219 protein-coding genes, 1 tRNA gene, 1 pseudogene and 1 riboswitch (2 of these 222 only partly in view) are annotated in these 230,686 nt (G+C 38.3%); of the genes and pseudogenes, 111 read left to right on the forward strand and 110 right to left on the reverse strand.

Annotation, left to right across the window (positions count from 1 at the left end; genetic code table 11):
- The 4 genes from nrdJ to ANA_RS27100 all read left to right on the forward strand — a co-directional run.
- On the forward strand, positions 1-2,012 hold the 3' portion of the coding sequence (gene nrdJ / locus ANA_RS13285) for a ribonucleoside-triphosphate reductase, adenosylcobalamin-dependent (RefSeq protein WP_371260408.1). Its footprint begins 1,000 nt before the window's first position; the window shows 2,012 of its 3,012 coding nt (coding positions 1,001-3,012); its start codon lies beyond the left edge, outside the window; the stop codon is at positions 2,010-2,012.
- A 299-nt stretch (positions 2,013-2,311) separates the two neighbouring features.
- On the forward strand, positions 2,312-3,595 hold the full coding sequence (locus tag ANA_RS13290; protein WP_041458436.1) for a valine--pyruvate transaminase: 1,284 nt from the start codon (positions 2,312-2,314) through the stop codon (positions 3,593-3,595).
- Between the two features lie 5 nt (positions 3,596-3,600).
- Positions 3,601-4,311: a ribosome maturation factor RimM gene (gene rimM, locus ANA_RS13295; RefSeq protein WP_015080569.1), complete on the forward strand. Its 711-nt coding sequence runs from the start codon at positions 3,601-3,603 to the stop codon at positions 4,309-4,311.
- Between the two features lie 197 nt (positions 4,312-4,508).
- Positions 4,509-4,685: a hypothetical protein gene (locus ANA_RS27100; protein WP_015080570.1), complete on the forward strand. Its 177-nt coding sequence runs from the start codon at positions 4,509-4,511 to the stop codon at positions 4,683-4,685.
- A gap of 18 nt (positions 4,686-4,703) precedes the next feature.
- Here the strand turns inward: ANA_RS27100 and ANA_RS13300 are convergent, their stop codons facing one another.
- From ANA_RS13300 to ANA_RS24640, 6 genes are all read right to left on the reverse strand, one after another.
- A complete protein-coding gene (locus ANA_RS13300; RefSeq protein WP_015080571.1) occupies positions 4,704-5,138 on the reverse strand; it encodes a ferritin-like domain-containing protein in 435 nt (144 codons plus the stop codon).
- A 180-nt stretch (positions 5,139-5,318) separates the two neighbouring features.
- Positions 5,319-6,347: a helix-hairpin-helix domain-containing protein gene (locus tag ANA_RS13305; RefSeq protein WP_015080572.1), complete on the reverse strand. Its 1,029-nt coding sequence runs from the start codon at positions 6,345-6,347 to the stop codon at positions 5,319-5,321.
- Positions 6,348-6,655: 308 nt separating this feature from the next.
- On the reverse strand, positions 6,656-7,660 hold the full coding sequence (locus ANA_RS13310) for a multicopper oxidase domain-containing protein (protein ID WP_015080573.1): 1,005 nt from the start codon (positions 7,658-7,660) through the stop codon (positions 6,656-6,658).
- A gap of 330 nt (positions 7,661-7,990) precedes the next feature.
- Positions 7,991-8,566, reverse strand: a complete 576-nt coding sequence (locus ANA_RS13315; RefSeq protein ID WP_015080574.1) for a Uma2 family endonuclease — start codon at positions 8,564-8,566, stop codon at positions 7,991-7,993.
- Positions 8,567-8,754: 188 nt separating this feature from the next.
- Positions 8,755-10,137, reverse strand: a complete 1,383-nt coding sequence (locus tag ANA_RS13320; RefSeq protein WP_015080575.1) for a tetratricopeptide repeat protein — start codon at positions 10,135-10,137, stop codon at positions 8,755-8,757.
- Between the two features lie 122 nt (positions 10,138-10,259).
- Entirely contained in the window at positions 10,260-10,469 is a 210-nt protein-coding gene (locus tag ANA_RS24640; protein ID WP_083881464.1) for an element excision factor XisH family protein, read from the reverse strand.
- A gap of 228 nt (positions 10,470-10,697) precedes the next feature.
- Between ANA_RS24640 and ANA_RS13325 the strand changes: the two genes are divergently transcribed.
- The 4 genes from ANA_RS13325 (at position 10,698) to ANA_RS13340 (ending at position 13,621) form a co-directional block, all read left to right on the forward strand.
- Positions 10,698-11,621 carry an energy-coupling factor ABC transporter permease gene (locus ANA_RS13325; protein ID WP_015080576.1) on the forward strand — a complete coding sequence of 308 codons (924 nt, stop codon included), beginning with the start codon at positions 10,698-10,700 and terminating at the stop codon, positions 11,619-11,621.
- A complete protein-coding gene (locus tag ANA_RS13330) occupies positions 11,614-12,273 on the forward strand; it encodes an energy-coupling factor transporter transmembrane component T family protein (protein WP_015080577.1) in 660 nt (219 codons plus the stop codon). The genes ANA_RS13325 and ANA_RS13330 overlap by 8 nt, the downstream gene beginning before the upstream one ends.
- A 10-nt stretch (positions 12,274-12,283) precedes the next feature.
- A complete protein-coding gene (locus ANA_RS13335) occupies positions 12,284-13,048 on the forward strand; it encodes an energy-coupling factor ABC transporter ATP-binding protein (RefSeq protein WP_015080578.1) in 765 nt (254 codons plus the stop codon).
- Between the two features lie 78 nt (positions 13,049-13,126).
- Entirely contained in the window at positions 13,127-13,621 is a 495-nt protein-coding gene (locus ANA_RS13340) for a hypothetical protein (protein WP_015080579.1), read from the forward strand.
- Positions 13,622-13,707: 86 nt separating this feature from the next.
- Here the strand turns inward: ANA_RS13340 and ANA_RS13345 are convergent, their stop codons facing one another.
- From ANA_RS13345 to ANA_RS26855, 4 genes are all read right to left on the reverse strand, one after another.
- Positions 13,708-15,150, reverse strand: coding sequence for a RecQ family ATP-dependent DNA helicase (locus tag ANA_RS13345; RefSeq protein ID WP_041458437.1), 1,443 nt, complete (start codon positions 15,148-15,150; stop codon positions 13,708-13,710).
- A gap of 250 nt (positions 15,151-15,400) precedes the next feature.
- The gene (locus tag ANA_RS13350; RefSeq protein WP_015080581.1) at positions 15,401-16,345 is read right to left on the reverse strand and encodes an isoaspartyl peptidase/L-asparaginase; all 945 of its coding nucleotides are present in this window, start codon (positions 16,343-16,345) and stop codon (positions 15,401-15,403) included.
- Positions 16,346-16,448: 103 nt separating this feature from the next.
- On the reverse strand, positions 16,449-16,604 hold the full coding sequence (locus ANA_RS24650; protein ID WP_015080582.1) for a DUF2256 domain-containing protein: 156 nt from the start codon (positions 16,602-16,604) through the stop codon (positions 16,449-16,451).
- Entirely contained in the window at positions 16,585-16,755 is a 171-nt protein-coding gene (locus tag ANA_RS26855; protein ID WP_162471197.1) for a hypothetical protein, read from the reverse strand. The genes ANA_RS24650 and ANA_RS26855 overlap by 20 nt, the downstream gene beginning before the upstream one ends.
- Before the next feature lie 113 nt (positions 16,756-16,868).
- On the opposite strand from ANA_RS26855, the gene ANA_RS13355 reads away from it, so the two are divergent.
- Positions 16,869-18,008, forward strand: coding sequence for a quinone-dependent dihydroorotate dehydrogenase (locus ANA_RS13355; protein WP_015080583.1), 1,140 nt, complete (start codon positions 16,869-16,871; stop codon positions 18,006-18,008).
- Between the two features lie 11 nt (positions 18,009-18,019).
- Positions 18,020-18,199 (forward strand): hypothetical protein, encoded by a 180-nt coding sequence (locus ANA_RS24655; protein WP_085929748.1) that lies wholly within the window; start codon positions 18,020-18,022, stop codon positions 18,197-18,199.
- An 85-nt stretch (positions 18,200-18,284) separates the two neighbouring features.
- Here ANA_RS24655 and ANA_RS13360 read toward each other — a convergent pair whose 3' ends face one another.
- Complete coding sequence (locus tag ANA_RS13360; protein WP_015080584.1) at positions 18,285-19,025, reverse strand: hypothetical protein; 741 nt, start codon at positions 19,023-19,025, stop codon at positions 18,285-18,287.
- Positions 19,026-19,366: 341 nt separating this feature from the next.
- On the opposite strand from ANA_RS13360, the gene mreD reads away from it, so the two are divergent.
- Positions 19,367-19,984, forward strand: a complete 618-nt coding sequence (mreD, locus tag ANA_RS13365; protein ID WP_015080585.1) for a rod shape-determining protein MreD — start codon at positions 19,367-19,369, stop codon at positions 19,982-19,984.
- 5 nt (positions 19,985-19,989) lie between these two features.
- Positions 19,990-21,171, forward strand: coding sequence for a bifunctional diaminohydroxyphosphoribosylaminopyrimidine deaminase/5-amino-6-(5-phosphoribosylamino)uracil reductase RibD (ribD, locus tag ANA_RS13370; protein WP_015080586.1), 1,182 nt, complete (start codon positions 19,990-19,992; stop codon positions 21,169-21,171).
- A 17-nt stretch (positions 21,172-21,188) separates the two neighbouring features.
- On the opposite strand, the gene ANA_RS13375 is transcribed toward ribD, so the two are convergent.
- Entirely contained in the window at positions 21,189-21,407 is a 219-nt protein-coding gene (locus tag ANA_RS13375) for a hypothetical protein (RefSeq protein WP_015080587.1), read from the reverse strand.
- Positions 21,408-21,800: 393 nt separating this feature from the next.
- On the opposite strand from ANA_RS13375, the gene ANA_RS13380 reads away from it, so the two are divergent.
- A complete protein-coding gene (locus ANA_RS13380; protein ID WP_041458060.1) occupies positions 21,801-23,990 on the forward strand; it encodes a DNA phosphorothioation-associated putative methyltransferase in 2,190 nt (729 codons plus the stop codon).
- Positions 23,991-24,000: 10 nt separating this feature from the next.
- Here the strand turns inward: ANA_RS13380 and ANA_RS13385 are convergent, their stop codons facing one another.
- Positions 24,001-24,579: a hypothetical protein gene (locus ANA_RS13385; RefSeq protein ID WP_015080589.1), complete on the reverse strand. Its 579-nt coding sequence runs from the start codon at positions 24,577-24,579 to the stop codon at positions 24,001-24,003.
- A 184-nt stretch (positions 24,580-24,763) separates the two neighbouring features.
- On the opposite strand from ANA_RS13385, the gene ANA_RS13390 reads away from it, so the two are divergent.
- The 7 genes from ANA_RS13390 to ANA_RS13420 all read left to right on the forward strand — a co-directional run bounded on the left by ANA_RS13390 (position 24,764) and on the right by ANA_RS13420 (position 33,221).
- Entirely contained in the window at positions 24,764-25,333 is a 570-nt protein-coding gene (locus ANA_RS13390) for a pentapeptide repeat-containing protein (protein ID WP_015080590.1), read from the forward strand.
- 117 nt (positions 25,334-25,450) lie between these two features.
- On the forward strand, positions 25,451-26,203 hold the full coding sequence (locus tag ANA_RS13395) for a winged helix-turn-helix domain-containing protein (protein ID WP_015080591.1): 753 nt from the start codon (positions 25,451-25,453) through the stop codon (positions 26,201-26,203).
- Between the two features lie 53 nt (positions 26,204-26,256).
- Positions 26,257-27,576, forward strand: coding sequence for a sensor histidine kinase (locus tag ANA_RS13400; RefSeq protein ID WP_015080592.1), 1,320 nt, complete (start codon positions 26,257-26,259; stop codon positions 27,574-27,576).
- A gap of 138 nt (positions 27,577-27,714) precedes the next feature.
- Positions 27,715-28,383, forward strand: coding sequence for a phosphate signaling complex protein PhoU (gene phoU / locus ANA_RS13405; RefSeq protein ID WP_015080593.1), 669 nt, complete (start codon positions 27,715-27,717; stop codon positions 28,381-28,383).
- 217 nt (positions 28,384-28,600) lie between these two features.
- Entirely contained in the window at positions 28,601-30,256 is a 1,656-nt protein-coding gene (locus tag ANA_RS13410; protein ID WP_015080594.1) for an iron uptake porin, read from the forward strand.
- Between the two features lie 264 nt (positions 30,257-30,520).
- Positions 30,521-31,807 carry an FAD-binding oxidoreductase gene (locus tag ANA_RS13415; protein ID WP_015080595.1) on the forward strand — a complete coding sequence of 429 codons (1,287 nt, stop codon included), beginning with the start codon at positions 30,521-30,523 and terminating at the stop codon, positions 31,805-31,807.
- 64 nt (positions 31,808-31,871) lie between these two features.
- Positions 31,872-33,221: a (Fe-S)-binding protein gene (locus tag ANA_RS13420; protein WP_015080596.1), complete on the forward strand. Its 1,350-nt coding sequence runs from the start codon at positions 31,872-31,874 to the stop codon at positions 33,219-33,221.
- A gap of 95 nt (positions 33,222-33,316) precedes the next feature.
- Here the strand turns inward: ANA_RS13420 and ANA_RS13425 are convergent, their stop codons facing one another.
- The 4 genes from ANA_RS13425 to ANA_RS13440 all read right to left on the reverse strand — a co-directional run bounded on the left by ANA_RS13425 (position 33,317) and on the right by ANA_RS13440 (position 37,722).
- Entirely contained in the window at positions 33,317-33,640 is a 324-nt protein-coding gene (locus ANA_RS13425) for a DUF5615 family PIN-like protein (protein WP_015080597.1), read from the reverse strand.
- 1 nt (position 33,641) lies between these two features.
- Positions 33,642-33,860 (reverse strand): DUF433 domain-containing protein, encoded by a 219-nt coding sequence (locus ANA_RS13430; RefSeq protein ID WP_015080598.1) that lies wholly within the window; start codon positions 33,858-33,860, stop codon positions 33,642-33,644.
- Positions 33,861-33,950: 90 nt separating this feature from the next.
- Positions 33,951-34,613, reverse strand: a complete 663-nt coding sequence (locus ANA_RS13435) for a class I SAM-dependent methyltransferase (protein WP_015080599.1) — start codon at positions 34,611-34,613, stop codon at positions 33,951-33,953.
- A 1,414-nt stretch (positions 34,614-36,027) separates the two neighbouring features.
- Complete coding sequence (locus tag ANA_RS13440; protein ID WP_015080600.1) at positions 36,028-37,722, reverse strand: bifunctional serine/threonine-protein kinase/formylglycine-generating enzyme family protein; 1,695 nt, start codon at positions 37,720-37,722, stop codon at positions 36,028-36,030.
- Between the two features lie 620 nt (positions 37,723-38,342).
- Here ANA_RS13440 and ANA_RS13445 point away from each other — a divergent pair.
- Both ANA_RS13445 and radC read left to right on the forward strand, forming a co-directional pair.
- Positions 38,343-39,281, forward strand: coding sequence for a phosphoribulokinase (locus tag ANA_RS13445; RefSeq protein ID WP_015080601.1), 939 nt, complete (start codon positions 38,343-38,345; stop codon positions 39,279-39,281).
- Between the two features lie 246 nt (positions 39,282-39,527).
- Entirely contained in the window at positions 39,528-40,259 is a 732-nt protein-coding gene (gene radC / locus ANA_RS13450) for a RadC family protein (RefSeq protein WP_015080602.1), read from the forward strand.
- Positions 40,260-40,264: 5 nt separating this feature from the next.
- Here the strand turns inward: radC and ANA_RS13455 are convergent, their stop codons facing one another.
- Entirely contained in the window at positions 40,265-40,477 is a 213-nt protein-coding gene (locus tag ANA_RS13455; RefSeq protein ID WP_015080603.1) for a hypothetical protein, read from the reverse strand.
- A gap of 217 nt (positions 40,478-40,694) precedes the next feature.
- On the opposite strand from ANA_RS13455, the gene ANA_RS13460 reads away from it, so the two are divergent.
- The 6 genes from ANA_RS13460 to ANA_RS28240 all read left to right on the forward strand — a co-directional run bounded on the left by ANA_RS13460 (position 40,695) and on the right by ANA_RS28240 (position 45,134).
- Positions 40,695-40,949: a SemiSWEET transporter gene (locus ANA_RS13460; protein WP_015080604.1), complete on the forward strand. Its 255-nt coding sequence runs from the start codon at positions 40,695-40,697 to the stop codon at positions 40,947-40,949.
- 16 nt (positions 40,950-40,965) lie between these two features.
- Positions 40,966-42,588, forward strand: a complete 1,623-nt coding sequence (locus tag ANA_RS13465) for a B12-binding domain-containing radical SAM protein (protein WP_015080605.1) — start codon at positions 40,966-40,968, stop codon at positions 42,586-42,588.
- The gene (locus ANA_RS13470) at positions 42,588-43,412 is read left to right on the forward strand and encodes a DUF2887 domain-containing protein (RefSeq protein ID WP_015080606.1); all 825 of its coding nucleotides are present in this window, start codon (positions 42,588-42,590) and stop codon (positions 43,410-43,412) included. Before ANA_RS13465 ends, ANA_RS13470 begins: the two co-directional genes overlap by 1 nt.
- Positions 43,413-43,429: 17 nt before the next feature.
- Entirely contained in the window at positions 43,430-44,230 is an 801-nt protein-coding gene (locus ANA_RS13475) for a PhzF family phenazine biosynthesis protein (protein WP_015080607.1), read from the forward strand.
- 316 nt (positions 44,231-44,546) lie between these two features.
- A complete protein-coding gene (locus tag ANA_RS13480) occupies positions 44,547-44,987 on the forward strand; it encodes a DUF4332 domain-containing protein (protein WP_015080608.1) in 441 nt (146 codons plus the stop codon).
- A gap of 18 nt (positions 44,988-45,005) precedes the next feature.
- Positions 45,006-45,134, forward strand: coding sequence for a hypothetical protein (locus ANA_RS28240; protein ID WP_256380183.1), 129 nt, complete (start codon positions 45,006-45,008; stop codon positions 45,132-45,134).
- On the opposite strand, the gene ANA_RS13485 is transcribed toward ANA_RS28240, so the two are convergent.
- A complete protein-coding gene (locus ANA_RS13485; protein WP_015080609.1) occupies positions 45,120-45,734 on the reverse strand; it encodes a TetR/AcrR family transcriptional regulator in 615 nt (204 codons plus the stop codon). The genes ANA_RS28240 and ANA_RS13485 overlap by 15 nt on opposite strands.
- A gap of 150 nt (positions 45,735-45,884) precedes the next feature.
- On the opposite strand from ANA_RS13485, the gene ANA_RS13490 reads away from it, so the two are divergent.
- Both ANA_RS13490 and ANA_RS13495 read left to right on the forward strand, forming a co-directional pair.
- Positions 45,885-47,462, forward strand: coding sequence for a M16 family metallopeptidase (locus ANA_RS13490; protein WP_015080610.1), 1,578 nt, complete (start codon positions 45,885-45,887; stop codon positions 47,460-47,462).
- A gap of 166 nt (positions 47,463-47,628) precedes the next feature.
- The gene (locus tag ANA_RS13495) at positions 47,629-49,134 is read left to right on the forward strand and encodes a M16 family metallopeptidase (RefSeq protein WP_015080611.1); all 1,506 of its coding nucleotides are present in this window, start codon (positions 47,629-47,631) and stop codon (positions 49,132-49,134) included.
- A gap of 217 nt (positions 49,135-49,351) precedes the next feature.
- Here ANA_RS13495 and ANA_RS13500 read toward each other — a convergent pair whose 3' ends face one another.
- Complete coding sequence (locus tag ANA_RS13500) at positions 49,352-50,809, reverse strand: ammonium transporter (RefSeq protein WP_015080612.1); 1,458 nt, start codon at positions 50,807-50,809, stop codon at positions 49,352-49,354.
- 519 nt (positions 50,810-51,328) lie between these two features.
- Between ANA_RS13500 and ANA_RS13505 the strand changes: the two genes are divergently transcribed.
- From ANA_RS13505 to alaS, 3 genes are all read left to right on the forward strand, one after another.
- Positions 51,329-51,682, forward strand: a complete 354-nt coding sequence (locus ANA_RS13505; protein ID WP_015080613.1) for a hypothetical protein — start codon at positions 51,329-51,331, stop codon at positions 51,680-51,682.
- A complete protein-coding gene (locus ANA_RS27105; RefSeq protein WP_015080614.1) occupies positions 51,679-53,469 on the forward strand; it encodes a hypothetical protein in 1,791 nt (596 codons plus the stop codon). The genes ANA_RS13505 and ANA_RS27105 overlap by 4 nt, the downstream gene beginning before the upstream one ends.
- 161 nt (positions 53,470-53,630) lie before the next feature.
- On the forward strand, positions 53,631-56,273 hold the full coding sequence (gene alaS / locus ANA_RS13515) for an alanine--tRNA ligase (RefSeq protein ID WP_015080615.1): 2,643 nt from the start codon (positions 53,631-53,633) through the stop codon (positions 56,271-56,273).
- Positions 56,274-56,328: 55 nt separating this feature from the next.
- On the opposite strand, the gene ANA_RS13520 is transcribed toward alaS, so the two are convergent.
- Complete coding sequence (locus ANA_RS13520; RefSeq protein ID WP_015080616.1) at positions 56,329-56,544, reverse strand: type II toxin-antitoxin system HicB family antitoxin; 216 nt, start codon at positions 56,542-56,544, stop codon at positions 56,329-56,331.
- A 167-nt stretch (positions 56,545-56,711) separates the two neighbouring features.
- Between ANA_RS13520 and ANA_RS13525 the strand changes: the two genes are divergently transcribed.
- From ANA_RS13525 to ANA_RS13550, 6 genes are all read left to right on the forward strand, one after another.
- Entirely contained in the window at positions 56,712-56,930 is a 219-nt protein-coding gene (locus ANA_RS13525; RefSeq protein ID WP_041458062.1) for a hypothetical protein, read from the forward strand.
- Positions 56,927-58,213 carry a hypothetical protein gene (locus ANA_RS13530; protein WP_235081843.1) on the forward strand — a complete coding sequence of 429 codons (1,287 nt, stop codon included), beginning with the start codon at positions 56,927-56,929 and terminating at the stop codon, positions 58,211-58,213. Before ANA_RS13525 ends, ANA_RS13530 begins: the two co-directional genes overlap by 4 nt.
- A 124-nt stretch (positions 58,214-58,337) precedes the next feature.
- Positions 58,338-59,498 carry an AAA family ATPase gene (locus tag ANA_RS13535; protein ID WP_015080618.1) on the forward strand — a complete coding sequence of 387 codons (1,161 nt, stop codon included), beginning with the start codon at positions 58,338-58,340 and terminating at the stop codon, positions 59,496-59,498.
- Between the two features lie 2 nt (positions 59,499-59,500).
- Complete coding sequence (locus ANA_RS13540) at positions 59,501-60,157, forward strand: DUF3226 domain-containing protein (protein WP_015080619.1); 657 nt, start codon at positions 59,501-59,503, stop codon at positions 60,155-60,157.
- Positions 60,158-60,310: 153 nt separating this feature from the next.
- On the forward strand, positions 60,311-60,895 hold the full coding sequence (locus tag ANA_RS13545; protein ID WP_015080620.1) for a Uma2 family endonuclease: 585 nt from the start codon (positions 60,311-60,313) through the stop codon (positions 60,893-60,895).
- 79 nt (positions 60,896-60,974) lie between these two features.
- Positions 60,975-61,235 carry a hypothetical protein gene (locus tag ANA_RS13550; protein WP_015080621.1) on the forward strand — a complete coding sequence of 87 codons (261 nt, stop codon included), beginning with the start codon at positions 60,975-60,977 and terminating at the stop codon, positions 61,233-61,235.
- Here the strand turns inward: ANA_RS13550 and ANA_RS13555 are convergent.
- Both ANA_RS13555 and ANA_RS13560 read right to left on the reverse strand, forming a co-directional pair.
- On the reverse strand, positions 61,232-62,128 hold the full coding sequence (locus tag ANA_RS13555) for a 1-aminocyclopropane-1-carboxylate deaminase/D-cysteine desulfhydrase (protein WP_015080622.1): 897 nt from the start codon (positions 62,126-62,128) through the stop codon (positions 61,232-61,234). The genes ANA_RS13550 and ANA_RS13555 overlap by 4 nt on opposite strands.
- Positions 62,129-62,200: 72 nt before the next feature.
- A complete protein-coding gene (locus ANA_RS13560; RefSeq protein WP_015080623.1) occupies positions 62,201-64,948 on the reverse strand; it encodes an efflux RND transporter permease subunit in 2,748 nt (915 codons plus the stop codon).
- Between the two features lie 90 nt (positions 64,949-65,038).
- On the opposite strand from ANA_RS13560, the gene ANA_RS13565 reads away from it, so the two are divergent.
- Complete coding sequence (locus ANA_RS13565) at positions 65,039-65,740, forward strand: 5'-methylthioadenosine/S-adenosylhomocysteine nucleosidase family protein (RefSeq protein ID WP_015080624.1); 702 nt, start codon at positions 65,039-65,041, stop codon at positions 65,738-65,740.
- Between the two features lie 35 nt (positions 65,741-65,775).
- On the opposite strand, the gene ANA_RS23620 is transcribed toward ANA_RS13565, so the two are convergent.
- Positions 65,776-68,676, reverse strand: coding sequence for a DUF4114 domain-containing protein (locus ANA_RS23620; protein WP_015080625.1), 2,901 nt, complete (start codon positions 68,674-68,676; stop codon positions 65,776-65,778).
- A gap of 1,057 nt (positions 68,677-69,733) precedes the next feature.
- Between ANA_RS23620 and ANA_RS26860 the strand changes: the two genes are divergently transcribed.
- Positions 69,734-70,036 (forward strand): hypothetical protein, encoded by a 303-nt coding sequence (locus ANA_RS26860; protein ID WP_162471198.1) that lies wholly within the window; start codon positions 69,734-69,736, stop codon positions 70,034-70,036.
- Here the strand turns inward: ANA_RS26860 and ANA_RS13575 are convergent.
- Entirely contained in the window at positions 69,980-71,149 is a 1,170-nt protein-coding gene (locus tag ANA_RS13575) for a glycosyltransferase (protein ID WP_015080627.1), read from the reverse strand. The genes ANA_RS26860 and ANA_RS13575 overlap by 57 nt on opposite strands.
- 153 nt (positions 71,150-71,302) lie before the next feature.
- On the opposite strand from ANA_RS13575, the gene shc reads away from it, so the two are divergent.
- Entirely contained in the window at positions 71,303-73,216 is a 1,914-nt protein-coding gene (shc, locus tag ANA_RS13580; RefSeq protein ID WP_015080628.1) for a squalene--hopene cyclase, read from the forward strand.
- A 334-nt stretch (positions 73,217-73,550) separates the two neighbouring features.
- Positions 73,551-73,976: a cobalamin biosynthesis protein gene (locus ANA_RS13585; protein WP_041458063.1), complete on the forward strand. Its 426-nt coding sequence runs from the start codon at positions 73,551-73,553 to the stop codon at positions 73,974-73,976.
- On the opposite strand, the gene ANA_RS13590 is transcribed toward ANA_RS13585, so the two are convergent.
- The 4 genes from ANA_RS13590 to ANA_RS13605 form a co-directional block, all read right to left on the reverse strand.
- The gene (locus ANA_RS13590; protein ID WP_015080630.1) at positions 73,973-74,326 is read right to left on the reverse strand and encodes a phage holin family protein; all 354 of its coding nucleotides are present in this window, start codon (positions 74,324-74,326) and stop codon (positions 73,973-73,975) included. The genes ANA_RS13585 and ANA_RS13590 overlap by 4 nt on opposite strands.
- 21 nt (positions 74,327-74,347) lie before the next feature.
- Positions 74,348-75,118, reverse strand: a complete 771-nt coding sequence (locus ANA_RS13595) for a peptidoglycan-binding domain-containing protein (protein WP_015080631.1) — start codon at positions 75,116-75,118, stop codon at positions 74,348-74,350.
- A 158-nt stretch (positions 75,119-75,276) separates the two neighbouring features.
- Positions 75,277-76,548: a M16 family metallopeptidase gene (locus ANA_RS13600; RefSeq protein ID WP_015080632.1), complete on the reverse strand. Its 1,272-nt coding sequence runs from the start codon at positions 76,546-76,548 to the stop codon at positions 75,277-75,279.
- A 14-nt stretch (positions 76,549-76,562) separates the two neighbouring features.
- Entirely contained in the window at positions 76,563-77,804 is a 1,242-nt protein-coding gene (locus ANA_RS13605) for a M16 family metallopeptidase (protein ID WP_015080633.1), read from the reverse strand.
- 212 nt (positions 77,805-78,016) lie between these two features.
- On the opposite strand from ANA_RS13605, the gene ANA_RS13610 reads away from it, so the two are divergent.
- Positions 78,017-78,751 carry a class I SAM-dependent methyltransferase gene (locus ANA_RS13610; RefSeq protein ID WP_015080634.1) on the forward strand — a complete coding sequence of 245 codons (735 nt, stop codon included), beginning with the start codon at positions 78,017-78,019 and terminating at the stop codon, positions 78,749-78,751.
- Between the two features lie 288 nt (positions 78,752-79,039).
- Complete coding sequence (locus tag ANA_RS13615) at positions 79,040-79,333, forward strand: hypothetical protein (RefSeq protein WP_041458064.1); 294 nt, start codon at positions 79,040-79,042, stop codon at positions 79,331-79,333.
- A 19-nt stretch (positions 79,334-79,352) separates the two neighbouring features.
- Here ANA_RS13615 and trmFO read toward each other — a convergent pair whose 3' ends face one another.
- Both trmFO and ANA_RS24665 read right to left on the reverse strand, forming a co-directional pair.
- Complete coding sequence (gene trmFO / locus ANA_RS13620) at positions 79,353-80,675, reverse strand: FADH(2)-oxidizing methylenetetrahydrofolate--tRNA-(uracil(54)-C(5))-methyltransferase TrmFO (RefSeq protein WP_015080636.1); 1,323 nt, start codon at positions 80,673-80,675, stop codon at positions 79,353-79,355.
- A gap of 42 nt (positions 80,676-80,717) precedes the next feature.
- Positions 80,718-80,903, reverse strand: coding sequence for a type II toxin-antitoxin system HicA family toxin (locus tag ANA_RS24665; RefSeq protein WP_083881465.1), 186 nt, complete (start codon positions 80,901-80,903; stop codon positions 80,718-80,720).
- A gap of 199 nt (positions 80,904-81,102) precedes the next feature.
- On the opposite strand from ANA_RS24665, the pseudogene ANA_RS26000 reads away from it, so the two are divergent.
- Positions 81,103-81,330: pseudogene (locus ANA_RS26000) on the forward strand (ISKra4 family transposase); the annotation flags it as partial.
- Positions 81,331-81,669: 339 nt separating this feature from the next.
- On the opposite strand, the gene ANA_RS13630 reads toward ANA_RS26000, so the two are convergent.
- Positions 81,670-81,746, reverse strand: a tRNA-Met gene (locus ANA_RS13630).
- 60 nt (positions 81,747-81,806) lie between these two features.
- Positions 81,807-82,760 carry an asparaginase gene (locus ANA_RS13635; RefSeq protein ID WP_015080638.1) on the reverse strand — a complete coding sequence of 318 codons (954 nt, stop codon included), beginning with the start codon at positions 82,758-82,760 and terminating at the stop codon, positions 81,807-81,809.
- A gap of 100 nt (positions 82,761-82,860) precedes the next feature.
- Here ANA_RS13635 and ANA_RS24670 point away from each other — a divergent pair, with 100 nt between their 5' ends.
- Positions 82,861-83,022, forward strand: a complete 162-nt coding sequence (locus tag ANA_RS24670) for a hypothetical protein (protein WP_235081844.1) — start codon at positions 82,861-82,863, stop codon at positions 83,020-83,022.
- Between the two features lie 4 nt (positions 83,023-83,026).
- On the opposite strand, the gene ANA_RS13640 is transcribed toward ANA_RS24670, so the two are convergent.
- From ANA_RS13640 to ANA_RS13665, 5 genes are all read right to left on the reverse strand, one after another.
- Entirely contained in the window at positions 83,027-83,527 is a 501-nt protein-coding gene (locus ANA_RS13640; protein ID WP_015080639.1) for a CGLD27 family protein, read from the reverse strand.
- Positions 83,528-83,532: 5 nt separating this feature from the next.
- Positions 83,533-83,970: a ribosome silencing factor gene (gene rsfS, locus ANA_RS13645; RefSeq protein WP_015080640.1), complete on the reverse strand. Its 438-nt coding sequence runs from the start codon at positions 83,968-83,970 to the stop codon at positions 83,533-83,535.
- 365 nt (positions 83,971-84,335) lie between these two features.
- Entirely contained in the window at positions 84,336-85,385 is a 1,050-nt protein-coding gene (locus ANA_RS13650) for a sugar transferase (RefSeq protein WP_015080641.1), read from the reverse strand.
- 1,077 nt (positions 85,386-86,462) lie between these two features.
- Complete coding sequence (locus tag ANA_RS13660) at positions 86,463-87,104, reverse strand: DUF3318 domain-containing protein (protein WP_015080643.1); 642 nt, start codon at positions 87,102-87,104, stop codon at positions 86,463-86,465.
- 78 nt (positions 87,105-87,182) lie between these two features.
- Positions 87,183-87,740: a hypothetical protein gene (locus tag ANA_RS13665; RefSeq protein WP_015080644.1), complete on the reverse strand. Its 558-nt coding sequence runs from the start codon at positions 87,738-87,740 to the stop codon at positions 87,183-87,185.
- A gap of 265 nt (positions 87,741-88,005) precedes the next feature.
- Here ANA_RS13665 and glpX point away from each other — a divergent pair, with 265 nt between their 5' ends.
- A complete protein-coding gene (glpX, locus tag ANA_RS13670; protein WP_015080645.1) occupies positions 88,006-89,043 on the forward strand; it encodes a class II fructose-bisphosphatase in 1,038 nt (345 codons plus the stop codon).
- 99 nt (positions 89,044-89,142) lie between these two features.
- On the opposite strand, the gene ANA_RS26005 is transcribed toward glpX, so the two are convergent.
- From ANA_RS26005 to ANA_RS27740, 5 genes are all read right to left on the reverse strand, one after another.
- Complete coding sequence (locus tag ANA_RS26005; RefSeq protein ID WP_148279052.1) at positions 89,143-89,340, reverse strand: hypothetical protein; 198 nt, start codon at positions 89,338-89,340, stop codon at positions 89,143-89,145.
- Positions 89,285-89,428, reverse strand: coding sequence for a hypothetical protein (locus tag ANA_RS26620; protein ID WP_158310535.1), 144 nt, complete (start codon positions 89,426-89,428; stop codon positions 89,285-89,287). The genes ANA_RS26005 and ANA_RS26620 overlap by 56 nt, the downstream gene beginning before the upstream one ends.
- A 32-nt stretch (positions 89,429-89,460) precedes the next feature.
- On the reverse strand, positions 89,461-89,604 hold the full coding sequence (locus ANA_RS26010; protein WP_158310537.1) for a hypothetical protein: 144 nt from the start codon (positions 89,602-89,604) through the stop codon (positions 89,461-89,463).
- 32 nt (positions 89,605-89,636) lie between these two features.
- Positions 89,637-89,780, reverse strand: coding sequence for a hypothetical protein (locus ANA_RS27735; protein ID WP_235081845.1), 144 nt, complete (start codon positions 89,778-89,780; stop codon positions 89,637-89,639).
- 472 nt (positions 89,781-90,252) lie between these two features.
- On the reverse strand, positions 90,253-90,396 hold the full coding sequence (locus ANA_RS27740) for a hypothetical protein (RefSeq protein WP_158310537.1): 144 nt from the start codon (positions 90,394-90,396) through the stop codon (positions 90,253-90,255).
- A 94-nt stretch (positions 90,397-90,490) separates the two neighbouring features.
- Here ANA_RS27740 and ANA_RS13675 point away from each other — a divergent pair, with 94 nt between their 5' ends.
- From ANA_RS13675 to ANA_RS13690, 4 genes are all read left to right on the forward strand, one after another.
- On the forward strand, positions 90,491-91,777 hold the full coding sequence (locus ANA_RS13675; protein WP_015080646.1) for a glutamyl-tRNA reductase: 1,287 nt from the start codon (positions 90,491-90,493) through the stop codon (positions 91,775-91,777).
- A gap of 142 nt (positions 91,778-91,919) precedes the next feature.
- Positions 91,920-93,650: an asparagine synthetase B family protein gene (locus tag ANA_RS13680; RefSeq protein WP_041458066.1), complete on the forward strand. Its 1,731-nt coding sequence runs from the start codon at positions 91,920-91,922 to the stop codon at positions 93,648-93,650.
- Between the two features lie 4 nt (positions 93,651-93,654).
- Positions 93,655-94,917 carry an AAA family ATPase gene (locus ANA_RS13685; protein ID WP_015080648.1) on the forward strand — a complete coding sequence of 421 codons (1,263 nt, stop codon included), beginning with the start codon at positions 93,655-93,657 and terminating at the stop codon, positions 94,915-94,917.
- Positions 94,918-94,922: 5 nt separating this feature from the next.
- Positions 94,923-95,507 (forward strand): hypothetical protein, encoded by a 585-nt coding sequence (locus ANA_RS13690; RefSeq protein ID WP_015080649.1) that lies wholly within the window; start codon positions 94,923-94,925, stop codon positions 95,505-95,507.
- A gap of 23 nt (positions 95,508-95,530) precedes the next feature.
- Here ANA_RS13690 and ANA_RS13695 read toward each other — a convergent pair whose 3' ends face one another.
- The 4 genes from ANA_RS13695 to ANA_RS13710 all read right to left on the reverse strand — a co-directional run bounded on the left by ANA_RS13695 (position 95,531) and on the right by ANA_RS13710 (position 100,432).
- Complete coding sequence (locus ANA_RS13695) at positions 95,531-96,838, reverse strand: hypothetical protein (RefSeq protein WP_015080650.1); 1,308 nt, start codon at positions 96,836-96,838, stop codon at positions 95,531-95,533.
- 97 nt (positions 96,839-96,935) lie between these two features.
- Positions 96,936-98,150: a diaminopimelate decarboxylase family protein gene (locus tag ANA_RS13700; protein ID WP_015080651.1), complete on the reverse strand. Its 1,215-nt coding sequence runs from the start codon at positions 98,148-98,150 to the stop codon at positions 96,936-96,938.
- Positions 98,114-99,778 (reverse strand): asparagine synthetase B family protein, encoded by a 1,665-nt coding sequence (locus ANA_RS13705; protein WP_235081846.1) that lies wholly within the window; start codon positions 99,776-99,778, stop codon positions 98,114-98,116. Before ANA_RS13705 ends, ANA_RS13700 begins: the two co-directional genes overlap by 37 nt.
- 33 nt (positions 99,779-99,811) lie before the next feature.
- Entirely contained in the window at positions 99,812-100,432 is a 621-nt protein-coding gene (locus ANA_RS13710) for a DUF3859 domain-containing protein (RefSeq protein ID WP_015080653.1), read from the reverse strand.
- Between the two features lie 253 nt (positions 100,433-100,685).
- Between ANA_RS13710 and bchD the strand changes: the two genes are divergently transcribed.
- From bchD to ANA_RS13725, 3 genes are all read left to right on the forward strand, one after another.
- The gene (bchD, locus tag ANA_RS13715; protein ID WP_015080654.1) at positions 100,686-102,710 is read left to right on the forward strand and encodes a magnesium chelatase ATPase subunit D; all 2,025 of its coding nucleotides are present in this window, start codon (positions 100,686-100,688) and stop codon (positions 102,708-102,710) included.
- Between the two features lie 110 nt (positions 102,711-102,820).
- A complete protein-coding gene (locus tag ANA_RS13720) occupies positions 102,821-103,996 on the forward strand; it encodes a DUF262 domain-containing protein (RefSeq protein WP_015080655.1) in 1,176 nt (391 codons plus the stop codon).
- A gap of 6 nt (positions 103,997-104,002) precedes the next feature.
- On the forward strand, positions 104,003-105,055 hold the full coding sequence (locus tag ANA_RS13725) for an MAE_28990/MAE_18760 family HEPN-like nuclease (protein ID WP_015080656.1): 1,053 nt from the start codon (positions 104,003-104,005) through the stop codon (positions 105,053-105,055).
- A gap of 394 nt (positions 105,056-105,449) precedes the next feature.
- Here ANA_RS13725 and ANA_RS13730 read toward each other — a convergent pair whose 3' ends face one another.
- Positions 105,450-106,451 carry a transaldolase gene (locus tag ANA_RS13730; protein ID WP_015080657.1) on the reverse strand — a complete coding sequence of 334 codons (1,002 nt, stop codon included), beginning with the start codon at positions 106,449-106,451 and terminating at the stop codon, positions 105,450-105,452.
- Between the two features lie 25 nt (positions 106,452-106,476).
- On the opposite strand from ANA_RS13730, the gene ANA_RS24690 reads away from it, so the two are divergent.
- On the forward strand, positions 106,477-106,662 hold the full coding sequence (locus ANA_RS24690; protein ID WP_083881467.1) for a hypothetical protein: 186 nt from the start codon (positions 106,477-106,479) through the stop codon (positions 106,660-106,662).
- A gap of 5 nt (positions 106,663-106,667) precedes the next feature.
- Here ANA_RS24690 and pyk read toward each other — a convergent pair whose 3' ends face one another.
- From pyk to ANA_RS27110, 3 genes are all read right to left on the reverse strand, one after another.
- Positions 106,668-108,098: a pyruvate kinase gene (gene pyk / locus ANA_RS13735; RefSeq protein WP_015080658.1), complete on the reverse strand. Its 1,431-nt coding sequence runs from the start codon at positions 108,096-108,098 to the stop codon at positions 106,668-106,670.
- 130 nt (positions 108,099-108,228) lie between these two features.
- Entirely contained in the window at positions 108,229-109,254 is a 1,026-nt protein-coding gene (gap, locus tag ANA_RS13740) for a type I glyceraldehyde-3-phosphate dehydrogenase (RefSeq protein WP_015080659.1), read from the reverse strand.
- A 226-nt stretch (positions 109,255-109,480) separates the two neighbouring features.
- Positions 109,481-109,642: a hypothetical protein gene (locus ANA_RS27110; protein WP_168633705.1), complete on the reverse strand. Its 162-nt coding sequence runs from the start codon at positions 109,640-109,642 to the stop codon at positions 109,481-109,483.
- 63 nt (positions 109,643-109,705) lie between these two features.
- Between ANA_RS27110 and ANA_RS13745 the strand changes: the two genes are divergently transcribed.
- Positions 109,706-110,905, forward strand: coding sequence for an RNA-guided endonuclease InsQ/TnpB family protein (locus tag ANA_RS13745; RefSeq protein WP_015080660.1), 1,200 nt, complete (start codon positions 109,706-109,708; stop codon positions 110,903-110,905).
- A 119-nt stretch (positions 110,906-111,024) separates the two neighbouring features.
- Here ANA_RS13745 and gmk read toward each other — a convergent pair whose 3' ends face one another.
- From gmk to hetZ, 5 genes are all read right to left on the reverse strand, one after another.
- Positions 111,025-111,639 (reverse strand): guanylate kinase, encoded by a 615-nt coding sequence (gene gmk, locus ANA_RS13750; protein WP_041458067.1) that lies wholly within the window; start codon positions 111,637-111,639, stop codon positions 111,025-111,027.
- A 263-nt stretch (positions 111,640-111,902) separates the two neighbouring features.
- On the reverse strand, positions 111,903-112,169 hold the full coding sequence (gene remA / locus ANA_RS13755) for an extracellular matrix/biofilm regulator RemA (protein WP_015080662.1): 267 nt from the start codon (positions 112,167-112,169) through the stop codon (positions 111,903-111,905).
- Positions 112,170-112,562: 393 nt separating this feature from the next.
- Positions 112,563-114,899, reverse strand: coding sequence for a transglutaminase TgpA family protein (locus ANA_RS13760; RefSeq protein WP_015080663.1), 2,337 nt, complete (start codon positions 114,897-114,899; stop codon positions 112,563-112,565).
- Between the two features lie 261 nt (positions 114,900-115,160).
- Complete coding sequence (locus ANA_RS13765; RefSeq protein WP_015080664.1) at positions 115,161-115,955, reverse strand: hypothetical protein; 795 nt, start codon at positions 115,953-115,955, stop codon at positions 115,161-115,163.
- A gap of 176 nt (positions 115,956-116,131) precedes the next feature.
- Positions 116,132-117,319 carry a heterocyst differentiation protein HetZ gene (gene hetZ / locus ANA_RS13770; protein ID WP_015080665.1) on the reverse strand — a complete coding sequence of 396 codons (1,188 nt, stop codon included), beginning with the start codon at positions 117,317-117,319 and terminating at the stop codon, positions 116,132-116,134.
- Between the two features lie 211 nt (positions 117,320-117,530).
- Between hetZ and ANA_RS13775 the strand changes: the two genes are divergently transcribed.
- On the forward strand, positions 117,531-118,004 hold the full coding sequence (locus ANA_RS13775; protein ID WP_041458069.1) for a hypothetical protein: 474 nt from the start codon (positions 117,531-117,533) through the stop codon (positions 118,002-118,004).
- 129 nt (positions 118,005-118,133) lie between these two features.
- Here the strand turns inward: ANA_RS13775 and sds are convergent, their stop codons facing one another.
- Positions 118,134-119,105 (reverse strand): solanesyl diphosphate synthase, encoded by a 972-nt coding sequence (sds, locus tag ANA_RS13780; RefSeq protein ID WP_015080667.1) that lies wholly within the window; start codon positions 119,103-119,105, stop codon positions 118,134-118,136.
- An 827-nt stretch (positions 119,106-119,932) separates the two neighbouring features.
- Here sds and ANA_RS13785 point away from each other — a divergent pair.
- Positions 119,933-120,130, forward strand: a complete 198-nt coding sequence (locus ANA_RS13785) for a hypothetical protein (protein ID WP_015080668.1) — start codon at positions 119,933-119,935, stop codon at positions 120,128-120,130.
- A 58-nt stretch (positions 120,131-120,188) separates the two neighbouring features.
- Here the strand turns inward: ANA_RS13785 and murI are convergent, their stop codons facing one another.
- Positions 120,189-121,043 (reverse strand): glutamate racemase, encoded by an 855-nt coding sequence (murI, locus tag ANA_RS13790; protein WP_015080669.1) that lies wholly within the window; start codon positions 121,041-121,043, stop codon positions 120,189-120,191.
- A 13-nt stretch (positions 121,044-121,056) separates the two neighbouring features.
- On the opposite strand from murI, the gene ANA_RS28245 reads away from it, so the two are divergent.
- Genes ANA_RS28245 through ANA_RS27750 form a run of 3 tightly spaced genes read left to right on the forward strand, consistent with a single transcriptional unit; the run spans position 121,057 to position 121,418 of the window.
- A complete protein-coding gene (locus ANA_RS28245) occupies positions 121,057-121,191 on the forward strand; it encodes a hypothetical protein (protein WP_256370279.1) in 135 nt (44 codons plus the stop codon).
- The gene (locus ANA_RS27745; protein ID WP_235081852.1) at positions 121,136-121,279 is read left to right on the forward strand and encodes a hypothetical protein; all 144 of its coding nucleotides are present in this window, start codon (positions 121,136-121,138) and stop codon (positions 121,277-121,279) included. The genes ANA_RS28245 and ANA_RS27745 overlap by 56 nt, the downstream gene beginning before the upstream one ends.
- Positions 121,224-121,418 carry a hypothetical protein gene (locus ANA_RS27750; protein ID WP_168652343.1) on the forward strand — a complete coding sequence of 65 codons (195 nt, stop codon included), beginning with the start codon at positions 121,224-121,226 and terminating at the stop codon, positions 121,416-121,418. Before ANA_RS27745 ends, ANA_RS27750 begins: the two co-directional genes overlap by 56 nt.
- On the opposite strand, the gene ANA_RS13795 is transcribed toward ANA_RS27750, so the two are convergent.
- From ANA_RS13795 to ANA_RS13835, 9 genes are all read right to left on the reverse strand, one after another.
- A complete protein-coding gene (locus ANA_RS13795) occupies positions 121,384-123,252 on the reverse strand; it encodes an N-acetylmuramoyl-L-alanine amidase (protein WP_015080670.1) in 1,869 nt (622 codons plus the stop codon). The two genes, ANA_RS27750 and ANA_RS13795, sit on opposite strands and share 35 nt — an antisense overlap.
- Before the next feature lie 241 nt (positions 123,253-123,493).
- Complete coding sequence (locus ANA_RS13800) at positions 123,494-125,353, reverse strand: N-acetylmuramoyl-L-alanine amidase (RefSeq protein WP_015080671.1); 1,860 nt, start codon at positions 125,351-125,353, stop codon at positions 123,494-123,496.
- 422 nt (positions 125,354-125,775) lie between these two features.
- A complete protein-coding gene (locus ANA_RS13805) occupies positions 125,776-127,188 on the reverse strand; it encodes a cation:proton antiporter (RefSeq protein WP_015080672.1) in 1,413 nt (470 codons plus the stop codon).
- Positions 127,189-127,589: 401 nt separating this feature from the next.
- Positions 127,590-128,090, reverse strand: coding sequence for a hypothetical protein (locus ANA_RS13810; RefSeq protein WP_015080673.1), 501 nt, complete (start codon positions 128,088-128,090; stop codon positions 127,590-127,592).
- 2 nt (positions 128,091-128,092) lie between these two features.
- Positions 128,093-128,290, reverse strand: a complete 198-nt coding sequence (locus ANA_RS13815; protein WP_015080674.1) for a hypothetical protein — start codon at positions 128,288-128,290, stop codon at positions 128,093-128,095.
- 143 nt (positions 128,291-128,433) lie between these two features.
- Positions 128,434-131,418 carry an L-glutamate gamma-semialdehyde dehydrogenase gene (gene pruA, locus ANA_RS13820; protein ID WP_015080675.1) on the reverse strand — a complete coding sequence of 995 codons (2,985 nt, stop codon included), beginning with the start codon at positions 131,416-131,418 and terminating at the stop codon, positions 128,434-128,436.
- Between the two features lie 541 nt (positions 131,419-131,959).
- Positions 131,960-133,192 (reverse strand): tetratricopeptide repeat-containing S1 family peptidase, encoded by a 1,233-nt coding sequence (locus tag ANA_RS13825; RefSeq protein ID WP_015080676.1) that lies wholly within the window; start codon positions 133,190-133,192, stop codon positions 131,960-131,962.
- Between the two features lie 134 nt (positions 133,193-133,326).
- Entirely contained in the window at positions 133,327-134,514 is a 1,188-nt protein-coding gene (chrA, locus tag ANA_RS13830) for a chromate efflux transporter (RefSeq protein ID WP_015080677.1), read from the reverse strand.
- Entirely contained in the window at positions 134,507-135,484 is a 978-nt protein-coding gene (locus tag ANA_RS13835) for a glycerophosphodiester phosphodiesterase (RefSeq protein WP_015080678.1), read from the reverse strand. Before ANA_RS13835 ends, chrA begins: the two co-directional genes overlap by 8 nt.
- 62 nt (positions 135,485-135,546) lie before the next feature.
- On the opposite strand from ANA_RS13835, the gene ligA reads away from it, so the two are divergent.
- The 6 genes from ligA (at position 135,547) to ANA_RS13865 (ending at position 141,352) form a co-directional block, all read left to right on the forward strand.
- Positions 135,547-137,592, forward strand: coding sequence for an NAD-dependent DNA ligase LigA (gene ligA, locus ANA_RS13840; protein WP_015080679.1), 2,046 nt, complete (start codon positions 135,547-135,549; stop codon positions 137,590-137,592).
- Between the two features lie 101 nt (positions 137,593-137,693).
- Entirely contained in the window at positions 137,694-138,242 is a 549-nt protein-coding gene (locus tag ANA_RS13845) for a fasciclin domain-containing protein (RefSeq protein WP_015080680.1), read from the forward strand.
- 259 nt (positions 138,243-138,501) lie between these two features.
- A riboswitch (cobalamin riboswitch) is annotated at positions 138,502-138,642 on the forward strand.
- Positions 138,643-138,666: 24 nt separating this feature from the next.
- A complete protein-coding gene (locus tag ANA_RS13850; RefSeq protein ID WP_015080681.1) occupies positions 138,667-139,449 on the forward strand; it encodes an energy-coupling factor ABC transporter permease in 783 nt (260 codons plus the stop codon).
- Positions 139,436-139,738: an energy-coupling factor ABC transporter substrate-binding protein gene (locus ANA_RS13855; RefSeq protein WP_015080682.1), complete on the forward strand. Its 303-nt coding sequence runs from the start codon at positions 139,436-139,438 to the stop codon at positions 139,736-139,738. The genes ANA_RS13850 and ANA_RS13855 overlap by 14 nt, the downstream gene beginning before the upstream one ends.
- Positions 139,735-140,547 (forward strand): cobalt ECF transporter T component CbiQ, encoded by an 813-nt coding sequence (gene cbiQ / locus ANA_RS13860; RefSeq protein ID WP_015080683.1) that lies wholly within the window; start codon positions 139,735-139,737, stop codon positions 140,545-140,547. The genes ANA_RS13855 and cbiQ overlap by 4 nt, the downstream gene beginning before the upstream one ends.
- On the forward strand, positions 140,522-141,352 hold the full coding sequence (locus ANA_RS13865) for an energy-coupling factor ABC transporter ATP-binding protein (RefSeq protein ID WP_015080684.1): 831 nt from the start codon (positions 140,522-140,524) through the stop codon (positions 141,350-141,352). The genes cbiQ and ANA_RS13865 overlap by 26 nt, the downstream gene beginning before the upstream one ends.
- A gap of 8 nt (positions 141,353-141,360) precedes the next feature.
- On the opposite strand, the gene ANA_RS28250 is transcribed toward ANA_RS13865, so the two are convergent.
- Positions 141,361-141,495, reverse strand: coding sequence for a hypothetical protein (locus ANA_RS28250; RefSeq protein ID WP_256370280.1), 135 nt, complete (start codon positions 141,493-141,495; stop codon positions 141,361-141,363).
- Positions 141,496-141,703: 208 nt separating this feature from the next.
- Between ANA_RS28250 and ANA_RS13870 the strand changes: the two genes are divergently transcribed.
- Positions 141,704-142,483: a hypothetical protein gene (locus ANA_RS13870; RefSeq protein WP_015080685.1), complete on the forward strand. Its 780-nt coding sequence runs from the start codon at positions 141,704-141,706 to the stop codon at positions 142,481-142,483.
- 209 nt (positions 142,484-142,692) lie between these two features.
- Here the strand turns inward: ANA_RS13870 and ANA_RS13875 are convergent, their stop codons facing one another.
- From ANA_RS13875 to ANA_RS24700, 3 genes are all read right to left on the reverse strand, one after another.
- Positions 142,693-143,718 (reverse strand): serine hydrolase, encoded by a 1,026-nt coding sequence (locus tag ANA_RS13875; protein WP_015080686.1) that lies wholly within the window; start codon positions 143,716-143,718, stop codon positions 142,693-142,695.
- 371 nt (positions 143,719-144,089) lie between these two features.
- Positions 144,090-144,362 carry a nucleoside recognition domain-containing protein gene (locus ANA_RS13880; RefSeq protein WP_041458070.1) on the reverse strand — a complete coding sequence of 91 codons (273 nt, stop codon included), beginning with the start codon at positions 144,360-144,362 and terminating at the stop codon, positions 144,090-144,092.
- Entirely contained in the window at positions 144,359-144,481 is a 123-nt protein-coding gene (locus ANA_RS24700) for a FeoA family protein (protein WP_148279055.1), read from the reverse strand. The genes ANA_RS13880 and ANA_RS24700 overlap by 4 nt, the downstream gene beginning before the upstream one ends.
- A 359-nt stretch (positions 144,482-144,840) precedes the next feature.
- On the opposite strand from ANA_RS24700, the gene pyrE reads away from it, so the two are divergent.
- Positions 144,841-145,458, forward strand: coding sequence for an orotate phosphoribosyltransferase (pyrE, locus tag ANA_RS13885; RefSeq protein WP_015080687.1), 618 nt, complete (start codon positions 144,841-144,843; stop codon positions 145,456-145,458).
- Positions 145,459-145,569: 111 nt separating this feature from the next.
- Here the strand turns inward: pyrE and ANA_RS13890 are convergent, their stop codons facing one another.
- Together ANA_RS13890 and ANA_RS13895 are read right to left on the reverse strand one after the other, a co-directional pair.
- Complete coding sequence (locus tag ANA_RS13890; RefSeq protein ID WP_051155189.1) at positions 145,570-146,880, reverse strand: tetratricopeptide repeat protein; 1,311 nt, start codon at positions 146,878-146,880, stop codon at positions 145,570-145,572.
- A 96-nt stretch (positions 146,881-146,976) separates the two neighbouring features.
- Positions 146,977-150,075, reverse strand: a complete 3,099-nt coding sequence (locus ANA_RS13895) for a plasmid replication protein, CyRepA1 family (protein ID WP_015080689.1) — start codon at positions 150,073-150,075, stop codon at positions 146,977-146,979.
- A gap of 488 nt (positions 150,076-150,563) precedes the next feature.
- On the opposite strand from ANA_RS13895, the gene ANA_RS13900 reads away from it, so the two are divergent.
- The 4 genes from ANA_RS13900 (at position 150,564) to ANA_RS13915 (ending at position 153,806) form a co-directional block, all read left to right on the forward strand.
- Complete coding sequence (locus ANA_RS13900; RefSeq protein WP_015080690.1) at positions 150,564-150,833, forward strand: type II toxin-antitoxin system HigB family toxin; 270 nt, start codon at positions 150,564-150,566, stop codon at positions 150,831-150,833.
- Between the two features lie 354 nt (positions 150,834-151,187).
- The gene (locus tag ANA_RS13905) at positions 151,188-151,610 is read left to right on the forward strand and encodes a helix-turn-helix domain-containing protein (protein ID WP_015080691.1); all 423 of its coding nucleotides are present in this window, start codon (positions 151,188-151,190) and stop codon (positions 151,608-151,610) included.
- 160 nt (positions 151,611-151,770) lie between these two features.
- Positions 151,771-152,838 carry an AAA family ATPase gene (locus tag ANA_RS13910; protein ID WP_015080692.1) on the forward strand — a complete coding sequence of 356 codons (1,068 nt, stop codon included), beginning with the start codon at positions 151,771-151,773 and terminating at the stop codon, positions 152,836-152,838.
- Positions 152,838-153,806 (forward strand): hypothetical protein, encoded by a 969-nt coding sequence (locus ANA_RS13915; RefSeq protein ID WP_015080693.1) that lies wholly within the window; start codon positions 152,838-152,840, stop codon positions 153,804-153,806. Before ANA_RS13910 ends, ANA_RS13915 begins: the two co-directional genes overlap by 1 nt.
- An 86-nt stretch (positions 153,807-153,892) precedes the next feature.
- Here ANA_RS13915 and ANA_RS13920 read toward each other — a convergent pair whose 3' ends face one another.
- Entirely contained in the window at positions 153,893-155,542 is a 1,650-nt protein-coding gene (locus ANA_RS13920) for a Ppx/GppA phosphatase family protein (protein WP_015080694.1), read from the reverse strand.
- 92 nt (positions 155,543-155,634) lie between these two features.
- Between ANA_RS13920 and ANA_RS13925 the strand changes: the two genes are divergently transcribed.
- Positions 155,635-156,516, forward strand: a complete 882-nt coding sequence (locus tag ANA_RS13925; protein WP_015080695.1) for a 4-hydroxybenzoate solanesyltransferase — start codon at positions 155,635-155,637, stop codon at positions 156,514-156,516.
- Positions 156,517-156,641: 125 nt separating this feature from the next.
- On the forward strand, positions 156,642-157,220 hold the full coding sequence (locus ANA_RS13930; protein ID WP_015080696.1) for a hypothetical protein: 579 nt from the start codon (positions 156,642-156,644) through the stop codon (positions 157,218-157,220).
- Positions 157,221-157,424: 204 nt separating this feature from the next.
- On the opposite strand, the gene ANA_RS13935 is transcribed toward ANA_RS13930, so the two are convergent.
- The 7 genes from ANA_RS13935 to murG all read right to left on the reverse strand — a co-directional run bounded on the left by ANA_RS13935 (position 157,425) and on the right by murG (position 165,130).
- Positions 157,425-158,810 (reverse strand): PP2C family protein-serine/threonine phosphatase, encoded by a 1,386-nt coding sequence (locus tag ANA_RS13935; protein WP_015080697.1) that lies wholly within the window; start codon positions 158,808-158,810, stop codon positions 157,425-157,427.
- Between the two features lie 757 nt (positions 158,811-159,567).
- Entirely contained in the window at positions 159,568-159,924 is a 357-nt protein-coding gene (locus tag ANA_RS13940) for a hypothetical protein (RefSeq protein ID WP_015080698.1), read from the reverse strand.
- The gene (locus tag ANA_RS13945) at positions 159,924-160,160 is read right to left on the reverse strand and encodes a DUF433 domain-containing protein (protein ID WP_015080699.1); all 237 of its coding nucleotides are present in this window, start codon (positions 160,158-160,160) and stop codon (positions 159,924-159,926) included. The genes ANA_RS13940 and ANA_RS13945 overlap by 1 nt, the downstream gene beginning before the upstream one ends.
- Positions 160,161-160,422: 262 nt before the next feature.
- Positions 160,423-161,904 (reverse strand): signal recognition particle-docking protein FtsY, encoded by a 1,482-nt coding sequence (gene ftsY, locus ANA_RS13950; protein ID WP_015080700.1) that lies wholly within the window; start codon positions 161,902-161,904, stop codon positions 160,423-160,425.
- A gap of 193 nt (positions 161,905-162,097) precedes the next feature.
- Positions 162,098-162,739 carry a transcription antitermination factor NusB gene (gene nusB / locus ANA_RS13955; RefSeq protein WP_015080701.1) on the reverse strand — a complete coding sequence of 214 codons (642 nt, stop codon included), beginning with the start codon at positions 162,737-162,739 and terminating at the stop codon, positions 162,098-162,100.
- Between the two features lie 67 nt (positions 162,740-162,806).
- Entirely contained in the window at positions 162,807-163,592 is a 786-nt protein-coding gene (locus tag ANA_RS13960) for a DUF502 domain-containing protein (RefSeq protein WP_015080702.1), read from the reverse strand.
- A gap of 464 nt (positions 163,593-164,056) precedes the next feature.
- The gene (gene murG, locus ANA_RS13965) at positions 164,057-165,130 is read right to left on the reverse strand and encodes an undecaprenyldiphospho-muramoylpentapeptide beta-N-acetylglucosaminyltransferase (RefSeq protein WP_015080703.1); all 1,074 of its coding nucleotides are present in this window, start codon (positions 165,128-165,130) and stop codon (positions 164,057-164,059) included.
- An 85-nt stretch (positions 165,131-165,215) separates the two neighbouring features.
- Here murG and ANA_RS13970 point away from each other — a divergent pair, with 85 nt between their 5' ends.
- Positions 165,216-166,028, forward strand: coding sequence for a hypothetical protein (locus ANA_RS13970; protein ID WP_015080704.1), 813 nt, complete (start codon positions 165,216-165,218; stop codon positions 166,026-166,028).
- 21 nt (positions 166,029-166,049) lie between these two features.
- Here ANA_RS13970 and ANA_RS24705 read toward each other — a convergent pair whose 3' ends face one another.
- Positions 166,050-166,400, reverse strand: a complete 351-nt coding sequence (locus tag ANA_RS24705; RefSeq protein ID WP_235081854.1) for a hypothetical protein — start codon at positions 166,398-166,400, stop codon at positions 166,050-166,052.
- A gap of 25 nt (positions 166,401-166,425) precedes the next feature.
- Here ANA_RS24705 and ANA_RS13975 point away from each other — a divergent pair, with 25 nt between their 5' ends.
- Positions 166,426-167,187 carry an SDR family oxidoreductase gene (locus ANA_RS13975; RefSeq protein ID WP_041458444.1) on the forward strand — a complete coding sequence of 254 codons (762 nt, stop codon included), beginning with the start codon at positions 166,426-166,428 and terminating at the stop codon, positions 167,185-167,187.
- Positions 167,188-167,403: 216 nt separating this feature from the next.
- On the opposite strand, the gene ANA_RS13980 is transcribed toward ANA_RS13975, so the two are convergent.
- Both ANA_RS13980 and ANA_RS13985 read right to left on the reverse strand, forming a co-directional pair.
- Positions 167,404-168,381 carry an SUMF1/EgtB/PvdO family nonheme iron enzyme gene (locus ANA_RS13980; RefSeq protein ID WP_015080706.1) on the reverse strand — a complete coding sequence of 326 codons (978 nt, stop codon included), beginning with the start codon at positions 168,379-168,381 and terminating at the stop codon, positions 167,404-167,406.
- A gap of 3 nt (positions 168,382-168,384) precedes the next feature.
- Positions 168,385-169,068: a hypothetical protein gene (locus ANA_RS13985; RefSeq protein WP_015080707.1), complete on the reverse strand. Its 684-nt coding sequence runs from the start codon at positions 169,066-169,068 to the stop codon at positions 168,385-168,387.
- Positions 169,069-169,279: 211 nt separating this feature from the next.
- On the opposite strand from ANA_RS13985, the gene ANA_RS13990 reads away from it, so the two are divergent.
- Positions 169,280-169,537 (forward strand): hypothetical protein, encoded by a 258-nt coding sequence (locus ANA_RS13990; protein WP_015080708.1) that lies wholly within the window; start codon positions 169,280-169,282, stop codon positions 169,535-169,537.
- A 31-nt stretch (positions 169,538-169,568) separates the two neighbouring features.
- Here the strand turns inward: ANA_RS13990 and ANA_RS13995 are convergent, their stop codons facing one another.
- Positions 169,569-169,976: a universal stress protein gene (locus tag ANA_RS13995; protein ID WP_015080709.1), complete on the reverse strand. Its 408-nt coding sequence runs from the start codon at positions 169,974-169,976 to the stop codon at positions 169,569-169,571.
- Positions 169,977-170,064: 88 nt separating this feature from the next.
- Here ANA_RS13995 and pgk point away from each other — a divergent pair, with 88 nt between their 5' ends.
- The 3 genes from pgk (at position 170,065) to ANA_RS14010 (ending at position 171,936) form a co-directional block, all read left to right on the forward strand.
- Complete coding sequence (gene pgk / locus ANA_RS14000) at positions 170,065-171,267, forward strand: phosphoglycerate kinase (RefSeq protein ID WP_015080710.1); 1,203 nt, start codon at positions 170,065-170,067, stop codon at positions 171,265-171,267.
- Positions 171,268-171,382: 115 nt separating this feature from the next.
- Complete coding sequence (locus ANA_RS14005; RefSeq protein ID WP_015080711.1) at positions 171,383-171,598, forward strand: hypothetical protein; 216 nt, start codon at positions 171,383-171,385, stop codon at positions 171,596-171,598.
- Positions 171,589-171,936, forward strand: a complete 348-nt coding sequence (locus ANA_RS14010) for a type II toxin-antitoxin system PemK/MazF family toxin (protein ID WP_015080712.1) — start codon at positions 171,589-171,591, stop codon at positions 171,934-171,936. Before ANA_RS14005 ends, ANA_RS14010 begins: the two co-directional genes overlap by 10 nt.
- Before the next feature lie 33 nt (positions 171,937-171,969).
- Here ANA_RS14010 and ANA_RS23625 read toward each other — a convergent pair whose 3' ends face one another.
- The gene (locus ANA_RS23625) at positions 171,970-172,260 is read right to left on the reverse strand and encodes a hypothetical protein (RefSeq protein ID WP_015080713.1); all 291 of its coding nucleotides are present in this window, start codon (positions 172,258-172,260) and stop codon (positions 171,970-171,972) included.
- 197 nt (positions 172,261-172,457) lie between these two features.
- Between ANA_RS23625 and ANA_RS27115 the strand changes: the two genes are divergently transcribed.
- Complete coding sequence (locus ANA_RS27115; protein ID WP_015080714.1) at positions 172,458-174,608, forward strand: protein kinase domain-containing protein; 2,151 nt, start codon at positions 172,458-172,460, stop codon at positions 174,606-174,608.
- A gap of 211 nt (positions 174,609-174,819) precedes the next feature.
- Here ANA_RS27115 and ANA_RS14025 read toward each other — a convergent pair whose 3' ends face one another.
- The 3 genes from ANA_RS14025 to ANA_RS14035 are packed head-to-tail and all read right to left on the reverse strand — an operon-like array spanning position 174,820 to position 175,761.
- Positions 174,820-175,254 (reverse strand): type II toxin-antitoxin system VapC family toxin, encoded by a 435-nt coding sequence (locus ANA_RS14025; protein WP_015080715.1) that lies wholly within the window; start codon positions 175,252-175,254, stop codon positions 174,820-174,822.
- Positions 175,251-175,472 carry a hypothetical protein gene (locus ANA_RS14030; RefSeq protein ID WP_015080716.1) on the reverse strand — a complete coding sequence of 74 codons (222 nt, stop codon included), beginning with the start codon at positions 175,470-175,472 and terminating at the stop codon, positions 175,251-175,253. The genes ANA_RS14025 and ANA_RS14030 overlap by 4 nt, the downstream gene beginning before the upstream one ends.
- A 40-nt stretch (positions 175,473-175,512) precedes the next feature.
- A complete protein-coding gene (locus tag ANA_RS14035; RefSeq protein WP_015080717.1) occupies positions 175,513-175,761 on the reverse strand; it encodes a DUF5615 family PIN-like protein in 249 nt (82 codons plus the stop codon).
- A gap of 337 nt (positions 175,762-176,098) precedes the next feature.
- Here ANA_RS14035 and ANA_RS14040 point away from each other — a divergent pair, with 337 nt between their 5' ends.
- The 3 genes from ANA_RS14040 (at position 176,099) to ANA_RS14050 (ending at position 177,444) form a co-directional block, all read left to right on the forward strand.
- Positions 176,099-176,521 (forward strand): DUF29 family protein, encoded by a 423-nt coding sequence (locus tag ANA_RS14040; RefSeq protein WP_015080718.1) that lies wholly within the window; start codon positions 176,099-176,101, stop codon positions 176,519-176,521.
- A gap of 81 nt (positions 176,522-176,602) precedes the next feature.
- Complete coding sequence (locus tag ANA_RS14045) at positions 176,603-177,187, forward strand: Uma2 family endonuclease (protein ID WP_015080719.1); 585 nt, start codon at positions 176,603-176,605, stop codon at positions 177,185-177,187.
- A 47-nt stretch (positions 177,188-177,234) separates the two neighbouring features.
- Positions 177,235-177,444: a hypothetical protein gene (locus tag ANA_RS14050; protein WP_015080720.1), complete on the forward strand. Its 210-nt coding sequence runs from the start codon at positions 177,235-177,237 to the stop codon at positions 177,442-177,444.
- Positions 177,445-177,777: 333 nt separating this feature from the next.
- Here the strand turns inward: ANA_RS14050 and ANA_RS14060 are convergent, their stop codons facing one another.
- Complete coding sequence (locus tag ANA_RS14060) at positions 177,778-179,853, reverse strand: SPFH domain-containing protein (RefSeq protein WP_015080722.1); 2,076 nt, start codon at positions 179,851-179,853, stop codon at positions 177,778-177,780.
- Positions 179,854-180,062: 209 nt separating this feature from the next.
- Between ANA_RS14060 and ANA_RS14065 the strand changes: the two genes are divergently transcribed.
- Complete coding sequence (locus ANA_RS14065) at positions 180,063-183,830, forward strand: DUF7149 domain-containing protein (protein WP_015080723.1); 3,768 nt, start codon at positions 180,063-180,065, stop codon at positions 183,828-183,830.
- 130 nt (positions 183,831-183,960) lie between these two features.
- On the opposite strand, the gene atpC is transcribed toward ANA_RS14065, so the two are convergent.
- The 4 genes from atpC to ANA_RS26040 all read right to left on the reverse strand — a co-directional run bounded on the left by atpC (position 183,961) and on the right by ANA_RS26040 (position 186,875).
- On the reverse strand, positions 183,961-184,374 hold the full coding sequence (gene atpC, locus ANA_RS14070; protein WP_015080724.1) for an ATP synthase F1 subunit epsilon: 414 nt from the start codon (positions 184,372-184,374) through the stop codon (positions 183,961-183,963).
- A gap of 100 nt (positions 184,375-184,474) precedes the next feature.
- Positions 184,475-185,923 carry a F0F1 ATP synthase subunit beta gene (atpD, locus tag ANA_RS14075; RefSeq protein WP_015080725.1) on the reverse strand — a complete coding sequence of 483 codons (1,449 nt, stop codon included), beginning with the start codon at positions 185,921-185,923 and terminating at the stop codon, positions 184,475-184,477.
- Between the two features lie 314 nt (positions 185,924-186,237).
- On the reverse strand, positions 186,238-186,492 hold the full coding sequence (locus ANA_RS14080) for a TIGR03643 family protein (RefSeq protein ID WP_015080726.1): 255 nt from the start codon (positions 186,490-186,492) through the stop codon (positions 186,238-186,240).
- A 98-nt stretch (positions 186,493-186,590) separates the two neighbouring features.
- On the reverse strand, positions 186,591-186,875 hold the full coding sequence (locus ANA_RS26040) for a hypothetical protein (protein ID WP_148279056.1): 285 nt from the start codon (positions 186,873-186,875) through the stop codon (positions 186,591-186,593).
- A gap of 80 nt (positions 186,876-186,955) precedes the next feature.
- Here ANA_RS26040 and ANA_RS14085 point away from each other — a divergent pair, with 80 nt between their 5' ends.
- Both ANA_RS14085 and ANA_RS14090 read left to right on the forward strand, forming a co-directional pair.
- Positions 186,956-187,771: a SirB1 family protein gene (locus ANA_RS14085; RefSeq protein WP_015080728.1), complete on the forward strand. Its 816-nt coding sequence runs from the start codon at positions 186,956-186,958 to the stop codon at positions 187,769-187,771.
- A 48-nt stretch (positions 187,772-187,819) separates the two neighbouring features.
- The gene (locus tag ANA_RS14090; protein WP_015080729.1) at positions 187,820-188,275 is read left to right on the forward strand and encodes a DUF29 domain-containing protein; all 456 of its coding nucleotides are present in this window, start codon (positions 187,820-187,822) and stop codon (positions 188,273-188,275) included.
- 42 nt (positions 188,276-188,317) lie between these two features.
- On the opposite strand, the gene ANA_RS14095 is transcribed toward ANA_RS14090, so the two are convergent.
- The 6 genes from ANA_RS14095 to ANA_RS14120 all read right to left on the reverse strand — a co-directional run bounded on the left by ANA_RS14095 (position 188,318) and on the right by ANA_RS14120 (position 194,539).
- Positions 188,318-189,757: a GTP-binding protein gene (locus ANA_RS14095; RefSeq protein WP_041458071.1), complete on the reverse strand. Its 1,440-nt coding sequence runs from the start codon at positions 189,755-189,757 to the stop codon at positions 188,318-188,320.
- 74 nt (positions 189,758-189,831) lie between these two features.
- The gene (locus ANA_RS14100) at positions 189,832-190,596 is read right to left on the reverse strand and encodes an ABC transporter ATP-binding protein (protein ID WP_015080731.1); all 765 of its coding nucleotides are present in this window, start codon (positions 190,594-190,596) and stop codon (positions 189,832-189,834) included.
- Positions 190,597-190,656: 60 nt separating this feature from the next.
- On the reverse strand, positions 190,657-191,874 hold the full coding sequence (locus ANA_RS14105) for an ABC transporter permease (protein WP_015080732.1): 1,218 nt from the start codon (positions 191,872-191,874) through the stop codon (positions 190,657-190,659).
- A gap of 9 nt (positions 191,875-191,883) precedes the next feature.
- Positions 191,884-193,365 carry an efflux RND transporter periplasmic adaptor subunit gene (locus tag ANA_RS14110; RefSeq protein ID WP_015080733.1) on the reverse strand — a complete coding sequence of 494 codons (1,482 nt, stop codon included), beginning with the start codon at positions 193,363-193,365 and terminating at the stop codon, positions 191,884-191,886.
- Positions 193,366-193,603: 238 nt separating this feature from the next.
- Positions 193,604-193,831, reverse strand: a complete 228-nt coding sequence (locus ANA_RS14115; RefSeq protein WP_015080734.1) for a hypothetical protein — start codon at positions 193,829-193,831, stop codon at positions 193,604-193,606.
- An 84-nt stretch (positions 193,832-193,915) separates the two neighbouring features.
- Positions 193,916-194,539, reverse strand: a complete 624-nt coding sequence (locus tag ANA_RS14120) for a sigma factor-like helix-turn-helix DNA-binding protein (protein WP_015080735.1) — start codon at positions 194,537-194,539, stop codon at positions 193,916-193,918.
- A 185-nt stretch (positions 194,540-194,724) separates the two neighbouring features.
- Here ANA_RS14120 and ANA_RS14125 point away from each other — a divergent pair, with 185 nt between their 5' ends.
- Positions 194,725-195,321, forward strand: coding sequence for a hypothetical protein (locus tag ANA_RS14125; RefSeq protein WP_015080736.1), 597 nt, complete (start codon positions 194,725-194,727; stop codon positions 195,319-195,321).
- Between the two features lie 1,066 nt (positions 195,322-196,387).
- On the forward strand, positions 196,388-197,623 hold the full coding sequence (locus tag ANA_RS14130; RefSeq protein WP_015080737.1) for a glycosyltransferase family 4 protein: 1,236 nt from the start codon (positions 196,388-196,390) through the stop codon (positions 197,621-197,623).
- A 164-nt stretch (positions 197,624-197,787) separates the two neighbouring features.
- On the opposite strand, the gene ANA_RS14135 is transcribed toward ANA_RS14130, so the two are convergent.
- Complete coding sequence (locus tag ANA_RS14135; RefSeq protein ID WP_015080738.1) at positions 197,788-199,179, reverse strand: malic enzyme-like NAD(P)-binding protein; 1,392 nt, start codon at positions 199,177-199,179, stop codon at positions 197,788-197,790.
- A 167-nt stretch (positions 199,180-199,346) separates the two neighbouring features.
- On the reverse strand, positions 199,347-201,533 hold the full coding sequence (locus ANA_RS14140; protein WP_015080739.1) for an HAD-IIB family hydrolase: 2,187 nt from the start codon (positions 201,531-201,533) through the stop codon (positions 199,347-199,349).
- Between the two features lie 442 nt (positions 201,534-201,975).
- Between ANA_RS14140 and queG the strand changes: the two genes are divergently transcribed.
- Both queG and ANA_RS14150 read left to right on the forward strand, forming a co-directional pair.
- Positions 201,976-202,950 carry a tRNA epoxyqueuosine(34) reductase QueG gene (gene queG, locus ANA_RS14145; RefSeq protein ID WP_015080740.1) on the forward strand — a complete coding sequence of 325 codons (975 nt, stop codon included), beginning with the start codon at positions 201,976-201,978 and terminating at the stop codon, positions 202,948-202,950.
- Complete coding sequence (locus ANA_RS14150) at positions 202,925-203,560, forward strand: HAD-IA family hydrolase (protein WP_041458072.1); 636 nt, start codon at positions 202,925-202,927, stop codon at positions 203,558-203,560. Before queG ends, ANA_RS14150 begins: the two co-directional genes overlap by 26 nt.
- A 130-nt stretch (positions 203,561-203,690) precedes the next feature.
- On the opposite strand, the gene recA is transcribed toward ANA_RS14150, so the two are convergent.
- Positions 203,691-204,764: a recombinase RecA gene (recA, locus tag ANA_RS14155; protein WP_015080742.1), complete on the reverse strand. Its 1,074-nt coding sequence runs from the start codon at positions 204,762-204,764 to the stop codon at positions 203,691-203,693.
- 514 nt (positions 204,765-205,278) lie between these two features.
- Positions 205,279-208,596, reverse strand: coding sequence for a protein DpdE (gene dpdE, locus ANA_RS14160; RefSeq protein ID WP_015080743.1), 3,318 nt, complete (start codon positions 208,594-208,596; stop codon positions 205,279-205,281).
- Positions 208,597-208,802: 206 nt separating this feature from the next.
- Between dpdE and ANA_RS14165 the strand changes: the two genes are divergently transcribed.
- Entirely contained in the window at positions 208,803-209,252 is a 450-nt protein-coding gene (locus ANA_RS14165; RefSeq protein WP_015080744.1) for an acyl-CoA thioesterase, read from the forward strand.
- A 2-nt stretch (positions 209,253-209,254) separates the two neighbouring features.
- Here ANA_RS14165 and ANA_RS14170 read toward each other — a convergent pair whose 3' ends face one another.
- From ANA_RS14170 to menA, 3 genes are all read right to left on the reverse strand, one after another.
- Positions 209,255-210,622, reverse strand: coding sequence for a 2-succinylbenzoate--CoA ligase (locus tag ANA_RS14170; RefSeq protein WP_015080745.1), 1,368 nt, complete (start codon positions 210,620-210,622; stop codon positions 209,255-209,257).
- Positions 210,607-211,551 carry an o-succinylbenzoate synthase gene (locus ANA_RS14175; protein WP_041458073.1) on the reverse strand — a complete coding sequence of 315 codons (945 nt, stop codon included), beginning with the start codon at positions 211,549-211,551 and terminating at the stop codon, positions 210,607-210,609. Before ANA_RS14175 ends, ANA_RS14170 begins: the two co-directional genes overlap by 16 nt.
- An 84-nt stretch (positions 211,552-211,635) precedes the next feature.
- Positions 211,636-212,535, reverse strand: a complete 900-nt coding sequence (gene menA / locus ANA_RS14180; protein WP_015080747.1) for a 2-carboxy-1,4-naphthoquinone phytyltransferase — start codon at positions 212,533-212,535, stop codon at positions 211,636-211,638.
- A 431-nt stretch (positions 212,536-212,966) separates the two neighbouring features.
- Between menA and ANA_RS14185 the strand changes: the two genes are divergently transcribed.
- Positions 212,967-214,382, forward strand: coding sequence for an isochorismate synthase (locus ANA_RS14185; RefSeq protein WP_015080748.1), 1,416 nt, complete (start codon positions 212,967-212,969; stop codon positions 214,380-214,382).
- A 186-nt stretch (positions 214,383-214,568) separates the two neighbouring features.
- On the opposite strand, the gene ANA_RS14190 is transcribed toward ANA_RS14185, so the two are convergent.
- Together ANA_RS14190 and ANA_RS14195 are read right to left on the reverse strand one after the other, a co-directional pair.
- Positions 214,569-215,894 (reverse strand): glutamate-5-semialdehyde dehydrogenase, encoded by a 1,326-nt coding sequence (locus ANA_RS14190; protein WP_015080749.1) that lies wholly within the window; start codon positions 215,892-215,894, stop codon positions 214,569-214,571.
- Between the two features lie 100 nt (positions 215,895-215,994).
- Complete coding sequence (locus tag ANA_RS14195; protein ID WP_015080750.1) at positions 215,995-216,261, reverse strand: hypothetical protein; 267 nt, start codon at positions 216,259-216,261, stop codon at positions 215,995-215,997.
- Positions 216,262-217,574: 1,313 nt separating this feature from the next.
- On the opposite strand from ANA_RS14195, the gene gvpA (ANA_RS14200) reads away from it, so the two are divergent.
- The 12 genes from gvpA (ANA_RS14200) to ANA_RS14255 all read left to right on the forward strand — a co-directional run bounded on the left by gvpA (ANA_RS14200) (position 217,575) and on the right by ANA_RS14255 (position 224,739).
- Positions 217,575-217,790 (forward strand): gas vesicle structural protein GvpA, encoded by a 216-nt coding sequence (gvpA, locus tag ANA_RS14200; RefSeq protein ID WP_015080752.1) that lies wholly within the window; start codon positions 217,575-217,577, stop codon positions 217,788-217,790.
- 105 nt (positions 217,791-217,895) lie between these two features.
- Entirely contained in the window at positions 217,896-218,111 is a 216-nt protein-coding gene (gene gvpA / locus ANA_RS14205; RefSeq protein WP_015080752.1) for a gas vesicle structural protein GvpA, read from the forward strand.
- Positions 218,112-218,216: 105 nt separating this feature from the next.
- Positions 218,217-218,432 (forward strand): gas vesicle structural protein GvpA, encoded by a 216-nt coding sequence (gvpA, locus tag ANA_RS14210; protein ID WP_015080752.1) that lies wholly within the window; start codon positions 218,217-218,219, stop codon positions 218,430-218,432.
- A gap of 105 nt (positions 218,433-218,537) precedes the next feature.
- Entirely contained in the window at positions 218,538-218,753 is a 216-nt protein-coding gene (gene gvpA, locus ANA_RS14215) for a gas vesicle structural protein GvpA (protein ID WP_015080752.1), read from the forward strand.
- 105 nt (positions 218,754-218,858) lie between these two features.
- Positions 218,859-219,074: a gas vesicle structural protein GvpA gene (gene gvpA, locus ANA_RS14220; RefSeq protein WP_015080752.1), complete on the forward strand. Its 216-nt coding sequence runs from the start codon at positions 218,859-218,861 to the stop codon at positions 219,072-219,074.
- A 105-nt stretch (positions 219,075-219,179) separates the two neighbouring features.
- A complete protein-coding gene (gene gvpA / locus ANA_RS14225) occupies positions 219,180-219,395 on the forward strand; it encodes a gas vesicle structural protein GvpA (protein ID WP_015080752.1) in 216 nt (71 codons plus the stop codon).
- Positions 219,396-219,496: 101 nt separating this feature from the next.
- Positions 219,497-219,712, forward strand: a complete 216-nt coding sequence (gene gvpA / locus ANA_RS14230) for a gas vesicle structural protein GvpA (RefSeq protein ID WP_015080752.1) — start codon at positions 219,497-219,499, stop codon at positions 219,710-219,712.
- Positions 219,713-219,902: 190 nt separating this feature from the next.
- A complete protein-coding gene (gene gvpC / locus ANA_RS14235) occupies positions 219,903-220,484 on the forward strand; it encodes a gas vesicle protein GvpC (protein ID WP_015080753.1) in 582 nt (193 codons plus the stop codon).
- 297 nt (positions 220,485-220,781) lie between these two features.
- Positions 220,782-221,789, forward strand: coding sequence for a gas vesicle protein GvpN (gene gvpN, locus ANA_RS14240; protein WP_015080754.1), 1,008 nt, complete (start codon positions 220,782-220,784; stop codon positions 221,787-221,789).
- Between the two features lie 841 nt (positions 221,790-222,630).
- Positions 222,631-223,392, forward strand: coding sequence for a gas vesicle protein (gvpJ, locus tag ANA_RS27755; protein ID WP_015080755.1), 762 nt, complete (start codon positions 222,631-222,633; stop codon positions 223,390-223,392).
- A gap of 95 nt (positions 223,393-223,487) precedes the next feature.
- The gene (locus tag ANA_RS14250; protein WP_015080756.1) at positions 223,488-223,955 is read left to right on the forward strand and encodes a gas vesicle protein K; all 468 of its coding nucleotides are present in this window, start codon (positions 223,488-223,490) and stop codon (positions 223,953-223,955) included.
- Positions 223,956-224,001: 46 nt separating this feature from the next.
- Positions 224,002-224,739, forward strand: a complete 738-nt coding sequence (locus ANA_RS14255; RefSeq protein WP_015080757.1) for a GvpL/GvpF family gas vesicle protein — start codon at positions 224,002-224,004, stop codon at positions 224,737-224,739.
- A gap of 171 nt (positions 224,740-224,910) precedes the next feature.
- Here the strand turns inward: ANA_RS14255 and ANA_RS14260 are convergent, their stop codons facing one another.
- Positions 224,911-225,228: a hypothetical protein gene (locus ANA_RS14260; protein ID WP_041458074.1), complete on the reverse strand. Its 318-nt coding sequence runs from the start codon at positions 225,226-225,228 to the stop codon at positions 224,911-224,913.
- A gap of 149 nt (positions 225,229-225,377) precedes the next feature.
- Between ANA_RS14260 and ANA_RS14265 the strand changes: the two genes are divergently transcribed.
- The 4 genes from ANA_RS14265 to ANA_RS14280 all read left to right on the forward strand — a co-directional run.
- The gene (locus ANA_RS14265; protein WP_015080759.1) at positions 225,378-226,058 is read left to right on the forward strand and encodes a GvpL/GvpF family gas vesicle protein; all 681 of its coding nucleotides are present in this window, start codon (positions 225,378-225,380) and stop codon (positions 226,056-226,058) included.
- Between the two features lie 245 nt (positions 226,059-226,303).
- Entirely contained in the window at positions 226,304-228,181 is a 1,878-nt protein-coding gene (locus tag ANA_RS14270) for an ArsA family ATPase (protein ID WP_015080760.1), read from the forward strand.
- Between the two features lie 58 nt (positions 228,182-228,239).
- Positions 228,240-230,093 carry an AAA family ATPase gene (locus ANA_RS14275; protein ID WP_015080761.1) on the forward strand — a complete coding sequence of 618 codons (1,854 nt, stop codon included), beginning with the start codon at positions 228,240-228,242 and terminating at the stop codon, positions 230,091-230,093.
- A 284-nt stretch (positions 230,094-230,377) separates the two neighbouring features.
- Positions 230,378-230,686, forward strand: partial view of an FGGY-family carbohydrate kinase gene (locus tag ANA_RS14280; RefSeq protein WP_015080762.1) — the start only. The gene runs 333 nt beyond the window's last position; only the first 309 of its 642 coding nucleotides appear in the window; it begins with the start codon at positions 230,378-230,380; its stop codon lies beyond the right edge, outside the window.

A 230,686-nucleotide genomic window follows, 5' to 3' on the forward strand; every position in this document is an offset into this window, starting at 1 on the left:
ATATAATTACCCTAGCAAATGGCCAGCAAATGAGATGTACTGCTGACCATCAACACTTTACCAATCACGGATGGGTAGCAACCAAAGATTTAACATCTGAGCATCATATCTATATCCAAAAAGGTGCGGGATATTTTGGTGAATCTACTATCACAGTTGAACAAGCGCAAATGCTTGGTTGGTTATACGGTGATGGCTCAATTTATCAAGGTTCAAGAGGATTAGACGCTGTATTTTACATCAATCAAAATGAATACGAAACCGTCTTTCCTATTTTGACTTCTGCTGTGGAATCTTTGACAGGCTACAGTCACAAGCCAAGCCTAGTTAAAGGTGTTTATACATTCCATAGTGGTTCACGTTTAATGGATTCATTTTTCAATAAACTAGGTGTACAGTCAAAAGACTGTTTACCAGATAGATTTTTCGCTCAATCAAAAGAGGTAATTATTGCTTTTCTACAGGGATTATTTTCCGCAGATGGTTGTGTCAATGTCAAAGGTAGAAATATAGAACTGCGTAACCGTTCACGGCAATTACTCAGTCAAATTCAGATCATTTTACTTAATTTAGGAATCAAAAGCAGCCTCCTAATCAAAGAAAAGCCAGGAAGTAAGGGAGTTCCATACACATTAAAAGATGGAACTCAAAAAGTCAGTCAAAATCGGGGTAGTTGGAGACTAATAATTTATTCAGGAGAGGAAGCCAGAAAATTTTGGGAATTCATAGGTTTTCCTCTAACACCTGATAAGCAAGGACGTTTAACAACACTGGCTACCAAACAGTCTTCAAGAAAATACAGCGAAGCTATTGTTAGTCGTAGGTTCAGTTCAAAGGTTCAAAGCATAGAAGAATTTGGAGAAGAGCCTGTTTATGATCTTCATGTTCCCCTCACTCATTCCTTTATTGCTAACGGATGTATTACTCATAACTGCGGGGAGATACTAGGTGTTAATTTTCACTGCAATCTTTCAGAGGTACACTTAAATCAACTCGACCCCGACAACTATAAAGAACAAAAAGAGGCATTTACCGCTGGTGCGCTTTCCGTCGTCGCCCTGTTAAATCACCAATTTCTCGAACCCCGCTATCAATACAGCCGGGAACTTGATCCCATTGTCGGTGTATCATTTACCGGTTTATTTGACTTCTTTGTTCATGCTTTTGGTACAGATTGGTTACGGTGGTGGGAAGCAGGAAGACCCGAAACTCCTGAAGGACTGATTTTTAAACGTGGTGAACAAAAATATCTCAACTTGTGGAAAGATGTAGTTCATAAAGTAGTGTGGGAATATTGCGATCGCCATCAGATCAAACGCCCCAACCGGTGTACTACCGTGCAACCAGCCGGCACCAAATCCCTCTTAACAGGAGCATCTCCCGGTTGGCATCCCCCCAAAGCTCAAAGATTCATTCGTCGGATTACCTTTGGCAAAAATGACCCCGTAGCCCTAGCTTGTATAGATTATGGTTACAACGTCATTCCTTCCCAATCTGACAAAGATGAAAACGGCAACTTACTTAATGATCCTTTTGATCCTCGCTGTACAGAATGGTTAGTAGAAATACCCGTCGCTGTATCTTGGGCTGATTTACCCGGTGCTGATGTCATTGATGTATCTCAGTTTTCCGTTTTAGCCCAACTAGATTTTGTGATGCAAGTCCAAAGTCATTACGTCACCCATAACACCTCAGCCACCCTAGAACTCCGTTCTGAAGAAGTTGAATTATTGGGAACACGTATCTATGAAGCTATCCAAAATGATGAAGGCTATATTTCTGCTGCGCTGTTAGCCCGGTTTGACGATTTGCAATCATTCCCCCGTCTTCCCTTTGAACCCATAGACAAAGCCACTTATGAACGCTTATCTAAAGAAGTCAAAGCCCGACGCAGAACAGATGATTTCTGTGGGGCGCTAAGTCGTTACGACTTGGGAGAATTATCAGAAGCAGGACCGAGTGGTTGCGACTCTGATAAGTGTATGTTCCCAGAACAGCCACCCACTTCATAAAATCCGTTTTCAAAGAAACAAGAATCCCCGTCCCTCTATAGGGCGGGGACTATCAGCAAGCCTAAATAATTGCTTGTTAACTCACCCAGCATATAGTACATTAGTACCTAATACAAAAGAAATCTCCCATTCTTGAAGGTGAGGCTTTATTGACTATCAGATTTTGTTAAAATCGCATTCACTGGTTTAAATTAGTTAAAGGCAGTGGCTGTTTTGGCAACTATAATAAATTTTGTCTTAGCTGCAACTACCTTTCAATTTATCCACTTTTGCGATTAATTCAGTCTGTAACAAACATGATAAAACCTGCCCTTACGAAAATTGGCGCTCAAATGTCCAACTTAACTGGCGTAAGAGCGATTATGAAAGATATTAATGAAACCCTCAGAGCTAGTAAGGGACAGGAATTATATAATTTGAGCGCTGGCAATCCGTTGATTTTACCAGAGGTAGAACAGTTATGGCGGGATTGTACGGCAGATTTATTAGCCAGTTCTGAATATGGTGAAGTTGTTTGTCGTTATGGTTCAAGTCAAGGTTATTCACCATTAATTGAGGCGATTGTTCAGGATTTTAACCAGCGTTATGGGTTAAGTTTAACTGAGCGGAATATTTTAATTACTGCGGGTAGTCAAACTATCTATTTTTACGCCGCTAATGCTTTTGGTGGCTATACTGAAGATGGCAATTTGAAAGAAATTGTGTTGCCGTTAAGTCCAGATTATACTGGCTATGGTGGTGTTTGTTTGTTCCCAGAAGCTTTGGTTGCTTATAAACCTACTCTGGATATTGATACAGCCGCACATAGATTTAAATATCGTCCTGATTTTAATCAACTTGCGATTACAGAAAATACCGGTTGTGTGATTTTTTCCCGTCCTTGTAATCCGACGGGTAATGTTTTGACTAATGATGAGGTAAATAAAATCACTGATTTAGCTGCACCCCATCATGTACCTGTATTGATTGATTCGGCTTATGCACCTCCTTTCCCAGCTTTGAATTTTACAGAAATGACTCCGATATTTGGGGAAAATATTCTCCACTGTATGAGTTTATCAAAAGCAGGTTTGCCTGGAGAACGGATTGGGGTAGCCATTGGAGATGAAAACCTGATTCAAGTTTTGGAATGTTTCCAAACCAATGTGGGAATTCATTCTTCTCGATATGGTCAAGCGATCGCAGCTAGAGCGATAGAATCAGGTACATTAGCAAATATCGCGGAAAATGTGATTCGTCCTTTCTATCAGCAAAAGTTTGATGTCTTAGAAAGTACCCTAGAAGCAGCTATGCCTAAGAATATACCCTGGTTCTTACATCGTGGTGAAGGGGCGATTTTTGGCTGGTTGTGGTTGCAAGATCTACCCATGACTGATTGGGAATTTTACCAGGAATTAAAGAAAGTGGGTGTAATTCTTGTCCCTGGTAGTAGTTTCTTCCCTGGTTTAAAGGAGGACTGGGAACACAAACACCAATGTCTGCGAATTAGTTTAACAGGTAGTGATGAGGAAATTACTATTGGTATGCAGCGTTTAGCAAAAGTTGCTGAACGGGTTTATCAAAGTGCGGCTGTAAGTGTGTAATAAAAATGAACCACGAAGAAGCGAAGAACACGAAGAAGAAGAAGAAAGGAAGCAGGGTGCAGGGTGCAGGGGGAAAAGCTCAAAAAGTACCTGTTCCTAATCACCAATCACCAATTACCAATCACCAATTCCCAATTCCCAATCTTGATGATTGGTTGGAAATTGGCAAAATTGTCTCACCTCAAGGTTTAACTGGGGAGTTGCGGGTTTATCCTAATACGGATTTTCCTGAACGCTTTGAAGAACCGGGAAAACGCTGGTTATTACGTCCAGGGGAAATGGAACTTGAAACTGTGGAGTTGTTAAATGGGCGATATATTGAGAATAAGAATCTTTATGTGATTAAATTGAAGGGAGTGAGCGATCGCCATCAAGCTGAAAATATGCGTGATTGTCGGTTTTTTGTGCCTGTGAGCGATCGCCCAGAATTGGATGAAGGTGAATTTCATGTGTTAGATTTGCTAGGGTTGCAGGTCTTTATGCAATCATCTGGGGAATTTGTGGGAACGGTGGTGGATATCTTACCTTCTGGTCATGATTTATTAGAAGTTAAATTTGATCCTGCTTTTATCACTAATAACGAAGAATTGACAACTGATAAAGTACAAAAAACTGTTTTAATTCCTTTTGTGATGGAAATTGTTCCTGTTGTTGATTTAGAAAATCGTCGAGTTGAAATTATTCCTCCCCCCGGTTTATTGTCAATTAATAATTAGGGCTTGCGGAAAAAGTGGGAAAATGCCAGAAAAAAGATGACTAAGTAATTAGGAAATGTTAACTAGTACACTGTGGCGTAAGTGAACGAAGCATTTTCAAGCCTTGTAATCAATCAAATTTTCGGAGCTTTTAATGGTCATGTTATTTACGCCAACTTCTACTAGTTAGTTGTCAGTTATCAGTAGGGGCGAAGCATTTGGAAGATAAATTATCGGTCATTGCCAAAAATAGTTCTCCAAATGCTTCGCCCGTACAGTTGTTAGTAGCCGCGAAGCATTTGCAAGATAAATTATCGGTCATTGCCAAAAATAGTTCTCCAAATGCTTCGCCCGTACAGTGGTCAGTTGTAGATTTTATTTCTCCTGAATTCTGACTCCTGACTCCTGCTTTATTAGCTAAAATCGCGTAACATTTTCTTGAGTTCGAGATTGTGCATCTCTTCTTGTCCGATCATACCACGGCTGAATTCTTCTAAATAAATACTGGCATTGTTGACAACTGCTAGAAGACTTTTGTACATATCTAAAGCTTTCTTTTCATGGGATAAACTTTCTTGCAAAATATCCTTAACGTTATGTTTGAAAGTTTCTTCCATTGGGGCGATTCTCAAAGTAGGATGTCCTTCTAAGCCTGTGAGAATTTCTCCTACTTGTTGAGCATGAAGTAAGGATTCTGTGGCTTGCGCTTTGAAGAATGCCACAATAGGTATACGATTTGGACCTGTTACCATTAAGGAATAATGGGTGTAGCGCACTACCCCTGCTAGTTCAAATTCCATAATGGAGTTGAGAATATCAATTGTTTTTTGGTGGTCGAGTTCTTGCATTAGTTGTTAAGTTGAGCAAAATTACATCAGGAGAGGATTTAGCTACCAATTATTAGTGAGCAGTTATACTTTTTTTAGGGTTTGAAAACCCAAACTATTCTCACTCTTAGTTTTTAACTATTTGCTCTCTTGTCTACTATTTTAAACTTCTTTTTCTGTACCTCCAATGGTGTGAAAATACTAACTTTGTGCTTTAGTGCTGGTTTTTTCTCGCACTTTTTGGGTATTTTCCTCGATGGTTTTCACTAGCTTGGTAACATCTTCTGGAGTGCTAACTGCTTGCGCTGGGGGGATAGCAGTAGGCCAAACTTTCACCAATTCCACAAAAGCTGTATCTATGGCTTTGTGTGCTTGAGGATGTTCTTGGGTCATTTGGCTAGAAATACTTTTATATAGCTCCTGAGAATAGACGACAAAGCCACGAGAATCTTGATATTCAATGGGGGCAGTAATTTTGCCATTCGCAATTGCTGCACCATATTCTGAGTTGGCTGCGTCTAGTAAACTGGTGATTACTTGCAGAACAAATTCGGGTTTACTGCGTTGTTCGGCTGGTAAAATTGCGATCGCACTATCCACAGCTTGCACAGAAGTGGTAAAGTTAGTTTTGATTTTGGCATCCTTGGGATTAGATTTCACTAAATCAGTTAAACTGACCAAATTACTTTTAAATTCTTTAACTTTGCGCTCATCTAATTGTTCTTCAATATCAATATAAATCTCCTCAACTGGATGTCCAATATGGGGTTGAGCTTGTTTGGGTTGATTTTGATCTAATAATTCTTTGGCTACTAAAAGATGTCCTTTCATTAACCCCAATTTGGTCATGTAGTCAATATCTTTAGCTTCACCTGTAAGTACCACTTCCTCAACTGTCACCATGTCTTTAATTTGGTTAAACTGTGGTTGAGTAATCACTTTTTTACTGACTAAATCCGTGGGATTAGCGTAGGGACGATTAGCTTGGATTTTGTTGGATAAAGCCGGAATTCCTAATGTAGCTTCTAATTTATCTAATTGGGATAAAATTGCATTATTGATATTAATTTTAGCTTTACCACTATGACCGCTATGGGCGCTGGTTTCTGCAACTTGGGCTGTACTTGGTGTTGATTTAACGTCTGCTGTCGGTGTATCCTGGGTACAGGAACTCAGGGAAATCATCGCACAAGCCGCGATAGATAAGAATAAATAACGGAATTTGATCATTTTTACTCCTGGTAAATTGAATAGTTCTAACTAGCTTAATAGCTTTTTTAATAACCTCTTATTTTGATCTATCACAAATGAGAGATTTTATCAAATAATTTATCTAGGATTCTAAATTATTTGCCTATATACTTATATTATTTTTTTACCAAAGAGCGTGTTTTTATGAGCATTGACGAAACAACTTGATGGATGAAAAAAGATGCAATTTTTACTAGTTATATAATATGGATATATAGAATAACTGATAAAAATTCTCAATACATAAACAAAAAAATAGGTTGAAGATCTAATGACCAAAGATTTATTTAGGTTTGCTTCTGGGTAATGACTTCAAACTGTCCCATACACCCGCTTTCAGCGATCGCATCTTGGTGAGGATGAAACATATATTTTCCTGGATAGCGAAAAGCAAACTCTAAAATGTGCCTTTCTGCGACACCCATTGTTAAAACATCGGTTTTTTCACTGGGAGTAATTGTCATTCCCGAACGATAAACATTAAAGAAATTAGCGTGAAGGTGAAACGTCACAGCAGGATCGAATTCAATAATATTAAGAACATAGACTCGAATTAACTGATTTTGATAAATTTGAATGGGATGGTGCATATAATGATGCGGCATACCATTAAAAGCATAATATTCATTGCGATTATCATCATTTATGTCATACCCAGACATGATTAAAACAATTTCATCAGCAGGGGGACGGGGTTTAGGAGGGTCAATAATAAACATCCCATATAAACCTTTAGCAATATGACGAGTAACCGGAGCAATGTGACAATGATACAAATGAACGCCATAGGGTTCGGCATCAAATTCGTATATAGTCGCTTTACCATTACCCACGGGTTTTATTCCATCCATTTCAGCGGGATGAACTCCGTGAAAATGCAGAGAATGGGAATGTCCAGCATTGTTGAGAAAAAGTATTCTTATTCTTTCCCCTTCTTTAGCCCGGAGTGTTGGTCCAGGAATCCGCCCATTTAAATCCCAAATGTTGTAGGAGACAGCACTATTAAGCTGAATGGTGGAAGTACCAGCAGTTAGCTGAAATTCGCGGACTGTACGCCCATTTTCCTGCTTAACTGTCCCATAATCAAAATCTCGTAACACCTGCATGGGGTTAGTAGCACCATTAGATGCTGCCATTTCCATCGGTGGGATTCTAACACTGGCATGATCTTTGACATTCAATATCTGCCAAATTGCTCCCGCACCAATGACTCCAGCCCCGGATAATCCCAGTTGTAGCAATTGGCGACGACTCCAAATTTTATCTTTACTGAAAGTAAAGTTGTCAGACATGAGACTAATAGGGATATGGGTATGTAGGGAATTGTAAATAATTTGCAATTAGCTTTAGGTATCCTATCGAACTTAGAAATTATTGTCAATAACTTGGAAAAATAATTTTTAGGACTAAGATCTCCGACTTCTCTAAGAAGTCGGGGATCTTGCTATAGTTGACTAGAGAACAGATGATGCTTACAGCCTAGTAAATGGAATAAGGTGCTAGGATCGCTCAGGTAAGTAATAAATTAGACTCAACTCCATTTACTTTAACTATAGCGGTTATCGGTTGAATGAAATACAGTTATAATATCCTGTAAATCCTTAAATCCTGGATATCCTGATTTAGACAAGAGGTAGCATCTGGGAAACTACAATTTCTAAATCAGGAAAATCTAAAGGAGATATGTTTTGATGTTCTGTGATAATTTCTCGATTTTGATAACCTTCTATTGTAGGATTTCTAAATACAATTAATTCGCGTTTCACGACATCTAATACCCAATAATCCTTAATTCCTGCTTGAGAATAAGCTTTAGCTTTTATTTCTGTATCTAGTTTTAAACTACTATCTGCAACTTCGATCATTAAATAAATTTCTGCTGGGGTAGGATGATGATCTGCATAGTCTAGAGGATCTATTTTTACTACAGCAATATCTGGTTCTGGTTCAGACCTTTCATTTAATTTTACAGGGTCTTGAATAGCGATGCAAGCTTTATGACCAATTCTATTTTCCAACAACTTATATGTTCTACCCACTGCTGAACGGTGGGCTGTTCCTTTAGCAATCATCCAGATTATTTTCCCCTCTAATAATTCTACCCGTTCACTTGGTTCAAATATTCCTGCTTCAGCCATTCTGTGGTATTCATCAACAGTCCACAGCCGCAATTGTAAGGGAGATTCTGTGGTTTGCATAGTTAATTAAGGTGAATATTTATTCACTATTATATGATTATTTGTCTGAATCAGGATGTCCAGGATTTCAGGATTTACAGGATTTTTGTCTGAATCAGGATGTCCAGGATTTTAGGATTTACAGGATTTTTTCTGGCACAATGGAAATAAAGAAACTGTGAATTGATCATTATTACTCAATTAATGTTTCAACCTTCATCTTTAAATATCTGCTTTATAGCATTTTGATATTGAGTTTCATTACCTTCTTTTTTATATATATCTGCTGCTTTTCGATAATTAATGATTGCACCCTGCTTGTCTCCTAATTCAGAGTGAATAACCCCCCGATTGAAGTAAGCATCGGCATCATTAGGATTGATTTTTATAGCTTGAGTGAAATCATCAATTGCACTCTGGTTGTCTCCTAAATGATAGTGATTATATCCCCGATGGAAGTAAGCATCGGCATCATTGGGATTAATATTTATAGCTTGAGTATAATCATTAATTGCACCCTGCTTGTCTCCTAATTTAGATCGAGCAATCCCCCGATTGCAGTAAGCAAGGTCATAATTGGGATTAATATTTATAGCTTGACTGTAATCATCAATTGCACCCTGCTTGTCTCCTAATTCAGATCGAGCAATCCCCCGATTGCGGTAAGCAAGGTCATAATTGGGATTAATATTTATAGCTTGAGTGTAATCATCAATTGCACTCTGGTTGTCTCCTAATTCAGAATGAGCAAGCCCCCGACTGTAGTAAGTATCGGCATAATTAGGATTAATTCTTATAGCTTGAGTCCAATCATCAATTGCACTCTGCTTGTCTCCTAAATGATAGCGAGCAAGCCCCCGATTGAAGTAAGCCTTGGCATAATTGGGATTAATATTTATAGCTTGAGTCCAATCATCAATTGCTCCCTTGTAGTCCTTTTTATTAAAGCATTCATTACCCAAACTGATATATTTGTCAATATCGGAAGATGTCAAACTTTCTAAATAGCCACGTAAACCACCAGGATAAAGTAATTCATCTATTCCCACTAAAGCTTTAACACCATAAGAGTTAATTATATTGGTTGGTAAAAATCCTGCCAGAATTAGGTTATATTCAGATTGAGCCTCGCTGACTTCCTCTTGAATTAAAATACAAACTAAAACAGCATTTTTTTCAATTTCTTCTCGGCTAATTGACCATTTAATTGTGTCAAAATTCCCATAACGGGCTTTAACCTGAATACCGATTGATGAATCAGACGTTAAGGTAAAATCAATTTTTCCATCTCCACCAATCCGTTTTTCATAATCAACCTCAGTTACAAAATTACTTAAACGACTTTTAACAACTTCCTCACCCAGCTTTCCCTTCAAATTATTGACAAAAACATCACGAATAGGAATTGAAGAACTTCGTCTATATTTTTCAGCCATATTCCAGCAAAAATCCCGTAATTGCTTTAATCTCTCTCCAGAGATAACCGTCAACTCACTATGCTGGCCTTCCTTCTCACAATGGAGTAAGTCACCAGATTTCAGTCTTTGAATAAAATCAGTCTGCTGTGCTTTGAGTATAGTTGTCCAGTCCATTTGTCAAAACTCACCTTTATCTGGCAAAAAGTATTTATTCTATTATTCCCTATTAAGCAACAAAAAGCACTAATCTAGATCACATTGCAGTTTTTTGAGTCCAACCGAAAAGTATTGAATCCTCAAGCCCTCAAAACACAACTCAAATAAACATCCTGTAAATCCTTAAATCCTGGATATCCTGATTCAGACAATTCTGATATTACCTCCTGTTCAATATTATCAACTACTAAACAAAGTTGATTTTTTTTAATAACTGATTGAATAAAAGGCATTATAAAAAATTCATTGTAAACAGTAATAGGAACTGCTAAATATAATATCCGTAGCAGTTAGAATTATGAGAATATGTCATAAAGATTTATAAATGTTAACAATTCAAAAAACAAATATATAATTTGACGTATTTTTTATTGAAAAATTATCCTAAATAAAATCCCAAAATATCTACCAATAGGGTATTGTCAAAGGAGCTAAATTTTAGTTTGCTATTAATTTTGTTAGTCGTTATATTACTTACAATTAGTCTGCAAAAAACACATTAAAAAAACACCAATCTCATGCACATACCCGATGGATTTATTTCTGTGCCAGTTGCAGCCGCCACCAGTTTAGCCAGTGCAGCCGCCTTATTTGTAGCTTTTGAGCGATCGCAAACAGCCTTTGGCATTCGTCGCGCTCCCATTCTTGGCTTAACCACAGCCTTTATTTTCGCCGCCCAAATGATTAATTTTCCTGTAGCGGGGGGGACCAGCGGCCACCTATTAGGAGGGGCTTTAGCTGCCATTATTTTAGGTAGTCCTTGGGCGGGAATGCTATGTATTGCCACAGTTTTAATTATTCAAGCTGTGCTATTTGCTGATGGTGGTATCACCGCCTTGGGTGCAAATATTTTAAACATGGGAGTAATCGGCGTGTGGGTAGCGTGGGGATTAACCCAAACCTTACAACGACTATTGGGCGGTTCTCAACGGCGTTTACCCCTAGCAGCAGGAATAGCAGCAGGAGTGAGCGTAGTTGTCGCCGCTGTAGCTTGTGCCATTCAATTAGCCCTGTCTGGAACAGCACCAGCCAACATAGTTTTACCCACCATGGCAGGTGTACATATTTTGATTGGTATTGGAGAAGGATTAATTACCGGGGGTGTATTAACCTATTTAGCCACAGCCCGTCCAGATTTGTTACCAGGTGAAGAACACAAAGTTAGAGGCTGGTTAGTTCCCGTTGTCAGTATTTTGCTAATTTCAGGTGTGTTGTCTCTATTTGCTTCTGCTTGGCCAGATGGTTTAGAAAAAGTAGCAGAAAACGTGGGTTTTATCAACTTAGCTGAAAATGTGCGGGTAATTGTACCAACACCTTTGGCTGACTATGAGATTAAAGGTTTAGGACAAATTGGGACAAGTATTGCTGGTTTAGTGGGTTCTACAGCTTGCTTTGCTGTGGCTTTTGGAATTGCCAAAGTGATAAAACCGAATAATGCTTAAAATTTCCTTACCATTACGCTTGCAATTATCCCTGATCATTGTGATTGGGGCAGCTTTTTTAAAACATCATACTTGGTCTAATTTACTAGTATATGGGGCGATCGCCCTGGTTTGGGTTTGTATCTTACAAGTACCCATTCGCAAATTAGGCGGATTACTCGGTGCAGAATTAATTTTTCTATCATTGATGGCTTTACCATTGGGATGGGAACGAGCTAGTTTTTTGCTTGTGCGTTCCCTAATTTGTTTAATTACGATGAATAGTTTCTTATTAACCTTACCCCCCCACAGTTTGGGTATCGCCCTCAAAAGCTTACCAATACCTGCACCATTAAAGGAAAACCTGATCTTAGCCGCGCAATATTTAGAAATATTACTTTTAGAAGTAACGCAAATGCAGCGCAGCGCCCAATTACGTGGTTTAAATGGTGCAGCAGGGTGGCTACGCTATGCCAGTGCTTCAATGATTGGGGCGTTGTATCTCCGCACCTTAGACAGAGCCGAAAGAGTTTATGCTGCTATGGTAGCCCGTGGATATAACGGACAATTACCCCTAGATTCCCCCCTCAAACCAAAAGAACGTTTTATCTTGTTAATAGCTGGGGTGACAGCTACTTGTTTAACCCTAAGTTCCTACCTTACTGTTATTTGAGTGGTGAATCTTGACATCATTAACTTCTAATCCCCAAATTTCCCTTTGTCAACCGCATACAAATGTCGTTGAAGTCCAAAATCTGGTATATGCCTATTCGCACCAGCAACCCGTACTACAAGAAATTTCTTTTAGCCTACAAACAGGCGATCGCGTCGCTTTAATGGGTGCTACAGGCTCAGGAAAAAGCACCTTACTAGAAAACCTCATTGGCTTAAAACATCCTCAAAACGGCAAAATCTGGATTAACGGTATCCCCTTATTACCAGATACTTTGCCAGAAGTACGGCAACAAATTGGTTTTACGTTCCAAGATGCTAACGACCAATTATTTATGCCCACAATCCTCGAAGATGTTACTTTCGGACCTCTTAATTATGGTGTCTCATCTATAGCCGCTAAAGATAAAGCCCATCAACTATTAGCGGACTTTGGATTAGAGTCCTACGCCCATCGTTCCGCCCATGAACTTTCTGGAGGACAAAGACGTTTAGCCGCCTTAGCTGCAATTTTAGCCCTAGATCCTGCCATTCTCATCTTAGACGAACCCACCAACGGACTTGATCCAGCATGGCGACGACATTTAGCCCAAGTATTATTAAAATTGCCTGTTAAAGTCATGTTAATAGCTTCCCATGATCTCCAATGGCTAGGAAGAGTCACTCAACGGGCTTTAGTCCTCTCTACTGGTAAAATCCAAATAGACAGCGACATCCAACCACTGTTGCAAGATGGCAAAACCTTAGATAAATTAGGGTTGCCAGTAGATTGGTAAACTGCTCAACACAGAAATTCGTAATTGCGAATTAATGATCATTTGGCTTAATATTTAGGGGATTTTATTGCTCTTGGGATGTTAATGTTGTTTTCCCGTTATCCAGTTATTGCTCCTGTTAGCCTGAGCATTGCTTTGTTAATTACTAGTTGCAGCGAGACTAAAACCTCCCAATGTCAGCGATTAGTTACAGTTGTCAATCAGGGTACATCACTGATTGATATTAAAAAAGGTCAGCAAGCATCAACTAGCTTGCAATTATCCAAAGACTTGAAAAATGTCACCAAATCCATTCAGGAATTAAATTTAAAAGACCCCAAACTGCAAGAATTTGAAACCAGTTTTATCAAAATCTTTGATCATCTTAGTGAAGCCATAGCCAAGGCTTCTCAAGCTCTTGCAGATACTAAGAAAGCAGAAGCATCATCAGATGGTAGAGTAAAAGTTGAAAAAGCTAGAAGAGAAATTGATTCCGCACTGACAACCGCAGCTAAAACTGCTGGTAAGGAATCAGATGCTTTAGGCGTTCAATTAAATAAATATTGTAGCCAAGCAGAAGCAGCTAAGAATTGAGGAGTCAGGAGTCAGGAGTCAGGAGTCAGGAGTCAGGATACTTATAAAATAACCGAATCAACTTAACTTTCCCTCCTGACTGATGATTAATTTCCACAATTATCACAATGTCCACAACGCCAATTAGTCGTTGTTTCAAACCCAAAAGCATTTAATAAAAACTGCCAACGACATTTTTTAGTAGTAAGATATTCACTCATTTGTTTAGCAGCTTGTAATTGTGTTTTTGCTGGTTTTCCTGACGGCAAAGACATAGAATAATGAAAAGGATCAAGCCATTCTAGTTGTCCATTACTATGGAGAAGAGAAAGTGCCACAGCACTATTAGGAAATTCTTTAATTACAGTATTTATTTCTCCTTGGGGTGGTAATTGTTTCGCTAATTGTTGGGCTTTTTGTTGTTGCAATTTCATTTGTTCTTCAAAAAATTTCCGTCTTTGCTTATCCTCAGCATCTAAAAATCCCGTTGGTTCACTTACTAAAGTTAAAACATCAGCGGGTTTTCCATCTCTTCCAGCCCTGCCTATTTCTTGCACATATTCAGATAATAAATAGGGCGCATGAAAATGGACAACCCAGCGGACATCCGATTTGTTTATCCCCATGCCAAAAGCACAAGTACACACCACAAAAAGGATTTTTCCACCTAACCAACTAGCTTCAATATTCCGGCGTTCTCCTGGACTTAATCCTGCATGATAACTAGCAGTATGAAAGCCATTTTCTGTTAACCATTCCGTTAAATTTTCACTATCTCTTCGAGTCCGTACATAAATTAAACCAACTTGATTTGGTCGTTTTTGAATAAACTTTAATAATTGTTGTTTTCTCCCTTTAGGAGTCCAAGCAATTCGGACAATAGGATTTAAATTTTCCCGATAGGGATTAATCCGAAAAATCTCAGGTTTGTCTAATTTTAAAACTGTAGAAATAATCTTTTGGGCTAAAGGATCAGCCGTGGCTGTAAAAGCTGCTATACTAATTTTTGTTCCCGGTGGTTTTGATTTTAGTAACGCTTCACGCACAGCCCCTAAACGCCGATAAGCTGGACGAAAACTATCACCCCACTGCACTAAACAATGGGCTTCATCCAGAATTAAACCATTAATTTGCAGTTGGGGATTACATAACTTCTTCCACACTGCTGGACTGAGTAAGGTTTCTGGTGATAAATACAATAATCTTAATTGCTGTTTTTCCAAAGCTTGCAAAGTTGCCTGACGTTGAGATGTCGTTAATTCACTGTGTAAAAGTGCTGCTTTTTGTGACAGTTGACGTAATTCCTCAACTTGGTTTTCCATTAAAGCCACCAAAGGAGAAACTATTAAAGTTAATCCTGTTTGTAGTAGGGCAGGAAGTTGAAAACAAATTGACTTCCCCCCACCTGTGGGCATAATAATTAGTGAATCTTTTTGTGATATTAAACAGTTAACAATTTCTTTTTGAGGAGGACGAAAATCGTCATATCCCCAAATCGCTTTTAATGCTGCGCGAACATCTTGCCAAGATTGTGTTACTGGGAGATTCATTTTCTTATCACAAAAGCACAAAAAAGAATAAATGGGAAAATAAGGAAAATATTTATCTTTACTCTTCCCACTGACAACTGACAACTGTACGGGCGAAGCATTTGGAGAACTATTTTTGGCAATGACCGATAATTTATCTTCCAAATGCTTCGCCCCTACTGACAACTGACAACTGTACGGGCGAAGCATTTGGAGAACTATTTTTGGCAATGACCGATAATTTATCTTCCAAATGCTTCGCCCCTACTGACTACTGACCAATTAGTTCTTGATCATTCCATTCCAAAGTATCACCAATGCTTTCTCCATTATGGTAAGCAGCCAGTAATACTTCGCAGGTTTTACCATAGGATATCGCACCAGTGGCATCAAGAGCGATCGCTCCAAAATCCCGATTATTCCTCTTAGCTTCCGTAAATGATCGCTGCATAGCCTCCTGTAGTGACATTCCATCAGTAACGCGCACCACAACCTTAGCTGCTAAACACTCATCAATAATATCTTCCCCAATGCCCGTACAACTAACTGCTGCATGACTAGTTGCATAATTACCCGCTGGCATCGCCGAATCACTGACTCGCCCAATGCGTTCAAAGCCTTTACCACCTGTGGAAGTACCAGCAGCTAATTTACCATAGCCATCTAAAGCCACAACACCAATAGTCCCCCTACCAGCACTTTCCGCCATTTCTGGTTCTGCTACTACCCCAGCCATGGTTCTTTTAAAGTTATCCTGACGTTCTAGAGTCCACTCTTTCAAGCGCAAATCAGTTAGAGCATTATAACTAGGAAGTTGCAACTCCCGCGCCAACTCAGCCGCACCGTAATCAGACAAAACCCGATCATCAGCATCTTGTAAAAACAGCGCCATTTCAATCGGATTCTTCACCCGTGACACATTAATCACACCACTGAACCTCCCAGTCGTTCCATCCATCATGGAAGCACTCATGCGGATTTGTCCATCAGATTGCAGTACAGAACCAGTACCAGCATTAAACCGGGGTTGATCTTCCAACATCTGACAACCGCGAACTACTGCTTGAGCCGCAGTTGCACCCGTCAGCAAAAGAGCATAGACTTCCTCAACAATCTGAGAAAGAGAATTGCGGACTGCGATTAATCCCCCCTTACCTTGGAGAGAACTACCAGCACCACCATGAATAATTAATTTAGGTTGTATTTGTAATGTCATGTTATTTTGTCAGTTGTCAGTAGTGGCGAAGCATTTGGAAGATAATTATCGGTCATTGCCAAAAATAGTTCTCCAAATGCTTCGCCCGTACAGTTGTTAGTTGTTAATTTTTTGCGTGAGAACGACGACGACGACAACGTTCTGAGCAATATTTCACTTCATCCCAGCAATCTTGCCATTTTTTCCGCCAAGCAAACGGACGTTGACAGACTACACAGATTTTTTCTGGTAAATCAGATTTAGAACGAACACGCCCCATCATAATCAATACAAAGTTCAAACCATTCTTGAGGATAAGCAATAGTAGTTTTAATTAGTGAATAAAGTCTATCATCTTCTCTCAAATTTTGGATAAGTTGCCCCAAAGATATAATTTGTTGTTCAGCATCTTTAATTTTTTTTGCTGCCAATTTTGATCATTGTTTGACATAAGTTATAGTAATATATATGAAGATACCTGGTATACATTCCTAATGTATTTTAGCTTTGGTATCTGTTAATAATTGATAGATGTTACCCTAAATTGGATATTTATAAAGCATTAGTTAGTCATGTTCTATTTACTCTGGTAAAAACCGAACCGGAGTGGTTGCACAAACAAACCATCGGTAGTCTAAATTGGCTGTCGAAAGCCAGTTATTATCCTTCTACTAAATGGTTAAATAGCCTATTTAAGCAATATCTGTGTCTAAATGATCCGCGATTAGAACAAACCATACTGGGAATGAAATTTCCCAATCCTTTGGGGTTAGCGGCTGGATTTGATAAAGACGGTATTGCTGCTAATATTTGGCATAATTTTGGGTTTGGTTTTGCTGAATTGGGTACTGTTACTTATCACCCCCAACCGGGAAATCCTCCTCCTCGGTTATTTCGTTTGCCTTTAGATCAAGCGGCACTTAACAGGATGGGTTTTAATAATGCTGGTGCTGTCGCAATGGCCGCAAGATTAACAGAGGCAAAACAACATTTAATTTACCCAATCCCCCCAATACCGATAGGAATAAACTTAGGTAAGTCTAAGATAACATCCTTGGAACTAGCAGCGCAGGATTATCTAGAGAGTTTTCGATTACTGAAGGATTTGGGTGATTATTTTGTAGTTAATGTTTCCTCTCCCAATACACCGGGATTGCGATCGCTCCAGGATGCTGCTATGCTCAGTCAAATCTTGGATATGCTACAGCAGGAAAACATCGCACAGAAACCCATATTTGTGAAGATAGCCCCCGATTTAGAATGGGAAGCAATATCTGACATTATTGCTCTGGTTAAAACCTACCGAATTGCTGGTTTAATCGCCACCAACACCACGATTAGCCGGGAAGGACTCAAAACCCAAATTATTGAAAAAACTGGTAAATCCCCCCAAGAGGAAGCGGGAGGAATTAGCGGAAAACCAGTGAGAGATCGCTCCACAGAAGTAATTCGCTTCATTTACCAACAAACCCAAGGGCAGATGCCTATCATTGGCGTAGGTGGCATATTTACTGCTGAGGATGCTTGGGAAAAAATCACAGCCGGAGCTTGTCTTATTCAAACTTATACAGGCTGGATCTATGAAGGACCAATAATGGTACGCCGCATCCTCGTCGGTTTATTAACCAAGCTAGAAGAAAGCGGACTAACATCCATCAGTCAAGCGATTGGGATTGGTCAGTAGGGGCGAAGCATTTGGAAGATAAATTATCGGTCATTGCCAAAAATAGTTCTCCAAATGCTTCGCCCGTACAGTTGTCAGTAGGGGCGAAGCATTTGGAAGATAAATTATCGGTCATTGCCAAAAATAGTTCTGCAAATGCTTCGCCCGTACAGTTGTCAGTTGTTAGTAGGGGCGAAGCATTTGGAAGATAAATTATCGGTCATTGCCAAAAATAGTTCTCCAAATGCTTCGCCCGTACAGTTGTCAGTGGTAAAACTGCTCCCTGCTCCCTGCCTCCTATTCTTCCATGGGGAAAAACTCCTTAGACCTACGAGAATAGGACCAAGCAATACCATCAGGATCACGGCTACGACACCACTGGGCAAAATCTGGGTCATTGCGTCGCTTGTAAACCGTACTGGAATAGACATTTAGCCGTTTGGCTAATTCCGATTGAATCAGCGAACCAAAAACTAACTGTTCTTCTAGAGGTTTTCTCACTTCCTCGTGGGTAGGAACAGATTCAGATTTGGATTCAGACTTGGATTCAGATTGCGCTTCCTCCTCCTGGGGAATAGGAGGAGGTGGAGCTAAAAAAGAGCGGGCAATTTTGGTAACTGGTTGCGCGGGAAGTTTTTCTACCAATTCACTACTATCAAGAATATCGCCGAGAATACTGGCATTAATAAAATAGTACAATTGATCTTCTTTTTCCGAATCTAGGACACTAGCGCCAAATTCCTTAGCTTTACTATCTAAATAGCGTTTTGCCACCTGTCCCGAAAAATTACCCTTGATTGCCAAGTCCATGGGTCTAATTTGGCCATGATTTTCCTCAACTAATTCATAAAAGAGTGGGTTAACTTGGTTGCACCACTTTTCCCATCTAGATTGCTGCCAAAGGTTGAAAACCATTAATAGCGCTAAGATTACCAGTAAAACTTTCCAGGTATTAACCAGGAAAACAATCAAAAACGATATCGGCAAAATTAGAACGAGAAAACTTTTGCCTGGGCTTTCTATGGTTTTTTCACTCATACTGATTTTTGCCAAGTGAATTTTTACAAAATAATATCTCTATCTTGGCAAAAATTTGGCCATTTGTTTGTATCTTTTGGCAAAATTATCGCCAATTATTCGGCAAAAGCTACTGATGCAATAAAAAAGTGACTAATTGTCTCAGTATATTTTTTCAAGCCTTTGAGAAATTGGTGTGTAGTCAGATTAGGTTCACAAAGATTAAAATTAAGCGATGATATAGCGGTATGCACTGGAATGAGATTCTAATTTTCACCCCAGAGGCTTACACCGAAAGGATTGTACTCCTAATTGCTGACCGCTAAAAGCTCCTATAATCATCAATCACCAATTACCAAACAATGAAGATACCTGGATTTCCTGGTGACAGAGATAAAAAATCAACTTCAACCGGACGAAAATCCTATTTTTTGATTCCCCCATTAGCACTTTGGCATCCTTGGTGGCATCAATTTATGGATTGGATGGTAATATTTTTAACTGTCATGTTATGTTTACTAATGTTGCCAACTCGTCTCCCCGGAATGGAATTATTAGGCATTGGTCCTAATTGGCTACTCATTTGGGTAGTGGCTTGGAGTGTCAATCGCTCAGTATTTTCTGGTCTGCTGTCAGGGATCATTTTGGGGCTATTACAAGACGCAATGACATCACCTGATCCAACTCATGCCTTGAGTTTGGGAATTGTGGGAATGTTAACAGCCCTGATGCAAAAACAGCGGTTTATTCAAGAAGACTTTATTTCCATTGCTTTAATTGTATTTGCGATGGCTGTAGTGGCAGACACTATTTTTGCTTTCCAGTTATCTTGGGTAGGAAATCGTCATGCAGCCAGTATTTGGACATATTACCAACGGGCTACCTTAGCTTCGGCAATTCTCAGTAGTTTGTGGGCGCCTGTGGTTTATTATCCTCTTAATCGCTGGTGGCAGCAGATGAAATTAATTCGTAATTCGTAAGTCAAATGGATAATTTTCCGGGAGTCTCTCCCAAATCTGCATCATTACCTCAAGATCCTCAACTTCTAACACAGCCTGTAGTCCCAGAAATAGTAGGTGATGACTTTGACTCTCGCATGATGGGAAGGTGTGTGGAATTAGCCCGGACTGCCTTAGGACGCACTTCACCAAATCCCTTGGTGGGGGCGGTGATTGTCCAAAATGGGGAGATTGTGGGAGAAGGATTTCATCCTTGTGCTGGTGAACCTCACGCCGAAGTTTTTGCCCTGAGAGCAGCGGGAGAACGGGCGCGAGGAAGCACTATTTATGTGAGTCTTGAACCTTGTAACCACTATGGACGCACTCCTCCCTGTTCCCAAGGGTTGATTAATGCGGGTGTGTCTAAGGTGGTAGTAGGGATGGTTGATCCTAATCCCTTGGTAGCAGGTTCTGGAATTGCGCGGTTACAGGCTGCTGGGATAGAAGTGATAGTTGGAGTAGAGGAAGCGGCTTGTCGGCGATTAAATGAAGGTTTTATTCATCGTATTCTCTATCAACGACCTTTAGGGATTTTGAAATATGCTATGACTTTAGATGGTAAAATCGCCACTACTGTCGGTCATAGTGCTTGGGTAACAAATCAAGATGCTCGCACTGAGGTTTATCAATTGCGAGCCGCTTGTGATGCGGTGATTGTTGGTGGGAATACGGTTAGAAAAGATAACCCTTATTTGACTAGCCATCAAGTTGAGGCTCATAATCCCCTGCGAGTGGTGATGAGTCGTAGTCTGAATTTACCAGAACAAGCTCGGCTATGGGATACTCAGGAATCTCCAACTTTGGTTGTAACGGAAGTTGGTAGTTCACAGGCTTTTCAAAAAATGCTGCGCGACAAAGGGGTGGAAGTGGTGGAATTTAGCTCACTCACACCCGAAGCAGTCATGAGTCATTTATATGAGCGCGGTTTTTGTAGCGTGCTATGGGAATGTGGTGGTATTTTAGCAGCTAGGGCGATCGCTCAAGGCTCTGTCCAAAAAATTATGGCATTTATCGCCCCCAAAATTATTGGTGGAGATCATGCTCCTACACCTGTGGGAGATTTGGGTTTGACCAATATGACTGAAGCGTTACTTTTAGAGCGCGTCAGTTGGCGTGTTGTTGGTAATGATTGCTTGGTGGAAGGTTATTTACCACCCAAAATAAAATAAATAGCACAGATACTCAGCTATGATTCTTGGCGTTCATAAGCTAAATCACGAATCAGAGTTAGCCGAGATTGAATGTAATCACAGAGAAAATCAATTTCATGGGCATCTAAAAAGGCTTGATTCGTGATTTGTTTAACTAACCACTGTACCAAACTAGTATCATCAAGCTGCAAAAGCGTTACTGTGTGAGTGGCTTCAACGATAGACCAAAACTGACGCATGATTGTTGGACTCATTCGGCCTCTATTTAATCATTAATTTAGTTATTTTCAGATTATACAGTTCTGATATTAATTAACTGCCTAAATCTACAACTAGATATAACTATTATTAAAAATTTAATAAATGGGCAAATATTTTGCTGAAAATGAAGAAATGTCAAGTTATATGAATTAACTTAATTTTACTTAACTAAGATCACAATTGGTAATTGGTAAAAGTTTTTTTTGTTGTCTTTTACTCTTTTCACAAAAAGAAGGGAACAGGGAACAGGGAACAGGGAACAGGGAAAAATCAGAGTTTGAGCGGTTTTGGCTGGGAGATTAAAGTTTATTAACTTCCAATTTCAGATTTTTTGTATTAAAGTAAATGTAACCAGGTTATCTATATTTTTACAAGATGACAAAGTAATGGTTCAACCTGATAACATAAGGAATGCAGTTGCGGAAAACCCCCCAACGTTTCATTCTATTGATCTAAATAGTATAAATCAATATTGCCAAAACAATCCTGTTGGCAAAATGTTACCTGATGCGTTTTACATTCATATTTTAGCCTTACATACTCTTGACCCTTGGCTTCAGGAATATGAAAACCGCGCCCGTACTTGTACTGAGCGAACTTGTACTGAGCGTAGTCGAAGTAGTCGAACTAGTGCCTTACTTAAAGTTCAGTCTGCAACTTTAGTTAAATTTAGCACGAATAAACCCAAGATTTCCTATCTATTCTATCCTGATTTTGATACTGATCCTCATCCGGCTTTACAAGCTAGTATTCAGGTTGACGTAGAAACTCTAGAAGTTGGTTATCGGGATTACAGCGATTCGGAAAATCCCCCCATTCTGCACCGCAAAGAAACTTTTGTAACTCCAGAATATCCCCTCTATGAAGAGTTTGCAGCTTTAACTCGCGCTCAAGTCGCTTTAGGTTTACTTAATCATACTAGGGGAATTGGTACTAAGTTGGGTTGGGAACAACGGCTACAAGTTTTTGGGGTGGAGGTACAAGGACATAGCTTGATTAAACGCGAAAGCAGTTCTACAATTACAAATATAGTTCCCAAAATAGAACGCCACAAAGCCGCTATTATTCGTCCTGATTTATCCCGTCCTGTGCGTTTAGCCTTGGAGTCGAGCTTATTTAGTCCAGAAACTACCTTTTTTGATTATGGTTGTGGACATGGTGGAGACGTTACCCGCATTGCTGAACAGGGTTATACAAGTTATGGCTGGGACCCTTATTATTCTGCACATACACCGAGAATCGCTGCGGATATTGTGAATATTGGTTTTGTGATTAATGTCATTGAGCATCAAAGCGAGCGCCGGGAAGCTTTAATTCAAGCTTGGGAACTGACTCAAAAGGTGCTGTTAGTAGCCGCCCAAGTATTGATATCTGATATTAAGCGGGGTGTAATTGCTTATGGCGATGGCATCATCACTAACCGTAACACATTTCAGAAATATTATGAACAAGAAGAATTAAAAATTTACATTGACCAAGTATTAGGAGTTGACGCAATTCCTGTGGCTTTGGGGGTTTATTTTGTGTTTCGAGATGATGCTGAAGCGGAGTTATTTCGCGCTTCTCGGTTTCGTTCCCGGGCGACTACTCCCAGAATCCGTCTTTGTGTAAAACGGTTTGAGGAACATCAGGAATTATTAACGCCGTTGATGAATTTTCTGACGGAACGGGGAAGAATGCCTGTTAAGGGAGAATTACCTCAAGCAGCGGAAATTGCTGAGGAATTTGGGAGTTTACGCCGGGCTTTTAATGTCATTATACAGGCAACTGACACAGAAGAATGGCAAGCGATCGCTGACAAACGCCGTCAAGATTTGATGGTTTATTTAGCGCTGTGCAATTTTAGCCGTCGTCCCCGATTAGGACAATTATCCCCAGCAGTCCAAGAGGACATAATTGGTTTATATAGTAGTTATAAACAAGCTTGTTTAGATGCTGACCAAATGTTACGCAGCTTGGGAAATACAGAACTCATTATTAAACGCTGTCAAGAAAGCAAGGTTGGTAAAAAATTACCTAATTCCCTTTGGGTGCATATTTCCACACTACAAGCAGTTGACCCTTTATTACGCCTGTATGAAGGTTGCGCTAGTCGGACTCTGGGAAGATTAGAAGAAGCAAATGTGATTAAATTCCATCTGAAAACACCTAGGATCTCTTATTTATTTTATCCTGATTTTGATATTAATCCTCATCCCATTTTATCAAAAGTGATGACAATTGATTTGCGAGATTTGCACGTTACTTATCAGGATTATGATTTAGAAGATGATCCACCAATCTTACACCAAATAGATGCTTTAGTTACTTCTGATTATCCCCAATATGAGAAATTTGCTAAGTTAACTCGTCAAGAAGAAGATAGAGGACTTTTAGATAATTGGCACAGTATTAGTCATGTTTCTGGCTGGAAAAAATGCTTACAAGAAAATTGTACTGTTATTGATGGTTATAGGTTATTTTGGGTTAAAGATGCAGATGCTTATAAGTTGAAAGCACTTAAAGCAGCTTTGAGAACTAGACAAAGAAGGAAGAATATTTCTAACGAGTCACAGAGACACGGAGAGGAGGAATAGAGAGGTTTTTTTAAGTTTGTTTTGCTAGTTTTATCCAGTTTTCGATTCCTTTTTTTGTGGGGATTCCTGAGTTATTAAATGTCCAAATATCTCGTTTATGTTGTTGTCCATAACTAATGTGAATTGGTTGGTGGGGACTGTAAAAATACAGGGAATCAAAGGGTAGTTTTGTTTGTAATATCCATTCTACTAGTTCTGTGCTGGGTAAGTCTGTAATTAGAAAATCACAAGCTGCACCTAATCTTTTACAGTAGTATGTACCATTTTTGTTGATTTCATGGCTAATATGTTGGTCGAGATTGGGGGCTACACGTCCATTTTTTTGACCTGTAACTGGGTCTTTTTTCTCAAGATACTTTTTTAGGTCTGGAGAACAAAAACCGTAGGTAAGTTGAAATTTTTCTCTACTAAAATAATCTATAATTGGGTCAATGATAAATTTATTTAAATCCTGTAATGCGGGAATTACTTCTGGTAGATTTTGTGGATATGGGTTGATCTTTTGGGCATATTTATGATAGGTTTGTGTGCAGGTACAAAATTCTTCTAAGGTTAGATATTTTCCTAATTTTAAATTGTGAGTATTCATAAATACTGGATAGCAATGAGGCTGGTGATTTTATTGTAGCATTTGCTAAAGTTCTGGTTCATTAATTGCCCAGAAGTTAGAAAATGTGAATAAATTTATGTTTAGTTTAAATAAACAACAGGATTAATCAAGATTTAATTATATTTTGAATTTTGTCCGACTACTTACCAAGGTCTAGAAAAGTATGAATGTTCAAGAACTTTTAGCTAGATACGCGACAGGAGAAAGAAGCTTTACCTGTATTGCATTACCAGGAGCAAATTTGCAAGGAGTCAATTTGGGTGGGGTGGACTTCGGTAGAGCAGATTTAAGAGGAGCAAACCTGACAGCAGCTTCTTTGAGTGGAGCTAATTTGAGTAAAGCGAATCTTCAAGGAGCAATATTGGCAAGAGCGCATTTATCCGAAGTTATTCTCTGTGGTGCTGATTTAACTCAAGCTACATTAACAACTGCTCATTTAAATGAATCAGATCTCAGTGGTGCATTGTTAAGTGGTGCTAACTTGTGTGATGCTAATTTACACATGGCATCAATTTCCGCCGCAAACTTACAGGGTGCAAATCTCAGTGGTGCAAAAATGGGAGGTGTGAGAATGTGGAAAGCAGATTTACAAGGTGCGGACTTGAGTGGTGCTGATTTAAGCGAGGCTAATTTGTGCGAAGTAAATTTAACTGGAGCTAATTTAGATGATACAGATATGAGTGAAACTTTCTTAACTGGGGCGATTATGCCTGATGGTAGCATTCATAGTTGATGTTTGGCATTACTGATGCAATCCATTCTTGGAATCACCAAGTCCAGAAAAACAAAATAAATCTATCATTGGTATGATTTATAATATACTAGACTTTGTTATGCACTGAAAAAATTAATGTATACCAGTGAATTAGCTAAGTATTCTGCCAGGGCAGATATTGGACAAACAAGCCGTATTCTCGTAGTCGAAGACGAAGAACTAATTCGGGAAATGTTAGTTGTGGCCTTGGAAGGGGAAGGCTATGAAGTAATTACCGCTAGTGATGGCCGAGCAGCGATAGAATATCTGAAAAGTTGTGAAGATAATTCTGAAGAACTGCCTTTAGACTTGGTGCTATTAGATTTGATGTTACCGCAAATTAATGGCCTAGACATTTGCCGTTTTTTACGTCATCAAGGCAACTCAGTGCCAATTTTAATGTTGAGTGCTAAAGGTAGTGAAACTGACCGAGTCCTAGGCTTAGAAGTGGGTGCTGATGACTATTTGACAAAACCATTTAGTATGCGAGAATTGGTGGCGCGGTGTCGGGCGTTACTTCGTCGTCAACGTTTAAGTGCATTGCCACAAGTTCCGGTTCTGAAGCACAAAGATATAACTTTAAATGCTCAAGAGTGTCGGGTTATAGTCCGTGGAGAAGAGATAAGTTTGTCTCCCAAGGAGTTCCGACTGTTAGAATTATTTATGAGTTATACTCGTCGGGTATGGTCACGAGAGCAATTATTAGATCAAGTATGGGGTCCAGATTTTGTGGGGGATAGCAAAACTGTGGATGTTCATATCCGCTGGTTACGGGAAAAGTTGGAGGAAGATCCTAGTCATCCAGAATATATTGTAACTGTGCGGGGTTTTGGTTACAGATTTGGGTGATTGGTGAAAATAGTTGTTAATTTTGAGTAATAACACACGAACTAACGACTTCCATGTTTTTTCTGGGATTTTCGCTGGGTTTAGCTGTCGGCCTGGGTTTTTGGGTTTGGCAACAGGTTCATTTGCACCGATATTTAGAACAATTACTACAATCGCCAAGTTCTAATTTCCATAAAATTACTAATATTAAACTGCTGCTAAGACCTCGCTTACGGCAGGAAATCTCTATGCTTAATAGACAGCAACAAAATTTGCAGCAATCATTGTCCATGTATAAGGAATTACTGGATTTTGCTCCGCTGGGATTTTTGCAGGTAGACGAGGAAAACCAATTGTTGTGGTGCAATCAACAAGCGCGGGAAATCTTATATCTTCAAAGATGGCAACCTGGACAGGTGCGTTTGTTGCTAGAGTTGGTGAGGTCTTATGAATTAGATCAGTTAATTGAACAAACTCGTGATTGGCAAAAACCCCAGGTGCAGGAATGGGTTTTTCATCCCGCTTGTGAAGATGCTAAGGTGATGACAGAATTAAAGCCCATGTTTCTGCGGGCTTCTAGCTTGCCATTACCAACGGGACAGGTGGGAGTATTTTTGGAAAATTGCCAATCTGTGCTAGATATGAAGCAAGAACGCGATCGCTCTTTTTCCGATTTAGCCCATGAACTCCGCACCCCGTTGACGGCAATTCGTCTCGTGGTGGAAACTCTGCAAACCCGTTTAGAACCACCTTTAGACCGTTGGGTTAATAGGCTGATGCAAGAAGTTGACCGACTGATTAATTTAGTCCAAAGTTGGTTGGAGTTGACGCAAATGCAAAACAATCCCACCATGCAGTTAAATTTGGAAATGGTGGAAATGCGATCGCTCATCATCTCCGCATGGGAAACCCTAGAACCAATTGCCCAGAGTCATTCTCTCAGTATTAACTATTCTGGACTAGACAGCATCTGCATTCAGGCAGATAAATCTCGACTTTATCAAGTATTCGTCAATTTGCTAGATAATAGCATCAAATATAGTCCAGCCACCACAACTATTGACATTGAGACTAAAATAATTTCTACTGATAACGGTCAAATGTTGGAAATAAATATTATTGATTTCGGTGTTGGCTTTGCTGTTGACGACTTACCTCATGTATTTGAAAGGTTTTATCGCGGAGATAAAGCCCGGTATCGTTCACCAGTCAATGAAGTAAATTCGACAACGGGAATTGCTGGTAGCGGTTTAGGTTTAGCCATTGTCCAGCAAATAGTCATGGCTCACGGTGGTGTAATTAAAGCCATGAACCATCCAGAAACAGGTGGTGCTTGGATACAAATTCAATTTTCTCAAGTTATGACAAATTTACCTAGTAGTTTGTCAAGATAAAAATGATGGACTGTAGTGTGAGCGTCTCGCTCACGCGGGCAAGATGCCCGCACTACCAAAAACCCGTCAAAATGTCTTTGACAGACTACTAGTCAAGACTATAGTTAAGAAAATATACACACTTTTAATATAACCACTGTGAAAACTGTATTTGATCCTCCCAATCACGAAATACTACCAATAGAACGCTCCATTAGGCGTTTAGAACGGGATTTATTACGTATGGGGGCTTTAGTAGAACAATCATTTCGGCTGAGTCACCAAGCCCTATTTGCCGGGGACTTAATCGCAGCGGAACAAATACCCCGGTTAGATAAAAAAATTGATCGCTTTTATCGGCAAATAGAATCAGACTGCACAACTATTATCATTCGTCAAGTACCCACAGAAAGAGATTTGCGCTGTATAAGTGCTTTTATGCAATTGGTGCGTGACTTAGAACGAATTGGGGATTATGCCGAAGAGTTAGGGGAAATTGCCATTAAACTCTTCCCTTATCCTCAACATAGTTCCTTACCAGAAATTGCAATTATGTCCCAGCACGCCCAAGCAATGTTAGCAACTTGTTTAGTCGCATTGGCAGATTTAGACGAAACCAGTGGACAAAGAATGAAGCAGTTAGATGATGCTGTAGATAATGCTTATGAGCATCTTTATCAAACCTTTGCCCAACAGGAAAATATTTCTGGCGTAATTGAGCCAATTCTCTTGTTAACTTTAGCAATTCGTTGTTTAGAACGCATGGCAGATCACGCAACTAATATTGCTCAACGAGTTACATATATTGTTACAGGTCAGCGATCGTAAATTGGATATTGATCGCCATCAATACATACCATAGACAGGGTATAATCTCAAATTTATCAAATAATAAATAAATCATAACCTTGTATAAAAATTTTGATATTTAGTTGTTTTAATTGCCATTAATGATGTAGAATCACTAGAGAACATTTATGTATAAGTTCCCTTGGGACTTTACCATAGACTGGATTCATTATAGGTGTGAGAGAGATTGAAATTTATGAAAAAAGCTTTTTGGAATATCCTCAAGGTTAGCCCCGTCCTAGCTTTGACCTTACTAACTGGTAACAGTGCCTTTGCTGGTGAAGCTAACGAAAAAGTGACAAGTGTTGCTGAATTATCCCAAGAGTCCAACAGCTTGGGTCAAATAACATCCGTTTCTCAGTTTTCCGACGTACAACCCACAGATTGGGCGTTTCAAGCTTTACAATCTTTATTTGAACGTTATAGCTGTGGAGTTAGTGGTTATACTAACGGTACTTTCCGTGGTAATCGCGCCTTGAGTCGTTATGAATTTGCGGCTGGTTTAAATTCCTGCTTAGACCGCGTTAATGAACTCATTGCTACCGCAACTGCTGACATGGTAACCAAGCAAGATTTAGCTACCTTACAGCGCTTGCAAGAAGAATATTCCACTGAACTAGCAACTATTCGCGGTCAAGTAGATGCTTTAGAAGCTCGTACTGGCGAATTAGAAGCTAATCAGTTCTCCACCACCACCAAACTATCTGGAGAAGCGATTTTCAACTTCTCCCAAGCCTTTGGAGATAAGGTAGCAGACACTGACACAAATCCCGATAATAACCCTGACCTAAACAGCACTGCAACCTTCTCTAATCGAGTGCGGTTGAGTTTGAACAGTAGTTTCACTGGTACAGACCAATTGCAAACTCGTTTGCAAGGGATAAATATCATACCCAACAGTGCCGTTACGGGTACTAACATGACCCGCTTAGGTTATGATGGTAGTGCAACTGGTAATAATAGCAATAACACCGTAACTATTGACAAACTCAACTACGCTTTCAATTTAAAAAACAATATTCGTGTCAGGATTGACGCTATTGGTGGTGAGTTGAACGAAAATGTCAATGTTTTCAACCCTGACTTTAGAAGCAGTGGTACAGGTGCTTTATCTCGCTACGGACGTTTCAGCCCCATTTATCGTCAAGCAGCTGACGGTGCTGGTATCACTGTTAACGTCAATCCTAATGGTAAATTGGCCTTGAGCGCAGCTTATTTTGCCACAGGTAGAAACAATGCAGCAGATCCTAGCGCACGGAGAGGACTATTCGATGGTAGTAATACACTGTTTAGTCAATTGGCTATTAAACCCAACCAAGCTATCAACATTGGCCTGACCTATGCTCATACTTATCAAGGTAGCGACAATCGTTCATTATTCGGAGATACTGGCAGTGCCTTCGCTAATAATGCTGGTAATGCTGGTAGTGAATCTAACAACTACGGTATACAAGGTACCTTGCAACCCACAAAGAATATCACCCTGGGCGGTTGGGCAGGTTATACAACAGCTAGTACCTTAGCAGGCATTCCACAAAGTGCTGAAGTTTGGTACTGGGCTACTACTTTGGGTATCAAGGACTTCGGTAAAGAAGGTAATACTTTGGGTTTAATCTTCGGTCGCTCACCTAAAGTCACTGGCGCTACACGAAATGGAAATTCTGTTATCAATGCACTAAAAGATACAGGTAGAGAATCAGGCACTTCTTATCATATAGAAGGTCTTTACAAGGTGAAGCTTTCTGATAATATCCTTGTTACTCCAGGTGTAATAGTCATCTTGAATCCTGAGCATAACGACAAGAATAGCACCGAGTACGTTGGTACTTTACGGACTACCTTCACTTTCTAGAATCAACTGAGATTAGTAGTTGGGATTTAGCGAGTTTAGTCGCATGGTTAGGGGTTTAGCAGTGCTAAACCCCTACACTTATTTGTGAAATATCTCTCGTTCCCATACTCTGTATGGGAATGAATTCTATAAGGCTCTGCCTTTAATAATACAATTAGGCAGAGCCTACATCATGGCATTCCCAGTCAGAGACTGGGAACGAGATAACCTCTTAGCTTTACGCAAAATATAATTCATATTAAATTAAGAATAAAAAAGAGACTAATGAATTCAATAGCATCTACCTTAACTTCTATTCTCAGCACCGAAAACGCCGTTATATCCTGGGAAAATCTCAGCCCCACCCAACAGCATAATATCCAACAAGGAATAGACCCCAAAAGCCAGCCTAGTTGTGTCATTTATCCCCATAGCCAAGCAGAATTAGCCGCCGTTATCACCACTGCCAACAGTCACAAATGGCGTGTTCTAAGCTGTGGTAGCGGTAGTAAAATCAATTGGGGTGGTTTAGCTAAAAATATTGATATTATTGTCAGCACCGAACGCATTAACCAACTCATAGAACACGCTGTAGGTGATTTAACTGTCACTGTCGAAGCAGGGATGAAATTTGCCCAGCTTCAGGAGATTTTAGCTAAACATCACCAATTTTTAGCACTTGATCCCGCTTTTCCTAATTCTGCTACTATTGGTGGTATGGTTGCTACTGCCGATACGGGTTCTCTGCGGCAAAGTTATGGTGGTGTGCGTGACCAACTTCTAGGTATAACTTTTATCCGCGCAGATGGACAAATCGCTAAAGCTGGGGGACGAGTTGTCAAAAATGTGGCTGGTTACGACTTAATGAAATTATTTACTGGTGCTTACGGGACATTAGGAATTATCAGCCAAGTCACTTTTCGAGTTTATCCCATTCCTGAAACTTCGGGAACAGTCATATTAACTGGTAAACCTGAAGCTATATCCCAAGCAGTGAGAACTTTACAAAGTTCGGAATTAACACCAACTCAAGTTGATTTATTATCAAGTAAGTTAGTTACTAATTTAGATTTGGGAACAGGAATAGGTTTAATTACCCGTTTTCAAAGTATTAATGAAAGTGTCCAAGAACAGTCAAAACGACTTTTAGCAATTGGCGAAAAGTTAGGTTTACAGGGGGTAATTTATTTGGGAAATCAAGAAGCTGATTTATGGCAACGATTACCAGAACAAATACATTCTCATGTGACAGAATCTACAATTACCTGCAAAGTAGGAGTATTACCAACTGCGGCTGTGGAGATTATCAATCAAATAGATATTGGTTTAATTCATATTAGCAGTGGTTTGGGTTTAGTCCGTTTAGAAAATCAAGATCAAATTTTGCCTTTGCGGAATTTATGTCAAGCAAATTCTGGTTTTTTAAGTATTTTATCAGCACCTGTTGAGTTGAAGGAAAGGTTTGATGTTTGGGGGTATAATGGTAATGCTTTGGCAGTAATGCGGGGAATTAAAACACAGTTTGATGGTAATTTTATTTTAAGTCCCGGTCGCTTTGTGGGTGGGATTTAAGTTTTAATTAAAAACGAACCGCAGAGGCGCAGAGGTCACAGAGGTTAAGAGGGGAGAAATATAAATGCAAGTTTCGGAAGGTTCGGTGAATAATACTGCTAGTATTAAGAATTTGCAGGGTTTTGATGGAAGTCATCCACCTGATCCTAAGTTAATTGATAGTTGTGTTCATTGTGGTTTTTGTTTGTCTACTTGTCCTAGTTATCGGGTATTAGGTAAGGAGATGGATTCTCCCAGGGGACGGATATATTTAATGGATGCTATTAATGAGGGTGAAATTGCTCTCAATACGGCTACTGTTGAACATTTTGATTCTTGTTTGGGTTGTCTAGCTTGTGTTTCTACTTGTCCTTCTGGTGTGCAGTATGATAAGTTGATTTCGGCTACTAGACATCAGGTGGAAAGAAATTATAATCGCAGTTTACCTGATAAGTTGGTTCGACAATTGATTTTTTCTCTGTTTCCTAATCCTGATCTTTTAAGAATTTTACTTTTTCCTTTATTAGTTTATCAAAAGTTAGGAATTTCTCAGGTATTGCAAGCAACTGGGTTAATTAAAGCCATATCTCCCCGGTTAGCAGCTATGGAATCTATTTTACCGGAAATTACTCTTAAATCTTTTCAGGATAATTTACCAGATATCATCCCAGCGAAGGGTGAAAAAAGATATCGGGTGGGTGTAATTTTAGGATGTGTGCAACGTCTGTTTTTCTCTGGTGTCAATGAAGCGACGGTGCGGGTTTTAACTGCTAATGGTTGTGAGGTGGTAATTCCTAAGTCTCAAGGTTGTTGTGCGGCGCTTCCTGAACACCAAGGACAAACGGAACAAGCGAAGGTTTTAGCAAGACAAATGATTGATAGTTTTGCTGATACTTATGTGGATTTTGTGATTATCAATGCTGCCGGTTGTGGTCATACTTTGAAGGAATATGGTCATATTTTAGCAGATGATCCAGAATATGCGGAAAAAGCTAAAGTATTTGCCGCGAAAGTTAAGGATTCACAGGAGTTTTTAGCTAATGTGGGTTTAACTGCAAAACTTTCACCTTTGACTGATAAAAATCTGACTTTAGTTTATCAAGATGCTTGTCATTTATTACATGGTCAAAAAATTAGTGTCCAACCTCGTCAACTGTTAAAACAAATTCCCGGTGTAACCTTAAAAGAACCTATAGACGCGGCTTTATGTTGTGGTAGTGCGGGGGTTTATAATATGTTACAACCGGAAGTTGCGGAAGAATTAGGTAAACAAAAAGCCCAGAATTTAATCAATACTGGTGCAGATTTAATTGCTTCTCCTAATCCTGGTTGTAGTTTGCAAATTAGTAAATATTTACAGGGGAAAACTATTTCTGTCATGCACCCAATGGAGTTATTAGATTATTCAATTCGGGGTGATAAGTTGGAGATCTAGAAAATTATAATATCCAGATCCCCGACTTCTGAGATTAATTTATAATGTATTTACAAGATCCAGAAAGAAGTCGGGGATCTTATTTCAGTTCATTATTATTCAAGACTAACAACTACAGCTTGACCTTTCACTAATGTAGATAAAATATCTAAAATCTTAGGAACTAAAGGTTTTAAATCAATTAATCTATTAGAAGATGCTTGTAAAACAACTACAGCAATATTAAACTGAGACAAATTTTGCTGAAAAGATAAATTTCTATCAACCGTAATAAAAACATCAAATTCCTGTTCTACTAAAGCCAGTAGTTTACCATTTTTAGTTCCCGCCCATCCCATTTGGGGAACTGTTTTGATTTCATAACCTACAAATTCCTTAGTTAACTTGCGGTCAATACATTCATCTAGAAGCAGTTTCATTTTAAGCTACCTTGTTAATCATTTCTTTTCCTGCTTCTTCTAAGAATGTAATGACTTGTTCCCTAGTAACAGTGGGAAAACCATCTAAAAAATCATCTATTGAATCTCCTGCTGTTAAATAATCTAAGAGTGTTTGTATAGGAACTCTTGTTCCCGTGAAAACAGGAGTACCACTCATAATTTCAGGAGAGACACTTATAACTGAAGGATGATTGGACATTGTAATTGTATTTGATATTTTCAAGTTATATTCCTAGTTTAGCTATAAATAGGAGTAAGCGTGATTCCTGCGCTGCGCTATCTATTCAGGCTAATTTTTCATCGCTAAGGTTAATCCGTCGGCTATGGGAACTAAACTCAAGGTAATGCGGGAATCTTCATGTAATTTGCGGTTTAAAGCCCGAATTTTATTAGTTTGATTATCCTGGATTTCTGTGTCTGCAACTTTACCTGACCACAACACATTATCAATGGCAATTAATCCACCGGGACGAATTAATTCAAGACATTGCTCATAATAATTATCATAGTTACCCTTATCAGCATCAATAAACGCAAAATCAAATGTCCCCGCTTCCCCTGCTGTCAATAACTTATCTAATGTTTCCAAAGCTGGGGCAATATGCAAATCAATTTTATCAGCTACTCCCGCATCTTGCCAATAACGTCGAGCTACACTGGTATACTCTTCACTAACATCACAGGCGACTATTTTACCATCTGCGGGTAAAGCCAAAGCCACTACTAAGGAACTATAGCCAGTAAATACACCTACTTCTACAGTTTTTTTTGCTCCTATCAACTTAATTAATAATGCCATAAATTGCCCCTGTTCAGGAGATATTTGCATGATAGACCTGGGCATTTGAGCGGTTTCTTGACGCAGTTGGGTTAAAATAGTTGGTTCGCGCAGGGAAACTGAAAGCAAATAATCATATAGGCTTTGTTCTAAGCCTAGTGTTTGTTTTGACATGATTTATGTTTATTAATTATTTTATGATAGTTCTTCCTCATCAATCTTATGATAACAAATTTAAAATCAAATGTCAACCCCTAAATTCTCTTTTAGGATATCCAGGATTTGAGGATTTACAAGATGTAATGGCAAGATTGTTTTTGAGGAAGTGGTGATTTTTTAGTCTGAATCAGGATGTTCAGGATTTGAGGATTTACAGGATGTGATTTAAAGATTGTTTTTGAGGAAGTGGTGATTTTTTTAGTCTGAATCAGGATATCCAGGATTTGAGGATTTACAGGATGTGATTTAAAGATTGTTTTTGAGGAAGTGGTGATTTTTTTAGTCTGAATCAGGATATCCAGGATTTGAGGATTTACAGGATGTGATTTAAAGATTGTTTTTGAGGAAGTGGTGATTTTTTTAGTCTGAATCAGGATGTTCAGGATTTGAGGATTTTCAGGATGTGATTTAAAGATTGTTTTTGAGGAAGTGGTGATTTTTTTAGTCTGAATCAGGATGTTCAGGATTTGAGGATTTTCAGGATGTGATTTAAGGATTGTTTTTGGGAAGTGGTGATTTTTTTAGTCTGAATCAGGATGTTCAGGATTTGAGGATTTTCAGGATGTGATTTAAGGATTGTTTTTGAGGAAGTGGTGATTTTTTTAGTCTGAATCAGGATGTTCAGGATTTGAGGATTTTCAGGATGTGATTTAAGGATTGTTTTTGAGGAAGTGGTGATTTTTGGAAGTTGGAATATTTTAAAGATGTTGTTTTATGCTCTTCTTTAGATGGTTAGTTTACAGCATTTTCGCAATTACCAATTACCCATCCTGAAAATCCTGGATATCCTGATTCAGACAAAATCATCTCCAAAATCCCCACAAACAATCATTAAACAACATCCTAAAAAATCCCAACTTCCCACAAACAATCATCCAACAACATCCTAAAAAATCCCAACTTCCCACAAACAATCATCCAACAACATCCTGAAAATCCTGAAAATCCTGATTCAGACAAAATCATCTCCAAAATCCCCACAAACAATCATTAAACAACATCCTGAAAAATCCCAACTTCCCACAAACAATCATCCAACAACATCCTGTAAATCCTGAAAATCCTGGATATCCTGATATGGCTTGCGCCACGCTTCGCTATCAGACAAAATAAAATCACCAAAATCCCACAAACAATCATTAAACAACATCCTGAAAATCCTGAAATCCTGGATATCCTGATTCAGACAATTTTACCCCTTGACAAAATTCTCAGTTTCGACTATGCTTAGGTTATAGGTGGAAAAGTATGCGCCCATATATATAAGGTTTCCACATCCAGTATTTATCCAAAAGAAATTCCGCCTAACTGCGGGACAAGGGAAAAGAAAAAAGAGCAGAGGGCAAAAGAGCAAGAGTATAAAGGGCTACTAAGTCCTCGCCGCACCACTACAAACAACCCGAAAACCGATATAGTAGTCGAAGTTGTTGTTGTGGCGAGAAGCAGAACGGCAATTCTCCGGAAGGTCGCCCCACGAACCACCGCGCAGCAGATTATATTCACTTCGACCAATCAAAGCACTACCATTCATGGGCGCATTTATATAATTTTCCTGCCAATCATCTTCGCACCATTCCCACACATTCCCGTGCATATCATACAAACCAAAAGCATTAGGGGGAAAAGTTCCTACATCTGTGGTTTGCCCTTTTGGTGCAGCAGCGTAGGCATACTCACCATTATAGTTTACCAAATCTGGGGTAATACTTTCACCAAAATAAAAAGGTGTTGTTGTTCCCGCCCTACAAGCATACTCCCATTGTGCCTCACTGGGCAATTTATAGTTTTTACCTGTTTTTTGGCTTAACTTTTGACAAAAATTAACCGCATTATTCCAACTCACACATTCAACAGGGCGATTATTACCATTGAAGTAAGCAGGGTTATTTCCCATGATAGCTTGATATTGTGCTTGAGTTAAAGGATATTTACCGATAAAGAAGCTGGGAACAGTAACTTGATGTTGGGGACTTTCTGTATCATATCTTCCCTTTTCACTTTCCGGTGAACCCATGTAAAATGTCCCTGCGGGTATTTCCACCATTTCCAACTTCACCCCATTTCCCAAATCTTCCACAAAGTAATTTGCTGAGTGGTTGCGTTTGTTGATAATGCTTCCTTTTGCGTTGGTTGTGACAACTTCGAAAGTGAAAGTTTTCAGATGATTATTTTGTGATTGAATACCTAAAAACGTAAACCATTCTGGAATAGACTGAGGACGGTTTTGATAATCTAACTCCATTCCCTTGAGAATAGCATCATTTACCTTTTGACTAATTGCAGAATTGTATTTTTGCGGTGGTTCAATCGCCATTTTCATGTCTAGCATTATCTTAGCATTCAGATAAGGACTAGGCAGAGGAATGAAAGGAGGTTCATGAACAGCGATAATTACATATAATGTGGCAGCTAAAGCATAAATATCTAATGCAGGAGCGAAATTACTTCTATTTTCAAATTGTTCTGGAGGTGCAAAAACCGGAGTTTTGGCATTTGTTAAACTCATCAATTCCGCAAAGTTGACCTCTCTAGCTAAACCAAAATCAATTAATATGGCTTTATTGTCTTCTTCTCTTAGTAAAATATTCGCAGGTTTAATATCTCGGTGCAGATAATTACGACCATGAATATAACTTAAAGCCTCTCCAATATGTTTAATAATTTCTAAACCTGCACTTTCACTAAAAACACCATTCGCGTATAAATATTGTTCTAAATTTTTGCCTTTGACATATTCCATCACCATACAAGATAAACCATTTTCTTGAAACAGTTCAGGATAAACTTTAACAATGTGAGGATGATCAAAGGTAGCTAAAACCATCGCTTCAGTGTTAAACTTGTCCTGTTCTTGGGCTAAAAATTCTCCAAAACTATCTGTATTCCCATATTTATCTCGATAGCGTTGTTTCAAAAAAGAGACGTTGAGACTTTTGATTGCGACTTCTTTTTTGCGTTTATGATCTTGCGCTAAATAGGTAATACCAAATCCTCCCTGTCCAAGGGTGTCAATAATTTCGTATTGTCCTCTTTTGAGTAGTTGCCCTGGAGTAAAATAAGCCATAATAAAATTTAATTTGTCTGAATCAGGATGTCCAGGATTTGAGGATTTACAGGATAAAGAGGAAAATAATTATATTGGTGGTTGAAAAGTCTATATATATGGGCGCACACTTTTCCACCCATAACATAAATATAGCTTAGTCTTTGAGATTTGTCAAGTCTTGATTGTCTGAATCAGGATGTCCGGGATTTGAGGATTTTCAGGATAAAGAGGAAAATAATTATGTTGGTGGTTGAAAAGCCTATATATATGGGCGCACATTTTTCCACCCATAACATAAATATAGCTTAGTCTTTGAGATTTGTCAAGTCTTGATTGTCTGAATCAGGATGTCCGGGATTTGAGGATTTTCAGGATAAAGAGGAAAATAATTATGTTGGTGGTTGAAAAGAACAGGAAAATCAGTTGTGTAATTAATTCCGTCTCATTACTTAACATCTATGGCGGTTCTCAATCTCTGCGCCTCTGCGCCTCTGCGTGCAAAAAATCATCCCATGACACCAAATCCAGGGAGTTTATGTAGAGATGTTGCAAAGATATAATTTTCTGAAGAAAGTGCTTATTCGCCCTCTAAAATTGAAGATTATTCTATAAACTTACTCGCGTCAGAGGAGGTATTCATGAGCCGTCCAATTATTCTGGGTATTGTTGGTGATAGTGCTGCGGGGAAAACAACTCTGACTAGAGGGATTGCTCAGGTACTAGGTCCTGAAAATGTGACTATTATCTGTACAGACGATTACCACCGTTACGATCGCACACAACGGGCAGAAATCGGCATTACGGCGCTGCATCCTGATTGTAACTATCTGGATATCATGCAGCAACATTTATCGCTGCTACGGACAGGACAGGCGATTCTCAAGCCGGTTTACAGCCACTCCACAGGGACTTTTGAACCGCCGCAATATATCAAACCCACTAAATTTGTGATTATTGAAGGGTTACTAGGTTATTCTACCCGTGTAGCCCGTGATGCTTATGATGTTAAAGTCTATCTTGCACCACCTGAATCAGTTCGTGCTAATTGGAAGGTGAAACGGGATACTCAAAAGCGCGGTTATACTCCAGAACAAGTATTAGCAGAATTAGATAAACGCGAACCAGATTCGGAACAGTATATCCGTCCTCAGCGGCAATGGTCGGATATTGTGGTCAGTTTCTATCCTCCTAATGATGAGATTGATGACACTAATGGACGTTTAAATGTGCGCTTGGTGCTGCGTCCTTCCATTCCTCATCCTGATTTTACGGAAATTATTCACGCTGGTCATAGTGATTCCCAGTCGGCTATTCGCTTGGGACTAGATAGAGATATGGGAAAACCGGTGGATGTTTTAGAGGTTGACGGTCATGCAACTTTGGAACAGGTGAATAAAATCGAACAGATTATGTGTAACGATATGCCGCATTTAAATAGTGTGTGCGATCGCGAAAGTAATCCAGAATTGGGTAAAATTGCGGGTACAACTGGAGAAACACTGCAAAGTTATCCCCTCGCTCTAACTCAGTTAATTATTACTTACCATATGCTCAAAGCTACGCAAATTTACCAGTAAGTAATTCCGGGTAGTATCTACAAAAATTAAAGATATTGTCAAAAAGGAATAATTGTGTCCAAAAATAAGGGATAAATAATGAGTTAGCATTCAGCCCCCAGTCCTCAGCAATCAGCCTTAAAATCTGAAATACAGGTAATTAAATCAATACCCCCTCTTCTTTGCTATTTGCTATTTCTGCTTTTCGCTGATAGCTGATAGCTAAATGCTATGACAATTATTCCCAATTCAAAATTCCCAATTGGTATGACTTATTGCCTGAGAATAGCCGACTTACCGGAAAATGAACGCCCCCGTGAAAGGTTAATGACTCACGGACCGAAGATTTTAGCTACAGCGGAATTAATCGCTATTTTGCTGGGTACTGGACAAGGCCCTGGTAAATTATCCGCAGTTGGTTTAGGGCAATATATATTACAGCAATTAGGTAAAGGTCAGTGTGACCCCTTAGCTGCTTTACGAAATGTCTCCCCCGCTGAATTAATGGAAATTCCCGGTGTGGGACCAGCAAAAGCGACAACTATCCTCGCTGCAATTGAATTGGGTAAACGGACTTTTTTATCTCGTCCCTCCGACGGAACAGTAATTGATAGTCCTATTGCTGCGGCTGCGGTGCTGAGTCAAGACTTGATGTGGCAAAATCAAGAAAGATTTGCCGTATTATTATTGGATGTGAAAAATAAGTTATTAGGCACAAAAGTAATTACAATTGGGACGGCGACGGAAACGTTAGCCTCTCCCCGTGATATCTTTCGAGAAGTTATTCGTCAAGGTGCTACCAGGGTAATAGTTGCCCATAATCATCCTTCAGGGAGTTTAGAACCCAGTGAAGCAGATATAGAATTGACTCGGCAATTATTAGCCGGTGCGGAACTGTTAGCTATTTCCATTTTAGATCATTTAATCTTAGGTAATGGCACTCATCAGAGTTTAAGAGAAATTACAACTTTATGGGATGATTGTCCGCAAGTTGATTGATATTTCTACCTTTTTTGTTCTAGGTCTTCTACTGCTTTTTCTGTGCGGGTATTGGGGGTTTTGGTACGCTTAATATTAGGAAATAAGTCAATAGCAAAATTATTCAAAGCTATCCGGGTTTGAGTGCTGGATTTTCCCAAAGCACCTGGTAATACCTTATCTCCCACTGTTATAAAGAGAATAAAGGCAATAAAAAAAAAGGGTATGTATCGTTTCATCTTCAATTCCTCGCTAATTAGAGATTACAATTGATAACTATCCCTATAGAATGCCCAAATTATCATCAAAACAATAACTTACAAATAATATTTTTTCTCAATCTAATATTCAAATAACATGATCTCACAAAAATTTTCAACAGTTAATTTATACTATTTGCCTAAATATGTGCAATTAATGGCGTATAATATTTAAAATCAGGATGTATTGTTAACCATGGATTTTATCACCATTTTAGGATTAGTTGCAGGTGGATTAACCACTATTGCCTTTTTACCGCAAATGTTGCAAATATGGCGCACAAAATCAGCGAAAGATGTTTCTTATGTGATGCTCATTGTCTTCATGAGTGGTTTGTTTCTGTGGTTAGTCTATGGGATTATCCTCGGTGCTTTCCCAGTTATTCTCGCCAACGCGGTGACATTATGTTTTAACTTGATTATTCTATGGCTTAAAATTAAATATAGATAACTCTACTAAAAAAACTGTGACATCATCTGTATTTAACTCTGAACGCCTTCTGTTTACGCCCGCAACCCCCAATCACGATGCTATTCCCGTAATTTTCGCCTTTCCTAATGAGTATACGGTGGGGATAACTAGTCTGGGTTATCAGGTGGTATGGGCGACTCTGGCTATGCGTGAGGATTTACAGGTAAGTCGCTTATTTACTGATATTCGGGAACAACTTCCTAGACATCCAGAATTATTAGGTTTTTCTATGTCTTGGGAATTAGATTATGTGAATATTTTTAATCTTTTGGAATCTTTAGAAATTCCGATTCGGGCTAATTCTCGCAATCAAAATCATCCTTTAATTTTTGGTGGTGGACCAGTTTTAACGGCTAACCCTGAACCTTATGCGGAGTTTTTTGATGTGATTTTATTGGGAGATGGTGAAAATCTGCTGGGTGATTTTATAGATACTTATAAAAAAGTCAGAAATGCTGATAGAGAAACTCAGTTAAGAACTTTAGCCCAAGTTCCGGGAATTTATATTCCTAGTTTATATGTAATTGAATATATCACACCAGATGGGGAAATAAAATCAATTAATCCTATTTCATCGGAAATTCCGCCAATTATCCAAAAGCAAACTTATCGAGGAAATACTCTTTCTGCTTCTACTGTTGTCACAGAAAAAGCTGCTTGGGAAAATATTTATATGGTGGAAGTGGTGCGAAGTTGTCCCGAAATGTGCCGCTTTTGTTTAGCGAGTTATTTAACTTTGCCTTTTAGAACTGCGAGTTTAGAAAATTCTTTAATTCCGGGAATTGAACGGGGTTTAAAAGTTACAAATCGTTTGGGTTTGTTGGGGGCTTCTGTTACTCAACATCCAGAATTTACAGAATTACTAGATTATATTAGTCAACCAAAATATGATGATGTCCGGTTAAGTGTCGCGTCGGTGAGAACCAATACAGTTACAGTTAAATTAGCTGAAACTTTGGCAAAACGCGATACAAGATCATTAACAATTGCTGTCGAAAGTGGTTCGGAAAAAGTGCGGAAAATTGTCAATAAAAAATTGGATAATGATGAAATTATCCAAGCAGCTATCAATGCAAAAGCTGGTGGTTTGTCTAGTTTAAAACTCTATGGAATGGTGGGAATTCCTGGGGAAGAAGCAGAAGATATAGACGCAACTGTAAAAATGATGCAAAGTGTCAAAAAAGCTGCGCCTGGTTTACGGTTAACGTTGGGCTGTAGCACATTTGTACCCAAGTCACATACACCATTTCAATGGTTTGGGGTTAATAAGCAAGCAGAAAAGCGGTTACAGTTATTACAAAAGCAAATTAAACCCCAAGGCATAGAATTTCGACCAGAAAGCTATAATTGGTCAATTATACAGGCTTTGTTGTCGAGAGGCGATCGCCGACTTTCTCCATTATTAGAATTAACCCGCGATTTTGGTGACTCTTTGGGAAGTTACAAACGGGCTTTTAAACAACTAAAAGGACAAATTCCCGACTTAGATTTTTATGTTCATAGTAATTGGTCAACTGAGAAAATTCTACCTTGGAATCACTTGCATGGACCATTACCTCAGTCTACACTAATTAAACATTTAGCAGAAGCTACTAACTCAGAATTAAATCATAAATAATGCACACAGATACCATATTCTACCAAATCTTCCTCACCTTCCATACTCTATTATTTGAACTACTGGGACAACCCCCAGAAAATGCGGCAGGTTATCATTTTACTTCGGTAGAAGTCAAAGAAAAAGCCTTTCGATTTGATGGGATATTTATGCCAAATAGTGAAGAAAAACCCATTTATTTTGTCGAGGTGCAATTTCAAAACAAACCAGAGTTTTACTGGGAATTAATTACAGAGATAAATATTTATCTTAATCAATATAAACCCGAACAAGATTGGCAAGCGGTAGCTTTATTTGCGAAACGGAGTTTGGATGTAGAGAAATTAACTAATTACCAACAAGAATTAGTCAATAGTGGTCGAATCAAACGAATTTATTTAGATGAAATACCATCAGGGTCAATAGGGATGGGATTAATTGAATTAATTGTCAGTAAAGAAAACCAATCACAGGAATTGGTGAAAAACTTGATGACAAGAACAAAGACAGAAGTTAGCAATGATAGTGAAAGACAAGGTATTATAGAATTACTGGAAAGTGTTTTGATGTCAAAGTTTTCACAATTAAGTCGTCAGGAGATAGAAGCCATGTTTTTAGTGAGTGATATTAAGCAAACAAGGGTATATCAAGAGGCAAAGGAGGAAGGTGAGAAAAACTTACTGCTGCGTCAGTTATCTAAAAGATTTGGAAAATTGGGAGATGCGTATATCAAAAGCATCAACAGCTTGACAATAGCACAGCTAGAAGACCTGGGAGAAGCATTATTAGATTTTGGAGAAATTAGCGACCTGGAACAATGGCTAAAATCTCACACAGAATCATAGATTTAGATAGTTTACAAATGACCCAAATTATTACTCAAGTAGACGCTTTCACTAATACTCCATTCAAAGGAAATCCTGCGGCTGTATGTGTTTTAGATAGTCCACAATCTGAAGCATGGATGCAAAATATCGCTCAGGAGATGAACTTATCAGAAACCGCTTTTTTAATTAAACAAGATGACGGTTTCAATTTGCGCTGGTTCACTCCGACAGTAGAAGTTCCCCTGTGTGGACACGCTACCTTGGCCAGCGCTCATGTATTATGGTCACAAGGGCATTTATTACCAAATCAAGAAGCGCGTTTTTATACAAAAAGTGGTGTACTTGCAGCGAAACTAGAAAATGATTGGATTCAGTTAGATTTTCCGGTGAATCTTTCTCAAGCTGTAGAATCACCTCCAGAATTAAGTCAAGTTTTAGGAGTGAATTGTAAATCTGTTGTCCAAAATTCTCTCGGCTATTTAGTAGAAGTAGAATCTGAGCAATTAATCAGAGAAATGCAGCCGAATTTCCAACAAATGAAAACTCTCACTAAGGCTGATATTATCGTTACTAGCATTGCTGATTCTGACTCGGAATATGATTTTGTCTCCCGCTTTTTTGCCCCCACTTTAGGGATTAATGAAGATCCGGTAACAGGTGCGGCACATTGTTGTTTAGCCCCATTTTGGCGGGATAAATTGGGAAAAGATGAATTTTTAGCCTATCAAGCTTCTAGTCGGGGTGGAGTAGTCAAAGTGTACTATCCTGGAGCAAACCGCGTCTTTATATCTGGACAAGCTGTAACAGTAATCCAAGGAAAATTAACTATAGGTTAAGAATATATGATATCCCGCAGATCCCCGACTTCTTAAAGAAGTCGGAGATCTTAGTAGACAAGGATTAAGTTAATATTTGTAATTAAATTTTTAGATTTCAGATGACACTTATCGGGCATTATTGACGGTGAACCTCCTTTAATGCAGGAAGTTGAGCAGTAAATAAATTGAGGTTTCCATTTTTTATAGGTGATAATGTTAGTAATACCGTCCTAAAGAGGGATGGTGATTTGATAAAAATGTTAGAGTTCAGAAGGAGAAATCCCTGTAAATACTGAATTTTTACATAAATTAACCCATACTAAAAACTCAAAAAATGACCATTAACCGTGCAGCTAATAGAAATTTACTTCAAAAATCAGATTGGCCTGTAAAAGATTTACCAGGATTGAGTGCAGAAGATCAAGCTCAATTAAAGAATTGTGGCATTAATACCACAGAAGAATTAATTAATAGAGGAAAAACTCCAGAAGAGAGAATAGTATTAGCGGGTAAATTACAGGTAAATATCCATTCTGTGAATAAATGGGTTGTTTTGGCAGGTTTAGCCCGTGTTCCCAGTGTAGGAACTCAGTATTGCGGTATATTGCTTCACTCTGGGGTTATTTCCATAGCCCAATTAGCCCAAACTCCGACTCACAGATTACATAGACAAGTTATGCGTTTGCAAGTAGCAACATTGCATAACCGGGATTTGTGTCCAGCAGTTGAATTAGTCCAACAGTGGAGTCATCAAGCGCAAGCAATGGGTAATTAGTCAGTAGGGGCGAAGCATTTGGAAGATAAATTATCGGTCATTGTCAAAAATAGTTCTCCAAATGCTTCGCCCGTACAGTGGTCAGTGGTAATAATTATTATTGCCTCTTGCCTCTTGCCTCTTGCGTCCTGCCTATTCTTTTGCTAAGACACCGTTAAGGAAAATATCCGCTAGTCCCTCCGCCATTTTTTGCATTTCTTGGGGGGAGGCGTTGGGTTCTATGAGGGTATGATCGGAGAAACCGGCGATCGCAAATAAACCTAAAAAAACTTTAGCTCCAAGTTTGGCATCCATCTGACGATAGATGCCTTTATCTATTGCGGTTTGAAAAAATGCTTCAGCAACGGCTGTCATTTTATCAATAACTTCTGTTTGAATGCGATCGCGCAAATCTGGATGAAATTGGACTTCCATAAAGCAAACGCGCATGATATCGGCGTTTTTTTGTAAATTCCACATCCGCCGGCGCATAACTTGATCGATCGCCTTATAGCTACCCATTTCGCTGAGTTCTGTCAGCAAATCTGTGAGAATATCTACCCAGCCGCTAGTAGCTACTTCCACCAAAATTGCTTTTTTATTGGCAAAATGACGAAAGAGAGTTCCTTCAGCTACCCCTGCGGTTTGTGCTAAATCACGGGTTGTAGTTCCCTCGAACCCTTTGGCTGCAAACAATCGTTGTGCTGCTTGCAAAATGCGTGTACGCGTCTGCATTTCTGATGATGGAGGAGAACTAAAAATCCGCATGGTAGTTATTTTGATATATTTAAAACAAGATTCGTAGCCCTATTGTGGAACATCAAATGCTAAAAATACAAAAAGCTTAATAGAAGATAACTCTCTTTTTGTTAAGTAGTCTATTTCTCAAGTAATGTAAATTTACTTTAACTTTTGCTTATGCACCAGACAATTTTAAATTTCTTCATGGGTAACGTTAAAAATTCCCCATTCCGGCGGCTATTAGCCACCACTTTGGCATTAATGGTATTTAGTGGAGGATTGATCCCAGAAACAGCTTTAGCCCTGCAAAAATCCCCAAATTCCATTCAACCTTATCTAGAACAAGTAATTAATCGTCTCACTGAATTTCGCCTGGATAATGGACTGAAATTCATCGTTTTAGAAAGACATCAAGCCCCAGTAGTTTCCTTTCTCACCTATGCTGATGTCGGTGGAATTGATGAACCAGATGGACAAACAGGAGTAGCCCACTTTCTTGAACATCTAGCATTTAAAGGCACAAAACGCATCGGGACTACAGACTATAAAGCCGAAGCACCACTTTTAGCCAAGTTAGAACAGTTAGATAACCAAATCAAAACTGCAAAAACTAATAGTAAAAAAGATGAAATAGCGCGGTTAGAAACTGAATTTAAATCAGTAGAATCCCAAGCCATCAAATTAGTTAAACAAAACGAAATGGGGCAAATTGTTGAACAATCTGGAGGTGTGGGCTTAAATGCAACTACTTCCTCCGAAGCTACTCGCTATTTTTACAGTTTTCCAGCCAATAAATTAGAATTGTGGATGTCTTTAGAATCAGATCGCTTTTTAGATCCTGTATTTCGGGAATTCTATCAAGAAAAAGAAGTAATTTTGGAAGAAAGACGGCTGCGAGTGGAAAATTCTCCTATCGGCCAAATGGTGGAAAAATTCATAGATGCTGCTTTCAAAGTTCATCCTTACCGCCGACCGGTAATCGGTTATGATCAAGATATTCGCAACTTAACACCAGAGAATGTTAAGAAGTTTTTTGATGCTTATTATGCTCCCAGTAATTTAACAATTGCGATTGTGGGAGATGTCAACCCTGCGGAAGTGAAAAAACTGGCACAAACTTATTTTGGGCGTTATGCAGCTAAACCCAAACCCCAACAAAAACTACCTGTAGAACCCCAACAAACTGCCACCAGGGAAGTTACTTTAGAATTAGCTACTCAACCTTGGTATTTAGAAGGTTATCATCGTCCTGCTGTGACTGATCCTGATAATGCAGTTTATGAAATAATTGGCAGTTTATTGAGTGACGGCAGAACATCAAGACTGTTTAAGTCTTTGGTAGAAAAACAAAGTTTAGCCCTAAATGCTCAAGGTTCTAGTGGCTTTCCAGGGGATAAATATCCTAATCTCATCTTCTTTTATGCTCTCACATCTCCTGGAAAAACAGTCGATCAAGTAGCGATCGCTTTACGCCAAGAAATTGATAAGTTGAAAACAGAACCTGTATCTGCGGTGGAATTAGCCAGAATAAAAACCCAAGCAAGAGCCGGATTATTACGCAGCCTTGATTCTAACTCAGGCATGGCACAACAGTTGTTGGAATATGAAGTCAAAACCGGTTCTTGGCGCAATTTATTTGGGCAATTAGAAAAAATTGCCGCAGTCACTCCTGAAGATATTCAAAGAGTAGCCAAGGCAACATTTACGCCAGAAAATCGCATAGTTGGGAAGTTGTTATCAAAACAACCAGGATAGTACCGCAGGGCGGAATTAAAAATTAATAATTAAAAATTAAAAAAGCAAATTATCCCAGCTTTTTGGAGATTTTTAATAATTTGTTGATTTACGCCGTGTTGTCCTAAAAATTCTTAAATTCAAAAAGGATTAATCTTTCAATCCTGAACCAAAATTGCAGACAAATATGTTGAGGTTAGATTTGAAAAGCAAAAAATTCCAGTTTGCTAAGGGACAAAAATTTGTTTTCACATTGGTGATTGTTGTTGCTTGTTTGCTCGTAAATTTGAATTTTTCTTGGGCAGCAACAACAGCAAAGCATTACGATGAGTTAAAATTTGCCCCCGTTTCCGCAATTAAATTACCCAAGTATGAGCGATATGCACTTAAAAATGGCTTGGTAGTTTATTTGATGGAAGATCATGAATTACCATTGGTAACAGGTACAGCATTGATCAGAACAGGTAGCCGTTGGGAACAACCCGAAAAAGCAGGTTTAGCTAGTTTGGTGGGTTCTACATTGCGAAGTGGTGGCACTAAAAAGCATTCCGCTGATGAATTAAATGAGATATTAGAACAACGGGCTGCGTCTGTGGAAACAGATATGGGAGAAGCTGCTGGTAGTGCTAGTTTTGAAGCCCTGAGTGAAGATCTAGAAATGGCATTTGGGCTATTTAGTGAGGTATTACGAGAACCGGCTTTTGCACAGGAAAAGTTGGATTTGGATAAAACTCAAATTCGGGGTGGTATTGCTCGTCGCAATGATAACCCTAATAGTATTGCCAGTCGAGAGTTGAGAAAATTAATTTATGGGCAAGAAAGTCCCTACTCCCGAACTGTTGAGTATGCAACTCTTGATAAAATTTCCCGTGATGATTTGCTGAAATTTTATCAACAGTATTTTCACCCCAATCAGATCATTTTAGGGATTGTGGGTGATTTTAATTCTCAAAAAATGCGATCGCTCATTCAAGCCAAGTTTGGTGATTGGAAAGCAAATACTCAAATTGCTAAAACCCCATTACCACAAGTCACACAAGCTAATTTAGGCGGTGTATTTTCTGTTAATCAACCCCAACTCACCCAAAGTAGCGTTTTAATTGGTCATTTGGGTGGAAAATTCGACAATCCTGATTATCCAGCTTTGGATGTCATGAATGGCGTATTAAATGGCTTTGGGGGACGTTTATTTAATGAATTGCGATCGCGTCAAGGATTAGCTTACTCTGTATATGGAATGTGGAGTCCCCGTTTCGACTACCCCGGAACATTCCTAGCTGGAGGACAAACCCGCACCGAAACCACAGTTCAATTCATCAAATCCCTGGAAACAGAAATTAAACGGTTACAAACTGCAAATATCACAACCCAAGAATTAAATAAAGCCAAAGACTCTACACTCAACTCCTTTGTTTTCAACTTTCAAGATCCTAGCCAAACATTATCTAGATTAATGCGATACGAATATTATGGTTATCCCGCTGATTTCCTATTTCGTTATCAAAAAGCCATTACTGCTACTACAGCAGCAGATGTTAAACGGGTGGCACAGAAATACCTGAAACCAGAGAATTTAGTGACTTTAGTAGTCGGAAATCAAGCTGCTATGAAACAACCATTAACTGATTTAGCAGCCAAGGTAACATCAATAGATATTACCATTCCCGGCACTCAACCAGCAGCTAGGAATTAATAGAATTTAATTTAGATCCCCGACTTCTTAAAGAAGTCGGGGATCTGGTTGTTTTTGTTATTAATTTAAAATAGTTCTTCCTCGTCAATTATATGATAACACACTGAAAATTTTTTGTCAACACCATAAAATCACTTTTTTCCGGTTGGTGTTTTTGTGTTAGCCAGAGGGTGGGTTAGCTTGCACCTTAACCCACCAACAACTGATTTCGCAAACCCTACGGACTTACTTGAGGATTTTTGGAGTTATTTTTTTCCTTCTCTAAAAGCTCCTCAACTGCATGAAAATCAGACCAGACAGTTGCACCGTGTTCATAGTTATCAATCCCCACCTTATCAGCTTCAGGATTAACACGCAGCTTACCAATAGCATTGAGTCCAGTGAACATTAAAAAGGCAAAAGCAATAGTAAAAACTGATGTTGCAACTACGCCCAAAATCTGCACACCCAGCAAATCAAAACCACCACCTAAAAACAGTCCAGCTTTTTTATTCAAAGTCAGTTCTGGTTGACCTAAAAAACCAACTGCCAGTGTACCCATCATGCCATTAATACCATGAACAGAAAATGCTCCCGCAGGATCATCAATTTTGCACGCTTCAATAATATCAATACCCAAAACTACTAAAATTCCCCCAGTTAAACCAATCACAACCGCCGCCCAAGGTGCTATAAAAGCACAACCAGCGGTAATACCTACCAAACCTGCCAAAGAACCATTCAGACAATAGACTAAATCCCATTTACGTGAACGACTATATTGATAAAACATCGCCGCTAACGCCCCAGCCCCAGCCCCCAGGGACGTATTCAGGGTGATTAAACCAATTAAGCCAGGATTACCAGTACCAAGGGTTGAACCGGGGTTAAAGCCATACCAGCCAAACCAGAGAATCATCGTTCCCAAAGCTGCCAAACCTAAGTTATGGGCTGGAGGAATCTGCCCCCAAGGAGTTCGTCCAGGGCGTGGCCCAAGTAAAAAAGCACCAACTAAAGCTGTCCAACCCCCAACGGTGTGAACTACCGTACTACCAGCAAAGTCATGAAAACCAATTTTCGCTAACCAGCCACTGGAGTTCCATACCCAATGTACAACTACGGGATAGCTGAATGCAGCCATGATGGCACTATAAATTAAATCACCGATAAAGTCCGTTCTCCCAGCCATTGCCCCGGTAGTAATTGTACTGGCAGTAGCAGCAAAGGCAAACTGAAAGAAGAACAAAGTATAAGCATTGAGTCCAGAAGCGATTCCGGGAACACCACCATTGGTAAAAGCACCATTAACGGGTAATTGACTCAAGAAAAAGGTATCTGTACCAATAAACCCACCAGCACTCGTACCAAAGGCAATGCCAAAACCCACACCCCACCAGATGAGAATGGTGACAGCGGCATCAATAAAGTTTTCCAATAGGGCATTTACTACACCTCTTCGGCGCAGCAAACCTGCCTCTAACATCGAAAATCCAGTCTGCATGAAGAATACTAAAAAGCCTGTGAGTAGTACCCAGGTAGTATCAATGGAAATTTGTAATTGTTTGGTTGTTGCGTCTAATGATTCCAGTGTCACAGGATCTGCGGCCTGGACAACTGTGGGCGCGAAAATTGCCAAGACCATTGAACCTATAGCTAGTGCTAGAAGGCGATATAAGGGGCGAATACGTTTATTCATTGCTGTTTTTCCTGCTAGAAAAGCTCTAATTAAGTTAGGCTTTTTATCTGATGTTGATGGTTGTAAATCTGTTATGTCTGTTCAATATGGTTATCAAAAATAAACATAGAACAATAACAGAAACTTATTTGATAATTCCTGCTTTTAGTTAAGTGGAATATTTATCAACTTGAATTACATAATAAATCAGAATTAAATTCTGATTTCTGAATTATTTCTTCATAAAGCTGGTTAATTCTCTATTTAATGAGAAAAAATATTCTGTATCATAAAATACATTTTTTGTAATTAGGATAAATTATTCACTCTGCAAAAATACAGAAAGCTTGTGTATTCCTGACAATATCAGCATTTACTCTGATTTGCATCTCTTAATTACGCCTGAAATCCTTTATATACAAAAATCTGATATTTATTGCGTAAATATATATGTAGTAATTATATATACATCTGCTCCAGTCTAATATCTATTTGTGGTAAAATTTGGGACAGTAAATTAGCTAGATTTCAGGGTTTGATATGTGCAGTTCCCAAGCATCATACCGTGGAGTAGTACAAGCTCAAGGAGATGATATAACAAAGAAAGGAGGATACACCAGTTCTTGGGCAGAAGATAAACCTGTTACTGATGAAGAGGGATTATCATTTCTTGCTAAGATTGAAGGGGAATGTAGCGACTCTCAAAAAGCACAAAGAAAAAATCCTTTTAAGAGAGCTAGACGTTTCGTTGAGAATGCCAGTAAACAAGGTGGTGTCGGACCTGAGTCCCAACCTCCATCATTTCAAGATCCTAAGCGTACAGTTGGCAATGCTCGTGTTGACATTGAAATTCGCTGCGGTATCACTTTTATTCCTACACAACAAGCAGAATGACAACTACTCTCACTAAAGTACAACAATTTTTAGACTCTGGCGATCGCGACGGAGCGAGAGAGGAAGTTGCAAAAATATCTGTTAATCTAAAAAAAGTAGATGAGACTGTTCGAGATTTTGCAACCTTGCTTGCATTAGGATCTCAGCAAATTGTAGAAATAGGTTTGGGAGTGTTGGGACGTGAACTTCTTAAAAAAGCTTCAGAAGAAGTCAACAATAATGTAATTTGGTTATTTCTCGCATCAATATTATCTCGACATAACATAACTGCTGATAGTCCATTAAGAATTAGTATTATTGGTCTTATTTCTTGTGTTAACAACTGGGAATTACCTAGTTTTGCACTATTAAGTCCTGCACTAGACTCTTTTTTGATGGTGAGTCTTTATGAAGATAATCCTCTTATTTCTGAACAAACGGTGGATTTTATCTCTACCTGGGGAGAAAATTATGCAAAAGCTCCTCGGACAAGGAAGCAAATTAAACAGTTTCAATCTTTGATTCAGTTAGTTCTAGATAAAGTAGATGATTTAGATATCAAAGATGAGTGGTCTGAAGGAGTAGAGACATTTTTAAGAATAGCAGGGCAAAAGCAATACAATCAATACTCAGATCAACGTATTTGGTCAGATGCTAGTAATTTACTCAAAAAAATATATAGTCCTGAAATCTTAAATTCTGACCAAAGCGCAAATTATTATCAAGTCAAAAACAATATACATAGACTAATTACTTCATGTCTTGCAGCTTTGGGGACAGTCTTTAGTAATGATGGTTTATCAGTTGTAGTGCGTATTGATAATCCTCAAGACAATAAGTCTTGGTCAGTTGTTGCTCATGCAGTTGATAAGTTAGAAAGATTATTTCAAGAAGTTGCAGATGTTAAGAAAATAACCACACTTCCCACTTTTACACCAGCACAGGCAATCCCAGGATCATGGACAATCATTCTCCATATTGATCTAAGTACCAATGAATCACTTTTACTGACAAATGCAATCAAATCTCTTTCTTCAGTAGAAGATGCAAAAAATGGCTTTACTGATTTTGGGCATGATTTATATCTTTTGTATTTGTTGGCGATCTCTAAACTCTTGAATGACCAATACTTTCGATTATTAGATTTTTATTTTCATGCCTTGATTCAGCAACGCCTAAAAAATGAAATTAACTCATTTATAATTAATAGCTGGCAAGATTGTGTAGCAGGTCTTAAAGAAAATGAACTTAGAGTAAATTTAGCTGTTTCTACCAATAGTCCAGAACTGTATTTTGTTAACTCTATTTCTACAGAAGATATTCCCAAAGTTGAAGAATCTGTTCAGCAAAATATTAGAGTCCTCTCTCGTGACATTCCCCAAGCTGATAACCTTGAACGAGTTCTAGATTTTGCATCTCTATTGATTCAATATCCATCATCTCCATCAATAGTCAGACAGAAGTTTTTGGACATAGATGGAATTAGTGAAAGACAGTTCTTTTACTATCTAAAAGCAGTAGAAATTCTTGGTTTGGCAAATGAACGACAAGAACCAACAGCTAGTTGTTATATACTGCATCGGTTACAAAACGAAGCCAAAAAGAGATTTCTTGCTTACCAATTTATATCATCAAAGGTTGGATCAGCATGGTTTAATTGGCAAAATGCAAATGATCTTTCAGATATTCAACCCGACAGTGCAACTCAATTCTTGTTAGAAGTATGTCCATCACTTGCAGAAGAAACAGCTAAACGACGCGCTAAGACACTAAAATCTTGGTTGAATATATTTCTTCAACACTGGTAACAGAAGGAGTAGAATTATAAGAAACATCTATGTTGTAAAATTTATTCAATTTTTGTGAGTTTAATAAAGCATATTTCATATTTCCTTCTATAAGTTATAAATAGTAATGATGCTTTGTGCAGATTTTCCTAAATTAACTAAATTTGATTTCTTAAACACTCATGTCTTCAACTCCCCAATTTCTTAGCGGTAACGATATTCGTCAATTATTCCTTGATTTCTACGCACAACGGGGACACCAACCGCTTCCCAGTGCTTCCCTTGTTCCCGAAGATCCAACTGTGCTGCTGACTATTGCAGGGATGTTACCATTTAAGCCGATATTCCTGGGACAACGGACACCGGAATTTAAACGCGCTACGACTTCGCAAAAGTGTATCCGTACCAATGATATCGAAAATGTGGGACGGACTCAACGCCATCATACATTTTTTGAGATGTTGGGGAATTTCAGCTTTGGTGATTATTTTAAACCCCAGGCGATCGCTTGGGGTTGGGAATTATCTACTCAAGTCTTTGGTTTCTCCCCCCAGAATCTCGTTGTCAGCGTGTTTGAAGACGACGACGAAGCTTTTGCAATTTGGCGCGATACTATTGGTGTAACGGAAAAACGCATCAAACGCATGGGTGCAGATGATAATTTCTGGGTATCTGGAATTACTGGTCCCTGTGGTCCTTGTTCGGAAATTTATTATGATTTTCACCCAGAACGCGGTGAAGATCATATTGATTTAGAAGATGATACCCGATTTATCGAGTTTTATAACTTGGTATTTATGCAATATAATCGGGATGCTGCTGGTAATTTAACCCCGTTGCAAAATCAGAATATTGACACGGGAATGGGTTTGGAAAGAATGGCGCAAATCCTGCAAAAGAAGCCGAATAATTATGAAACAGATTTGATTTTCCCCATTATTGAAACAGCAGCAAAAATTGCCAAAATTGATTATTACGAAAGTAATGAAAATACCAAAGTTTCTTTAAAGGTAATTGGTGATCATGTCCGTTCTGTGGTTCACATGATTGCTGATGAAATTCGCGCTTCTAATGTGGGAAGAGGTTATGTTTTACGGCGTTTAATTCGTCGCGTTGTTAGACATGGGAGATTAATCGGAATTTCTGGAGAATTTATTAACCAAGTTGCAGAAACCGCAATTTCTCTTTCGGAATCAATTTACCCCAATGTGCGACAAAGAGCAACTGCTATTAAAGCCGAATTACAACGGGAAGAAAGTAACTTCTTGAAAACTCTTGATAGAGGTGAAAAGCTGTTAGCAGAAATTATCCAAGAGGTAAAACAAAAAGGATTAACTTCTATTAGTGGAGAAAGTGCTTTTACTCTTTATGATACTTACGGTTTCCCATTAGAATTAACTCAAGAAGTTGCTGAAGAAAATAACATTACTGTTGATGTTGATGGTTTCAATGCAGAAATGCAAAAACAGGTAGAACGCGCAAAAGCAGCACATGAAACCATTGATTTAACTGTTCAAGGTTCTTTAGATAAACTTGCAGAACATATTCACTCCACACAATTCATTGGTTATACCCAATTAACAACAACAGCAAAAATCGAAGTTTTATTAGTTGCTGGTGTTTCGGAAGAAGCAGCAGAAGCAGGAACAGAAGTGCAAATTGTTTTAGATAAAACTCCTTTTTACGCGGAATCAGGGGGACAAATTGGTGATAAAGGATATATTTCTGGTGATGGTGTTTTAGTCAGAATTGAAGATGTGAAAAAAGAATCTGATTTCTTTATTCATTTCGGATATGTTGAACGTGGTACGATTAGAATTGGTGATGAAATTACCGCACAAATAGATACCGCTTGTCGTCGTCGCGCTCAAGCTAATCATACAGCAACTCATTTATTACAAGCTGCATTAAAGAAAGTCGTTGATGAAGGAATTTCTCAAGCTGGTTCTTTGGTTTCTTTTGATAGATTGCGGTTTGATTTTAACTGTCCCCGCGCTTTAACCGGTGAGGAAGTTCAACAAATTGAAGAATTAGTAAATAGTTGGATTTCCGAAGCTCATTCTGCTACAATAGAAGAGATGCCCATAGCACAAGCCAAAGCTAAAGGTGCAGTGGCAATGTTTGGGGAAAAGTACGGTGATCAAGTGCGCGTGATTGATTTCCCTGGCGTTTCGATGGAATTATGTGGGGGAACTCATGTTAATAATACGGCGGAAATTGGCGTTTTCAAAATCATTGCTGAAGCCGGAGTTGCGTCTGGGGTAAGAAGAATAGAAGCTGTATCTGGCGCTGCGGTATTGGATTATTTGAATATTCGTGATATAGTGACGAAAGATTTGTGCGATCGCTTTAAGGTCAAACCCGAAGAAATCCCCGACAGAATCACCTCTTTACAAACCGAACTTCGCAACAATGAAAAAGAAATTCAAAGTCTGAAATCACAAATAGCAATAGTTAAATCTGACAGCTTATTACAAACTGCGGAAATGATCGGAGAACACAAAATCATTATCGCCCAAATGGATGATATTGACCCAGAATCATTAAAAGCTGCTGCGGAAAGATTGCTGCAAAAAATCGGTAATGGTGCAGTAGTTTTAGGTTCTATTCCCGAAGCCGGAAAAGTGAGTATCGTTGCAGCTTTCAGTCCTGAAGTGAATAAAAAAGGTGTTCAAGCTGGAAAATTTGTTGGTAATGTAGCTAAAATCTGTGGAGGTGGTGGTGGTGGAAAACCCAACCTCGCGCAAGCTGGGGGACGTGACGCAAGTAAGTTACCAGAAGCATTAGAAACTGCGAAAAATGATTTGTTAGCAGCGTTGAAATAGGATTTAGATCAATATTTAGATCCCCGACTTCTTAAAGAAGTCGGGGATCTGGATTTTAGATCATCACTGCAACTTGACCTACTTTTGTAGAAGGTTTGGGTATAGGTTTTCCATCTTCTTTCAATACTTCCAAATACAATTCTATAGCTTCTTTAATTAGTTCTTCTGTTTCTTGTAGAGTATCACCACAAGCAACACATCCGGGTATATCTGGAACATAAGCAGAATAATTACTACCTGCCCATTCATAGACTACTGCATAATTTTTCATTGTTTGTCCTCCAGTTGTGCTTGGGAAAAAATACTCTTTCGAGTTCCTTCCGCTAAGTCTTTTTGAATATTTGGTAGAATATCTAGGCTTATCCTGCGGAATAGGAGTTAAATCTTCTGTTTGTATCTTTAGGCTGACTATTTTTTACCTAAAGGAAGGATTAGCTTATGCAAATACTGAAAGACCTCTACCAGAAACAATCTGAACTCGTTCAAACACTGGATTGGCAAGGACAACGTCGTGAAATTGAACAGTTGCGTGATCTGAGTGCGTTAGCCCTAAAAACTATGGGAAGAGTAAATGAGTCATTTAGAATGAACCATGAGACCATCGGTAGTTGGATTAATGGACAGTCTCTTCCTCTGCAATTGTACAACCTAGATTGATGGTTGACGTTACACCCAGTGAACTGAAGAAACCTCGCCCTTTTGGTATGCCCTTTCGTTCATTATGCCAAATGGCTGAAGTTGGGTATATCTATCTTAATTTTCGAGACTATGACTCGGATGCAAATCAAGATTTTAGAGAGCATATTCAAGTAGCTGAACGAATTGAGCAACTTTTTCAGCACGCAAAATCGCAACTTTATATTGGAAGTGCTTTGAGAAAGCCTATTTTCAACATTGCTCTTCAATCAAGTGGATATGATAATGATAACTACGAAAATTATTATCATGAAGCAATAAAATATCTAAGCAAAGCTCAACAATGTTTTCAAGAGATTAAGTCTGTACACCCTGACGCTGAATTTCGTACTGAAAAGCCTCATCTGGCGGCAGTTGCGTGGCATTGGGCATATTTGAACGCCATATCTCACTATTTACCTCTACATCTGATTAAGATTGACAGCCATAAGTATGAAGAAAATCCTAAGAGTGAACTTAATGCTCTGTTTCAGAAAGCAGTGCAATTAGGAGAAGAAGCTACAGCCAAACCAAATGAAACTGCTAAGTATAATGCTGCCAAAGCTTTTGTTAATCTGGCAAAAAGATTAAGAAGTTGCCACTTAAATTTTACTGCTCCCTTAACTGGGTCTTGGGGAACAACCTACAACATGACGGCAGAAGAGTATAAGCAGTCACAAGATGTTCGTGATTACTGGAGAGATGTACCATTCCAAGCAACGGATATAGAGGTTAATCGCTATGTTCTTTATTTACTACAAGAAGCAAATGACTCAGTTCATCCCAATTTTCGGGAAATAGGTTTAAACAATATGACCCTAAAAGAACAGGTGGATGACAATGTATTTATAGAGAAGACTATTGATAAACTTCTGCAAGTTCGTACTGCTAGGGGAAACAGTATCAATGAAGCGGCTAATATCCTGAAGGAAGTTAAAGAGATTTACACAATTAGGGGTCTTTCTGCTGATACACAGCGATTGCAAAAGTTTCTTAATGATTACAAAGCGATTGAAATTGAAAATCAAAAACTCTACATTAAAGCCCTTGAAGGCGTGTGGAACTATGTTCTATCTCCTGCGGTTGGTAACTTGAGTCCTCTAACCCAAGGAATTTTTCCCTGGCTTGTTCCTTTATGTTCTGATACAGTTAAAGCAAGTATCGCACCACTTGTAGATAAACTTGGTCGCCGACCAGAAGGTCACAGGCAAATTATCCGAGCAAAACGTAAGTTGACAGAAAGATTAGAGAAGCCTTTAGTCTGATATGTGAAGTTCTTGTTTGTTGCAAAATTAGTAATTTATATCCCCAACTTCTTGAAGAATTTGGGGATATATTTGCTATAATCAACGTAGTCATTATTTCTCTTTTGTCTCCATCTTAAAAATTATGTTAAAAAGTATAAAAATAGAGAACTTTCGAGGTTTCAAATCTTTTGAACTTCAACAAATAGGTAGAATTAACTTACTGGTTGGTGAAAATAATAGCGGGAAAACTTCTATATTAGAAGCGGTTCAACTTTTATGTTCACGGACTAATCTTGAACCACTCGGCGAAATAATGATTAACCGAGGTGAGTATTTTTGGAGTGATGATCCAAGAGAAGAACGCGAACTTGATATTTGTCATTTATTTTATGATCATCAATTTGATATAGATAGTCAATTTTCTATTTCAGGAATTAACGACAATTTGAAAGAAGAATTTTCTGTCAGTATAGGAAGTATAAAGTTACATATTGATGCTGATTTAGAAGAGTTGGAGGAATTAGATGAAGAAAAAAAAAGAGAACTTATTGAAGAGTTATCAAGTAATTTCAAAAGTCTAAATTTCAGAGTAGTTTGGAAGAGAGAAGATGAAGCTAAAGAAATTGTAAATACAGCTTTATCAGATAATAATTGTTTATCTTTAAGATTTATTAAACGTTCTAGCCGAGACAAAAAAAATCAAGTGTCTAGGACAGTATTTGTTAATTCTTCTTCTTTAAATACCACAAATATGAAAGAATTATTTGAGGAAGTTGTCTTAACTCCTGAAGAAGAACTAGCAACAGAAGCTTTGAGAATTATTGATCCAAAAATTGAACGTATTGCTCCAGCCAATGTTCAAAAAGCTACTCAGATGTCGAGATTACGTTCTGCTGCTGATTCACATACTGGTTTTTTTGTGCGTCTTAGTGATAAAAAACAGCGTGTACCTATTGGTAGTATGGGAGATGGAGTTTGGCGAATTTTAGGAATCGCATTAGCTATAGTATCAGCTAAAGATGGTTATTTATTTGTAGATGAAATTGACACCGGACTTCATTTTACTGCAATGTCCGATATGTGGAAAATGATTTGGGATACAGCGAAAAAATTAAATGTCCAAGTTTTTGCAACTACACATAATAGTGATTGTTGGAAAAGTTTGGCTGATATTGCACAACAAGAAAATGTAACTGATGATGGTATTAGGATTCATAGAATTGAAAAAGGTAAAGAAAAAAGTATAGTGTTTAATGAAGCACAAATTGTTATTGCTGCTGAAAGAGAATTAGAGGTACGTTAGCAATGGCAAAACATTATCACCCCAAAAGGCTATTAGTTGAAGGTCAAGATGATTTACGAGTCATACCAGAATTAATTGAAAAAAATGGAATTTTTTGGGGAGCGAAAAAAGAGGAAGCAATTATATCAATTCAAGAATGTGGAGGTTATGAAAATATTACTTATGACCTGATATATACAGAATTACAAACTGGAAGATGTACACATTTAGGTTTAATGGTAGATGCAGATGATAATGCGTCTTTACGTTGGCAAAGTATCAGAAATGCTTGTTTGCAAATTGAAAGTATTTCTCATCTTCCTGAACAAATACCAGAAACAGGATTAATTATTAATACACAAGATGATAAGAAAATTGGTGTTTGGATTATGCCAGATAATATCATCGAAGGGATGTTAGAAACCTTTTTAGGTTATATGATTCCAGAACAGGGAGAACATCTTTGGCAATATGCACAGGAAGTAGCAAGAGAAGCAAAAAATAAAGGTGCAACATTCAAAGAATCTTATATTGATAAAGCGGAAATTTATACCTGGTTAGCATGGCAAGATGAACCAGGTAGACAAATACATCAAGCCATCAAGTATAATATTTTAAATCCCCAAACTCCCAAGGTGCAAGGTTTTATCAATTGGTTTAAGGATTTGTATGATTTGTAATCTCAAAATTTAAAGATAACAATATCACCATAAGTTCTTTGTCCTTACCACTCATGTTTTATCAAATCGAACAAACTGCTAGACTATAATTATAACTGAGTTGAGAAATTTGTAGAAGCGATACCCAACCCATAAAACCTATAAATTAAAATTATGACTCTTGCACAAGAAACACGCTACTATTCCCCTGAAGAATACCTAGAATTAGAGGTAAACTCAGAAATACGTCACGAATATATCAACGGATTAATTATACCCATGACAGGCGGAACACCCAATCACAACCAACTTGCACTTAATTTCAGTGGTACACTCAATTATCTTCTCAAACGTCAACCTTATCAAGTCTTTGTCACAGATCAACGTCTTTGGATTCCCACCAGAAAAATTCATACCTACCCTGATATTATGGTTGTGAAAACTCCCTTAGAATATGAACAAGGAAGAAAAGACACCTTAGTAAATCCTGTGATGATTGCAGAAGTATTATCAAAATCTACCAAAAGTTATGATAGAGATGAAAAATTTGCAGCGTATCGGACAATTCCTAGCTTACAAGAATATATTTTAATTGACCAATACACAATGCACATTGAGCAGTATTTTAAAACCGATAGTAATAAATGGATATTTTCTGAATTTACAGATGAAGATAGTAGCTTAAACCTATCTTCTATTCCCTGCCAAATCTTGTTAACAGATATTTATGATAAAGTAGATTTCAACACCGAAGAATAAAAACTCAATCTTCCTCTTTGCGTCTTTGCGCCTCTGCGTGAGATAATCATAATTCTAAATACCAAAGGAGTCAATAAAAATGAGTCGCATTAATCCTTACACATTACAAATGCAAATTACCCAAATGTTTACTCAAGGACAATCATTTTTTGCCTTGACAAAAGTTCAAGATTGGTTAAAAGAACATAATCAAAACCCCTTAGACTACGAAATTCTCTTTCATAAAAAACCCGCACCTCCCGGTTCAAAAGAAGTCATGGTCATAGAAATAGAATTAAAACGCAAAGACGGACAACCTGTAGATCCTTGGTTACAAGAACAGGCTAATTTACACGCTTAATTCCCCTGTAAACCACCAGTATGGATTAATAGCAAAGATTCCGATTTAAAAAACCCTTTTGCAATTAAATCCATCACTCCATAAAACATTTTGCCTGTATATATATAATCTAAAGGTATATCATGTTGTTGTTGGAAATCTTGACAAAAGAGCTTTAATTTATTAGTTACCTTAGCGTAACCACCAAAATGATAATCAGATACAAGTTCCCAAGGTGCAGGAAAATTAACAGGTGTTGGTAAATCAGAAGCTAGATAATTTGTTAATAAGTTATTGATATCTTCCTTGAGAAAATCACCACCTTTCAAAACAGGAAAACCAATCACCCTTTGTTCTTGATTTAATGATAGTGTCATTCCTGCTAATGTTGTTCCTGTACCGCAAGCTAAACAGATAGTATCAAATCCTTTAACTGTTTGTAATATTTCTGTACAGCCACGCATACCATTTAAATTACAACCCCCTTCAGGAATCATAAATACTTCCCCAAATCGCTGTTTTAACTGATTTTGTAATTCTTCTGTATGGCGTTTTTTATAGGTCTGACGATCAATATATACTAATTGCATTCCCTGTGCTACTGCAAATTCTAGAGTAGGATTTAAAGGAATATTTTCTTCTCCACGAATTAAGCCAATAGTGCGAAAACCAAACAGATTTCCTGCGGCAGCGGTAGCATAAATATGATTAGAATAAGCACCACCAAAGGTGAGAATTGTCGATAATTTCCTCTCTTTAGCTTCTACCAGGTTATACTTGAGCTTAAACCATTTATTACCGTTGATTTGTGAGTGCATGAGATCCAGGCGTAATCCGAATAACTTAACATCTGCATTAGCACAGATTTCACTATTAATTTGTTGAATAAGTGGAGGAAAAAAAATTGACGACATTTTCAGGAAAAGTTAAGCTTTATAAAATACTAAGATCCCCGACTTAGCTAAAAAATCGGGGATCTGAAAGATTTATCCTTTCACCGTCTTCCTGGGAAACCAATCATCTAAAATGGCGTAGAATACCGGGACAACAAACAAGCTGAGAATAGTAGAACTTACCAAACCACCAGCTATAGATACAGCCATAGGCGATCGCAATTCCGAACCCGCACCTAAACCCAAAGCAATAGGAACCATCCCCAAAATTGTTGCCGCAGTTGTCATCATAATGGGACGTAAACGTACAGGTCCAGCTTTAAGAATTGCCTCAGTCCGTTCTAGTCCAGAATCCCGTAACTGATTAATATAATCTACGATTAAAATCGCATTTTTGTTAGTAATCCCCAGCAGAAACACAAAACCAATCAGAGATATCATCCCAAAATCACTTTTTGTAAATAGCAGTGCCAGCAACGCCCCAACCACTGCTAAAGGTAAAGAAAGACCAATAACTATGGGATCTACCCAACTTTTAAACAACCAAATTAGCACCACAATAATACAAAGTGCCGATAATCCCAGCGTTGTGCCAAAACTCCCAAAAACCTGATTTTGACGGGCAGAATCTCCCCCTAAATTCAAAGACACACCAGCCGGCATCACAGCTTTAGCTTCAGCTACGACTTGATCAGTTGCATCACCTAAAGTTAAATTTTGACCCAGGTTAGCACCGATATAAACTACTCGCTGATTATTCAACCTTTCAATTTGCAAAATCCCATCTTGTTGATAAGACGCACCTGTAATAGTCACATCAGCAAAACCAGATATTTTCTCAATTCGAGCTTTTACCGCTTTAGCTGCTGTCGTCAAAGCTTTGATATCATTACCTTGTAAAGCTATTTGTAAAGGTTTTTGTCCACCCGTATCAACAAACTGAATATCCTCTACACTTGTAGTTACACCCGCCAATTTTGGCAAAGCAGCACGGAGTTGGTCTTGTACTTCTGCCGTTTTCACTTCTCGCTCTGCTTTGAGCTTAACGTACAGCGTCCCCTTGTTTGGTTCACCTTCACGAGAACCCACAGTAGTAAATACCGTTGCCACAGCGGGGAACTTTCTCACTACTTCTTCCAGTTTCTTAGCAACATCCAAAGAATCGTTTAAAGGAATAGGAATAGGAATAGAAGATGATGAATCAGCCAAAGCCGCAGCAGATAAAGACGAATTTCCTAATTTATCTTTTTGTCCCATTTGTCCCAGTTGTCCTGCTTGTCCTCCTGGTTGTCCTAGTCCTCCTTGCACCCCTTGTGCTAGATCCCCAGGAAGACTAGGTAGAGGAGCAGTATAGACAATATTAAATTCTCCTCGGTCAAGTTTAGGAATAAATCCTTTGGGAATTAGGGGAATCAGGGCAAGACCAGCAATTAAACTACTTATAGCTAACCCAACAACTATCAAGCGGTGCTGCAAAGACCAGGCTAACAAGTTACGATAAGCTTGATCAAATTCTAGCCAAATTTTACTTTGCTTCTGAGGAGAACTGGATGGTTTAGCTTTAAGCCAATAAATAGCTAAGACTGGTGATAAGGTTCGGGCTACTAACATAGATGTCAGCATGGCAGCAGAAACGGTAATTCCAAAGGGTTTGAAAAACTGACCAATGACTCCACCCATTAAACCAATAGGCAAAAATACTGCTACCGCTGTCAAAGTAGCTGCGGTGACAGTTAAACCAATTTCATTAGTGGCTATCAAAGCGGCTTCGCGGGGGGTTTTCCCTTCTTCAATATGCCGCATGATGTTTTCTACATCAACTATGGCATCATCTACTATCGAGCCAATGACTAAAGCTAAGGCTAACAGGGTGATAGTTTCTAAGTTAAAGCCATATATCGCCATGACGATAAATGTTCCTAACAAAGATATGGGAATAGCTAAGGCAGAAATTAGGGTAGCTTGCCAATTCCATAAAAAGGGAAAGATGACGACAATTGATAAAATTATCGCTTCGATCAGGGCATCTATGGTGGAATGGGTGGCGTTGCGGATATATTCAGCTTGGGTAGCAGCTAAAGTGAGAGTAACATCTTTTAAGCTAGACCTTAGCTGTTGTACTTCTTTTTCTACCCGATTAACTACTTCCAAGGTATTAGCATCACCTTTTTTAATGACCTGAAAGGCTAAAGCCTGTTTACCATTGAACCTGACTAAAGTGCCGACTGGGGGTAATCCATTTGTTGCTGTTGGTGGTGGTGCATTCGTACTCACTTCCCCTAACAGAGAGACTTTCAGAATTCCTGGTAATTTAGCTATGCTAGGGACAATTTTATCTTTTACCAGTTGCCGTAAATTATCAATCTTCCCAGAAGAACTTTCAATGGCATAGCTAACAGCCGCTGATTCGTTCAGATTCAAAGGGATGATTTTTTTAGTGGCATTCTTAGGTAGATTTAATTGATTAACGATCTGAGAAATTTTATTAGTCGCAGTTTCTAAATTCGTACCCACCACAAAAGAGGAAACTACAGCAGTTTGACCAGGATAAGTTGATGAACGAATATCCTCAAGTCCTACCAGTGATTTGAGACTTTCCTCCAGTGGTTTAGTGAGTTTTTCTTCCGTATCTAGGGCTGATGTTAAAGGTGCTTGGACATTTACGACCACTACCGGAAAGGTGATATCTGGAAATAAAGCATATTTGAGGGAACTCAAGGCCAGGACACCAGCTACCGCTATACCTATCCAAAAACACACCGTCAACCAAGAAAACTTAATCGCTAATTTGGAAATATTGAAGCTTTCGCGGGCAGATTCTGAGTTATTAGTCTTTACCATCTGATAAAATTATTTAAGTCCTTGGTCATTAGTCATCGGTCTTTTGATCACTGACAACTGACAGGTTAGTATAGAACTTCTAGGATAACAATGGTTACGATCTTAGTCCCCCAGGGAGCAGAATATCAAGCCGTCTGTCGCGGATTAAGTCGCGTCCCCAGTTCCCAAGCCAAGGTATTAGCGATACCAATGGGAATCGAACCAGTGCGGAAATATTTACAACAATTCACCCATGGTCAAGCAAATCGGATGCTGATGATGGGTTTGTGCGGTAGCTTGAGCCAAAAATATCAAATTGGAGATATTGTTTTATATCAAAATTGTCTTTATCAAGGAAATCTGCAAGAGGGCAATAATTCCTTCACCGCAGATATACATAATCAACTTGGTGATCGTGTATCTTTAGTCAAAGGGTTAACGAGCGATCGCCTCTTATATAAAGCCACAGAAAAACGCCAGTTATATGAACAATCCGGTGCTGACGTTGTAGATATGGAAGGATATGCTTTTCTAGAATTTTTCCAGCAACCAGTTTCTCCACAGGTACAAATAGCCATCCTGCGAGTAGTTAGCGATGATGCTCATCATGACATCCCCAATATCACATCAGCCATTGGTGCAGACGGTTCATTACAACCTTTACCCTTAGCTTGGGAATTCATCCGTCAACCCCTAGCAGCGACTCGATTAATTACAGGTTCACTAAAAGGACTCAAAACTTTAACAGCAGTCACACAATTATTATTTACTCCTAACAAGATCCCCGACTTCTCTAAGAAGTCGGGGATCTGATTCTGATGAATATTCTCAAACCTGAGAAATATCTTTTACGCTTGAGCCAAATTGACTTTAACAATCACATCATTAAAATCTTTATCACCACCACCACGTAAATCCTCAAAACCAAAGGTATTATCACCTAACATCCGCACATGATCTACACCATCTGAGTTCGCACCCAAGAAGGTAAAGTAAATATCTGGATTATTATTAGGATTACTATCAAGTAGGGCATCAGGTGTACCATTCACAACAAGAAATGGTACATATATAGAGCCACCTTGAAGCGTATTATTGAAATTTGCCGTTCCACCGTTGTTCACAGCTAAATTAATGTCAGAAAGACGACCATTAATAGCTGCTTGAACATAACCATCTTGTCCTGGGAGGATATCAGCCTTACCATCACCATTAGTATCAATACCGCCATTCGCATCAGTCACGCGATAGAAACCAACAAAATTGTTGTAACTTGCTTCTCGGTTAACCACAAAATTAGCGGTTACTGCGCCAGTAATACCTCGTAAATCCAACGATTCGCCTTGTGGTTTATTTTGCAAAGTTGTACCCAAAGTTGTAGCTCGATCACTTGCCTGAATTGTTAACGGAAAATCCTCAAAGCCGCTAGGATTACCAGAACCATCTTCCCAATCTAGGGAATACTGATCAGATCCCAAATCTGTAATCTTGAGATTAGCAGGGTTGGCAAACAGGACATTGCCAATAGAGGTGTTATTACTCAGTACAGAATCGGTTGAACCGTCTTTGACCAAATAGAATCTCAAATTGTCATTGGAGTTAAATCTTAATAACCTGTCCAGGCTAGTAGGATCAAATCCAGCAGGAAGATTAGTAAGGGTAGAGAAAACTACCTGACCTTTTGCTAATGCTTTTTCTGCATAACCCGCTTCATCGGGGGCAATACCATCAACTTTACCAGACGCATCATCAACAGTAAATACTCCAATTTCATTGCGACCGGAATTGGGTCCTGTTAATTTTACTTCCAGTGTTGCCTTGCCGTTGTTGCCTTTGATATTGAAGACATTATCACTAACTAGCGTTAGGAAATCGCTAACAGTGCCGGTGCCAGTGGAAGTTGGATTAACATCAGGTGTACCAGCAGATGTGGCAGCAGGCGTTCCGAAGATCACATAGGCTTCACCTGCTTGAGAATTAGCCAAGGGAGCGCCAATAATCAAATCATTAACACCATCACCATTGACATCTCCAGCACCACTGACTGACTGACCTAAGTTACTATTTTCAGCACCATCAATGATAAAGCCCTTTTCACCATCGTACTCAGGTGTATCGAAAGTTGAGAGTTCAAAGGTAGCGCCAAAGCCTTGTTTGCTACCATAAATAACATAGCCTTGTCCAGCGTTATCAGTAGCCTTTTTTGCCCCAAGAATGATGTCATCAATACCATCATCGTTAAAATCTCCCAAACCACTGACAGACCAACCTGAGTTGTCAAGGGCGGAAATACCGTTGATGGTAAAGCCATTGTTGCCATTGAGATTAGCAACATCAAGAGTCTTACCAAAACCGTTTTTATTACCAAAGACTACATAGCTTCTGCCAGCAGATTCTTTGTCATTGGGATTGCCATCTTTTGCCCCAATAATCAAGTCTCCGATGCCGTCACCGTTGATATCTCCAGCTTTGCTAACAGAGAAGCCTGATTGATCTCCTGCTTGTCCGTTGATGGTAAAACCATCGCTGCTATTGAGGTTAGAGACGTTGATAATATTGGAAGTAAGGGGATTTGTGGAGTCAGTTTTCCGTCCATAAATAACAAAACTGCTTCCAGAATTATCACCATTGGTATTAGCAGAGGGCGCACCAAGAATGATGTCATCAATCTTATCACCGTTGATATCTCCCGCATCACTAACGGAATAGCCCAGGTTATTTGGGTTATCACTGATGATTGCCAGGATGTCTACGGTTGAAGCGAAATCACCATCTTTTTTCCCAAAGATGATATAGGCTTCTCCTTTATTAGCTGTTCCGTCATCACTAGGATGAGTTGCACCAATTAATAGGTCTTTAACGCCATCACCATTAAAATCGCCAGCGCTGCTAACAGCCCAACCTACATTATCACCAGACTGATTACCTTTCATGGTAAAACCCTGGCTAGGTTCAAGGTTGGAGAGTTCGATGGGATTACTGAAATAGTTAGGGTCTTTACTACCAAAGACGACATAAGCAGCCCCGGAATTATCTCCATTGATGTCAGAAAAGGGTGTGCCAATGACTAGATCATCAACACCGTCACCGTTAATATCCCCAATATTGCTAACGGAACGGCCTGAGTCATCACCAACTTCTGCCCCATTAATCACAAAGCCTGTAGTAGCATTGAGATTGGAAGGGTCTATGACTTGTTGAAAGTTCTCTTTGCTGCCAAAGACTACATAAGTTTTCCCGGAGTTAAATTTGTCATTAGGATCACTCAAAGGTGAGCCGATGATTACATCCCCAATTCCATCACCGTTGATATCACCAGCATTGCTAACTGAGTAACCTAATTGATCATCACTTGCACCGCTGATGACAAAACCATCGTTGTTGGCTGTGGGTATAATCTCGCCAGTTACAGGATCTATAAGGCTAGTCTCGCCAGTTATAGGATCTATAACGGTTAGGAATAAAGTTTCAATAGGTGTGGGATTTGTGGTGGAAGTGTTATCTACGTTGGAACTAATATCTACATTGGAGCTAATATCCTGTTCGGAGGTGTCTACAATGGAGGTGGTATTTTCAAGAGGGATAGGATCTTGTTCGGATGTGGTGGCTACATTAGAACTAATATCTTCAATGGCAGTAGGATCTTGTTCGGAGGTGATGCCTACATTAGAACTGATATCTTCAATGGCAGTGGTGTCTTCAATGAGAGTGGTATCTTCGAGTGTAGTGACGTTAATATCTGGTTCCATGATGGTGTCGTGTTATGGGTTTTTTGAATGTTTGATAAATTTCGGTTACAGCAAAGTCGGTGTAATAGGTCGTTCTTAGTTAGTTACACAAACATTTGCTATAAATCTGCGTTAAGAAATAGCTCTAGGCTGTAGTTGAGTTGCTAGAGTTGGTGTTCATGATAATAATGGATAGAATTTCATACCCCTGGGGTAAATATGCGTGTTTGTCTCTAAGAGGGTGTTTGAAAAGTTTTAGGCTGTGATTTTAGGCACTTACAGATCCCCCCTAACCCCCCTTGCTAAGGGGGGAACTAGAGTCAAAGTCCCCCTTTTCAAGGGGGATTTAGGGGGATCTAAAAATATTTGATACACCATGAGGGACTTTTCAAACATCCTCTAAGCTTGAGTCATTAGAGTAACTGAGGATGGAAATAGGGGAATAGTAGTTAATGCCCTGGTATGCTGAAATTTCTCTGGACTGTAGTTGTGTTACCAGAGTTGGTATAGATAATCTTTTTTGAGATGGTCAGATCCGGTTAACTTCTATGCGAGATCAAACCTTCATCATCCATCTTATATACAAAAGTTTTCACCTCTTATGATCAAATCCAGGTCTATTTAAGACTTGGGTTTTTGCCGACGACACCCAAACGAAGGAAGATGCTGAAGTTTATGCCTGATTTGATTTAAGGGCTATTAGCTTTTTAGTACCGAGAAAATTTACTGTGATTGCCGGAAAAAAACTATAGCTCATATATTGTGCTATTAGTTGTGAAGCTTCTGTGAACTTGAGGTCAATAACACGCAAATTTCTGAGTTTGGCTTTTATCATTGGCTGTAAACATGACAATCAAATTTAGTCTGCGGTATGATACTTGATGTTAATGGAAAAAATTTCTCTTCCCTGTTCTCAAGTCCCGCTTCCTATAACTTAATCCCTAATTGCTAATGTCCAATCCGGACTTCTTTTAAATATTCTGACTACTTTTGATCTACTGTTTTTACCAGTAATCCTAATGTGTGGGTAATGCTGGGGCTGGTGTTTAATGGGTGAGAATGGGAATTTGGGGAAAAAATGTCTGCTACTGGTTGTCAACGGGGTAAACTCGGGAAGAAGGAGTCACCGAGTCAGGAGTCAGGAGAAGAAGAAGGAGTCAGGAGTCACCGAGTCAGGAGTCAGGAGAAGAAGAAGGAAGAAGAAGGAAGAAGGAAGAAGGAAGAAGGAAGAAGGAAGAAGGAAGAAGGAAGAAGGAAGAAGGAAGAAGGAAGAAGGAAGAAGAAGGAAATTTCTTTCTCTGCTTTTCTTGCTTCTCTTATCTTGTCAACGGGCATATACTCTACCTTTCCATGCACCTCCACGTCCTTGCCAATGTTGTAATGCTGAATCTGTTGTCATAGAAGTATATAAAAAAGCAATGATGGGTAAGCTAAAAGCAAAAACTGGAGAACATTTATAAAAACGAATAATTGGGAAATAAGCAAAAGTCATCAGTAGATATCCGATGAAAGAAATCAGGGTAATTATCCAATTCCCCAATACCAGACCGAAAATAATTGCTATCGGTGGTAATAAATAAACTAAAGTCATTCCCAACAGGCTGCCTATTAGCAGGAAAGGGGAATAATTTAGTTGTGTGTAAGCACTTCTGGCGACCATATCCCAAATTGTTTTCAGGGAGTCGTAAGGACGTAAGCTATAGGTTAGGGTGCTTAATCCTAGCCAGATTTTTCCGTGAGTTGATTTAACGGCTTTGGCTAGGGAACAATCATCAATTAAGGCTTGACGAATTATTTGCAACCCACCAATTCTATTTAGGGCTTCTGAGTGAATGAGAATACAACCTCCAGCAGCGGCAGCAGTAGCTTTTTTGGGATTATTTACCCAGGAAAATGGATAAAGTTTTTGGAAGAAAAAGACGAAAGCTGGTATTAATAGTTGTTCCCAAAAACTTTGACAGCGTAAGCGTACCATGATGGATACGAGATCTAATTTCTGTGCCTCGGCTTTGGCAACTAGGCGGTGCAAGTTGCTGGGATCATGTTCTATATCGGCATCAGTAAGTAAAAAATAGTCTGGTGTCAAGGTACTGGCTGTTTGTAAACCTTGTTCCATTGCCCACAATTTGCCTGTCCAACCTGGGGGTAATGAGGTGCTGGTAACAATTTGTAGTTGTGGGGTTTTGTCGAGGTTGTGGGCTACTCCTTCGGCAATGTGGGCTGTACCATCGCTACTTTGATCGTCTACTAAAAAGATGGTGAAATTACCAGGATAGTCTTGAAGGAGGAGCGATCGCAAGCTAACAGGAATGACATCGGCTTCATTACGGGCAGGAATTATTACGCACACGGTCGGTAAGGTGTTGTTATCAATATCTTTATCTTGATTTGCTTCTAATTGGTGATTAACTCGCCAAAACTGCCCCCAAAATAAGAGTAAAAATATCCAAATGACTAAGGATAGAAGGGTCAAACTGAATATAATTGTTGCCATAACTGTTGCTGTACTCCAATTTAAAATTTAAAAGACAAATTTAATTCTTTTACTGACTTGGATAGAATACAATGTTTGCTGATTTTGCGGAAGAATTTTCTCGTAATTCGGTTATGTTATTTAAATATTGTTTGGTGCTGAGGTAGGTATTTGATGCAAACACAAGATAGAATAAAAGTCAAGCAAGTTGTTGATGCGATAGCCGCAAGTCAAAAACATCTACTTTCTATTCAAAATCCCGATGGTTATTGGTGGGCTGAGTTAGAGTCTAATGTTACCATCACTTCGGAAGCTGTTTTATTACATAAGATTTGGGGAACTGAGAAAACCAGACCTTTACATAAAGTTGAAAATTATCTCCGTTCTCAACAACGAGAACATGGAGGTTGGGAATTGTTTTATGGTGATGGTGGAGATTTAAACACAACTGTAGAAGCCTATATGGCTTTAAGATTGTTAGGTGTACCCGCTACAGATACCGCATTGCTGAAAGCGAAATCTCTAATTTTAGCTAAAGGTGGTATTAGCAAAACTCGGATTTTTACAAAGTTACATCTAGCTTTAATTGACTGTTATAATTGGCGCGGACTGCCTTCTTTGCCACCTTGGGTAATGTTACTACCCGATAATTTTTTCTTCAATATTTATGAACTTTCGAGTTGGGCGCGTTCTAGCACTGTGCCATTATTAATTGTCTTTGATCGAAAACCAATTTTTAACATTGATCAGCCAATTAATTTAGATGAATTATATGCTGAAGGTGTAAATAATGTCTGCTGGGAATTACCAAAAAATGGTGATTGGTCAGATATTTTTAATATCCTTGATGATGGCTTTAAATTAGCAGAAAGTATTAATTTTGTTCCTTTTAGAAATGAAGGAATTAAAGCCGCAGAAAAATGGATTCTAGAACGTCAAGAAGTTACAGGTGATTGGGGGGGAATTATTCCCGCAATGTTAAATTCTCTGTTAGCTTTAAAGTGTTTAGATTATGATGCTAATGATCCGGTGATCGAACGGGGTTTAAAAGCAGTTGATAATTTCGCCATTGAAACAGAAAATAGTTACTGTGTCCAACCTTGTGTTTCTCCTGTATGGGATACAGCTTGGGTGATTCGGGCTTTGATTGATTCAGGTTTTGCCCCAAATGATCCGGCTATTGTTAAAGCTGGAGAATGGTTAATAGAGAAACAAATTCTCGATTATGGTGATTGGAATGTCAAAAACAAGCAGGGAAAACCCGGTGCTTGGGCGTTTGAATTTGAAAATCGTTTTTACCCAGATGTGGATGATTCGGCTGTGGTTGTCATGGCTTTACATCAAGCAAAATTGCGGAATGAGGAACTAAAAAAACAAGCTATTGATAGGGCTTTAAATTGGATTGCGACAATGCAATGTAAACCAGGAGGTTGGGCGGCTTTTGATCTTGATAATGATCAAGAATGGCTCAATTCTGTCCCCTATGGTGATTTGAAAGCGATGATTGATCCAAATACGGCTGATGTCACTGCTAGAGTATTGGAAATGTTGGGGGCTTGTAATTTATCAATTCAACCAGATAATTTAGAAAAGTCTTTAGATTATCTTTTGAAGGAACAAGAAATAGAAGGTTGTTGGTTTGGACGTTGGGGTGTAAATTACATTTATGGAACTAGCGGCGTTTTATCAGCTTTGGCTTTAATTAATCCTTTGAAATATGCTAGAGATATAAATCAAGGTGCAGCTTGGTTAGTGAAAGTACAAAATTCTGATGGTGGTTGGGGAGAAACTTGTTTTAGTTACAATGATCCTAATTTAAAAGGAAAAGGTGACAGTACAGCATCCCAAACAGCATGGGCTTTAATTGGGTTAATAGCAGCAGGTGAAGCTACGGATAAATTAGCTATTGATAGTATTGAAAAGGGGATTAATTACCTGTTAGAAACACAAAAATTAGATGGTACTTGGGATGAAGAATACTTTACCGGAACGGGCTTCCCTTGCCATTTTTATTTGAAGTATCACCTTTATCAGCAGTATTTTCCTTTAATGGCTTTGGGACGATATCAAGCAAAATGTTCGAGTTAAATAGGGCTGGCTGAATAAACCGAAAACCTAGATAGATTAAGAGTTTCCCGGTTAAAAAAGTGAATTAGGTGCAAGGAATAAGGATTGAAACCATTAAAAACCTATCACTTTCTGAAATTTGAGACTATTCTTCTCTGCTTCTAATTCTTCCTCCTGACTCGGTGACTCGGTGACTCGGTGACTCCTAGCCCTCACGAAAAGACTTTTTCAGCAAGCCCTAAATAGCAATACCTTTGCCATTTTTCTGGAGAAATATTATCAATCTTGTAGTGCGGGCATCTTGCTCGCTATTTTTACACCCCATTTATTAGTGTTGTCAAAGAACGTGGATAATATGGTTATAAAAAAATTATGGGTAGGAATTGGTTGTCAAAAAGGAATTTCCCAACAATTAATTAATTTAGTAATCAAAAAAGTTTTTCAGGAAAATCAACTTATATATCATGAAATAGCTGGAATTGCAACTATTGATAAAAAAGCCTCAGAAATTGGCTTGCTAGAATTTTGTAACTTAGAAAAACTACCTTTAAAAACCTTTAGTGCCGAACTTTTAAATAATGTACTTGTTCCCAATCCTAATAATACTATTACTAAGTTAGTGGGAACATCTAGCGTCGCAGAGGCTTCCGCGATTCTTGCAGCTTCAGAAATCACATCTACGGAAATAATGTTATTAGTTCCTAAACAGATTTTCCGATTACCAGAAGCACCAGCAACAATCACAGTAGCCGTTGCTAAAAGTGAAAACCTGATATTTTAATCAACTGCATTAACAATCTGATTAATAATACCAGAAACAATTGATAAAACAATTGAACCTAAAAAAGCAGGAATAAAACCCCGAATTTCAAAACCATAACCGGGAGTTATGGCACTGGCAAACCATAGCGTTAAGGCATTAATCACCAGGGTGAATAAACCCAAAGTAATTAAGGTGATGGGAAATGCTAAAATCTGCAAAATTGGTCGCACAATGGCATTTACTAAACCAATCACAACAGCGGCAATTAAGGCAGCAACAAAACTAGTGAGAATGATTCCCGGAACAATTTTAGCCGTAATTAATAATGCTACCGCAGTCCCGATCCAAGTTAAAAGAAAGTGCTTCATAGTTTGATGACGAGAACAAGATTAACGTGACTGGGAAGTGCGGTTCAAGAACACTTTCCATGTACCACCACCGACAACACCATCAGGTTTTAAACCATAACGAGTTTGAGCAGCTTTGACTGCGGCTTCTGTGGATCTTCCGAAATCTCCATCTATTTTACCATTTAAAAAACCCAGGATTTTTAGTTGTTTTTGCAATTTAATTACTTCCGGTCCACTTGTACCTAAATGTAAAATTGGCCATCCTTGGGGAGTATATTGAATACCGGGCATTTGTTGATTGAGAGGAGTGGGTTGAATACTAGAATTAGGCTGATTGGTGGTGCGTTTAGTAGTCAGTGGTTTTGTGAATCTGGTCGGTTGGGTAGGAACAGTCGTAAAACTACTGGCAGCATTAGGTGCGGAAGTAATAATATTTGATGGGCTGGGAAACAGTTTTTGCCAAGTGATATTATCTACATTACCAGTGGGATTTAGGCCAGCAGCTTGCTGAAATTGGGCAACGGCAATAATGGTACTTTGTTGATATGTACCATCCACAGCACCTGAATAAAAACCCAAAATCGTCAAAGCGGCTTGAAGTTCTGTAACTCGTTCACCCTGACTACCTAAGTTTAGAGGAGGACGATTAATTTTAACTTCTGTGTTGACTTGGGCAATTTTAACCGCTGCTGCTGTTGATATAAAAGCAGAGGAACTAATTAACGCGGGTGTGGTGGTTAACAAGAGTAAGCAATACCAAGAATTTGCGCTCATGTAGTTGGGAATACTTGCTATCAAACTAAATTTCATAGAATTTTTGTATAACTTTCCGATGCTGATCTTACCCTGTGGCGATCGCTTTGTTTGCCTTTAATCTTTTTGGTGTGAAGATAAAACATAATCGAATATTTCCAAGACTTGATTTTGTTGGGTAACATACGTCAACCCAACCTACGCAATTTAAGGTTTTAGAAAGTAGCTGTCTGAATGGCTTCTTCTGGTCCAACGAGAGATAAGTAGGGTGCTTGTAAATATTTACAAGCGGTTGTCATTGCCTCCGTTGCAGTGACATTATTAATTAATTCGGGAAACTTTTGATCAAATTCAATTCCTAAACCCAAAATTTCATACCAACCATATATCTGTGCAATATGTCCATTAGTTTGTTTACCCAACGCATATTGACCGATAATTTTGTTTTTAGCAGTTTGTAATGCTTCTGCTGACAGTTCGGTGGTAGATAATAATTCTACTTCTTGGCGAAGTCCATTAAAAGCAATTTTGGTGTTTTCCGGTGCTGTCCCAATATAAACTACGAAGGAAGCGGGAAAAAGTCGAGTCGAATAAATAGCAGATACGTCATAAGCTAAACCTTGCTTTTCTCGCAATTCTACAAATAAACGACTAGAAAGACCATTCCCTAAATAGGTAGCAAGTAACTTGAGAGCCGCATATTCTGGGTTGGTTACTGATGGTCCTAAATAACCCAACATGATAATTGATTGTTGTGTATTTAAGGGTTTCAGGCAAGATTTAGGTGATCCAGTAATTGGTGGTAAATTAAGAGTAGGTTTGGTGGAATTTGGTATTTGCCAATCACCAAAAATCTTATTTACTAATTTCTCTGCTTGTGCTGGTGTAATGCGTCCAGCAATGCTAATGACAATATTATCAGGACGGAAATGAGTTTGATGATATTCTACTAAGTCATCACGGGTAATGCTGCTCATGGTTGTTTCATCACCTAAAACTGACATGGAGTAGGGATGATTTGGGTACATTACCTGACGCAGTTGTTCAAAAGCCAGTCCAAAAGGTTGCTCCTTTTGGGAACGAATATCTTGGATTGCTAATCGCTTTTCTAATTCTATTTGGTTTTCGGGAAAGGTAGGCGATCGCAATAATTGTCCAGCCAATGTTAAAATATCAATAAAATCAGCAGTTACTGTTTTCAACGATAGCAAAAAATAATCTGTAGCTGCATCTGTGCCTAAACCAGCTCCTACAGATTCAACTTTTTCGGCAATTTCTAAACTCGATAAACCATCACATCCCTTTGTCATTACTGCTGATAACAAATGCGCTAAACCAGCTTTTTCTCGCTGTTCATGACAACTACCAGCGCGAATAAAAATCCGTCCCGCAATAATATCAGCAGCTTGATTTTCTGATACTAATAAAACAATGCCATTACTTAATACGGTGCGATGAATCAGAGAGCGACTATTAATAGTTTGCATTTTTTACTTAATAATTAACAAGGTTTGAGAATTGTCACAGCATAATTAGCTGGGGAAAGATATTGTTGAGCTAATTTTTGCAGTTCTTGCGGATTGAAAGACTGGATTTCTTGGGGATAGGTAACAGCTAATTCAGCGTTAGCAATGGTATGATAATAACCATAAAAATTAGTTAGTTGATCTGGTGTTTCTGTAGAAAAGGCATAATCATTACATAAAAACCTCTGAATACGATTTATTTCTGGCTTGCTAATTTCTTGATTTTGCAATTCTTGCAAATGATCACAAATCAACTCTTCAACGCGTTCCAGATATTCTGATTCTAACCAAGCCGTAATTGTAAATAAACTTGATTCTTGTTGTAAAGAGAAATCACAGCATAAGTCTTGAACAAGTTGCTTTTCTTCCCGCAAATCAGATACTAATCGAGAAATTCTCCCTTCTCCTAACAGTGCTGATAATAATTCTAAACCATGAACAGCCCGAAATTCTTCTACTCCTGGCACTTTCCAACCCATAATTAACCGCGCTTGTTCCAGTCTAGGTAAAATTAACTCATGACGACGAATTCCTGAAATTACCGGTGCTGCAATTTTGGTAAATTGGGGACAATGATCACGTTGCGGAAAATCTACAAATGTCCGGTTTACCAAGTCCCTCGCAGCTTTTTCACCAATTCCCCCCACCACAACCACAGTCATATTTTCTGGTTGGTAATAACTGCGATAAAAACAGCGCATAGCTTCGGGGGAATGCTGCATTAATTCTGGCTCAGTTCCTAGCACAGAACGTCCGTAAGGATGGTTTTGGTAAATATTTTTAACAAGAGATTGAAAACCTACCCAATCAGGATCATCATTGTAAGAACGGATTTCTTCTAGCACCACATCCCGTTCTCTGATAAATTCATCGTCAGGAATGGCTGCATTCAGGAGTAATTCTCCCAAATGTGGTAGAGTATGCTCTAGGTAATTAGCAGCGGTTGTAATCGAATAATGGGCATAATCGTGGCTGGTAGCGGCATTACTCACACCACCAATTTTTTCAATATGATAATCAAATTCTCCAGGCAGCAAGTTTGGTGTACCTTTGAAAATCATGTGTTCTAGAAAATGTGCCATTCCAAACCAAGGTTCTGGTTCTAGGTTAGCTCCCGCACGCACCCAAACGTCAGCTACGACTACGGGTGTAGTGGATATTTCTTGGTGAATGAATGTCAAGCCGTTATCTAATTTGATAACTGAACCGGGAAACACGTTGTTAGTTAGTTGTTTTAGCAATTTTTTCTAGTTTCAAGCACAATTTAATGTTGTCATTCTAACCTTGAATTTAACGGAAAAGAAAGCCAGATTGTAGAGATTTAGTAAATCAACAAGTTTTATGGGTCAAAAAACTCATTTGAGAATTTGATAGATTAACTTTGAATTCAAGACCCAAGTTCTTTAACTTTAAATAGTAGGATATAAAAATGACTAGTAACTATGACTCCATAGCCAAAGAGTATAAAGAATCCAAAGAATTGCCGATGCGTTTACATATAGAAGCATATACATATTTTAATATGCTTGGCAATTTGGCGGAAAAATCAATTCTGGATCTGGCTTGTGGAGAAGGATTTTATACCAGAAAGTTTAAAGATCAAGGTGCAGCAAAGGTTGTAGGGGTAGACATTTCCCAAAAAATGATTGAATTGGCAAGAGAAGAAGAAACTAGAAAATTTCAAAATATTGAATATATTCTTGGTGATGTACTTGAACTCGGTGAAATAGGCAGCTTTGATTTGGTAGTTGCTTCCTATCTCCTAAATTATGCCCGAAGTTCAGAAGAATTACTCAAAATGTGTAAAAGTATATTTGCCAATCTTAAATCTGGTGGTCGTTTTGTTACTATTAATAGCAATCCCTCTCAAGCACCTGTATCATATCTGAAAACTGAAAAATATGGATTTATTAAAAGTATAGATTCACCACTAATCGAAGGTACGCCCATAAAATATACATTTATTAATAATCATAAATTCACCTTTGATAACTATTACCTCAGCATTCCCACTCATGAATGGGCATTTCAGAGTGTCGGTTTTAAAGAGGTTCGCTGGCAATTACCAATAGTCTCACCTGATGGAATAAAAGAATTTGGGCAAGAATTTTGGCAAGATTTCCTTGATTCTGTGCCAATAATTGGTATTGAATGTTTTAAGTAAATCTACAAAATCCACCATCGTTTTAATATCCATGTTTGCGTCTAACGGGGCGACGATGAAGCTAGGAATAAGACAGGATAAGCTCCATACCCCTTAAACCCCCTTGATGATACTTAGGGCTTGCTGAATAAGTTGTCTGTGAGGGCAGGGAACTCTTAACTGGGAACAGGGAAGAGGTTTTGGGCAACTTTACTTTTCCTGATATATTACTCTTCGAGAAGCCGCTCCGCGTCTACGGTTTTTTTCCGTTCACCTACTTATAATAAACTAAAAATATTAAATGTTTTTATGAAGACACGCCCAGGAATTTTATTACTTACTTTAGCCATCCCTGGTTTCTTGGTAGTATTGATATCCCTTTATTATTTTGGTACTGATTATGACGCACTAATAAAAGCTGAAAATTATTTAGAAAAATTGGTAAAAGAGGAAAAGCCTAATGAAAGAACTTTACAATTTGCATATCATCGAGCTTTAGCCCATCGAATTAATGTTTTTGCTGATGCTACTTGGGGATTATTGGGAGGTGTGATTACAGCAGTGGGAATACATGGTTTAGTGATGTTGAAGGAGAAAGATTAAAACACTTCCTCCTATTAATTTAAACGGCTGAATTTTCCATTTTCCAAGTTGCTAAATCTGCTAAAGAGCGATCGCGGTAACGTCCATATTTTTCCGGTTTACTCTTAATTTTCACACCCAAATCTGGCACAATTCCAAAATTAGGAGCCATCGGTTGAAAATGTTTTGGTGCAGCGGATCTGATAAACTCAAATAATGCCCCCATCATCGTTGTAATAGGTAAAATTAGAGGTTCTTTTCCTAAAGCTAACCGCGCTGCATTTGTTCCCGCTAACCAACCTCCCGCAGATGCAGCAGTATAACCTTCTGTTCCTATTAATTGTCCCGCAGCTAGTAAAGTTGGACGTTCTTTAAATTGCAAACTTGCAGACATCAACTGCGGTGCATTTAAAAAAGTATTGCGGTGCATTACTCCTAATCTGACAAACTCGGCTTTTTCCAATCCAGGTATCATTTGAAAAACTCTTTTTTGTTCACCCCACCGCAAATTAGTTTGAAATCCGACCATATTCCAAAGTTGACCGGCTTTATCTTCTTGTCGTAATTGAATTACCGCATAGTTACGTTCTCCATTGCGAGGATCAGATAAACCCACTGGTTTGAGAGGTCCATAACGCATGGTATCTTCACCTCTTCTCGCCATTTCTTCAATTGGTAAACAAGCTTCAAAAAATTTCGCCGTTTCCTTTTCAAAGTCTTTTAATTCCGTTTGTTCAGCTTGACAAAGTGCTGATCGAAATTGTAAATACTGCTCTTTATTCATCGGACAATTTAGATAAGCTGCCTCACCTTTATCATAACGAGAAGCCATAAATGCAATATCTTTATTGATAGAATCTCCGACAATAATTGGACTCGCAGCATCAAAAAAGTTGAGATATTCCATCCCCGTAAATCGCTGTAAATCTGCGGCTAAATCGGGACTGGTTAAAGGTCCAGAAGCTAATACAACGATACCTTGGGGAATTTCTTTAACTTCACCGCGTCGGAAATCAATTAAAGGATGATTTGCTAAGGTTTTGGTCAAATCTTCGCCAAATTGTCCTCTGTCTACCGCCAAAGCCCCACCAGCAGGGACTGCGTGTTCATCTGCTTTGGAGATGACAATAGAACCGAGTTGGCGGAGTTCTTCGTGTAAGAGACCGGCGGCGCGATCGCTCGCCATAGCCCCGAAAGAGTTGCTACAGACCAATTCAGCCAAATTTTCCGTATGATGGGCAGGGCTGAAGCGTTTAGGGCGCATCTCGTGAAGAATTACAGGCACGCCGGCTTGGGCTATTTGCCATGCTGCTTCTGTTCCTGCGAGTCCACCGCCAATTACTTGTATCGGTTCTTGTGTCATAGTGATTTGAGATAGATTTTCGATAAAATTATGATAAAACTATTATTCACATAAAGAACGAGGTAGTTGAGATTGCCGAATAATTGACATTAATGTACCCAATTTAACAGATGAGTGATTAGGTACGATAGCAGTCAGAGTAGAGTCTTCTATTGCTTTTTGCATGACAATATGACTTCCTTTTTGTCTAACTTCTGTAAAGTCATTGTTTTGTAAAATTTTATAGATTTCTTTGCTAAACCCAGAATTTTACTTTTAAGATGGAGTTTATAGTAAAATACTATTAAAAGTTAGCAGTAATAATTTTCCAAAATATAAACAATGGTAGCACAAAATGGTTGATACTTTTCGTCATTATTCAATTCTAACTAATCCTTAATAATATCCTGATTTCCTCTTCCGCCAACTATTTGAAGAAATGGTGGATTGGTTAAGTTTGCTCCGCATTTTGAAAGGTCAATCTAGTTTGGTGGCTTCTGGTATGCGTCCTAGTGCTACCTGACATCAACTAAAAATTGAACAATGTTCTCCGGTGGATAAATGTGCTAATTATCTACTCAATCATGGTGCTTTTCTCAAATACGATGATTATTTGGCTGCGGGTTTTCCCATTGCGACTGGTGTGATTGAGGGGGCTTGCCGTTACTTAATTAAGCCTATAACGGTTATCCAGTCAAAGCTCAACAAAAATGTCAGAGGTAAATAAAATTTCTCTGGCTGGAATTTTTCAAAAATATCAATTATCTGGATATCCTCAATTTTCCAAATCTGACAAAGAAAAATGCATCTATTTTGGGACACCATCAGCCAAAACCTTGCACTTTTTTGTGATAAAAATCCGCGAAACCCTTATTAATAAATGGTTTTAGCTTTATTTAGCAAGCCCTAATTAGTTGTAAATGTAGTTTTTGTATACTACTTTTTGAAGTGCGGAATGTGGGATGCAAAATAAGTCCCCGTAATCTTTAAAAATTACAGGGACTTATTTTTTATTTGGTGGCGGGAAGTGGATTTGAACCACTGACCTTCGGGTTATGAGCCCGACGAGCTACCAGGCTGCTCTATCCCGCGTCGCTTTTGTCGCTTTTCTCTCGACTCCTTTAATATAGCGCGAAGTCAAAAGTTTGTCAACTACAAAAGCGATAATTCTCCAATTACTTCCAAACGCTTGTATTTCCCCAGGTTCATAAACTTTTCAGAGAGGCTTTGGGCAATACTGGGACTAATCCAACCCATTTGTTGGAGGATGTGAATAGCTACGGCATATTTAGCGCGTGTTGAGCCATCCATGACTTTAATAGCTAATCCCATGCCTTCACCAAGTCGGCCAATGCACTGTACCCCTTCCGCTCCAGATTTACTCACCAGTTCACCAGGAGTTAAGCGCATCAATTCTGTATCAAATTCTCCAACACCCGCCACCATTGTAGGATGATGATTCATGGCGCGGACAATTCGCTCCATATCCACGCTATTGCTAGAAGCTAATACAGCATATAAAGAGGCCATTTGACTGAGTTGCATCAGATATGTGGGTGCGCCACAGTCATCATGGGCGGTAAGAAATTCTGCTGCTGGCATTCGCAGCAATTCTGCTACTTTGGTGATAATTAACTGTTGGACTGGGTGTTTACGATCCAAATAGTTAGTTAACGGCCAATGGCGTTGCTGACAAACAGCTAACATTCCGGCGTGTTTACCAGAACAGTTATATTCTAAAGCACTACTCTTACCTTGAGGAATTGGGCAGTGCAGGGCATTGATGTCAATATCTGCTCGCCACAGGATGTTAAATACCTGTCTCACCTGTTCCATACTGCCTTTGTGGGAACTGGTGATAATTGCTAAGTCTTTATCGCTCAAACCATAACGTTCTAATGTGCCTGTGCTGGTGATAGCCAGTGCTTGAAATGGTTTGAGGGCAGAACGGACAAATGCGGCGGTTTCAGCGTTACCAGCAACGGAAAGTACCCGTCCCCGGTCATCACTAACTACAGCCTGGACTATATGCCGAGATTCGATAATGCCTTCACGCAGCAACCGGACTTCTAGTGCTGCGGCTTGAGTTCGTTTTCCCATTGTCATGGGTTTATATCTATTTTGTGAATTGTCAGTGGTCAGTTGTCAGTAGGGGCGAAGCATTTGGAAGATAAATTATCGGTCATTGCCAAAAATAGTTCTCCAAATGCTTCGCCCGTACAGTGGTCAGTTGTCAGTAGGGGCGAAGCATTTGGAAGATAAATTATCGATCATTGCCAAAAATAGTTCTCCAAATGCTTCGCCCGTACAGTTGTCAGTTGTCAGTTGTCAGTGGTTGGTTGTTTTACTAATGACTAATGACCAATGACTATTTACAAGAAATGCCAAACTATAGTACCAATAAGATACGTAAGAGCCAAGGCGGCAAAGGTAATTTGCAAGCGTTGGAAGATGGGTTTGATTTCGTAGGTAACAATTAACCGATCACGACTGATGACTTCTTGGGGTTTTGTCCAAGTGTGTCCGTCGTACCAACCAGATTCTTCGTAGAATACGGTGGGACTATAAAGGCGATCGCGCACATAGAACCAACCTAAATATAACCGGACTAGTACTAGCACTATACTTACACTAGCAGCACCAGATCCACAAAGGAGAAAATTAAAAATCTGCTTTTGGGGAGAAAAACTGGCTGCTGCCACAGGTCCTGCTACTAACCAAGACCAAGCCCAGATCCAAAAAATTTTCTTGGTGAAGTTAGCCCAGCTTAAGATACTATCTCGAAATAGCCAGGCATTTTTTAATTCTTCGTACTCATTCAGTGGTTGTTGTTCTGTAGGAACTGGGCAATTCTCAAGGGAGGATCGCATCATATCGGTTAACTCCCAACATTCTCGGCGTTTGGTAGGGAAATACGTTCCGCGTGTCCCCAGAACGCTTCTAAATTATAAAACTCCCGTTCTCTTGGCATCATGATATGGACGATGACATCACCATAATCTTGTAGTACCCAAGTTCCTTCGGCTTTGCCTTCTGTTCTGATGGGTCGTCGTTGCCAGTCAATTTCAACTTGTCCTTGAATTGCGTCAGCGATCGCCCTAACTTGCACCTTGGAATAACCAGTCATCATCACAAAGTAATCCGCGAGGGAAGAAATCTCTGCCACATTGAGCAAGATAATTTCTACTGCTTTGCGGTCTAAAGCTGCCTCAGCAATAGTTAAAGCTAAATTTTTACTCGTAGCTTCTGTGTCAGTTTTAGGGCTGCTCACAGGGTTTATTGTCAATGGTAAATTTCGGGGGAAAGATTCAGTCATTCAACCTCATGTGCGTTTTTTCTGTTGCCACTACTTATTCAACTTGCTTACAAATATCTCAAAATAGCTGAACTGCAATTGTGTGAATAGGTTTTTCCTGAATAGTAACATATTCTACAGTTGATCACTTTATCAACCAAGGGAATAGGGAATGGGGAACAGACGCGAAAAATTAGCCCCCAAGCCAGGTTTTCAGCCTCACCCCTGGTAGATAGCTTAGTTTCCCTGTTCCTTTCATAAAAATAAACCCAAGCCGATTTGTAACTTGGGTAAATTGAATGTTTTAACTTGGTGAATTTAGTTTAGTAGCAAGCATTCAGTCGTCAGTCGTCAGGTATTAGCTGAATACTGACGTTTAGCAGTGGCTAAACAGCCCCACTGTTTTTATTAAACAAAATGGTGATGGTTTTGAAAATTAACTTTAAATCATAAACTAAAGTCCAATTTTGCTGATACTGTAAATCTAACCGAATCACATCTTCAAAACTCCGAACTTTAGAGCGGCCGTTAACTTGCCATTCACCAGTCATACCAGGTTTAACGTCGAAACGTTGCCATTCGGGGACTTCGTAGCGTTCTACTTCATCAGGTGTGGGTGGTCGAGTCCCGACTAAACTCATTTCCCCTTTGAGAACGTTCCAAAATTGAGGTAGTTCATCTAAACTGGTACGGCGTAAAAAGTTACCTACTTTAGTAATTCTGGGATCATTATCATTTTTAAAGAAAGCGCCTTCGACTTGATTTTTGATTTGGGATTTTCTAGCTTCTGCATCTACACACATAGACCGAAATTTCCAAATTGCAAACCGCTTACCCATCCAACCACAACGAGTTTGCCTAAAGAAAATTGGACCAGGATCGTCAATTTGAATGGCGATTACTATGGGAATAAACAAAATAAATGTAATTACTAAACCAACTAATGATCCCACAATATCAATCAGCCGTTTCATCCAAGATGCCACGGAATTATGAGTTTGAGGAAGTGGATCTACTTTGCGAGAAGTATTTTTTCCTGAGTTTGTAAAGTTATCTGTGGCTATTAGTGTGAGGTTGTGAAGAGACTCAATGGGAAACACCTGATCTAGCCCTGTCAGATTTAAAACTGCCATGACTTGGGGTGTAACATGACGCAGTGTTACTTTGATTCCCTTTTCTTGAGAATTTTTAAAGTTGCTGACTAGAGAACCTAAACCACTACTATCCATAAAAGTAGTATTTTGGAAATCAATAATAATTTGCCCTGGTGGTAAATCCGCTGCAATTAAGTTTTGGCAAGTTTGCTTAAAACTGACGGCCTCAAGCACAGTTAACCTCACTGGAACTTGCAAGATTACTGCGCTTTCTAAGTAAGTAACTGGAAAGTCTACTGGTGTGGTTTGACTACTCATAAAACTCTGGACTTTAATTGCCATATATAATCTAATTTGTTAACCGTAATTTTCTTCTGGAAAAACAATTAACCTGATTTTTAATCTGGATGATGAAGCACAAGCTGGGAGATTTTTAAAGATTAGAGAAAATATTCCCAATCCAGCTTCACAATAGCAGCAATTGTCAAAATTTTTGCTGTTGTAAATAGGTGAATCAACTTGTTATTTCTCATGATCATCTGATTACTAAAAATAAAGTTAATGTTACTGATACCTGATTTAAGTCTTTTTATGCAATTCAAGGGGAATATCTCAACGTCGGGATACGTCAGATTTTTATTTGTTTTGCTTTTTGTGATTTGCATTGTTACTTTTGTGACAGTTTTAACAATTACAATGCCCTTTTTAACTGCCAAATTGACTGTTTTCCTGAATTACGGGACTTTGCAGCTCATGCAAATTCTGGGCGATTATCTATAGGACTAGAATGGGTTGCCAGAAAAAACTTACCTTTGTCAACAATAGCATTAGCTTAACTCAAGGATATCCTCTGCTTCATGCACAATTTTTAGCAAAATTTCAGCCAGCAATAATATCACTAATTAACCTGCTAATTTATTGATAACCTGACGGATATTGGCCAAAACAGTTGGAAATAACTATCTCCTACTTAGACTCAGTAGGTCTAAATTTAAAATTTCTCAATGTGAGCAATAAAACTCATTATGAAGAAGATAAAAAATTCCTTTAACCAGCCTCTAACACTAAGTTAGAGCTATTTAAAAAAATAATTGTCTTCCAAAGTACAGTTGTTAAAAAGTTAAAATCGGCGGTTGATTAGTTGCAGATGTAAGTAAGGAGATTTCGCTATTTTTGCGACCTGTGACTTCCTAAACTTATAAAATATTCAACAAAGACGCGAATTTAAAAAGTTTTTATGAGCAAAATAAGAAGGTTTGATAAAGTTTTAATATTTTGTTAAATAGATGAATTTCTCGGAAATTTTTCTGAACATAAAAGTCTAATAGATAGATATTACTGATGTTCAAGGCTTTTAGTCCTGACTCTGACTGTATCTTTGTGGGTTGGGTATCTCCCACCCCACTAATTGTCAAAATTTCACAATCCAGAGTCCTCATTCCGGGATTTAGCTTTGGCTTTGTTGGCGCTGCGTTTAAGAGCAGAAAGTCTCGCTTCATATCGAGAACGCTGATTTTTGCTAGGAGTGTTTTCCACTAAAGTTTTTAAGGCACTACCAAGACTTTTATAGGCGTTGGGTAAACTATAACCAAAGCGGGTTGCCAGAGCGATCGCTTTTTCGTCAGCATCTAGCAATTCTTTAACTTGTTTACCACCATTATTTTTTTGATATAATCGCCAACCAGAAACGCCACAGAGCGCCATAGCTAATACTAGCAATAATCCATCTTGTACCCATAATTCACCAACAGCACCACCTAAACCAATGGCTAGTGCGGCCATTTCCCAACCATCTTTGGGAATAGTGTCGTTTTGCACGCGAGCAACTTCGTGCCAAAACAGCAAATTCCGCTGGTCCATTGCCAGAGCATCCCATTTTACCAAGTCAATTTGAATTTCCACTTGGTCTTTGCCAATTTCTTCGCAACGAATCAGGGATGGATTAACCTCTGTTGTGCCTTCAACTGTTACCCAACTTTGTAATTCTGGGGGTAATAAGCTTTTTAACCGCCGGAGTTCACTCATTTCTGCTTTAGCAGAGGAGGTTGCATAGGATGTCATAAAAATCCAGCCTTACAAGATTTCAGTATATAATCAGGTTATCACTTTGCAGTTTAGCCATTTCAGTAGTGATCCGCTTTATTCATCAGACAAACTACCCCGCTTTTTCCGCGCTTCCATGGCTTTTTCGAGGAGTTCTAATAATCCAGGAGCTTGTTCTTGAATACTCAATAATAATCTTTCTCCTAAGTCCAGATTTCCCGGATCTTCTCCTGTTTCCATCACCTCTTGCAACCGCGGCAGGGCAACGGTATCCACGATTTGGATTAATCCGCTCAGACAACGGTTAAATTGTCTTTCGGTGAGCAGGGAGTCTTCCAGGGGAAATTCGATGATAGCGCGGATTTCACCATCGGATGGATCATATTCCCATTGCAGCATTTTAGTTTCCCAGGAAATAGCCAGCATCGTCTGGAGGATAGCGTCTTTGTAGGGATGGTCTTTTACTTCTGCCAAAACTTGGGGTGCAAATAGCCGAAAAAATTTTCCTTCCTCGTCCAGTTGGACAACTATCAGAAAATCTTCGATGTTTTCCGCTTCCACACCCGTAATAATCCGGTCTTCTTCTTCATCAAAACGGTAGTCCCAACCAAGATTATCTAGATACTTGGCTATTTGTTTGAGATTTGCTGCCATAAAAGCCTCGTAAGGAACAGTGGAGAGGCTGTCACCATAACTATTCTAACTTGCTAGGCGCATTTACTCAATTACTGTCAGCAATTTCTACTTTAACTTAACTAATATGAATGTACTGTAAAAACTCGCAATACTGCCTTAGTTGCAAAACTTAACATAGTTGCTAGTCAAGACTTTTTTCCATAAGTATCCTTGTTTTGGTAAACTTAAAAACTGAAATAGCTAATTAAACGACGCTAAGACAAGTAATTTAGAGGGGATACTCGTGGAAAATACTCTTGGGTTAGAGATTATAGAAGTAGTTGAGCAAGCAGCGATCGCTTCTTCTAAGTGGATGGGTAAGGGCGAAAAGAACATTGCTGACCAAGTAGCAGTGGAAGCGATGCGCGAACGGATGAACAAAATCCATATGCGTGGTCGCATCGTCATCGGTGAAGGCGAACGGGACGAAGCTCCTATGCTTTACATTGGAGAAGAAGTTGGTATCTGTACTCAACCAAATGCTGCCAGTGTCTGTAATCTTGAAGAACTTGTAGAAATTGACATTGCTGTTGACCCTTGCGAAGGTACTAACCTAGTTGCTTATGGTCAAAATGGCTCAATGGCAGTTTTGGCAATTTCTGAAAAGGGCGGTTTATTTGCTGCTCCTGACTTCTACATGAAGAAACTCGCAGCACCAGCAGCCGCTAGAGGTCATGTTGATATCAACAAATCCGCTACAGAAAACCTAAAAATCCTTTCTGAGTGCTTAAACCGTTCTGTTGAGGAATTAGTAGTAGTAGTGATGGATCGTCCCCGTCACAAAGACCTCATTCAAGAAATTCGCACCGCTGGATCTAGAGTAAGACTAATCAGCGATGGTGACGTTTCTGCTGCTATCTGTTGCGCTTTCTCTGGTACTAATATCCATGCTTTAATGGGTATCGGTGCTGCTCCCGAAGGTGTAATTTCTGCTGCTGCTTTACGCTGCTTGGGTGGACACTTCCAAGGACAATTAATCTATGATCCAGAAGTTGTCCAAACTGGCTTAATTGGTGAAAGCAGAGAAGGTAATCTAGCCCGTTTAAATGAAATGGGTATTACTGACGGAGACAGAGTTTATAACGCTAATGAATTAGCTTCTGGTGAAACAGTGCTATTTGCTGGTTGCGGTATTACTCCTGGAACTTTGATGGATGGTGTGCGCTTCTTCCACGGTGGTGCTAGAACCCAAAGCTTGGTTATTTCTAGTCAATCCAAAACCGCTCGGTTTGTGGATACAGTTCACTTGTGGGACGAACCTAAGAATATCCAACTGCGGTAGTAATTAGTCGGTAGTAATTAGTCGGTAGTCAGTGGTCAGTGGACAGTAGTCCATTGTTATTAGTAGTCTGTCAAAGTAAATTTGACAGGTTGTGAACATCTAAAAACTTTGTATTTTATAGTTTTTAGTCAATTTATATCCGTCAATCAGTTTTTGATAGTCTACTAACAACTGACAACTGACACCTGACAACTGTACGGGCGAAGCATTTGGAGAACTATTTTTGGCAATGAGCGATAATTTATCTTCCAAATGCTTCGCCCCTACTAACACCTGACAACTGTACGGGCGAAGCATTTGGAGAACTATTTTTGGCAATGAGCGATAATTTATCTTCCAAATGCTTCGCCCCTACTGACAACTGACAACTGTACGGGCGAAGCATTTGGAGAACTATTTTTGGCAATGAGCGATAATTTATCTTCCCAATGCTTCGCCCCTACTAACAACTGACAACTGTACGGGCGAAGCATTTGGAGAACTATTTTCGGCAATGAGCGATAATTTATCTTCCCAATGCTTCGCCCCTACTGACAACTGACAACTGTACGGGCGAAGCATTTGGAGAACTATTTTCGGCAATGAGCGATAATTTATCTTCCCAATGCTTCGCCCCTACTGACAACTGACAACTGTACGGGCGAAGCATTTAGAGAACTATTTTTGGCAATGAGCGATAATTTATCTTCCCAATGCTTCGCCCCTACTAACAACTGACAACTGTACGGGCGAAGCATTTGGAGAACTATTTTCGGCAATGAGCGATAATTTATCTTCCCAATGCTTCGCCCCTACTGACAACTGACAACTGTACGGGCGAAGCATTTGGAGAACTATTTTTGGCAATGACCGATAATTTATCTTCCCAATGCTTCGCCCCTACTGACAACTGACAACTGTACGGGCGAAGCATTTGGAGAACTATTTTCGGCAATGAGCGATAATTTATCTTCCCAATGCTTCGCCCCTACTGACAACTGACAACTGTACGGGCGAAGCATTTGGAGAACTATTTTCGGCAATGAGCGATAATTTATCTTCCCAATGCTTCGCCCCTACTGACAACTGACAACTGTACGGGCGAAGCATTTGGAGAACTATTTTCGGCAATGAGCGATAATTTATCTTCCCAATGCTTCGCCCCTACTGACAACTGACAACTGTACGGGCGAAGCATTTGGAGAACTATTTTCGGCAATGAGCGATAATTTATCTTCCCAATGCTTCGCCCCTACTGACAACTGACAACTGTACGGGCGAAGCATTTGGAGAACTATTTTCGGCAATGAGCGATAATTTATCTTCCCAATGCTTCGCCCCTACTGACAACTGACAACTGTACGGGCGAAGCATTTGGAGAACTATTTTCGGCAATGAGCGATAATTTATCTTCCCAATGCTTCGCCCCTACTGACACCTGACACCAAACCAATTACCTATTTAAAAAATGAATATTGCCGTGGTGGGGTTAAGCCATAAAACAGCCCCTGTAGAAGTTAGAGAAAAATTAAGTATTCCTGAACCTCAAATTGAAAGTGCGATCGCTCAACTTCTGAGTTATCCTCATGTTGATGAAGTTGCTATTCTCAGCACTTGTAACCGCTTAGAAATTTATATTGTTAGTAACGAGACTACCCAAGGAATTCACGAAGTTACCCAGTTCCTTTCTGAACATAGCAAATTGCCGATTATGTCTTTAAGACATCATTTGTTTATGTTGCTGCATACTGATGCTATCACCCATATTTTACGGGTTGCGGGTGGGTTGGATAGTCTGGTTTTGGGTGAAGGTCAAATTCTCGCTCAAGTTAAGAATACCCACAAACTCGGACAACAATTTAATGGCATCAAAACCATTTTAAATCGCTTATTTAAACAAGCTTTAACGGCGGGTAAACGGGTTCGCACCGAAACCAGTATTGGGACTGGTGCGGTTTCTATCAGTTCGGCCGCTGTGGAATTGGCACAGATGAAAGTAGAAAATTTATCTCCTTATCGGGTGTCTATTCTCGGTGCTGGGAAAATGTCCCGGTTACTTGTACAACACCTGATTTCTAAAGGTGCAACTCAAATTAGTATTGTTAATCGTTCCCGCACAAGGGCTGAAGAATTGGCGAAGTTGTTCCCAGAACAACCGATCCAAATCCATTTGCTGCCAGAAATGATGTCAGTTATTGCCGCTAGTGATATAGTTTTTACTAGCACTTCTTCCACTGAACCGATTTTAGATCGGGCGAAGTTGGAAACGGTGTTAGAACCCAATCAACAATTGATGATATTTGATATTTCTGTACCCCGAAATGTGGATGCAGATGTCAATGATTTGGCCAATGTCAAGGCTTTTAATGTTGATGATTTGAAGGCGGTTGTCGCCCAAAATTATGAAAGTCGCCGGCAAATGGCGCAGGAAGCTGAGAAGATTTTAGATGAGGAAGTTGAAGCTTTTGATATTTGGTGGCGGAGTTTAGAAACTGTATCTACAATTAGTTCTTTACGGAATAAAATCGAAACTATCCGCGAACAAGAATTAGAAAAGGCTTTATCTCGTTTGGGTTCGGAATTTGGCGAAAAGCATCAAGAGGTAATTGAGGCTTTGACAAGGGGAATAGTGAATAAGATTCTCCATGATCCGATGGTGCAATTACGCGCCCAGCAAGATGTGGAAGCTAGAAGACGATGTATGCAAACTCTGCAAATGCTATTTAATTTGGACGCTGAGGAACAGTTTAGCTGAAATTATCAAGAAACAGGGGTTTTTCCTGGTTCATATCCCCGACTTCTTTGAGATTGCTGCAAATTTCGCTGCTTAGATTTTAACGGGTAATTGGTAGTTGCTAATATTTTTACTTATTACCCCTTATCCAATACCCAAACTAATGCTATTTAATTTTTTCAAAAGTTCTCAGTCTGCCATTACAAATATTGAATTTAAGTCTAGTTGGTGTGTAGCTTACGGAAAATTAGATAATTTAAAAGAAGATGTAATTTGGCAAGATCAGCAATTTGCAGTTATTTCCACAGCAGATAAATTTGCCATAAGTCATAGCAAAAGATTTATAGTAGTTGGAGATATTTGGTTAAGTAATCGAGAAGAATTACTGCAAAAATTAGGAATTAAGATTAATCATAATTGCAGTAATCAACAAATAGTTGCACAACTTTGGGAAAAATATAATTCTGAATGTTTAAATTTATTACTGGGAATGTTTGGGTTAGTAGTTTGGGATTGTGAAAAACAGGAATTATATTTAATTAGAGATGCCATTGGTGGACGCACTTTATATTATACTACCACAGGTTTAACTTATTGGATAGCCCCAAAATTAAGAACTTTAACACCTTATCGTTCTGATAATTTAGATTTAGTTGCATTACGAGATTATCTTTGTTGTGCATTTGTTCCGGGAGAAAGGACACTTTGGCAAGATATCAAAGAAATTCGTCCTGGTACTTTTCTGCAAATGCCATCACAACAAGTTTATCATTATTGGCAATTAAAAGAACAAATTATAGACAAAAATCAACCTTTAGCATGGTATGGTGAAAAATTGCGTTTTTTACTTGAACAAGTTGTTAAAGAATATTTACCCGAAAATCAACCGGTTGGTATTTTCCTATCTGGTGGTTTAGATTCTAGCAGCATTACCGCACTAGCAGCAAAATTACATTCTGCACCAATTCACACCTATTCTATTCATTTTGGGACCGAAACTGCGAACGAATTAGAGTTTTCTAATTTAGTTGCAGAACATTGTCAAACTCAACATCACATCTTAGAAATTACCTTTCGGGATATGTGGGAACGTTTACCAGAAACAATGGCTTATTTAGATGATCCTATTGGAGATCCTTTAACAGTTCCCAATTTATTAATAGGCAGAATCGCGCAAGAAAATGTGCAAATTACTCTCAATGGAGAAGGTGGAGATCCTTGTTTTGGTGGACCGAAAAATCAACCTATGTTAATTAATAGTTTATATGGTGCTATTAATAACCAGGATTCATTACAAGCATTTTTAATTTCTTTTCAAAAGTGTACTTTAGATTTACCGCAACTTTTAAAAGCGGAAATTTGGCAAAGTTTAAAAAATGAATCTTCAGTATTTTATGATGATTTAAATGCCGATGTCAATTATTTGAATAGATTAATGGCATTGAATATTAAATTTAAAGGTGCAGATCAGATTTTGACAAAAGTGAATAATTTAACTCAAGCAGCAGATTTACAAGGTTTATCACCATTATTTGATCAGCGTGTAGTTGAATTAAGTATGCAAATTCCTCCAGAATATAAACTTTCGGGAGTTGAAGAAAAAGCAGTTTTGAAAAAAGCAGTTAGTGATATTTTACCAGATACGATTATTCATCGTCCTAAAAGTGGGATGATGGTTCCTGTACAATTAGGATTTAGAAAATATTGGCAACGGGAAGCGCGGAAATTATTGTTAAATAGAAATAGTGAGATTTTAGCTTATATTAATCAGGATATATTGCGTGAATGGTTAGATTTTCAAGGTGATATTTGGGGAAGATATGGTGTTAAACTGTGGTTATTGGTGAGTTTGGAAATTTGGTTGCAAGTAAATAAAAATACATTGGAGAAATAGTTAAATGCTAAAAGAACTTCATTTACAGTCTGTAGGACCATCTCCTCAATTTGATGTTGAATTTGCTGATAGAGTTAACATTTTTACAGGGGATAATGGATTAGGTAAAAGTTTCTTACTAGATGTTGCTTGGTGGGTACTTACTGGAAACTGGGTAGAACAACCCGTTTATCCGCAAAGAAATACAGAAAAACCTCCAGAAATTATCTCCCAAATTATCACTCTAGATGATGATGAAGGAAAAAATTATTCCTTTAAATTTAATTTTTCTAAACAAAAATGGCAAGATTTAAGAGTTCCCTTTCATAGTGTTCCCTTATTAAAAGGAATAATTATTTTTGTTCGCGTTGATGGAAGTTTCTCTATTTTTGATCCTGCTCGCAACGATGAAGATGCCTATAATTTTACCCCCGATACACTTTGGAATGGGTTAAAATTAAAAGGAAAAGTTATTTGTAACGGTCTGATTCAAGATTGGGTAACATGGCAAAATCAACCCCAAAAAACGCCATTTCAACTTTTATCAGATGTCATTAAACAACTTGCACCTCATCCTGATGAATGGATAGAAATAGGAGAACCAACGCGAGTATCTGTTGATGATGTGCGTGATATTCCGACAATTAATCTTTCTTATGGGAATATTCCCATTACCCAAGCATCAGCAGGAATGAAGCGGATTTTGGGACTTGCTTATTTATTAGTATGGACTTGGTATGAACACCAAAAGGCTTCTGAATTAAAGCAGCAAGAACCAATGAATCAAATAGTTTTATTAATAGATGAAATTGAGTCTCATCTCCATCCTCGCTGGCAAAGAGCGATTTTACCATCTATTTTATCAGTAGTCAATCAGTTAAAATCAAATATCACAATACAAGCTTTAGTTACTACTCATTCTCCCCTTGTGCTGGCTTCATTAGAACCAATATTTGATGAAGAACAAGATAAATTATTTTTATTTGAACTACAAGGAAAAGAGGTCGAACTAAATGAAATATTGTGGACTAAACAGGGAGATACTGTAGGATGGTTAACTTCAGAAATATTCGGACTAAAACAAGCGCGTTCTCAAGAATCAGAAACCGCAATTGAAGCAGCAGAAGCGTGGATGCGAAATGATAATATGAATACTTTTCCTGAACATTTGAGAACACAATCAGAAATTCATCAGCAATTGCAAAGACTTTTACCAGGACATGATCCATTTTGGCCACGTTGGATAGTTACAGCAGAAAGAAGAAATCAAAAATCATCAGACTCATAGTAAATATGTTAAAGTTTAATCCTCCAGCAGAACCGGAAAATTTTGATCTAAAAGCACGACAACCAGGTAATAATTGGTTAGAAAAAAATACAGATCCTAAAAGAAAACTCAGAGATTATTGGTCAAATTTTAAAAGTGATTTAGCTGATGGTTTTAGTAATCTTTGCGGTTATAGTGCAATGTATGAACCTGTTGGTACTGTAGATCATTTCTTATCTTGTGACAATCATCGTCATTTGGCTTATGAATGGAGTAATTACCGTTTTGCTTCCGGTTGGATCAATAGCAGTAAAGGTACTCTTGATCAGCAGGTTCTTGACCCATTTGAAGTGGAAAATGACTGGTTTGAAATTCTGTTGCCTTCCTTGCAATTAATCATAACTGATAAAGTTCCACTGCACGAACGTCAAAAGGCTGAATTTACTCTACAAAAATTGCATCTACGGGATGATGAACGAGTTCTTCGTCAGCGTCAAGCATGGTATCAGATGTATATTGATGGTGATCTTACCCTAACAGGATTAGAAAAGAAAGCTCCCTTGATTGCTCGTGCAGTTAGAAAACAACAAGCAAATTCTCAGTTAGAATAATTATTAGTAACATCCATGTTTATTCAACCAAAACTTTCCACCATATAAATATCATTTCCTGAATTAATACCTGAATCACCAATTAAAATTATACTACTATCATCACTTTCTAAATTCAAGCTTCCAGAAATACCATGTCTGAGAACTTGAATTAATTTTTGTGGGGTAAAAGATTCTAATTCGACAAAATTACCAGTATCTAACCAAGCTAGTTCTTCAGCAGTTAAAGTCAGACGAATATCTACAGATAATTTTTTAGCTTCGTCTTTTAACTGTGAAGAAAACCGAGTAAACATTTTTCCCTGACTCGCAATAATTTGACGGGGTAAAAGTCCCAGGTCAATAATTGCCACATTGCTATTTAAAAACCACTTTTCACTGGTGCGGAGATGATGAACTAAACTGACACCTTTGGAACTACAATCATGAATAGCATAAACCTTTAAATCAGGGTTACGTCGTAACATTTCCATTGTAGTATTGAAAATGCTTTGAGGATAACCGGTAATACTGAGAATTGCACAATTATTTTCAAAGTGGAAATTATTAGCAATTAATAATTTTGCAATATTAGCACTATCACAAACTACTAATCTATCAAAACTATAAGCAGTGACATCAGGATTTATTGTCGCTGGTGTAATTTCTTGTCGTGGAGAAGGGAGAATTTTTTCAGGGACATTATTAATTTGTTCCCAACGATTTAACCATTCTTGTAATTGAGTTGGGGAAATTAAAAATTCTTGTTTTAATTGATCAACTTTTCCTAACTGTTCAGTTCCCCAAAATATGGAAAATATTCCGATAACGATGATAATTACAAATATAATAAATGACTGAACAACAAACATACTTGCAAATATTCCAATAACTAAAATTAAACCTCCTATGATTTGCAAGAATCTAGCACTTGATTTTCGACTAGCATTGTTTAATTTAGGAGAATTCGTTTGATTAAACAAATAAATAGCTACACAAATTTGATAAACTAAATTTCCCATTAACCATAACCTAGATCCGAATATCATGTTAGAGAAAAAGACTGTACACCAAATATTAAGGAATAGATATGAACCAACAAATCCTAATGATTGAAATGATTTTTTTCTGAGACGACTATCTAAAAAGTAAAGCAGTTGTTTTGGTGTAAAAAATAAAGTGTTATTAGCAGAAATATCATTAATAACTTTAGTAAACATAGGATCTGTAATTTTTACAGTTCCCATGGTTGTGGGTTCAAAAACAAAAGGATGATTGCATTTTAAACATCTTCCTTGATTTGCTGTTCTGTCTTTTAATTTATTATCAGTTCCGCAGTTAATACATTTCATGGTTTTGTTGGTTTTGATTTGGTTAAAAATTGTGGTCTTAGATACTCGACTTCTGTTCTTATTTTGGGAATTAATTAATAATTAAAGAAGTCGAATTTTAGATGATTTGATTATTAAGTAAAATGCTGTAATCTTCCCGTTTACGAATTAAATGATGTCTACCATTTTCTAATAATACTTCCGCAGGTTTAGGACGATGTAAAAAATGTGAAGACATAGCATAACCGTAAGCACCAACATCTAAAATAGCAATAATATCGTCAATTTCTAAAGCGGGAAGTTGACAATTTTTGCCTAAATAATCTCGTGAATATGTGGTATTTCCACAAACGTCAGTTAGATATTTTTGAGAAGTTGAATTTTTCAAAGTTATAATTTCTCGATAACCTCCATGTACAGAAATAACAGCAATATTAGCAATAGTAGAATCTACACCGATAATTTGTTTTTCTCCTTGCCATTTTACCGAAACAACTTTAACTAATAAAGTACCACAACCCGCTATAGCAGAGCGTCCTGGCTCAATCATTAAATTAATATTTTTGACAATTTCACTAATTTTATTAGTTAATTGATGTCCAAATAATTGCCAATCAAAAGCCAAATGATCATGATGATATGGATAACCAAAACCACCACCAAAATCTAAATATTGCCAATCTGGTAACTTTTTTGCAGTTGCTAAAATCGCATCAATTACATCAATAAAGGCTGTTGTTGCATTAGTTCCTGTACCGCGATAAAAATGTAAACCAGTCACCTTTAAACCCGCAGCCGAAGCAATAGAAACAGCCTCATCAAAATCAGCCGAACTAACACCAATACGACTATCCTCCGAAACATTCAACCGCAAACCAATATTTAACTTTGCGTCTTTGCTTCTCTGCGTCTTTGCGCGAAATAAAAAAACCTCACAACACAAACGCAACTGAGAAATACTATCTAAATTGAGAGTTGTTACACCCCAATTGATAATCTGTTCCATTTCCTCCCGATTTAAATTACTACCGCTATAGACGATATCACCAGCATAAAAACCCGCATTTAAACCCAAATAAATATCACCTGGAGTATTAGCATGAAGTCCCCAACCGGCGTTTTTAAATATTTTTAGTAATGCAATATTACTATTTGTTACACTAGCAAAATGAAACTGAGTATGGGGATAACTAATAGCTTTGGTAATATATGAAATAGTTTGGCGTAAAATATCGCCGTTGTAAACGTATAAAGGAGAACCGTAAACTTGCAATAACTCCTGTGCAAGTTCTAATTCTAAATTTGGGATTGCTGTAACTTTTTCCATAACCATCGAGGTAAAATAAATGGATGAGATAAAGACTTTTTGCCTAATTTAGAACCAAAAACATGATAATGCCAAAGTTGCCACATTATCAATAACCACAGACTTTCACCAATTCGTCGTCCTTGAATTTGTCCTCCTAGTTCACCTGTAACAATTTGTGACGCAATATCAGGAAAAAAACAGCCATCCGATTTTAGTATACCAGGATTTAACCAATTACCAAGATCATGCCAATAATCATTTAAACACCAAGAGGTTAAGGGAACACCCATACCGCGTTTTTGTCGCCAAACTATTTCTGAAGGTAGCCAATTTTCTGCTGCTCGTTTGAGGATATACTTCTCACAAGCACCGTTTAGACAGAGTTCCCCAGATAGCTGAAAAGTCCATTCTGCTAAAAGTAAATCACAAAAGGGCGATCGCACACCTAACCCATGAGCAAAACCCAACGCAGTCGCACGGGGATGAATATTTTGCGCTCCTTTTAACATCAAACTGGCACGACGGAGACGATGTAACAACGAAGGACAAAAACTAGCATCAAGAGCATTTAACAACCATTCCTGAGCATTTAAACCTTGAATCTGAGCATATATTTCCGGCTGATACACCCTAGATTCATAACCCCACAAACGGTGAAAAGTCCGCAGATATTGGTGAATAAAACTTTCTTCTTTATCAGGATGTTCAGATTGATAAATACCCGCAGCAATTAAAGGTTTATTAGTCCAACCGGCAAATAATTGATCACCACCTTCACCATTAAAAATCACTTGAGTTTCTTGACTAGCAACTTGATTGAGGAGATATAAAGGAACAGTCACACCGTCACCAAAAGGTAAATCTAAAGCTTTGATAGTAGGAATTAGAGCCTGTTTAATCTTACCAGGACTAGCATCAACTTTAACTAAAGGAATATTCAGAAACTTTGCAACTTGTTCCGCATAGGGATATTCAGAAATTCCCACATTACCAAAATCCAAAGAGTAAGCACGAACTTTTATCCCAGCTTCTACCAACAAAGCCGCAACAATAGAAGAATCCAAACCCCCAGACAGAAAAACCCCCACAGGTTCATCTCTTAAATTAGAAATCTGTTTTTGAATAGAATTTTTCAGTAAAACTTGTAATTGAGAAACTGCTGTATTTTCATCTTGAATTTGTGACTTTGATTCACACCATTGATAAATACTACGAAATTGGGGATTATCAACATCTTCCCAAATAATCTCAGTTCCCGCAGGTACAGAAAACACCTCATTAACAGGAGTCAGAGGATTAGGAACATAAGAAAAACAACTATAACCATATAAACCAGAAATATTAACTTCCGGTTTTTCTATAACTTCTAAAAGTAATTGTAATTGAGAAGCAAACCAAAGCACCCCACCTTGTCGAGTCCAAAATAAAGAAACTCGTCCAAAAGCTTCCCTACCCAAAATTAACCTATCTTCCTCTACCCTTACCCAAACATCAAAAGCATCAGAAAATCCCCCAGCAGAAATACCCGCAATCATATTTTGCGGTAACACAGGTACAGACTCACAACCAACATAAATAACATCCCAAAAAAAATTTCCTTCCTCTCTTCGCGCCTCTGCGCCTCTGCGTGAGAAACTCTTTGCTTTTATCACCCCAATAACCAATAAAATGATAGGGAAACATAACTATTGCACCACAAAAGTTTCTTCACTAATTTTCCGACCTTGAAGCAACATTTGTACTTGCCAATTTCCCACAGATGCGGTAGGATTAATACTATAACGACAAACAGTATCCCAAACTGAAGTTTTTATTTCACGAGTTTGATATTGATTTTGTTTAACAACTTGACCATTTGGATCAATCCAATTACAAGAAAGATTGAGTTTTTTACCTATAGGTGCATTTTTCAAAGTCACACGATAAACAAGTTCTGAATTAGTTTGACGGGAGATATTTTTTAAATTTTCATTATTTGATGTTAGGGTAATTTTGTCTTGTTGTGCGGAAATATTAGCCAATAAAGAACTTTTTTGTTGATGAAAAAACACTGTTAATCCTATACCGATAATTACAGATGTCGCCACTACAAAACCAATTAATTTATTACGGCTTTGTTGAACTTCTAAAGCTTGTTTACGCCGAATTTGAATTAAGGCTTCATCTAATAATTCAGGTGGTAGATTTAAATCTTGTAAAATCTCTTTAATTTGCTGTTGATTAAGTTCTGATTCTTGACGTAATTGTAATGTTTGAACTTCAGCAATAATCTGGTTTAATTGTTCTTGGTTTAGTGGTTGGTTCATGATTTTTAGTAACTTTCGATTAATGTAGGTTGAGAAAACAGAGAAACCAGAGAAACCAGATCCCCGACTTCTTTGAGAAGTCGGGGATCTTAATAGACAGGAAAATTTCAGTGAGTTGGTGATATTCTTCTAAGGTGAAGCTTTTAACCTGAATTGTAGTCATATATCTTGCTCCTGGAGGAATTGCCATTATATATATTCTAAATGTGCCAGGAATTGCTATGCTAAAACTATAATAACTATTAAGGAAACAATGCGATCGCCTACTCTTACCCCGACAATGACTGCTTTTCCCTTGGCTGCTGTAGTTGGTCAAGAAGCAATTAAAATAGCTTTGCTGTTGACAGCAGTAGATCCCGTTTTGGGGGGTGTGGTAATTGCAGGTCGTCGCGGTACGGCTAAATCTGTGATGGCGCGGGCTATTCACGCTTTATTACCACCTATTGAAGTTGTCAAAGGTTCTGTTAGCAACTGTGACCCCAACCACCCCGAAGAATGGGATGATAAACTTTTAGCGGGACAAAGACAGGAGATAGAAACGGAAATTATCCCTGCACCTTTTTTGCAGATTCCTCTGGGGATTACGGAAGACCGGCTTTTAGGTTCTGTGGACGTGGAACAGTCGGTTAAACAAGGTGATACAATTTTTCAACCGGGATTACTCGCTACAGCCAATCGTGGTGTGCTGTATGTGGATGAAATCAATTTATTAGATGACCAAATTAGTAACCAACTTTTATCGGTATTATCGGACGGACGTAACCAAATTGAACGGGAAGGAATCAGTTTTCAACATCCTTGCAAAACTTTGTTTATTGCCACTTATAATCCAGAAGAAGGAGCGCTCAGAGAGCATTTACTTGATAGAATAGCGATCGCCCTATCAGCAGACGGAGTTCTGGGTATAGATCAAAGAGTACAGGCAGTTGAACAAGCGATCGCCTATTCCCAGTCTCCCACAGAATTTCTGCAACAATACAGCGAAGATATAGACTCACTCAAAACCCAAATCATCCTGGCACGGGAATGGTTAAAAGAAGTCACCATTACCCAAGAACAAATTACCTACCTCGTCAATGAAGCCATTCGCGGGGGTGTAGAAGGACATCGGGCAGAATTATTTGCAGTGCGCGTAGCCAAAGCCGCAGCAGCCTTAGAAGGACGCAGTACCGTCACCGCTGAAGATTTACGTCGCGCAGTGGAATTGGTGATAGTTCCCAGAACCACAATTATTCAAACTCCACCAGACGAACAGCAACCACCACCACCTCCCCCACCACCACAAGAAAATCAAGACGAGTCGGAATCAGAAGAAGAACAAGAGGAAGAACAGGAAGAAGAGAAAGAAGAAGACCAAGAACAGCAAGAACCCCCAGACATTCCCGAAGAATTTATCTTTGATCCAGAAGGGGTAATTCTCGACCCGGAAGTGCTTTATTTTACCCAAATGGCACAAAAGCAGGGTAAATCTGGAAGTCGCAGTATTATCTTCTCAGACGATAGGGGACGGTACATTAAGCCGATGATTCCCAAAGGTAAAGCGAGAAGAATAGCCGTAGATGCCACACTGCGAGCCGCAGCCCCATATCAAAAAGCACGCCGGGCTAGACAACCTGATAAAAAGGTGATTGTCGAACAGGGAGATATCCGTTCTAAGCGGTTAGTGAGAAAAGCCGGTGCGTTGGTGGTGTTTGTTGTAGATGCTTCTGGTTCAATGGCTTTAAATCGGATGCAATCCGCTAAAGGTGCGGTGATGCAGCTTTTGACAGAAGCGTATCAAAATCGTGATCAAGTATCTTTGATCCCCTTCCGAGGAGAACAAGCGGAAGTTTTATTACCTCCTACCCGTTCCATTGCTTTAGCTAAGAATAGGTTAGAAAGATTACCCTGCGGTGGTGGTTCTCCTTTAGCACATGGTTTAACTCAAGCGGTACGGGTGGGGATAAATGCCCAAATGGGTGGGGATATCGGGCAGGTTGTGATAGTGGCAATTACTGATGGACGCGGTAATATTCCTTTAGCTCGTTCTTTAGGTGAACCCATGGAACCAGGAGAAAAACCAGATATCAAAGCCGAATTATTAGATATTGCCGGCAGAATTCGGGCTTCAGGGATGCAGTTGTTGGTAATTGATACGGAAAGTAAGTTTGTATCCACTGGCTTTGCGAAGGAATTATCAAAAACAGCCGGAGGTAAATATTATCACTTACCAAAAGCGACAGATAAAGCGATCGCAGCGATGACGAGAGGTGCTATAGCAGACATGAAAGCAAAATAGTCAGTAGACCTATCTGTAAATTCTGTTTTAATCCTTAACTAATCAGGTTTATAAGCTAATTTGTAGATAGGTTTATTTATTTTTATTATCATTGAAGGAGAATGTACTCAATGCAACTTCTAACTCCAACTGAAGAAAAGATGTGGGAAAAAACACCATCTCTAAACCACATCACTATGTCTGATCAACAAATAAATGATAAATATGAAAAAGGTGAACAAAGAATATTAACTGAAATGAACCGGGAAAAGCTACCTGCTTTCGTAAATGCGTTAAAAAAACCCGGTTATATGGATCTTAGACCTTTTTATCAAAGAAGAAATAGATGGGATAAGAAAAAACAGTCTCAACTAATAGAATCTTTTTTAATCAATATTCCTGTACCGTCAATTATTCTTTATGAGAAAAAATATAATGTTTATGAAGTAATGGATGGACAACAGAGAATTAATGCTCTTAAAGAGTTTTATGAAAATCGTCTTACCTTGACAGGATTAACACTTTGGCCAGAACTGAATGGACGCACATATAATACACTCCCTGGCAATATTAAAGCAGGAATTGATCGCCGTTCAATATCCTATGTGGTTTTGATTACAGAATCAGCATCTAGTCCAGAAGACGCACTATTTTTAAAACAGCTTGCTTTTGAACGTCTGAACACTGGAGGAGAAAAACTTAGTCGTCAGGAAATACGTAATTGTTCATTTTATAGTCCTTTTAATCAATTATTGCTTGAGTTAGCAGGTAATCAAATTTTTGCAGATGCTTGGAATATTCCTATTGATGATGAAGAAGAAGAACTTCAAAAAAATAACCTCTACAAAAAAATGGAAGATGCAGAATTAGTGCTGCGTTTTTTTGCATTGCGTAATACAGATAAATTCCGTAATGGTATGGAGGGATTTCTAGACTTATATATGATGAAAAGTCTATCATTTTCTGATCAAGATATAGAATTTCTAAAAGACATTTTTCTTAAAACTATCAATCTATCTCATCAAATATATGAAGAGAATTTATTCAAACCTTTCGATCCTCAGTCTAATACCTGGAAGGACAGAGCATATAAAGCTTATTATGATGCTGTGATGGTTGGTTTTACTAAACACTTGGCCGATGTAGATATTTTACTCGAACGGAAGCCAAGAGTTATTGAGAAAACTAAAATTTTGTTTAGGGAAGATAAATCAAAGCTATTGACTGGCGGTGGAAAGACTAAGGCTGATATTCAAAATGGAATCAGATTGTTTGATGATATGTTATCTCAAGTCATAGCAGAGTAAAAAGCCATGTTTCAGAATCTGCTGATATCTGTAAAAGCTAATATTTCTACAATTCGTTCCATCATTAAAACTAATGAGAAAATGCGAGAGATTGATTTTGAGGACGTTTCTTTATATACAGAAGAGACAAAAATAATTCTCATGAATATATTTCAAGATATTCCTGATAAGAATAATTCGCGTGTTTATGATCAATGCGCTGTCGTTACTCGTTTATATGCTATTTATGAAAGCTTTGTTGAAGACTTAATTAAATCTTGGCTAATACGGCTTCCAGATTTATATCCTAATTACTTAGACTTAAATAATGCTATTCGCAAAACCCACAAAAACGGAGTAGGAAGATTGCTTCAAGAAATATCAAAGGAAGATAATTACAGATACAAAAATTTCTCTGTACAAAAAGTTATACTTGGATTATTAAATGGAGAAACTGGTGAAGATAAATACGAACTATTGCCAGAAGCTTTCCTCTTTCATGAACAAAATTTACGCAAAAATAGTCTGGAGAAATTGTTAACAAATGCTGGTATTTTTGATAATTGGAGTTGGGTAGTTAATCATAGAGATATAAAGAATTTTTTAAAAGAGATTAGGGGAAATCAAACGACTTTGGAAAAAGAACTGAATATATTAATTAGTTATCGCAACGATGCTGCACATAGTACAAAGACAGAAGATTGGTTAGGATTTAAACCACTGTTAGAATTATGTGATTTTGTGGAAAGTTTATGTCAAGCACTAACTGAGTTAGTTACTCATCAAGTTATTGATCATAAGACATTAATCGGTCAAGCGCAAGAAGTTGGTAAAATTACAAGATGGTATGACAAAATCCAAGTAGCAGTTTTAAAAGCATCTAAGAACTGTTTATTGTCCGTTGGAGGTAGCCTTTTTTTAGTAGGTGATTCATACTGTAAGCCAGCCAAAATTGAGAGTATTCGTAATCAGGATGATGAGTCAATTAATGAGATAGAAACAACCCCAGGAATGGAGGTAAAGTTAAAATTTGATATTGATGCCAGGAAAAATTTATGTTTATATCAATTAATAACTTGAATTTGTACTCTTGTACTCAAAATCAATTTTAAAACATTCTTAAATTCTGGAAATCCTAATGCTGATAATAAAAAACAGCCGGAGGTAAATATTATCACTTACTAAAAGCCACTGATAAAGCGATCGCGGCTATGACAAGAGGTGCTATAGCAGACATGAAATCAAATTAAGTTGACGGAAAATTAATTATTCATAGTTGTGCTTTTAGCAAAGATTGCATAACCACAAAATTATCAATTTAGGACTTATAGCAAAATATGAAAATAGTAAAAATAGAGGATCAAAATATGAATTAGCTAATCCGAAAACACCCGTAAAAAGTAGATAGAGCAGGTAATAGGTAATAGAGAATAGGCAAGGATTTTACCAATTACCTATTACCCATCACCAATTATTAAGCAGTTACCTTTTCACGTTCTAAACCAGCCAATCTTTCGGCCAATAGTTTTTCCAAAGAAATCAAAGCCTTGGTAAAACCATCAATACCTTCTGCAAGTTTATCAGAAGCCATGCGGTCAGCATTGTGCATTTGATCAAAAGTAGCTTTATCAACAGAGATTTTGGCAATTGATAACCCTGCTACCTTCGCAGGATCAAGTTTGCGGGGTAATTCTGTGACAGTATTTTGCAATTCTGTCAACAACCCTGGAGAAATAGTCAGCAAATCGCAACCAGCTAATTCAGTAATTTCGCCAATATTGCGGAAACTAGCGCCCATTACCTCGGTTTTATAACCAAACTTTTTATAGTAGTTATAAATGGTAGTTACAGACAATACACCTGGATCTTCCGCTGCGGGATAGCTATCCCGGCCAGTATCTTTCTTGTACCAGTCAAGAATCCGACCAACGAAAGGAGAAATTAAAGTGATACCAGCTTCCGCACAGGCGATCGCTTGGTGCAGACCAAATAGTAAAGTTAAGTTACAGTGAATACCTTCTTTTTCCAAAATTTCTCCAGCTTTGATACCTTGCCAAGTGGAGGCAATTTTAATCAAAACCCGTTCTTTAGAAATACCAGCAGCCTTATACTGAGCGATTAAATCCCGTGCTTTGGCTACGGTAGCATCTGTATCATAGGATAACCGAGCATCTACTTCTGTAGATACACGACCAGGGATAATTTGCAAAATTTTCAATCCAAAAGATACCGCCAAACGGTCAAAAGCTAGAGATACCACCTGTGCTTGACTAGCACCAGCGCCAGCATCTTTTTTAGCTTTCAGTAAAGTCTGATCAACAATATCCTGATATTCCGGCATTTGTGCCGCAGCAGTAATCAGTGAGGGATTGGTAGTAGCATCTTGAGGTTTAAACTGTTCAATTGATTGGATATCTCCGGTATCCGCTACCACAACGGTCACTGCCCGTAGTGCTTCCAGTAAGTTCTTAGGCATAACATACTCCAATGTCAGTGGTCAGTTGTCAGTTGTCAGTTGTCAGTGGTTAGTAGGGGCGAAGCATTTGGAAGATAAATTATCGGTCATTGCAAAAAATAGTTCTCCAAATGCTTCGCCCGTACAGTTGTCAGTGGTCAGTTGTCAGTGGTCAGTGGTGATAGAAATTATTACCAATTACCAATTACCAATTACCAATTACCCATTTTAGATGCGTCATGCTGTAATTGGCTGTCCAATAGAATGCACTTTAATTAAACTTGTTGTTCCAGATTGACCAATTGGGACACCAGAGGTAATCACCACCTTGTCTCCTTCCTGAACTAAACCACTATCTACAACGGTGTCTACCACATTCACAAACATTTCTTCAGCATTGTGAACAGGTTGAATCAGTAGCGGTTCTACACCCCAAGATAAAGCTAATTGACGGTAGGCGGTACAATCGGAAGTAAGAGCGATAATTGGTGTGCTGGGACGATATTTAGAAACGAGTTTGGCTGTGCTTCCTGATGTAGTATTACAGAGAATCGCTTTTGCACCGGTTTCATAGGCAATGCGACACACCGATTGAGATACTGATTCTGTCACCGTCAAACTACCCGCTTTCGGACTCCAAGAATGTCTATTTCCCTCTTGAAGTACGGTTTCTGTTCTTAATGCAATATTGTGCATAGTTTGGACAGCAGCTATGGGATATTCACCCATTGCGGTTTCTCCAGATAACATTACCGCATCTGTGCCATCTAATATTGAGTTAGCCACGTCCGTAGCTTCAGCGCGAGTAGGGTCGGGCGCGCTAATCATGGACTCTAACATTTGAGTAGCTGTAATCACAGGTTTACCAGCTTGATTACAACGACGGGCAATGTCTTTTTGAATCAGGGGGACTTCATAAATCGGTACTTCCACCCCTAAATCCCCACGAGCAATCATAATACCGTCAGCGGCTGCAATGATAGCATCTAGCTGTTCCACAGCTTCTGCCCGTTCAATTTTGGCAATGAGACGAATTTTTGAGCCAGCGCCTTCAATCATCCGGCGTGCGGGTTCGAGGTCTTGGGGCGATCGCACAAAGGAAACCGCTACCCAGTCTACTCCTAATTGTATCCCAAAACGTAAATCCATTAAATCCTTTTCTGTAATTGAACTTACAGGTAAAGGAGTTGCAGGTAAATTTACACCTTTATGAGAAGAAATCAAACCACCAATATTCACATGAGCGCGAATTCTATCAGCGTCTCGACTGGTAACAGTTAATTTCACCCGCCCATCATTAATTAAAATCGTTTCCCCACATCGCATCATAGCAAAGAGAGTAGGTAGAGGTAAGGGTAACTCATCAATAGTTTCACCCTTCTCTTGTAAAACAAAAGTTACCTCAGTCCCAGCTTCTAACATCAGTCCTTCCGGTGGTAATTTTCCCAACCGAATTTTTGGACCACACAAATCCTGCATAATCGCAATTGGCTTATGTAAATCCTTGCTAATCTGGCGCAGATGATGAAAAACCTGGGCGTGAGCCTCATAAGCACCATGAGAAAAATTTAACCGCGCCATGTTCATTCCCGCCCGCACCAAAGCTTCTAACTTCTCAGGTGAAGATGTAGCAGGTCCAATAGTACAAACAATTTTAGTGCGACGCATAAGTATGTAAGGAGTAACGGTAAAGTAGCACACCCCGTTAAGCCCTGGTTTGGTCATTGGTAATTGGTGATTGGTCATTGGGAAGAATGTTTTACCAATTACCCATTACCAATTACCAATTACCCATTACCTAAATCAATCCTTCTTTCTTGGCCATTGACAACATCAAATCAATGACACGGTTGGAGTAACCCCATTCGTTGTCATACCAAGAGACAATTTTGAAGAAATTAGCATTGAGTTCAATTCCTGCACCCGCGTCGAAGATGCTGGAGTGGGAATCACCTTGAAAATCTGTAGATACTACTTCTTCATCTGTGTAACCTAACACACCTGATAAATTACCTTCCGCAGCTTTTTTCATAGCTGCACAGATTTCTTTGTAAGAAGTGGCTTTGGTGGTTTTGAAAGTTAAATCAACTACGGAGACATCGGGAGTGGGAACTCTCAAAGCCATTCCTGTTAATTTACCTTTCAATTCTGGTAACACCAAAGCCACCGCTTTAGCCGCCCCTGTAGCGGAGGGAATTATATTTTGTCCCGCACCCCGTCCACCGCGCCAATCTTTGCGACTGGGACCATCTACCGTGGGCTGAGTGGCTGTTGTGGCGTGAACTGTGGTCATTAACCCTTCGGCTAAACCGAAGTTATCATTAATGACTTTAGCAATGGGGGCTAAACAATTTGTAGTACAACTTGCATTGGAGACAATCAAGTCTTTTGCTGGGTCAAATAGGTGATGATTTACACCCATGACCATTGTTTTTACTTTCTCTGGTTCTTTTGTCGGTGCAGAAATCACAACCCGCTTTGCACCTGCTTTGAGGTGGTTTTCCGCCCCAGGGTAGTCCGTGAAGAGTCCTGTGGATTCGACAACATAATCTACACCCAATTTACCCCAAGGTAATTCGGCGGGATTTCGCATGGATACGCAGGGGATAAAATAACCGTCAATAACTATCCCGTCTTCTCTGGCTGCAACTTTGCTTTTCAATCTTCCATGTGTAGAGTCGTACTTGAGAAGATAAGCCAGGTTATCGGGAGGAACTAAATCATTAATTCCTACAAATTCAATATTGGGATTAGTAAGACCAGCACGTAACACAAGTCTACCAATTCGACCGAATCCATTAATACCAATTTTCAACTTCGTCAAAATTAAACCTCCTGTGTTGGGAATTTCAGCAAAGGTTAACTGGCCCGGTTAATTCTAGTCTGACTTAGCTGATTCTTACAGTCACAAAAGGCATAAAGTTAATTTAACTGGCATATTTTAAGGTTTAGCTTTCCCGACAGAAGCCCCACGCTCACTATACCGGAGCGTGGGATGAATACAATACGCGCGAGTGAGGAATTGCCCAACAGGCGAAATTGAACGCAGTTCAATCAGGATCGTTGGTCAACGAATGAACATTTTCTGATTTAAGAGAATCTATCCAATCTTCCACTAAGGACGTAATAGTTTTATCTTTGGCGGCGGCGTAAGTTTGCAATATTCGCATTCTTCTTTCGCTCATTCTCAGGCTTAATCTTTTATTTTTCATAACGGGTAGTTAATGGCTATCCTTTATGTTATATTATAAACAGGTCGAAAGGAAACGAAAAATATGAGAACATCTTATCAATACCGATTAAAGCCAACAAGAGAACAAGCCAAAAAAATTGATAAAACATTAGATATGCTGCGGCATCAGTACAATTATCAACTGGCTCAACGCTTCCATTGGTACGAACAAAACCGTTCTCCTATTGATAGATGTTCCATTTTCGTTTGTCATTTACCAGAACTCAAGGATAAACCGAATTATTACAGCCAAAAAGCATCATTAACGCAACTTAAAAAAGACCGCCCTTGGTACACAAGTATTCATTCTCAGGTGCTACAGGAAGTCCCCAAGAAGGTCGAGATAGCTTTTGACCGATGGTTAAAAGGTGATGTGAATGGTAAAAAATCAGGCAAGCCTAGATTCAAAGGTGCGGGTCAATACAAAACTTTTACCTTTCCTCAGTTCAAACGACACCACTTTACTAATAACAAAATTACGCTATCAAAAATAGGTGATATTAAAGTAATTGTTCACCGTCAAATACCCGGTGGGTTTGATATTAAAACTGTATCTGTCACTAAAAAAGCAGACGGGTATTATATCACTCTAAGCCTTGATGATAAAAGAGTTCCAACGGTTAAACCTGATTTTAATGCTAATAATATTGTTGGTATTGATGTAGGTTTAATAGATTTTATTGTCACCTCAGACGACGAAAGAATTGCCGCCCCTAAGTTTTTACGCAAGGCTGAACGCAAATTAAAATCTGCACAGCGTCGCGTATCTCGTAGGAAGAAAGGTTCTAATCGTCGTAAAAAAGCGATAAAAAAACTGGGTATTCAACATAAGAAAGTATCAGATACCCGCAAAGATTTCCACTTTAAAACTGCAAACAATCTACTCAAAAAGTACGATGTAGTAGCTGTGGAAAAGTTGAATATAAAAGGACTCGCTAGAACATGGTTGGCAAAAAGTATTAACGATGCCGGTTGGGGACAATTTATAACGATTCTTTCAAACAAAGCCGAGAATGCTGGTTTGAAAGTAATCGCTGTAAATCCAAACGGGACAAGCCAAGAATGCTCTAGTTGCGATGCCCTGAGCTTGCCGAAGGGTGGTCACAAAGTTAAAAAGCCGCTATCCCAAAGAACGCACAATTGCCCTAACTGTAAGGTCAGTTTGTGCCGGGATTTGAATGCTTCAATTAATATCAAGAACCGTGGGGCGCACGGTCTTAAAGCTCGGTCAATGTCTTCATAGAAGAGTCGCCGAGAAGCCCACACTCACCTGTATCCCTTACGGGACCGCAAGGCATAAGGGAGTGTGTGGAGTATGTCACCTATTGTTCATTGATTACTTGCATTAAAATCTTCGTGTCTTCATAGAGGAGACTCTGAACCAAAAATAGCTATCTCTATTTCCTTTAAAGCTTGCTCAAAATCATCATTGATAATTTTTATATCAAATTCGTTAGCAGCGGCAATCTCCTCTTCAGCACGTTGCAAACGACGAGAAATAGCCTCTTCCGAATCTTGTCCCCGTCCACGAATGCGGTTTTCTAGTTCTGCAAATGAAGGTGGCAAAATAAAAATACTCAGGGCGCTAGGGAATGTATGACGGATTTGTCTTGCTCCTGCTAGTTCAATTTCTAGCAACACCAACTTACCCAACTGAATATAGTTCAAAACAGATTCACGGGGCGTACCATAACAGTTACCAGCAAATTCTGCCCATTCTAAAAATTCGCCTTGAGTAACTAACTGTTCAAACTGACTCCGACTAATAAAGTTATAGTTTTTACCATTGATTTCTCCCGGACGAGGTGAACGAGTCGTTGCAGATACTGAATAATGCAATTCTGGATAACGCCGGAGAATTTCATTCATTAACGTACCTTTGCCGACTCCACTCGGACCGGTTAAAACAATTAGTTTGCCCAGAGGCGGACATTCTTTCGTATTTGCACCATTATGGGTAGGTAAAACTTGCATTATCCGTGAAAAAAGTGAATTAATAAATACAAATGATTCCTTAGTCTTGTTTTAGCGACTAAAATAACTAATACTATTTTGAATTTAGGACTTGAGATGGTTAAATACCTACGGTATCAGCCTCTGCGGCAGTATTTCTTATCCTCACTCTTCAAAATAGCATCAAGACTAAAGAATTTGTAGCACTGGTGACAGAAAACCAGTCTAATTCACATAGTACAGCCGATATGGTACAAATAGAGTTGGGTTGATAATTATGCCGATGATTAATTATCTACAACATGATGATCACGAGAAATCACAAACCGATTGGCTACGGTTTCTGGTTGAATCGCAGAGAGAATAACATGACTAGAATCAGTAATAATCACTGCCCTAGTCCGTCGTCCATAGGTAGCATCAACCAGTTGACCTCTATCCCTAGCATCGGTGATAATGCGTTTAATGGGAGCAGATTCTGGACTAACGATGGCAACGACTCTGTTGGCAGAGACGATATTACCAAACCCGATATTGATTAATTGAATTTCCATAAAAAAAATTTCAGCTAAACGAGAAATGAAAAGCTTGTAGCAAACTTATTTCCATGTTATCGCTAAAGAATGGGAGTTACAACGATTTAACCCCCGTTAATCTGAGTTTTTTCATAACTTATGCTTTTTTTAGCTGTGTTATCGGCCAAATCTCCTAAAAATACTCCCTATGATATATGCAAGATTATATCCATCTAAGCTAGTAAATGTTTCTTTTGAATTGAAAATAATATAGGCAAGATGAGCTTTTTTAAGCTGGGAATGGGCATTTATCCGGCAGATTTCGCTCTAATGAGGTACAAACTTGAATTATGAAACTCTTGTAGTGCGGGCATCTTGCACGCTACATAAGTACCTCATAACACCGGAAAGTGCTGTAAATGCCCCGAATGATCAAGAAACGCGATTTTTATCAACTTTCTTCAATGCTTGCCATCTTTGTTGTAATTGCTGCCAGTTTGGAGTATGTCTACCATAACGCCAACTCACATAAGCATGACAAATTTCATCTATTACTTTTGCTATTTCTGGAGAATGGTGTTGATATGAAAACTGGGCATATTCCAGAGGTGTTTGACTAGGATGCTTACCTAAACCCTGTTTAGCAGTCCATTGCAGCATTTGTTGGTAAAGTCTTTCCATTGGAGATAACTTCTTTAACAACCGGATATTAAGCCATTTGCGCCATTGTCCCCAAGTCAACCAACCGAAAAAAGCGGCGATTGTACCGACAATTAAACCGGTTAATATGCCTAACCAACCTTTGGTAAATAAAGCCAAAAACCAAGCTATTCCTTGAAATAACCAGCTAAATATCGTCCCAAATACAGTATTTAAAATAGCTGTAATTGGTGAAGGTAGCCAACCAGCCACCCAATTCCAAAATTGCCGCAGCACACTAAAAGTCTGATCTTCTTCTATCGAAGGGGGAATTAAAGGATGGCCAGGAATTGGATCAAAGGTAAACCAGCCATACTTAGGAAAATAAACTTCTGTCATCGCATAGGCATCAGTATTGCGGACGACATACATCCCTGTGAACGGATTAAATTCTCCTGGGGCAAATCCCGCCACTAGCCGTGATGGAATACCTACAGAACGTAGCATAATCGTTAATACAGTGGAAAAATGGTCTGGATAACCACCTTTATTTTTGAATAAAAAGCTTTCTACCAAGTCATCCTTTTCATTCAAATAAGGCAAATCTAAAGGATTTGTCGGTAGGGTGTAATTTTGTTTAACATACTGGGCTAAGTAAAGAGCTTTTTCATAAGCTGAATCTAGGCTTTTCGTCCCTGGAGAACGGGAAACCCTTTGTTGATCATAACTAGCCAGTATTTCTTCAGTTCGTTTGCGGACTTTATCGGCAATTTTTGGCGGGATTTGCAGGTAATAGTTTTTAATATTGGCTGGATATTTAGTTGATGCTTTACCTAATAAAGAGCGATCGCGGTAAGGAACATCCGAAACTACGGTATATGTTAGCCCTTCTGATAACTGTACTGGCGCACGTAAACCATCTTCTTGATCAACCGCTATCATTGGTGTGGGAAAGTACAAACCTTTGGGATAGGACATTGCCGGAATCAGATTAGGCAACTCTGTCACCAAATTATAGGTTTGCACTACCTCTTTGGTGAGGGTAGCCAAGGGTGGAAAATCAATAGAAATGCGGGAAGTCCAGGATGATTGTCTGAGGGTAGTAACTTGATCATTTCGGGAAATCTTCCAACCCTTACCCGTATAATTGTCAAAGGCCAGGACGCGCCAAAAACCTGCTGCTTGCGATCGCACACGCATCACCACCTTGGGTTTCATTTCCCCCCGCAGGTTTTGGTTAATCTCGCTATTGAAACCGTAATAAAAATTACTGTTTATTTTTCCTGGTTCACCAGCTTTTCCTGAGCCACTACCACTATAATTGCCATTACCTTGACCATTACCCTTGCCTTCACGGACATAACCGGGGTTAATAATACTCCGCCCCGTGAAATTTTCGGGAATTTTCAGGGGCGCACTCACAGGAAAAGACTGAATCTGATAACCAGGAACTCTGGGTAAAATTGCAAAAATCCCCAGTCCTAAAGCCACAATCAACAAAAAATTTACAATTAGAAATTTAAAATTGAAACTAGAATTATTCTTTTTGGCAGATTTTTCCCAAGTAGATTGCTTGAACCCTAGACGAGAACGGTAATCAAGCACTAAAGTGGGGAGAGATATTCCTAAAAATAATAGCAACACAGGTGCAAACGTCATAGTTTGGCTCAACGTCGCCGCCACACCCAGCAATATCAACCCAATCACAATCGAATAGCCCAAATCTTTGCGTCGGGGCGTATCAAAACTATGTAATAGCTGCAATTGAATCAATAACTCCGCCAAACTTAGCCGAGTATCATTCCAATTACCAATAAACCGCCCAAAAAAAGCCCCCAAAGCCAATAACATTCCCATCGCAATACAGAACTGCACAGGAATATTAGAACTACGGCGACGGTAGTAACTCCACCCGGTTCCTACCATAGTTAATGGTACTGTCCACAGACTAAATTGAGTTTCACCAGCAATATCCGTGGCCACAATCCCCAAAATTACCAAAGCCATCACCAGCACTCGTAAAGGAATTGAATCTTCCACTTCCCTTGTTGGAGATTTTCCTCTAGTTTGTTGCCACTGATTACCTACCGGTAAACGCCAAAACCGATTCATCCTGGATAAATTAAACATTTTCAAACAACCAAAGCTATGATGTAGACGCTGCGGACACAATGCTAGGTATGAAAACTATTATCTTGTCTTCACCCCCTTATCCTAGCCGTATACTCCCTAAGAGTACAAGTATCCTGCTCATAGCTAGGGTTCTAGATACACCTTTAATTAATATTGTTGATTCCCAAGAGAATTAAGTTTTAAAGCCAGAAAATTAATCAAGATTATTATACATCAGTTGCCATTGCTCCCATCTAATTCCTAGATATGGCATTTGCCTTAGATTTTCACCTGAATAGCCAACAATAAAGGCTGTTGATCCAATTCGGGAAACTCCACTGCCAAAGTATAAGTTGGCTGATTTCTATCAATTTGTAACTCTATCATCGGTATTTCTGAAGTCTCAGACCTCACAAATTCTTGAGTAGGATTACCCTGGAGTTGTAAAATCCCCGGTGTAGGTAATTCACCCTGAACCGTCAACTTCGTAAATTTACCTAAATTCCGTAATTCTACTCGAATGCTCAAAGTCCCCACCGTAGTGAGCCATTGTCTTTCTAGCAGTGGCTGATTAAATGAAATCGGCAAAGTTAGATTTTCTAACAGTTGCTTGGCTGCCATTAACGACAATGCCATTTGTTGACGTGGTAATAAATCAAAATAATCGCTCTCAACATCAGCCGTAGCTGTCAAAGTATCAGCAGAACGATAAGAGCTTCTCAACACTAACCCAGCCAAATCATTGATGACTTGAGTATCGGTGGGAAACATACTTTCTACCACCTGAACTAATTTAGCTCCCAGAGGTAGGGAAGATGTCAATAAAACCTGACATTTGGCCAACAATTGCCAAAAAACTTTTTCGGGCAAAGGAATCGGTAAATTTAACTTAGATTGGTGGACCCTCCACCCCCAAACAGGAACTAATCCCAGAGATTGTTCTTCTACACAGTCAGGATAGTCCACTGATTGTGTTTCCCAGGGGAACAACGGCGGATTTTTTTCTATTTGGTCTTGTAAACGACGCTTAAGAATAGCTTGGAAACGTTCTTGCACAGTAGGAATTTCTCCCAATTGAAAGGTTTGGGGCTTTTATTGTCAATCTGAGTTCACCAATCATTTGGCTACCATCTGGAAATGAATGTCTGCCCCGTCAATTTCCTCACATTATAACAAGCTATACAAGTAGGTGCTGAATCTGTAATTTTTCAATACCCAAGCAAGTTGATGATTTTGTGAAGATTCACAAGTCACCATTCATGGGTAGATGCACTAGATCCGGACACTAAGGAATTCCGAATTTCCCAAGCCTGTTCCAAAATCTTAAACCAACGTTTCTGTAATTGTGCCATTGACAAGCCTAAAGTCTTAGATATTTCCTCATCAGGTTTTCCTGCTTGCTTCAAATCTAAGATGGATCTTTCTTTATTATCTAACTGGGCTGTATAAGTTTCCCATTGAATTGGAGTTAAACCCAAATTAGTTGGTAAAGAAACTTCTAACCACTCATGTACCAATTCCCAGCGATGTAAAAGAGCAAACCGAATTAAATGATATTTAAACCGTTGCTGTAAGTAATCACGCTGCCGAGATGTTAAACCTAAAATTGACTCAATTTCTGGTGCTGATAAATCCTGAAGACGAAGAGCAAAGTAATCAGCACAGTCAGATTGTTCTTTTTCTGCTAAATAGTCTATTAATTCAGTAATCACAACCGAGCGCAGGGTATCTTCTTCTGGTTCGGGCTGCATTGCCATAGCCGAGCGCAATTGGTGGATAGCTGGCTCTTCCCAAGAACCGTCAGACTCACCACCCCCACCAGATGATGCCTGTTCTATATCTACACTTGTTTCTAAAGGCTGCTGTTTAGAAAAAGTTTGCGCTCGCAGAATAATTAACTGTTGCTGCCTACCGGGGAGGGGAATCCGCCGTTTACCATATCGTTCGGTAAATGCCATGTATTCTCCCAATTCCAAGAGAGTATGGGGACGATAGGTAAGACCTAATTGGTTCTCCCTTCTAAAAGCATTTAAAGCCTCCAGATAAAAACTCTGGAGAAAATCTTCAATAATCGTCAACCGCCCTTGATAGCTTAATTGCTTGTGAGGGGGATTAATATAACGGTAAACAATGGCACTCAATGTGCTATGTAATTCTACCCTACCACGACTTGAACCTAACTGATAGTATCGGATACACTGTTGTAACCGATGTTTAGCTAGGCTCATGGCTGAACTTTCTACAGATCCGGAAGTTTGAATGCGTTTACTTTCATTACAAATCCGCAAAACTTCGTTAGTAATTCTCACAGATACATCGTGACAATTTTGCTCCGAAGCCTTAGTTGACTGTTGAAGTTCCTTAAATAGGAATTGAAAGATGACCTCCACGCTGATAGAAATTTTCCCCTGATTAGTTGCGATTGCTGTTGAATTCATAGTCCCAGTTCTCAAAAAGACCCTAACATACTTTGGACACGACTTGTCAGACTTTAGATAATAGCTGTATGGTTTTTGTGTACAAGTCAAACGCAAACCAATCTACAGTGAGGATATGTGGCGTAAGAAGATTGAACTTGTGAACCCCCATTTTGTGGGATATTTTGCGCTCATGTTTTAGCCATTATCCAAAAGTCATTTACAACTCATGATGGATTTAGAAGCACAAATTCAATTGCTGATAGACAATGCACCCCAGGATGGCGTGACACCACAGATTATGGTATCAATCGCTCCTGTATTAATCGCTATTGCCCAAAAGTTAAACCACTACCAATACTTTATTCTCCAAAATTCTGAGCAGGATTGGGTTTTAACTACATTGAGCAATCGCGCAAATCCAGGAATAGAAAAGCAAGTTATTTACGCTTTCCCTACCATACAAGATGTTTCCCTAATCTCAGATGATGGGCGTGACCCTCACTTGCTGCCAACCCTCATGGATGTTACTCAAATTTTATTCCAATTAGTAGCCCTGAAACCAGTACACAGCATAGTTTTTATCGAAACACCAGGAAATATAACAAATACTGTAGAAGTGCGGCGTTCTCAACTAGAAAGGCTGATTCAGCAACGATTACAGGAATTTAAAGGCAAAAAAATAATTCCTCCCAATATTGCCTAACTAGGAGTCAGGAGTCAGGAGTCAGGAGTCAGGAGGAAGAATTAGAAGGAGGAAGAATCCATAACTAAATTTGGGATTTTGGATATTAAATCTCCTCAATCCCAAACCTTAAATCGCCCTAAATTTTGCTTAGTAGAGCCGACTTAGGACATAGTCGGTCAAATTCATCAGGGCTTCGCGGGATGCTGATGGTTCTAAAATACCAATATGCTCGGTGGCTAATTTGCCATGGTGAGCAGCTAACTCTCTAGCTCTCTGGATACCTCGACTATCATGAATTAGTGCCAATGCCTTTTCTAAATCCCCTTCTTGGGCAAACTCTCGGTTAATCAAGGCTGCCAAGTCAGGTTTTTCTTCCAAGGCAAATAAAGCTGGTGCTGTCAGGTTGCCACTTTTGAGGTCAGAACCCGCTGGTTTACCCAGGGTGTCTGTGGAACTGGTGAAATCAAGAATATCATCTACTATTTGGAAGGAAAGACCTAAATGGCGACCGTAACTGTACAAGTGTTCGGCAGTTTCTAGGGATGTTTCACTAATTAAGCCAGCAGCTTTAGAACTGTTGGCAATTAATGAGGCTGTTTTGTAATAGCTCTTTTGCAGGTAGGTTTCTGTAGAAAGATCAGCATCAAAACGATTTAACCCTTGTTGGATTTCTCCAGCGGCTAAATCCATAATCACTTCCGAAAGCAGTTTAACAACATCCAAATTATTGAGATTTGCTAAATACCAAGAGGATTGAGCAAAGAGGAAATCCCCGGCAAGTACAGCAATGCGATTACCAAACAAACTATGTACTGTCGGTACACCACGGCGGACATCTGACTCATCTACTACATCATCATGGACTAAGCTGGCTGTGTGGATCATTTCTGTAATTTCTGCCAGTCGTCGGTGACGCGGTGTAATATCTTCTTGTAGCATGGTTGCCCGCGATATCAGCAGCACTATCGCAGGTCTGATTCGCTTACCCCCAGCACCGAATAAGTGTTCGGCTGCGGCATAGAGAATGGGGTGGCGATTTCCAACTAGCTGTTTAAGGTTATCTGCTAGTATTTGCAGGTCTGCTTCCACAGGGGTAAACAGGGAGGTGGCTGGGGTCATGGATAGGCGGACTCTGGCTTAGGTTACGAAAGTTTACATATTCTTTAATTTTAAGATAACCCAGTGTCAGCGCAAAGTTTTCCTCTGGGAATCTGATTTTTAATATCTATTAAGTTATTCGGAGCTTGAATTAAAAATATGTTATCATAAATGCTCTTTTAATGTCGCTTCATTTCTTGTCACCCGAATTCTGCGTAGTTATCAAAGGTAGAATGTTAATAAAATAACGCGCATTACCAACAACCGCAAATTCGCTGTCAGCAACGAAAATTTTTTAAATTTAGTGAAAAAATTAGCTTCAAATTCAGGCTGGCTGTGTTAGGCTAATACCTAGAGATATTAAATTTTTCAGCTTATTCACTTCCTACGTAAAACCATTATTGAGTGATTTTACGAATTAGTGTTGTGGGTCTAAAATAACTCGTCGCCAAAGCAAAAATGGGAATAATTCCTAGATTCTCGGCGATAATCATGCCTTTTGAGTTGAATTATGCTTTTCCAGTTATGGAAGTAACTCAACGTATTCAGCGCACGTTGGGTATTGGCGTAGATCTATTTAAATGGGCGTGAAGTCAATAACACAGGCTAGGTAGACTGCTGATGAGCGCAGTTAAATTCTGCTATTTAGCAATTTTACTGCTGTCGGATGTATGGCCTGGGAAAGTTGATATTAAAGAAAATAAATTAATGGACCAGAGAAAATGTATTTTCTACTGGAAAGTTTAGTATAGCTAACTACAGTTATCAAGGGTGTGCTTGGATTAACTAAAGTTTCGCTAGTTTTGTGTGCAATTTTACCTTCCTTAGTAATTAAAGATGGGGGAACAATGATTTACGGAAATATGCCCATGATGATATTTATTTTAGCTGCTGGATACTTATTTAGTGTGTATTTATTATTAGCATTAGCCAAGCGAACGGGCAAAAAAGGTCTTTCTCAAAGCGATTCTGATGCTGTCCAAGATAAGTACAAGCAGCAAAGAGGATTAACGACAAATGTGACTGAAGCTATGAATAGTCACTGAGAGGGGAGAGGGGAGAGGGGAGAGGGAGAAATTTTCTTCTTTCTTCTTTCTCCCCTTATTATACGACAGCATCAGCAAAACAGACTTGTTCTACCATTGGGGTATAGCCTAACCACTGCCAAGCAGACTGGGTAAATTGCTGAGGACAACCGCTGACAGCGAAGCGGGTGGGCATTGGTGGATGAATATTCTTAATTCCTAGTATATCTAATTCTTGAGAGCAAGCAGCTACTACATGAACTGCTGGATCAATTAGTTTGACTTGGGTAGGGAGGAGCGATCGCAAAACTGGTGACAAATGGGGATAATGGGTACAACCATAAACTAAAGTATCTATTTCCTGCTTCAGCAAAGGTTCTAGATAAGTTTTGGCGATTTCAGTAGTATAAGGATCATGAATGCGATTTTGTTCAATTAGTGGCACAAATTCGGGACAACTGACCTGCCAAACTTGGACATGGGGTTGAATTTCTAAAATAGCCTGACGGTAGGCATTGCTTTGAGCCGTAGCTGGAGTAGCAATGACACCAATTCGCCGTCCTTGTTGAACTGCTGCCTTTGCCCCTGGTAGAATCACTCCTAAAATGGGGAAATTAAATTCTTGACGGACTATATCTAATGCCAGAGCCGAACTGGTGTTACAAGCCATAATTGCCATTTTCACCCGTTGCTGCTGCATCCAATGGAGGATTTCTCGGACAAATTGGAGAATTTCTGGTTGGGAACGAATACCATAGGGAAGGCGGGCTGTGTCCCCCACATAAATAATTGATTCGTTGGGGAGTTGTTGATAAATTTGTCGCAGTACGGTTAACCCACCGATACCACTGTCAAATACCCCAATCGGAGCGCGTTGAGGTTCTTGAGGGGAGAAAGTATCAAAATGACTATCAAAAATAGAAGATGAATACACAGCAAGTATTAATTTGGATTGTGGTCAGTGGTTAGTAGGGGCGAAGCATTTGGAAGATAAATTATCGGTCATGGCCAAAAATAGTTCTCCAAATGCTTCGCCCGTACAGTGGTCAGTGGTTAGTAGGGGCGAAGCATTTGGAAGATAAATTATCGGTCATGGCCAAAAATAGTTCTCCAAATGCTTCGCCCGTACAGTGGTCAGTGGTTAGTAGGGGCGAAGCATTTGGAAGATAAATTATCGGTCATGGCCAAAAATAGTTCTCCAAATGCTTCGCCCGTACAGTGGTCAGTGGTAAAGAAAAAACAACGAACAACTGACAACGAACAACAGACGATCATTATCTTTGTTTTAAATAATTCAGAATACCACTAGCTATGCCCTCAGCCATACGACTTTGGTATTCTGGTGATCCTAAACGGGGATTATCTTCTCGACCGGTCATATAACCTGTTTCTACTAAAATAGCAGGCATAGTATTTTTTCTCAGCACATAAAATCTAGCTTTACGAGTGCCTCGATTCTTGAGGGTACTAATATTTTGGAGAATGGCTTGCCGGACAGTGTCAGCTAAAGCATAGCCATTGTCGTAATAATAGACTTCTAAACCATTAACATCAGACCGATTATCCACGGAATTGGCGTGAATGCTGACAAATAAAGTAGCATTAACCCGCTTGGCTATATCCACTCGTCCTTGCAGTTCCACAAAAAAGTCAGCATCTCGCGTGAGGACAACTTGGATACCGTTTTGTTCTAAAATTCTCGCCAGTTTTGTACTAATAGGTAGAACGACATCCTTTTCTAGCAAACCACCCAGTCCAGGAGCGCCAGAATCTTTACCGCCATGTCCAGGATCAATAACTACTAAAACTTTGCCATTAGGAACTGGTAGACGGGGCTGGGATCTTGTTTGCGGTGGGTCTGTGCTAAAACTTGGAGGATCTAGTCGTGGGATAGAAGGGATAGGTGGTGTAATTAAAGGGCGTTGAGAGCGGAGGTTAGTTTGTAATTGTAGTGCTAATAATTGAGATGGGACTTGATTAAGTACCCCAAAGCTAACACCAGATGCAGGTTGAACAAGAACAACTACAGTATTGTCAGATTGGGGTTGGAGACGGACTTTCAGAATAGGGCTATTACTACTAAAAACCGGACCTTTGACCTGATTAGCTAACTTAGCATTGGGAATGGTGATGCGAAATAGACCGGAACTTCTATCCCAACCAGTGGTAGCAGATATGGCTTGATCTGCCCGAATTAGTAATTGTGTGCCATTACCACCGATTTCTACAGATTGAATAATTGCGGGGGAGTCACTCAGTGATGGTGCGGAGGATTGGTTATTATCAGGTAATTTGGCCAAACGATCTGGGATGACGACAAAACCGCTGTTACCACTAAGTAGGGCTTGCCAATTGCGACTATTGCTATCTAACTGCAAGGTCATGCGAACAGTAGATGGATTACTGGATGATTGGCTAAATTGGATACGACGGACTCCATAGCGATTAATCACTAGATCCCGTTGTCCCATATTTTGTGATAAGGCTGCGCCAATGATATCAATATTAACAGAGCGATTGTCTTGACTGCGATTAACTTGCAGTTGAGGATTTCCACCACTGGTACTAATAAAAAACCCATCCCCTGTAACTCGGAATTGATCAATTTGCACTACCCCTGGGGGGATTTCTCGATTAGATGGGGTAATCCGATTTGCTGTAACTACGTTGTAAATACTTCTGGGGTCTAGTGTTGGTTCAGATGATTGATCTGATGTTGGGGGTAGTGATGGTTCTCCAGTTTGCCCAGAAGCAACTTCTGGCTGTGGTAATTCTACTATCCAGCGTTTGCCATTGGTGGGAATAAATTTGACTTGCTTGGGGTTAAAGGTGTAACCAGGGGCTAGTTCGATAACTAAGCGTGTTGTCTGGTCATCAAATTGACCGATACGAATAGTGCGAATTTTGCCACCAATCTGTTGGGTTACGGACGGACGACCAAGTTCGGTTCCTGGTAAGTCAATTACCAAACGGGTGGGGTTAAAAATAAGTTGGGCTTGGGGTTGGACAGCGCTAGATGTGTTAATTTCTAAGTGATTTTGATTGGTATCAAACCGCCAAGATTCTAATTTCGCGGCAAAAGCGGGCGAAGATAGCATGAAGACCGTTCCAAAAGTGCTAGGTATTAACCAATGTAGTTTCACAATCCTTTCTCCTGATTCCTGTTGATGGGATTTGTCAATATCTCGACTTATGGGCTAATCTTCAGACCATCACCGCTGCCAATTTAACTTTGTGCAAGTAAAAGATTTTGGTGTTGGTAGTAAGACACGGCTAATGGCGTAGAATCGTAGCATATAATTGGTTTACTGTTGCCATTTGGTCAGCAAATTTATTTTTCTATGGTTGGTGATGAATCAGATAACAGGTGATAAAAGTTACTTTTTATCTGGATTTTAAATACTGAAGTATGCCTTGGGCGATCGCATCGGCCATTTGATTTTGATAAGCTGAAGTTCTCAGTTTGGCAGCATCGTCTCTACCGGTCAAGAAACCGGTTTCTACCAAAATTGAGGGCATAGAAGTTTTGCGAAGCACATAAAATCTAGCTTTCCGCACGTTTCTGTCTCTGACATTGAGACTTTGCAGAATTTTACTATGGACAATCTGAGCTAGTCTTAAACCACTATCATAATGATAAGTCTCTAAACCACTAACTTCTGGACGATTTGCACCTGCTGAATTAGCGTGGATACTGACAAATACATCAGCATTAGCCCGTTGTGCCATGGTCACCCGTCCCGGTAAAGTCACAAAGTAGTCAGAGTCTCTGGTCATAATTACTTGGATACCATTTCGTTCTAAAATTTCGGCAATCCTTTTCCCAATTGGTAAAATAACATCCTTTTCCAGCACTCCACCGATACCAATTGCCCCTGAGTCTTTACCACCATGTCCGGGGTCAATTATCACTACTATTTTGCCTTTACGAAGGGAGCGCCTTGGGGTAATTTGTGGTTGTCTGGGTTTAAGGTCAGGTAGTTGTTGTTTGGGTGGTAATAGGGGAGGTAAATTCATGGGTGGTCTAATCTGACGATATTGTTGCAGTTTTAGAGCCAGGAATTTGTCTCCTGCTTGATTGAGTACACCTAGTGTAACACCTGATGCAGGTTGAATCAAGATAACTACAGTATTTGGCGGTTGCGGTTGCAGACGAAGTTTGATAATAGGACTATTAGCATCAAAAGTAGGGCCTTTGACTTCATTGGCTAATTTAGCATTAGGAATGGTGATCCGGAACAAACCAGAACTTTTATCCCAACCTGTAGTAGCGGATATAACTTGGTCGGCTTTAATTAATAATTGTGTGCCATTGTCCGCAAGTTCTATAGATTCAATTGTCGCAATTGAGTCGTTATTGTTTCTGGTGGGGGGAAAATTATCAGTTTCAGGGGCATTAACCATTCCCCTGGTGGGAAGGATGATTAAACCGCTGCTACTAGCGGTTACTCGCCAATCAGGGCTATTTGTGGCGATTTTTAAGGTCATGCGGACAGATGTTGGGGTTGTTTGCAATTGAGTCAATCCAATGCTGTCCACACCGTGTTTATTAACGGCTAAATTTCCTTGTGTTAAATTTGCTGATAAAGTTGCATCAAGAATGTCAATAAATACCGTAGTTTGATCTCGACTTCTGATGATTCTAGTTTGAGGATTACCGCCATTTGTCCGCATAAAAAACCCATCACCAGTAATTTGGAAACTCTCAATTTGAGTTGTTCCCCTCCTGCTGTTAGCAGTTTTAGCAATGGGTGAAAATTCAGGTTTTGCCTGGGAATCTATGCCGACTAAATTGTAATTATTATTATTATTATTATTGTTAGTGTTATTATTGGTGGCAGATGAGTTGGAATCAGATTCTAATTTTGGTAGTTGTACTGTCCAGCGATTAGCACTTTTACCCACAAATTTCACTTGTTTTGGATCTAGGGTATAACCAGGACTTAATTCTAAAACTATCCTGGTTGTTTGTTCATCAAATTGACCAATGCGAATTTCCCGAATTCCTCCACCTATTTGTTGAGTTAACTGGGAACGTCCGAATTTCACACCCGGTAAATCAATTACTAACCGAGTGGGGGTAAAAACTAATTGTGCTTCTGGTTTTACAGCACTATTTGTATTAATTTCTAAGAGATTTTGACTTCGATCAAATCGCCAAGATTCCAATTTTGCGGCTAAAGTCGGCGACGATAGCATGAGTACAGTACCAAAGGTAGCAGGTAGTAACCATTGTAGTTTCACGGCTTTTTCTCCTTAGCTAAATTAAATAATTAATAATGATATGGACACATACAAAAAACACCCACCACTGTCAATTACTGACATAGATTGGCGGGTTATCCTCCATAATTACTAAAAACATCTTTAAGCTGTAAAAACTGTCCTGAAAAAAAATAGGAATACAAAACATTATCAAGGCTACTAAAATGGGGGGAAAGGAAAGTTTTATAAAACCAAAAGAAAACCAAAAAGTAAATTTAATTAAAGGTAGAAATAATAACCATTTTTAAAATTAGATGGTTTCCAGATTCCAGGAGACGGAGATTGGATGAGAGAAGTTTCTTCCAACCTCCTGATATAGTAAAGGTAAAAACTACAGCAGAGAAAATTTTCAACTATCTTCTGTGATATCTACAGCAGAATTTGAGGTGAAATTCAAATTACTAATCATCTTTTGTAGTTACGAGAGATTGTGGTATTTCTACTGCTAATGTTTTGCCAGAGTTGCTATCTAAATTTGCTGAGGTGTTTGATTCTGGAAATACAAATCTCAACAGGGGAGGAGCGATGAATGTGGTAATAATAACCATCATAATAATTGCTGCTCCTAATGGTTTTGAGAGGACACCACTAGCTGCACCGACACCAGCAAATACTAAGCCAACTTCACCTCTGGGAATCATCCCCACACCAATGGCCAAGCGGTTAATGCCGGGTTGACCAAATACTGTTAAGCCTGTCACTACTTTACCAATGATGGCGACTGTGATCAGGAAAGTTGCCATGATTAAGGCTTCCTGATTGGTAGGAATGGCTGGGTTTAAGACTCCCAAATCGGTTTTTGCCCCGACTGTGACGAAGAAAACTGGAACTAGCATATCAGCAATGGGGATAACTTGCTTTTGGAGTTCTTTGCGTTTGTCGGTTTCTTCGAGAACTAACCCGGCGGCAAAAGCCCCAAGAATGGCTTCTAAATGGATGACTGAGGCGAGGTAAGCCATGATTATGGCAAAAATGAAGGCAGGGATGACTAATTCACCTCTGGTTTTGAGTTGATCTGCGATCGCTACAAATGATTTATTAAAGACATTACCAAAAACTATCGCCCCAATGAGAAAAGCACTGGCACTAATAATCAGATAAATGACGTTACCCACATCAACTACACCATCTTTGGCTAAACTGGCAACTACCGCGAGAACGATAATTCCCAAAACATCATCAATAACGGCTGCACCGAGAATAATTTGCCCTTCTTTAGAATTCAAGCGTCCTAATTCGGAAAGAACTTTGGAGGTGATACCAATACTGGTTGCTGTCAAAGCTGCACCTGCAAAAATCGCGGGAATGGCACTAATCCCAAATATGGTCATTAATCCCACTGTACCTGCTGCAAAGGGGACTATTACCCCGACTGTAGCCACTAGGAAGGCTTGAACACCAACAGCCATAAGGTCTTTGAGGTTGGATTCTAAGCCAATTTCAAACAGGAGGATAATTACACCCAATTCTGATAAAACTGAAACCACCTCAGACTGCGCTGCAAATACCTGTGGTGTGGCTTCTGGGGTTAATCCAGCGGTGAGTTGCAAGAAGGTCATGATTAAGGAATTAGAAGCGTCTGTACCACCTTCTGGGAAGACTAACAAATGGAGTACGGAAACACCGATAATTACACCACCGAGAAGTTCACCTAAAACTGCTGGTAAGCCGATTTTGTTGCATAATTCTCCACCAACTTTGCTGGCAAAGTAAATTACGACTAAGCTTAAGAGGACAGCGGCTAATACCATGGAACTGTCTGCGGTGGCTGTGGCTGTGGCCAATAAGGGAATGGTTGCACTGATAAGCTGCATTGGTTATCTGAATAACAATTTCTTTATTTTTACTCTTTTTTTGACGGGAATTTATTCAGGTATATATACACCGCTAATAACAGCTATAAGTTGTGATATACAATTAGATCGGCGGTTATAAATCGCGTCTAAATGGACAAAATACGCGCTTACATTATGCTGAGAATTTAAGCAATACTATAGATTTGGAGTCTTTGAATCTAGTAGAAAAGCGTTAATTCATTTTGATTGTAATTACGCTGATAAAAGCTTACCAGAGTGTCCCAAAAATAGATAATTAGTTTCAGATCCCTGACTTATTGAAGAAGTCGGGGATATATTAAAATGGATAGTCAGAATCAGGATATCCAGGATTTAAGGATTGACAGGATGTTGATATTGTCAGAATTAGGATGTCTAGACTAATAACGTTCATGAATTGATTTACATTCCCAAAACATTCCCGGACCAACGGTTAAAATTTGCTCATTTGGCATCATTAATTCCCAATAAGCAAGCCCAGAATCATCTTCTAAATCTGGTTTTAAAACCAGTTGGTAATTACCTTCAAAGGATAAAGTTAGTTTAAAATTATCACTATCAATTACAAAATCAGTTAGTTTTTTATTTTCCAATAGACGTAACCTTGTTTTTGTAGGATACATAGGATTTTTGAAATATGAACTAAAGAACATTGGATGTACTTTTCTTAAATCAAAATTTGTTGCCCTAGTGCTAAGTTGCCAAGTTCCTTTGCGTAAATCTCTTAATTTAGGATGATCGTAGGCAGTCATTTCACCAAAATCTAACAGTAATTCATCCCCATAACTGAATGTAACCTGATTGCAAGTTTCTCCTATAATTTTTTGAGTAATTTGATTTAGACTTGGTTGAGAATTAGCAATTTCTATATTAGTATTCATAATCAAAAATCCTCTAAAAATTCTTTAGCTTTTTGTCTAAGTTCCTGATATGTAAAATCACCTCTATCATTTGAAGTTCCACCATAACCATTTCTTTTTTCTTGCTCCAGAAATCTACCAAAAGCTTTTCTTTCTTCCCATAACATATCAAATTCTTTCGCAATTGTATCAATTTGTCTAATATCATCTTTTTTACCCATAAATATAGAGAAACCCTGATTTTATATTCTAACATCAAAATATCATAATTTGTCAGAATCAGGATTTCCAGGATTTAAGGATTGACAGGATTTAAAGATCCCCGATTTCTTGAAGAAGTCGGGGATCTGGTGATATCATCTAATTATTCAGCACCCTCAATTGGGGCAAAACCTTGACGTTGGATGTTTTCTGTGATATGGCGTGGTTCTAAGAATTGCAGCAAATAATCTGGTCCTCCTGCTTTTGAACCGACTCCAGAAAGCTTAAACCCACCAAAAGGTTGACGAGATACTATTGCACCAGTTATATTCCGGTTAATGTATAAATTCCCTACTTCAAATGACTCTTGCGCTTGTTCAATGTGGGAAGGGGTGCGGGAATAAAGACCACCTGTTAAAGCGTAATTTGTGTTATTGGCAACATCTATTGCTTCTTGAAAATCTTTAACTCGAATTACCGCTAAGACAGGTCCAAATATTTCCTGTTGGGCTATGACTCCATTTGCGGGTACTTCCGAAAAAATCACCGGACCGATAAAATAACCTTGACTGGGTGCGGGTAATTCTAAAGCGACTTTTGCTTCTTGTTTACCTTTTTGAATATACTCCAAAATGCGATCGCGCGAAATAGCATCAATTACCGGACCAACTTGGGTACTGGGTAACTCCGTCTCCCCAATATTCAAGGATTTTGTGGCTTCTACCAACCTTTCCACAAACGCATCATAAATGGGTTCAAGCACAATCACCCGTGAACAAGCAGAACACTTTTGACCACTATAACCAAAAGCAGATTGGACAACGCCGACAACAGCCTGGTCTAAATCAGCACTTTCATCAACAATGATCCCATTTTTGCCTCCCATTTCCGCAATTACTTTTTTGAGGTGCTTTTGACCAGGTTTGAGAATTGCGGCTTCTGCGTAAATTCTACAACCTACTTCTTGAGAACCAGTAAAAGCAATGACATGAGTATCCGGATGATTTACCAAATAAGCGCCGACTTGAGAACCCTTACCAGGAACGTATTGAAAAACACCTTTAGGGATTCCCGCTTCCATTAAGATTTCCGTCAACTTCGCAGTAATAACAGAAGAAGTTTCCGCAGGTTTGAGTAAAGTACAATTTCCCGAAACCAAAGCAGCGACAGTCATACCGCAAGCAATAGCCAAAGGAAAATTCCAGGGAGAAATCACAATAGCGATTCCTTTGGGTTGGTAAATATAACGATTGGTTTCCCCAACCACATCATAAATTACACCCTTATCCAACCGTTCCATTTCCTCAGCATAATAAAGACAAAAATCAATAGCTTCCGAAACTTCCCCGTCAGCTTCCTTAACAGGTTTCCCCACCTCCAAAACTATCCAAGCGGAAAGTTCGGCGCGTCTTTGTTCCATTAACGTCCCAGCTTGACGCAAAATATCAGCACGTTGTTTGACTGGAGTTTTCTTCCAAGCAGGAAAAGCAGCTTTAGCAAATTTCATTGCTTCCTCAGCTTGTTCAATGCTAAGTAAACCCACCTTACCAACAACTTGACTAAAATTAGAAGGATTAAGAGAATCAACAAAAGTAGTTGTATTCACATATTCCCCATTCAGCAAAGGTAAATAAGTCTTACCCAACTGCTGACGGACATTTTCAAAAGCCAAACTCGACCTATTCCTTCTCTCCTCCTCCGCAAAATCCGTATCCGCAACACCAACAAAACCTTCCTTCTCTTCTTTGCTCCTTTGCGCCTTTGCGCGAAACATATCTATAATTGGAGGTGCTAACAACTCCTCAACGGGACGATTTTCTAAATTTTGGCGTAAAAACGAACTATTCGCCGTATTTTCCAACAACCGCCGAATTAAATAAGCCATTCCCGGTAACAAATCACCGTAGGGACAATAAACCCGTACGCGATAACCCTTATCTACCAAAGCTTTAGCTATTTTATCACCCATGCCGTACAGAACTTGCATTTCAAAGCGACGACGGGGAACATTGAGACTTTCCGCTATGGCTATGGCGCGAGATTGCGATCGCACATTATGACTTCCTATGGCAGAATAGACATACTCATGATTTTCGAGTAATAGTTGCGTAATCGTCTCAAAATTGGCATCGGTGGCAACTTTATCATTATAAACTGGTTGTGGCCAATGCTTTTGAGCAGCTTTAATAGTTTCCTGATCCCAATATGCACCTTTAACCAAGCGAATACTGAGAGGATAACCGCGTTGTTTTAACCAAGCAATGATATCTCTAGCGTCTTGTTCACTATCACGCAGATATGCTTGGATTGTCATCCCAATATCTGTGCGTTGACGAAATTCCTCTTCCAGTAACAGTTTTTTGAGAATGGTAAAAGTAATATCCTTGTAGGCATATTGTTCCATATCAAAATGGACTGCTGCACTCAGTTCTTGAGCGCGACGGAGTAAAGTCCGAATATGATTGCTGACTCTTGCTTCACTACCTTGAGCATCCAAAGGATCAAATTGGGAATAAAACGCCGTTAATTTGACAGAAACCTGAACTTTCGGGATATTTTCGCCGTCAGCTTCATCAATAGCGGGAATTTTCGCCCAATTTTTTGATGCTTCTACCAATTGCTGCATCAATTCCAGGTATCTTTCTAAATAAGATTGCGCCTCTACTTCCGTAATTACCGCTTCACCGAGTAAATCAATGGTGAAAGCCATTTTCTCTTTTCGCAGTCTCTCAACGGTTTTGATGACTTGCTTAATATTTTCGCCGGAAATATACTTGTGTGCTAAAGTTTCTACAGCAGTTCCCACGGTTGTCGCTGCTACCTGTGCGGGCATAGAATCGGGGTTAGCAAAATTTAAGATTGCTTTTAAAGCTGCGGGTAGTTCTACCGATTCATCTCCCAAATATTCTTGCATATGGGAGGCGATTTCTGATTTACTATGTATTGCGGGCAAAGTATCAATGAACCGAAATAATTGTACTCTTAAACCCGGATTACTCATAGCCCAATCGAGTAGTTTATCATCCCAGCGCATTTGGTCGCGTAAAGCTGATAAAAATGAGCGATTTTCCTGACTAGCAGCTAAAACTTGTTTAGCAATTTCTTGGGTTTTCGCTTCGTATCCGCTGTTTTCTACTGAAAATACCATAAGTTTGTTAGTTTCCAAACAATATTTTTTTGAAGTAATGTTGAATGATTGTCCAAAAATGGATTACGGTGTTATTTCTAACTTAGTTAACGCCATTTTGTAACCTTTCCTAGTAGTTTTGAATGTGGTTGTATTGAATATCTGGCAAAACCGGGCTTTAGTATCTTTGGTTATAAGTATATTCCGATTCAACGGTTGCACAATTGCCCGTATGACGTAAAGAAGCAAGCGATACTTGCGGTGGGTATAGCCATCGCAATGGGGAAATTCTAGCAGATAAAGCCAAAAAAAACCCGTAGTATCGGTGAAATTTAGTTATTAAGGGTGAGAGGACAAATGGTAAATTTTTTATACAAGGAATTTCGGACAGGTCTAATACTGCATTCATCAACTTTTACGCATTCACTTTTTTACCGAAAAGCCTGACTGCAAGGACTCTAGGCTACAAAATATTAAATTTAGCTACGTAACAGCTTAGTACAGCTTAGTAGTTGAAAATCTGAGAACCCGATTGTGAGCCTGTGGTTAGGGAATCCACCTATCAAAAATACCGCTGAAAAATCCTCAATAATTCTGAAACTTTTTGATACAACTTCTTATTTCCTTGCTGTGCAGATAGGTTTGCTGCTGTTTTCAGGTCAGCTATAGCTCCCTGTTTATCTCCCAATTCGTATCGGGCAATCCCTCGGCCTGCGTAGGCCCTGGCATCGTCGGGGTTAATTTTGATAACTTCATTGAAATCACGTATTGCTGCACGCCTATCTCCCAATTTATACCGAGCAATGCCTCTGACTGCGTAGGCTTTGGCATCGTCAGGATTAATCTTGATAGCCTCATTAAAATCAGCTATTGCAGCCTGCGTGTCTCCTAGAGCATAGTAACTAGAACCACGATTGCGATATAATAAGGCTTCGGCATAGTTAGGATTAAGGCGAATTACTTCATTATAAGCTGCTATTGCCCCACTATAGTCTCTTTTATGCAACTTATAGTCTGCTTGAACCAAATAATCATCCGCTTGTGGTGTCCCAGCATTCGGCACGTCAGGCAGACTAATTCCCAAATTTACACCAACTCCTGCGGACAATTTAATAAAAGTGTTAATGGGTATACTATAATTTCTACCTGCTCCTCTCACAGTCTCAAAAGAGGGATTTTCACCTTTACCAAAAATCCCTATCACTTCACCTTGTTCATTCAAAACTGCCCCACCACTCATCCCCGGCCGTGCAGAACTTTTATGAAATAAAGTATAGCCATCCTCTACAATTGTCTGAGTAGCATTAGCAATAACTTGTCCGTCGCGGCAATCATAAACGGGAGGTACTCTCACCCCTCCTCTCTTACCCGGAAAACCAGCTAGATAAATATTAGTCAGTCTTTTGACTGTATCAGAATTACCGATTTTAGCGACTGGATAATTTTGATTGCTGGTAAATTGTAAAACCGCTGAATCTATGTTATTAGTCGGCTGTTTGACGGTCTGATAATTGACTCGATAATGTTGACCATCAGGAGTAACTATTTGATATTGAGAATTAGGGTCTTTAACAACATGATAGGCAGTGAGAACCGTGTAAGTATTGCCGTTACGCTGAATAATTATACCAGAACCAGAACCGTTTTTTGCGCCACTAATTAATACTAATACGGTGATTTTTTTGGCAATGGCATCTACTTGATTATTACTACATATTGCTGTTACTGCTTGCGGCTGAAGTAGGGCTATTGATACCCCCATCAATACGGATGGTAGTCCATAATACCATTTCATCGTGAAATTTCCTGCTAACTTGTTGACGTTGTATAAAAGTTGTGAGTGCAAATGTGGGTTATATTCAGCATTTTACACAAAATGGCGGCATTTTTGACCCATCGTGGCAACAATCTTTGTAGTGAACAATATAACTACATAATCATATAGTTATACCCAAGATAACCGATAATGCTACCTCCCAAAATCAAGTAAGCGGTATTAATATGGTAACGAATAACTAAAATTGTGGCAATAACAGCAATTGCTAAACCTAACAAATCTATGGAATTAGCTTTGGGTAATATTAAAGTAGCTATTCCTAATTGAATTGTAGTTAATACCATTAAGGCTACAGCACTCACATTGACAGCATCTAAAAAAGGTCTTGTCCAAGATGAATTACGAATAGGATTCATGAAAGGATTTAAAGCAGCAACAAGTAAAAATGAGGGGAGAAAAATTCCCAAAGTTGCCACAATTGCCCCCGGAAATCCAGCAATTATATAACCAATAAATGTCGCAGTAGAAAGTACAGGACCAGGAGTAAATTGCCCAATAGCAATAGCATCTAATAATTGTTGTTGTGTTAACCAACCGAATTCTTCTACTAATCCTCCTTGTAAAAATGCTATTAATAAATAACCACCACCAAACAGCACACTACCAACTTTGAGAAAAAATAAACCCAATTGCCACAAAGGTACAGATACATGATTATTTATAGCTGTATTCACAGTTGCAGTAGTTTGCAAAACTGTACTTGTAGTTAAACCAATTATCATTAAATTAATTTGATTACCACTGCGTAACCAAATCATTCCTAATATTCCTCCTAGCAATAAAGCCATAACTTCGTTAACTTTAGCAAACCAAGTGATTAAGCCAACTGCTATAGCAATGATGAGTAATTTTCGGGTTTTTACCGCTTTTTTTCCTAAACCCCAAATAGCATTCATAATAATTGCTAAAACGACAGGTTTAATTCCATAAAGTAAAGGTAAAACTTGGGGTAAAGTCCCATAATTTACATATAAATAAGCAAATAAACCTGTAATTAAAACCGCAGGGAAAATAAAACAAACTCCCGCAACAATTAAGCCTAACCACCCTGCATAAATGTATCCTATATGAATAGCCATTTCTGTGGAATTGGGTCCAGGAATTAAGTTAGTTACCCCTAATAAGTCTAAAAAATGTTCTTGTGTCAACCATTGACGACGTTTAACTACTTCATCTTCTATCATAGCAATATGGGCAACTGGTCCACCAAAACCAATAATGCCTAATTTGAGAAAAAGTTTAGCAACTTGAGTTAAGCGATTGAATGATAAATTATTCATTGAGTTTGACAGTTAAAGCTATATTTGGATAATCACTAAATACACCATCTATACCTAAACTAAAAAATATTTCATATTCTTTTTGAGGATTTCCTTGCAAGTCTAAAGGCAAGAAAAAATCCTCATTTCTAAAAGTCCAAGCGTGAACTTGTAAATTAGCTGCATGAGCATCTATAATTAAAGATGTCGGTGATAATAATTTACCATGAATATCTCTAGGAATCAATAAGTTTTTATGTACACCTATTGCTTGGGCATATTCCGCAATTTCTTTCAAACTTTTTTGACTTAATAAATCTGCATAAGTCCGAGGATCATTCTCAATCACAAAATTGTATGGTTTACCAATATTATTAATTAATTGCACTAAAGGCAAATCAGTTTTCTGAGATAATTCTTTGAGGTTACTAACTTCAAAAGATTGAATAAATATCGGTAAATTAATTTCCTGCAAATTCAATAATAAAGTGGCTTCTAATGGTAAACCAACAGATTGAAAATAACTGGGATGTTTGGTTTCTGGATAAATGCCAATATGGCGGCCAATTGTTTGACTTTTATGCTTTGCTAAATCAATGATTTCTTGAAAAGTGGGAATAGTAAATATGCCGTTATAAGCTGTATTTTGGGGACGGATTTGGGGAATGCGTTCTTTCGCTCTTAATGTTTTGATTTCTGTTATGGTAAGGTCTTCTGTAAACCAACCAGTTTTAATTTGATCATCAATAATTTTCGTAGTTTTTAAATGAGCAAATTCTGGATGATTAGCAATATCGGTAGTTTCTGATATTTCATTTTCATGACGGGCAATCAAAATACCATCTTTAGTTATCACTAAATCAGGTTCAATATAATCAGCACCTAAATCAATTGCTAACTCATAACTTGCTAAAGTATGTTCAGGACGGTAGCCACTTGCGCCGCGATGAGCGATAATGATAGGGGGTTGATATGTAAAAGTTTGAGTCATGATTGCTTACTACTTTCCTTATAATTAAAGTCCCACTGTTATTATTTTTTGCTATGAAACTCATGATGTCAACTCAACCTGAAACCAAACGTATAGAAGAACTACGATGTTTGCTACAAAAAGCAGGCTACGCTTATTATGTTTTAGATGCGCCAATTATGGAAGATACGGTTTATGATCGGCTGTATCGAGAGTTGCAAGAATTAGAAACTAACAATCCCGAATTAATTACTGCTGATAGTCCGACTCAGCGCGTCGGTGAAAGACCTGCTGCCCATTTTACCTCAGTCCGTCATAATATCCCCCTGTACAGCCTGGAAAATGCGTTTAATATTGAAGAATTGCAAAATTGGGATCAACGGTGGCGGCGACACTCACCAACTCAGTATAATGACGGAGAAATAGAATATGTATCTGAGTTGAAAATTGATGGTGCTGCTTTAGCATTAACTTACGAAAATGGAGTTTTAGTCAGGGGGACAACGAGAGGAGATGGGGTAATGGGTGAAGAGATTACCCAAAATGTGAGAACTATTCGCTCAATTCCCCTGCGTTTGAATTTTGACGGTTTAGAAAATATTGCTAAAGTGGAAGTACGGGGAGAAGTGTTTCTACCTTTACAGGTGTTTAAAGAAATTAATCAGAAAAGACAAAAAGCCGGTGAACAAATATTTGCTAACCCGCGCAATGCTGTAGCAGGTACGCTCAGACAATTAGATTCTCGCATTGTCGCACAACGACAGTTAGATTTCTTTGCTTATACTTTGCATATTACCGGGTTGGATGATTCCAGTATTGCCAATACCCAATGGGAAGCTTTGGAATTATTGCAAAGACTTGGTTTTCGAGTTGATACCAACCATAAACTCTGCCATTCTATTGCTGAAGTTGTTGAATATTACCAATATTGGGATACAGAACGGCTGAATTCTCCCTATATGACAGATGGTGTTGTCGTCAAATTAAATACTTTTAGACTGCAAGAACAATTGGGGTTTACACAGAAGTTTCCCCGCTGGGCTATAGCCTTAAAATATCCCGCCGAAGAAGCCCCCACCCGTGTAGAAAAAATCACTGTTAACGTTGGCAGAACCGGGGCATTAACTCCCTTAGCGGAAATGTTGCCCGTACAATTAGCGGGGACAACAGTTTCCCGTGCTACCTTACATAATAGCGATCGCATTGAACAATTAGACATCCGTATTGGCGACACCGTGATTGTTCGCAAAGCCGGGGAAATCATTCCCGAAGTAGTCCGGGTAATCAAAGAACTACGTCCCGTTAATACCCAACCTTTCATTATGCCTTCCCATTGTCCAGCCTGTGGACAGCTAGTAGTCAGGGAAACTGGAGAAGCAGTTACTAGATGTATAAATGCTTCCTGTCCCGCCATTCTCAAGGGTGAAATTGAACATTGGGTCAGTCGTGACGCGTTAGATATTAAAGGTGTCGGGGAAAAGCTAGTGTATCAACTTGTAGATAAAAGCTTAGTCCATTCCGTGGCTGATTTATATGACTTGCAAATAGAAGACTTGTGTGCATTAGAACGCATGGGAAAAAAATCGGCGGAAAAATTGATCAATGCGATCGCCCAATCAAAAACGCAACCCTGGGCTAGAGTATTATATGGTTTAGGCATCCGTCACGTTGGCAGCGTCAACGCCCAATTATTAACAGAGAAGTTTACCACCGTCGAAGACTTAACAGCCGCCAGACAATCGGATATTGCAGGTGTTTATGGTATCGGTGCAGAAATCGCCCAATCAGTCTATCAATGGTTTCGTACTCCAGCCAATCAAACCTTAATATCCCGTATCCAGGCTATTGGTTTAGAATTAGCAAACAGCACAGCAGCCCAGTCTGTGGGCGAAATTAATCAAAAATTTGCTGGTAAAACCTTTGTTGTTACTGGCACATTACCAACTTTAAAACGCGATGAAGCCAAAGCTTTAATTCAAAAATCAGGCGGTAAAATTACTGATTCAATTAGCAGAAAAACAGACTTTTTAGTTGTAGGTGCAGATGCCGGTTCTAAGTTAGAGAAAGCGCGGAAGTTGGAAATTAGCCAATTGACTGAGGCGCAATTATTGGCAATGCTGACAGAATAGTTATCAACAGACATAAATTGTTAAATTCTGTTACAGTTTCTATTGTGAAGATAAATTAACAAGAATTTTCACATCTTAAACACTTTTAACCGTGAAAAACAATGAATTCCCTATTTACCAAAACAGTTAGTATTGCCATTGCAGCCACAACTCTTTTCGTCAGTGTTCCCGCTTTCGCTGGAACTAAGCCTGTGGCAAAACCTGCTACACCCCATACCAGTACAAAGACTGTTGGGACAATTGTAGAAGTAGCCAGTGGTAACAGTTCTTTTACAACCTTAGTAGCAGCTATCAAAGCTGCTGGTTTAGTCGAAACATTATCAGCTAAAGGACCATTCACCGTATTTGCACCTACAGATGCCGCATTCAAAGCTTTACCAAAAGGAACTTTAGAAAAACTGTTGAAGCCAGAAAACAAAGCCACCTTAGTCAAGATTTTGACCTATCATGTAGTTCCTGGGGAAATTACTGCTAAAAGCATCAAGGCTGGTGATGTCAAAACAGTTGAAGGTGCTTCAGTAAAGATTCAAGTTAAGAAAGGTCGAGTCACTATAGGTAATGCTAAAGTTACCAAAGCAGATGTCAAAGCTAGTAACGGCGTAATTCATGTAATTGACAAAGTGCTGCTTCCCCCTGACGTGAAGTTGTAGAATTTTTTTTCAAGCCAATAATTTGTGGGATGATTTGCAGAATAGTCTTGAGTTCTGGGGTGAGTAAATCAAACTCCAGAACCCATTGTTTTTACCGACGTGGTAAATTTCCAAAACGGTATTCAGTCTGTTGAGTTTCAACTTAGGTGTAACACAACTTTTAATGATTTGTAAGTAGTTGGGTAAATTGACACTAGATTTATTTTGCCACCTTGCAGATTAACAACGTGATATTGTGATTTATTTCTTATTTTTATGTGATATAGTTACCAAAATCGGTTCTGATGGGGAACAGCCATTGGACGTGAGGGGGAAAGTCTGGTGCAAATCCGGCGCTGTCCCGCAACTGTGAGCCATAATATGGTGAGTCAGGATGCCCGCCGATAAAAAAGAAAAGACGTTTATATAAATCTGCGAGGTACAGATGATATCTAGGAAAAAACCGGGGTTAGTTAATCTCATCTTCATGGCTGTTATTAGTTTTTACCTAGTAGTTAATTTTCCCAAACCTGCCTACGCAATGCACATTATGGAAGGGTTTTTACCTGTGCAATGGGCGATATTTTGGTGGGTTGTGTCATTACCATTTTTTATGTTAGGATTGCGGAGTTTGACTCGCATTACCCAAGCTAACCCAGAATTGAAACTTTTGTTAGGTTTGGCTGGTGCTTTTACCTTTGTGCTGTCAGCGTTGAAAATCCCTTCTGTCACAGGTAGCTGTTCTCACCCCACAGGAACAGGGTTAGGTGCGGTGCTGTTTGGACCCCTGACCATGACAGTTTTGGGTAGCTTAGTATTGTTATTTCAGGCTTTGTTACTGGCACATGGTGGATTAACTACCTTGGGTGCAAATGCTTTTTCAATGGCGATCGCTGGCCCATTCGCAGCTTATTGGATCTATAATTTCACAATGCGCCTGAGTGGTAAACAAAAAATCGCCATATTTTTAGCCGCAGCTTTGGCAGATTTACTCACCTACATTATTACTTCTATCCAACTTGCCTTGGCTTTTCCTGCACCTGTGGGTGGATTTATCGCTTCATTGATCAAGTTCGCGGGAATTTTTGCTATTACTCAAGTACCCTTAGCAATTAGTGAAGGATTATTAACTGTCTTGGTTTGGAACTGGTTACAATCTTATAATCCTCAAGAATTGGAACTTCTGCAATTAATTAAGGGAAAAAATCACAGTCATGAACCAATCTAAAAAAAGTTTAAATAACTGGTTTTTAATATTAGGCGTTTTAGCTTTAGCAGTTGCACCATTAATATTTGTGCGTAATGGAAAATTTGGTGGTTCTGATGACAAAGCTAAAGCCGCTATTACAGAAATACAACCTGAATATAAACCTTGGTTTAAATCAATCTTTGAACCAGCTAGTGGGGAAATAGCAAGTTTATTATTTGCTTCTCAAGCAGCTTTAGGTGCGGGAGTAGTTGGTTATGCAATTGGTGTATATAAAGGACGTTCTCAACAGCCAAAACGTGAAGAATGACTCTACAATTAGATACCCTAGCTTACACTAATCAACTAAGAAGATTACCACCGGAACATAAACTAATTTTTGCATTTACGACATTGGCTATTTCTCTTTCTACCCATTCACTAGTACAAATTTTGATGGTGATATGGATGAGTATTTGGACAGTAATTTATGCAAAAATTCCGGCTGGTGTTTATTGGCGATTGTTAATGTTTACCATAGTCTTTTGTTTAACAAGTTTACCCGCACTCATGGTAAATGGAGTGGCAATTACTGATTTGCCAATCGTTCAATTAGACTCATGGTATGGAATGACTTTTGGACAATTCTATCTTTACATCAGTCGTAGTGGTAGCATTCAAGCATGGGAAATTGTCACTAGATCATTAGCCTCTGTTTCTTGTTTATATTTTCTCATGTTAACTGTCCCGTTCACAGAAATTTTGCAAACTTTACGTTGGTTGAGATTTCCAGCACTTTTAACTGATTTGCTATTACTAATGTATCGGTTTATTTTCATTTTGCTCAAAACAGCTAATGAATTATTGACAGCACAAAATTCTCGTGGTGGCTATTCTAATTGGCAAACTAGCATGAAAAGTTTAGCATTATTAATTGGACAATTATTACAGCGAACTCTACAACAATATAGTCAATTTTCTCTAGGATTGCAAGCAAGGGGTTTTAGTGGTGAATTGCGATTTTGGCATCCCCGACGTTATCGTCCATCTCCACGATATACCATTGAAGCAATTTGTGGCTGTGTATTATTAATAGGATTAGAAATTTGCCAAAATGCAGGAATATTTACTCGAATTTGAGGAAGTACATTACACGTATCCAGGTTCACAAAGGCTACAACAATCAGCTTTGAATGGTTTAACCATGAAGATTCCTTCTGGAAAAAAGTGTGCCTTAATTGGACAAAATGGTTGTGGAAAAACCACACTTTTCTTATTAGCTAATGGACTTTATAAACCAAATTCTGGTATTGTCAAATGGTGTGGTGAACCGTTAATTTATAATCGTCAACATCTCAGTAAAATTCGCCAAAAAGTTGGTTTAGTATTTCAAGATCCAGAACAACAATTAGTAGCTTCTACGGTTGAGGAAGATATTTCTTATGGTTTGTGTAATTTAGGTTTACCGGAAACAGAAATCAAGAATCGAGTCGAACAAGTTTTAATTGAGTTTGGGTTAACTGATTTAGCAGAAAAGCCAGTACATCATTTAAGTTTAGGACAAAAAAAACGAGTTTCTATAGCTGATGTAATGGTACTACAACCACAACTTTTAGTATTAGATGAACCCACTGCATATTTAGATATTAAGCATACTCGAAACTTGATGAAAACTCTGAAAAAAATTCATGAAGATGGCAATACTCTATTAATGGCAACTCATGATTTAGATTTAGTCTATCGTTGGGCAGATTGGGTTTTTGTCATGGATAAAGGACAATTGATGCTAGAAGGAACACCAGAAGATGTATTTAGCCAAAGTCTACTTTTAGAAGAATTAGAGTTGGGTGTACCATTAATATATGAAATGTTAGTTAATGGGTTATCTCCTGAAGAGGGAATAATTATAGAACGAGTCCGACAACGAATATTAAAAGATGGTTGAAAATGGATTTAACCGTATATATTTTTGTGAATATATTGTAGTAGTCTGTCAAGAACTAAATGACGGGTAAATAAATTTTCCTTCTTCCTTCTTCCTTCGCGCTCTTTGCGTCCTTCGTGGTTCATTTCTTCTTTATGCGTCAAAATGTCTTTAACAGACTAGTAGGTTGGGTTAAGCGACAGCGCAACCCAACAAAATTCCGACAATGTTGGGTTTCCTTGCGTCAACCCAACCTACTTGTAAGTTAAATGTCAAAAGACAGTCTGTCAAACATTTATTATTATGTTGAAAAGATAAAAAAGGGATTCTTTACAGTAAACTAACTAATTAATCTCTTTGCGGAAATTGGATATGCAGCTTCAAGAAGTCTCTAACGTTGCAGTCATTGTTGGTGAAAATGCCGTTACCCTTTCTCAACTACCTTCTGTATGGCAAGATATCGCTAAAGGTAGAGCAAACGTCAGATTCAGTAATCCACAAATTTATGTGGAAATGGCGCAGTTATTTCAATATAAACTGCAATATGGTGATGTTGATTTGTTTAATGAACGCCCCCATTTATCTCATTTAATACCGTCATTTTCCCAGCTATTTGGACAAATGGCACAGGAAACTCTGGAATTTTATGGACATGACTTTATGGTTCACAACTATCCGAACTTTGGAGAAGTTCTACATAATTTTGAATCAAAGGGTTCTGAATACAATAACGAAGTAAAAGTAGCTCGTATTGGTTTAGAACTTTTTGATGAATTTGGATATGATTTACCAGCTAGTTTCTATCATGTACATTTAGCTCCAATTTATCGAGATCATGTGTTTGAAGAACGGGCTTTAAGATTTGATCAACGGGATATAGAACATAAACGTTCTTGGGATGCTATTCTCCACGCAGGTAAGGTATTTGCAATCCAAATGAAGGTACAAAGTATCGCCTCCAAATACGGGTTTACCTATCAACATGGCTGTGGTTGTAACTCTCATTTATCTTCCATTGATGAATCTTCTGGTGCATTTGCGTATGAATTAAGTTTGGAAAAACGTCAACGCTGGATTCGCAGTTTTATCTGGACAGCTTGGTATGAGTATGCAATATTTCCCATTGTGCCAAATACCAGTTATCTTGTTTAATCAAAAGACAAAATAATTTACTGGGGTAATGGGGGATTTATATCTCCCATTCATTATTGATCTGATGATGTTTGTAATCGCGTGAAAGATCCAAAGTTTTAATCACTTCATATAAAGAATAATGTATAGACACATCTTTATATGAAGTGACTTTCCAACAAACTTGTTTAGATTTAGAAATAACTTCTACTGTAATTTGTGTAGATTTACTAGCTTCTTTGGGTACTTAGTTTTGGTTGGTCAAAATAACCATAGACTACCTGAGAAACTTGACGAATAAAATCTTTTGCTCTAGCATCATGATTCGGTCTTTGCACAAAAACTCCTGCTAAATAACGCTTACCTGATGACGTTTCAATGATACCTGCATCTCCTAATATAAACCTAAGTGTTCCTGTTTTGTGCGCTATCTTCGCCCCAGAACCTAAACCAGAAGGTAATAAACTTCTATTCCGACAACCATTCATAATACCTATTACTTGTAATTCACTTGTATTGGAAACTAACTGATTATTTTCCATCAAAGCTGATAGTTTTACCAAATCTTTAGCGCTGGTTTTATTAGTTCCTTTAAAATCTCCCAGTCTGTTTCGCATAACAGTATTTTCCAATCCCCAACTGCGAAATTTTTGATTTAATTGAGTAATCCCGCCTAAACGATCTATGATCATATTCGTTGCAGTGTTATCGCTAATAGTCATCATCCTAGTTGCAGTTTCTAAGAGACTAAACTTACTTCCCACCTTTGCATATTGCATATTTCCAGAGCCACCAACTATATGTTTCCTGCCCATTACTAAAGTTTCATCTAATTGAATTTCTCCAGCATCTACTTGCTGAAACAAAGCAATTAAAATCGGATATTTAATTGTACTAGCAGCCGCAAAAGATTTATCTCCATTAATGCTTAAATAATCCCCTGTTTCCAAGTCCATAAAGAAAATTCCAGGAGAGAGAAATTTGTAGCGAGCCATTAATGTTTTAATGGGAGTTTGTAGTTCTGAAATTTCTCTTCCTAAAGGCAATATACCAGTGAAGTTACGAGTATCTGTTGGACTGATATTGCTGACAGAATCAGGGGGAATAAATTTAATTTCTGGCAATTGTACATTTGATTTATTTAAACTCCAGCGACTTGGGTTCTCAAGCTGGTTGTTATCAGAATTTGCCTTAACTGGTAAAGATAATAAAAGAGTAGTTGTGATACTAAATAGGAGTAATGAACGTAGTTTCATGTAGTTTTGTGAGGAGAGGATTGAAATTACTTACAGATACTTTCTAAACAAGTAAATGAAATCAGGATTGATTGATTTAGGAATTTTTTTCAGCAAGTCATTCTGGTTAACTTTCTTTTGATAATTCCCAAATTTAGATTCCATAAAACAAATTAGCACTCAAAAATTGTCCGGGTAAGAAAAAAGTCACTTTTAAGGCATTAAACAGCACGAATCTTTATTTTACTTACAAATAATGCGTTGGCAGTTATGGTATTCCCATACCGTAGCATCCATTAAGGAAAATTAGCAAATAAGCAACTAGTTACTTGCCTCACCGTACCAACGACTACTATACCACCATTATGCAACTCCGAAAATTGCTATAAAAATTAAAATCCTAAAGCTCTTGCACTTTGATAGAAAATAAAACTTGCTACCCAAGCTAAACCAATAGACCAAACTACAGATATAACTGCAAATTTCCAGCTTTTCGATTCACTTTTGATCACGGCAACAGTTGACAAACAAGGGACATAAAGCAGAGTAAATAACATAAAACTATAAGCCTGTACCCAGTCTATTTGATGGGCAATAGTCCCCATTAAATCTGCACCCTCAGCCTTACCAATCTTGATTTTTGCCATCATCAAATCTACTGTCATCCCCGACGCAACATCACAATTTGCCTACCGGTGCGGAAACCCATTGCTAGAAGGCGCTGTTGTAATCCAGATTCACTGTGCAGTTGAGTAATTGTGGCAATTTGACCAGGCTGTAACAAGCCAAGATGATTTCGTAGTGAGGGCTTCAGCCCTCAAATGAGGAATAAATTCCTCACTACAAACTTTGAATTGTTCAAGCGGTTCTACTTAACTCCTTTAAAGAGTATGGAACTTTTATCTAATACCGTAGCGATTATGTTGTTTTACAACATCTACAATTAGTTTATCTTTCGAGGTAAGGTAGTCATCAGCGAAGAGGGAGATTGACACTCTCAGCGCGAAAGCCAAGCTCGTTTCTGCGGACAGAATTAAATTAATTTAATTCTCGCTAGGTTTTGGGTGAATCTTAATTTATGCTTAATAAATATAACTCTATTGAGTTTCAATTTTGGTTTAACACAACTTTTAATTGTTTGTAATGTCTTATTCCACTCAAACCTCTAGCAACTCAGATATTTGGGCAGTTACCACTGATTTAACTACTCTCCGTCAAAAGCTACTAGATTTATTTTGCCAGCTTGCGTATCAAGAAGGTGATTTTGTTCTTTCCTCTGGACAACGTAGTTCTTACTATATTAATGGTAAACAAGTCACACTCCATCCTCAAGGTGCTTTGGCTATGGCGAGGTTATTGTTACCAATGTTGCCTGAAGATACTCAAGCTGTAGCTGGTTTAACTTTAGGTGCTGATCCGATTGTCTCCGCAGTTAGTGTGGTTTCTGTGTATGAAAATAGACTGATACCAGCTTTAATTATTCGCAAGGAAGCCAAGGGACACGGGACAATGGCTTACATTGAAGGTCCCAGTTTACCCCAGGGGGCAAAAGTCGTAGTTTTGGAAGATGTGGTAACAACTGGACAATCTGCACTCAAGGCTGTGGAGCGGTTACAGGCGGCTGGTTATACGGTAGATAGGGTAATTTCCCTAATAGATAGATTGCAAGGCGGTGGGGCGTTATATGAGTCCGCTGGCTTGCAGTTTGAGGCTTTATTCACAATTCAGGATCTTCAAAAACGCTATCGAGAAATTAACTGAGGAGTCAGGAGTCAGGAGTCAGGAGTCAGGAGTCAGGAGGAAGAAAGAAGAAAGAAGAAAGAAGAAAGAAGAAAGAAGAAAGAAGTTTCTCTCCTGTTCCCTGTTCCCTATTCAAGTCTGAGACATTTTGGCAATCAGATTGGTAATTTCCTGATAATATCGCGTGTTTCCTGACTGAGAATAGAGATCAGCAGATTTACGGAAATCAGCGATTGCGTCTAGCTGATTCCCTAAATGTCTATGTATGTCTGCTCTAACTAAATAAGCTAAAGGATAGCGTGGTTGTAATTGGATAGCTTGGTTTAAATCTGCTAATGCGGTATTTAATTCTCCTAGCAGAAAGTGACTACGACCGCGATTAAACCAGTCTTCAGCTAAATTAGGGTTAATGCTGATGGCTTGAGTATAATCTGATATAGCTTTTTGATACTCCTTTAGGGCATAACGAGCATTAGCGCGATCGCTATAAAATACAGCAGACTGGGAATCTAATCGTAAAGCTTCAGTAAAATCACTAATTGCTCCTGTAAAATCTTTAGCTATATAGCGACTACTTCCTCGATGATAATATGCTGCTAAAGAATCAGAATCTATCTTTAATGCTTGGTTATAGTCTTGAATAGCTGTTTGTATATTACCTAACAACTTGTAAGCATCTCCTCGCTTACAGTAAGCTGAGGCAAATTCTGGAGATACTTCTATAGCTTGAGTATAATCTGCAACTGCACCAATAAGATCTTGTATAGCTTCTCGTACCATGCCCCTTCCATAGTAAGCTGTTGCTAAATGAGGATCAATTTGTAATGCTTGATTATAATCAATAATCGCATTTTCATAATTTCCCAGGTGGTGATGTGCATTTGCTCGAAAACCATATACTGAAACTAATGTAGGATTAATTTGTAATGCTTGGTTGTAATCTTTAATGGCATTTTCATAATCTCCCAAATTACTATGGACTAAACCCCGTTCATAGTATGCTTGAATATCATCAGGAACTATTTTTAATGCTTGATTAAAATCAGCAATTGCTTGATAATAATCTTGGATACGGGCATAAACTAAACCCCGATTGTAGTAAGCTGCACCAAATTTAGGATTAATTTCTAGAGAACGATTATAATTAGAAATTGCACTTTGATATTCTTGCAAAGCATAATAACTGTTACCCCGATTATGGTAAGCTTCAGGAAAATTAGGATTGATTTTTATACATTGATTATAATCAGCAATAGCTTTTTGATAATTACCTAAAATATGAAAAATATTACCTCGATTAATATAAGCCATTGAAAAATTAGCATATAATTCTAAAGCCGCATCAAAATTAGCCAGTGCTTGTTGATAATTACCATCATGATAATGATCTAAACCCTGTTGGTGTAAAGCATTAACAACATCAAAATCAATATTTTTATTCATTTTGTAACTTGTAAGCACACAAAATAGATTTTACCACAGATAGATCAGATATATCCCCGATTTCTTTGAGAAGTCGGGGATCTGTTTTTTTGTTGTTTAACTTATCAGTACAGCTTCCTGTTGAGACTTTTTAGATAAATCTACAATTTCACATTCCATATTATGTAAAGTAGTTAACATCAAATCATCACGGTGTTGCCAAACTGCAAATATTTTATCTCTACCATCATTTAGAGTGTCTAAATCAATTTTATAACCATCATTGACTTGCTGTAATTTCAAACCTAACAAACCTAAAAGTCGGCTTAATAACTTAATTCCCGCAACAGATTCTTTACCTCTAACTAAATCAATACCTAAAGCGCGTTTAATATGTCTACTACTTTGTCCAGCTACATTTTTTAGCCAAATTAAATCAGCGTCATTTTCACTAAATACTCTTTCTGTTTCCAGAAATTGCATTATTCCCAAAGCCCGCATAGCTTCTACTTTCAACGTATAGGTTCTTAAATCTGGGAGAAAAACTTTACCTTCACCCCACAATAACTGCTGACTCCATTCTTGCTGATCTTTTACATGAAAATATTCACTTTCATGAGTCAGATAATAATGAATTAATAATTGTCCATAATAACCTTTTTCATCCTGGATTTTGAGTTGGGGAGTAACTACAATTCCATACCTTTGTCTGAGAATATATTTATCAACTTGATGACGTTCTCCATTGCTAAGAGAATGTTTAGTTAATAGCTGTTCATATTCCACATAGTCAATATCTTTAGCATTAGCTACAGAATTTGCTGCTGCTGATTGATTTTGCTGCTTAATTTCTTTGATTTTGCGTTTAATCTCCTTGGCTTTTTGAAGACTTTGTCCCCAATCTTTTTGCACTTTAACAATTTCTACAATTAACCGTTTGCGATTTTCTACATCACTAGGTTCAGTGGCAAAAAAGGCTAAACGCAAATCACGAAGAATGTTATTTTGGACTTCATTACTTCGCATTTGAATTTGATGACCATCAGTTATTAATCCATCTTGCATTGATTGCCGATAAAGACGAATAGAAGCATTTACCCTAGCAGATAATTTTGCCCAAGTGCGTAAATGAATAGGATCATAAACTAGAGGTAAATCTACATCTATTTTATGTAATGGACTTAATAAAGCTAAGTTTTCTTTTTGATTTTCTTGATACCAATTAGACAGTAACCGATAATTTGTACTACCACTACCAATTAAGCCAATACCGCGTTTAGCACACCAAACAATACGGGGAACATTATCCCTAACTCTTGCTAAAGCTTGACGGGCTTCTGAGTCAGGAATTACCCCTTGAAAAATGCCATAAACTCGGTCAAAATGTTGAACATCAATACTAATTCCTGTTCCCAAACTAGGGGTAACAAAAACAGTATCATAATCAGTGATTTTTTGATTAATAGCAGCTATCAAATCAACGGCTGCATGACCAGGTGTATTAGTAGTATGACTACTAACTACTAAAGTTTCAGGAAATTCTCTTCTGAGTTTCTGTAAACGTTCTTTTAAATAACGTTCAATAGTTTCACAACTGTAGCGGCCAGAACGACTATCAGTAGTAACATAGCATTTACGTCCAGCAATTAAATCTAATTCTAATTGATGAATTAGGGGTGTGGGATTGGGTGAATCATAAAAAGTTGTATCCCAACCTTTTTCCGGTTTCCATTCATTGACAACTACCCAAGGATTTAATTTAATTCCGGCTAAGGTCTGTAAATATTCTAAAGATACATCTGATAAATCGGCATCTTGGGCAATTATCAAACCTCCTGTTGTGAGAACTGTAGAAATTAGTTGTTGGAAAATACGAAGAATTTTAACTCGTTTTTGTTTACAGGTATTACTATTGAGTAAATGCCATAAAGACTGCTCAACCTCATCTAAAATTAATATTGCACCGTGCCAATCTTCGGGTTTTAATTTCCAAATTGAATCTACACATAATCCCAAAGATGGCGTAATTGGTAACGGACACTTAACAGCTACTTCATCAGCTTCTATCCGCCATGATTCATGCTCAAAACCCCATTTAATCCCGATTTTATCACATAAAAACCGTCCCAAGATGATTCTATGGGTAATTAATAAAACTGGTTGATTATGATTTTTTGCTCGTTGAACAATGCTTTGTAATGCTGTGGTTTTACCTGTACCCTTGGCTGATTTCACTCCTACTAAACCAGAGGTAGGAAAGGCAATTTTTCCCAAATAAGGACGGTTAACAGTAAGTGCAGCGGGAATTGTTAACTCTGTATGGGGTTTGGTTTGGGCAATATAAATATCTAAATCTAGGCTTTGACGATAAGTTTTATCAAAGGCTGTTGCACCTTTAGTAATGATAAATTCATCAACTCCTTTTTCTTTTCCTGGAAGTTCGACAACTTTAACAGGACAGTTTTGTTGTTGAAATAAACAACCCAATTGGGAAATAGCATTATTTACAGCCGCAATTTTTTTAGCTTGAGTTTCAAAATCAAAACAAATATAAAAGTTGCGTTTTATGTTTGTAAATACTGCTAAATCAGGTATTAATTGCCGCCGGGTAACTTTACCAAATTCATCTTTAATAACTCGATAACCGCTATTAATACCAGGAATAGCAATAGCAACATATCCTTGGCTTAAAAGGGCTGCGGCTTTTTTCACACCTTCACAAATGACAATGGCTATTTTATTTTTAATTACCCATGACCAAAAACCTTCGGCTTCATCATCATGATTAATAGTAATATTTTCCGGTAAATTTAAGTTGTAAAGTTGGCCAACTTGTTGCCAAATTTGTAAGGATATGCGTAAACAAAATATGCGTGTGGGGGTGCTGGGAGGATGTTCATATTTAATTGATTTGCCCTTTTGATTTTGTCGCGGTTGGTTGGGTTTAAAACATCCCCATTCCATCTTATGCCAATTATTGAGAGGGTCGAGTCCCGAACACCACCAACCACCTTCTGTAATGTGGCTATACCGCTGTAACCAAGCGTTTTTAATCATCCCTGTATTGGTGCGAGGGAGTTGGTCAGAAATCAGCAAATATTCATAAGCATTTATGCCTTGAAGCGATTTGAAATTTAAACGAATTAAGTCTAAGTTTATACCACTACTCTTGACTAATTCTTCAAGGTGTTGTTGATGTAAAGAATGCAGATGCATAAGCTGAAGCAGCTAAGGAATATAACGAGATTAAAACTTTAGCATGGCTAGGCTGATTTTTTATAAAAGAAATTCTTAAATTTCAGTGTTATATTTTTTACTTTGTTTATATAAATACTTCTGTGAATATATCAATGTCTGGTTATGGCTATGCAACCGTAAACATAATAAATTTGTATTGTGATATTTATATATATATAATTTTTGGTTATAGGTACAGGACTTACACAACTGGTACATTGGTAGCAAGCTACGCAAAGCGTCCCGGAGGGAACTAGTACATCACGGCATAAATAAAGCAACCATATTCAATCGCCAAAAAGCCTACTGTATATTAGTTTTGACTTTTGACTTTTGACTTTTGACTTTTGCCCTGCGGTACTAGCCCGACTTAAGAATCGCACAACAAACCATCTAATTTTGAGAATGTGATATTGTTGTAATAACTGTATAAAATTATTGGCTGCTCAAGTTTAAATTAAAGTTTAATGCACGTTATCAGCCGAAAAAAGCTTAGAGAATATTGTCAAGAACACGCAGACTGTTGTGAACCTCTTGATGACTGGTATTTTACTGTTAGTAAAGCTAATTGGGGTAATTTAGTAGAAGTACAGTCTGTTTATCCCAAGGCTGAATCTGTTGGTAATTTGACAGTTTTCAATATTAAAGGCAATAAATACCGTTTAATTGCTAGTATTAATTATGAGAACCAGGTCATCTATATTAAATATGTCTTAACTCATGCAGAATGTCAGTAACCCAGCCCTAAAGGGACTGGGCTTGCAAGAGTAATCAAGCAAGCCGTACTGACCAGACCACCCTGAGTTTACTCTCATGGTAGCCGTTATTTGAGTCACGACACCCTGGAATGCGTAGCTAGTTCCCTGCTCTGTCGCTGGCAATTAAACAGTTTTAAGGTCACTGAAACAGTGTTGCCAGCCTAACAAGCTCTTATAACAGGTCGAAGCTAACATTACCCCGCAAGGGAGTTGGTTTCCAGGTTCCAATCAAAAATCTGGTTTCAATTTTAAGATTCACAGCGGTTAAAACCGCTCGTGCCGTTTCCCTCTCAGGGCTAAAGCCACTGAGTTTCCCACTTACCGGGTATTCTTATGACAAAGACTACTGGAAAAATGACTCTTACTTTTGATTCAGAAGTTTACAGCAAATTACTTTCTCAGTCTCAACCGCGAGTTATTAAAACTGAGGAAGAAAATGATCGGCTTTTAGCAGTTGTGGAAGATTTGCTTTCGCGTCCTCGTCTGACAGCAGAAGAAAATGCTTTGTTGGAGTTATTGGTAAGGCTAATTGAAGATTTTGAAAGTCAGCATTATCAGCTAAATATTTCTACCCCTCGTTCGAGAATTTTGCATTTATTGGAAGCGCAGGATTTAGAAATAGGTGATTTAGTTTCTGTTTTAGGTTCGAGTGAGTTAGTTTCTCAGGTAATTAATGGTGAGGTGGGAGTGACGCGAGAACAAGCTGAGATGTTAGGGAAGTTTTTTCACGTTGATGCAAGTTTGTTTGTTGTGTAAAAGAGTCAAAGACAGGAAGTTTTTAATATTTGTAGCAGTTTAGCAATGCTCAATGGTATCAACTTAAGCTCAAATCTTTACCATATTTCCTATTTTTAGAGACCATGATGAGTTTAGTGTGTAATAAAAGTTAAATAAAATATAAATATTGAGAAGTATTATGAAATTACATTCCTTGGAAATAAAAAACTTTCGTGCTATTAAAGATATCTCTTTAGATTTTACCGATTTACTTAGTCGTCCTCGATCTATCAATTTAATTGTCGGTCCTAATGGTTCTGGTAAAACTTCAATTTTAGATGCAATTCATGTTGTAGTTAAAGTCTTTGAAAATCCACAAAATCCAGAGTTAAGAGAGGGTTTGGAATACAATGTACAACAATTAGTTAGAGGTAGAGCTAATATTGCTCAAATCACATTTGAGTATTCCATTGAAAAAGATGAAGCTGAAGCTATTAACGATGTTTATTCTTCACTGGGATTGAAGCAAAACTTTAATTTATCAAAATCAGTTGCACCTTTAGAAAGTCCAGCAAAAGTTATTTGGTATTTTCCAACTAGAATCCCAAATAATTTATGTGATCATGATATTTCACCTAAAGGTTCTATTAGAGTTTTGGGTGCAAGAGGTAGAGCTTCTCAAGCAATATCTAAAAATCGTCAAACTTCACAAATATTTGATAGAATTGGTGGAGTTTGCTATTTAGATCAAAGACGTACTGTAAGATTATTTAAGAGTTTCAATAAACAAAATATAGAAGATCAAAATGCACATAGTGATGTTTTATCTTGGTTAATTGAATATTACCGTAAACATAGAACATGGAGTGAAGAAAAATACGGCGAGTCCTATTGGAAGAGAGTTCAAAGATTATTTAATAAAATTTGCTTCCCTTCAGAATTAATAGGTTTAGAGTCTGGTCCAGATTCTGATACTTTGATTCTCAAAAGAAAGGGTGTAGAATATGATTTACTACAAATGAGTTCAGGGGAACATCAAATTTTAAGAATTTTAGTTGGTTTAGCAGCAGATACCGCTAAAAATTCCATTGTTCTTATTGACGAAGTTGAACTACATTTACATCCTGCTTGGCAAAAAAGATTAATTCAAGTTTTGCGGGAAGATGATTCAAATAATCAATATATTTTTACAACCCATTCCCCAACTGTGGCAAAAATGTTTTATGATTCGGAAATTATTAATTTGGGTGATTTGGAAGAAAAATAATGGAAATCTTGAGTAATACTTTATATATATTAATTGAAGGTGCGCCTACAAGTCCCGAAGTTGTATTTATTAGAACAGTTATTCGTAAACTAATAACTCAAGACTTGCTATCAGACATAGAATATGAAGTAATTGAAATAGGTGGTAGTGGGAATTTTAATTCTATAGGTAAATTAATCTATCATAAAAGTCAATTACACCAAAGCATACCAGTAATTGCCATTACTGATAGAGATTTTAGGACACAGGAAAAAATTGAGCAAATAAGTAGCAAACTTGACTCTAATTTAATCAGAGACAAATCAGTAAGAATTATCTATTGGAAAAGACATGAATGGGAAAATTTCTTACTTGAAGAAACAGAAACTATTGCTAATCTTTTCAATCAGATATCTACTGAAAAAACAGGTGAGAAGAAGACATATAGAAAGGATACTGATAATAATTTAAGCAAATCACAGCTAGAACAATGGCTAGTACAATATTTTCAAGACTCGATAATAAGAGAATTATTTGAATGTTTAAAGTTTCAATTCCGAGAAAATGCAAATTTCAGACTAACATTAGATCAAATAGAATCTTTATCTTTGATAGATATGAGAACTTTTTTTGAACAGCAAGTAGTTGATAAAGCGAGTGAATCAGAAAACAGAATATTGAATTTAATAAATATGTTAGAGGATATAATTATAAGTCAAGATTTTCAGTGGCAAACCTATATTAATAATCCCCATGAACTGGATTTTCAAGAAGCAAAAATATTTTTTAGAGGTAAAGAAGCACTAAAGGATATACATAGAAAAGCTTATCAATATTTGAAGGTAGAACATTTAGAATATGATCGCTTCTGCAAAGAATTAATTTTACCAGAATTAGCAAAAAATACAAATTCCCTGATTGTTCAAGAACTTGGTGAAATGTTACAACCTTATTTTCAACAAGCTGCCAATTTGACAGGAATAGAATAAATTTTATATCGCTCTTTTCATTTCAATATGACGGCGTAAAATCTCATTAATAGCTGTTTGATCGACAATTTTTAACGCCAACCTACTTAGCTCAATGGAGTGTTACTATTTGCTAATATTGCCACAAATTTTAAACCAAATTCTTCTTCAAAAACTCCTTTTTTGTAATCTAAACTCCACATTTCTAAGGCACATTCATCATCAATTAATGATGGAAATATCAACATCTTAAATTCTTTGAAGTTGGGAACATATTCACATTGAACATGAGAAATAGCCCCTATTTGTCTTCTGTCTAAAGCAACAGCTAACCTTAAAATTGCACTGAGTTGATTAACCATTGTCCGATGTTCTTTGTGCAATAGATTCCGATAGCTTTCATGTTTTTTCTTGGGTGGAGATTTGCGGTGATAACGGGCTATATTGGCAATAATTTCGATTTCGGTTTCGTTATAACCCAGTAATTCACCATTTCTAATTAAGTAGTATGAATGTTTGTGGTGTGCAGAATGGCTGATATAGTGACCACTATTGTGTAAAATGGCAGCAGCCCATAGTAATTGACGTTGATCTGCATTCCAATAATGTAATTGTCCTTTGGTTTGGTCAAATATATTAAGTGCAAAAGCGGTAACACGCTCGCTATGTTCTAAGTTAGTTTGATATTTTTTGGCAGTTTTTAATACACTGCGTTCCCGAATGGAACTTTGAAACCGCAGTCTGTTGTCAATGAAGCCATGAGTTAGCATCCAGTCTACAATTACGCCTTCCCTAAGAGACCGTTCACAGACTGTTACGGATTGTACTCCTAACAAGGTCATTGCTTCCTGTAAAATTACTGCCCCTGAAAGTATCACTTCTGACCTTTTTTCTGGCATTCCCGGAACGGTAGCCCGTTCTACATTGGTCATTTTGCGTAAGCGATTTACCCAAGTTCGCAAGTCTTGAAGACTGAATTGATACCCGTTGAGGGTGGAAGGAACAAGACCTAATTTTTCCCGCGCATGGATGGTAGCGATGGTTTCTATTGTCCCAGATGTGCCGATTAACTGGGGAGAATCGCCAATTTTGAGTTTTCCTTGCACTTCTTCCACAGAACGTTCTAGCATTCCTCTAGCGTAAGCTTGGAGGTATTTAAATTCGGTTTCGCTGATGGGATCTGAGGCGATTAATTCCCCAGTTAAGCGCACTGCACCGATTTTGGTACTGGTGAGACTACGGGGTTCTTCACTGTCTCCTAAAATCAATTCTGTTGAACCACCACCAATGTCAATTATGATATGCGGTTTGTTGTTAAATTCCATCCCCGATAATACACCTAAGTAGATGCGACGGGCTTCTTCGGGACCGGAAATCAAGTCAACGCTTAAACCGACTTCGGTTTCGATTTGTTGAAGAAATTCTTGACCGTTGGGAGATTCCCGGACTGCACTTGTCGCCACAGCAACAATACTATTTGTCCCTAAGCTGTCAGCAAGAGTTTTAAATCTTCCTAAACAGGCGATCGCTTTCATCATCACTTCCGGTTTTAATTCGCCAGTAATTAAATTGCGATCGCCTAATCTCACCGTTTCCTTTTCTCTGGCAATAATGGTAAAAGATGGTAAAGTTGCTTCAATTTTTACCACTATGATATGTAAAGAATTTGTACCAATATCAATGGCTGCAATCATCTGATTTTCTTGAACTGATTCACTAGGTTTATTTTCCCAGTTAGCCGAGACTAAATTTACCATTTTGTTATTCTCTGAATAGATGAATAGGGACTGGAGGACAAATAGCAAATAACGATATTCTATAAATGTAAAGATATGTTAAATCAGCAAATATGTTAGAAACACCAAAAATCAACCCAGAACCATTATGGCTTGTAATTATCCGGCTGTTAAGGTGGAATAAACCAGAAGGGAGGTTAATTCTGATGATACCCGCATTGTGGGCGGTATTTTTAGCCGCTGCGGGTAAACCACCGTTACCCCTGGTGGGAGTGATTATTTTTGGTAGTATTGCCACCAGTGCGGCTGGATGCGTAGTTAATGATTTATGGGATAGAGATATTGATCCCCAAGTTGAGAGAACACGCGATCGCCCGCTTGCATCTCGTACCATTTCCGTTAAAATTGGCATTGTGGTGGGGATAGTCTCCCTCGTCTGTGCCGCAGTTGTCGCTTTCTATCTTAACCCTTTAAGCTTCTGGTTGTCTGTGGCCGCAGTTCCAGTAATTGTCCTTTATCCCGGTGCGAAACGGGTATTTCCTGTTCCCCAATTGGTGCTTTCGATTGCTTGGGGTTTTGCGGTTTTAATTAGTTGGAGTGCTGTTACAGCTAATATTACAGCACCGACTTGGTTGCTTTGGGGCGCGACGGTACTATGGACATTAGGATTTGATACCATTTATGCCATGAGCGATCGCCAAGATGATCAACGCATTGGCATTAATTCTAGCGCTTTATTCTTTGGTAAATATGCCCCTACAGCGATCGCTGTTTTCTTGATTGGTACGGTTATTCTCTTAGCTGGAGTCGGTTTATTAGTTAATTTAAACACAGCATTTTGGATCAGTTTAATTTTGGCTAGTATCGGCTGGATTTGGCAAATTATCCGCTTACAACAGCCTGAAATCCCTCATCCTGCTTATGGAGAAATGTTTCGCCAAAATGTCTGGATTGGTTTTTTAATGTTAGCGGGAATGATTCTTGGTTCTTTGTGAATTTGTCATCAATTTAACCAAATCAAAATTTTTCTGTCAATCTAACTCAAGCTAGATTCAAAACTATCAGGACTACTGTTTTAAAGGTTGGGATATTAATCTACAAGCTAGATGTAACCAACGGAATGAAGCGATCTATTTTAGTTAAACTCGCTCCAATAATTTTACTGTCCCTGGGTAGTTTTGGTCTAGTTATTGGCAGTTTCTGGATGAGTAAAGCTGCTAGTAAAACCAAACAATTACAGTTAATTACTGATACATCACAATATCAAGAAATCCGTAACCACCAATGGGCTGATATTCAACAAATTCAACATTTTCCCGGACAAATTCCTAATGATTCTCAAGTTTTACAAATGGCTTATGCTTCGGGATTAACTCCCGGAAGTAATTCTTTACAACTGCGGATCAAAGAACCACAAGCAAAGATTAAAAACCTCCTGACACAGTACAAAAAAATCTCTCAGCATCAATACCAGGGTGGGAATACAAATACTCATAGTAACCAACCCAACGGCGTACCGACAACATTCTTTTATACTAGCGATTCAGAAACAGAAACCTTTCCTAGCAGTTATGAAATATTAGTATTAAAAGCCGAAGATAAAAGCCAACCTGGTGCAAAATGGAATCATGGTAATAGTCATGGAGTCGCAATTGATGTTGCATCTTCAGAAATTATCTATTGGGCGGAAAAATGGTAAAAGCAGGAGTAAATTCAATCCCTGAAGAATAGAATTTATATTTGATTTGTGGACATTGTAAAAGTCAGATCCCCGACTTCTTAAAGAAGTCGGGGATCTTGTGTTATGTAGTCTTTGCATAAGTATTGGTAGCGATCGCTCTCCCAGCGGATTTACCTGACACTGTGAATCAAATTCTGGACATAGAATTTTTACCATAACTAATCACACAATCTGCAAAACCACCAACGTCATATCATCGGTATTTTGCCTATCAGCACCGATAAATTGCTGAACTTGATCAAATAGATATTCCACAATTTCCTGGGGACTATTGCAATACTTACAAGCCGTTCTGAAAGATGTAACAAAATTATCTTCATCAAAGCGATCGCCACCAGCCGCCGCTGCATCAGTCAAACCATCAGTATAATAAATAACTGTGTCCCCAGATTCTAACTGAACCTGAGCATCTTGATATTCGCTATTGGCATCTAAACCAATTAACATCCCGAACGTATCCAAACGGCTCACAGTTTTTGTCGCTGCGTGCCACCATAAAGGCGGATTATGGGCGGCATTACTATAAGATAAAATTCGCGTTTGCGGGTCATATTCTGAATAAAACATCGTCACAAAGCGGTGGGAATTTTCCAAATCCGCATACATAACCCGATTCAAATTTTGCAAAATTCCCGCTGGGGAATTACCATGCAATACTTCACCTCGTAGCATTCCCCGCAACATCGTCATAATCAAACCTGCGGGAACACCTTTACCCATCACATCCCCAATTACCAAACCCCAACTGGCATTTTCTGGAGATGCTTGTGGTTTGGGCTTTAACTGGTTTTGATTAGTGGGAATAAAATCATAGTAGTCACCACCAACATGATTAGCCGGTTTACAACGGGCTGCTAGAGACAAACCAGGAATATTTGGACATTGACGCGGTAAAAGTCGGCGTTGAATTTCTGCACCAATTTCTAATTCTTGATCTAAACGTGCTTTTTTTCTTAATTCTACAGATAATTCATCATTGTCAATCGCAACTGCGGTTTGGTCTGCCACTAACCGCACTAATTTTTGTCTAGTTTCTGTCCAACTATATTCTGGATCACGACTCAAAACATACAGCCAACCCCGTTCTGTATGCTTAACTAAAATAGCTGTCCCAAAGATTTGGACATCTGGACCTAAAACGGCGTGCATTTGGTCATCTAGAATGCCTGTGGAAATGGCAGCAGGACCAGAATTAGTTAAAAGAGTAATTTGACTACTGGCAGTTTCTAGGGCTTTTCTAATATTTTTTCGTTGCTGAGTATCTTGCCAATGTAGTTGTTCTAATCTAATTTGTCCATTGGGTTTATAAAGAAAAAGTGCGCTACCTTCCGCATCTGTCACTCTGGTAGCCATGAGGGGAATCAGTTCCAAAAACTGATTTAAATTATTAAAGCTTCTGAGGGCAAATCCTAAGGAACTCAGCAAGTCTTGAATTTTATTTTGTTCTCGATGCAGCCTGGACACAAGTTCTTTGAGTGCCACCACAGGAGTGACATCTGTGGTGGTGCTGCTATTACTATCAGTAGGATGGGGGGGAAATTGTGACACAGGTTAATATTGCAGTTGAGAATAGCAAATGTGTGATTCTTTATAAATACTCTTTCTTGATAAATTGTGAAATCATATTCAACGAGATTCGTGATTTTAGCAAGAGTAGAAGAAATGTTGAAGGTAATTTTTTAAGTCTTGGTTAATGCTGAGGACATTTTTGATGGTTAATTTTCCATGATGATAAATTTTCTAATTTGTCAAAAATAAATCTTTGGGAATCGGTAATTTTTATGATTAATTAACAGCCCCTAATTCTTTCACAACTGAATCAACCCTTCATATATCTTGAGAAATAAAAGTTTGCGATTAGCAAAATTACCTCTATTCCTGAGAGAATATATATTAAGAATCATCAAACTAAAAAACCAGATAGATTTTCAGTGAGTTAATTCATGGTTTTTGCGTTGGTGGAATTTTGGTTAAAACATAGTTGTCATCATGCTTTTAATCAAAACTTGTTCAATTATGGACTACAAACATTTAACCTATATACCATAAATTCTCGAAATGTTTCCTTAGATAGATTTCTTTTATGGAAAAATTTCGCTTATTTTTGCTTAATGCTCTAAATCCAGTATACTTTTATACTAGCATTTGAATTAAAGCGTGGGATTAAATATAAGTTTTACATTGCTGGGGATTTAGCTGATCAAAGGACATTCATATCCTGCGTTTATCTGCGTTTATCTGCGTTTATCTGCGTTCAATTATTCTTTAAGGCTTATTTTGTGCAGATTCATCTTAATATAAACTATTAACCAATAGATTCAATCTCACCCATATCATTGAGCAATACAGAAGATCCTACTGATAAAGATGAGATAATTTCACTAATTTTTTCCATTAAAGGTAGTAAATGATCAGGACGAGTGCTGCGAGAATCTAAAACAATAATTCTCAAAATTATATTAGTTAAATTTTGTTGATAGGGAAGATTTTTATCGGCTGTAATAAAGGCATCAAAAGGATATTTTTCAGCTAAATCAAGAATTTCTCGATCTTTCAACCCACGCCATCCCATATCATTAACATTGTAAACTATGTCGCCTTTCCTTAAAAAAGGTTGTTTGAGTTTTTTACTCAAAAGATTTTCATCTAGTAATATAATCATCAAGCACAGCGTTCTTGAGCGATGATCAATTTAGCTGTATTTTCCAAGACTTTCATAGTTTGAGTCTCCAGATAGGGAAAATCACTAATAAACTCAGCTAATCCATTCTCCCCTTCGAGATAGTCAAAAAATGTTTGTAAAGGAACACGAGTTCCCACAAAAACAGGAACTCCACCCATAATTTCGGAATCGCGGTGAATAATTCCTTGAATTTCTAATAAGTTATTTAGCGTCATTTCTCATTCTCTAAAGATAATTTCACTTTTGATTATAGCTTGAGATATAAAGGCGGGTTTTATAGATTCCGCGCAGAACTTGGAATTTGTTTGTCTAGCCCCAGACTTCTAGTAGTTCGTCAAATTTATTTTGACGGATAATGATAGGAAAAAACTTCTGTTTTTCCCTCCCCTACTCCCCCCACTCCCCTACTTGCCTTTACCCGTCATTTTTGGATTGACAGACTACTAGTCTGAGGACAATTATTTTTCGGCGACGATATTAATCGCTTAACAATGCTTCTACAAATTCATGACTAGAGAATGGACGCAAATCTTCAATTCCTTCACCAGCCCCAATAAAACGAATGGGTAAGCCTAATTGCTGAACAACAGCGAGGGCGACACCTCCTTTGGCTGTTCCGTCTAATTTGGTTAAAACAACGCCGCTGAGTTGGGCTGCTTGGGAAAATACTTCAGCTTGTCGCAATCCATTTTGTCCTAAAGTAGAATCAAGAACTAACAGCGATTCTACACGGGCATTGGGGGCTTTTTTATCAATGATTTTGCGGATTTTGCTGAGTTCGTCCATGAGATTTTTCTTATTTTGCAGTCTCCCAGCGGTATCTATTAATAGTAGTTCGGTTTCTCTAGATTGAGCAGCAGCGATCGCATCAAACACCACGGCTGCCGGATCTGTGTTTTTCCCAGGATTGGCGATAACTTCAACACCGCTTCTCTCTCCCCAAACTTTGACCTGTTCCACAGCCGCAGCCCGAAAGGTATCCGCCGCACCAATTAAGCACTTGTAACCGGATTTATGTGCTAGGTGAGAAATTTTACCGATGGTGGTAGTTTTTCCCGCCCCGTTAACTCCGGTAATTAACCAAATGGTCAGGGTGTCTTTTGCCGGTGCAAAACTAGGTTTGTCTTGATTTTGCAAGGGTGCATCTAGGATATCTCGGAGAATTTCTTTGAGATAAGCGATCGCTTGTTCTGGGGGAGTAACTTCTGCGAGTAATTTCTTTTGTAACGCACTAATAATATAATCAGTTGCCTCTACCCCCACATCTGCCTGTAGAAGTAATGATTCAATTTCATTGACAGCCTCTTGATTAAGAGGCCCCTGACCAACAATTGATTTTAGTTGGTTAAGAATATTCCGCCGAGTTTTATCTAAACCTTGACGGAGTTTTTTCAACCAAGTAATTTCTTCCAGGGAAATATCTTCAGCTTTTCTCCCTTGGGCGGCTAAAACCTTTGCTGACCACTTAAACCCATCATCAAATACCAGTTCTGGAATCTCTATTTCTGGTGCTGTCGGAGTTATCTGTATTTCGGGAATTTCGGTTTCTATGGCACTAGCAATTAATTTCTCTTGTTTAGCTTGTCTTTCGGCCGCAGCCCGTTCTAAAAAAGATAAATTAGCTAATTCTGGTTCTGGTTGTAGTTCATTAACAACATCTTCAGTAATTTCTGCGATGGTTGCATCTATTTCTATCGGTGCAGTTATTTCCCCTACTTGAGTTTCTACTATTTCTTGACTGATAGTATCTTCTTCAACCGCTACAGATAATTCTGTTTCTAGTTGTTGTTTTTCTTGAATATTTTTATAAGCAGCTTTAGCAAAAGCCAACAAATCCGCCGTATCTGGTGCGGTTGTTTCTGGTTCAGTTGCTTCTACTGCGGGTGTTTCTTCCTGAGATTGGTTTTCAGGAGTATCAGCAGATTCATTATTTGGACGACGAAACCAATTAAAAGCCATTGTAGTTTATTTTAGATAAAAATTTAATTAGGATAGGAGTCACCGAGTCACCGAGTCACCGAGTCACCGAGTCACCGAGTCACCGAGTCACCGAGTCACCGAGTCACCGAGTCAGGAGTTAAGAAAGAAAGAAAGAAAGAAAGAAGGAATAAAAGTCTTACCAATGACCAATGACCAATGACCAATGACCAATTTAAACAGTTTGTTTTTGTTCACTAACTCGACGGAGAACACCATTAATAAAACGGTGGCCATCTTCTCCACTGTAGCGTTTAGCTAATTCTACAGCTTCGTTAATAGCAATGCTGTCGGGAACTTGCATGAATTTTATTTCTGCGGTGGCTATTTGGAGGATATCTCTATCAATTTGAGCTAGACGGGTAACTTGCCAATCTACTAAAGCATTAGAAATAGATTCTTCGATAGCTTGATGGTTCTCGCTGACAGTAATAATAATCGCTTTAGCGTAATTACGAACTTCTTTATTTTGATTGGCCGACTGAATTAATTCTGGAAAATCAACAGATGTACCTAATTGATTGATAGCTATTTGGGTATAGGAAATTGCCTCTTTCAGCATGGTTCTAGCTGTATTCAAATCCGCAGCTCTCGTTTCGCTGGTTAATAGGCGATCATTACTCCGTTGCAGTTCTCCTGCGGCATTGTTCAATGTGTCCTGTACTTCTACTGTGAGAGTCCGAACTGCTCCTAAAACTAGCTTAGAAACTAATTGCTCGTCTGATAGGCTTTCTAGTTTTTTAGGGTTGATTGGTAATTGGCTCAAGGCTAATAGTGCCAATTCGCGGGCTATTTGTTGGGGTTTACGATGCTGCATACAGTTGGGATGATGAAAAATATGTGAGTTCTAGCGCAGATGAACAATTAGCTTATCTATTTTTTGCTCACTTTACTAGGTTGGTATCGAGTTTAGTTTCTATTTCTGGAATTTCCTGCTGTTTTATTTCCAAAGATGATATTGCTGACAGTGCAGGGAGGTGAGAAGGCTGGATATTGGGGGACACTATACCACCAGACACAACGATTTTAAAAGCATCTTCAACAGATATAGAGAGATTAAGTACATCCTCTTCTGGTACTATCGCATACCATCCTGTGGTCGGATTGGGTGTAGTGGGAATAAACAGGCTAATTACAGGACGAGATATTTGACTTTGGATTTCATTGCTCATTGCTCCAGTAACAAAGGCGATCGCCCAAATGCCCGGACGAGGGTATTCTACTAAGACTACCCGGCGGAATTTACCATTAGAATCTTTTAACAGAGTTTCTAATAGTTGCTTGAGGGTTTTATATACCTGTCCAGCTAAAGGAATGGCTTGCAATAGCCGCTCACCGAAATCCAATAACCACCTTCCAGCAATGTTTCTAGCCATTAAGCCAATAGCCAAAATACTTAATAATGGCACGGCTAATCCTACTAGTAAATTAAGTATATTTACTAAAATCGGATTTAAGCCATCAAAGGGATTGAGTTGTTTAGGAACTTGGGTGAGAAAGTTAATTACCCATGTGGCTATGGTAATTGTTAACCAGATGGTGGTTGCGAGGGGAATTACCACCAGCAAACCAGCAATCAGGTCATTTTTGAAGTCTTGTTTCCACCTTTCCATTCCCAAACCCCGATTCTCCTTATTTAGCTTCGTTAAACTGTTGTGATTATTTTCCATTTCAGCAAATTAGTCACATTGCGAATATCAGAAACTGATGACAACAGGTGTCAGTGTCTTACAATAGGCTACTTCTTACTGTTAAAAAACGCCTTTTGTGTCCCTCTTTAATGGCAAAAAGTCAAGCTATCGCTACAAAAGTTCACAATTTTCCTTGTTCAATGTAAATATAGCCATTAACCCACCGTAATGGCGGCTGGTAAATCTTTTAGAGTGTTACTTATCTTTGTAATACTTGTAAATTATTGTTGCAAGTCTGAGAGATATTATCCATCCTACCGCGCTATATCGCCAAATGCTCACAATTTAGGAATGACTAAGTAGGTTGGCGTTGAAAATTGTCGTCATAGCAAGGCAAGAGGCAAGAGGCAAGAGGCAAGAGTAAAGAAGTTTTCAGCAATTTTACATTTCTTTACACAGTTTGGTTTTATTGTGTTCACCTACTTATTTGGAGTTAATGGGAATTAATTTTCGATCACTTCTCTCACCAAACTTGCCAATTTATCTACACTATCAGGAACAGCGACCGATGCAGCTTTCTCTGCCATTCTCCCTAATTCTGTCGGAGATTGCAACAAATTCAAAACCTGAGTCGTAAATATTTCTGGAGTCAAATCCGACTGTTTAAAGGATAAAGCCGCACCAGCTTTAGTAAACACCTCTGCATTATAAGACTGATGATCTTCCGCTGCAAAGGGATAGGGAATCAAAATTGCTGGAGTACCACAAACTGCCAATTCTGTCAAGCTACCCGCACCAGAACGACTAATAGCTAAATTAGCTCTTCGCAACAAAGCCGCCATATTATTATAAAAAGCCAAGGCTATATATTGAGGATGTTGAAGACTGTTAATATCGGGATCATTATCACCCGTCAAATGCACTATATAAGCCCCAGCTTGAAACAAAGCGTCCGCGGACTGTCGGACTAATTTATTTACGGCTACAGCCCCCTGACTACCACCAAACACCACAATTAGAGGAACACCATTAGGAATAGGTAAATCTAAAGTGTTATTAACAGTTTCATCTAAGAATTGAGAACGAACAGGAGTACCCACACAGATAGTTTTTGTCCGAGGTAAATATTGAGTAGTTACATCAAATCCTATCGCTACCACATTACACCAAGGACCAAAAAAGCGGGTAACTTTGCCGGGTAAAGCATTGGATTCATGAAAAACCACAGGTAAACCCAAAGAACGCGCTGCAATTACCGCAGGACCGGCAATATAACCCCCTGTGGTGAAAACTCCTTGGAACTTTCCTTGTTTAAGAATACGTCTGACTTTGAGAATCGAGCTGATCAATTTCCACAAGGTGCGGATAGAACCAAGACTCAAACCTTGCTGAAAACCTTCAACAGCGACCGTATTTAAAGGATATGTCTGGGGAACTAACTGAGTTTCTAGCCGATTTGGCACACCCAGCCATTCAATATTGTATTCTGGCAGTTTTTCAGCCAATGCGATCGCCGGAAACAAGTGTCCACCTGTCCCACTAGCTGCTATAAGTAATCTAATTGATGGATTTACCATTCCCGCCTATACCATTTATCGCCTAATTTCATTAAGATAAAACAAATTCCTGATCTTGTATCATCAAATCAGTAAAATCTTCCTTATGACTAAAATTATCCCTTTATTAATGAAACGTAATAAAACATTAACTGTGAGTATTTCCCTAATTTCCAGTTTACTGGCAATTGGTTTATCCAGCACTTGGCAATTGGCTCAAGCTGGTCAAACCGGAAATGCACCCGCTACACTCACGAATCTATTAACACAAATTGATAATGCTGCTAATCAAGGTAATGTCAATGGTGTAATGAAATTTTATAGCCCTACATTTACTCATGGTGACGGCTTAAACCGCAAAGCAATGGAACAGGCTTTAACAGGACTTTGGAAACGATATCCTAAATTGCGTTACACGACCAAGCTAGAATCCTGGAAATCGGAAGGTAATACAATTATTGCGGATACTGTCACCACCATTAGCGGTTTACCTGCATCTGGTAATAATAATTTAACCCTTAACTCTACCATTAAATCGCGTCAAAAAGTCACAGGTGCAAAAATCGTTCATCAAGATATTTTATCAGAACGGACTCAACTAACTGCCGGTAGTAAACCACCCCAAGTAGAAATTAAATTACCACAACAGGTAAAAGTTGGGGAAAAATATAGTTTTGATGCCATTGTCAAAGAACCATTAGGTGAGGATTTTCTGCTGGGAACAGCTATAGAAGAACCCATTCAAGGTAATAAACTTCTCAACCCCACAATTGCAAATTTAGAATTTCTCAATTCTGGTGGACTGTTCAAAATAGGACGCGCACCTTCTACTCCCGGACCTCAATGGATTTCCGCAGTAATTCGCAGAGGTGAAGATATGACTATTATTACTCAACGGTTACAGGTTGTTAAGAAGTAGTTATTGGTGATTGGTGATTGGTCAGTGGCAAAGAAAAACAACTGACAACTGTACGGGCGAAGCATTTGGAGAAGTATTTTTGGCAATGACCGATAATTTATCTTCCAAATGCTTCGCCCCTACTGACAACTGTACCGGCGAAGCATTTGGAGAAGTATTTTTGGCAATGACCGATAATTTATCTTCCAAATGCTTCGCCCCTACTGACAACTGTACGGGCGAAGCATTTGGAGAAGTATTTTTGGCAATGACCGATAATTTATCTTCCAAATGCTTCGCCCCTACTAACAACTGTACCGGCGAAGCATTTGGAGAACTATTTTTGGCAATGACCGATAATTTATCTTCCAAATGCTTCGCCCCTACTGACAACGAACAACTGACAACTGACAAATTCATGCAAAATCAAATTGTTTTTATTACTGGTGCAAGTAGCGGTATTGGCGCTGCTTGTGCCAAGATTTTTGCTCATGCTGGTGCAAAACTGATTTTAGCTGCACGACGTTGGGAACGGTTACAGCAATTAGCTGATTCTTTAGATATCGCAGCGGACAAAATCCATTTATTACAACTTGATGTGTGCGAGCGCTTGGCGGTAGAATCGGCTATTGCTAACTTACCCTCATCTTGGAAAAATATTGATCTTCTGATTAACAATGCTGGTTTAAGTCGCGGTTTAAGTAAATTACATGAAGGCGACTTTCAAGACTGGGAAGAAATGATAGATACTAATATCAAGGGTTTACTTTACCTTACCCGTTATGTTGTACCAGGAATGGTAGAACGGAATCATGGTCATGTCATCAATATCGGTTCTATAGCGGGACATCAAACCTATCCTGGTGGTAATGTCTATTGTGGGACAAAAGCAGCCGTTAAAGCCATTTCTGAAGGCTTAAAACAAGACTTATTAGGAACTGCTGTGCGAGTAACTTCTGTAGACCCTGGAATGGTAGAAACAGAATTTAGTCAAGTGCGTTTTCATGGTGACACAGAACGGGCTAAAAAGGTGTATGCAGGTATTAAACCCCTAACTCCTGATGATGTAGCTGATGTGATATTTTTCTGTGCCACTAGAGCGAGTCACGTTAATATTAACGAAGTTATACTTATGCCAGTTGACCAAGCCAGTGCCACCCTAGTAAACCGTCAAGTGTAACCCTCTTTCCCAGCCGGAGTCTGGGAACGAGTTGACAGTTTCAGATTTGTGTGTTATCGTGAATGAAACCAAGGCTGTAAAAGTTTCTATTAAATTAAATAGCTCGAATTTCTGAAAAGTCACGAAGTCAAAAAAAAGATCGCTCCACTCCGTTACGCTTGGCAAGGGTAAAGAGGAAAAGAGCAGAGGGCAAAAGAGCAAGAGTGTAAAGGGCTACTAAGTCCTCGCCGCACCACTACATACAACCCGAAAACCAATAAAGTTGCTGCTGTAGGCGAGAAGGTTGCTGTAGCGATAAGCAGAACGGCAATTCCCAGGATAGTGGTCCCACGAACCACCGCGCAGCAGCCTAGCGTTTTGATTAGTTTCGCTTATCCATGCACTTCCATCATTAGGCGCACCCTCATAGTTATTATGCCAAGTATCAGCGCACCATTCCCAGACGTTGCCGTGCATATCATATAAACCAAAGGCGTTGGGCTGAAAAGTTCCTACAGGAGTTGTTCTTCCTCGATATTCTCCCTTGGGGGCATTACCATAGGTGTAGTTACCATTATAGTTTACCACATTTGTGGTGATTGTGTCACCAAAAGCAAAAGGTTTTGCAGAACCGGCACGACAGGCATATTCCCATTCAGCTTCACTGGGTAAACGGTATTTTTGTCCTGTTTTCTTCTCAAGCCTAGCACAAAACTCAACGGCATCATTCCAAGATACTCGCTCTACAGGTAGTTTATCACCTGGGAAGTAGGCAGGACGAGAATTTAATTCTCTAGCAACTGGAGGACAGGAATAAACGACTTTTTCCCATTGTTCTTGAGTAATAGTGTATTTTCCCATGTAGAAGGGCTTCACCGTTACATAGTGTTGGGGACGTTCATAATCTAAACTGTCTTTCTCTGTTTTTGGTGCGCCCATGTAAAATGTCCCACCAGGAATATAAACCATCTCCAATTTTACACCAAAACCCAAATCTTGGCTAAAAGATTGATTTGAAGATGAATTTGGAGAAGATTTAGGTAATTTATTTAATTCCTCTTGACGTTTTTCTATTACTTGTTTGATTGACTGAATTCTATTCTCCAACTTATTACGAAGACCTGGATCATTTTCATTACGTTTTTCATTTTCATACTCTTTAAGCAGTTGAAAATCTTTGTTTAATTCTTCTTCAATGTGCTGACGCAAATCCACAGTTTACTTTCTCCCTAATTTCTGCATAACTAACTCCCAAGCAGACTTGATATTAAAACCAGTTCCCAATTCTAATTCACCTTCATAATTAATCAAAAAAGGAACAATCGGTAAAGTTACAGTAATTTTATGTCTAGCATCTAATTCAGGAGATTTGATAATTTCGGCAATTTCTGCTTGACTATTGGCAGGTAAAGAAGGTATACGTGATTCTATAAACGCCAACATTTCCAGCATTTCTGACTCAGATACTTGATTAGCTGCTACTGCATTTAACATATTTTCTGTAAAAGCTAATTGAGTCTGATTTAGCTGTTCAATAAAAACTCTCAAAATTGCTTGTTCAGAAGCTTCATAACGAAGTAAAAGTGAATCTTGCTTAATAAGAACAATATTTAATTTTGCGTCTATTTGCTGTAATTGGTTTTCTATTATTTGCAGTTGATTTCCTACTACCTGGATTTGCGGTGTAGGTATACCAGTTAACTGTTGTTCTAATTCTGTATATTCTTGTTTATAATTATCAATAGATTCCTGTTGTCGTTTAATTTCTTTTTTATATTTTTTTAATGTTCGAGGGTTGTCTTCAACAGTTAAGGCTTCCTCAAATTCTTTCAGTAATTTTTGATCTTGAGTAATATGATCTAGTAAATCTGTCAACCTTTGTTGGAAAATCTGGGAAAGCATGGATTAAATGCCTTAATTTGGGGATTGTTGAGGGTTTACGGAACTTTTCAACCTAGTGTATCATAAATATCCCCTAAATTAGCTATTAGTCATTTCAAACTTTTGCGCTATGCTATCAAATAGATAAATACAGATTATACTTAGCTAATGCACCCTGCCAATATGTAACTTGCGTAGGTTCTACCAGAAATTGTCCAGAGGATAGAATTAAATGTCTAAACAATTGATTGAGTTGATGACACTAGCGGACGCACTTACACCAGATGAACAATTGAGTTTAATATCACACCTTGTCCAAAGACTCAGCTTTTGTGAGATATCACCTAAGCCACGTCGTAATCTCACCGAACTTGAAGGAATTGCACCGAATTTATTAGGTGGTATGGATGCTCAAGAATATGTTACACGCATGAGACGTGGTGAATTTCCAGATTTAGAACTTGCGAATTTAGGTGGTGCGCTACACTGAGTTAATCCAGATTAACGCACCCGATAGTTAATTAAGGAACAATCAAAACAGGACAGGGAGAAAGGTTAATTACCCGCATGGTGACGCTATCAGTTGCGCCTTCTTCCGTTAAACCTAGTCCTCGACAGCCCATAATAATTAAACTGGCCTCAACTTCATCAGCAACATCACAAATAGTAAAGGCTGGTTTACCTTGTCTTTCTAGTAATTCGGTTATAATTCCTTGTCCAGAAAATAAGGTTTGGGCATTTTCTAGAAGTTTGGCAACTGCTTCTGGAGATACCATAGGACTGGTAGCAGGTGCTTCTGGGTCGGGTTCTTCAACGACTGAAAGCAAAATTAAGCGACTGCCATAAGTTTGCACAATATTGGCAACTATATCAGCGGCCTCTCTGGCTTCTCGACTTTGATCAATGGGAAATAAAACTGTTTTAAACATATCTCACCTCTGCGCCCCTCACTCCGGTAAAATCTTGATGGTCATATTTTGAAGACAATAACAAAAAAGTAATCAGGAGAGTTGTACTGTGTCTAAAAAAAGTTTAGCAAGTTTATCTGCGGCTGATATATCTGGAAAACGCGCTTTAGTACGAGTTGATTTTAATGTGCCTGTGGATGATCAAGGCAACATTACCGATGATACCCGGATTCGGGCGGCGCTACCAACTATCCAAGATTTGACCCAAAAGGGTGCTAAGGTCATTTTAACAAGCCATTTCGGTCGTCCCAAGGGTGTAGATGAAAAATTGCGTTTAACCCCGGTTGCTAAACGTCTTTCTGAGTTGTTAGGACAGGAAGTTATCAAAACTGATGACTGTATTGGTGATGATGTTGCTGCTAAAGTTGCGGCTTTGGACAATGGCCAAGTGCTATTGTTAGAAAATGTCCGCTTTTACAAGGAAGAAGAAAAGAACGACCGCGAATTTGCTCAAAAATTGGCAGCAAACGCTGATTTTTATGTAAATGATGCTTTTGGAACTGCACACCGCGCTCACGCTTCTACTGAGGGCGTAACTGAGTTTTTAAGTCCTTCTGTGGCTGGTTATTTGGTTGAGAAGGAATTGCAATATTTACAAAGTGCAATTGAAGAACCTAAGCGTCCTTTGGCGGCTATTATTGGCGGTTCTAAGGTTTCTAGCAAAATCGGTGTGATTGAAACTTTGTTGGAAAAGTGCGATAAGTTGATCATTGGCGGTGGGATGATTTTCACCTTCTATAAAGCCCGTGGTTTGAATGTTGGTAAGTCTTTGGTGGAAGAAGATAAGCTAGAATTGGCAAGAGAGTTGGAAGCTAAAGCCAAAGAACGTGGTGTGGCTTTGTTGCTACCTACAGATATTGTTTCTGCTGATAAGTTTGCGCCTGATGCTAATGCTACTACTGTCAGCATTGAAAATATCCCTGCCGATGGTATGGGTTTAGATATTGGTCCTGATTCTATCAAGGTTTTCCAAGCGGCTTTGGCTGATTGTCAGACTGTGATTTGGAATGGACCTATGGGTGTGTTTGAGTTTGATAAATTTGCTGCGGGTACAGAAGCGATCGCTCATACTTTAGCAGAAATTGGCAAAACCGGCGCAACTACCATTATCGGTGGTGGTGACTCTGTAGCGGCTGTGGAAAAGGTCGGTTTAGCTGACCAAATGAGCCACATTTCTACCGGTGGTGGTGCTAGTTTGGAGTTGCTAGAAGGTAAGGTTTTGCCTGGTATTGCAGCTTTAGATGAAGCGTAAGCTGTTAAATTTCGATAATTGATAACAAATTGAGTAGGGGTGTAGTTTTACATTACCTTACTCTTTTTGTTAGCATTTATCTACTAGCATTAGGAAGTTAGCCAAAGGTAAAATTATGGAAACCCAAGAATTAAAAGCCTTGATTAAGGAGATAGTTCAAGAAGTATTACAACAAGAAAAACTAACGCTTTATCATACCTTGTTACCATATATAAATAATACAGAAAATCAAGAATGGAATCAATTTTCTCTTGAACAAGCTATGAGAGGTTTAGAAAATGATCATCTCCCCGAATACACAGAAGCGGACATTATAGAAAAATGGCAATAGTTGGTCAAATTGTTTTATTCAAATTTCCCCAAACGAATCTGGCAATTGGAAAGTTACGCCCAGCACTTCTAATTAAGCCATTAATCAACAATTATGATGATTGGCTAGTTTGGATGATTTCCACTAAAACAGGGCAAGAATTGACTGGAATTGACGAAATTATTACACCCAATGATCAGGATTTTAAACAAACAGGTTTAAAATCAGAAAGCGTTTTTCGAGTCTCACGTTTAGCAGTTGTATCAGAAAAGATATTATTGGGAAAAATTGGTGAAATTTCCACAGAAAGATTAGAGCGAATTAAAATAAATCTGGCAAACTGGATTTTAAGTAATTGAGTTTAGGCAGTATTTATTATGTTACATAATAACTTATAAATAAGATTCATAAGCAGCTATTTCTGCATCTAATTCACGGCGATTTGCAGCCATATCTTCTACAAATTCATCAAAAAGTGGATCGTCTTTGAAAATACCATCAAACTGAACAAAAGGATTAGATTTTTCAATATCTTCTGGCAGAATGTGTATGTTTTGAACAATCTCAGTTTGTTCTATTTTGTGATCAAGATTAATCTGATTAATTTTTTCATCAACAATTCTATTAATCAAGGATTCTAAATCCTGTAAAGTCAGTTCGGTAATAGCCTGATTATTTAGCATTTATGATTTACCTCCAGTGGTAATATCAGGTTTGTTTTAACTACAGTTTATATAATATCAAAATTGTCTGTTAACTAAACTGGTTTAATTCTAGCATACTTGCTTACTGGGGAAAAAATCAGTCAATTGTCAATTTAAGTATATTTCGTGTATATTAGTAGATATTTAATCATAAACGTATCTACTACTACACAACCATGAATCAGATATGTTGTCTCAACCCGGAATGTAATAATCCCTCAGTTCCCGAACAAACTCCCTCAGTTCCCGAACAAACTCAATTATGTCCTAACTGCAACGTTGCTATAGTCATATTGAAAAACCGCTATCGTCCGATTAAATCATTAGGTAGTGGGGGATTTGGCAAAACCTATTTAGCGGAAGATGTTGACAAATTAAACGAAAAGTGTGTCATCAAAAAATTTGCACCTCAAATCCAAGGAACAGCAGGACGAAAAAAAGCCACAGAATTATTTTTACAAGAAGCGCTACAATTACTAAAACTCGGCAAACATTCACAAATTCCCACTCTGTTAGCTTATTTTGAAGAAAATAGCTGTCTGTATTTAGTACAAGAATTCATTGACGGTGAAAATTTATTACAAGAATTAGAAAAACAGGGAATATTCTCAGAATCAAAAATCCGCGCCTTATTACAAGATTTATTATCCATTCTGAAAGTAGTTCACCAAGATGGTGTAGTTCACCAAGATGGTGTAATTCATCGAGATATTAAACCAGAAAATATTATGCGTCGTCGTAGTGATGGTAAATTAATATTAATTGATTTTGGGGCATCAAAACAACTCCAAGGAACAGTTAAAACAGGAACATCAATTGGTACTTTTGGTTATGCACCTTTAGAACAAATGCGGGATGGGAAAGTATATCCAGCTAGTGATTTATATAGTTTGGGTGCGACTTGTTTTCATTTACTAACAGGAGTTCATCCTGGGGAACTTTACCAAGAATATGGCTATGAATGGGTGAAAACTTGGCGTGTTCACTTACAAAAACCTGTTAACCGAGACTTGGACACAGTTTTAGATAAATTATTACAAAAATATTATCAACAGCGTTATCAATCTGCTCAAGCAGTTTTACAAGATTTAAAAAATTCAAAATTAACAACTAAAACGACTTATCAAGCTTCACACAAATCTTCTCAAATACCATCTCAGCAACAAAAGTCACCGTTACAAACATCACCTATTCAAGTTAAATCAAAGCAAAATTCAATTATTCCAAAGCGGCGTATTTCTCAGCCAAATAACTCACTTGGGATAATCATGTGGAGTTCAATAGGAATTTTCGTGCTGGGAATAGTTTTTTTAGGAACTCAATCGGCTCACATTCCAACTATTTGTAAATCACTGGATAACTGTGCTAGTGATGAGGAATTTAGTTCTAAATACAAACAAGCAAAAGATATGGCTGTTACTGCTCAAAAGTTGTCCGAGAGTGCCAAGAATGTGGAAGAATTACGAGCATCTCAACAACAGTTACAAGATGCGATCGCTCAATTAAAAACTATACCAACATCTGCTAAGATATACAATACTGCCCAAAATGAACTTTCGGATTATCAAACTCAATTAACTAAGATACAACGTCGTTTAGATAAAGAAAATCAAGCTCTTGACTCCATCAACCAAGCCGGACAACAGGCTAAAGATGCAGAAGAACAGATGAGAAAGGCTAATGAACTTGAAGACTATGAAGCGGTTAAGGAGAAATGGGATAAGGCACTGGCGATTTTAAATGATATCCCTTCTGATGTTTTTATTTCAGTTACTAATCTGAAAAACAGTTATGAGTCAAAAAAGGAAAAAGTAGTTGCTATAATTCAAGATTTGAACAAGCCAACACCATCACCTGAACCAACACCTACATCAACTCCTACACCTGATCCCACTCCAACACCAACTCCTACTTCTGAACGGACTCCAAGTTTATCAGATCCAAAATGGGATTATAGTGTTTTTAATTCTAGAAAAACTTACAGCGACACAGAAATACAATATATTTTGAAATCAGGAGCTAGATATGATGATTCTAATAAACAGGTAGAGTGGATTGTTGATAAGAAAATCACCTGTTTTCGATTTGATGAAACATACACATTTTTATTCTGTTCTTCTTTACCTTTAAACCGAGGGCTTAGTGCTGTATTTAAGGATGTAGATGGAGTCCCTATTGGTTCTCAGGTTCTTTTTGAAGATGGAGGGAATAATCCAAAGCGAGAAAGAAATATAACTACATATCGCTATAGATATATATTAAGCATTCCCGATTCAGTGTGGTCAGGATGGTCAAAAGTTAGTCAAGTTATTATTGAAAAACAGTAAGTTAGTAGGGTCCGTCAGTATGAGTAATTTATCGGTGTGGTTGGGATTTATAGCGCTGACGCACTCCAAGTTGAGATAAAAGTGCTGATTTTCTCATTCAACTTTCTAATTCAAGCATAATTGTAGAATATAAAAATAGTCTCATGTCTCTTGATATAAGTAAATATTTCCATCCTCAAGGAATTGCAGAACTTTGTGCGATCGCTCATACTTAAATCCAATCTTTGATCAGTTGAATATTTTGTATTTTTGGATAAATAGCATTGTACAATTTTGCATCAGCAGTGATAAATTTACAGTTTTCTCTAATGCTTAAAGCTAGGTAAAGGCTATCGTAGACAGTTCTTTGATAATTCACTGCAAACTGATAGGCATCTTTTAATAATTCATCGGCAGGGAATATTTTTAATTGTATTTGTTGAAATAAATCAATTATCATCTCAGCGTCCTGATTTGTTAAACCTTGAAATCGCTGTATTTTCCAAACAATATTACCAATTTCTGCATAAATTAAGTCTGGAGCAATCAAGGTAATTTGTTGTGATTGATAAGCATCAAGAATTTTATTTGCTTCTAATGAATAATCTTGAGCAATAAACCATTTAATGGCTACACTGCTATCAATGACAATTTTATCTGTGATCATCTGTCTCTATCTTCTCGCAATAATTCTGTCAAATCAGAAAATTCACCATATTTTTGCTTTAAGCTTTCTTGAAAAATATGTATGTTTTTAACAAGTTCAGACTGTTCTATTTTGTTATGTTTAGCGAAATTTATTTGATTAATTTTTTCATCAACAATTCTATTAATTAAGGATTCTAAATCCTGTAAAGTCATTTCGGGAATAGACTGGTTTAGCATATTTGATCTACCTCCAGTAGTAATATCAATTTTTTTTAAGCTATAGTTTAACTAAACTGAGCTTTATTATAGTATACATTCGTATTAGGAAAAATTCATAAAACTTTTGGTATGTCACCAATAACCGTTCAGATACTTCCAGATAACGCAGGAGTTCTGGATCTAGTGTTCCTAGAAGGGGAGCATCTGGATCACGCACACGAACTATATCTATTGCTGGGTTAAGACGCAAAACAGCAAACTTTAGCTTTGGTGACAAATTTTCATCGAGCAAGAAACAGATTTTCATACAAGATTTAACCGCTCCTGTTCTCGTTGCGCTTTGATTGCTCTCAAACGCTGTATCATTGGAGAGGGATTAGCAGCAGCCTCTTGAAGTCCTTTGATTTTATCTTACTTGACAAAGGCTTCTTCGTGGGAGCTTAATTTCTGAATTTTATGTGTTGTGATTGTGCTTGCTGCGGATACGGAAGCGAACTGATAAGTCAGAGCTTGCGATATCGCCCATACTCTAGCAGAAATTGGTAAAATTTGGACAACAACCGTTATCCTTAGTGGTGTATCTGTCGTTGATAGCGTTATCAGCGCTATGCTAGAAATAGCAAACTTCAAGGAGAGAGCAAATCATGGAAGAATTACTAGAACTCAGAGAATTAGTGGTTTCTGGCAACCTAGAAGCGGCTCTATCTTTAATTGATGAATTAGAAGAAATGAGTAAAGAAGATAAAATCAATAAAATTTATAGTTATTGTGTAGTGCTTTTAGTCCATTTAATTAAACAACAAGCAGAAAAAAGGACAACTCATGCTTGGGATGTTTCCATTCGGAATGCTATTGATGCAATTGAGCGGATCAACAAACGCAGAAAGTCTGGAGGATATTACATGGAAAAAAAAGAAATAGAAGAAATTTTACCAGAAGCTTATAATAGAGCTTTAGATAATGCTTCTTTAGAAGCTTTTGGCGGAATTTATGATGAATTAACCTTAAAAAATATGGTAGATCAAGAATTAATTATTAAACAGGCATTAAATTTTATTTTTAATTAAATAAAGCGCGAAGTTGATTAATGAAAAAATTCTTTTCCTATTAACTATCTACAATTAATAAACCAAATTAAGGAAAACAATATGAAACTACAAACTCGCAAACATATTTACACCCCTGAAGAATATTTAGAATTAGAAGAAAAAGCACTTTATAAAAGCGAATATCGCAATGGAGAAATTATACCTATGACTGGTGGCACGACAAATCATAATCAAATCGCGCTTAATTTTGCATCATCTTTATTATATGTTATTAGAGGAAAAAAATATCGTGTTTTTATTGGAGATGTGCGTTTATGGATTCCTGAATATAGAGAATATACTTATCCTGATGTGATTGTAACTGATGGAAAACCTATTTATGCAGGTAAAAATAATACTACTGTGACTAATCCTTTGTTAATTGTTGAGGTTTTATCCAAGTCTACAAAAAATTATGATCAAGGGGATAAATTTACTTTTTATCGTTCTATTCCCCAATTTAAAGAATATGTTTTAGTAGAACAAAATCAATATCAAGTGATGCACTATAGCAAAACTAATGAGGGAGAATGGATTTTTAGAGAATATAAATGTGAAAATGATATTGTTAAATTGCAATATCTTGATTTTGAAATTAGTTTAGTAGACATTTATCAAGATGTTAATTTTGACGATAAAGAATAATATCAAGTTCGGATAATTACTTACGATATACAGCAATTTCTGGTGTTATGAGGTACATATTCAGCGGGCAAGATGCCCGCACTACAAGAGCGAAATCTGCTGTAAAAGGTCAAATTATGGAAACCCAAGAATTAAAAGCCTTGATTAAGGAGATAGTTCAAGAAGTATTGCAACAAGAAAAACTAACGCTTTATAATACCTTGTTACCATATATAAATAATACAGAAAATCAAGAATGGAATCAATTTTCTCTTTAACAGGCCATGAGAGGTTTAGAAAATGATCATCTCCCTGAATACACAGAAGCGGATATCATAGAAAAATGGCAATAGTTGGTCAAATTATTTTATTCAAATTTGTTAGATTGCTGATATTTTCAATATGGTTATTGCTCAATTTTCCAAATCGCTTGGATAATATACGCACCAATAAATTTGTTGCTTGTCGAATTTCACTAACTATTAAATCGGTGGTTAGAAACCGCGTCTACACAGGAAAAACCCACGCAGGTGGGTTTCAAACCTTTGATTTTTGTTTAGTCCGCGCCGGCGGACTTTATTTGTGTAGCCGCGACTTCTAGTCGCCAAAGCTTAACTATTTTGATTAGTTGATTCAGGTTTAGGAACTATGGGATTAGGAAGAGGTGGAGGTGTAGGGATTTTCGATTCTGGATGGGTTTTGCTATTAGTTTGATTCCAAAGAATCATAGACAACAAACCATCTGCTAAACCGTTATTACTACCATTATTACCACCAACAATGATATCAGGAATAATGCGGACATGATGATCACCGACAATTTCCATCAACTGCATAGCTGTGTAACCTTGTAAACCCACTGCTTGTACACCTGTCCGGTAGGTTTCTGCTTTGGCGTTACCTGTGGCTCGGATACCTTCTGCTCCAGCTATGGCTTTGAGTTTAATAGCTTCAGCTTCACCTGTTGCTTGCTGAATTTGGGCGTTAGCTTGTAACTCGGCAATTGTCACACCTTGTTCCGATTTTACCAAATCTTGCTGAATATCTGCGATCGCTGTTTCCCTGACCAACATTTGCCGTTGGGTTTGTGCCATTTGCTGAACTTCGTAAGTTTTGCGTTGTTCCTCAGCAATTTTCCGGTCTGTCAGCGTGTGCATTAATTCATTCGGTGGGGTAATCAAACCAATCAACGAATCCACTGCTTGGACATCATAAGCACGTAAGGCAGATTTAACGTATTCAGAGGCTTCTACTTGGCGCTCGCTTCGGGCAATCAAGAAATCCAGGATAGTATATTCTTGAGCCGAGTTGCGGAAATAATTCCCCACAATGGGACGCAAAACCTGATCAATGACATTTTGCATCGAACCTAAGCGGGAAATAACTTTCGGTGCATCTGAAGCACCAATGTGGATAATTTGGAATATCTCCAAATCAAAGCTAAAACCATCAAATGACAGAAGTTTCAGTGCCTTTAGATTTGTATCATACCCATGCTGACCACTAATTCTATCAGTAAAGTTTAAGACAATATTCGTTGTCGGCACTAGTTCAACTTTCATCACTTTAGTGTTAAGCGGGTGTTTCCCAGGATATAAAGGCTCAACCCAAACACCCTTATGTCCTTGATTGACCAAATTTCCGTGAGTGAAAGATGCCCCGCTCACATCTTCCTGTTCTTCACCGACAAAAGAAATCACCACACCCACATAACCGATAGGGATTTCAGTCATCGGTACTTGTTCAATATTTACCAACCAAGGATTCAGATTCCACGAACCCGACAATAATACCTGTTCTTGCAAACCCCGTTGTCCCCCAGCGTCAATAAACTTTTGACCATTCTGAAAATTATTATGTCCAGTAATAGCACGCCCAGCAATTTCACCGGCGGCAATTGGTGAACCATCCAAAGTAGTCACAATCCCAACTTTTTCTGCGGCTATTTCATAGATTTTTAACTGTTCTGGACGCATACCCTCTAGACTGGCATTTCCGGCTGTAATCACTTTAAACAGCGCTGTATTGATGCGGTAAGTACCTGCGGTGATAAAAGCAATTTGCCGTCCTTTCTCCCCACCTTTGGTTAAGAATTTCCGAGCATCTTGAAAATTATCACATTCGACAATTTTGCCCAAAATCCGTTCTGGAGGGTTAGAAGCGCCATCTGCGGCGACAATCAGAGCGATTTGACCTTGGGGGACAACAATTACTGATTCTTTTTTAACTGCATATTGCCAAGGCCAATAACCCCAGTGCCAACCAGGGGCGAGGGTGTCCGCTTGTAAGCCCGCTTCACCATTCAAAGCGATTAATCTACCAGGAGGTAGTCCTTTACCGGAAAGGGTGAATTTTTTGACAACAATACCAACTTCCCGTTCACCGATAACTACCAGTCCACCAAAGAAGAAACAACCACCAATAATGATCACAGGAATAATGATTAAAGGTTCAATCCCCATGGCTTGATAGGGGATTTGGCCAGTTACAGACTGAGTAACTGATTGTTGGGTTTGGGTAGAGGGGATTGAGACAGAAGTTAATTCTTTGGCTGTCAGTGTTTTTATGGGAGTGGCATTAACAGCATTAACACCACCGGCTAAGGCTAAGGCTGCAATTGCAGATGTAGCCAAGCTGACAAATTTATTTTGCTTACTTTTATCAAGAGAAAATGGAAAGCTTTTCATATATCTGCCTCTTTGGGCGATTAATCATCTAAGGTATCACTTCATCAGGATGGAATGATTTTTCTGAAACTTAATGTAATTTTTTACCAGACTTCCAATTTTTTTAAGGTTTAAATTTTGTTAACAAATATTACAATATATTTCTTAATTTTAATTCAATGCTAAAATGAATGCAATGCTGAATATTAACAATAAAATTATAATTTTTGATGATTAACAATAAAATTAAACCTAGACAAGCATTAAGCAAAGCATTTCTGAGAATTAAACCAATTAGAAATGAGTTTGAGATATTTAAAAGGAATCTGATTACACTACTTAATCAAATTGATGAAAACGAAAGAGAGGAATTTCATAAGAATATTCTGACTGATTTTTTGAAAAATACCTATTACGGTGCTGATTATTTGATCAATATTAAAGCAAGTAATGACTTGGTGATTTATAATGGCAAAGATACTAAAAGCAATGTTGGTGTGATTTTAGAAGCTAAAAAGGTAAATAATAATGAAATGCTCAAGGTTGATAATTTAAATACTAAAGCATTACAACAATTAGTTTTATACTTTTTACGAGAACGGATTACAAATAAAAATTCAGAAACTAAATATTTAATTGCTACTAATATTTATGAATGGTTCATTTTTGATGCAACACTTTTTGAGAATCTGTTTGTTCAGAATAAACAATTAGTCAAGCAATTTACTGATTTTGAAGAAAAACGTCTATCTAATTCTCGCACAGACTTTTTTTATAAAGAAATTGCTCAACCTGCAATAGATAAAATTCAAAATGAACTAATTTTTACACATTTTGATATTAAAGATTATGAACAGTATTTAATTAATCAAAATCCTGAAAATGATCAAAAACTGATTCCTTTATTTAAGCTGTTTTCACCACAACATTTATTAAAGTTACCTACTATTAATGATAGCAATAGTTTAAATAGAAACTTTTATAGTGAATTACTACACATTCTGGGTTTAACGGAAATTAAAGAAGGTAGTAAAAAATTAATTCAGCGTAAACCAATTAATGAAAGGGAACAGGGTTCATTAATTGAAAATACTATCACTCGGTTGCAAGAATTACACAAGATTGATAGATTATCAAATTCCGAACAATTTGGAGAAAATACCGAAGAGAAACTTTTTAATGTTAGTTTAGAATTAGTTATTACTTGGATTAATCGCATTCTCTTTTTGAAACTATTAGAATCCCAACTAATTAACTATCGTCAAGGTAATAAATCTTTTGCATTTCTCAATACAGCAAAAATTCAAGATTTTGGTAATCTCAATCGGTTATTTTTTGGTGTTTTATCTCATAAACCAGATGAAAGAGACGAACATATAAAAACTCTTGTTGCTAATATTCCTTATTTGAATAGTTCTTTATTTGAAATATCAGAAATTGAACATCAAACAATAGTTATTAGTAATTTAGTCAATGATGAAAAACTTTCTATTTTCAATAAAACCGTTCTTAAAGATAATGGTAATATACGGACAGGAAAATTAAAAGCACTAGAATATATTTTTGCATTTCTTGATGCTTACGATTTTAGCAGTGAAGGTGCAGAAGAAATCCAAGAAGAAAATAAAACTTTAATTAATGCTTCTGTTTTAGGTTTGATTTTTGAGAAAATTAACGGTTATAAAGATGGTTCTTTCTTTACTCCTGGTTTTATTACTATGTATATGTGTCGGGAAACTATTCGCAGAGCAGTTTTACAGAAGTTCAAAGAAATTAAAGGTTGGAACTGTGAAAATATTGACGAATTATATGATAGAATTACGGATAAAAAAGAAGCTAATCAGATTATTAATAGTTTAAAAATTTGTGATCCAGCAGTAGGTTCTGGACATTTTTTAGTTTCAGCTTTAAATGAAATTATTACTATTAAAAGTGATTTGAAAGTTTTACTTGATAGACAGGGAAAAACTTTAAGAGATTATGATATAAAAATTGAAAATGATGAGTTAATTATTACAGATGATGACGGAAAATTTTTCACATATAATCCTAAAAACTCAGAAAGTAGACGCATACAAGAAACAATTTTCCATGAAAAACAGACAATTATTGAAAATTGTTTATTTGGTGTAGATATAAATCCCAATTCAGTAAAAATTTGTCGGTTACGTTTGTGGATTGAGCTTTTAAAGAATGCTTATTATAAAGTCTCACCCCTACCAGGAGAGGGGAATATAGGAGAATTGGAAACTTTACCAAATATTGATATTAATATTAAAATTGGAAATTCTTTAATCAGTCGTTTTCCTTTAAATTGGAATTTACGGACAATTTTGAAAAAAAGTGATTGGAATATCGAAAGTTATCGAAATGCTATAAAAACCTATCTCCACCCTGATAACAAAGATCAAAAACAGGAAATGGAGAGGTTAATTAATGATATTAAAGGTAATATACGTACAGAAATTAGTAGCAATGATCCGAATATAGAAAAGCGAAATCAAAAAATTGCAGAACTTCGTCATTTACGAGATCAAAAGTCATTATTTGCAGAAGGTAAAGCAGAAGCAAAAAGTCGTCAAAAAAAGCAGGAAGAGTTAGAACAGCAAATTAATGAACTCAATGCTGAAATTGAAGAGAAAAAAAGTGGTAAATTGTATCAAAATGCTTTTGAATGGCGGTTTGAATTTCCTGAAGTTTTGAATAATGAAGGTGATTTTATTGGTTTTGATGTCATGATTGGTAATCCTCCTTATATTTCACTATCTAAAATTAAAGAAAAATCTCAAACTGCTTATTTTGAAAATAATTATCAAACTTATACAAAGGGTTCAGATATTTATTGCTTGTTTTACGAAAAAGGAAGTTTTTTGTTAAGAAAATCAGGATTTTTAACTTACATTACTTCCAATTCTTGGTTAAGAACTATTTATGGTGATTCTCTGAAAAAATATTTAATTGAAAATATGCAACCTCAGACTTTATTAAATATTGAAGATATGCAAATTTTTGAGGAAGCTACTGTAGAATCAAATATTATCATCTTGAAAAAAGATAAAGTTAATGAATTTTTTGATGTTGCTAGTCTCAATAATAATTATCTTGTCGGTTCTTCATTAGATGAGTATTTCGATAAAAATTGTTTTCAATTTATAATACCTAATACATCAGAATGGATTATAGGTAATAAAGAAACTGTAAGTTTGAAACAAAAAATAGAGCAATCTTCTAAGCTTTTAAAAGAATTTGATATTAATATTAATAGAGGTTTACTTACTGGACTAAATGCAGCTTTTATTATCAATGAGGAAACTAAAAATCAATTAATTGCTGAAAGTTCTAATTCTGCTGAAATAATTCAGCCAATTTTAAGAGGTAGAGACTTAAAAAAATATAGTTATGAATTTTCTGGATTTTATCTAATTAATACACATAATGGAGTGGCAAAAAATAACATCGAGAGAATAAAAGTTAAAGAAAATTATCCATCTATTTATAATTATTTAATTTCTTTTCTTCCTCAAATTGAACAAAGACAAGATCAGGGTAAAGATTGGACAAATTTAAGAAACTGTGCTTATTTAGATGATTTTGAAAAACCTAAAATTGTTTGGGGTGAAATTTCTGATCAACCTAAATTTGCGTTTGATGATTCTAATTATTATGTTGAAGCTACTGCTTTTTTAATGACTGGTGAAAAACTTAAATATTTGTTAGCAATTTTAAATTCAAAACTATCAGAATGGTATTTTAACCAGATTTCAACTACCACAGGAATGGGTACAAATAGATGGAAAAAGTATAAAATTGAAATGTTACCCATTAAAGAACCTACGGAAACTGAAGAATTGTTATTAGAAACAATAGTTAATCAAATCCTCGCTGCTAAAAAATCAGATCCAAAAGCAGATACAACTGCATTAGAAACAGAAATAGATCAGTTAGTTTATCAACTTTACGAATTAACAGCAGAAGAGATAAAAATTATAGCAGGATAAACACCACAAATCCCAGATATCCGACTTCTTTAAGAAGTCGGATATCTAAAAGATAAAGCTATTTAAAATACTAATAAAATAAGGGTAGGCAATTTGCCCACCCTCATTAGTTTTAGATGCAGTATACGATTTATACCGAACCGCCGGCAGCTTGAAAACGAGCGCGAGCGCGTTTAAATGCTTTTGTTGCCTGGATTTGTGCTTGACGGTCCCCTGCGGGTACTTGATTCAGAAGAGTTTGTGCTTGGTTGTAAGCGGTACGGGCTTCTTCCTGGTTAATTGTGTCGCCACGTTCAGCACTATTGACTAGAATTGTGACTTCATCTTGATCAACTTCAGCAAAACCGCCTAAAAGAGCGATCGCTTGCCAAGGGGCATTTTTAGAAGCACGAACACGCATGACACCTATATCCAAAGCTGTCAACATTGGAGCGTGTCCACTCAAGATACCTAATTGACCAGTAGTGCTAGGTAAAACTACTTCATCAGCTTCAGCATCCCAAACGGTTTTGTCTGGGGCAATTACACGAACGGTCAGAGTCATAATTCTTAATTGGTGATTGGTGATTGGTGATTGGTAATTGGTAATTGGTAATTGGGAGAAATTTCTTACCCATCACCCATTACCCATTACCCATTACCCATTAGCCTTTGAGCTTTTCAGCTTTAGCTTTAGCTTCAGTGATATCGCCTACCAAGTAGAAAGCTTGCTCAGGTAAAGCATCTAATTCACCAGAAAGAATTTGTTGGAATCCTTTAATGGTGTCTTCCAACTTCACATACTTACCAGGAGAACCAGTAAATACTTCAGCTACAAAGAAAGGCTGAGACAAGAACCGCTCAACTTTCCGCGCCCGTGCCACAATCAAACGATCTTCTTCAGACAATTCATCTAAACCCAAAATGGCGATGATGTCTTGAAGTTCTTTGTAACGTTGCAGGGTGGATTGTACAGCCCGTGCAGTATCGTAGTGATCACTACCAACAATGTTGGGTTGCAACATGGTGGAAGTAGAACCCAAAGGATCAACCGCAGGATAGATACCTTTAGAAGCCAAACCACGAGACAATACTGTTGTACCGTCTAAGTGAGCAAATGTGGTTGCAGGTGCGGGGTCGGTCAAGTCATCGGCAGGTACATATACAGCTTGAATAGAAGTAATAGAACCTTCGGTGGTGGAAGTAATCCGTTCTTGCAAAGCACCCACGTCAGTACCCAGAGTAGGCTGATATCCTACCGCAGAAGGCATCCGACCCAATAGCGCGGATACTTCAGAACCAGCTTGTACGAACCGGAAGATGTTATCAACAAATAGCAATACGTCTTGCTTGTTGACATCACGGAAGTACTCAGCCATTGTCAAACCAGACAAACCAACCCGCATTCTTGCTCCGGGTGGCTCGTTCATTTGACCATAAACTAGAGCAATTTTGGATTCGTTGAGGTTATCTTTATTGATAACTCCAGATTCCATCATTTCGTTGTAGAGGTCATTTCCTTCCCGTGTGCGTTCACCCACACCCGCAAATACAGACACACCACCGTGTTGGGTAGCGATGTTGTTGATCAATTCCATCATGATCACGGTTTTACCAACACCAGCCCCGCCGAACAGACCGATTTTACCACCGCGTTTGTAGGGAGTGAGCAAGTCAACAACTTTAATCCCAGTTTCAAACACAGAAGGTTTGGTTTCTAAATCTGTGAATTTAGGAGCGTCACGGTGAATAGGTAGATATGCTTCGGCGTTTACGGGACCTTGCTGATCTACAGGTTCGCCTAAAACATTGAAAATCCGTCCCAGTGTGGCTTTACCAACGGGTACTGTAATCGGAGCGCCAGTATCAACTACTTCTAACCCACGAACTAAACCGTCGGTGGTACTCATAGCCACCGCCCGTACTTGGTTGTCGCCTAGAAGTTGCTGTACTTCAACGGTTAAGCTGATGTTTTGTCCAGCTTCATTTGTGCCTGTGATGGTTAAAGCGTTGTAGATTTGGGGTAATTTACCGCCGGGGAACTTAACGTCTACAACCGGACCAATTACTTGGGTAATGTAACCTATGTTTGTTTTTTCTGCGGTGGTGACCATGCTGCGCCTAAATGATTGAAGCTAGTTTTCACAAGTGGGTCGTTTAAGACCCCAGATCAAGCGATATCATCTTTTAGGTTAGCACTTAACGACTCCACCTTCGCCTTAAATTCATTATTAAGACCAGATCCTTGATTTTTTAAAAGCAGTTGGAAATTTCTGGTATCGGATGCAAAAACGCTATCTAGAACTCAATCCTGCTTGCAAACGTTTGCAGGTGATGATGAAAGCTTTGTCAGGTAGCTTGTCGTAGCGACAGTTGATGTCCTAATATCCAAATTCCCATCATAGATAATTTTCAATTTTATGTGAATTTATGTTTTCTGATTTTGGGATTTAAATCTACCGGCAATAAATTCTCTCTTTTCTAAATGTTTAGTTTGGCGTTTGGTAACTCTTTCTCTCCACATTCGGAAACTAGATAATTTCATTTCTCTTCTCATGAGAGCAATTACCTGTTTTTCTAAGAGTCCAAATTGTTTTTCTATCACATCAAATGGTGTCCGATCTTCCCAAGCCATTTCGATAATACGATCTATGCTTTCAGCATCTAAGTCAGGTAATTTCATGTTTTGAGAATTTGAATAAAAATGCCATAATTATCAATCTGTTTTAATCATACTATCATAATTCTTTTTTTTATTGTTTTTTATTGGAGGTAGAACCTCTAAGATAACATTCCCAGTCTGGAGACTGGGAACGAGAAACGAGAAAGATAACATTCCCAGTCTGGAGACTGGGAACGAGAAAGATAACATTCCCAGTCTGGAGACTGGGAACGAGAAACGAGAAAGATAACATTCCCAGTCTGGAGACTGGGAACGAGAAAGATAACATTCCCAGTCTGGAGACTGGGAACGAGAAAGATAACATTCCCAGTCTGGAGACTGGGAACGAGAAAACGAGAAACGAGGAATTGGGAAAGAGAGAATAGATCCAGACCATGTTCCATAAAACGCCTGAATACTCTAAAATAAGAGCAGGTACAAAAAACCCTGTACTTTCCCTCCAGTCGCTTCATCCTTATTGCTTATGAATTTCTCGTTAGCACGACAGTATTTTTACCAGGAGATTCAACAACCTGACGAGGATATCAATCTCGCAAAGGCAGCTTTATATATTGCCCAGGAAGAATATCCAGATATTGATCCTGAAGAATATTTAAATGCTCTTGATACAATGGCAATGGAGTTAGAGGAACGTTTGCCTTCTTCTCGCTATCCCCTGCGGATTATTCAAAGTATTAATCAATATTTATACGAAGAATTGGGTTTTTATGGTAATAAAATTGATTATTATGACCCGCGCAATAGTTTTTTAAATGATGTCATTGAACGGAAAATGGGAATTCCCATTACTTTGGCATTAGTTTATATAGAGGTGGCAAAACGGATTGATTTTCCCATGGTAGGGGTAGGAATGCCGGGACATTTCCTGATTCGTCCAGATGTGGAAGATATAGGCATTTTTGTGGATGCTTTTAATGGTGGAGAGGTGATGTTTGCCCAAGACTGTCAAGAAAAGCTTTCACAAATTTATCAACAAGAGGTAATGCTAAAACCTGAATTTTTAGCAGTTGTGAGTAATCGGCAATTTTTAGCTAGAATGTTGACTAATTTAAAATACATTTATCTTCAGCAGCAGGATTTAGAAAGAAGTTTGGGAATAGTAGAACGAGTTTTAATGTTATTTCCAGAAGCAAGTTTTGAATTAAGAGATAGGGGTTTGTTGTATTATCAACTGGGGCAGTTTTCTCAAGCTATGGAAGATTTACAAATTTATTTAATTAAAGTTCCTGATGCTAAAGATGCCGATGTTATTCGTCAATTACTTGCTAAGTTAAATTAGTTAGTTGTATAATCTTATCAAGAGTCTATCGAGTCAGGAGAAGTTGTTATGCTGACCATTGATACTAATAAAACATTATATGAGCAAGATTTTTATCTGTGGATACAAACTACACTTGCAATCTTGAGAGAAAGAAAATTAGAACAATTAGATATTGAGAATTTAATTGAAGAAATCGATAGTATGGGAAGGAGTGAAAAGAAAGAACTAAAAACTCGTCTAGTTGTTTTAATTGAACACTTATTAAAACTACAATATTGGACCCAAGAAAAAGATTATAATGCTAGGGGCTGGCGTAATACTGTTGTTGAACAAAGACGACAAATAGCCTATACTCTAGCAGATAGTCCTAGTTTAAAAGGTATTTTAAATGATGTATTTCTAGATTGTTATACAGATGCTAGAAATGATACAATAAATAAATATCAACTTCCTTCAACTTTATTCCCTGAACAGCCATCTTTTTCTTTAATTCAGCTTCTCAATGCAGATTTTATGCCCTAAGTCCAGAGTATAGATGAAGATGGTATGTTACTAAAAATTTAATCAGATTTCAGATTTTTTTCTGCGTCTAACTTTAATCAGTAATTCATCCTTAATTCGGTTTAAAATAGAAGTTTCATTTAAAGTTGATAAAATTTGACTAACTACTGCTTTTGGTCCATCTGGTCCCCAGGTTGCACCATTGGCTAAATAGGCTTTGGTAACTTGGCCAATACTGTATGAAGAGACACCAGCTACTCCTGCTTGAGTTATGGCTATGGATAAATAGGGTCCAATTGTCATTCCTGCTGTTGCTGTTGTCGAGACACCAAGGAGGGTTTTTAAACCACTTAAACCCAAATTTGCTAATAGTTCACTAGCACCGATACCACCCATACTCAGGGCGATTTTTTGGAGTAATTTCACAGCACCGGTTTCGGTCATGGGGATACCGTAAAGTTTGGATAAACCTAAGATTAAGGAGATATCTATAATTACGGCACTTAATATATCAACTACTGTAACAGGATTGAGAGCGATCGCCAATGCTTTTGTGATGACTGCTTTCCAAATTAACTGATTAGCATTTTCTTCCCTAATTATTAGTTTACGCTGTACCAACTGCTGATTGACATTATCAGCATAAAGCATCGTATTCAAAGCCACTAAAGCCTTCCCTTCATGGTGGAGAATTTCCAATATTTTCAATTTTAATTCATCAACTTGGGATTTACCTTTTTGCAATTTTACACTCCTAGAACCATCAGGATTTTGTTCGGCAATTTTGACCAATGGTGAAGCTGCGGACATGACTATTTCTGCGGGTGAAAGTAATTCCCGCACTCTATCATCTCGAATTTTTTCATAAATTGTGATTCTGTCAGTTTCGGGATATTGATCAACTTTATTAAATACTAAAATTATCGGTTTCCCAACTTCTCGCAATTGCGATAAAGCTATTTGTTCAATCTTGGTCATGTCTCCAGAAATAACAAAGAGAATTAAATCGGCTTGTTTAGCGATTTGTTCAGCTAAAGCTGCGCGAGTTTCACCGTCTACTTCATCTAATCCAGGAGTATCAATTAATTCGACTTGGGATTGGCCATTGCTGGGTAATGTGGCTTTTAAAGTTCCTAAAGCTTCTTCACTAATACTCCAATTTACTGTTTGTGCATCACGAGTAACACCATGTAAGGGACCAGTAATAAAGACTTCTTGACCAACCAAAGCATTAAGAAGGGAAGATTTACCCCGTCCTACCATCCCAAAAGCTGCAATTTGTACTACCATGCTTTCCAGTTTATCTAGCATGATTTCTAAATCATTAATTTCTGCTTCTAAACCTGATTTTTCCGCAGCAGAAAGATCCAGATTATTAACTAAGTTTTTGAGTGCGGTTTTGGCTTGTTTATAGTTAAGTTCGGCTTGAATATCATCAAAGGTAAAAATGACGTTATCTAGTTCTTTTTCCCAATTGGGGATGGATTCGGGTATAGTATTCATTAGGATTAGGGAACAGCGAATAGGGAATAGGAAGTAATTACATTTTTAATTTTTAATTCTTAATTTTTAATTCCCTAAGATATGACAACTTGATGTAATTCATGGGGAGTAAGATGAGAATGAACAACTTCACCATCACGAAACCAAACAATCCGCTTAGTTTGACGCGCAACTTCTGATTCATGGGTGACAATAACAACGGTGATACCACTGCTATTAAGTTCATTAAACAGGTCTAATACTTCCTGGGTGGTGTGAGAATCAAGTGCGCCGGTGGGTTCATCTGCGAGGAGAACGACGGGATTGTTGACAATGGCGCGGGCAATTGCTACTCTTTGTTGTTGTCCTCCTGATAATTGGGTAGGTTTGTTATTGAGGCGTTTTTCTAAACCGACTTTGATTAATGCAGATGTCGCGCGATCTTTTCTTTCCCCAGGTTTAACGCCAGCATACACCATTGGTAACATGACATTTTCTAGAGCCGTTAATTGATTTAATAAATGGAATTGTTGAAAGACAAAACCTAGTTTTTTATTACGAATATGCGCCAATTCAGTATCACTAATTTGGGCGACATTCAAATTATCTAAATAATAATTTCCGTCACTGGGACGATCCAAACAACCGATAATATTCATGGCTGTGGATTTACCCGAACCAGAAGGCCCCATGATCGAACAGTATTCACCTACTTCTATGACTAAATTTACATTATTCAGTGCTTTAACTTCTATTTCTCCAATTCCATAAACTTTGAAAATATTTTCCAGCCGAATAATTCCTGATGGCGGTGCAGATTGGGGAATACTTGTATCAGTTATCGTAAAAGTATTATCCACGGAAATTTATCCTCATGTCAAAGTATAATTGTAGCGAATGTCCATTAATTTTAAATTTTTTTACGCCGTTCTTAGTGCCACCATTGGATCAAGTTGAGCGGCACGACGGGCAGGAACTACACCAAAAAATAAACCAATCCCACCAGAAACACTAGCAGCTAATAAAACTGCACTTGGTGAAATTGCCGCCTGTAATGGGGTAAGGATACCCACTAAAATAATACTACCACCGCCTAAAGCAATGCCGATTACACCACCAGCTACTGATAATATCACGGCTTCAATCATGAATTGCAAAAGAATATCTTCTTGAGTTGCACCAATAGCTTTACGCAGTCCGATTTCTTGAGTACGTTCGGTGACAGAAACTAGCATAATATTCATAATCCCAATCCCACCCACAAATAAGGAAATACTAGCAACCGCAGCTAACATTAGTGTCAAGCCACTGGTAATTGTATTGGTAATTTCCAAGATATTTTTTTGGCTTTGAATAGTAAAATCATCTTCACGGACAATTTTGTGCCGACGACGGAGTAAATTTGTCATTTGAAATTCTGCTGCTGAGATGCTATTTTCATCTTGAGCAGATACAGAAATTAAAGAAACATTAATACCAAAAGGGGATGTTCTCCCCACTAACCGACTAAACATAGTGTTGATAGGAATAAAAACTGTATCATCACTGTTACTGCCAAAGGAAGAACCTTTAGCTACTGTTAAGCCAATCACCTGAAAAGTAGTATTTTGAATGCGGATTTTTTGACCAACAGGATTTTGATTATCAAAGAGTTTGTTGGCTAAATCTGGAGCTAATACTGCTACTCTCTTATTACGTTTAATATCGAAGTCATTAAAAAACCTGCCTTCTTTAATTTCCACATTACGAACTGTTATATAATTAGGAGTAGTGCCAATAACTGTACTAGTTGTATTTCTATTTCTATAAGTAATTGTAGTTCTGTTATTAATTTCTGGAGCAACTTCTTTAACTGCACGGACTTGTTTAGCGATCGCTTTAGCATCTTGTAAAACTAAAGTTCTGGGCATTGTTGTCACCCTTCCCCGACTACCTGGACTCCCAGGGATAATAAATAAGGTATTCGGTCCTAATGATGCAAATTGCTTAGTTGCCAGTGTTTGTGCGCCTTCTCCAATGCCAATCATGGCAATAACGGAAGCATTGCCAATAATAATTCCCAACATAGTTAAACTACTTCGCAACTTATTAGCTAATAAGGTAGTAGTTGCCATTTTTACACTTTCTAAAATGTCCATAATTTGTGCTTATTTTTTATTTTCTTTTCCCTGTTCTATTTTCTCTTTTTCCTTCGTTTTAGGCAGATCAATAAATACCCGATCTCCGGCTTTAAGACCATCTAAAACCTGAATTTGGTTATCAATATTCGCGCCAATTGTCACAAGACGAAATTGAGGTTTATTTTTTTCACCTAATAACCAAACTCCAGTTTTTCCCTTTTGGGTAACAATTAATTCCTGGGGTATTAACAGCGCATCTTTGATATTATTGCCAAGAAATGTGACTTCACTGACATTCATCCCTGAACGCAGTTTTTCAGCCCCCGTTTTAATCGCCACGCGCACCTGAAATGATGTGACATTTTGATCAACTACCGCTTCGGGAGCAATCAAACGTACCTGTCCCTGAAAAACTTCTTCAGGATAGGCATCAATGGTAATTTCCACTTTTTGTTGCTGTTTAATTTGGGATATATCTACTTCAGGAACATTTGCTAAAACTTCTAAACCTTTTGCCAAAGCTACTATAGAAGTTGAAGTGGCAGAAGCATTACTAGAAGCGGAAATTGCTGGACTAACATAACCTCCCACCGTCGCATATCTCTGAGTGACAATTCCCGAAAAAGGAGCGCGAATAATGGTATCTTCTAATTGAACTTGTTGTTGTTTTAACTGAGCTTCCGCACTAGCTACTGCTGCTTTTAATCTAGCAATTTCTTGGGGACGATTACCATTTTCTAATTTTCGTAATCCTTCCTTTTCCTGATTAACAATTGCTGCTTGCTTTTGAATATCTTGGTTGCGGTTGCCCACTTTCAGTAAAGATAATCGGCGTTGTGCTTCTTCTAAATTAGCCTTGGCCTTACTATTTTCACTGACATATTGTTCTAAACTATCTTGGGAAATAGCCCCATCTTTAGCTAAATCTTGATAACGTTTAACTCTGGATTGGGTAAGTGCTACAGAAGCTTTTGCCGAGTCAACTTGAGCCTGTGCTTGTTGAATTTCCTGTAACCGATTACCATCTCGAATAATCGCTAATTGTGCCTGTGCTTGGTCTACACGGGCTTTTGCTTGGGCAATTTCTTCGGGACGACTGCCGGCTTCGCTTTCTGCTAATTGTGCCTTTGCTTGTGCTAAATTAGCTTGGTACTGGAGAATTCGCATTTTAATTTCCGAATTATCCATGCGAGCAATTATTTGTCCTTGCTTGACAGTATCTCCCTGTTCCACATTTAAATCTGCCAAAAGTCCTGGACTTTTAGGACTAATATTTACACTTTGAACTGGTTGAACTTTCCCACTAGCAGTAATGCGGACAGTTACGCTTTTTGCCTCTACAGGAACAGTTAATTTAGTCACATCTAGCGGTTTATTTTTTTGCTGGATGGTTTGAATAGTGGCTGTTGTTCCCACAATTAAAACACCACTAGCTATTAAACCCATTAACCAACGGAATGGATATTTAACTTTTTTGCCAATAAAGGGAATTTCTATGTAAAAAATCATGATCAAAAAAGGTTAGGAATAGAAGTTAGCAAGAATATTCTATAGTTGAGAATCTATGATAATCATTTGATTTATCTAATTCATCACCTGATTAGGTGAATTTTCAATTTCTATTTTATAAATTTCTATCTCTCTCCTAGTTATACTATCATATTTCTCTTTGATTCGTGATCATGACTTATTTCCTATTTTTTAATTTAATTTAGATAGATCCCCGACTTCTAGATCCCCGACTTCTTCAAGAAGTCGGGAATCTGGGATTTTGACTATTAATTTTATAAACTAATAAACTTTGTTGCTTGCTATCTTCTAATTTCTGGGCTATGGAAATAGCTTGTTTATATAAAGCCTTGGCTTTGGTAAAGTTACCCATGTTTTCAGAGATTTCCCCAGAGAAGACTAAATATTTTAAATCTTCTGCGGGATTTTTATTTACTTCTGTAATTGCGACACGGTTTTGTAACATTATCTGAGAAATTCAGCCCTAGCATTTTCCCTTTGGTTTTGGACAGTAGATGAGCTATTGTGATTATTATAGCTAAAGTTAGAACTAAATCCCAGCCTCGCCTAAGTAAATAGCCCGAATATCAGCAGGTAATTTATCTTCTAGCATCAGATAACCTTCCTGGAGAGAACTTGCTACTTCAGCGGGGGAAATTTGTTCTCCTTCAGCTTGCAAATATGCAGCAATTCTGGTTTCACTCCAGTGGAAAGTTTGTGCCATTAAGACGATTAATCGTGATCTTGGTGGGAGTTGATCTAATGCCCGTTCTACATAGCACCATAGCGGTGGTGATGTATCCTTGAGAGAATAATGAATAGCTTCAGTGGGTGGTAGTTTAATCTCATTAATATGGAATGCCGTGATATTAATTAACCAATTTTGTAAGGTTAAGGATTCCGTCTCTGTCGCTGCTTGGTTTAAATTCAGTCCACCTAGTTCATAATATATATTGCGCCAAATCAGAGCAAACAAATAATCAGCTCGCACAGGCGATCGCGCTGAATGCCGAATTAAGGTGTAAACTATGGGGCTATAACGGCAGAAAATCACCGTAAAATACTTGCCATAATCAGGATATTGCTGAAATAGACTCAGTAGTTCTTGATCACTGTGGTGAAATAGCGACTTCACTAATGGGTGATTAGCTTCGGGAAAGTGGGGAATTTGCACAATCTCTGGACTAGATAACTGTTAAAATATACCAGGGAATGGTGATGTGATAGCTAACAATATTTGCAAGTCAGTTAATTTGTCAATGTCAGACAACCAGACTATTGATAAACTAGAAACTAGGACTTAATGTTAGTCTTAACTGACAACTAAAAGCGTCTCCTTTATTGTGATCTTGTTTGTTCATGGTTATAGAAGCTAGTTCCCTAATGTTCCTGCTAAGTCCACTAACTTTCGGCTCGTTTTTGCCTTCCCTACCCTTGGATAGCCTGTTCTCCACCCAGGGGATTATGATTATGCTGCTGGCAGCTTACGCGGGCGCTATGTGGATGTTTTTGAGTAGCGCACCTAAAGTTTATACTGTCATGGTATCAGATTTAGAAGTTGCCCGACAGTTATATGCAGGTTTGCTAGATTTGCCAGTGGCGGAAGTCCCTTTGCACTATTATTACAACTACGAGCAAACTATCGGTGCAACAGGTATTGATCCGCTATATATGTCCGCTAGTCCCAGTTGGTCTAATAACACCATGAATAATGGTAATGACGGGCTGTGGTATCAACTCAAGAAAAATACTCAATTACATATTATCACTGGTGCAAGTTTAGGCAAAAAAGATCAGCATCGTCATGTTTGCTTTGATCATGATTGTCTAGAATTAATTTTAATGCGGGTAGAAGTCAGGGGTTTAAAGTTTAAAATTCGCAACCAAAAGCCTTTGAATTTTTTAGTTAAGGATTATGAAGGGCGCGTCATTGAAATGGCTGAAGTTGCTAATTAGTCATGGGTGTGTTGGGTTTTCCTGACGCACCCTGAATATTTTTTATCTCCCTGTTACCTACCTAAACAGTTGATAATCATCTAAACAAGATTGTTTGAACCAATCCAAATTTTTTCTATGAATAATTTTGTTGCTAACAGATTTTTCCGGATAGAGTTGGAATATTTAGCACCTATATTTTAGAGGTTGTTTGAAAAGTATTATATCAAACCCGTAATCTCCAAAAACCTAACCCCCCTACCCCCCTTCCCTGCAAGGGAATGGGGGTTTTAAAGCCTCTCCCCTTGCAGGGGAGAGGTTTGGAGAGGGGTCAGTCTATCCAAAACTTTTCAAACATCCTCTTAGGGGGTTTTACTTTTTACTGATAGCTGAAAGATTCTATATATCTATGATTACCAGTTAGAGGTATTCAAATTTAACATGAAGTAAATGCAATAATTGATACCTTAACAAATGATAAAAAATATGTCAGTAGCAACGGTGAAAATAATGGAAATAAATGCTATGACTCAGATTCCCAAATTACTCATATTTTCTGGCGATTTGGCACAAAAATAGCCCATATTTAGAGTATTCTAGAGAGAATAGTTAGATTTAACAATTTTCCGAGTAGTTTCTGAGTAATCTCTTGGGAAGATAATTGATAAATTATGACTATATTTGATTATGTAGATAACTCATCTATCACTGATAAATTCCAGAAAATTAACCGATAATTGGCAGCAAAATAAGTGATAATTTGATAGTTTTGTTAACCATGTGTTTGATCATTTCTAGAAGAACTCAGAATACTTATTAAATCAAGAATAGAGAGAAGTGATATCTTAGAAAAATAACTCAAGCTAACTCTAAAATTCGTGATTATTCTGACAAATCTGAATGCTCACAAATTTAATATTTAAGAGAGGGATGAGATTTTTTTTGAATCAACAGAATCTAAAAATCCTATTTCTATATACAGCAGAATTCAGTGGGAATTTAGCAGTGCTAAACCCATACAGAAGTAAAAGCCTTTTATTGAATTTAAGATAATGCCCTAATTCCAGTTAATTTATCAAGCTTAATTATGGAAAATATATCACAACTAGGGTCACAAGTTAGAGATAAAACAGCTTACCCAGATATTCTGGTTATTTCCCGAATATTCCGCCCAGAAGAGGCTGTAATTGGTGAATATGTCTATAATCGTTGTTTACAAGATCCAGATCGGGTAATTGTCTTAGCTGGTGGTTGTCATGGAGATAAAAAATTTGATAAATCTCAGCAATTTCCAGTTTATCGTTGGTTTCATTTTCCGGCTTGGTGTGATAACTGGTTAGGAAATATTTGTCAATCTGGTTTCAATATTATTTGCTCTTTGCTACTAGCTATTAAATTATATTTTCGCTATCATTACCGCTACATTGAATGGTGTCATGGTTATGATTTCCCAGCGGTGTTGGTACTCAGTTATATTTTACCAATTCGCTTTTTTATCTATTTACATGGTAATGATTTATCACGTACAGTTAATAACCCGTTGTGGAGATGGCTGTTAAAATTAACTCTCACACGTGCTGATGGAATTGTTTGTAATAGTTCTTATATTCGGAATTCTTTAAGAAATACTTTTCGTTTAGATACACCTACTCATGTAATTAATCCGGTAGTGAGGCCAGAAAGATTTGGTAATCCTACTAGTCTTAGTCATATTAATGTTTTACGTAACCGCATCCGTCAGACTTACAATATTTCGGAAACAGCAATTGTAATTCTTTCTGTTGGTAACTTGGTTAAATATAAAAACTTTGATCGAGTGATAGACAATATTCCCGTATTACTAACTATTGGTGTGGATGTTCATTGCATTATTTGCGGTGAAGGAAATTGTGAAACTCAGCTAAAATCTCAAGCGGAAAGGTTACGAATAGATAAACGGGTACATTTCGCTGGTTATGTACCAGAACGCAATTTAGCTGGTTATTATGCAGCCTGTGATATTTTTGCGATGTTGAATTCCGATAATTATGAAGATGCAACCACAGATAACTTTGGTGTAGTTTATTTAGAAGCTGGTTACTTTGGTAAACCTGTCATTGCTTCCCGCTTGGGTAGTGTTTTAGATGCGGTTCATCATGAAGAAAATGGCTTATTAGTAAATCAAGATTCTGGTTATGAAGTTTTGCAAACTTTCAATCGGATGTGCCAAGATTCACAGTTACGGGAAAAACTTGGCCGTCAAGGTAAGGAATTAGCGAAACGGAAAAACTATCATCGCTGGTTATATACTCCTGAGTCTTCCTATTCTTGTTTGTTGAACTAATGTCAGCACATAAAACAAAACTAACTGTGCTTCCATAGCAATAGGTAATAGTTAGGCGCGTTTTATTACATTCCTAGAACCGTCAGGCGTTCGGTGAAGCGTTCAACTTAGATGATGTCGCAGTCTGAGTCGAACCGTCGAACGCTGGCCATTCCACAAATTAATTAATTTTGAGCAATACCTTCTTCCCGTGCGGCTTGTTGGACAGCAGCAGCCACAGCAGTAGCCACCCGCTTATCAAAAACAGAAGGGATAATATGCTCTCGATTCAAATCCGCAGGTTTAACTAAAGAAGCGATCGCACTGGCAGCTTGTAAACACATATTAGTAGTAATCGTCCTAGCCCGACAATCTAAAGCCCCACGAAACACCCCAGGAAACGCCAGGACGTTATTGATTTGGTTGGGGTAGTCACTTCGACCCGTAGCCATAACAGTGACGTTTCTAGGCACTAATTCTGGCTGAATTTCGGGAATGGGATTAGCCATTGCAAACACAATTGCATCCTTCGTCATTCCCTGAACCATTTCTGGTGTTAAAACTCCCGGTGCGCTGACACCAATGAAGACATCTGCACCTTGGACTGCACCGGCTAAAGTTCCTTGGGCTTTAACAGCAAATTCCAGTTTTTCAGCGGTCAAATCAGGACGATTGGTGGAAATAATCCCCTGAGAATCACACATCAAAATGGTTTCTGCACCGGCTTTGCGGAGTAACCGAGCGATCGCAATCCCCGCCGCACCAGCACCATTAATCACAATGCGGATATCTGCAATGGATTTTTGGATAAGTTTGAGAGAATTAAATAATGCTGCTAAGGTGACAATGGCTGTCCCATGTTGGTCATCGTGAAAAATGGGGATATTTAATTCGGCTCGCAGTCTTTTTTCAATTTCAAAACAGCGCGGTGCAGCGATATCTTCTAAATTCACACCACCAAATACGGGGGCAATATTTTTAACTGCTTTGACAATCTCATCTGTATTTTGAGTATCTAAACAGATGGGAAAAGCATCCAGTCCAGCAAACTCCTTAAACAGCATGGCTTTTCCTTCCATGACTGGTAAAGCGGCTGCTGGTCCCAAATTGCCCAAACCGAGGACTGCACTGCCATCAGTGACGATCGCCACCGTGTTCTGTTTGATTGTTAGATTGTACACTTCTTCGGGATTTTCAGCGATCGCTTTACAAATCCGCCCCACTCCTGGAGTGTAAGCCATTGCTAAATCAGAAACACTTTTGAGCGGAATTCTACTGACAATACTGATTTTACCACCGCGATGTAAATTAAAGGTGCGGTCATAAACATCAATTACCTGAATATCTGGTAATTCCTTTACCGCTTGGACAATGGTTTCCGCGTGTTCCGTACTCGCGGCATCAACTGTAATATCACGGGTAGATTCTTGACGGCTTTGTTCAATTAAATCAATTTGTCCGAGATTACCACCAGTGGCAGCGATCGCTTGGGTAACAGATGCTAACATCCCCACTCGATTGGGAATCTGTAACCGCAGGGTAACACTAAAACTAGAATTAGGAGTAAGATTTGTCATGGTGCTATTTCGATTTTAAATTTTAGATTTTATATTGTATTGCTACGGGAAATTTTATTTTCACAAAAAAACCGTGGGATCCAAATTAATTAGATTTTAAGAATTATCGAACGCTGATAAACGCCGATAAACGCCGATAAATATGGATGAAATAAGTACCAAGACGGTTATGGTGTTGGTGATAAGTTACCGAAAAAGTCATAATGATCTAAAGCTTCTAAAATCCCCCAAGCATAATTTCCCCCAGCAAAGTAAATTTGTGGCAAACCTCGCAGCTTCTCAATTTCTTGGCTGTGATTTCCCACCACAACTGCCAGAGTATTACCAGCTAACATTGATTCATCATTACCTGAAGCCCCAGCAACCAAGAAACGGTGAACAGGTAAACCCCATTTTAAAGCAGCATAACGGATAGCATCTCCTTTAGAAGCGCGAATAGGCACTAAATCTAGATACATATTATGGCTATAAAATCCTTTGACATGGAGGCGATGTTGGCGCAGACGGCGGGTAATTTCTCGAAAACTAGGTGATTTCGTCTCATCCACAAAATAGCTAATCTTAAACTTACCCTGAGCATCAGGAGGTTGCAATTCCACCCCAGGTATATCCTGCATGACTTTGCGAATTTCTGACCGTCGCCAATTATAGGCAATGTGCCTTTGCCAACTTGTATCTGTGACTATCTGGGGACCGTAGTAGATCTCACTTCCCGCTGATGTAATCAACAAATCTGGCAGAGGGAAACGCCATTCCTCTAACATACTTAATGTACTTTTGAGACTGCGCCCGGTGGCAATACTCACTCCAGTTGTATTCCCTTGATCACGAATTCTCTGAATTAACTTTTCTAAAGCTTCCTCATCACCTAATAGAGTATGATCAATTTCGCAAACTAGAAACCGATCAGCCGTTGGTAAATGATTGGTATCTGGTACATTCCAATCTGGATGTTCATCTGCGGGAGATTTAACCAGAGGACTCAACAGAGATTGAATGCGTTTTTGGGGCAATAATTGACGGACTTGCTCTAAATACTGCTCTACGTGACTATCCCAAGAGAAATGTTGACAAACATTAATCATGCCATTTTTAGACCATTGTTGCCATTGTTCTGGATTGGTGAGAGATGCTTGCAAAGCATTTTGGATATCTTGAATATTCAAAGGATCAATCAATAATCCATTCTGACAAGCAGCGAGAATATCCCTTGGACCACCATCAGCCGTAGCAATGATCGGCACACCACAGGCACTAGCCTCAATTAATGTCAGTCCAAATGGCTCTGTCAGGGCTGGGTTGATAAATACTCCTTGGGTTTTTGCCGTGAGCCGGTATAAATCTGGCACATCATCAGCATTATGATGTTTAGGATAAGCAATATGACCATAAAGATCGTAGCGATCTATTAACTGTAATATCTCCACAAATACCTGACGCGGACCCGATTCCATCGCCAAAATATCCTCTCGTTTGCCTAGTATTAGTACCAGATTGGCTAATTGGCGCAATTCGGGATCTTCCCCATAAGCCTTAATGAGACTACTGACATTTTTCCGGATAGCCGGGCGAGAAATCGCCATAATTATCGGCTTTTGCAGGTCTTTGAGAAACTTTTCTAATTCCTTTTGAATAGGTGGATTTTGCCAATTATCCGGGGCTGGGTAAAAACGCTCTAAGGTGACACCTGGGGGGATAACTACCATGCGTTCTGGTTGATAGTGATCGTAAACGCTGTATTGTTCTTCAACCTCTTGATGAGTGCTGGCTATAACTAAAGCTGCACTACCAAGGGTAATTTCTTCAGCTTCAATTCTGGTACTGATGTGAAAATTATCTTCAATAGTTTTCTGTTTAGTACCATGTTCTAATAATCTTTGTTGCTTGATGCGTCCCAGAGAGTGACCTGTATGGACTAGAGGTATTCCTAGCCAACCAGCAACTCTAGAACCCACGTATCCGGCATCAGCATAATGTGTATGAATAATATGGGGAATTTTGCCAACTTTGCGAATATGTCTGAGCAATTCATCTGCAAAGGTATCTAAATGTGGCCAGAGAACTTCTTTGCGGAGGTAGCGTTTGGGACCACAGGCAATACGAACAATTTGGACTTTATCTGCGAGAATTTCTACTGGTTGAGCATAATCAGGGCTAACTTTTGGGTCATTTACCAACCGCGTTACTAAGTCAACTCTTGCTACTTGGGGATTTTTAGCTAATGTGCAAGCAAGTTCAACTGCGTATTTGGTTTGCCCACCAGTATCAGCATCTTTGCCTAACTCTAGATTATTACCGCGAATTAAACCATGAACGCTGACGAGTAAAATATACAACCCTGAGTTGTTTGACACAGTGCTGATTCCTCCATTATTAGCAATAAATCCAACATTTTTGCCTGATTTATTATAGTTATATCACCACTAATGCACTAAAGGTTACAGGTTTTTCCGTCAGCGTCAAGATCAGGATCATGAACAAGTCAATTCTTGATATCGGTTCGGGAATGTTACGCAGCACCATTAAATACAAAGTTGAGCAAATTGGTGGTGTGGTTGTGAAATTTCCGACTCAGTAGGGGTAGTGCCCCTGTGCCTACCCCAGTATTTGGGGCAACCACAGGGGGTTGTCCCCCTACAAAATTGATTGGTTTAGGGATTTTTTAATCCCCAATCAATTAAAATCTTATGTGTAGCCACAAATAAATTACCAATTGTCCTGTCCCATATTGAGAAATGTGTTACCAAACAATGTGTTGGCAATTTCTGGAGTTTGAGCTAAATTTCCCCTAAAAAAATGAATGAATGTACATCAATTAGCAGCGCAGTAGTGAAAGCAAAAGCCAAAGAGTTGGGATTTCACGAAGTGGGTATTGCTGCTGTCGGTAATTTAGAGAGAACAGAGACAGAAAAATTGCAAGCTTGGCTAAAAATGGGTTATCACGCTGACATGGAATGGATGAAAAATCCCAAACGTGAGGATATTAGTTTAGTTATGCCAGAAGTGCGATCGCTCATATCTGTAGCATTGAATTATTATACTCCCCAGGAACGGCCGCAGGGGGATGAATACGGGAAAATTTCCCGTTATGCCTGGGGACGGGATTATCATCGAGTGATGCACAAAAAGCTGAAGGAATTGGCTATTTGGCTAGAATCCCTGGGCGAAAATGTCAAAGCCCGTTATTATGCAGATACAGGGCCAGTCCAAGATAAAGTTTGGGCGCAAAAAGCCGGCATTGGTTGGATTGCTAAAAATGGGAACGTTATTACCAGGAAATATGGATCTTGGGTGTTTTTGGCAGAAATATTAACCAATTTGGCACTAGAATGCGATCGCCCATCTACCCAACATTGTGGAACTTGTACTCGTTGTTTGCAAGCTTGTCCTACAGGTGCAATTACTGAACCATTTGTAGTAGATGCTAATCGCTGTATTGCCTATCATACAATTGAAAACCGGGCAGAGGAATTACCCACAAACATTACACCTCATTTACAAGGATGGGTAGCAGGTTGTGATATTTGTCAAGATGTTTGTCCTTGGAATCAGCGATTTGCTCAAGCCACTGATGTCACTGATTTTCAACCCTATCCTGGAAATTTAGCCCCCAAGCTGGTAGAATTAGCCCAAATATCAAACGAGGAGTGGGATAAAAGATTCACCGCATCAGCCTTGCGACGCATTAAACCGGAAATGTTACGACGTAATGCTCGCGCTAATCTTGACAAATCCAGGCATAATAATGACCCAGAAAGTAATAATTTTTGATTTTGATGGGACGATTGCGGATACAGTAGATGCTCTTGTAACTATTGCCAATCGTTTAGCCCTGGAATTTGGATATGTGCCGATTAATTCGCAAGAACTAGTTCTCCTCAGAAATTTAACAGCCAGAGAAATTATTAAATATTCTGGTGTTTCCCTATTCAAAATTCCTTTTATGGTTAAAAAAGTCAAAGGAGAATTAAAACATAAAATCCCAGAATTAACACCTATTGAGGGAATTAATGCCGCATTAATAGAACTCCATAATCAAGGTTATCACCTGGGAATCATTACTTCTAACTCTCAAGAAAATGTCAATCAATTTCTCAAGTTCCATAATTTAGATTATTTGTTTGACTTTATTTATTCAGGAGTCACTATTTTTGGTAAAACCACAATTATTAATAATGTGTTACGGCAAAAACAGTTCAAACCAGAAGTAGTAATTTATGTAGGAGATGAAACTAGAGATGTAGAATCTGCCAAAAAAGCTAATATCAAAGTGGTTGCAGTCAGTTGGGGGTTTAATTCTTCCGAAGCCCTAGGTAAACAAAACCCAGATTTCTTAATTCATCATCCTCGTGAATTACTAGATGTAATTAAAAGCTGTTAAGAGGAATGGGCGACTAGAAGTCGCAGCTACACAGACAAAACCTACCTGCGTAGGTTGGAGATATTTAATTTTGATTAGTCCACGCAGGTGGACTTTGCTTGTGTAGTAGCAAATTCCCTTCGCCCAATATCTATTCCTCTAATTCAATCTCTTCTTCCTCTTCAACGTCATGAGGTTGAACTACAGAATTAGCGGAAACTACAGCCCCCTTATCGAGTTTTTCCAGAACTTGTTCCTTAACTTTGGCCGCAAATTCGGGTTTTTCTTCTAAATATTTAATCGCGTTATCTCGACCTTGGGAAATATTTTCACCACTGTAGCTATACCAAGCACCTTTACGAAGAAGAACACCAGTTTCTTCGGCTATATCCACTAAACAACCAATGGTAGAAACTCCTTTGCCAAAGATAATGTCAAATTCGGCAATTCTAAAAGGTGGTGCCACTTTATTTTTCGCTACTTTGACTTTGACCCGGTTGCCAAATTCATCAGTTCCTTTTTTCAAAGTTTGAATTCTGCGAATATCCAAGCGCACGGAAGCGTAAAATTTCAGCGCATTACCACCCGTTGTAGTTTCTGGACTACCATAGGTGACACCGATTTTTTGCCGCAACTGGTTAATAAAAATAACTGTGCATCCAGATTTACCAATATTACCAGTAATTTTCCGTAGGGCTTGACTCATTAACCGAGCTTGTAAACCTACGTGAATATCCCCCATATCCCCTTCAATTTCAGCGCGGGGAACTAAAGCGGCAACGGAGTCAATAACAACAATATCAACAGCCGCAGAACGCACAAGTTGGTCAACTATTTCTAATGCTGATTCGCCATTGTCTGGTTGGGAAACAAGTAAGTTGTCAATATCTACACCCAACGCAGCGGCATAGGTAGGATCTAGGGCGTGTTCAGCATCTACAAATGCGGCAATACCGCCATTTCGCTGCACTTCTGCGAGGGCATGAAGGGCGACGGTAGTTTTCCCAGAACTTTCTGGTCCGTAGATTTCGATTACCCGTCCTTTAGGTAAACCACCACCTAAAGCTAAATCTAGGGTGAGCGCCCCGGTGGATATTGTTTCTACCTTCATGCGGGTGGCATCACCCAGGCGCATAATTGCTCCTTTCCCGAAGCTGCGCTCAATTTGTCCCAGGACGATATTTAACGCTTTTTGCTTGCCAGAAGTCTCGGTATTAGCTGCCATTCTTGCCTCTAAGTATAGGATTTTTCAAAATTACTGGGACGGGAGTTTTAATAGAACGGATATACTATCCTAACCGGAAAGTGTGCCAATTAGGAATATTTACAAAATTTAGGTTTGCCAAGCTCCTAAGGCGATCGCTGAAAGATTATAGCATTTTAGATTGAGAATTGCGAAAGACTGACTAACCCTCTTCTGTCACTCTCCGAATTAAACAAGTAGTAAATGAACTAAATTATCCAGAAGAATAAAAGGGAAGAAATCCATTCATTGCATCAATAAGCTGATTAAATCCAAGCAGTAAAGGTTCTTATACTCTGCACAATATTCATCTATAACTCTCACTGTTGGCTGGGCATCTCTTGCCAAATGCTTTAAGATTTGTAATTCTACATCCATTGCTCCACCTGCCTTGTAGAGTTTTATTTGCTGATCCTTTTATTCATTATACTCGGAGAGTGACAGAAAAGGGTTATTAACCAATGGAGTATTTAAGTTATCACAAATCAATCTGTCATTATTCACCTTCCTGATTTAGCTGTAAATTTTGTCCAGAAACAATGATAAAACCCACAGAATCTAAGCGAATATGTGGTTGTCTAATTCCGGCAATAATTTCTTGGTTTAATGCTGTTTCTTGCAAAAGTTCTTGCTGTAATAGTGGATCATTAATTTGCTGTTCTTGATTAAATCTATTAATCCTTAAACGAAGTTGTTCTAATCTTTTACCAAGCTTTTCTTCGGCACGTTTAGCACTTTTTTCGCACAATTCTTGAAAATCTGGACGTTGAGATAAGAGATTTAAACTGGAATTACTAGCACGACAACAAAAATCAGCCCATTGACTAGATTCAACAAAATCATCAAGAATAGATAGGCGATTTTTAGCTAAGTTGTAATCTCGATAGGGACTACCTTTAGCTTGATAAGGAGTTTGTAATATTTCCAGTAGTTCTACGTCTTCGACAATGCTCATAGGTTCATGACGAGCATCAATAAATATGGTTTCTAAACTGGGTGCAAATAGTCCGTCTGCTAATCTTTGGATGGTTTTTAATTGAGCGGGGTTTTTAACACATTTGGCTAAGTTGGTTTCGATGACATAGTTGAATTGAAAACCAAACCATTCCCTCCCTGGACTAGCATCCCAAGATGGTGCAAATCTCCACATTGCAAAGCATTGTCCTCGATCATCCCAATGAATATAAGATGATAGGGAGTCAATAAATCTTTCACCAATTCGATAAAGATTAACTTGGGTACTTCTGTTAGCAACTCTGCGGTTGAAAGTGCCGATATTATTTGTACAAGCTGCGAAATGAGTTTTTAGTTCATCTAATGATATCAAGGTATTTTTATCAGGATAATAGCTAATTACTCCTTCTTTATTCACATCTAAACTCCGCCGAAAGTTGATGGTTTGGCAAATCCAAGCTTCAGTTGCTTGCTGCATTCGTTGATGACAAGCATCATCATCATCTAATGTTTGAAAATATTCTGTTGCATTATCATCAAGGGCATCAATTTCATCAATTGCATATTGTTCATTAATCTTCAATAGTTCTCCTTGGATTTGTTCCTGGAGTGGCTCAACCATTGCTAATATTCCCGCAGCACTCAATTCAAACAAGGTTGTTTCTAATTCTGGCAGTTTTTTATCTATATAAAACTGCAAACTCGCAATTGATTGCTGAAAGATATTAAAACCATTTTTTAATAGTTGAAACCAAGCATTATGAGGACTATCTTCTGAATAAATACCCAGAAATACACAAGATTGGAAATTGATTTTACTCCCAATGCGATCAAGTCTGCCGATTCTTTGTTCTAAACGGTTAGTTGATAAGGGAATATCAAAGTGAATTAACCAGTCTGCAAACTGGAGATTATGTCCTTCTTCCCCAGAGCGATCGCATACAAGAATAAAGCAATTTGGGTTATTCTGGAAATCAGTTAAATTCTTCTCTAGCTTTGCTCTTGATTCCCCAATTTGATGACTAACTACTGCTGTTTCTCCAAAGGTCTGAATTAAATAGCGGACAATTTCTGTGCAGGTTTGTCCAAAACTTGTAAAGATAACAAATTTAGGGAGAATATCATCAGAAACAGGCCTACGAATTCTCTGCTGTATTTTTGTGAGTAGATCTTGCTTATTTCGACGCACAGATGGCGGTAGTTTGAAATAAATACCCAACTGATTTAACAGCATTGTTTGTAAATGATCGATCCTTTCTCCTTCTTCTGCACGTTGTTGAATCGTTTTCAGTAAGGATGTTAAAATCTCCTCTTCACCTGCAAACTTTTGTGTTTGCATCAAGATATTGATATCTTTTTCTCCAAACTCCTGCACAAGTTTTTGTAACTGGTTCTTATTACCTTGACGTGCTGTAATTACCTGTTCTAAGATTCCTAACCAAGTCCCAGATGCTAGGAAAAATAGTAGATAAATCCGCTGATATTCCTGTTGATGAGGTGCAAGAGAACGCCATTGATCAAGAAGTTCGTGAATATCAATTGCTCGCTCGTCTAAATCATATTCTTCTTGAGGAACAATATTTCTGTCAAAAATAACATCTTCTACCGAAGCCCGACGGTTACGTAACATTCGCCGATGTAAACGATAGGTTTCGCTGATATGGATGCGAATAGACTGAATAATTGCATCTGTTTCCGTGGCTTTTGTTTGTAAACAATTTTCCAAATCATTCGCCAAACTTAATAAATATTTATCTTCTGCAAATAGGCTACGCAGCAGCTTAATATTAGATTTGATCACAAAAGGATTTACACCTTCTTTAAAAGAGAAAAGAAGTTTACCAATCTGTTGACGATTTTCCACTCTGGCGCGAAACCCAACTAAATCATTGAGGTGATAGGTGTCAGGATCAAGTAGATGTAACATTGCCAAAAAATCTCTCTCATTACTGAGTACAGGAGTTGCAGATAATAAAAGTAAGCGATCGCTTTTATGGGCAATATGTTTACAAAGTTCAAATATTTGACGTTCTCCAGAATTTTGAGAATTTGCCAAAGCTGCAATATGATGAGCTTCATCTATAATCACAAAATCAACTTTTACTCTGGGATTAATTTTCTGAAGTTCATCAATAGTAATGATGGCTACTCGCTTAGGAAAATGGGAAAGATAAAATTTTTGTTCTAATTCTTGTCGCCATTGCGCCACTAAATATTGGGGAACTATAATTACTGCCCGCCCTTTTGGTTCATCTAACAGGTATTGGCGCAGAATTACACCAGCTTCAATGGTTTTTCCCAGTCCCACCTCATCTGCTAACAAATAGCGTTGTATAGGGTCTTCTAGCACCCGCCGCACAACTTCAACTTGATGAGGATAAAGCTGAATATTTGCAGATATTAGTCCTGTCATTCCGCGACAAACAGCACGTTGGGAAATCAGGGCTTGCACAAAGGTCAATCGTCTATCATAAAAGTAGGGTGTTTCATGAGCTTTGATGGACAAAGTTTCCATGGGGTTTGCTTGAGGAATATTGCAGCGCACATAAATTTCCTCTTCGCTGACAAAAATCACTTTTTTATCAGGTAAGTGAACTTCATATTCTTCAATTTCTTCATCCCAAGCCCAGACTCTACCTATTATCCAGACAGCTTGGCTTTCTAGCCAGATATAGCATCGAGTTTGACGTTGTAGCTTGGTTTGAGATAGGGCATTTAATAGGAAAGTTTCGGATATGCGTTGACTAACAGAACAGAAATACTCAACTGTTGCTTTTGTATCAGATATATCAATTACCTTTGCTACTCCTAAATTATTTGTCTGAGAATGCACCAATGAACCAAGCTGTATCATATTCATAGTCAACTATTTGCTGTAATTATTGTTGTATTATGTTGCTGAAAAAACAATTGTGCAAAATCACACTGCATTAGTGATTATTGCATAAAAAACTTGCTGTTACAAAAGATATCGAATAACCATAGGTTGGTTTTTATTAATTATTAATAGTTAATATGAAATAAAATGATGTGTGATAGTAAATTTGAATTGAGGAAATTTTCAACATGGCTTTTACATATTACTACACTGTCCGATTTCAAGATACTGATGCGGCTGGAGTCGTTTATTTCGCCAATATTTTCAGAATTTGTCATGAAGCTTATGAGGTTTCATTAGCAGCTTCTGGTATTAATCTTAAATCATTTTTTACTAATCCATCTGTAGGTTTTCCTATTGTTCATGCTAATGTAGATTTTTTTCGTCCTATGTATTGTGGTGACAATTTAGTGATTAGTTTGTTACCGGAAAAAATAGGTTCGGATAAGTTTGAAATTACCTATGAAATGACAGGAGATGAAGTAATGGTTGCTAAGGCAATTACTAGGCACGTTTGTATTGATGCCAGTAGTAAAATTAAGCAGGAATTACCAAATTATATGAATAATTGGTTAGAAACGAACCACAGAGACGCAGAGGGCGCAGAGAGAAGAAGGTCGAGGGAGGAGGTTATGTGATTTCAGGATATAGAGGATATAGATCCCCGACTTCTTAAAGAAGTCGGGGATCTGATTAGAAAATCTTCGGCGATTTGTTGGAGTTGTTGACGGTTGATTTTACCTTGGGCGTTACGGGGTAGGTTTGGTAGGGAAATCCAATGTTTGGGAATTTTGAATTTACTCAGTTGATTTTTTATTTGGGTTTGAATTTCTAGGTAAGAAATATTTTGATCTTTGGGAATATAAATGGCTGTTAATGCTTGTCCCCAATATTTATCAGCTATACCAATTACACAAACATCAATTACCATTTGAGTTCTTCTAATCGCTGATTCAATTTCTGTTGGGTAAACATTTTCCCCACCTGTAATGATTTTGTCGCTATTCCTGCCAATAATATGTAAGTAGCCTTGATGATCTAAAAAACCAAGATCATCAACTATAAAGTTATTTCTATTTTCCCAGATTTGGGGATAATAACCTAATGCTAAAGATTGACTTTGAATATTTATATTTCCCGGTGGATTGTCAATGATAATTTTAACATGGGGTAGGACTTTTCCACTATTAAATTTACCTTGTAAAAATTCATCCGGTTTGAGAGTTGCTATTTGAGAAGCGGTTTCTGTCATTCCATAGGTAGGTGCTAATCTAATTTGATGATATCTCGCTTTTTCTAATAGTTCATCCCACGGTGGCGCACCTCCTAACAGAACTGTAGAAAATTTTGATAGCCATTGGGTTAATTCGGGATTTTGGAGAAGTTTTTGTAATTGGGTGGGAACTAAAGATATAAAGAAATCGGCTGGGTTAATATTGGGTATTTGAGAAGTTTCTAATTTTTTAGATGAGGTAATTACTAATTTACCTCCTGTTGTGAAGGAACGCATAAATTGCATTAATCCACTCACATGATACAATGGCAATATACAAAATGAATTAACTACATTTATGGAAAAATATTCTGTAAATCCTTGCACTGAAGTAGTTAATGTTTCCCATGTATGAATAGCAAATTTTATCTTTCCTGATGAACCACCCGTAGGAATCATGATAGTATTAGTAATTGGTAATTCATAATTGATAATTGGTGATTTTGAAAAGTGATAATCTATTCCTAAAACTATATCTGGTTGCACTAAATTAAAGACTTGTTCCCATTCAGCTTGACTCCAATCTGGGTTACAGAGAAAAACCGGACATTTAGCCGCACAAGCTGCAATAAAACTGGCTAAAAATCTCACTGGTGATCTTTCTGCAATAATAATTTTTGGGGTTGATAACTGAGTTAATTTTAAATATAATTCTGTGGCTATTTGTGGTAATTCTTGACTATGATCACAAATTAGCCAATCATAATTTTGTATATTATCTAAAAGGTTTTCCATAGACTTTCTAGCCAGTTTGATTCTTGTAGTTGAAAAAAGTGGTTAATTCCAAAACCAACAGCGCGGTTATTACCAGATAATTCTGCTGCTAATTGTAATGCAGCTTGTCTCCCAATTTCGGTTTCAAATACCGATGAAAATACAACATCAATTTGATGTTTTTTCCAAAACTCCCTTAACCGAAATGGTGAACCGACTATTCCCGGTTTAATCACAAAAATTCCCCGCCAACCTTGTTGAAAACATAATTCTAATTGGTGAAGATTGGCGATAGATTCATCTAAAGCTATTGGTGTAAAATATGAATTACTTAATTCTTGCATTTCTGTAAATTTATCTACAGGTAAAGGTTGTTCGATAAATTCAATTTTCGGTAAGAATTGATCACATTTTTGTAACCATAATTCAGCTTCTTGATAAGTAAGTCCCCCATTAGCATCTAAACGTAATTTTGCTGATATTGGTAAACTAGAAATTAGTAAATCAAATATTTCTAATTCTTGATTTATATCATCAACAGCAATTTTCCATTTAAATGTTTTATATCCTTGTTCCCATAAATTACCCCATTGATTTAAAGCTAATTTTCCCGCTGATAATAAGCCGCTGTAGGTGAGATTAAAATTAGTAGCTTTTTCCATAACCAAAGCAGATTCAAAAGCAAATTGACAGGCTGGTAAATTATCTGGAATCGCTAAAATTATCTCTTGAGTAATTGCTTTTGGAAGTTGATAACAAAAATCTAAAGCTTGTTTGATAGTTTCTGAACCAAACCAAGAAATGGGAGAAATCTCCCCCCAACTAACATTATTTTTTGCATCAATCAAGCGAATAATGATACATTCGCGGGTTTCCCAAACCCCATGATTAGTAATAATGGGATTTGTGAATTTTTGACTAAAGTAACGGAAGGAAAATTGATAAACCATGAAGGACTTCCAAATAAAAAACATTCAAACTCTCATTCCTCTGTGTCCTCTGTGCCTCTGTGGTTCGTTTATTCTTAATGTAACTTAACCAAACATAAATCCTAAACCCAAAAATAAGCAACTCACAAACTGAACTCTGATAGCGATGAATTTAGAATTACTTACTTTGTCTGGTTGGTTGTGATTTTCTAAAACATGACGACATAATTTCACCGCAAAAGGTAAACTCAGAAAACTAAGTAATGTCCAAATTGGGAAAATATTCAAAATCACAAATAACAAAATTAGAGGATAAATACTCGCAGTAAAACCCACTAAAACCTTTGCACCAGTGTGAGTTCCTAGACGCACAATAGGAGATTTCTTTCCTGCGGCTATGTCATCTACAACTTGATGAAAATGGGAACAAAATAACACTAAACTGGTAACAATGCCCAAAATTACCGAAGCTGCTAAATTGGTCATAGACCAGGTTTGAGTTTGACTATAATAAGCCGCACTCATACCCAAAGGACCAAAGGCAAAAAAGCAGAGAATTTCCCCTAAACCTTGGTATCCTAGACGGAAAGGGGGACCTTGGTACATATAGCCCAAACAGCAGCATAAGAGGATTATAGCAATAACTGTGGGGTCTTTTTGCAAAATAGCGATCGCTATTATTCCCAACAAACCCAAACCTAAACACAGGTTTCCTATCCAAAACATTAAGGTTTTGTTACCAGTTAAATTCACCAATGAATGATGTTTATTCTGATCAATTCCTGTTTCGGCATCAAAGACATCATTACTAATATTTTCCCAAGCTAAAATCAAAATTGCCGCAGCAATAAACAAGGAGAATATTATGGAATTAAAAATCTTTATTTCCCTAAATGCTACCGCCGAACCTACCCAAATTGGCATAATAGCAACACTGTACATTGGCGGTTTAATAGCCGCCATCCATAGTTTAGCTTGAGGTGGTGAAATCTGAGTTGAAGTCATCAGTTGTGATTAATTAAATTACCAGAACTTTGGTTATCAGTTAAATTTTATAATTTTGCATGATACTTGACTAGTACACAACGGCGTAAGTTAATCAACCATTAAAAATTTGACAAAAGCTTGTGTAATCTGCTTTTTTAATTTTTAATTTTTAATTTTTAATTCCGCACTGCGGTACTAGCTATTTTAGATTTAGGATTGTTGATCACTTATCGGTACAATCAATAAATTACCAAAAAATGCTAGTTTTATGATTATAGGCGAATATCCTGCCATGAAACCCGCTATCTTGCCGCCAAAACAGGATAAACCCCATAATCAAGCTAAGTTTATGCTGGTTAATGGTGACTGAATTATGTTACCTATAAAAATACCACCATGATTTATTACATTTTAGGAAGATAACTTAATAAAAATTAACTTATACATCCATGACAATTTCACCATGTCGCAGCCACACCTTTGTAGACTACAAATACCTTAATCAATTACTATTAGAGATTCAGGAAAATTGCCGTCGCCATAATTATAGTAAAATTGTGAGTATTCCCCTAGAAATTGGCTTAGTTGATCCTTTGCTGGTTTTTGATCAATTTAATCAGAAAAATACCATAAACTTTTATTTTGAAAATAAAAGTAATGGTGAAGCAATAGCAGCAATTGATACTTTAGATAAAATAGAAATTTCTGGTAAAGATAGGTTTACAAAATCAGAAGAATTTATTAAAAATTGTCTGAAAAATATAATTCCTATTTCTCACGAAAATCAGACTTTTTCCCTACCTCGATTTTTTTGTACTTTCAGTTTTTTTGATCAGCATAAAAAAGTAGATTGTCCATTTCCTTCTGCTACGGTTTTCCTACCTTGTTGGCAAATAGCTTTAAAAAATAATCGCTGCACATTAGTAATGAATACAATTATCAATTCTAGGATTAAGATTAGCAGAATATTGGATAATTTACAACGCCATTTAGAAATTATTAGATCTTTGCATACCCATTCTCTAAATATTGATAAATTTCCCTTAAACTTATATAAAAAAATCACTAATAACGGTGAAAAATTTAAAACTTCTGTTTCCTCAGTTTTAGAAATAATTCATGCTAACCAGTTAAGAAAAATTGTTTTAGCTGATATCTTAGATGTCAGTGCTAATCATGATTTTAACTTATTACAATCTTTAAATAATCTCCGCCAAATACATCCTAATTGCAATGTATTTTCCACCAGTAATGGTCAAGGACAAAACTTTATTGGTGCTAGTCCAGAACGATTAATTAGTATTCACAAACGACAGTTAATTACTGATGCTTTGGCAGGTTCTGCACCGAGGGGAAAAACACCCACAGAAGATGCTACAAATGCTAACAATTTAGTTAATAGTACCAAAGAAAAACACGAACATAAACTGGTTCTAGATTTTATTACTCAACATTTATCTCAACTGGGTTTATTCCCCCAAGTTTTAGCCCCCAGACTGCGACAATTATCTAATATCCAACATTTATGGACACCAATTAGTGCAGTAGTTCCCAATAATATTCACCCTTTACAAATCGTTGCTAAACTGCATCCTACTCCAGCAGTTGCCGGGGCAGCACGAGATATTGCTTGTGCAGAAATTCGCCGTTATGAAAGTTTTGAAAGGGGTTTATATGCAGCCCCTTTAGGTTGGGTAGACGGAGAAGGAAATTGTGAATTTATTGTGGGGATTCGTTCGGCTTTAATTGATGGTAATTATGCTAGACTGTATGCAGGTGCGGGTATTGTTGCTGGTTCAGATCCTCAAAAGGAATTTGCCGAAGTGCAACTTAAACTACAAGCTTTATTAAAAGCCTTAGTTTAAAGACTTTCCCTCGTTCCTAGACTCCGGCTAGGAATGCCAGCTATGAGGCTCTGCCTCCCGTCAAATATATTTCCTTGTACTCCGACTAGGAATGCCAGCTATGAGGCTCTGCCTCCTCTATCACTAGCGGCAGAGCCGCAATTCAGCATTCCCAGTCAGAGACTGGGAACGAGATTAATAATATGATTACAAATCACGGTGACTAAATGATTTTGCATTTGCACCTGTGTAGCTTTTGACAATATGTCCATTCCCAGACATTTGATATTTATATGTGATTAAACCTTCTAAACCAACAGGTCCACGAGGTGGCATTTGTTGGGTACTAATTCCCACTTCAGCACCAAATCCATAACGGAAACCATCAGCAAAACGAGTAGAACAATTATGATAAACTCCCGCTGCATTAACTAAGCCTTGAAATGTTTCTGCGGCTGTAATATCTTCAGTAATGATTGCTTCTGTGTGCCGAGAACCATAATTTTCAATATGGGATATTGCTTCATTTAAAGAATCAACAATTTTAATAGCTAAAATTAAATCGCTGTATTCTGTTTGCCAGTCTATTTCCATAGCTGCGGCAATATCTGGTAAAATTTCTAAAGTACGTTCATCACCTTTTAATTCTACATTTTGTGCTTGTAAAGCTGTGGCAACTTGGGGGAGAAATTCGGCAGCAATGCTACTATGAACTAGCAAAGTTTCAATGGCATTACAAGCAGCGGGATATTGAATTTTAGAATCTACAGTAATACTAATAGCTTTGGCAATATCAGCGGCTTGATCTACATAAAGATGACAAATGCCATCAGCATGACCTAATACGGGAATGCGGGTATTATCTTGGACAAATTTCACAAAAGCATTAGAACCTCTAGGAATAATTAAATCTACATATTTATCTAATTGCAAAAGTTCTAATATTTCTTCTCTCGTGGTTAACAATTGCACCACATCAGGATTAACTGCTGTGTGAGATAATCCTTGTTTAATGGCTTTAACTATGGCTGTACAAGAATGTATTGCTTCTTTACCACCTTTGAGAATGACACCATTACCGGATTTAATTGCTAAGGAAACTATTTGAATTGCGGCTTCGGGACGGGCTTCAAAAATGATGCCTAAAACGCCTAAAGGACAGGTAATGCGTTTGAGAATTAAACCAGTGTCAATTTCTCGATGAATTTGGACTTTACCAATAGGATCTTCTAGTTTACCAACATCTCGCACACCAGCGATCGCATCCCTTAATTTATGTTCATCTAACTGCAACCGTTTATAAAGGGGTTTAGCGATTCCTGCCGCTGTTGCTGCGTGACAATCAGCCAGGTTTGCTTGGAGAATATCATCCTTTGCCAATTCTAAAGCTTGAGCGATCGCTTCAATAGTTTGATTTTTGGCCTCAGAGGAGAGAACTGCCAGCTTACTAGCAGCTTGACGGGTTTGTTGAGCGATAGCTTCGCTGGTAGTAGGTATCGCAGATAGAGGAGAAATAATTTTGAAATTAGTCATAAGAATACCTGGTAAGTGGGAAACCTTTGAGGAAAAAATTAGCTGAAACAGCTAATTTTTGACCCTATTTTTTGAAATTCACCAAATCGAGTCTAGACACTTAACCTTCTTGAACTCGACGTTCAAATTCTTCGGAAGTTTTGCCAATTACATCTAAGGCTGAGGGATAGATATCATTATGCTCCTGTTTCAGCCAGCCTAAGAGATTGGCAATCTGAGCATTCCGTAAATCTAAATCAGTCTGAAAAATGATTGAAGTCGCCATCGCTTCAGCATATTGACGTGGATGACCTTGCTGCACAAAAACATCCACCAAAGCGGCTAAAGCTGTCTGTGGAATATTAACAGGAGTCCCTTCTGTAGACATAATTTCTGAAAAAAATAAAATTCACAGGCCATTTTAATTTAAACCACGTTCAAGATGAAACCTGTAGTTTATCGAATTACCCCACCCCGGTTTTGCTAAAGCAAAACCTACCCTCCCCTTACCAACTACCGTGTACACACAAATCATCAGATCCCCCTAAATCCCCCTTTCCAAGGGGGACTTCAAGAAAATTTCCCCCCTTTTTAAGGGGGGCTAGGGGGGATCAAAACCCTGTTAGGCAACTTGATCAGACTTCTGTGTACACCGTAGCCTTACCAAGGGAAGGGGTTTTAAACTGACAAAAACTTCACTTTAGGTTTCAAGATGGATGAGGTAAGTACCTGGATAGAATTAATTACTATTATTTATTTACCAATCCTTTGTCCATTAAGGATTTCAGTCCATTAAGGATTTCAGTCCAAATATTTGTGTAATTAATTTTGTCTCATTACTTATATCTATAGGAATTTGATTGGAGTAGCCATCACGAACTAGTTTACTTTTCGTTACATAAGATACTGCGTTTTTTCCTGCCCGTCTATTATTGAGTATTAATACTTATTTGTGTAGCTTTTTTTCATTAAAACAATTTGTAAAAGTTCACGTAATTTAGGCTGTATATATAAAGATCCAGTTTGATCTTTAAAAGGAAAGGATACGTAGGGTGTGTTAGCGACATTCCAAAGCACCATTATCAAAGATTTTATGCATTCAAGATTCCATCTGATCACGCTAAAATACTTAGTTTTGTATGGCCACGTATGCTATGAAAAATACAATAGTAATCATAGGAAAAATACAATAGTAATCATACGGAAAATATAATGATAATCATAGAAAAAATACAATAGTAGTCATATAGACAAAATATATAATGTGCTTTTTAGATATTTCAAGGTAATTTTTAATGGATAATTTTACCACTTAGGATTTGCTAATAGATCCTAGAGTGGCGTTAAATGTTATACATGAAACCCTTACACAGTAATAATTTTACGGATATTAAATAATAATAATAATAATAATCATATGCAATAAACAAGCGTTATTCTATAAATTCATTACTGTGTAACTTTCTTAGCGGTCTCTAAGTTTGAAAAATATTATGCTATCCAGATTTTGTACGTATTGATGATTTAGCATGATGTATATTTTCACTTAATTTCATTTTTCCCTCATTTTCTGTGACTCATAAACTTTACATTTCTTGACTGAATTTTACTTTACATCATAAAAATTAGATGATAGTTTATTTAAGGGTTAAGCAATTACTTAATCGATAGTCATAAAACTAACAACAAGGAATTAAAAAAATGGCAGTTGAAAAAACCAATTCTTCCTCCAGCTTGGCAGAAGTTATTGATAGAATCCTTGACAAAGGTATCGTAATTGACGCTTGGGTTCGTGTTTCCTTAGTTGGTATCGAATTACTAGCAATCGAAGCTCGGATCGTTATCGCTTCCGTTGAAACCTACTTGAAGTATGCTGAAGCAGTTGGTTTAACCCAATCAGCAGCAGTACCTGCTTAATTTAATTAAGCAAGTTCCCAAGTAGGAGAATAACCATGACTCATATTTATAGTTATTCTCCTCATTTCCCAAGTTTCCGACAACAAATAACAAGGAATTAAAAAAATGGCAGTTGAAAAGACCAATTCTTCCTCCAGCTTGGCAGAAGTTATTGATAGAATCCTTGACAAAGGTATCGTAATTGACGCTTGGGTTCGTGTTTCCTTAGTTGGTATCGAATTACTAGCAATCGAAGCTCGGATCGTTATCGCTTCCGTTGAAACCTACTTGAAGTATGCTGAAGCAGTTGGTTTAACCCAATCAGCAGCAGTACCTGCTTAATTTAATTAAGCAAGTTCCCAAGTAGGAGAATAACCATGACTCATATTTATAGTTATTCTCCTCATTTCCCAAGTTTCCGACAACAAATAACAAGGAATTAAAAAAATGGCAGTTGAAAAGACCAATTCTTCCTCCAGCTTGGCAGAAGTTATTGATAGAATCCTTGACAAAGGTATCGTAATTGACGCTTGGGTTCGTGTTTCCTTAGTTGGTATCGAATTACTAGCAATTGAAGCTCGGATCGTTATCGCTTCCGTTGAAACCTACTTGAAGTATGCTGAAGCAGTTGGTTTGACCCAATCAGCAGCAGTACCTGCTTAATTTAATTAAGCAAGTTACCAAGTCAGAGAATAACCATGACTCATATTTATAGTTATTCTCCTCATTTCCCAAGTTTCCGACAACAAATAACAAGGAATTAAAAAAATGGCAGTTGAAAAGACCAATTCTTCCTCCAGCTTGGCAGAAGTTATTGATAGAATCCTTGACAAAGGTATCGTAATTGACGCTTGGGTTCGTGTTTCCTTAGTTGGTATCGAATTACTAGCAATTGAAGCTCGGATCGTTATCGCTTCCGTTGAAACCTACTTGAAGTATGCTGAAGCAGTTGGTTTGACCCAATCAGCAGCAGTACCTGCTTAATTTAATTAAGCAAGTTACCAAGTCAGAGAATAACCATGACTCATATTTATAGTTATTCTCCTCATTTCCCAAGTTTCCGACAACAAATAACAAGGAATTAAAAAAATGGCAGTTGAAAAAACCAATTCTTCCTCCAGCTTGGCAGAAGTTATTGATAGAATCCTCGACAAAGGTATCGTAATTGACGCTTGGGTTCGTGTTTCCTTAGTTGGTATCGAATTACTAGCAATCGAAGCTCGGATCGTTATCGCTTCCGTTGAAACCTACTTGAAGTATGCTGAAGCAGTTGGTTTAACCCAATCAGCAGCAGTACCTGCTTAATTTAATTAAGCAAGTTCCCAAGTTAGAGAATAACCATGACTCATATTTATAGTTATTCTCCTCATTTCCCAAATTTCCGACAACAAATAACAAGGAATTAAAAAAATGGCAGTTGAAAAGACCAATTCTTCCTCCAGCTTGGCAGAAGTTATTGATAGAATCCTTGACAAAGGTATCGTAATTGACGCTTGGGTTCGTGTTTCCTTAGTTGGTATCGAATTACTAGCAATTGAAGCTCGGATCGTTATCGCTTCCGTTGAAACCTACTTGAAGTATGCTGAAGCAGTTGGTTTGACCCAATCAGCAGCAGTACCTGCTTAATTAAGCAAGTTCCCAAGTCAGAGAATAACCATGACTCATATTTATAGTTATTCTCCTCATTCTAAACATTCCATAACCACAAATAACAAGGAATTAAAAAAATGGCAGTTGAAAAAACCAATTCTTCCTCCAGCTTGGCAGAAGTTATTGATAGAATCCTCGACAAAGGTATCGTAATTGACGCTTGGGTTCGTGTTTCCTTAGTTGGTATCGAATTACTAGCAATTGAAGCTCGGATCGTTATCGCTTCCGTTGAAACCTACTTGAAGTATGCTGAAGCAGTTGGTTTAACCCAATCAGCAGCAGTACCTGCTTAATTTAATTAAGCTCCATAATATCAGGATTAATTAATCCTGATATTGGTTCTGCTTTTTTTAATTATCTAGATATTTGGAAATCAACGCTTCTCAAAGGATATTACAAAAAAGTACGAATCCTTATAATGTAGTACCTGGAGAAGCAATTTCTGTTAGGTCTGGGCTAATTTACTATTTTTTGGAGAACTTCATGATTTCTTTAATGGCAAAAATCCGGCAAGAACATCAGTCAATAGCAGAGAAAGTGGCTGAACTATCTCTTGAGACCAGAGAATTCTTGTCCGTCACGACAGCGAAAAGACAAGAGCAAGCTGAAAAACAAGCTCAAGAACTGCAAGCATTCTACAAGGATCTTCAGGAAACAAGTCAGCAGTTTTTATCAGAAACAGCCCAAGCAAGAATTGCTCAAGCTGAAAAACAAGCGCAAGAACTGTTAGCATTCCACAAAGAACTTCAAGAAACAAGTCAGCAGTTTTTATCAGCAACAGCCCAAGCCAGAATTGCTCAAGCTGAAAAACAAGCGCAAGAACTGTTAGCATTTTATCAAGAAGTTCGGGAAACAAGTCAGCAGTTTTTATCAGCAACAGCCCAAGCAAGAATTGCTCAAGCTGAAAAACAAGCTCAAGAACTGTTAGCATTCCACAAAGAACTTCAAGAAACAAGTCAGCAGTTTTTATCAGCAACAGCCGACGCAAGAACTGCTCAAGCTAAGGAACAGAAGGAATCTCTCCTGAAATTCCGTCAGGATTTGTTTGTGAGTATCTTTGGTTAATAAATACTCTCATTACCTGTAGTCCATTTGTTGGACAATGGGGCTACATAATAAAACCCCCTGATATTCCAGTTGCAAGACTGGTAAGACAAGGGGGCGATTAATAAAATTCAACAACAATGACTCTTGGCGTGAAGTTTCGGTTGTCTATATTTATACTCCGTATTCGTTAACATAGAAAATCTGTCTAGCATTAACGTTGATACTCTTATTAAACTAGGCTTCGTGCTTCATATACAAACCCAAGTTTGGCAATAATATCCGCACAAACATAAACTTTTTTACCATCTTTAAATTATGACTACTACCAAGGTTAATCATAAAAGAGCCGTTCTTCGTCTTCGTCCAGGGCAGTTTGTCGTCACACCTGCTATCGAGCGAGTCGCAATTCGGGCGCTACGTTATCTCAAATCGGGGTTTCCTGTTCACTTACGCGGACCAGCCGGCACAGGGAAAACAACCCTAGCCATGCACTTGGCTAACTGTCTGGACAGACCAGTCATGTTACTGTTTGGAGACGACCAGTTTAAGAGTTCGGACTTGATTGGTAGTGAATCTGGTTACACTCACAAAAAGGTACTAGACAACTATATCCATAGTGTTGTTAAACTCGAGGACGAATTTAAGCAGAATTGGGTTGATTCCCGATTAACCTTAGCTTGTCGTGAAGGTTTCACCTTAGTTTATGATGAATTTAACCGTTCACGACCTGAAGTTAATAACGTCCTGCTGTCAGCATTAGAAGAAAAAATTCTCAGTCTTCCTCCTAGCAGCAATCAGCCAGAATACTTGAGTGTTAATCCTCAATTTCGGGTGATTTTTACATCGAATCCAGAAGAGTATGCGGGAGTTCACTCAACCCAAGATGCTTTGATGGATAGATTGGTAACTATTAGTATGCCAGAACCAGATGAAATCACTCAAACAGAGATATTAATTCAGAAAACAAATATAGATCGAGAATCTGCTAACTTCATCGTGCGGTTAGTTAAGTCATTTCGTCTAGCTACCGGCGCGGAGAAAACTTCCGGCTTACGGTCTTGTTTAATGATTGCTAAGGTCTGTGCTGATAATAATATTCCGGTGACAACAGAAAGTTTAGATTTTCCAGATATTGCTATAGATATTCTGTTCAACCGCTCTCATTTATCTATGAGCGAATCCACAAACATTTTCTTGGAGTTACTAGAGAAATTATCAGCCGAAGAACTGGAAATATTAAATAATAGAGTCACAGGAGACAATGATTTTCTGATTGACAATTCCCAATTTTTATCCCAACAATTAGCTGGTCAACCAAATTAGCTTAGAAAGTAGAAGCCTCTCACCTACCCGACCGGGAGGTGATGCGATCAATGCGGGCGGAGTCACTACTTGAGCGACTCGCGAAGTTGAGCATCGCTCAATCAACAGTGTTAGTCGCTGCGGAATGAACACTTTCTTGGTCAGTTTTTCTGCCGAATATTTGATATAATATTAAGCAAATAGGTGTAACTCAATAAATGTTGAGAAGCAACCTATCGAAAAAGTTAAAGCCTCAACTCTGCTCGGCTTTAAACCTGGGCAAAGCCTAAGAGGTTGTTTGAAAAGTTTTAGGTTGTGATTTTAGGCACTTACAGATCCCCCCTAACCCCCCTTAGCAAGGGGGGAACTAGAGTCAAAGTCCCCCTTTTTAAGGGGGATTTAGGGGGATCTGAAAATATTTGATACACCATGAGGGACTTTTCAAACACCCTCTAAGGGTTAAAAATTATTTCCAAAAGTCCAAGACTGTTGGTCTGTCACACTTACTTTGACGGGTTTTTGGTAGTGCGGGCATACTATGGCTAACGCCACGCTGCGCTATCGACAAGCTCAGTACAAGTCTTGCCCGCGTGAGGGTTTCGCTCACACTACAGCCCATCATTGTTATCTTGACAAACTACTAGTGGCCTGTCAAATTTCTATTTGTTGATGAGGTTTATAGTTTATAGGCTCTCTATTTTCCCTCAAAATCACAATTTTTAGCCCGACAGACCACTAGCGCGAATGCAAAAAAAGTTAATTTTTGCCAACTAATAATCAATGCTTTATTTTCTTTAGAGCAGGAATTTTTAGTCTGTAAAATCAGATATGAGTCCTATACCATTCAAGAGTTGAATTATTTGTGACTTCTACCCCAATACTGCCAACACGTCCTCAGACTAACTCAAGTCGAACTATTAACACATCTACCCAAGGTTCGACTTTAGCGGACATTCTCGAAAGGGTTTTAGATAAGGGCATTGTGATTGCTGGCGATATTTCTATATCTATCGCATCCACCGAACTTGTACATATTCGGATTCGCTTGTTAATTTCCTCTGTGGATAAAGCCAAGGAAATGGGCATCAATTGGTGGGAAAGCGATCCTTATCTCAGCACTAAGGCTCAACGTTTGGTTGAAGAAAATCAACAACTTCAGCATCGTCTAGAGAGTCTAGAGGCAAAGCTAAATTCACTGACATCTTCTAGTGTGAAAGAGGAAATCCCCTTAGCAGCAGATGTTAAAGATGATTTGTATCAAACCAGTGCAAAAATTCCATCACCTGTAGATACACCAATTGAAGTTCTAGATTTTCAGGCTCAATCCAGTGGGGGAACTCCACCATATGTAAATACATCAATGGAAATTCTCGATTTCCAGGCTCAAACCAGTGAAGAAAGTTCATCACCTGTAGGTTCAACCGTGGAAATTCTCGATTTCCAGGCTCAAACCAGTGAAGAAAGTTCATCACCTGTGGTTTCAACCGTGGAAATTCTCGATTTTCAGGCTCAAACCAGTGAAGAAAGTTCATCACCTGTAGGTTCAACCGTGGAAATTCTCGATTTTCAGGCTCAAACCAGTGAAGAAAGTTCATCATCCGTAGATCCAGCGATTGATGTCTAACCTAAACTATCTAGGCTTGAAGTATCTGAAACTCCTGAAACTTTAATAATCAAATTGCATCAAAGACATTTAAAACTTTAGGTTGCATCATAAAAATGGTTTGCACTCCCGCTGAAAACTTCAACAATTCACTGACCATTGCTTCTAAACCCAAGAATGAAGCGGGTTTAGCTCCTTTACTTTTGACTGTATTGGAATTGGTGCGTCAGTTGATGGAAGCTCAAGTAATTCGGCGCATGGAAGAGGATTTACTGAGTGAACCTGACTTAGAACGGGCAGCAGACAGTCTGCAAAAGTTAGAAGAACAAATCTTACATTTGTGTGAGATGTTTGAGGTTGACCCGGCAGATTTGAATATAAATTTGGGGGAGATTGGGACTCTTTTACCATCTTCCGGTTCTTATTATCCAGGTCAACCCAGTAGTCGTCCTTCTGTATTAGAGCTATTAGATCGACTTTTAAATACTGGAATTGTTGTAGATGGTGAGATAGATTTAGGTATCGCTCAAATCGATCTTATTCACGCTAAATTACGTTTAGTTTTGACATCAAAACCAATTTAATCCCAATTTATCAATCATAAATTTAGGTTTAATTTATTCACAGCTTATGAGTATTCCTCTTTATTTGTACGGCATTTTTCCAAATACAATTCCTGAAACTCTTGATCTTGAAGGATTGGATAAGCAACCTGTTCATAGTCAAGTGGTTGATGAGTTTTGTTTCTTATATTCAGAGGCTCGTCAAGAAAAATATTTGGCTTCTCGCCGTAATTTGTTAACTCATGAAAAAGTTTTAGAACAAACAATGCATGAGGGTTTTCGTGTTCTTCTCCCCCTGCGGTTTGGATTAGTGGTTAAAGATTGGGAAACTATCATGAGTCAATTGATTAATCCCCATAAAGATCAATTGAATCAATTGTTTCAAAAATTGGCAGGCAAAAGAGAGGTAAGCATTAAAATTTTCTGGGATGCTAAAGCGGAATTACAAACCATGATGGAGTCTCATCAGGATTTGAAGCAGCAGCGCGACAACATGGAAGGCAAAAAGTTGAGTATGGAGGAAGTCATCCAAATTGGACAATTAATTGAAATTAATCTCCTAGCCCGCAAACAAGCTGTAATTGAAGTTTTCTCTCAGGAGCTAAATCCTTTCGCTCAGGAGATTGTAGTCAGTGAGCCTATGACGGAAGAAATGATTTACAATGCAGCCTTTTTGATTCCTTGGGAAAGTGAATCTGAATTTAGCGAACGTGTTGAAGTGATTGATCAGAAATTTGGCGATCGCTTACGTATTCGCTACAACAATTTTACTGCTCCCTATACATTTGCCCAGCTTGATTCATAGGAGTTATTACGATGCTGACGAAACTGTTACTACTGCCCATCATGGGTCCTCTGAATGGAGTTGTCTGGATTGCAGAGCAAATCCAAGAGCGGACTAACACTGAATTTGAATGCCCGCACTACCAAAAACCCGTCAAAATAAATTTGACAGATTACTAGTACAGAATGGATCTTAATATTCAACCTCAAAAGTTTGGTAATTATTCGACTCAACAAAAATATTTGAACGCACTATATTTTGAGCAGTATTTGAGTGAGGTTGACGCAATTTATGAATCGTTTTTTCTGTCGCTTCTATCTGTTGATTGAGGATATCTAAGCGTTGTTGAAGTAAACCCATTCGTTCTTTAATAGAATACATATCTCGCTGAATACGTTGTTTCTCCGTCACCATTTTATAAAGATCCAATTGACTTGATGCATCAGACTTAGTCCGAGGCATTGTGCTAATTTTAGCTCTGCTAATACTGCGATTACTAATTGTTTTCATGAAAAATACCTGAATATTTTTTATCATTATAACCAAGTTTTTGTAATTGTAAATCCCCAAATTATCTGGAAAAAAATTTATCTCTTATTTCCATGAATATGAACTTTAGGTACTTCGTAACAGCAAATATTTTTATCTAGGTGAAATATATGGAATTAGAAAATCTCTACACTTATGCTTTTTTGGAAATACCTAGCTCTCCCTTGATTTTGCCACAGGGTGCTGCTAATCAAGTAGTGCTAATTAATGGTACTGAACTTGCGGCTATTGTCGAACCGGGGATATTTTTAGAATCATTCCAAAATAATGATGAAAAAATTATCCAAATGGCTTTATCCCATGATCGAGTAATTTGTGAACTTTTTCAACAGATTACAGTTTTACCCTTGCGGTTTGGAACTTATTTTACTTCTACAAATAATCTGCTAAACCATTTAAAATCCCATGAAAAAGAATATCAAAATAAGCTAGAAAAGATCAATGGTAAAAACGAATTTACTTTAAAATTGATCCCACGAATGATAGAAGAAATAGTACCATCTGAAGGGGGAGGTAAGGATTATTTCTTAGCTAAAAAGCAACGCTATCAAAACCAAAATAACTTTAGTATTGCTCAAGCAGCAGAAAAACAAAATCTTATTGATTTAATCACCAAAGTTAATCAATTACCCGTTGTTGTTCAAGAACAAGAGGAACAAATACAGATTTACCTCTTAGTTAGTTGTCAAGATAAGACCTTACTTTTAGAACAGTTTTTAACCTGGCAGAAAGCTTGTCCAAAGTGGGATCTACTTTTAGGAGATTGTCTTCCTCCTTACCACTTTATTTAGTGATTATTTATTAAGTAAGTCGGCGCAAAGAAACCAAACTATGTAAAGATAAGTAAATACGGAAAATAAATCTACTGAGGTGATTAAAATATGGGCGCTCGTTTAAGGGTATTTTTAACTCGTGAGCAAGATAAGTACAAAACGTATTAAATTCAACAAACATACTCCTGCTTAACTTTTCCTTACATAGTTATAAACTTTTCCGCCGACCTACTTAGTCTTTTCGTTAATTTTTTAACTTTATTATGAACCAGTACGACTCACTTAATTTGGTCATGTTTAGCGGCAAAGGTGGAGTTGGCAAAACTACCACTTCTTGCAGTTTTGCTCGTTATTGGGCAAAACAGTTCCCAGAAGAAACAATTTTGTTACTTTCTACAGATCCGGCACATTCTTTAGGAGATGTATTACTGACAGAAGTGAAAGATTATGCTTCACCATTAACAGATTTGCCTAATTTGAGTGTTCAGGCTTTAGATGCTGAAAAACTGCTCTTAGAATTTAAGGCCAAATATAGCGAATTTTTAGAACTACTGGTTGAGCGGGGAAGTCTAGCAGACGGACAAGATTTAGCCCCAGTTTGGGATTTGAACTGGCCTGGTTTAAATGAATTAATGGGGTTACTAGAAATCCAACGTCTACTGTCTGAAAAAAAAGTAGATCGCATAGTAGTTGATATGGCTCCTTCTGGTCATACCTTAAACCTATTGCGATTGAAAGATTTCTTAGATGTGATTTTAAATTCATTAGAGTTATTCCAGAAAAAGCATCAGGTGATCACAGAAACTTTGACCAGAAAAAACTATACTCTTGATGAAGTTGATGACTTTTTGGCTGATCTAAAATTTCAATTAGCAGAAGGGAGACGACTGCTACAGGATAATCAATTTACAGGTTGTATAGTTGTCGCCATTTCCGAACCTATGTGTTTTGCCGAAACCGAGCGATTCATAGAAAGTTTAAAAAACCTAGATGTTCCCTATGCGGGAATAATAATCAATCGAATTTTGGCAAATTCAGATACAGAGCTAGACCGCTATGCAGAACAGCAAAACTTCATCAATAAATTCCTCAAAATTTCCCCAAATAAACCCGTTTTCATAGTACCACAACAGCAATTCCCACCTTTAGGTGGGTTAGCATTAGATAATCTAGCAGGACAAATTCAAAATATTGATCAAGTGGAACTCGCTTCTCCACCACCAATTCAATGGCCGACTAAAATTTTACCAAGCTTTACTGATTTTGTAGCGGAAGGCTGTCAATTGATTGTTGTCGGTGGCAAAGGAGGAGTTGGTAAAACCACAGTGTCAGCAGCCATGGCCTGGGCTTTTGCTAATCGTTATCCTGATAAAAACATTCGCGTAATTTCCATAGATCCTGCTCATTCCTTGGGAGATGCTTTTGGTGAAAAATTAGGACATGAACCAAAATTATTAGCTCCCAATTTAAGTGGACAAGAAATCAATGCTGAGAAAATATTAGATCAATTTCGTGCCGATTATCTTTGGGAATTGGCGGATATGATTAGTGGTGAAGGAACAGAAGCAGACGCAACAATAAATATTGCCTATCTTCCAGAGGCTTGGCGGCAGATTATGTCTCAAGCTTTACCAGGTATTGATGAGATGCTATCCCTAATCACCATCATGGATTTATTAGACAGCAACCAGCAAGATTTGATTATTCTAGATACAGCACCCACCGGTCATCTTCTGCAATTTTTGGAAATGCCAACTGCATTAGGAGATTGGTTATCTTGGATATTTAAGTTATGGATGAAATATCAGAATGTCTTAGGTCGAGTTGATTTCATTGGGCGGTTGCGAAATCTGCGCCAACAAGTGGTTAAAGCTCAGAAGAAATTAAAAAACCCAAAGCATACCCAATTTGTGGGTGTAATTCAGGGAGAAGCGGCAATTATAGCTGAACATATTCGCTTAACAGAATCTCTAAAAACCATAGGAATTCAACAGCGTTATGTGGTACAAAATCGCTACACTCAAGATGTAGAGATTGAGAGCAGCTTATTTTCACAGCAAACAATTATTCGCTTACCTAAGTTACCCAGATCTGTCGAACCCATGGCCAGAATTCAAGGTGCCGCCAATCTTTTATTTTAAGTGGATAATGTAGCCAAGAAACAATGGTTTTTTTAGAGTCAATTTTTGGAGGAATCTGATGAGTGATTTATTCAAGGGATTTGAGCAGTTAGTGGAACTGGTAAAAGCTCTGGAAGAAAAAGCAGAAAACGGAGAAATCAAGACCAATGTCCAGTTTAATTCCCGACCCCTAAGCAGTATTCCCAGAACAGGAAATATGCCCCGTACTAGTAATATGGGGGGTAATATGGGCAGTATGGGTAATGATGTGGGTACAAGTCGGATGAACACTCAATCCCCCCCAGCTTCTGGTGCAGGTCCCTCAGATCCAGTTGTTCCTCCCGATCCTACTTCAGGTATTGCTCTTAAAGATATCGGTGGACTGAGCGAAATTCTTAAAGAACTCAAGGAACTGATTGCTATTCCTTTAAAACGCCCTGACCTCCTCGCCAAATTGGGACTAGAACCCACCCATGGCGTATTATTAGTTGGTCCGCCAGGAACGGGCAAAACCCTCACCGCCCGGGCTTTAGCTGAAGAACTGGGCGTTAACTACATTGCCATTGTCGGTCCAGAAGTCATCAGTAAATATTACGGTGAAGCGGAACAAAGACTGCGCGGTATCTTTGAAAAAGCCGCCAAAAATGCTCCCTGTATTATTTTTATTGATGAAATTGATAGCCTCGCCCCAGACCGCAGTGCCGTAGAAGGGGAAGTTGAAAAGCGTCTGGTTGCCCAATTATTAGGCTTAATGGATGGTTTTTCCCATAGCCCAGGGGTGATTGTTCTCGCGGCTACCAACCGCCCTGACCACCTTGACCCAGCCCTGCGACGACCGGGAAGATTTGACCGAGAAGTGCAGTTTCGCATTCCTGATATCAACGGCCGTAAAGAAATTCTGCAAATTCTCACCCGTTCCATGCCCTTGGATAACACCGTTGACCTCGATTTTATCGCCGAGCGGGCGGTGGGATTTGTGGGGGCTGATTTGAAGGCAGTTTGTCAAAAGGCGGCTTACACAGCTTTGCGTCGTCAAGTTCCTTCTATAGAGGTGCAAGCACCAGAAAACATGACGGTTATTCAAACTGATTTTTTGCAGGGACTAAAGGAAATCAAACCGGCTGTACTTCGGAGTGTGGAAGTTGAAGTTCCCCAAGTTGCTTGGGATGATATTGGTGGTTTAGAGAATATTAAACAAACCCTGCGAGAATCCGTAGAAGGGGCGCTACTTTATCCAGAACTTTATCTACAAACTAAGGCTATAGCTCCCAAGGGTATTTTGCTATGGGGTCCTCCGGGAACTGGCAAAACTTTATTAGCCAAGGCTGTGGCTTCCCAGGCCAGGGCTAATTTTATTGGTGTCAACGGACCAGAGTTACTGACTCGTTGGGTGGGCGCTAGTGAACAAGCAGTGCGGGAATTATTTGCCAAGGCGCGACAAGCAGAACCCTGTGTGATATTTATTGATGAAATTGATACCTTAGCCCCAGCACGAGGAACTTACAGTGGTGATTCTGGCGTGAGTAACCGGGTAGTAGGGCAATTATTAACTGAGTTAGATGGTGTAGAAGTCGGTGCAAGTATTCTGGTCATTGGGGCGACAAACCGTCCTGATGCTCTTGACCCAGCGTTATTACGGGCAGGTAGGTTAGATCTACAACTTAAAGTAGATTTACCTGATTTGGCCAGTCGTTTAGATATTTTGCAGGTCTATACTCAGGGACGACCATTATTAGATGTGAATTTAACATATTGGTCTGAAGTCACAGAAGGTTGGAATGGTGCTGATTTAGTGTTGCTGTGTAATCAAGCTGCTGTGGAAGCTATTCGCCGTTTCCGAGCGCAAGGACAGACGGATCCTGCTGATATCAGGATTACTAATGATGATTTTCAATATTCTCATCAGGTTTTAGTCAGTCAACGTCATGCTTAGTTAGATTCTCACTGTTACCCCTGGCCGTAAGCAATTTGTCCGGGGGTCGCAAAACATAGAAAAGTAAGTGCAATGGCCATACTACTGGTAATTGTTTTCAGCGTCGCTACAACTGGATAGAATCGTTATGAATTGATTTAGCGATCGCTTTACAGCAGTTTCCGATATTATGGGGTAAAGACACCTTTTTGATTTGGCATTTAACAGGTGGTACAGAAGGCGGTTTGCATATCACTGATGTTACCAACCCACCTTCCGCACCCTAAACTGTCACACAAGGAAAAATGGTCGTTTGGGGATTTGAGATTGGCGAACTGCTTGCAGCAGCGCTTCGCTATCGCCACCTAAGATTCCAACAATTTTGTATCAAAATTATCATCAAAGGTATTCAAAAATCCGAAATTACCGATTGTGACACTGGGGGGTGCGGAATGTCGGTTACAGATAACGGTGGTGTTTATTTTGTCCCTGCTTTTTCTGGGTTATTTGCTCCCTATTGGCGCAATGATGCTAGGGGTGTAATTGTGGGGATGACTCGCTACACCAATAAAGGTCATATTGCCCGTGCGGTGTTAGAAGCTACAGCATGGCAG

Origin of the sequence: Anabaena sp. 90, from assembly GCF_000312705.1 — a bacterium.
GTDB classification, from domain to species: domain Bacteria; phylum Cyanobacteriota; class Cyanobacteriia; order Cyanobacteriales; family Nostocaceae; genus Dolichospermum; species Dolichospermum lemmermannii.

Coding starts and splice junctions, on each gene's coding strand:
- dpdE (WP_015080743.1), bottom strand. CDS start 208,596: ATGAATATGATACAGCTTGGTTCATTGGTGCATTCTCAGACAAATAAT.
- ANA_RS13380 (WP_041458060.1), top strand. CDS start 21,801: ATGGTTCAACCTGATAACATAAGGAATGCAGTTGCGGAAAACCCCCCA.
- ANA_RS26860 (WP_162471198.1), top strand. CDS start 69,734: ATGTCTGCTACTGGTTGTCAACGGGGTAAACTCGGGAAGAAGGAGTCA.
- ANA_RS14190 (WP_015080749.1), bottom strand. CDS start 215,894: ATGACTAATTTCAAAATTATTTCTCCTCTATCTGCGATACCTACTACC.
- ANA_RS13910 (WP_015080692.1), top strand. CDS start 151,771: ATGAAATTACATTCCTTGGAAATAAAAAACTTTCGTGCTATTAAAGAT.
- ANA_RS13925 (WP_015080695.1), top strand. CDS start 155,635: ATGTTAGAAACACCAAAAATCAACCCAGAACCATTATGGCTTGTAATT.
- ANA_RS13890 (WP_051155189.1), bottom strand. CDS start 146,880: ATGAATAAAAATATTGATTTTGATGTTGTTAATGCTTTACACCAACAG.
- ANA_RS13970 (WP_015080704.1), top strand. CDS start 165,216: ATGACTAAAATTATCCCTTTATTAATGAAACGTAATAAAACATTAACT.
- ANA_RS23625 (WP_015080713.1), bottom strand. CDS start 172,260: ATGCTAAATAATCAGGCTATTACCGAACTGACTTTACAGGATTTAGAA.
- ANA_RS13300 (WP_015080571.1), bottom strand. CDS start 5,138: ATGCAAGAACTCGACCACCAAAAAACAATTGATATTCTCAACTCCATT.
- ANA_RS14050 (WP_015080720.1), top strand. CDS start 177,235: ATGAGGTACATATTCAGCGGGCAAGATGCCCGCACTACAAGAGCGAAA.
- ANA_RS27105 (WP_015080614.1), top strand. CDS start 51,679: ATGACAACTACTCTCACTAAAGTACAACAATTTTTAGACTCTGGCGAT.
- ANA_RS14040 (WP_015080718.1), top strand. CDS start 176,099: ATGGAAGAATTACTAGAACTCAGAGAATTAGTGGTTTCTGGCAACCTA.
- ANA_RS14260 (WP_041458074.1), bottom strand. CDS start 225,228: ATGAAAACAATTAGTAATCGCAGTATTAGCAGAGCTAAAATTAGCACA.
- ANA_RS13505 (WP_015080613.1), top strand. CDS start 51,329: ATGTGCAGTTCCCAAGCATCATACCGTGGAGTAGTACAAGCTCAAGGA.
- ANA_RS14275 (WP_015080761.1), top strand. CDS start 228,240: ATGAGTGATTTATTCAAGGGATTTGAGCAGTTAGTGGAACTGGTAAAA.
- pyrE (WP_015080687.1), top strand. CDS start 144,841: ATGTCTTATTCCACTCAAACCTCTAGCAACTCAGATATTTGGGCAGTT.
- ANA_RS14110 (WP_015080733.1), bottom strand. CDS start 193,365: ATGATTTTTTACATAGAAATTCCCTTTATTGGCAAAAAAGTTAAATAT.
- ANA_RS13710 (WP_015080653.1), bottom strand. CDS start 100,432: ATGAACCAACCACTAAACCAAGAACAATTAAACCAGATTATTGCTGAA.
- ANA_RS27110 (WP_168633705.1), bottom strand. CDS start 109,642: ATGAAAAATAAAAGATTAAGCCTGAGAATGAGCGAAAGAAGAATGCGA.
- ANA_RS14090 (WP_015080729.1), top strand. CDS start 187,820: ATGCTGACCATTGATACTAATAAAACATTATATGAGCAAGATTTTTAT.
- ANA_RS13525 (WP_041458062.1), top strand. CDS start 56,712: ATGCAAATACTGAAAGACCTCTACCAGAAACAATCTGAACTCGTTCAA.
- ANA_RS27740 (WP_158310537.1), bottom strand. CDS start 90,396: ATGCTTCGCCCGTACAGTTGTCAGTTGTCAGTAGGGGCGAAGCATTGG.
- gvpA (WP_015080752.1), top strand. CDS start 218,859: ATGGCAGTTGAAAAAACCAATTCTTCCTCCAGCTTGGCAGAAGTTATT.
- ANA_RS13535 (WP_015080618.1), top strand. CDS start 58,338: ATGTTAAAAAGTATAAAAATAGAGAACTTTCGAGGTTTCAAATCTTTT.
- ANA_RS13660 (WP_015080643.1), bottom strand. CDS start 87,104: ATGACATCCTATGCAACCTCCTCTGCTAAAGCAGAAATGAGTGAACTC.
- ANA_RS14125 (WP_015080736.1), top strand. CDS start 194,725: ATGGTTATAGAAGCTAGTTCCCTAATGTTCCTGCTAAGTCCACTAACT.
- ANA_RS13415 (WP_015080595.1), top strand. CDS start 30,521: ATGAATTCAATAGCATCTACCTTAACTTCTATTCTCAGCACCGAAAAC.
- ANA_RS27750 (WP_168652343.1), top strand. CDS start 121,224: ATGCTTCGCCCGTACAGTGGTCAGTGGTTAGTAGGGGCGAAGCATTTG.
- ANA_RS13585 (WP_041458063.1), top strand. CDS start 73,551: ATGGTTATAAAAAAATTATGGGTAGGAATTGGTTGTCAAAAAGGAATT.
- murG (WP_015080703.1), bottom strand. CDS start 165,130: ATGGTAAATCCATCAATTAGATTACTTATAGCAGCTAGTGGGACAGGT.
- ANA_RS14095 (WP_041458071.1), bottom strand. CDS start 189,757: ATGAATACTATACCCGAATCCATCCCCAATTGGGAAAAAGAACTAGAT.
- ANA_RS13665 (WP_015080644.1), bottom strand. CDS start 87,740: ATGGCAGCAAATCTCAAACAAATAGCCAAGTATCTAGATAATCTTGGT.
- ANA_RS14060 (WP_015080722.1), bottom strand. CDS start 179,853: ATGAAAAGCTTTCCATTTTCTCTTGATAAAAGTAAGCAAAATAAATTT.
- ANA_RS13500 (WP_015080612.1), bottom strand. CDS start 50,809: ATGAATAAACGTATTCGCCCCTTATATCGCCTTCTAGCACTAGCTATA.
- ANA_RS24650 (WP_015080582.1), bottom strand. CDS start 16,604: ATGGGGCGTGTTCGTTCTAAATCTGATTTACCAGAAAAAATCTGTGTA.
- recA (WP_015080742.1), bottom strand. CDS start 204,764: ATGGCAGCTAATACCGAGACTTCTGGCAAGCAAAAAGCGTTAAATATC.
- hetZ (WP_015080665.1), bottom strand. CDS start 117,319: ATGAATTCAACAGCAATCGCAACTAATCAGGGGAAAATTTCTATCAGC.
- ANA_RS13455 (WP_015080603.1), bottom strand. CDS start 40,477: ATGAAACGATACATACCCTTTTTTTTTATTGCCTTTATTCTCTTTATA.
- ANA_RS13870 (WP_015080685.1), top strand. CDS start 141,704: ATGCAGCTTCAAGAAGTCTCTAACGTTGCAGTCATTGTTGGTGAAAAT.
- ANA_RS13595 (WP_015080631.1), bottom strand. CDS start 75,118: ATGAAATTTAGTTTGATAGCAAGTATTCCCAACTACATGAGCGCAAAT.
- ANA_RS14255 (WP_015080757.1), top strand. CDS start 224,002: ATGAGTATTCCTCTTTATTTGTACGGCATTTTTCCAAATACAATTCCT.
- ANA_RS13635 (WP_015080638.1), bottom strand. CDS start 82,760: ATGACAATGGGAAAACGAACTCAAGCCGCAGCACTAGAAGTCCGGTTG.
- ANA_RS26005 (WP_148279052.1), bottom strand. CDS start 89,340: ATGCTTCGCCCGTACAGTTGTCAGGTGTTAGTAGGGGCGAAGCATTTG.
- ANA_RS13990 (WP_015080708.1), top strand. CDS start 169,280: ATGTCTAAACAATTGATTGAGTTGATGACACTAGCGGACGCACTTACA.
- ANA_RS13730 (WP_015080657.1), bottom strand. CDS start 106,451: ATGCCTAAGAACTTACTGGAAGCACTACGGGCAGTGACCGTTGTGGTA.
- ANA_RS13545 (WP_015080620.1), top strand. CDS start 60,311: ATGACTCTTGCACAAGAAACACGCTACTATTCCCCTGAAGAATACCTA.
- ANA_RS14065 (WP_015080723.1), top strand. CDS start 180,063: ATGATTAACAATAAAATTAAACCTAGACAAGCATTAAGCAAAGCATTT.
- ANA_RS14150 (WP_041458072.1), top strand. CDS start 202,925: ATGACCCAGAAAGTAATAATTTTTGATTTTGATGGGACGATTGCGGAT.
- ANA_RS13555 (WP_015080622.1), bottom strand. CDS start 62,128: ATGTCGTCAATTTTTTTTCCTCCACTTATTCAACAAATTAATAGTGAA.
- ANA_RS13470 (WP_015080606.1), top strand. CDS start 42,588: ATGCACACAGATACCATATTCTACCAAATCTTCCTCACCTTCCATACT.
- ANA_RS13920 (WP_015080694.1), bottom strand. CDS start 155,542: ATGGTAAATTTAGTCTCGGCTAACTGGGAAAATAAACCTAGTGAATCA.
- ANA_RS13350 (WP_015080581.1), bottom strand. CDS start 16,345: ATGACATTACAAATACAACCTAAATTAATTATTCATGGTGGTGCTGGT.
- ANA_RS13895 (WP_015080689.1), bottom strand. CDS start 150,075: ATGCATCTGCATTCTTTACATCAACAACACCTTGAAGAATTAGTCAAG.
- ANA_RS13845 (WP_015080680.1), top strand. CDS start 137,694: ATGAATTCCCTATTTACCAAAACAGTTAGTATTGCCATTGCAGCCACA.
- ANA_RS13475 (WP_015080607.1), top strand. CDS start 43,430: ATGACCCAAATTATTACTCAAGTAGACGCTTTCACTAATACTCCATTC.
- ANA_RS13930 (WP_015080696.1), top strand. CDS start 156,642: ATGAAGCGATCTATTTTAGTTAAACTCGCTCCAATAATTTTACTGTCC.
- ANA_RS13330 (WP_015080577.1), top strand. CDS start 11,614: ATGCTTAAAATTTCCTTACCATTACGCTTGCAATTATCCCTGATCATT.
- gvpN (WP_015080754.1), top strand. CDS start 220,782: ATGACTACTACCAAGGTTAATCATAAAAGAGCCGTTCTTCGTCTTCGT.
- alaS (WP_015080615.1), top strand. CDS start 53,631: ATGTCTTCAACTCCCCAATTTCTTAGCGGTAACGATATTCGTCAATTA.
- ANA_RS27735 (WP_235081845.1), bottom strand. CDS start 89,780: ATGCTTCGCCCGTACAGTTGTCAGTTGTTAGTAGGGGCGAAGCATTGG.
- ANA_RS14250 (WP_015080756.1), top strand. CDS start 223,488: ATGGTTTGCACTCCCGCTGAAAACTTCAACAATTCACTGACCATTGCT.
- ANA_RS13900 (WP_015080690.1), top strand. CDS start 150,564: ATGCACGTTATCAGCCGAAAAAAGCTTAGAGAATATTGTCAAGAACAC.
- ftsY (WP_015080700.1), bottom strand. CDS start 161,904: ATGGCTTTTAATTGGTTTCGTCGTCCAAATAATGAATCTGCTGATACT.
- ANA_RS13410 (WP_015080594.1), top strand. CDS start 28,601: ATGAAAAAAGCTTTTTGGAATATCCTCAAGGTTAGCCCCGTCCTAGCT.
- ANA_RS13360 (WP_015080584.1), bottom strand. CDS start 19,025: ATGAGTGAAAAAACCATAGAAAGCCCAGGCAAAAGTTTTCTCGTTCTA.
- ANA_RS13760 (WP_015080663.1), bottom strand. CDS start 114,899: ATGTTTAATTTATCCAGGATGAATCGGTTTTGGCGTTTACCGGTAGGT.
- ANA_RS13565 (WP_015080624.1), top strand. CDS start 65,039: ATGGTTACGATCTTAGTCCCCCAGGGAGCAGAATATCAAGCCGTCTGT.
- atpD (WP_015080725.1), bottom strand. CDS start 185,923: ATGGTCACCACCGCAGAAAAAACAAACATAGGTTACATTACCCAAGTA.
- pruA (WP_015080675.1), bottom strand. CDS start 131,418: ATGGTATTTTCAGTAGAAAACAGCGGATACGAAGCGAAAACCCAAGAA.
- ANA_RS13850 (WP_015080681.1), top strand. CDS start 138,667: ATGATATCTAGGAAAAAACCGGGGTTAGTTAATCTCATCTTCATGGCT.
- ANA_RS14135 (WP_015080738.1), bottom strand. CDS start 199,179: ATGACAAATCTTACTCCTAATTCTAGTTTTAGTGTTACCCTGCGGTTA.
- ANA_RS13560 (WP_015080623.1), bottom strand. CDS start 64,948: ATGGTAAAGACTAATAACTCAGAATCTGCCCGCGAAAGCTTCAATATT.
- ANA_RS13345 (WP_041458437.1), bottom strand. CDS start 15,150: ATGAATCTCCCAGTAACACAATCTTGGCAAGATGTTCGCGCAGCATTA.
- nusB (WP_015080701.1), bottom strand. CDS start 162,739: ATGCAGCATCGTAAACCCCAACAAATAGCCCGCGAATTGGCACTATTA.
- ANA_RS13495 (WP_015080611.1), top strand. CDS start 47,629: ATGTTGAGGTTAGATTTGAAAAGCAAAAAATTCCAGTTTGCTAAGGGA.
- ANA_RS13430 (WP_015080598.1), bottom strand. CDS start 33,860: ATGTCCAATCATCCTTCAGTTATAAGTGTCTCTCCTGAAATTATGAGT.
- ANA_RS13445 (WP_015080601.1), top strand. CDS start 38,343: ATGAGCCGTCCAATTATTCTGGGTATTGTTGGTGATAGTGCTGCGGGG.
- ANA_RS13880 (WP_041458070.1), bottom strand. CDS start 144,362: ATGACAGTAGATTTGATGATGGCAAAAATCAAGATTGGTAAGGCTGAG.
- ANA_RS13775 (WP_041458069.1), top strand. CDS start 117,531: ATGGATTTAGAAGCACAAATTCAATTGCTGATAGACAATGCACCCCAG.
- ANA_RS14270 (WP_015080760.1), top strand. CDS start 226,304: ATGAACCAGTACGACTCACTTAATTTGGTCATGTTTAGCGGCAAAGGT.
- ANA_RS13905 (WP_015080691.1), top strand. CDS start 151,188: ATGACAAAGACTACTGGAAAAATGACTCTTACTTTTGATTCAGAAGTT.
- ANA_RS14175 (WP_041458073.1), bottom strand. CDS start 211,551: ATGGTTTATCAATTTTCCTTCCGTTACTTTAGTCAAAAATTCACAAAT.
- ANA_RS13785 (WP_015080668.1), top strand. CDS start 119,933: ATGATTTACGGAAATATGCCCATGATGATATTTATTTTAGCTGCTGGA.
- ANA_RS14185 (WP_015080748.1), top strand. CDS start 212,967: ATGACAATTTCACCATGTCGCAGCCACACCTTTGTAGACTACAAATAC.
- ANA_RS13680 (WP_041458066.1), top strand. CDS start 91,920: ATGCTATTTAATTTTTTCAAAAGTTCTCAGTCTGCCATTACAAATATT.
- ANA_RS13940 (WP_015080698.1), bottom strand. CDS start 159,924: ATGATTATATTACTAGATGAAAATCTTTTGAGTAAAAAACTCAAACAA.
- ANA_RS13725 (WP_015080656.1), top strand. CDS start 104,003: ATGTTTCAGAATCTGCTGATATCTGTAAAAGCTAATATTTCTACAATT.
- ANA_RS13825 (WP_015080676.1), bottom strand. CDS start 133,192: ATGAAATGGTATTATGGACTACCATCCGTATTGATGGGGGTATCAATA.
- ANA_RS14105 (WP_015080732.1), bottom strand. CDS start 191,874: ATGGACATTTTAGAAAGTGTAAAAATGGCAACTACTACCTTATTAGCT.
- ANA_RS26040 (WP_148279056.1), bottom strand. CDS start 186,875: ATGGAACATGGTCTGGATCTATTCTCTCTTTCCCAATTCCTCGTTTCT.
- ANA_RS14265 (WP_015080759.1), top strand. CDS start 225,378: ATGGAATTAGAAAATCTCTACACTTATGCTTTTTTGGAAATACCTAGC.
- menA (WP_015080747.1), bottom strand. CDS start 212,535: ATGACTTCAACTCAGATTTCACCACCTCAAGCTAAACTATGGATGGCG.
- ANA_RS14165 (WP_015080744.1), top strand. CDS start 208,803: ATGGCTTTTACATATTACTACACTGTCCGATTTCAAGATACTGATGCG.
- mreD (WP_015080585.1), top strand. CDS start 19,367: ATGAAGATACCTGGATTTCCTGGTGACAGAGATAAAAAATCAACTTCA.
- ANA_RS13390 (WP_015080590.1), top strand. CDS start 24,764: ATGAATGTTCAAGAACTTTTAGCTAGATACGCGACAGGAGAAAGAAGC.
- ANA_RS14115 (WP_015080734.1), bottom strand. CDS start 193,831: ATGTTACAAAACCGTGTCGCAATTACAGAAGTAAATAAAAATCCCGCA.
- pyk (WP_015080658.1), bottom strand. CDS start 108,098: ATGCGTCGCACTAAAATTGTTTGTACTATTGGACCTGCTACATCTTCA.
- ANA_RS27745 (WP_235081852.1), top strand. CDS start 121,136: ATGCTTCGCCCGTACAGTGGTCAGTGGTTAGTAGGGGCGAAGCATTTG.
- ANA_RS13325 (WP_015080576.1), top strand. CDS start 10,698: ATGCACATACCCGATGGATTTATTTCTGTGCCAGTTGCAGCCGCCACC.
- ANA_RS13685 (WP_015080648.1), top strand. CDS start 93,655: ATGCTAAAAGAACTTCATTTACAGTCTGTAGGACCATCTCCTCAATTT.
- ANA_RS14130 (WP_015080737.1), top strand. CDS start 196,388: ATGGAAAATATATCACAACTAGGGTCACAAGTTAGAGATAAAACAGCT.
- gvpA (WP_015080752.1), top strand. CDS start 219,180: ATGGCAGTTGAAAAGACCAATTCTTCCTCCAGCTTGGCAGAAGTTATT.
- ANA_RS26010 (WP_158310537.1), bottom strand. CDS start 89,604: ATGCTTCGCCCGTACAGTTGTCAGTTGTCAGTAGGGGCGAAGCATTGG.
- chrA (WP_015080677.1), bottom strand. CDS start 134,514: ATGAATAATTTATCATTCAATCGCTTAACTCAAGTTGCTAAACTTTTT.
- ANA_RS24670 (WP_235081844.1), top strand. CDS start 82,861: ATGCTTCGCCCGTACAGTGGTCAGTTGTCAGTAGGGGCGAAGCATTTG.
- ANA_RS13915 (WP_015080693.1), top strand. CDS start 152,838: ATGGAAATCTTGAGTAATACTTTATATATATTAATTGAAGGTGCGCCT.
- ANA_RS14030 (WP_015080716.1), bottom strand. CDS start 175,472: ATGCTAAACCAGTCTATTCCCGAAATGACTTTACAGGATTTAGAATCC.
- gvpA (WP_015080752.1), top strand. CDS start 218,538: ATGGCAGTTGAAAAGACCAATTCTTCCTCCAGCTTGGCAGAAGTTATT.
- ANA_RS13640 (WP_015080639.1), bottom strand. CDS start 83,527: ATGATGCGATCCTCCCTTGAGAATTGCCCAGTTCCTACAGAACAACAA.
- ANA_RS13835 (WP_015080678.1), bottom strand. CDS start 135,484: ATGACTCAAACTTTTACATATCAACCCCCTATCATTATCGCTCATCGC.
- ANA_RS13615 (WP_041458064.1), top strand. CDS start 79,040: ATGAAGACACGCCCAGGAATTTTATTACTTACTTTAGCCATCCCTGGT.
- gvpC (WP_015080753.1), top strand. CDS start 219,903: ATGATTTCTTTAATGGCAAAAATCCGGCAAGAACATCAGTCAATAGCA.
- ANA_RS13720 (WP_015080655.1), top strand. CDS start 102,821: ATGCAACTTCTAACTCCAACTGAAGAAAAGATGTGGGAAAAAACACCA.
- ANA_RS14045 (WP_015080719.1), top strand. CDS start 176,603: ATGAAACTACAAACTCGCAAACATATTTACACCCCTGAAGAATATTTA.
- ANA_RS13305 (WP_015080572.1), bottom strand. CDS start 6,347: ATGATCAAATTCCGTTATTTATTCTTATCTATCGCGGCTTGTGCGATG.
- ANA_RS13875 (WP_015080686.1), bottom strand. CDS start 143,718: ATGAAACTACGTTCATTACTCCTATTTAGTATCACAACTACTCTTTTA.
- ANA_RS13340 (WP_015080579.1), top strand. CDS start 13,127: ATGTTAATGTTGTTTTCCCGTTATCCAGTTATTGCTCCTGTTAGCCTG.
- ANA_RS14035 (WP_015080717.1), bottom strand. CDS start 175,761: ATGAAAATCTGTTTCTTGCTCGATGAAAATTTGTCACCAAAGCTAAAG.
- bchD (WP_015080654.1), top strand. CDS start 100,686: ATGCGATCGCCTACTCTTACCCCGACAATGACTGCTTTTCCCTTGGCT.
- ANA_RS27115 (WP_015080714.1), top strand. CDS start 172,458: ATGAATCAGATATGTTGTCTCAACCCGGAATGTAATAATCCCTCAGTT.
- ANA_RS13745 (WP_015080660.1), top strand. CDS start 109,706: ATGAGAACATCTTATCAATACCGATTAAAGCCAACAAGAGAACAAGCC.
- ANA_RS13650 (WP_015080641.1), bottom strand. CDS start 85,385: ATGGCAATTAAAGTCCAGAGTTTTATGAGTAGTCAAACCACACCAGTA.
- ANA_RS13385 (WP_015080589.1), bottom strand. CDS start 24,579: ATGAATACTCACAATTTAAAATTAGGAAAATATCTAACCTTAGAAGAA.
- ANA_RS13520 (WP_015080616.1), bottom strand. CDS start 56,544: ATGAAAAATTATGCAGTAGTCTATGAATGGGCAGGTAGTAATTATTCT.
- ANA_RS13485 (WP_015080609.1), bottom strand. CDS start 45,734: ATGCGGATTTTTAGTTCTCCTCCATCATCAGAAATGCAGACGCGTACA.
- ANA_RS14170 (WP_015080745.1), bottom strand. CDS start 210,622: ATGGAAAACCTTTTAGATAATATACAAAATTATGATTGGCTAATTTGT.
- ANA_RS13400 (WP_015080592.1), top strand. CDS start 26,257: ATGTTTTTTCTGGGATTTTCGCTGGGTTTAGCTGTCGGCCTGGGTTTT.
- ANA_RS13540 (WP_015080619.1), top strand. CDS start 59,501: ATGGCAAAACATTATCACCCCAAAAGGCTATTAGTTGAAGGTCAAGAT.
- ANA_RS13690 (WP_015080649.1), top strand. CDS start 94,923: ATGTTAAAGTTTAATCCTCCAGCAGAACCGGAAAATTTTGATCTAAAA.
- ANA_RS13600 (WP_015080632.1), bottom strand. CDS start 76,548: ATGCAAACTATTAATAGTCGCTCTCTGATTCATCGCACCGTATTAAGT.
- ANA_RS23620 (WP_015080625.1), bottom strand. CDS start 68,676: ATGGAACCAGATATTAACGTCACTACACTCGAAGATACCACTCTCATT.
- ANA_RS13675 (WP_015080646.1), top strand. CDS start 90,491: ATGAATATTGCCGTGGTGGGGTTAAGCCATAAAACAGCCCCTGTAGAA.
- ANA_RS13550 (WP_015080621.1), top strand. CDS start 60,975: ATGAGTCGCATTAATCCTTACACATTACAAATGCAAATTACCCAAATG.
- sds (WP_015080667.1), bottom strand. CDS start 119,105: ATGACCCCAGCCACCTCCCTGTTTACCCCTGTGGAAGCAGACCTGCAA.
- ANA_RS13440 (WP_015080600.1), bottom strand. CDS start 37,722: ATGGCTTATTTTACTCCAGGGCAACTACTCAAAAGAGGACAATACGAA.
- ANA_RS14025 (WP_015080715.1), bottom strand. CDS start 175,254: ATGATCACAGATAAAATTGTCATTGATAGCAGTGTAGCCATTAAATGG.
- ANA_RS13960 (WP_015080702.1), bottom strand. CDS start 163,592: ATGGAAAATAATCACAACAGTTTAACGAAGCTAAATAAGGAGAATCGG.
- ANA_RS13310 (WP_015080573.1), bottom strand. CDS start 7,660: ATGTCTGACAACTTTACTTTCAGTAAAGATAAAATTTGGAGTCGTCGC.
- ANA_RS13700 (WP_015080651.1), bottom strand. CDS start 98,150: ATGGTTATGGAAAAAGTTACAGCAATCCCAAATTTAGAATTAGAACTT.
- gvpA (WP_015080752.1), top strand. CDS start 217,575: ATGGCAGTTGAAAAAACCAATTCTTCCTCCAGCTTGGCAGAAGTTATT.
- ANA_RS13480 (WP_015080608.1), top strand. CDS start 44,547: ATGACCATTAACCGTGCAGCTAATAGAAATTTACTTCAAAAATCAGAT.
- rsfS (WP_015080640.1), bottom strand. CDS start 83,970: ATGACTGAATCTTTCCCCCGAAATTTACCATTGACAATAAACCCTGTG.
- ANA_RS13375 (WP_015080587.1), bottom strand. CDS start 21,407: ATGAGTCCAACAATCATGCGTCAGTTTTGGTCTATCGTTGAAGCCACT.
- remA (WP_015080662.1), bottom strand. CDS start 112,169: ATGGAAATTCAATTAATCAATATCGGGTTTGGTAATATCGTCTCTGCC.
- rimM (WP_015080569.1), top strand. CDS start 3,601: ATGAACCACGAAGAAGCGAAGAACACGAAGAAGAAGAAGAAAGGAAGC.
- gvpA (WP_015080752.1), top strand. CDS start 218,217: ATGGCAGTTGAAAAGACCAATTCTTCCTCCAGCTTGGCAGAAGTTATT.
- ANA_RS13420 (WP_015080596.1), top strand. CDS start 31,872: ATGCAAGTTTCGGAAGGTTCGGTGAATAATACTGCTAGTATTAAGAAT.
- ANA_RS13865 (WP_015080684.1), top strand. CDS start 140,522: ATGCAGGAATATTTACTCGAATTTGAGGAAGTACATTACACGTATCCA.
- ANA_RS13985 (WP_015080707.1), bottom strand. CDS start 169,068: ATGCTTTCCCAGATTTTCCAACAAAGGTTGACAGATTTACTAGATCAT.
- ANA_RS13320 (WP_015080575.1), bottom strand. CDS start 10,137: ATGGACTGGACAACTATACTCAAAGCACAGCAGACTGATTTTATTCAA.
- ANA_RS13435 (WP_015080599.1), bottom strand. CDS start 34,613: ATGTCAAAACAAACACTAGGCTTAGAACAAAGCCTATATGATTATTTG.
- gvpA (WP_015080752.1), top strand. CDS start 217,896: ATGGCAGTTGAAAAGACCAATTCTTCCTCCAGCTTGGCAGAAGTTATT.
- ANA_RS13975 (WP_041458444.1), top strand. CDS start 166,426: ATGCAAAATCAAATTGTTTTTATTACTGGTGCAAGTAGCGGTATTGGC.
- ANA_RS13460 (WP_015080604.1), top strand. CDS start 40,695: ATGGATTTTATCACCATTTTAGGATTAGTTGCAGGTGGATTAACCACT.
- ligA (WP_015080679.1), top strand. CDS start 135,547: ATGATGTCAACTCAACCTGAAACCAAACGTATAGAAGAACTACGATGT.
- ANA_RS13425 (WP_015080597.1), bottom strand. CDS start 33,640: ATGAAACTGCTTCTAGATGAATGTATTGACCGCAAGTTAACTAAGGAA.
- ANA_RS13810 (WP_015080673.1), bottom strand. CDS start 128,090: ATGAATACTAATATAGAAATTGCTAATTCTCAACCAAGTCTAAATCAA.
- ANA_RS14195 (WP_015080750.1), bottom strand. CDS start 216,261: ATGTCTACAGAAGGGACTCCTGTTAATATTCCACAGACAGCTTTAGCC.
- ANA_RS13995 (WP_015080709.1), bottom strand. CDS start 169,976: ATGTTTAAAACAGTTTTATTTCCCATTGATCAAAGTCGAGAAGCCAGA.
- ANA_RS26620 (WP_158310535.1), bottom strand. CDS start 89,428: ATGCTTCGCCCGTACAGTTGTCAGTTGTCAGTAGGGGCGAAGCATTTG.
- trmFO (WP_015080636.1), bottom strand. CDS start 80,675: ATGACACAAGAACCGATACAAGTAATTGGCGGTGGACTCGCAGGAACA.
- shc (WP_015080628.1), top strand. CDS start 71,303: ATGCAAACACAAGATAGAATAAAAGTCAAGCAAGTTGTTGATGCGATA.
- ANA_RS14080 (WP_015080726.1), bottom strand. CDS start 186,492: ATGAAATTACCTGACTTAGATGCTGAAAGCATAGATCGTATTATCGAA.
- ANA_RS13575 (WP_015080627.1), bottom strand. CDS start 71,149: ATGGCAACAATTATATTCAGTTTGACCCTTCTATCCTTAGTCATTTGG.
- gvpA (WP_015080752.1), top strand. CDS start 219,497: ATGGCAGTTGAAAAAACCAATTCTTCCTCCAGCTTGGCAGAAGTTATT.
- ANA_RS13855 (WP_015080682.1), top strand. CDS start 139,436: ATGAACCAATCTAAAAAAAGTTTAAATAACTGGTTTTTAATATTAGGC.
- ANA_RS13815 (WP_015080674.1), bottom strand. CDS start 128,290: ATGGGTAAAAAAGATGATATTAGACAAATTGATACAATTGCGAAAGAA.
- ANA_RS13610 (WP_015080634.1), top strand. CDS start 78,017: ATGACTAGTAACTATGACTCCATAGCCAAAGAGTATAAAGAATCCAAA.
- ANA_RS13395 (WP_015080591.1), top strand. CDS start 25,451: ATGTATACCAGTGAATTAGCTAAGTATTCTGCCAGGGCAGATATTGGA.
- ribD (WP_015080586.1), top strand. CDS start 19,990: ATGGATAATTTTCCGGGAGTCTCTCCCAAATCTGCATCATTACCTCAA.
- ANA_RS13315 (WP_015080574.1), bottom strand. CDS start 8,566: ATGCAAACCACAGAATCTCCCTTACAATTGCGGCTGTGGACTGTTGAT.
- ANA_RS13695 (WP_015080650.1), bottom strand. CDS start 96,838: ATGAAATGTATTAACTGCGGAACTGATAATAAATTAAAAGACAGAACA.
- ANA_RS14010 (WP_015080712.1), top strand. CDS start 171,589: ATGGCAATAGTTGGTCAAATTGTTTTATTCAAATTTCCCCAAACGAAT.
- atpC (WP_015080724.1), bottom strand. CDS start 184,374: ATGACTCTGACCGTTCGTGTAATTGCCCCAGACAAAACCGTTTGGGAT.
- ANA_RS13590 (WP_015080630.1), bottom strand. CDS start 74,326: ATGAAGCACTTTCTTTTAACTTGGATCGGGACTGCGGTAGCATTATTA.
- radC (WP_015080602.1), top strand. CDS start 39,528: ATGACTTATTGCCTGAGAATAGCCGACTTACCGGAAAATGAACGCCCC.
- ANA_RS13805 (WP_015080672.1), bottom strand. CDS start 127,188: ATGCAGCTTATCAGTGCAACCATTCCCTTATTGGCCACAGCCACAGCC.
- ANA_RS13945 (WP_015080699.1), bottom strand. CDS start 160,160: ATGACGCTAAATAACTTATTAGAAATTCAAGGAATTATTCACCGCGAT.
- ANA_RS14085 (WP_015080728.1), top strand. CDS start 186,956: ATGAATTTCTCGTTAGCACGACAGTATTTTTACCAGGAGATTCAACAA.
- ANA_RS14005 (WP_015080711.1), top strand. CDS start 171,383: ATGGAAACCCAAGAATTAAAAGCCTTGATTAAGGAGATAGTTCAAGAA.
- ANA_RS13490 (WP_015080610.1), top strand. CDS start 45,885: ATGCACCAGACAATTTTAAATTTCTTCATGGGTAACGTTAAAAATTCC.
- queG (WP_015080740.1), top strand. CDS start 201,976: ATGAATGAATGTACATCAATTAGCAGCGCAGTAGTGAAAGCAAAAGCC.
- cbiQ (WP_015080683.1), top strand. CDS start 139,735: ATGACTCTACAATTAGATACCCTAGCTTACACTAATCAACTAAGAAGA.